Source organism: Pseudomonas sp. 910_23 (assembly GCF_052850795.1).
This window is the reverse complement of the sequence record NZ_VXCZ01000005.1, coordinates 1-230,686: the sequence shown is the minus strand read 5'-3', so window position 1 is coordinate 230,686 and position 230,686 is coordinate 1. Positions and strand designations below refer to the sequence as shown.

Genomic DNA, 230,686 nt, shown 5'->3' with positions numbered 1-230,686 from the left:
CCCATGTCCGAGAGCTGCTGCAATACCGTCATGCTCGCATCGGCATCGCTCATGGCAGTGGTCTCGGTGATCTCCAGCGTGAGGCTGTTGGCGGGTAATTGGTGGCGCTCCAGAGCAGCCGCAACACTGTTGACCAACCCGGCATGACAGAACTGCAGCGCCGAAAGATTCACGGCGATGCGCCAGCTCTGATAACCCTGTGCGTACCACAGGCTCATCTGGCGGCAGGCTTCGTCGAGTACCCATTCACCGATGGCAATGATCAGCCCGGTTTTCTCCGCCAGCGCGATAAAAGCTGCCGGCAGCAACAAGCCCTGTTGCGGATGCTCCCAGCGCAACAACGCCTCGGCCCCCACGGCAATACCGCTCACCGCATCGAACTTGGGTTGGTAATACAAGCGAAACTCGCCGTGTTCAAGGGCATTGCGCAGGTCCTGCAACAATTGCAGTTGCTTGCGCGCATTGGTGTTCATTGACACATCGAAGAAGCTGTAGCCGTTCTTGCCCATGCCCTTGGCGTGATACATCGCCGCGTCGGCGTTCATCAACAGCTCCTGGGGGTTATTACCGTTGCCCGGGAACATGGCGATACCGATACTCGCGGAGATTTTCAGCTCATGCTCGGCCACCGTGAAAGCGCGGTTGATCAGACCGACCTGACGCTCGGCCAGGCCCATGGCATCGTCCGGTTGGGTCAATTGCACCAGCAACACGAACTCGTCACCGCCAATACGGGCCAGGGTGTCCTGGCTGCGCAAGTCCTCGCGTAGACGCAAGCCAACCTCGCGCAGCAGTTGATCGCCCATGTGATGACCGAAGGCATCGTTGACCGGCTTGAAGCCGTCCAGGTCGATAAACATCAGCGCAAAGCAACCGCCCTGCTCGTACACCGCCTGAATGCCTTGTTGAATGCGATCCGCCAGCAGTGTGCGATTGGGCAAGCCGGTGAGCATGTCGTGCAGTGCCAGGTGGGTCAGTTCCTGGTTGGCCAGGGTCAAGGAATCGGCGAGTACAGCGGTGCGCGCCTCCAGGCGGGCATCCAGCAAGGAGGTCAACAACGCTATGACCAACACCGCCAGGGAGGTCACCAAGACCAGGTTATCCAGGCCCTTGCCGCTCAAGCCCGTTAGCGCGGCACCGCAGAAACTGTCATCGGCAAACTGCGCCGCGGCCATCCCGGTATAGTGCATGCCGACAATGGCCACGCCCATCACCATCGCCGCCGCACCCCGCGCCAGGCGCACGTAAGGCGTATTGCGACGCAGGTTGAAGGCGATCCACAGCGCGGCGCCGGAGGCCATTACCGCGATCAACAACGAAGCGCCGAACAAGGTCGGGTCGTAGTCGATACCCGGGGTCATGCGCATCGCTGCCATGCCGGTGTAGTGCATGCTGGCGATACCGGCACCCATCACCAGCGCACCGAACGCCAGTTCCCAGGCCGGCAGACTTGGCTGGCTGACCAGCCATAAGGCGAAGCCACTGGATAACACAGCGATCAACAGCGACAGCGCAGTGATGCCCAGGTCAAACCCGAGGGCAAACGGCAGGCGCAGGGCCAACATGCCGATAAAGTGCATGGACCAGATGCCCACGCCCATGGCTGCTGCGCCGCCGGTAATCCATAGGTAAACGGCACGCCCCTTCGTCGTAGCGATACGCCCGGCCAGGTCCAACGCGGTGTAGGACGCCAGCATTGCAACGCACAGGGAAATCACGACCAGGGAGGTTGAATAGCTACCGATCAACATGGGGCTTCTCGCAGGCAACAGGGCGTAAAAGCCCATGCCGGGTGGCAAAGCGGGCGATTGTAGCGAGAATGATTCTGGGGCAGGTGATTAATTAAGCAGATAGCCATTAGTCATTTTTTGGCGTCAATCTGCTGGCTTAATGCGGGTATTTTTCAATACCTGTGGAAAGGGGCCTCCCCACTGTAGGAGCGAGCTTGCTCGCGAAGATCGTCAACGATGACGTGCGAAACCGGGGGAAACGCGGTGTCTGTGTGTTCTTCGCGAGCAAGCTCGCTCCTACAGGATGCCCAGGTATTCGCTCACTCCTTCTCGGCCAGAGACGTCTGGCCGTCCCAGCCACCACCCAACGCCGCAATCAACTGCACACTCGCCACCAGCCGCGACTGCAACAAGGTCAACACGGTGCGCTCGTTGCTCAAGGCCGTCGCCTGCACAGTCACCACATCCAGGTAAGCGATCAGACCCGCCTTGTACTGGTTCTCGGTCAAGCGCAACGACTCACGCGCCGATTCCAGCGCTTCATTGCTGACCACAGCTTCGTCCGCCAGCACCTTGAGTTGCACCATGTAGTTTTCCACTTCACGGAACCCATCCAGTACGGTCTGGCGGTACTTGGCCACGGTCTCGTCATAGCTGGCCACGGTGCGGTCGACTTCCGCCGAGCGCTGGCCGCCATCGAACAGGGTCATCGCCAGTTTCGGCCCCACCGACCAGAAGCGGTTCGGCAGGCTGATCCAATCTTCATAGGTGCTGCTGGAGTAGCCGCCCTGCAAGCTCAGGCTGAGATCCGGGTAATAGGCCGCCTTGGCCACGCCGATGTTGGCGTTGGCGGCGATCACCGAGCGTTCGGCCGAGGCAATATCGGGGCGACGTTCCAGCAACTGGGACGGCAGGCTCACCGGTATTTGCGGCAGCGCCGGAATGTCTTTGCTCACCGCCAGGTTGAAGTTGGCCGGGGCTTCGCCGATCAGCACGGCAATGGCGTTTTCCAATTGGGCGCGCTGCCAGATCAGGTCGATCAGGCTGGCCTGGGTGGTCTTGAGCTGAGTTTGCGCCTGGGCGATGGCATCCTTGCCGGCCACCCCGGCACGGTACTGGTTTTCGGTCATTTTCAATGAACGCTGGTAGGTGTCCAGGGTGGCTTGCAACAGGCGCGTCTGTTCGTCCATGACCCGCAGTTGCAGGTAGCTCTGCACCAGTTCCGACTGTTGGCTCAGGCGCATCGCGGCCAGGTCTGCCGAGCTGGCCTCGGCGCTGGCTTCATTGGCCTCTAGTCCACGGCGCAACTTGCCCCAGATATCGGCTTCCCAACTCACGCCCAACTGCGCATTGAGGGTGTCGCGGATACCACTGCTGGAACTGCTGAGGCTGGCGCTGCTGCTGCCGGTACCCTGGCTGGCGCGGGTTTTACCCACGCTCAGGTCGACGCTGGGGTAAAACGCCCCGCGGGAACTGCGCACCAGCGCCTTGGCCTGGCGAAAGCGCGCTTCGGCCTGGGCAACGGTCTGGTTGGACGTGTTGAGGCGCTCTACCAGCTCATTGAGTTGGCGGTCACCATACAGCTCCCACCAGGCGCCACGGGCCAGGGAATCGCTGGGGTTGGCCTGGCGCCAGCCCTGGGCTTCTTTGAACTGCACCGGTTCGATGACCTCCGGGCGCTTGTAGTCAGGGCCAATGGCGCAGGCGCTGAGCAACACCCCACACATCATCACGGCCAATAACTTCATTGTGTTGTTGTGGCGAGAGAGCTTGCTCCCTCGCCACAATAATTTGGTTGAATCGGTCATAGCGCAGTGTCCAGGGCAGCATCGGTACGCACGCCGCGCCAGGCATTGAAGCGGTGGCGCGCGCGGTCGAGATAGAGGTAGACCACCGGGGTGGTGTAAAGGGTCAGGATCTGGCTGAAGACCAGGCCACCAATAATGGTCAGGCCCAACGGATGGCGCATTTCCGCGCCATCGCCGGTGCCGAGCAGCAACGGCAAGGCGCCGAGGATGGCGGCCAGGGTGGTCATCAAAATGGGTCGCAGGCGCAGCAGACAGGCGCTGCGGATCGATTCCAGCGGGCTCATGCCGTCGTTGCGCTCCAGTTGCAGCGCCAGGTCGATCATCAGGATCGCGTTTTTCTTCACCACACCGATCAGCAGGAACAAGCCCAGCAACGAAATCAGACTGAACTCGCCGCCCAGCAGGTATATCGCCAGCAACGCGCCAACACCCGCCGACGGCAGGGTCGACAGAATGGTCAGCGGGTGGATATAGCTTTCATACAGAATGCCCAGCACCAGGTACACCGCCACCAGCGCACCGAGAATCATGAACGGCTGGCCCTTCTGCGTGGCCGCAAAGGCGTCGGCGGTGCCGGCCATCTTGGCGATCACATCTTCGGGCAGGCCAACCTTGGCAATCGCTCGCTCGATGGCCGCGGTGCCCTGCTCTACCGTCACCCCGGGCGCCATATCGAAGGCGATGTTTTCGGAAGCGAACTGGCCTTCATGGCTGACGCGATCGTCGGCCAGGCTGTTCTCGTAATGGGCAATGGTCGACAACGGCACCCGCGCACCATCGGCAGTAATCACCTGGACCTGGTTCAGGGTGATCGGGTCCTGGGCATACTTGGGGTTGACCTCCATCACCACCTGATACTGGTTGAGGCTGTCGTAGATGGTGGAAATCTGCCGCTGGCTGTAGGCGTTGTTGAGTACCGACGTGACCATGTCCATGTCGATGCCCAGACGCTTGGCCTGGTCCCGATCGACGATCAGCGTGACCTGCGCCGCGCCCCGGCCTTCGCGAGCGTCGATGGCAGTCAGCTCGGGCAACTCACGCATCGCCGCGACCACTTTCGGGTACCACAGGCGCAACGCGGCCAGGTCGCCGCTTTGCAGGATGTAGGAATATTGCGCGCTGGTCTGGTCGCGGCCGCCGCCGAACTGCAGGTCCTGGTCGGCCATCAGGAACAGGCGCCCGCCCGGTACCAACGGCACCTCTTTGCGCAGACGCTCGATCACCGCCTGGGCAGAGATCTTGCGTTCACTGATGGGTTTGAGGCGCACCAGCATCACTGCGTTGTTAGTGCCTTGGTTGCCACCGATAAAGCCGGCCACGCTGAGCACCGCCGGATCCTTGAGCACCGCCTGGCGGAAGACTTCCATCTTCGGCTGCATCACGCTGAACGACAGACCATCGTCACCGCGCACAAACCCGATCAATTGGCCGGTGTCCTGCTGAGGCATGAAGGTTTTTGGCACCACCACATACAGCGCGATATTCACCCCCACGGTAATCAACAAGCTGAGCAGGGTCAGGCGCCGGTGGCGCAATACCCAGTCCAGGCTGGTGGCGTAGCCGGCGACCATGCGGTCGTTGACCTTCTGGCTCCAGCGCTGCAAACCGGTCTGCCGGGTCTTGTCATGAGGCTTGAGCCAGCGGGCGCAGAGCATCGGCGTCAAGGTCAGCGAGACAATCAGCGAGACGATGATCGCCGCCGACAAGGTGATGGAAAACTCGCGAAACAGGTTGGTGACAATCCCGCCCATGAACAGGATCGACAGGAACACCGCCACCAGCGACACGTTCATCGACAACAAGGTAAAGCCGACTTCTTCGGCACCCAGGTACGCCGCCTTCATCGGCGGCACACCCTCGTCGATGTGCCGGGAAATATTCTCCAGCACCACGATGGCATCGTCCACCACCAGCCCGGTGGCCAGGATCAGCGCCATCAACGAAAAGTTGTTCAGCGAAAACCCGTACAGGTACATCACCGCAAAGGTGCCCACCAGCGACACCGGCACTGCCAAGGTCGGGATCAGCGAAGCGCGGAAGTTGCCCAGGAACAGGTACACCACCAGGATCACCAGGCCCACGGCAATCAGCAGGGTCATTTCCGCTTCATGCAGGGTGGCAGTGATCACTGGCGAGCGGTCCATGGCCAGGCTGAGCTTGACGCTGGACGGCAGCACTGCCTGCAACGCCGGCAACTGGGCCTTGATCTGCCTGACCGTTTCAATGATGTTGGCGCCGGACTGGCGGTTGATCACCAGCAGCACCGCCGAATCATTATTGAAGAAGCCACTGTTGTAGCGGTCTTCCACACCATCGGTGATCTTCGCTACATCGCCCAGGCGCAGGGCCGCACCGTCCTGGTAGCGGATCAATAGCGGCGCGTAGTCCTTGGCTTTTTCCAGCTGGTCGTTGGCCTGGATCTGCCAATTGCGCTCAGCGTCTTCCAGGGAGCCCTTGGGCCGGCGCTGGTTGGCATTGGCGATGGTATTGCGCACATCGTCCAGGGCCACGCCGTATTGGTCGAGGGCCTTGGGTTCCAACTCGATGCGCACTGCCGGCAGGGAGCTGCCGCCGATCTGCACTTCACCCACGCCTGGCACCTGGGACAGGCTCTGGGACAGGATGGTCGACGCCAGGTCATACAGCTGGCCCTTCTGCAGCACGTCGGAGGTCAGCGACAACACCATGATCGGTGCCTGGGACGGGTTGATCTTCTTGTAGGTGGGCATGCTGCGCATACCGCTGGGCAACAGGTTGCGCGAGGCATTGATCGCCGCCTGCACTTCCCGCGCCGCACCGTTGATATCGCGGTCGGAATCAAAGGCCAGGATCACTCGAGTCGAGCCCTGGCTCGACGAACTGCTCATGGTGGTGATACCGGCAATCGAACCGAATGAACGCTCCAATGGCGTCGCCACGCTGGACGCCATCACCTCGGGGCTGGCGCCGGGCAGGCTGGCCGACACCACGATCACCGGAAAGTCGATCTGCGGCAGCGGCGACACCGGCAACAGGTTGAAGCTGACGCCACCGAGCAGCATGATCGCCAGGCTCAGCAGCATGGTCGCTACCGGCCGGCGAATGAAAGGTCCGGACAGGTTCATGGCTCAACCGGCTCCAGGCGTTGCGGCTCTTTGCGCCAGCGCCGGCCAAGGCGATCGAAGTACAGGTAGATCACCGGCGTGGTGAACAGCGTCAACACCTGGCTCACCAGCAAGCCACCGACCATCACCAAACCCAGCGGTTGGCGCAACTCCGCGCCGGAACCGCTGGCAAGCATCAGCGGTACCGCACCGAACAACGCGGCCAGGGTAGTCATCAGGATCGGCCGGAAACGCAACAGCGCCGCCTGGTAAATCGCCGTCTGTGGGTCCAGGCCCTGATTACGCTCGGCGTCGAGGGCGAAGTCGATCATCATGATCGCGTTCTTTTTCACGATACCGATCAGCAGGATGATGCCGATGATCGCGATCATGCCCAGGTCATTGCCACTGAGCAGCAGGGCCAGCAAGGCCCCCACCGCCGCCGACGGCAAGGTCGAAAGGATAGTGATCGGGTGGATATAGCTCTCGTAAAGCACGCCCAGCACGATGTACATGGTGACCACCGCGGCCAGGATCAGCAGCAAGGTGCTCGACAGGGACGCCTCGAACGCCTGGGCGGCACCCTGGAACTGGGTTTGCACGCCCACCGGCATGCCAATGTCCTTCTGGGTCTGGTTGATCAGCTCCACACCCTTGCCCAGGGCGACGCCGGGGGCCAGGTTGAACGACATCATCACCGCCGGGAACTGGCCGATATGGGCAATCGCCAACTGCGCCTGGCGCTGCTCGACATGGGCCAGGCTCGACAGCCGCACCTGGCCGCCGTCGGTGGTCTTCACATGGATCTGGTTGAGCGCGGCCGGGCCGAGGGTTTCGCCGGACTGAGCTTGCAGCACCACGCGATATTGGCTGGCCTGGGTATAGATGGTAGAGATCTGCCGTTGGCCAAAGGCGTCATACAACGCGTCGGTAATGGTCGAGACACTCACACCCAGGCGCGAGGCCGCGTCGCGGTCGATCACCAGGTACACCTGCAAGCCTTTGTCCTGCAAGTCGCTGGCAACGTCGGTGAGTTCCGGCTGTTGACTGAGGGCGTGCACCAGCTTGCCACTCCACAGTGCCAGCAACTCGGCGTCCGGCGACGACATGCTGAACTGGTACTGGGTACGGCTGACGCGGTCCTCGATGGTGAGGTCCTGCACCGGCTGCATGAACAGGCGGATGCCCACCAGCTTGTCGATTTGCGGTTGCAAGCGGGTGATCACCTCGGCTGCGCTCAAGTCGCGCTGGCCGTGGGCCTTGAGGTTGATCAGCAAGCGGCCACTATTGAGGGTGGCGTTATCGCCGTCCACACCGATGTAGGACGACAGGCTCTGGACCGCGGGATCAGCAAGGATGATCTTCGCCAGCTCCTGCTGACGCTGGCTCATCGCCGCAAAGGAAATCGACTGCGGCGCTTCGGAAATACCCTGGATCACCCCGGTGTCCTGCACCGGAAAAAAGCCCTTGGGCACCACCAGGTACAGCACCACCGTAAGCCCCAAGGTAGCGATGGCCACCAGCAGGGTCAGCGGCTGGTGCTTGAGCACCCACTGCAACTTGCGGCCATAGGCCTGGATCAGCCAATCGATCCAGGCGCCGCTGGCCTTGTAGAAACGTCCCTGCTCTTCTTCCTTCGGTTCGCGCTTGAGCAAGCGCGCGCACATCATCGGCGTAAGGGTCAGGGACACAACCAGCGAAATCAGGATCGCCACCGCCAGGGTGATGGCGAACTCGCGGAACAGCCGCCCGACCACGTCAGCCATGAACAGCAGTGGGATCAGTACCGCAATCAGCGACAAGGTCAGGGAAATCAGGGTGAAGCCGATCTGCTTGGCGCCCTTGAGCGCCGCCGCCATCGGCGTCTCGCCCTCCTCGATATAGCGAGAAATGTTCTCCAGCATAACGATGGCGTCATCCACCACGAACCCCGTGGCGATGGTCAGGGCCATCAGCGTCAGGTTATTGATGGAGAACCCCGCCAGGTACATCACGCCAAAGGTACCCACCAGAGACAGCGGCACGGCGATGGACGGAATGATCGTGGCGCTGACCCGACGCAGGAACAGGAACGTCACCATCACCACCAGGGCGATGGCAATCAGAAGCTCGTGTTGTACGTCTTTCACCGAGGCGCGGATGGTCTGGGTACGGTCGGTAAGCACCGTCACGTCCAGGCCGGCCGGCAGGTTGTCGGTGATGCTCGGCAGCAGCGCCTTGATACGGTCGACTACCTCGATCACGTTGGCGCCCGGCTGGCGCTGGATGTTGAGCAGTACCGCCTGGTTTTCGTTGGCCCAGGCCGCGAGGCGTTCGTTTTCGGCGCCGTCGACGATTTGCGCTACATCCTTGAGGCGCAACGGTGCGCCATTGTTGTAGGCCAGGATCAGCTCGGCATATTGCTGGGGTGAGACCAACTGGTCGTTGGCATCGAGCATCGACACGCGGGTGGGGCCGTCGAAGTTGCCCTTGGGCTGGTTGACGTTGGAGGCGGCGATCAGCGCACGCACGTCCGACAGGTTCAAACCATTGGCCGCCAGGGCTTGCGGGTTGACCTTGATGCGCACGGCCTGGCGCTGGCCACCGGCGATGCTGACCATGCCGACGCCGCTGATCTGGGCGATTTTCTGCGCCATGCGCGTATCGACCAGGTCATTGAGCTTGGGCAGCAGCATGGTCTTGGAAGTAATCGCCAGGGTCAGCACCGGGGTGTCGGCCGGGTTGACCTTGTTGTACACCGGCGGCGCCGGCAAATCCTTGGGCAACAGGTTGGTGGCGGCGTTGATCGCGGCCTGCACCTGTTGCTCGGCGACATCCATATTGACGTCGAGGTTGAAACGCAGGGTCAGCACCGACGCACCGCCCGAGCTGGTGGACGCCATCTGGGTCAGCCCGGGCATCTGCCCGAACTGACGCTCCAGCGGCGCAGTGACCGCACTGGTCATCACGTCTGGGCTGGCGCCGGGGTACAGGGTCATCACCCGGATCGTCGGGTAGTCCACCTGGGGCAAGGCCGATACCGGCAACAAGCGGTACGAAATGATCCCGGCCAATACAATCGCCAGCATACTCAGCGTGGTGGCGACCGGGCGCAGGATAAACAGGCGTGACAGGTTCATGAACCGACCTTTTGCGCCTTGCCGGCGTCAGCGCCGGTCTCCCCTTTTGCCGCGGGCTTGCCTTGCAGGTGTTCGGTCGGCGTGGTCGGCACTTCCTTGCTTTCGTTGACCACTTCGATTTCGCTGCCGTCCTTGAGACGGTCAGTGCCTTCCAGCACCAGGCGATCGCCTGCGACCAGGCCCTCCTTGACCACGGTGTTCTCACCGTCGGTGTCACCCAGCACCAGGGGCTGGACCTTGACCTTGTTGTCACCGTCAAGCTTGTAGACAAAGGTGCCGGTGTTGCCGAACTGGACCGCCGCCGACGGCGCCAACACCACGTTATGCAAGGTGTCGGCAAGCAAGTGCACATTGACGAACTGGTTGGGGAACAGCGCCTGGTCCTTGTTATCAAAGCGCGCCTTGAACTTCAAAGTACCGGTGGTGACGTCGATCTGGTTGTCCAGGCTCTGCAACACGCCGACCGCCTGTTTTTTCACGTCGCTACGGTCCCAGGCTTCCACGGGCAGTTTGTTGCCGGCGTGGTAACGTGCCAGTACGGTTTCCAGGGTATTTTCCGGCAGGGTGAACGCCACGCTGATCGGCTGGGTCTGGGTGATGACCGCCAGGGCGGTGGTGTCATTGGCTGCGACCAGGTTGCCGACATCGAGCTGGCGCAGGCCAACGCGGCCGCTGATCGGCGCACGGATCCTGGTGAATTCAAGGTTGAGCTTGGCATCGTCGACCGCGCCCTGGTTGGTCTTGACCGTGCCCTGGTATTGCAGGACCAGCGCTTCGGCGGTGTCCAGGGTCTGCTTGGCGATACTGTCCTGGGCGTACAGGCCGCGATAACGCTCCACATCGACCTGGGCGTTTTTCAACTGCGCCTGGTTCTGCAGCAATGTGCCCTGGGCCTGGAGCAAGGCGTTCTGGTAGCTGCGCGGGTCGATTTCTGCCAGCAGGTCGCCGGCCTTGACCATCTGGCCTTCTTCAAAGGCGATCTTCACCAGCTCACCGCCCACCCGGCTGCGCACATTAATGGTGTTGAGCGCGGTGACCGTGCCCAGCGCCTTGTAGTACACCGCAAACTCCCCCTGCACCACCGGCGCCACGCGCACCGGCACCGGGCCGGTGGAACCGCCGAAGCCCGGGCGCGCCATGCCGGTCTTGCCGGTGTGCCCCGCAGGAGCGTCCTTGTGAGCCGCGCCGCCGGGCCAGAATTTCCAGCACAGGCCGGCGATAACCAGCAGCACAAGCAGGCCAAACAGCCAGCGGCGGGAGTTGCGGGAGGAGGATTGCATGGAGTGATCAACCATTGGGGATGAGAGCTTCTTCTTCGGGAGGCTGAAAGATAAGCACTGGGGGGCGTTTAGAAAAGCACCTTTACCGGCTATTTACCTTGGGCTTACAACTTTTAACGTCTGATCTTAGTCCGCCAGCTATTTCGCTAAACCGCTGACACTCAAATAAAAACGGCCTGGACTAGGCCAGGCCGCAATCATGCATCATACGTGTTACTGCCAAACGACAGTTACGCGCAGAAACAGTTACTTCAATACAGCCAGGGCCGCATCGTAGTTTGGCTCTTCCGCGATTTCCTTGACCAACTCGCTGTGCAGCACATTGTCGTTTTCGTCCAGTACCACGACAGCGCGAGCGGTCAGGCCTTTGAGCGGGCCGTCGGCAATCGCCACACCATAATCAACGGCGAAATCCGAATCACGGAAGTCCGACAGGTTCTTAACGTTTTCCAGGCCTTCGGAACCACAGAAGCGCGCTTGGGCGAATGGCAGGTCGGTGGAGATGCACAGCACCACGGTGTTGGCCACATCGTTGGCCTGGGCATTGAACTTGCGCACGGAAGTGGCGCAGGTTGGGGTATCAACGCTTGGGAAGATGTTCAGCACTTTGCGCTTGCCGGCAAAGGTGGCCAGGGTGGCGTCGGACAGGTCGCCGGCGGTCAGGGTGAAATCTGCGGCTTTGGCGCCGACTTTCGGCAGTTCGCCTTCAACCTGGACCGTGTTGCCTTTGAGGGTGACTTGAGCCATGAACGGAATCCTTATGCTGGTTTTTGGTTAAACGAATTCGAGAGGCCGAAGTTAACCACAAAGTGCCGATGCTACCTACCGCCAGACACAAATTGTCATGTCGCCAGGTTGTGGTTTAATTGCGCGCTTTTCGCCTGCCCTTCAAGGAAACCGTCGTCGATGAATCAGCCTGCCACCAAAGTTCTGGTCATTGGTTACGTCTGGCCAGAGCCCCGCTCCTCGGCTGCGGGGGGGCATATGATGCAGATCCTTGAGAGTTTTCTTACGCAAGGTTGGGACATTACCTTCAGCAGCCCTGCGACCATCGGCGAACACAAGGCCGACTTGCCGGCACTTGGCATCGCCGAATGCGCCATCGAACTGAATAACAGCAGTTTCGATGACTTTATCCGCGAACTGGCCCCGGATATCGTACTGTTCGACCGTTTCATGATGGAGGAGCAATTCGGCTGGCGCGTGGAGCAATGCTGCCCCAACGCCCTGCGCGTGCTGGAAACCTCCGACCTGCAAAGCCTGCGCGATGCCCGCCACCAGCGTTTCAAGGAGCAGGTGAAAGCCAACCCCGACAGCGACGACTTCAGCGCCCTATTCGCGCCTGCGCTTCAAGACGAGTTCCAGCGCATGGCCGATACCGACCTGGCCAAGCGCGAAATCGCCGCGATTTACCGCTGTGACATCAGCCTGATGATCTCCGACGTGGAAATCCGCCTGCTCACCGAGCAGTTCAAGGTGCCCGCCGCCCTGCTCCACTGGTGCCCGCTGATGTTGCAACCGCCTACCGCCGCGTTTGCGCCGTTTGAAGACCGTGCGCACTTTCTCAGCATCGGCAACTTCCGCCACGCGCCCAACTGGGATGCGGTGCTGTGGATGAAGCAAAGCCTGTGGCCGCTGATTCGCCAACAGTTGCCGGGCGCGCAGCTGCATATCTATGGCGCCTACACCCCACCTAAGGCCACCGCCCTGCACAACCCGGCACAGGGTTTTCATGTGATGAACTGGGCCGAAGATGCGCTGCAAGTCATGACCGCCGCACGCATCTGCCTGGCACCGTTGCGCTTTGGTGCGGGCATCAAGGGCAAGTTGATCGACGCCATGCTCTGCGGCACCCCCAATGTCACCACCCCGATCGGCGCCGAGGCCATGGGCGATGATCAACCCTGGCCCGGCGTGATCGAACACGACGCCCCGGCCCTGGCCGCCGCTGCTGTGGCCCTCTACCAGGACCACGAGCGCTGGACCCAGGCCCAGGAACACGGGCGCCAACTGCTGGCCCGGCGCTATGACCAGACTCTGCACGGGCCAGCCTTGGTGAACTGCCTGGAGCAATGCCGCCGCAACCTCGACGCCCATCGCCGGGACAACTTCACCGGCAGTATGCTGCGCCATCACGCGCACAAGAGTACCCAGTACATGTCCCAGTGGATCGAGGCAAAAAACCGCAACCTGTAAACACTGCTGCTGGCGAGGTCGTGCGCGACGGGGCATTATCCTACGCAGCGACCACAATAAAGCGACGGCAGCATGACCCGAGCAACGCGCATCACCGATCCCTCCTACGAGCTGATGGACGATCACAACGGTCTGTCCATCATCTATCGCCAGCACGGCTTCCCCTGCCCGCTGGTGCGCTGGCACTTCCACAAGGAATACGAGCTGCACCTGATCGTCGCCAGCTCCGGCAAGGTGTTTATCGGTGACTACATCGGCAACTTCTACCCGCAAAGCCTGTTCCTCACCGGCCCCAACCTGCCCCACAACTGGATCAGCCAGGTGGAAGAAGGCGAAGTGGTCCCCAAGCGCGACATGCTGGTGAACTTCACCGACGAGTTGTTCGAACACGGCAGCCATATCTTCACCGAACTCAAACGCCTGGCGCCGCTGCTCGAACGCGCGCAGTACGGCATCGAATTCCGCTGCAAAAAGACCATTGCCCACGCCATGACCCTCATGCAGCAAATCGAAGACCCCCACGGCATGGCGCGCCTGGGGCATTTCTTTATCCTGCTGGAGGTATTGAGCGCCTGTGAGGACTACCAGCTGCTGTCCGGCGTAACCACGCCACAGCAAGCCGATGAACACAGCATCGACCGCACCAACCGTGCGGTGGACTACATCTTTGCCCACTACGCGCGCGAGTTGCCGCTGGAAGAAGTCGCGGAGTACCTGGGGATGAAACCGACGTATTTTTCCCGTGTATTCAAGCAGGCGACCGGGCGTACTTTTATTGAATTCGTCAATCGGCTGCGCATCAGCAAGTCCTGCGAGTTGCTGGCCGATGGCGACAAGGCTGTGACGGATGTGTGCTTTGAGTCCGGGTTCAACAATATTTCCAACTTCAATCGGCGTTTTCAGCAGCTTAAGGGTATGACGCCGTCCCACTACCGGCGATTGGCGGTGCAGCGGTTGACTGAGCAGAATTTGGCTTGAGGTTGATCGTTCGGCAGGCGTCAGGAAACAGAAACGTCTTACAAGGTTTTGAGGTTGTCCCTAGGACACTCAATCTCTAGTCTCCGTACACCGCTGCACACTCAGCGGTCGGGCGTCGCGGCCCGGTTTAATCAGACGCAAAGTGCCATTTCCGCTTTCAGTTGACGTCTTTTTATCGTCTACTGTGCGCCCTTATGGTGGCTGTGCGCGGGATACCTTCGGGTATGCCGGTTTCCTGATTCCGGTCCGCGAACCTGCGTACAGCTACCACCCGATCGCGTCGCGGCGATCAGTGGTAGCTCCACTTGAATCAGGAGTTCCACCATGATCAAACCCACCCCAAATCCCCCAATCGATCCAGCACCCAGCGTGCTGTTCACCGTAAAAGACGGCATCTCCACGCATGACCTACTGGTCAACCTCAGCGAGTCACTCGCTTCTGCCCACGCCCTCACCTGCGATTTCGCCTTTGAGCTCGACGGCTCGCGGCGCGAAGGCGCTCTGGGGATTGCCCAGTTGATCGAGGTGTCTCGATTGTTGGCTGAGCGGGTACTGGCTGATATCGAGCGTTAAATACGGCATCGATCGTCCCCACGCGTCACGGGGGCGATCATCGAGTGCAAAAAAGTATCAGTGCGCGTGCGCCCAAGGATTTGTCACAACCCCATTTCAAGGCTGTAATCGACGCACACTCTTCCTGGCTACCTGTAGGAAGACACAACAACAATAACCGTCCTTCTGTAGCCCCCTGGGCGCGGAAATGGAGTGCGCGATGAAGTTCACAGCAAAAGCTCTGCTTGCCTGTTCCTGCATGACTGCATGCATGACCCTCAGCGCCGTCAGCCTTGGCGCGCAAACCCTGACCATTGCCACCGTCAACAACAGCGACATGATCCGTATGCAGAAGCTCTCGAAAACCTTCGAGGCCGAGCACCCGGAGATCAAGTTGAACTGGGTGGTGCTCGAAGAAAACGTGCTGCGCCAACGCCTCACCACCGACATCGCCACCCAGGGCGGGCAGTTCGACGTGCTGACCATCGGCATGTACGAAGCCGCACTGTGGGGCGCCAAGGGTTGGCTGGAGCCGATGAAGGACCTGCCGGCCTCCTACGACCTTGATGATGTGTTCCCTTCGGTACGTGATGGCTTGTCCGTCAAGGGTTCGCTGTACGCCCTGCCGTTCTACGCCGAAAGCTCGATCACCTATTACCGCACCGACCTGTTCAAGGACGCCGGGCTGACGATGCCCGAGCACCCGACCTGGAGCCAGATCGGCGAATATGCGGCCAAACTTACTGATAAATCCAAAGAGCAATACGGCCTGTGCCTGCGCGGCAAAGCCGGTTGGGGTGAGAACATGGCGCTGATCACCACCCTGGCCAACGGCTTCGGTGCGCGCTGGTTCGATGAGAAATGGCAACCGCAATTCAATGGCCCCGAGTGGAAGGACGCGCTGAACTTCTACGTCGACAACATGAAGAAATCCGGCCCGCCGGGTGCGTCCAGCAACGGTTTCAACGAGAACCTGGCGCTGTTCAACAGCGGCAAGTGTGCGATCTGGGTGGATGCCAGCGTGGCGGGCTCGTTTGTCACCGACAAGAGCCAGAGCAAGGTCGCCGAGCATGTCGGCTTCACTTTTGCGCCCCACGAGAAGACCGACAAGGGCACCTCGTGGCTTTACTCCTGGAGCCTAGCGATCCCTACCAGTTCCAAGGCCAAGGACGCCGCCAAGGTGTTCACCAGTTGGGCCACGTCCAAGGAATACGGCCAGCTTGTGGCCAAGACCGATGGCATTGCCAATGTGCCGCCAGGTACGCGCCAATCCACCTACAGCGACGAGTACATGAAGGCCGCGCCGTTCGCCAAGGTGACCCTGGAATCACTGAAAGTGGCCGACCCGACCAAGCCGACCGAGAAGCCGGTGCCGTATATCGGTATCCAGTTGGTGACCATTCCTGAGTTCCAGGCGATTGGTACCCAGGTCGGCAAGTTCTTCTCCGGTGCGTTGACCGGTCAGCAGACGGTGGATGCCGCATTGACCGCCGCGCAGACCACCACCGAGCGTGAAATGAAGCGGGCTGGTTACCCCAAGTAACCCCTGCCCTCACCACAGTCAAATGTGGGAGGGGGCTTGCTCCCGATAGCAATCTACCAGTTGATGATTGTGTGACTGATACACCGCTATCGGGAGCAAGCCCCCTCCCACACTGACCGCGCTCCGATTCGTATCTGACTGGTCTTGATTCTAATGAATACACCCGCCAAAAACCGCCTGGCCAACCCCGGCTGGTTCCTCGTCAGCCCCTCGGTGGCCTTGTTGCTGCTGTGGATGATCGTGCCGCTGGGCATGACCTTGTACTTTTCGCTGATCCGCTACAACCTGCTTTACCCCGGTGAAAACCAATTCGTGGGGCTGGAGAACTTCAGCTACTTCATTACCGATTCGGGGTTCTTGCCCGGCGCCACCAATACCCTGTTGCTGGTGGGCAGCGTCTTGCTGATCAGCGTGGTATTCGGCGTGTTGATCAGCGCGCTGCTGGAGGCCAGTGAGTTCCTGGGCCGTGGCATCGTGCGGGTACTGTTGATTTCGCCATTCTTCATCATGCCCACCGTCGGCGCGCTGATCTGGAAAAACCTGATTTTCCATCCGGTGTCGGGGATCCTCGCCGCCATGTGGAAGTTCTTCGGCGCCGAGCCGGTGGATTGGCTGGCGCACTACCCGCTGCTGTCGATCATCATCATTGTGTCGTGGCAGTGGCTGCCCTTCGCGATCCTGCTGCTGATGACCGCCATGCAGTCCCTGGACCAGGAACAAAAGGAAGCTGCACGCCTGGACGGTGCCGGCGCCATTGCGATCTTCTGGCACCTGACCCTGCCACACCTGGCCCGCCCGATTGCCGTGGTGGTGATGATCGAAACCATCTTCCTGCTCTCGGTGTTCGCTGAAATCTTCACCACCACCAACGGTGGCCCGGGTTACGCCTCGACCAACCTCGCCTACCTGATCTACAACCAGGCGCTGGTGCAGTTCGACGTGGGCATGGCCTCGGCCGGTGGCTTGATTGCCGTGGTCATCGCCAATATCGCGGCGATCATCCTGGTGCGGATGATCGGCAAAAACCTGACTGACAAGCCTTGAGGGCCGCGCCATGACACTTCAACAATCCCGCCGCCTGCAAAGCCTGCTGCTCGGCACGTTGGCCTGGGCCATCGCGATCCTGATTTTCTTCCCGATCTTCTGGATGGTGCTGACCAGCTTCAAGACTGAAATCGATGCGTTCGCCACCCCGCCGCAGTTCATCTTCACGCCGACGCTGGAGAACTACCTGCACATCAACGAACGCAGCAACTACTTCGCCTACGCCTGGAACTCGGTGGTGATTTCGTTCAGCGCCACTGCCCTGTGCCTACTGATCTCGGTGCCGGCCGCCTACTCCATGGCGTTTTACGAAACCCAGCGCACCAAGGGCACGCTGCTGTGGATGCTGTCGACCAAGATGCTGCCACCGGTGGGCGTACTGATGCCGATCTATCTGTTGGCCAAGAGCTTTGGCCTGTTGGACACGCGCATCGCGCTGATCATCATCTACACCCTGATCAACCTGCCGATCGTGGTGTGGATGGTGTACACCTACTTCAAGGACATCCCCAAGGACATCCTCGAAGCCGCCCGCCTGGACGGCGCCACCCTGTGGCAGGAAATGGTCCGCGTGCTGTTGCCGATCGCCAAGGGTGGCTTGGCCTCCACGGTGTTGCTGTCGCTGATCCTGTGCTGGAACGAGGCGTTCTGGTCGCTGAACCTGACCTCGTCGAGCGCTGCGCCGTTGACCGCACTGATCGCCTCCTACTCCAGCCCCGAAGGTTTGTTCTGGGCCAAGTTGTCCGCCGTCTCGACCCTGGCCTGCGCGCCGATCCTGATCTTTGGCTGGATCAGCCAGAAACAGCTGGTGCGCGGTTTGTCCTTCGGCGCCGTCAAATAATAATTCGAAAAGGAGGCCCATCATGGCCAACCTGAAAATCAAGAATCTGCAAAAAGGCTTCGAAGGTTTCTCGATCATCAAGGGCATTGACCTTGAAGTGAACGACAAGGAATTCGTGGTGTTCGTCGGCCCGTCGGGCTGCGGCAAATCCACCCTGCTACGCCTGATCGCCGGCCTGGAAGAAGTCACGGAAGGCACCATCGAACTGGATGGCCGCGACATCACCGAAGTGACCCCGGCCAAGCGCGACCTGGCCATGGTGTTCCAGACCTACGCGCTGTACCCGCACATGAGCGTGCGCAAGAACATGTCGTTTGCCCTGGACCTGGCCGGTGTCGACAAGAAGCTGGTCGAGAGCAAGGTCAGCGAAGCGGCGCGCATCCTGGAACTGGGGCCGCTGCTGGAGCGCAAGCCCAAGCAACTGTCCGGCGGCCAGCGCCAGCGCGTGGCGATTGGCCGGGCGATTGTGCGTAACCCGAAGATCTTCCTGTTCGACGAGCCGCTGTCCAACCTCGACGCGGCGCTGCGCGTGCAGATGCGCCTGGAACTGGCGCGCCTGCATAAAGAACTGCAAGCCACCATGATCTACGTGACCCACGACCAGGTCGAAGCCATGACCTTGGCCGACAAGGTGGTGGTGCTCAACAGTGGCCGTATCGAGCAGGTCGGCTCGCCGTTGGAGCTGTATCACCAACCGGCCAACCTGTTTGTGGCCGGCTTTCTCGGCACGCCGAAGATGGGCTTTCTCAAGGGCAAGGTCACGCGTGTCGAAGGCCAGGGCTGCGACGTGCAATTGGACGCTGGCACCCTGATCAGCCTGCCGTTGAGTGGCGCGACCTTGAGCGTCGGCAGCGCGGTGACCCTGGGCATTCGTCCCGAGCATCTGGAAATCGCCGCGCCAGGGCAAACCACCCTGACCGTCACCGCTGACGTTGGCGAGCGCCTGGGCAGCGACACCTTCTGCCACGTCATCACCGCCAATGGCGAGCCGCTGACCATGCGCATTCGCGGCGACATGGCCAGCCAGTACGGCGAGACGTTGCACCTGCACCTGGACCCGGCGCACTGCCATCTGTTCGACACCGACGGCGTAGCGGTGGCCCGCCCACTGCGCGCAGCCGCCTGACTCCGCGAGTATTTTTAGATGAAACTGAATAAACACAATCTCACGCAGTTGGCGCCGCAAGTGAAAATCCCGGCTTATGCGCTTGCCGACACCCGCCAGGGCATCGCCCATATCGGCGTCGGTGGCTTTCACCGCGCACACCAGGCGTATTACACCGACGCCTTGATGAATACCGGCGAGGGCCTGGACTGGGGCATTTGTGGCGTAGGCCTGCGTGCCGAGGACCGCAAGGCCCGCGACGACCTGGCCGGCCAGGATTACTTGTTTACCCTGTATGAGCTAGGTGACACCGACGACACCGAAGTACGCGTCATCGGTGCCCTCAGCGATATGCTGCTGGCCGAAGACGGCGCCCAGGCGTTGATCGACAAACTGGCTGACCCGGCTATCCGCATCGTCTCGTTGACCATCACCGAGGGCGGCTACTGCATCGATGACAGCAACGGCGAATTCATGGCCCACCTGCCACAGATCCAGCATGACCTGGCGCACCCCAAGACACCCAAAACCGTGTTCGGTTTTATCTGCGCAGCGCTCACCCAACGCCGCGCCGCCGGCACTGCGGCATTTACCGTCATGTCCTGCGATAACCTGCCGCACAACGGCGCCGTCACGCGCAAGGCACTGCTGGCCTTCGCCGCGCTGCACAACGCCGAGCTGCATGACTGGATCAAAACCAACGTGAGCTTCCCGAACGCCATGGTCGACCGCATCACGCCAATGACCAGCACCGCCCACCGCCTGCAACTGCATGATGAACATGGCGTCGACGATGCCTGGCCGGTGGTGTGCGAACCGTTTGTGCAGTGGGTACTGGAAGACAAGTTCGTCAACGGTCGACCGGCCTGGGAGAAGGTCGGCGTGCAGTTCACCGATGACGTCACGCCTTACGAAGAGATGAAGATCGGCCTGCTTAACGGCAGCCACCTGGCCCTCACCTACCTGGGTTTTCTCAAGGGTTATCGGTTTGTCCACGAGACCATGAACGACCCGCTGTTCGTGGCGTATATGCGTGCGTACATGGACCTGGACGTTACGCCGAACCTGGCGCCGGTGCCGGGCATCGACCTGACGGTGTACAAGCAGACGCTGGTGGAGCGCTTTTCCAACCAGGCGATTGCCGACCAGTTGGAACGGGTGTGTTCCGATGGTTCGTCGAAGTTTCCCAAGTTTACCGTGCCGACCATCAATCGCTTGATTGCCGATGGGCGCGAGACCGAACGCGCCGCACTGGTGGTGGCGGCCTGGGCCTTGTATTTGAAGGGGGTGGATGAAAATGGCGTGCGTTACGCGATCCCCGATCCGCGGGCCGAGTTCTGCCAGGGGCTGGTGAGTGATGACGCGCTGATCAGCCAGCGTTTGCTGGGCGTGGAGGAGATTTTTGGTACGGCTATTCCCAAGTCGGCGGCATTTGTGGCAGCGTTTGAGCGGTGCTATGCAAGCCTGCGCGACAAAGGCGTCACCCAAACCCTGCAACAACTCCTGAACAAACCGGATTAAAACTGTGGGAGGGGGCTTGCTCCCGATAGCGGTAGGTCAGAGAAAGGTATTTGACTGACACTCCCTCATCGGGAGCAAGCCCCCTCCCACACTTGACCGGGTTACCAATCCAAAAATAATACTGCTGAGCACTCCATCATGACCCAGCAAAACCTGTTTCTCGGCATCGACTGCGGCACCCAAGGCACCAAGGCCATCGTCCTCGACGCCTCCAGCGGCAAGGTGCTGGGCCTGGGCGCCGCCGCCCATACCTTGATCAGCGGCGCCAACGGCCAGCGCGAGCAACACACCCAGGAATGGCTGCACGCCTTCACCGAAGCCACCCACCGCGCCCTGCAACAAGCCGGGGTGGACGGCCAGGACATCCTTGGCATCGGCGTTTCCGGCCAGCAGCACGGCCTGGTGCTGCTGGACGAACAAGGTGAAGTGCTGCGCCCGGCCAAGTTATGGTGCGACACCGAAACCGCGCCGGAGAACGAGCGCCTGCTGGCACACCTGGGCGGCGAAAGCGGCTCCCTGGAACGCCTGGGCGTAGCCATCGCGCCGGGCTACACCGTCTCCAAACTGCTCTGGACCCGTGAACAGCACCCGGACGTATTTGCACGCATCGCCCATATCCTGCTGCCCCACGACTACCTCAACTACTGGCTCACCGGTCGCGCCTGCGCCGAGTACGGCGACGCCTCGGGCACCGGTTACTTTGACGTGCGCAGCCGCACCTGGGATGTGGCGCTGCTCAGGCACATCGACCCCAGCGGCCGCCTGGAGGCAGCGCTGCCGCAGTTGATCGAAGCCGACCAGGCGGTGGGCACGATCCTGCCGGCCATTGCCGAGCGCCTGGGCATCAACCCCAACGCCGTGGTGTCCAGCGGCGGCGGCGACAATATGATGGGCGCCATCGGCACCGGCAATATCGCTCCCGGCGTGATCACCATGAGCCTGGGCTCATCGGGCACCGTGTATGCGTTTGCCGACCAGCCCAACGTCAGCCCGCAGGCGTCGGTAGCGACCTTTTGCTCGTCCAGTGGCGGCTGGCTGCCGCTGATCTGCACCATGAACCTGACCAACGCCACCGGGGTAATTCGCGAGCTGTTCGAACTCGACTTGCAGGCGTTCAACGCCTTGGTCGAGCAAGCCCCCATTGGCGCCGACGGGGTTTGCATGCTGCCGTTTCTCAATGGCGAACGCGTGCCTGCCCTGCCCCACGCCACCGGCAGCCTGCACGGTCTGACCATGACCAACCTGACCCGCGCCAACCTGTGCCGCGCCGTGGTCGAGGGCACCACCTTCGGTCTGCGTTATGGCCTTGACCTGCTGCGCCAGACCGGCCTGCAAAGTCAGAGCATCCGCCTGATCGGCGGCGGCTCGAAAAGCCCGGTGTGGCGGCAGATGGTCGCCGATATCATGCACACCGAAGTGGTGTGCACCGAACAGAGCGAAGCCGCCGCCCTGGGCGCGGCAATCCAGGCCGCCTGGTGCCAGAGCGGCGAACCCTTGGCCAGCCTGTGCGACAAATGTGTGAGCGTCGACCCGGCCAGCCGTACCTTGCCGGCAACCGAGAGTGTCAGCGCCTATCAACAGGCGTATGAGCGTTATCAACAGCACGTGGCATCCCTTTAAGAGCGAACGACTATGTATCTGGTGTGTGGTGAGGCGCTGTTTGATTTTTTCAGCGAGGAGGATGCCAGCGGGCAGGCCGCCAAAGTCAATTACAAGGCGATTGCCGGGGGCTCCCCCTTCAATGTGGCCGTGGGCCTGCGCCGCCTGGGTATTGAAGCCGGGTTGTTCGGCGGCCTGTCCAGCGACTTCCTCGGCCGGCGCTTGTTGCAGGTGCTGAAAAATGAAGGGGTCAGCGAGCAGTTCCTGGTGGAATTTGCCGCGCCGACCACGTTGTCGATGGTCGCTGTAGGCGCCAATGGCTCACCGCAGTACAACTTCCGTGGCGAAGGCTGTGCGGATCGGTTGCTGGAAGTCGCGCATTTACCGGTACTCGGCGAAGAGGTGCGCGGGCTGCATATCGGCTCGTTCTCACTGGTGGTGCAACCGATTGGCGACACCCTGCTGGCGCTGGTCAAGCGCGAAAGCGGCAAGCGCCTGATCAGCCTGGACCCTAACGTGCGCCTTAACCCGCAGCCGGACATCCAACTATGGCGTGATCGCGTCGCCGAACTGGTCACACATGCCGACCTGATCAAGGTCAGCGATGAGGACCTGCACCTGCTCTACCCCGACCAGTCACCCGAAAGTGTGCTGCACGGTTGGCTGCAACACCGCTGCCAACTGGTGTTCCTCACCCGCGGCGGCGATGGCGCCAGCGTATTCAGCCGTCAGCACGGCAACTGGTCGGCACCGGCAGTCAAGGTGGTGATGGCTGACACTGTGGGGGCCGGCGATACCTTCCAGGCCGCGTTGATTGCCTGGCTGACCGAGCATCAGCTTGACTCAGTGACTGGCCTGCAACAGCTCACGCGCGCGCAGATTGATAACATGCTCGGCTTTGCGATTCGGGCTGCCGCATTGACCTGTACCAAGACCGGCCCCGACCTGCCGTACCGTCATCAGCTGGGCTGACGCGCATAACAATGGGCCTGGCGAATGCCAGGCCCTGGGTCAACTTGAATTCAAGGCTTAACTAGAAATAACCGCGCCCTCCTGCTCGACGCAGGGCGGGGGTGTGGGTCTGGGTGTGCTTGAGGTCTTCACGCAACCCGGTGATCAGGTTGCAAATGGCTCGACTGCTGTCGAGTTTGTCGGCGTTTATACCTTTGACTTCCAAATCCACCCGGTCACGGTCGCGGTCGTCATACACCTTGATCGTCAACGAAGCATCCTCGGCTTTGGTGCATTCGCACCGTTTAGGCAGAAAACTTCCTTCAATAATGCTGCGAAGTTCCAGTTCCGAAAGCATGGCCAACCTCTCCTTTTTTGAGACTGCCAATCAGTTTTTATGGGCTGGCAGGCGCTAGCCTGCCCCGTCTTGCCAACCCTGGCAGACGCCTGTACTCACCCAGCCTACTCGGCAAATCTCAGCGTTGTTGTAACTTTTCTTCATAAGCGGCCTGCCGATTAATATGAAGCCGATTGCAGCCTTTAAATAATCGTCGAACCACTGCGATTAAACGTTTAACCCTGCATGTCAGTTCAAACAGCAACCTGTGTCGACGCTCTTTTCGGCAACATGTCGCAACTATCGCGCGCCTGATTTGAACCAGGGGTTTACGCAAAGCATACGAAACGTATACGCTTTGTATATCAACCCTACAAGTGAACCTCATGGGCATCGTCAAAATCACCGACCAACTGCACGAACAGCTGCGCCTGGCCAGCGCCGCCATGGACCGCTCCATCAACGCCCAGGCCGAGTTCTGGATCAAGATCGGCCTGCTCGCCGAGCTCAACCCGCACCTGCCCTACAACGAGCTGATCAACAAGTTGTTGCTGGACAAGCCCGACCTGATCCGGGGACGCAGCTGATGATCAAGACTGCCGCCCAACTGGCCGTGATGCGAGAGTCGGGGCGCCTGCTGGCCCAGGTGTTCGACATGCTCGACGGTTATGTCGCCGCCGGCCTCTCCACTCTTGAGCTGGACAGCGCCGTCGAAGCCTTCATCCGCCACGAACTCAAGGCCCGCCCCGCCAGCCTGGGTCAGTACGACTACCCCTTTTGCATCAACACCTCGATCAACGAAGTGGTGTGCCATGGCATGCCCAGCGCCACGCAGTTCCTCAAGGACGGCGACATCATCAACATCGACATCACCCTGGAAAAAGGCGGTTTCATTGCCGACTCCAGCAAGATGTACATGATCGGTAACGTGGCGCCCAAGGCCAAACGCCTGGTGGAAATGACCTTCGAGGCGATGTGGGCCGGCATCCGCCAGGTCAAGCCCGGCGCTCGCCTGGGTGATATCGGTCATGCGATTCAGAGTCACGCCCAGGCCAACGGCTACAGCGTGGTGCGTGAATACTGCGGCCATGGCATCGGCAAACAGATGCATGAAGAGCCACAGATCCTGCACTTCGGCCGCCCTGGCACCGGCCTCGTTCTGCGCGAAGGTATGGTGTTTACCGTGGAGCCCATGCTCAACCAGGGCGGCGCCAAGACGCGCAGTCTCAAGGATGGCTGGACGGTGGTGACCAAGGACAACAGTCTGTCGGCGCAGTGGGAACATACTGTGGCAGTGACGGCGGACGGGTTTGAGGTGCTCACGTTGCAAAAACAAACTGATGCAGAACCGGTGGAATCACTACCTTGAGCAATGGGCGCTGATCGGCCATTGAAAAGTCTCCCGAGCGGCCTACCCGCTCGGGAGAGTAACGAACTCAAGGGTGCGCGTGGGCCAGACTAATACCTTCCAGGTGGCTCAAGCGATTCTCCTTGAGAATGCACTGGGTCGTTATCCGTTGCGGATAGCAACGCATAAACATGTTGGTGAAATGTGTGCCGTAATGAATACGTTCAGTACGGCTCTGACTGAATAATGGCTTGGCTGAAACGCTGAAACTCGGCTCGTGAAAGTAGGCCATGGCAAAACGCTCACGTGAGTTTAGCTTGACCTTGTGAGGCGTCGAGAGCAGAAGTCCATCGGTCATGAATTGCAAAATATCACCCGGAAACACTGTGAACACGCGCGGTACCGGTTTCACGAACGTCCAGGGCTCGTCGTTTTCGAATAAACCTGCAGTGCTTTCGTCAGGCAACCAGTTGCGCTTGCGATGTTCGCCGTCGACCGGAGGCCGAATATACAAACCTCCCACCTCATCCTGAGTAGCGATCACCAGCATGCCGTAGTCGGTATGGGCTCCAATACCTCGGCAGGTTTGCGCCGACTCGGCAGGGAAACGCAGAACACGCATATGGTGCCAGCCATCCTCGCTAAGCTGCGTCAAAGCATTTATTTCCAATCCCAGTCCGAGTGCCACCAGCTTCAACAACTTTTCGCCCGTGTCACCCAATTCCTCCAGGAAGGCTTTCATGCTGTCGCGGTATTCGTCATTGGGCCATGGCACGGGACCGTGGCACGGCCAGCCGTCTACGACGCGCTGATCCTCCAGTGGCAGATCTTTGCAAATGGTGAAAATTTCCGATTGATCCTGCTCGCCAGCCGTGACCTCTTCGCCAGAAGCAACATACCCTGCATAGGTAAGACTGCTGACTAAGCGCGACTTCTCTTCCCGGGGCAGTTTGAAAAAAGCCTTGCTGGCTGCCATGGCGCGCTTGACCTTCTGGTCCTGTTCGTCATGGATGCTGATCTGAAAAATACCGTCTTTGCGCCAAGCATCTATGAGCGCTCGGCCCAATTGGCGATCGGCCTTGCTATCAGTTACAGCTTCAGGCAGGGCAAAAGTTATTAAGTCAGTCATGTCGTGTCTCCTTAAATCCATTAAAGAGACGTGCACTCACAAATGTGACGCTGAACTGCTCCATCAACGGAACTGCTTCAGGCCCAACGTTGCGAGCCTGAATCATGAACGTCGTTATATTCCCATCTGGGAACGGTATTTATAGACTCAGGCGGACAACCTGAATATAACCGGATGTCGGTTTTACTGGCATCGAATCAACCGTCCGACGGCAGGTAAAGGTTGCTCGCCTTCCTGCCCTGGCAACCGCGAGTTTCGGCGATCTGCTTGATTGTTACCACACCTGGCCCTGGCGCTTAAGTTCCAGGCGGCGCACAAACTCCTCCAGCACCAGGCCATACAGGTCGTCCTGCAAGTAGGCGTCTTCGATGCCCGCATCCAGGTTGGGGTTGTCGTTGACCTCGATCACCACCACCTTGTCGCCGGACTGCTTGAGGTCCACGCCATAGAGGCCGTCGCCGATCAGGTTGGCAGTCTTCACTGCCAGTTCCACCACGGCTTTTGGCGCTTCGTGGACCGCCAGGGTGCGACACTCACCGTTGACGGCCTGGCCAATGGCCTTGTGGTTGTAGATCTGCCAATGCCCCTTGGACATGAAGTACTGGCAGGCGAAAATCGGTTTACGGTTGAGCACGCCGATGCGCCAATCGTATTCGGTGTAGAAGAACTCTTGGGCCAGCAGCAGTACCGAATGCTCGAACAGCTCGGCCGTGGCCTTGAGCAACGCAGCCTGGCTTTCGACCTTTATCACCCCTCGGGAGAAACAGCCATCGGGGATCTTCAGCACCAGTGGGAAGCCCAGGCGTTCGCCGACGCGCTCGAAATCTTCCGGCCGCTCCTTGTAAAGAATCTCGGTGGCCGGCATGCCCAGTTGGTGGCTGTTCAGCAGGTCGGTGAGGTAGACCTTGTTGGTGCAGCGCAGGATCGATGCGGGGTCATCCATCACCACCAGCCCCTCGCTTTCGGCTTTCTTGGCGAAACGATAGGTATGGTTATCGACGCTGGTAGTCTCACGGATGAGCAAGGCGTCGTACTCGGCCAGGCGCGCGTAATCCTTGCGCTCGATCAACTCCACATCGATGCCCAGGCCCTTGCCGACCCGTATGAAATTTTCCAGGGCGCGGGGGTTGGACGGAGGCAGTTGCTCCTGAGGATCGTGAAGAATTGCCAGGTCATAACGGGCCAACCGACGTGAGCGCGGCTGACGCCAGACCTTGCGACTGAAGTTGTCGAGGGCGTGGGCGAATTGGTCTTCCTGATCGTCGCGTAACTTGTGCAATACGCCAGACTTAACGCCTTCGATATGCCAGCCGTTATGTTGACGGAATTCAACTAACAAGATCGGACATGGAAAGGTTTCAAACAACTGGCGCGCTAACTCCTGCAAAGGCTCTATCGTGGTCCGACCGAAATACAGTGTCAGGGTAAAGCCTTCGGTATTGCTGTAGAGATGATGACTCAGGGCCTTTTCCAGGCTTTTGTCCAGATCATCCAGAGACAGGCCATACAGGGCTTTCCTGGTCAGTTCGCTGATGGTGCGCACCGATGGAATCACCTTGTGCCCACGTGCCTCGGCCAGCAACGAGCAGTAGTAGCCGTGCCCCAGGTACTTGTAGCTGCGGCACAGGTTGATTACCTGTACGCGCTTGCCTGTCTCGTTTTCCCGGGTCTGCTCCAGGTACTCCTGGGCGGTGACGATATCCTCGCTGGGAAAATAGGAGGCCCAATCTTCCTTGCGCTCGACAATAATCACCACTTGGCTCGAACTTCGGGGTGGCGCGGAAAAATAACCGTTGGACGTTATTGTCGCCGCAACTGTTTGCTCGGATACTTGACGCCAATGACCTTGTACCGCCGACATAATAATTGATCCGCTTTAGAGAACTCGACCTTTTCTATTAAGCACGATCTTTTAGGGAAGTCCCGTTTCGTTACGCAACTTTTACGGTGGTCTTATGGCTCTTTTCTTTCGCGTTGCAACCCTCGACGATGTGCCTGCATTAGTGGCGTTGGAGCAGCAGTGTTTCAGCAGTGATCGGCTGTCTTCGCGCAGTCTGCGCTGGATGATCAGCCGGGCCAATGGCCAGTTGTGGCTTGTGCAACAGCACGGTGAACTGCTCGGCTATGGGCTGGTGCTGTTTCGTCGTGGCGCCCGGCTGGCGCGCTTGTATTCCATCGCCATTGCCGAGCACGCTCGAGGCATCGGTCTGGGCCATCAGTTACTGGAGCACATCGAAGCCTGCGCCCTGGCCAACGATTGCGCGTACCTGCGTCTGCAAGTGCGCACCGACAACCCCGGCGCACTCTCCCTGTATGAGCGCAATGGCTATCGGCGCTTTGCCTGGGTCGACGACTACTACGAAGATCACACAGCTGCCTTGTGCCTGGAAAAAACGCTCGCGCCTGCATCGGCCGTGGCTTCCAGCTCACGCACCAGCGGCAAAACACGTTTGCCGAAGTACTCCACCTCTTCCTGAAAATGCAGAAAGCCCGCGAGCACCAGGTCCACGCCCACGGCCTTGAGCGCGACAATGCGTTCGGCGATCTGCCGCGGGGTGCCGATCAGGTTGGTCTTGAAGCCATCGTTGTACTGCACCAGGTCTTCGAAGCTGGACTTGGCCCAGTTGCCCTCGCCTTCCGGCGAAGCCTTGCCCGCCTGCTTGGCGGCATCACCAAAAGCGTTGACCGCTTCCGGGTCGGCCTTGTCGATGATTTCCGCCAGCACGGCCCGGGCTTCTTCTTCGGTGTCGCGGGCGATCACAAAGGCGTTCACGCCGACCTTAACCGAATGGTGATTGGCAGCGGCCTTGGCGCGGATATCATCGACCTGGGCCTTGATGCCTTCGGGGGTGTTGCCGTTAGTGAAGTACCAGTCCGAGACCCGCGCCGCCATGTCCCGTGCCGCCCGTGAACTACCCCCCTGGAAAACCTCTGGCTGGCCCAATGGCATGGGCTTGAGGGTGTAGTTGTTGAAACGATAGAAATCGCCCTTGAAGGTGAAATCGTCCTGGGTCCAGATGCCTTTGAGGGCGCGGATGAATTCTTCTGAACGACGGTAGCGCTCATCGTGCTCCAGCCAGGGTTCGCCAATGGCCTGGAACTCGCCCTTGAACCAGCCACTGACGATATTCACCGCAATACGGCCGTTGGTGAGCTGGTCGATGGTCGCCAATTGCTTGGCCGCCAGCGCCGGTTGCCAGGGACCTGGCAGGATCGCCGCGATCACTTTGAGCGTGGTGGTCGCCGCCAGCAAAGCATGGCTGAACGCCACGGACTCATGCTGGTTTTCGGCGCCATAACCGGCGGTGAAGCGAATCTGGGTCAGGCCGTATTCAAAGCCTGCGGCTTCGGCCAACTGCGCCAGTTTGCGGTTGTAGTCGATGCCCCAGTGAGTGCGCTGTTCGATCTTGCTGACCACCAGCCCACCGCTGACGTTGGGCACCCAATAGGCAAATTTCACGGCTTGCTGACTCATCGGACGGTACCTCGCACAAATGGATGTCATGTAGCTTACGCAGCAAGCGTGCCAGTCACCCGCAAATGCCCGCGCCATGGGCGCTGCGTTAAAAAATCGGATATCTGATCAGCCTGCCGGCAATGTCACCGATCGCAGCGGTTTGTCGATCTGCTGTTGCAGGAGCAACACCCAATCACCCTCTCGCACCGCAAACAGGGGAGCAAAGTCCCGGCACGAACTGTGCAATCTCCAGCACATTCGATCACTGCCAGGAGCCCTACCCATGACTGAACATCAGGTCATCAACCCGCTGTCTACCGGCGCCGATTACCCTGCGCTGGCCGCACGTTTTCGGCCGATCTTCCAGCGCATCGCCGAGGGTGCGGTTGAGCGCGAGCACAGCCGCACACTGCCCTACGAACCGATTCAATGGCTCAAGGACGCTGGTTTTGGCGCGGTGCGGGTGCCGGTGGAATACGGCGGTGATGGCGCGTCACTGCCGCAGTTGTTTGAACTGTTGATCGAACTGGCAGCGGCCGACTCCAACGTGCCCCAGGCCCTGCGCGGGCACTTCGCATTTGCCGAAGACCGCCTGAATGCGCCACCCGGCGCAAGCCGTGATCTGTGGTTCAAGCGTTTTGTCGATGGCGATATCGTCGGCTGCGCCTGGACCGAAATCGGCACGGTGGCCATCGGTGAGGTGGTGACCCAGGTCAGCCCTGACGGCGACCGCTGGAAACTCAACGGCGAAAAGTTCTACAGCACCGGCAGCCTGTTCTCGGACTGGATCGATGTTTACGCTCAACGCAGCGACACCGGCGCCGCCGTGATCGCCGCCACCCGCACCCATCAGCCAGGCGTAGTGCAGCGCGATGACTGGGACGGCTTTGGCCAGCGCACCACCGGCAGCGGCACCTCGCGGTTTACCGACGCGGTGGTGGAAACTGAAAACCTGATCGACTTTGCCACCCGCTTCAAATACCAGACTGCGTTCTACCAACTGGTGTTGCTGGCGACACTGGCCGGTATCGGTCGCGCTGCGCTCATCGACGTGGGCCACCAGGTGCGCAACCGCCAGCGCATCTACAGCCATGGCAATGCAACGCACGTCAGCCAGGATGCGCAGGTGCAACAGGTGGTGGGCGAAGTCGCCGCGTTGGTATACGCCGCCCAGGCCAGCGCGTTGAAGGCCGCAGTGCCGGCGCAACAGGCTTATCTGGCGCGCTTTGGCGGCAATGACGTGGCCGAACACGAAGCCAATGTGGCGGCTGAGATTGAGTCGGCGACGGCGCAAGTGGTGGTTTCGGATTTGATCCAGCGTGCCACCAGCCAATTGTTCAACGCCTTAGGGGCCTCGGATGTGCGCCAAGGCAAGGCGCTGGACCGGCATTGGCGCAACGCACGGACGGTGTCTTCGCACAATCCGGTGATCTACAAGGCGCGGATCGTGGGCGACTGGGTGATCAACGGGACAGAGCCACCGTTTGTGTGGCAAATCGGCAACGGCCCGGCGAAGGCCTGAAGTTGATCTGGGTCAAACTGTGGGAGGGGGCTTGCTCCCGATAGCGGTGGGTCAGTCCTGAATGTATTTACTGACACTCCCTCATCGGGGCATAGGTATCTACACAACTTCAGTTCGCAGCCCCCCTACGGTAACCACGATGCGAAGCGAGCCGCTCTTGCTCTTGATCTGCTTTTGATCTTGATCTTAGGCGCCCCGTTAAACCACGCTGGCCGGAATTCGACAGGGATTTGGGGGGTAAACCGGCAGGGATGCCGGTTTAGCCGCCCCGCGCCATGGATGGCGCGTGGCGGCGGCCCCCCAAATCCATGGCGGATTACGGGCACACCGAGCCTAAGCGAGGTGCCGAGTGGTGGGGCAAGAGCCTTTTTGGTTACTTTTGGGGCTCTTTTCCAAAAGTGACCCGCTGTAAAAGCGGAACCAATATCAGCCGTTACCGCAGCAATGGATATGTACTCGGTCTAATCCAACATCCTGGTCGGCCCTGAGGCCGCCATCGGGAGCAAGCCCCCTCCCACAGGGTACAGCGCCGTACCAAAAGATGTGTAGATACCTATTCTCACATTTGGAGCACATGCAGCTCAGAACGCCAGCTTGTACCCCACCGCCATCAACATCACCGCCAGGCACGGACGTAACACGCTGTCGGAGATCTTGCCGGTCATATGGCTGCCGAAGTAGATCCCCGGCAACGAGCCCATCAGCAAGAAGCCCAGCAGATGCCAGTCCATATTGCCCATGCTCGCGTGGCCCAGGCCCGCCACCAGGGTCAGGGGCACGGCATGGGCAATTTCGGTGCCCACCAGACGGCGCGTGGCCAGGAACGGGTACAGAATAAACAGCGCCACCGTGCCGAGGGCGCCGGCGCCAATGGACGTCAGGGCTACCATGGTGCCAAGGACCGCGCCGGTCACCACGGTCAGGGCGTTCAGGTTGCGCGGGCGCATTTGGTAGTCATCACCGGCATGTCGCTGAGCAAAGGCCAACAGGCTTTTCTTGAACAGGATCGCCAATGCGGTCAGCAACAGCACAAAGCCCAGCGCCTGCTTGATCACCGCATTCATCGCGCTGGGGTCGGTGTGCAGGCTGGCCAGGAACCACAACGTCAAAAGCACCGCCGGCACACTGCCCAAGGTCAGCCAGCCAGTGATGGTCCAGTCGATGTTGCGGTTCTTGCTGTGCACCAGCACACCACCGGACTTGGTGATGGCGGCATACAGCAAGTCAGTGCCCACCGCCGTGGCCGGATTGATACCGAACCACAACAGAATCGGCGTCATCAGGGAGCCTCCACCGACACCGGTCATGCCGACGATAAAACCAACGATCAGGCCGGCAACCACGAAACCAATATTACCCACATCCATTACAGCTACCTGCGGCCTTATAAATTTCTGGGCGCAGGATAGCGATTTTTCTTATAACCACTTATATCAATATGATCTGACTTTATGCCTTTTCTGCCAGACGATGGCAGACATAGGGCTGGGTCTGATACCGGAACGCTACAGTGTCACGCCCACGCAGCGCTGTGTGTGTGTCGATCAACTCGCACAATGGCTCGGTCGCCGTGGCCTTTTGCGCGGCTGGTAGCGCCGCGATGAAGCTTACCGACAGGAAGCGATCCATGATCACTTCCTGGGGTTGCCACATGCTGATACGCAAAACAGCTCATTTCAGGTGCGGAAAAGTACTCACCCGTGAAGGCTTCGCGCCAACGCCCTGTATGAAAACGCGGCGTGTCGCCTCATAGGGCGGGTGCGGGCGCACAGTGTGCGCCCTCTGAAGTTTATTTTCTAACCGGTGCATCCAATCGGGCGTGTCGCGTGTAGTCCTTGCAGTCACCCCGCTGTTTTACTCAAATGGAGCACTACCCATGAACGCTAAAACACTGTTCTGCTTCGCGGCTGCACTCACCGCCGCGCCTGCGGTTTTCGCCCAGACCGGCTTGCCTGAAAGTATCAAGGTGCCCGACGGGCACAAGATTACGATGGAAACCACCGGGGTCGGCGAAATCACCTACGAATGCCGTGACAAAGCCAACGCCGTCGGCCAGACCGAGTGGTTCTTTGTCGGCCCCAAAGCCGTGTTGAATGACCGCAGCGGCAAGCCGGTGGGCAGCTACTTCGGCCCGCCCGCCACCTGGCAAGCCCAGGACGGCTCGAAAATCACCGGTACCCAACTGGCGGTAGCACCTTCAAGTGCAGGCAACCTGCCCTATCAACTGGTCAAGGCCAACCCGGCTGAAGGTAAAGGTGCCATGAGCGGGGTGAGTTACATCCAGCGGGTCGCCCTCAAAGGCGGTGTGGCGCCTAGCAGCGAATGCACGGTGGCGAACAAAGGCCAGCAGGCTGTGGTGAAGTATCAGGCCGACTACATCTTCTGGGCGGCCAACTGAGCAAACTCGGCTACGCTGTCTGTGGCGAGTGCGCTCGCCACAGGACTCAGCCATTTTAAGGATGCCGTGTTTGTTTGATTATCAAGCCTGCCTGGCGGCATGTGCCCGTGGCGACCAACGCGCCTTGCGCCAACTCTATGCCGAGGACAGCAGCCGCTTGCTCGGCGTGGCGTTGCGCATTGTGCGTGACAAAGCCCTGGCCGAAGATGTCGTGCATGACGCGTTTATCAAGGTCTGGCGCGGCGCTGGCAGTTTCGACCCAAGCCGCGGTTCGGCACGGGGCTGGGTGTTCAGCATCACCCGGCACCTGGCGCTCAATGCCGTGCGCAATCACTACCGGGAAGTGGCATTGAGCGATGAACACGAGCAGCTCGCCGCCGCCAATGACAGCTTCGAATTCAGCGCCCGAGAAGGCCAGGTGTACAACTGCCTGGAACAACTCGACCCGACCCGTCGCACGTGCATTCTTCACGCCTATGTCGACGGTTATTCCCACAACGAAATCGCCCGGAAACTGGACACGCCCCTGGGCACCGTCAAAGCCTGGATCAAACGGAGCCTCGTCGCGCTGCGCGAGTGCATGGCATGAGCAACCCACTGGATGAACTCGCCAGCGAATACGTGCTGGGCACCCTGCCCGCCAACCAACGCGCCGAGGTCGAGCAACGCTTGAAACATGACAGCGAGCTGCGTGCGGCGGTGGATGCCTGGGAACAGCGTCTGCTCCCACTGACCGCCTTGGCCGAGCCCGTGCCGCCATCCGCACAGCTGTGGCGGCGCATTGAACACAGCACGGCAAACCAGGATGCCGGCGTGCCTTGGTGGAACCTGCTGTCGCTCTGGCGTGGATTGGCTGGCGCAGGTTTGGTGACCACACTGGTGTTGGCCGCACTGTTGCTGACCCGCCCGCCCGTAGCCGACTCGACGTTTGTGGTGGTGTTGGTTGCGCCACAGAGCCAGACACCCGGTTGGGTGATCCAGGCCAGCCATGACCAACAGATCCAACTGATTCCGCTAGGCGTAATGGAAGTACCGAACGACAAAGCCCTGCAGTTCTGGACCAAAGGCGATGGCTGGCAGGCTCCGGTGTCGTTGGGGCTGGTCAAGCCAGGGCAAACGCTCTCGGTACCGCTGGACAAGCTGCCGCCGCTTGCGCCCAACCAGCTGTTCGAGCTGACCCTGGAAGACCCGCGTGGCTCGCCGACCGGTAAACCGACCGGGCCGATCCAGGCCATCGGCCGCGCGGTCAAAGTGCTCTGATCAGCTTGCGCTGGGCAACCACACCCGAAACCGCGCGCCGCCCAGAGGCGAGGCCAGGGCTGTCAAGGTGCCGCCCTGGGCCTCTAGGGCACGTCGGCTGATCGCCAGGCCCAGGCCGAAGCCGCCGGTGGCACGGTCGCGGCTGCGGTCCAGGCGGTAGAACGGTTCGAAGATGCGCTCGCGCTGGTCCATCGGTATGCCGATGCCGTCGTCGTCCACCCAGATTTCGCAGCCGTTGGGACACACCTTGACCCCCACCTGAATGCGTTTGTCGCAATAGCGCGTCGCGTTGCGCAGCAGGTTCTGCAAGGCGCGGGCGGTAAGGCGCGGGTCGAGGCTGAAGCGCTCCACGGTGCAGTCGAGCGCCACGTCGATGACAATCTCGGGGTTTTCCAGCTCGTCGTCGACGCTGCCCAGCACGCTGTCGATAAACTCATCGAGCGCCACCTCGACCCGTTCGGGCAATTGCGCAGGATTTTGCAGGCGGCTGTAGGACAGCAATTCCAGCACCAGTTCATCCAGCTCGCGAATATGCGCCACCAGGCTTTGCAGACGCTCGCGACTGGCCTGGGGCAAGTCTTCGGAGAGCGCCAGCGCCAGGCCGAAATCCAGGCGGGTGAGCGGTGTGCGCAGTTCGTGGGAGACCGCATTGAGCAAGTCGCGCTGCTGGTTCAGCAGGTGCTCGATATCGTCGGCCATGGTGTCGAACACCGTCGCCAGGCTGCCGATGCTGGAGCTGGGCGGAAGGCGCGTGCGCTCTCCGAGGTGGCCCTTGCCCAACAGCGCGGCGGTGCTTTTGAGGCGCTCCAGGTCACGCCAGTGCGGGCGCAGCCACACCAGCAGGCACGCCAGCAGCGCCGCGCCGATCAGCACGTTCATCGACCAGTACAGCAGGTTCATGTCCAGCGGGTCCGGCGGAATGGTCAGCTTGACCGCGAACTGCTGGTTGATCGGCGAGCTGATTTCTTCCATCCAGCCCCACTCGCCCAGGCGGATCACCGACTTGCCTTGCTCCAGCAGTTGTTCTTCCTGCGGCGTATAGCGAGCGTCCTGGCGCAGCAACAGTTCAACCTTCAATGGCGCAAAATCGCGGCTCAACTGGTCGGTCACCTGGGACCAGTGCTCCACCGGTGCGCGCTGGTATTGCTTGACCATCAGCTTTTGCAGGCCACGGGACTGCTCGATGTTGTAGTCCATGTAGCGGTGTTCGAACAGTTGGATCACCAGCTTGGGAATCAGAAAGATGGCTGCGCTGTAGGTGACGATAGTGATCAGGTAGAGGCGTAGCAGCACACGGAACATGGTTCAGCATTCCCACTCGGAGCGGCTGAACAGATAGCCCTTGCCCCACACGGTCTTGATCTTGCGCGCCTCGCCGGCGTGGTCGTCGAACTTGCGCCGCAACTTGGAAATGGCCACGTCCACCGAGCGATCGGTACCGTTGAACTCGATGCCGCGAAGGCGTTGCAGGATCTGGTCGCGGCTGAGCACTTCACCGGCGTGGCGCGCCAGTACCACCAGCAGGTTGTATTCGCCGCTGGACAGCTCCACCGCCTGCTCGCGCCAGGTGACGGTGCGTTCCGACAAGTCGATGCACAGGTTGCCCATGATGATCCGGTCGTTGGCCACCTGGGGCTCGGACAGGCTGCTACGGCGCAGCAGCGTGCGCACCCGGGCCAGCAGCACGCGCGGCTCGCAGGGTTTGGTCACATAATCGTCGGCACCCATTTCCAGGCCCAGCACCTGGTCGTGGCTGTCGTCGCGGGCGGTCAGCATCAGGATCGGCAAGCCCGCCGAGTCGGCGCGCAGCAGGCGGCAGACTTGCAGGCCGTCCAGGCCCGGCAACATCAGGTCGAGGATCACCAGGTCCGGCGGGTTGAGACGCGCACGTTCGCGTACGTGGTCGCCACGGCTGAGCACACTGACGTGATAGCCATTGCGTTCCAGGTAGCTGGCGATCAGCTCGGAGAGTGCGGCGTCGTCTTCGACCAGAAGGATGTTGGGCATAGGGTGTTTCCAGAAAATACACTGATAAGTCGTACACAAATCCCATGTGGGAAGGGGCTTGCTCCCTCCCACATTTGATCTTCATTGTGAGCAAGGTTGTGCAAGGATATACGCCCCCGACGCCACGCGCGCCGTACCTTACACTTCTTCACACACGACCTACACAGCTTCACAGCACCACGGCGCAGGTGACTTTAGGATGCGCCAGTCAATATTGGGATAAGAGCATGTCGAAGAATCTATTTGCGCCGTTTTGCCTGTTGGCCCTCACACTGGCGCTGAGCGCGTGTGGTCAGTCTGCAGACGAGGCGCCGGAAATGCCCCTGGCCAAAGTGCGCATCGAAACCCTGCAGGCCAAGCCCCTGTCCATTAGCAGCGAACTGAGCGGGCGTATCGCCGCGCCGCGCATTGCCGAAGTGCGTGCCCGAGTGGCCGGTGTGGTCATGCAGCGTGTGTTCAAGGAAGGTCACGATGTGAAACAGGGCGACGTGCTGTTCCGCATCGACCCGGCGCCCTTCAAGGCTGACCTGGACAGCGCCCAGGCCAACCTGAGCAAGGCCCAAGCCAATGCGTTCCAGGCCCGCCTGCAAGAGCAGCGCTACAGCCAGTTGGTTGAAGGCAACGCCATCAGCGGCCAGGAATACGACAACGCCCGCGCCGCCCTGCGCCAGACCAACGCAGAGGTTGCTGCGCAAAAGGCTGCCGTCGAGCGCGCCAGGCTGAACCTGGGCTATGCCACCGTGACCGCGCCGATTTCCGGCCGCATCGGCCGTGCCCTGGTGACCGAAGGCGCGCTGGTCGGCCAGAACGAAGCCACGCCGCTGGCGATCATCCAGCAACTGGACCCGATCCACGCCGACCTCACCCAGTCCACCCGTGAGTTGAACGACCTGCGCCGCGCCTTTCGTGCCGGCAGCTTGAAGCAGGTCGGCCAGGACCAGGCCAAGGCCACCCTGATCCAGGACGACGGCAGCCTGTACCCGTTGCCGGGCAAACTGCTGTTCGCCGAGATCAGCGTTGACCCGGGCACCGGGCAAATCACGCTGCGCAGCGAGTTCCCCAACCCGGACCTCGACCTGTTGCCCGGCAGTTTCGTACGGGTGCGCCTGGAGCAGGCCGTGGACAAGCAAGGCATCAGCGTGCCGCAACGTGCCATCACCCGTGACAGCGCCGGCATCCCGATGGTGTTGCTGCTGGACGCCGAGCAGACCGTCAGCCAGCAGCCGGTGGAATTGGGCGCGGTGATCGAAGATCGCTGGATTGTCAGCAGCGGCCTCAAGCCCGGCGACCGCATCATCGTCGAGGGCCTGCAACACGCACGCGCCGGTGAAAAAGTTGAAGTGGACGACAGCCCGCTCGTAAAGGAATAACCCGTCATGCCGCAGTTCTTTATTGACCGCCCGATTTTTGCCTGGGTGGTGGCCCTGTTTATCCTGCTGGCTGGCTTCCTGGCGATCCCGCAGTTGCCGGTAGCCCAGTACCCCAACGTCGCGCCACCGAAGGTGGAAATCTACGCGGTGTACCCAGGTGCTTCGGCCCAGACCCTGGATGAAAGCGTGGTCAGCCTGATCGAGCAGGAGCTCAACGGTGCCGATCACCTGCTGTATTTCGAATCCCAGAGCAGCCTGGGTTCGGCGACGATCACCGCGACCTTCCAGCCGGGCACCGACCCGGAAATGGCCCAAGTGGATGTGCAGAACCGCCTCAAGGTGGTCGAGCCGCGACTGCCGCAAGCCGTGACCCAGCAAGGCTTGCAGGTGGAAAAAGTCTCCGCCGGCTTCCTGCTGCTGGTGACCTTGACCTCCAGCGACGGCAAGCTCGATGACGTTGCGCTCAGCGACTACCTGGCGCGCAACGTGATGAACGAACTCAAGCGCCTGGACGGCGTCGGCAAGGCCCAGCTGTATGGCGCCGAACGCGCCATGCGCATCTGGATCGACCCGCAGAAGCTGATCGGTTTCAACCTCACGCCGGCCGATGTCAACGCGGCGATCAGCGCCCAGAACGCCCAGGTCTCGGCGGGCAGCATCGGTGACTTGCCGGGCACCAACACCCAGGAAATCACCGCGGCAATCCTGGTCAAGGGCCAGCTGTCGACCCCGGCGGAATTTGCCGATATCGTGCTCAAGGCCAACCCCGACGGCTCTACCGTACGCATCGGTGATGTGGCGCGGGTCGAAGTCGGCAGCCAGGAATACCAGTTCTCTACTCGCCTGAACGGCAAGCCCTCCACCGCCGTCAGCGTGCAATTGTCGCCGGGCGCCAACGCGCTGAGCACCGCAACCCTGGTGCGGGCAAAGATGGACGAACTGTCGCGCTATTTCCCGGCCAATGTGGAATACAAGATCCCCTACGACACCTCGCCGTTCGTCAAGGTCTCGATCACCAAGGTGGTCTACACCTTGCTTGAGGCCATGGCGCTGGTGTTTGCGGTGATGTTCCTGTTCCTGCAGAACGTGCGCTACACCCTGATCCCCACGCTGGTAGTGCCAATTGCGTTGATGGGCACCTTTGCCACCATGCTGTTGCTGGGCTTCTCGATCAACGTGCTGACCATGTTCGGCATGGTATTGGCCATCGGCATCCTGGTGGACGATGCCATCGTGGTGGTGGAAAACGTCGAACGCATCATGGCCACCGAGGGCTTGTCACCCAAGGACGCGACGAAAAAAGCCATGGGCCAGATCACCGGTGCCATCGTCGGTATCACCCTGGTGCTGGTGGCGGTGTTCCTGCCGATGGCGTTCATGCCAGGTTCTGTGGGGGTGATCTACCAGCAGTTCTCGCTGTCGATGGCCACCTCGATCCTGTTCTCGGCGTTCCTGGCCCTGACCTTGACTCCGGCCCTGTGCGCCACCTTGCTCAAGCCGATTGCCAAGGGCGAGCACCACGCCAAGGGTGGCTTCTTCGGCTGGTTCAACAAGCGCTTTGACCAACTCACCAATCGCTATGAAGGCTGGGTGGCGTACGCCCTCAAGCGCAGCGGCCGCTACCTGCTGATCTACCTGGTATTGCTGGTGGGCATGGGGCTGTTGTTCAGCCGCTTGCCCTCCTCGTTCCTGCCGGTGGAGGACCAGGGCTACACCATCACCGATATCCAGCTGCCACCGGGTGCCAGCAAGAACCGTACGGTGCAGGTGGCCGAACAGATCGAAGCGCACAACGCAGGCGAGCCTGGAGTGGGTGACACCACCATGATCATGGGCTTCAGTTTCTCCGGCTCCGGACAGAACGCGGCGCTGGCATTTACCACGCTCAAGGACTGGTCGGAACGCGGCAGTGATGATTCGGCAGCGTCGATTGCCGACCGCGCCAACATGGCCTTCAGCGAACTCAAGGATGCGATTGCCTATGCCGTCCTGCCACCGCCGGTAGACGGCCTCGGCACCTCCAGTGGGTTCGAGTTCCGCTTGCAGGACCGTGGCGGCGTTGGCCACGCCGGGTTGATGGCTGCGCGTACCGAACTGCTGGACGCTGCGGCAAAAAGCCCGATCCTGGCCAACGTGCGCGAAAGCGCCCTGGCCGAAGCCCCGCAAGTGCAACTGGAAGTCGACCGCAAGCAAGCCAATGCCTTGGGCGTGTCGTTTGCCGACGTCGGCAATGTGCTCTCCTCGGCGATTGGTTCGGCGTATATCAATGACTTCCCCAACCAGGGCCGTATGCAGCGGGTGGTGGTGCAGGCCGAAGGCGACCAGCGCAGCCAGGTGGCCGACCTGATGAAGATCAACGTGCGCAACAACGCCGGCAAGATGGTGCCGCTGTCGGCCTTTGTCGAAGCCAAGTGGACCCAGGGCCCGACGCAGTTGACCCGCTATAACGGCTACCCGGCCATCGCCATCAGCGGTGAAGCGGCGCCGGGGCACAGCACCGGCGAGGCCATGGAGGAAATCCAGCGCCTGGTCAGCCAGTTGCCTGCGGGCCTGGGCCAGGAATGGACCGGCTTGTCCTTGCAGGAACGCCTGTCCGGCTCCCAGGCACCGTTGCTGCTGGTGCTGTCGTTGCTGATCGTGTTCCTGTGCCTAGCTGCCTTGTACGAAAGCTGGTCGATCCCGACTTCGGTGTTGCTGGTGGTGCCCCTGGGCGTGCTTGGCGCAGTCCTGGCTGTGTCCCTGCGTGGCATGCCTAACGATGTGTTCTTCAAGGTCGGCCTGATCACCATCATCGGCCTGTCGGCGAAAAACGCGATCCTGATCATCGAGTTCGCCAAGGACCTGTATGACCAGGGCGAGGACTTGATCGACGCCACCCTGAAGGCTGCACGGTTACGACTGCGACCAATCATCATGACCTCGCTGGCGTTTATCCTCGGCGTTGTGCCGCTGGCAATTGCCAGCGGGGCCAGTTCGGCCAGCCAGCAGGCGATTGGTACCGGTGTGATTGGCGGGATGATCACGGCGACCTTGGCGGTGGTGTTTGTGCCGGTGTTCTTTGTGGTGGTGATGAAGCTGGTGCGCAAGCGACACAACAAAGATTAATCCAATGTGGGAGGGGGCTTGCTCCCGATGGCGGTGTGTCAGTCCGCATATTTGGCACTGATACACTGCCATCGGGAGCAAGCCCCCTCCCACAGGATCAGGTACAGTCTGCTCAACTATCGCCAGCTGTGACCAACCATGCCCTTCCTCGCCCGCACCCACCCTCGCCTCTCGTCCGCAGCCGTACTGGGCCTTGTCGTGGGCATTCTGGTACCGGCCGACACTCTCGCCAGCAAAATCCTGATCGGCTGGAACGCCGGAGTCTGGACCTACCTGGTATTGATGCTATGGCTGACCATTCGCGCCAAGGCCGAAGACGTCAAGCGCATCGCCGAAATCGAGGACGAGAACGCCGGCCTGGTGCTGTTCATGGTGTGCATCGCCGCCATCGCCAGCCTGGCGACCATTACCTTCGAACTGGTCGGCAGCAAGGACCTGGCCACCTCCGAGCGCCTGCTGCACTACGGCTTTACAGGGCTGACGGTGATCGGCTCATGGCTGCTGATCGGGGTGATTTTCAGCGTGCACTACGCCAGGCTCTATTACACTTGGCCGGGCAAGGAACCGGCGCTGCGCTTTGCCGAAGGCTTGCTCACCCCTAACTACTGGGACTTCTTGTATTTTTCCTTCACCATCGGTGTGGCGGTGCAAACCTCGGATGTCGGCGTCGCTACCCGTGGCCTGCGCAAGGTGGTGCTGGGGCAGTCGTTGATCGGGTTTCTATTCAATACCGCCATCCTGGGGTTTTCGATCAACATCGCCGCCGGGCTGTTCGGCTAGGGCTGCACAAACCTTCTAGACGCTCACACAACCGCCGAGCATGAATACGCTTAACTTTTCCATCTAGGTGGTTTATGGCCGCGCACAATTGGATCGACCTATCCCAGGACGCCGACACCCGCATCGAGACGTTGCGCGCGCATTTCGAAGGCCACGCCTACGACCCCCATTGGCACGATAGCTACCTGATCGGCGTCACCGAACAAGGCGTGCAGCAGTTCAATTGCCGCCGCACCCGCCATAACAGCGTACCCGGCCAGGTGTTCCTGCTGGAGCCCGGCGAGTTGCATGACGGCGACGCACCAACGGTAGATGGCTTCACCTATCACATGCTCTACCTCGACCCGCAATGGCTGGCACGGGAAGTGAGTGCGGTGTTTGAAGAGGCGCCTGCCAACAGCCAGTTGAGCTTTGCCAATACCTTGATCTGCGACCCACGCCTGGCGTTGGCCACCAGCCAAGCGTTCCAGTCGCTGCATAGCAGCGAATTGCGCATCGTGCGCCAGCGTGCGATGGACCAGTTGTTGGAGCTCATCACCGGCCAACTTTACTGGCGCACCCGTTATCACCCAGACCCGCGTCTGCCACAGGTGGCCCACAAGGCCCGGGAATATCTGCATGCACATATGCATCACGACGTGGGTATGGATGAACTGGCGCGGGCCTGCAACGTCGACCGTTTCCGCCTGACCCGTGCCTTCAAGAGCGCCTTCGGCTTGGCGCCCCATGCTTATCTGGTGCAACTGCGCCTGGCGCGTGCCCGGCACTTGTTGGCTAAAGGCGAGCCGCCAGCGCAAGTGGCCACTCTGCTGGGCTTTGCCGACCAGAGCCACCTGGGCCGCTGGTTTATGCGCGCCTACGGTCTGACCCCGGCGGCCTATCGCAAGCGTTGCTCAAATCTTCCAGACAGGTAGCGCGTGGGTTTGTGAAGCTCGACTCCATCGATTGGTATACCGGAGCCTCCCCTCCATGCAGTCCACGTTGTTCCCTTTCATGCTGTTTGCATTCGTCGCCTCCATTACCCCCGGCCCCACCAATATCCTGGTGCTGAGCAACAGCGCCCGTTACGGTTTAAAGGCTGCGCTGCCGATCATTTTCGGTGCCTGCGCGGGAGCTGCGGGGATCGTGCTGCTGGTGGGCTGCGGGATCGGCCAGTCGCTGGTGCAAATGCCCAAGGTGCAAACCGCGATGCAATGGGTCGGCGTAGCCTGGCTGAGTGTCCTGGCCTGGCGAATCTTCAGCGCCCCGGCTCAAACCATCCAGGCCGATGCCAGGCAAGAACCCTTGGGCCTGTCCGGTGCCGCAGCGCTGCAATTGGTCAACCCCAAGACCTGGGTGATGGCGCTGGCAGTGGTGAGCGTATTTGCGGGTACTGGCGCGCAACGCGAGAGCCAGGTGATGTACCTGTCTTTGGTTTTTTTTCTGATTTCACTTCCCTGCCTGGGTCTGTGGGCACTGCTGGGCTCGGGTTCAGCCCGGATATTGCGGTCGGCCCGAGCCATGCAATGGTTCAATCGCGCGATGGCGCTGGTGCTGCTAGCTGCAACCTGGGTGAGCGTGTTTCGCTGAATACCCGGTCATCCGGTCACGTCCTACAATTTCTTGACGACTTTCCTACTTTAATGGTTTCCTGAAACCGGTTTCAGTCATTCCAATAAGAACAGAAGGTCAATGGCCGTGAACAACTTTTCCGCCGCCCAGCGCAGCCGCGTGACCATGCTCGATGTCGCCGAGCGCGCAGGTGTGTCCAAGGCCAGCGTCTCGCGCTTCATCGGCGATGACCGCGCCCTGCTCTCCGATGCCATCGCCCTGCGCATCGAACAGGCTATCGACGAACTCGGCTATCACCCCAACCAGATGGCCCGCGGCCTCAAACGTGGGCGCACGCGCCTGATCGGTATGCTGGTGGCTGATATCCGCAACCCTTATTCCATTGCCGTGATGCACGGCGTCGAAACCGCCTGCCGCCAGCACGGCTACAGCCTGGTGGTGTGCAACACCGACCGCGATGACGAACAGGAGCGCCAACACCTGGCAGCGCTGCGCTCGTACAACATCGAAGGGTTGATCGTGAACACCCTCGGCCACCACCTCGACCAACTGCTGGAACTGCAACGGGAAATGCCGCTGGTGCTGGTGGACCGCAAGGTCGAGCCGTTGCACAGCGACCTGGTGGGGCTGGATAACCCGGCGGCGGTGCGTATTGCGGTAGAGCATCTTGAGCAACAGGGTTATCGCGACGTGCTGCTGGTAAGCGAAGCCACCGACGGCACCAGCTCGCGTCTTGAGCGCCTGGAGAGTTTCACCACCGAGATTGCCAAACGCCCGGCGTTGGCCGGTGCCGTGGTTGAGCTGAACGGCGAACTGGAAAAACGTCTGCAAGCCTTTCTCGCCAAGCCCGGCCCCAAGGCGCTGTTTTGCGCCAACGGTGTTGCTGCGCTGGCCTGCACACGTGCACTCAAGGCATTGGGTTGCGAGCTGTTCACCGACGTGGGCCTGATTGCCCTGGATGACCTGGACTGGTACCCGCTGGTGGGTAACGGCATCACCGCCCTCGCCCAGCCGACGCAAGCGATTGGTGCCAGCGCTTTTGACTGTTTGCTCAAGCGTCTGCGCGGCGATACGGCACCAGCCCGCACCCTGGATTTCTTGCCCGAGCTGATTGTTCGTGGCTCCACACAACGCCCTGTGGGAGGGGACTTGCCCTCGATAGCAGTACATCAGCTACAAATGAGCTGACTGGCACACTGTAATCGGGGGCAAGCCCCCTCCCACATTTGTTCTGCGCATGAAAATGAAACCGGTTTCAGAGGTAAACAACAATGCATAAATACCCCGTCTCCATCAGCCTTTCCAGCTACGGCGCCGACCTCGTCCGCCAGCAGGGCCAATTGAGTTTTGTCGCATTACTCAACGCCGCGGGTGCCCAGCGCATCGAATGGCGTGAAGAATTGCTGACCCTCGAACAACCCGCCGAACTGGCCCAAGCTGCCGCTGAACAGGGCCTGGAATCGGTCTTTTCCTCGCCCCTGGAGCTCTGGGTCGCTGGCCGCGCCCAGCCCAATCCAGAACTCGCGGCAACCCTGGACCGCGCTCACGCCTTCGGTTCACGCTGGCTGAAAGTCTCCCTCGGCTACTTCACCGACACCAACGACCTGGAAAGCCTGCACGCCCTGCTCAACCGTCACCCGGTCAAGCTGCTGGTGGAAAACGACCAGACTCTGCAAGGCGGCCGGATCGAGCCCATGCAACGGTTTTTCACCGAAGTCGAACGCCTGGGCTTGCCGGTGAAAATGACCTTCGATATCGGCAACTGGCAGTGGCAAGACCAGTCCGCGCTGACCGCTGCACGCCTGCTGGGCCGGCATGTGGATTACCTGCATTGCAAGGCCGTGGCCCGTCGCCCGGACGGCAAGCTGGTGGCCTTGCCACCCGGCGCCACCGACCTGCATCTGTGGGAACAACTGCTCAAGCATATGACTCAAGGTATTACGCGGGCGGTGGAATTTCCGTTGCAGGGCGATGACCTCGTCGAGGTCACTGCGCAACAGGTCGCCACCCTCGCCTGCCTTGGCCAACCCCGCGTGGAGAATGCGCATGTCTGAGATCGATATCCTGTCGTTTGGTGAAACCATGGCGATGTTTGTCGCCGAGCAGACCGGCGATCTGGCCCAGGTCGCGCAGTTTCACAAACGCATTGCCGGCGCCGACAGCAATGTCGCCATCGGCTTGTCACGCCTGGGGTTCAACGTGGCATGGCTGAGCCGAGTAGGTGACGACTCCCTCGGGCGCTTTGTGGTCGACACGCTGGGCAAGGAAGGCATTGATTGCCGCCATGTGGCCGTCGACCCGTTGCATCCCACCGGGTTTCAGCTCAAGTCGCGCGAAGAGGCCGGCGCTGATCCCCAGGTCGAGTACTTTCGCAAAGGCTCGGCGGCCAGCCATTTGTCCATCGCCGATATCAGCCCTGCGTTGTTGCAAGCCCGCCATCTGCACGCTACCGGGATTCCGCCGGCATTGTCCGATGCCACCCGTGAACTCTCCTTCGAACTGATGACGCAGATGCGCAACGCCGGGCGCAGCGTGTCGTTCGACCCGAACCTGCGCCCTTCGCTCTGGGCCAGCCAGGCGCAGATGATCCGCGAAATCAATGCCCTGGCCGCTCTGGCGGACTGGGTGTTGCCGGGCCTGGGTGAAGGCCGCCTGCTCACCGGTTTCGAGGATCCTGCGGATATCGCTGCGTTCTACCTCGACCAGGGCGCCGAAGCCGTGGCGATCAAGCTCGGCCCCGAAGGCGCCTATTACCGCACCCAGATGGACCAGGGCTTTATCGCCGCAGTCAAGGTGGAAAAAGTCGTGGACACCGTCGGCGCCGGCGATGGTTTTGCCGTGGGCATGATCAGCGCCTTGCTGGAAAACTCAAGCTTCCCCGAGGCGGTGCAACGCGCTAACTGGATCGGCAGCCGTGCCGTGCAGAGCCGTGGCGATATGGAGGGTTTGCCGACCCGCGCCGAATTACCCACTCGATCCGTTGCATAGCCCATTACCTGTTGCCACAACTACAACAAGCTCAGGAGCAACCCCATGGAAACCGTGAAACTCGCCACCCGTCGTTGGTGGTACATCATGCCTATCGTGTTTATCACCTACAGCCTGGCCTACCTGGACCGCGCCAACTACGGCTTTGCCGCCGCCTCCGGGATGGCCGAAGACCTGATGATCACGCCCGGCATGTCTTCGCTGCTCGGTGCGCTGTTTTTCCTCGGCTACTTTTTCTTCCAGGTACCGGGAGCAATCTATGCGCAAAAGCGCAGCGTCAAAAAACTGATCTTCGTCAGCCTGATCCTCTGGGGCGGCCTGGCGACTCTGACCGGCGTGGTGTCCAACGCCTATATGCTGATCGCCATCCGCTTCATGCTCGGGGTGGTCGAAGCCGCGGTGATGCCAGCCATGCTGGTGTACCTGTGCCATTGGTTCACCCGTGCCGAACGCTCGCGGGCCAATACCTTCCTGATCCTCGGCAACCCGGTGACCATGCTGTGGATGTCGGTGGTCTCGGGCTACCTGGTGCAGCATTTCAGCTGGCGCTGGATGTTCATCATCGAGGGCCTGCCGGCGGTGTTGTGGGCGTTTATCTGGTGGAAACTGGCGGATGAAAAACCCGCCGACGCCAAGTGGCTGAGTGAGCAGCATAAAAAAGACCTGGAAACCGCCCTCGCCGCCGAACAGGTGGGCATCAAAGCGGTGAAGAACTACGCCGAGGCGTTCCGTTCGCCCAAGGTGATCATCCTCGCCCTGCAATTCTTCTGCTGGAGCATCGGCGTGTATGGCTTTGTGCTGTGGCTGCCGTCGATCCTCAAGGCCGGCTTGCAGATGGACATGGTCGAAGCCGGCTGGCTGTCGGCGCTGCCGTACCTGGCGGCGGTGATCGGGATGCTGGTGGTGTCCTGGGGCTCGGACAAACTGCAAAAGCGTAAGCGCTTTGTGTGGCCACCATTGCTGATTGCGTCCATCGCCTTCTACGCGTCCTACGTGTTGGGTGCCGAACATTTCTGGTGGTCCTACACCCTGCTGGTGATCGCCGGTGCATGCATGTATGCACCCTATGGCCCGTTCTTTGCCATTGTCCCGGAAATCCTGCCGGCCAACGTCGCCGGTGGCGCCATGGCGCTGATCAACAGCATGGGCGCGCTGGGCTCGTTTGGCGGCTCGTACCTGGTGGGCTACCTCAACAGCAGCACCGGCTCGCCTGGCGCTTCGTACCTGTTGATGAGCGGCGCGCTGCTGCTGTCGGTGGTGCTGACGATTTTCCTCAAGCCCGGCGCGAGTGACCGCTCGCCGGTGCCAACCCTGGAGTTGAAGGTAAAAACCTCATGAAAAAGTCTGTTGTGTTGTACAAGAAACTGTCCGCGCCGCTGATGGCCCGCCTGCATGAGCATGCCGAGGTCACGCTGATCGATGCACTGGATGAGACCGGCCTGGCCAAACTGCGTGATGCACTGCCCAGCGCCCATGGTCTGTTGGGTGCAAGCCTGCGCCTGGATGCCCGTTTGCTCGACCTGGCACCCAAGCTGGAAGCCGTGGCCAGCGTCTCGGTCGGGGTCGACAACTACGATATCGACTACCTGACCCAACGCGGCATTCTGCTCAGCAACACCCCGGATGTGCTCACCGAAACCACCGCCGACACCGGCTTTGCGCTGATCCTGGCGACCGCCCGGCGTGTGGTCGAGTTGGCCGACATGGTGCGTGCCGGCCAATGGAACAAGAACATCGGCCCGGCGCATTTCGGCAGCGATGTGCATGGCAAGACGTTGGGTATCATCGGCATGGGCCGCATCGGCGAAGCCTTGGCCCAGCGTGGGCATTTTGGCTTCGGCATGCCGGTGATCTACCACAGCCATTCGCCAAAGCCTGCGGTGGAGGCGCGCTTTGGCGCGCAGTACCGAAGCCTCCAGGACTTGCTCAAAGAGGCGGATTTTGTCTGCCTGACCCTGCCGTTGACCGCCGAAACCGAGAAGCTGATCGGCGTCGAAGAGTTCGCACTGATGGGGCCGGAGACGATCTTTATCAATATCTCCCGCGGCAAGGTGGTGGACGAGGCGGCGCTGGTCGAAGCGTTGCAGCAACGCACCATCCGGGCGGCGGGGTTGGATGTGTTCGAGAAAGAACCGCTCAGCCACGACTCGCCGTTGCTGCGCTTGAACAACGTGGTAGCCACGCCGCATATCGGCTCGGCCACCCATGAAACGCGAGAGGCGATGGCCAAGTGTGCGGTGGATAACCTGTTGCAGGCGTTATCAGGCGAGCGGCCACAAAACCTGGTGAACCCGACCGTCTGGAAACAGTGAGCCCCTGTGGGAGGGGCTTGCTCCCGATGGCGGTGGGCCAGCCAGCTTAAATGTCACTGCCCCACCGCCATCGAGGGCAGGCCCTCTCCCACATTTGATTGCATTTCAAATATCGACCTCAACTAACAATGGTCGAGAGCGCTGACTCACATTGCCTGCTAGATCCATTAGCGCGTAATAAAATGAAAATTGCCCGGACCCTGTACTACGTATGACAGTGGCTGTCAGGAGGTAGGTGTTACCGAACTCCCTCAGCGGCACGGTTTCCAAAGGAACACCGTCGGACCGGTCCCAATAGAGTCTCATGGAGTCTCCTGGCGCCCAACCCTCTGGATCCTCAAATGAAAACAACACCCCGCCGTTATCATCAAGATAACCGGATGTGACTTTACCATCGGGCAAATCAGCAGGAGGTTTGGGTGCTGGTGGCGCTCCAGATGAGTAATGAGGCGTCAAATCAATGATGAACTGCTTTTTAGGCGACGGCTGCGCCCCATTGAGCTGCTGACTCAGGTGATGAACACCTTCTGTGGCCATGCGAACAGGGAGAATGAACTCAAACGGTGGACTCTCAGGCCCTATGTCATGCTCAACCCTTCTCTCAAAGATGGGCGTTTGCGCGTCATCCATTAGAACGCTAAGCACATCATCCCTATACGCTTGATTAACTTTGCATTCAAATCGAAAGCCTTTGCTCGCATCAACGACGGAAATCAATCCCTCCGGGTTCAACTCTCCAGGAATAACAGGCGCGGGCAGTAATTTTTCAGAGCCTTTTTGATTCTTTGCGGAAACCATACTCCACCTCATCTTTGTGGTTTGAATGAGGTCCCGAGTAATACCGCTCGCTGTACGGTAGCGTCTACTGTCAACATTGACAGGTAGTGCCCGGCAGCAGCCAGTTCAGCGAACTATCAAAACCGGCCACTGACAGAGATGTTTGCCTGCCTTTCAGGTCAGATTACAAACCGCGCCACCATCCCATTCAAATCCACCGCCAACCTCGACAGCTCATGGCTGGCCGCGCTGGTCTGGTTGGCGCCCGCCGCCGACTGGGTGGCGAGGTCGCGGATGTTGACCAGATTGCGGTCCACCTCGCGGGAGACCTGGGCCTGTTCTTCCGAGGCGCTGGCAATCACCAGGTTGCGTTCGTTGATCAGGCTGATGGACTGGGTGATCTGCTCCAGGGCCACGCCGGCAGCACGGGCCATTTCCAGGGTGGTCTGGCTGCGTTGGTTGCTTTGCTGCATGGACTGCACCGCTTCACCGGTGCCATTCTGGATGCCTGCGACCATCTTCTCGATTTCCTGGGTTGACTGTGCGGTACGATGGGCCAGGGCCCGCACTTCATCGGCAACCACCGCAAAGCCACGCCCGGCCTCACCGGCGCGGGCGGCTTCAATCGCGGCGTTAAGCGCCAGCAGGTTGGTTTGCTCGGCAATCGCACGGATCACGTCGAGGACCTTGCCGATATCCCGACCTTGAGTGGCCAGGCCTTCGATCATCACGGCGGTGTTTTGCACATCCTGGGTCATGGTCTGGATCGCGCCGACGGTGTCCATCACCCGGTCGCGGCCGTCGCGCGCCGCCTGGTTAGACTGCCCGGACGCTTCGGAGGTGGAGACAGCATTACGCGCCACTTCCTCTACCGCTGCGGTCATTTCGTTGACCGCCGTGGCGGCCTGGTCGATTTCATTGTTCTGTTGCTGCAGGCCACGAGAGGCTTCCTCGGTCACCGCACTCAGCTCTTCTGCCGCCGAAGCCAGCTGCGTGGCCGAGCCGGCGATATGCTGGATGGTCTGGCGCAGGTTGGCCTGCATGCTCGACAAGGCACTGAGCAAGCGCGCAGGTTCATCCTTGCCATCATCCGCGAAGGTTTTGCTGAGGTTGCCGGCGGCGATGGTCTCGGCAACTTCCACGGCTTTGCGCAATGGCGTGACGATGCTGCGGGTCAGCAGCCAGGCCAACAGCACCGTGAGCAATGCGGCCACCACCGACACTGCCACCACACCGGTGATTGCGCCCTCATAACTTTGCCCAGCCGCCGCGTCGGCGGTTTTCGCATCGGCGGCATTGAGGGCGATCAGCTTGTTCAACTGCTCACCCATCTGGTCGGTGCCGTCCTTGATGCGGCTGTTGATCAGCGCGCGCATTTCATCGACCTTGCCTTGCTTGGACAGCACCAGCATGTCGGCCTGAGCCTTCAGGTAGTTATCCAGCGTCACGCTGAAGGTCTTGTACACCACCGCCTCTTGCTCGCCCATCGGTAGCTGGACGTAATGGGCCTGGGCGGCCTTGACCTTGTCGGTTAGCACGCCGATGCGGGTTTCGGCTTCCTGCAAGGCAGTCGGTTCACGGTTGACCAACACCCGGAACGACAGGATGCGCATGCGCAGTACGTTTTCAGTGATGTTGCCCAGGGACGTCACGCTGGGCAGCTGGGTGGCGCTCATGTCCACGGAAGACTGCCGGATCTGCGTCATGCGGTTGACTGCAAACACCCCCAGGATGACCACTAACACTGCAATGAAGGCAAAACCGAGAAACGCTCGAGGGGCGATATTCAGGTGACGAAGGGACATAGGGCTGCTCTCAGAAGTAGTGTTTGCGAGCGTCCCTGCCGCGAAACGATCTGTCAGCGTCAACGCGCCGGCCAGACCTTGGCCACCACTGTTGTCGTTGTAATGTGGGCCTATATTCACTATCGGCCGGGACAGGGTTTTTGCGCAGGGTCTTTATTAATATTTTTTTACACTTCTGACGACTGACGGTTTCTGGCATTCTTCGCCTCCATTTTCCGACCCGAGCCATCATTTTGTCTGACGCTCAAGCCCCTCGCCCGCGCTATAAATCCGACCTGATCTACGGCCTGGAAGACCGCCCGCACTTCACCGCCGCGATATTTGCCGCCCTGCAGCACGTCTTGGCCAGCTTCGTCGGCATCATCACCCCGACCCTGATTGTCGGCGGCGTGTTGGGCCTCGAAAGCGAGGTGCCGTACCTGGTGAGCATGGCGTTGTTCGTCTCTGGGCTCGGCACCTTTGTGCAGGCACGCACGTTCGGACCAGTGGGTTCGGGCCTGTTGTGCCTGCAAGGCACCAGCTTTTCGTTTATCAGCGTGATTCTCAGTGCGGGCTTTATGGTCAAGGCCCGGGGCGGCGGCACCGATGAAATCCTGTCGACGATCTTTGGCATCTGCTTTTTCGCCGCGTTTATCGAGGTGCTGCTGAGCCAGTTCATCGGCAAGCTGCGCAAGCTGATCACCCCGGTTGTGACTGGCACCATCATTACCTTGATGGGCCTGTCACTGATCAAGGTGGCAGTCACCGACATGGCCGGCGGCTATGGCGCGGGCGACCTGGGCGCCGCCAGCAATATGGGCCTGGCGGCGCTGGTGCTGCTGACCATCGTGGTGCTCAACCGCTTCAACAACCCGTTCCTGCGTCTGGGTTCGATCGTGATCGGCCTGACGCTGGGCTTCGTGGTGGCGTGGTTGCTGGGCCGTGTGGATATGGCCGCCCTGCCCCAGGTGCCGTTGATCAGCGTGCCGGTACCGTTCAAGTACGGTTTCTCGTTCGACTGGGTGGCGTTTATCCCGGTGGCGGTGATCTTCCTGATTTCGCCTCTGGAAGCCGCCGGTGACCTGACTGCCAACTCGATGATTTCCCAACAACCGGTCAAGGGCCCGCTCTATATCAAGCGCATCAAGTCCGGCCTGCTGGCCGACGGCCTCAACTCGGCGATGGCCGCCACCTTCAACAGCCTGCCGATGGTGACCTTCGCCCAGAACAACGGGGTGATCCAGCTGACCGGCGTGGCCAGCCGCTACGTGGCGTACTTTATCGCCGGGCTGCTGGTGCTGCTGGGGTTGTTCCCGATGATCGGCGCGGTGCTGCAACTGATGCCCAAACCAGTACTTGGCGGCGCGACCCTGATCATGTTCGGCACCGTAGCCGTGGCCGGGATCAAGATCCTCGCCGAAGCCGGCCTGCACCGGCGCAATGTGCTGATCGTGGCGATTTCCCTGGGGATGGGCCTGGGCGTCGCCGCAGTGCCGGAAGTGCTGCGCGATTTGCCCAAGGCGCTGCACAACATCTTCGAATCGCCGATCACTGTGGGCGCGTTCTGTGCAATCCTGCTGAACATTTTCCTGCCCGAAGAGTTCATAGAGCTGGAAGAAGATGAATTCGATCCGGAGTCCTCTACCCTCAAGGTCATGCAGGACCCGGACGTCACGAAACAGTAGGAGCACTTTTATATGCGCAAGCTCATGGTTCTTTCGTTGTTGTTGCTGAGCTTGAGCGCCTGCGCGCTGTTCCCCAATCGCGACCCGGTGAATATCAACGTGGTGGGCATCGAGCCCCTGCAAAGCCAGGATCTGGAAGTGCGCTTTGCCGTGAAGCTGCGGGTGCAGAACCCCAATGAAACGGCAATCGACTACAACGGCGTGGCGCTGGATCTGGAAGTCAATGGCCGGCCGTTGGCGTCCGGGGTAAGTGACCAGGCCGGCAGCATCCCACGTTTTTCCGAGACGGTGCTGATGGTCCCCGTGAGTGTTTCGGCGTTCTCGGTGTTGCGCCAGACCCTGGGCCTGAGCCAGACCCAAAGCCTGAATAACCTGCCCTATGTGCTGCGCGGCAAACTGGCGGGCGGATTGTTCGGCACCATGCGCTTTGAAGAGCGTGGCACTCTGGATTTGCCCAATACCGCCACCTGGTGATGCGCGAGTGATCTGATCCAAATCTGCGAAATGCAAGCTCGCGCCTACAAAAGCCTTGGGTTGACCCGGTTCAATCAGTGATGTAGCGCACGCCTGACTTGGCGCGCTCGTCCACCACCAATTCAAAAATATCCGGCCGAGCGTAATGCCCCACTACGTCGTAGTCGTAGCGTGCCCGCACCAGATCATCTGTATTGATCTGCGCCGTCAACAAACCCGCCTCCCCCAGCAACGGCCCCGCCAAAATATCGCCCATGGGCCCGACGATCACGCTACCGCCGGCAATCAACGGGCGCTCCGCCGGCCAGTTGGCAACTTCCACACCCAAGGCCTGCGGTGATGCCTGCACCTGGCAGGCGCTGACCACAAAGCAACGGCCCTCATGGGCAATATGGCGCATGCTCACCTGCCACATCTCGCGCTCGTCCACTGTGGGCGCACACCACACCTGCACGCCCTTGGCATACATCGCCGTGCGCAACAGCGGCATCATGTTTTCCCAGCACACCGCCCCGCCGATACGCCCGGCAGCCGCGTCAATCACCGGCAAGGTTGAGCCGTCGCCCTTGCCCCAGATCAGCCGCTCAGTGCCGGTCGGCATGAGTTTGCGGTGCTTGGCGACCAAACCGCTCGACGGTTCGAAATACAGCACCGTGCAATACAGCGTGCTGCCACTGCGCTCGATCACGCCGAGCACCAGGCTCGCACCGGTACGCGCCGATAACCCGGCCAGCGCCTCGGTCTCCACGCCCGGCACGTCGATGGCATTGGCAAAGTACCGCGCAAAGGCTTCACGGCCCTCGGGCAGGCGATAGCCCAATTGCGTGCCGAAGCTTTCGCCCTTGGGATATCCCCCCAGCAACGCCTCAGGCATCACCACCAACTGCGCGCCACTGCGCTGTATTTCATCTTCATAGGCCAGGATCTGCGCCAGGGTTTGCGCTTTGCCGCCAGGCAAGGAGCCGATTTGCAGGGCTGCGACGATCGATACGGGCATTGTGCTCACTCCGGTAATAAGGGTTGCCCATTCTCCGGCCAGACTCGATCATGAATAAAGCCCACCTCAGTGCTAAATGATATGAGCCAAATGAATATCGCCCAGGTTGACCTGAACCTGCTGAAAACCTTCGAAGCCCTGCACGACGAGTCCAGCGCCAGCCGTGCTGCATTGCGCCTGGGCGTTACGCAATCGGCAATCAGCGCCGGTTTGCGGCGTTTACGCGAACTATATGGCGACCCACTTTTCGTACGCACCGGCCGCGGCCTGGCGCCAACCCTGCGGGCCAATCAGTTGAAACCGGTGATCAGCGAGGCATTGGACCGCTGCCGACAAAGCCTGGCGATGATCCACCCGGATAACCCGCATTATCAGGGGCGATCGGTGGTATTAGGTCTGTCAGACGATTTCGAAATCGCCTACGGCCGGCAGCTGATGGACGCCATTGCGCAGCGCCTGCCGAAACTGCGGGTGATCTTTCGCCAGACCCACAGCCAGATCGTTGCGGCTGCCCTGCTCGACCGCAACCTGGACCTGGCCATTACCGCCGGCGGGTTTGCCGAGCGCAGGCTGAGTCGGCAAGTGCTGGGCGAAGGTGACTACCGTTGCCTGGTTGACCCAGGCAGCCTGGCGCCCGGTCAGCAAGGTATCGAGCTTGCAGAATTCATCGCACGCGACCATGTGCTGGTCTCGTCAGGCGGGTTTATCGGTATTACCGATGAAGGGTTGGCGGCGCAGGGCTTGAGCCGCCAGGTATGTGCGTCCACCAGCCACTTTGCGGCGCTGCCGTACCTGCTCAAAGGCAGCGCGGCGGTGGCGACGATACCCGGTCATGCGGCCCAAGCGATTGCGCAGATGACCGGCTTGCGTGTGCTGCCCTGCCCGCTGGCGCTGCCGCACTACCCGGTGGAGTTGGGCTGGTGTACCCAGGCCCAGCTTGATCCGCTGCTGCTCAAGGTTCGCGAGGCGATCGTGGCGTGCTTTATTTCGCCGCTGCCATCAGCTTGTTGACTTCACTGCGCACCATGTTGGAAAACTCCGGCGGCGACATGCCGTCAAGTTCGGCGCGCACCCACTCGGCCCATTTTCCCTTGCGCTTGGCGCGCTCGCCGAACAAACGGGCGGCTTCGCCCTTGGCTTTGCCCAGGTTGGTTTGCCACAGGTCGTAGAGGCGCGACTTTTCGTCTTCCAGCTCGGCGCGTTCGGCGAGGGTCTTGTTGGCGAGATTGAAGCTCATGTTGAATTACCTGCTGCACAAATGACTGACATCTTACACTGTAGGCCCAAAGGGCCTGATCCCCATTGTGCCGCAAATGGACGGCTCGCAAAATAACTGCAACTTTTGCCGCTGCCCGATACTCCATTGTTCACTGTCACATTCACTTGCAAGGAGTCACACATGGCCCGCAAAACCGCCGCCCAAGCCGTCGAAGAACAAATCAAGGATCAAGCCTTCAGCGAACTGACCGCGCTGATCGAAGAATCGGACAAACTGCTCAAAAGCAGCGCATCCCTGGTAGGCGAGGAAGGTGAAACCCTGCGCGAGCAGGTTGCCATCAAACTCAAGCAAGCCCTGGATTCGGTGTCCAGCGTCCGTGAGCGCAGCAAGCCAGTCGTGGACGCCACCGAGACCTACATCGGCGGTCATCCATGGCAGACCGTGGCCATTTCCGCAGGCTTTGGCCTGGTGGTGGGTCTGCTGCTGGGTCGCCGTAACTGATCAGCACGGGCTGCGCCCATGGCGCAGCCTGTTTCACCCCGCCGCCAGTTCTCGCAGTTGCCGAAGGTCCTGCGCGTCAAGCTCTATGCCTGCTTCCTGCGACTTCGCCCGTGTGCGATGGCGCCGATCCCCCGGTAATCGCCGTAACCCCGCCGCATGCATCTGCCGCACCAGTTCCTGGCTGCGCTCGGCAAAGCTTTGCCCGGCGGTTTTGCGCGGATCGATCACTATCAGTAATTGGCCGGTCCAGGGCGTACGCGCTCCCGGATGATCGGCCCAATTGAATTCGAACGAAAAATTGCCGCCTGTCAGTGCCGCCGCCAGCAACTCGACCATCATCGACAACGCCGACCCCTTATGCCCACCAAATGGCAACAGCGCGCCCCCCTCCAGAATGGCTTTCGGGTCCTGGGTCGGCTGGCCCAGGCTATCGACGCCCATGCCTGGTGGGAGCCGTTCGCCTTTGCGCGCGGCGATCTGCACGTCGCCATGGGCGATGGCGCTGGTGGCCAGGTCGAACACAATCGGCGCGCCATCGGCCCGCGGCGCAGCAAACGCGATGGGGTTGGTGCCGAACAACGGGCGATCAGCGCCATGGGGTACGACGCAGGTCATGCTGTTGACCACACTGAGTGCAACCAGCCCTTCTTCGGCGAAAGGTTCGACGTCCGGCCACAAGGCCGCAAAGTGATGGGAATTGTGGATAGCCAGTAACGCAATGCCGGCGCTGCGGGCCTTGCTCACCAGCAACGCACGCGCGGCCGCCAGAGCGGGTTGGGCGAACCCATTGGCGGCGTCGACCCGTACGAAGCCTGACGCGACGTCGGTCACGATCGGCACGGCGGCGCCATTGACCCAACCGCTGGCCAGGGTCGAGAGGTAACCCGGGATACGAAAAATACCGTGGCTATGAGCGCCATCACGTTCAGCGCTGGCGCAATTGTGCGCAAGGATCGCCGCCACTTCTGGCGAGGTGCCGTGCCTGACGAAAATCTGTTGGAGCACCCCCACCAACTCAGTGAAGCTGATGAAGGCCGTGACAACTGTCGGAGACTGCGCAGACATTTGAAGCTCCATTTTTATGATTGGAAGGGGCAACGAATGGACATCCAGGCCGTCGATTAAACACCACCTGCAGCGCTCACTGTCAACTTACGACGAGACTCAATAGTTACCCCCGCCAGTCATCGGTGCCTGCCTACCCTGTGTCTTCCTAATTCACGCTGGAGACAGGCGATGACCCGTGTCACCCCGCCCTATTTTTTCGACGAGTTCCTGCTACCCGTCAATCGCTCGACATTGAGCGAGCGCGAACGCGCCCTGGGGTTCACCGTCAAGGATCTGGAATGGCTGCACGGCGTGTATTACGCCAGCGACGTCAGCCGTCAGGATACCCGCCTGCAAAGCCCGCCCATGCGTGTAGAAAAGCTATTGATCAATGTGTCGGGGCAGGTTGCGATCCCACTCGCCGGCGCGTTTGTGATGAGTTCCACGCCCGACGGTGCCAAGGCTCTGCTGTACACGCTTTATGGCGGTATCCAGGTGTTTGACAGCCATGCCTCGCTGCTTGCCGAGGTCAGTCAGGCGTTGGCTGATTCGGTACAGCGCGTGGAGTTGCTGAGTTTTCTGTCGATTGCACAGCGCAACAGTCTGCCGGCGGATAGCGTTCTGACACTGAGCACTTCGCCGGTCCTGGGTGCGGTCATGCAAGACCAGGAACAAACCCTGCAGGCCTGCCAACGGGCCAACGTGCAGTCAATGCTTGAGCACTTGCAGAAGACCCCGACCTTGTCCGCCATGCTCGACACATTGCTCGGCATCATGGCGCACCCTCATTTCCCCGGCCTGGATCAGCGGCAAACGCAAGTGAACTGCTTTCTCCAAAGCCCGACGGATGCCGATCGACGCTGGATCGACTCCCTGTCGTTACGTGATGCGTTATTGCAGTTCTATGTCAAACATGCCTGGCCCTTGGGGCAAACTCGCGAATTCATCAACCCCAAGCACGTCACCAGCCACTTCACCCAGCCCCAGTTGCAACAAGACCGCGAGTATTGGGACACGCTCATCGAACAAACCTCCGGTACGCTGTCCAAATTGCTCGAGAGCCTGCTACAGACCTACTGGAACGAAGACATCGACAGCGGCACCTCACGCCTTGACCTGTTCGCGCAAATCCTGGCTGACAAGTTCCGCCTCGATGTGCTGCTCAAGCGCCAGAACGGCATCCTCAGTACTGACGAAAGCCATATGCTCCAGGCCCTGTTCCTCAGCGACCAGGGCGCTCGCAGCACCTACGCCGCCAAACTGAGCGTGGAAAAAGTGCGCATCTACGCGCCCTACCAGCACTACGTGGAACTGGCCAGTACCCTGATGCTGCATGACAGCCATGCCTACCTTTACACCCAATCCCGTGGCTTGCAGGTACTTAAGGATCTGGACGATCTCAAAGACACGCTATTGACCATGCTCACCGCCGCCGGGCACGAAGATGAACTGCTCAATTTCCTGTCTCTGGACGAGCGCAACACCTTTATCGGCCTGGACCAGATCAACGTTGCCGCACACCCCGTCACCGGGCACGTGTTCACCGACATGATCGAAGACATCGCCGCCAAGCAGACCAGTAATATGAACCATGCCCTGAGCCTCTATCGCAGCAGCGCCGGCCAGGTGGACCTGGAAGCATTGCTCGATTACGCCCTGGACATCCGCACCATGCTCGACAGTCGCCTGGCCGACCTGGACACCGATGGGCGCTGGACAATACATCCCGTCAGCAGCGGCAATGGCCGCCCCTCCACGGTGCAAGCCGAGCGTGCCAAGCTGCACCTGCAACGCCTGCGCGCTGCCCAAGAAGGATTGCAGATCGAGCGCCTTAAGCACCCGACACTGCGCAGCATGGCCACCCTGGCCCTGAACACAGAACTGCAAACCCAACGACTGGACCTCAAGGCCGACGAGATTTATGTCAACACTTACGCGTCCCGCGCCGAGCAGCGTGAGGAGCGCGCGCCTGTGTCTTCGCTGAGCATGGTTGAACATTTCATCGAGCGCCTCGGCCAGAAGAGCAAGCCGCTCCCAGTGTCTTCCAGAACTGGGTTTTACGCAGAACGCAACCAGGGTGTCGCCCTGAAGCTCAATAACATGCCCCTCAAAACCTTCAACAACATGATCGAACGGGTCTTGAACGTGTTTGCCGGCCACGAGATGCGTGAACTCCCGCGCCTGTTCCTGAACAATATCCGCGATAAACACGCGCACTCGATGCTGTTGGGCTTGCGCAGCGAGGCTGAACTGCGACTGCTGGGTAAAACGCTGACGCACCGCAGCAACGCCATTCTTGATGCGGTCCTGCGAACTGACAGCCTGGCGCGCCTGACCCGACATGGGATCAACGGGTTTCTGCCGGATGCTTATGCGCTGGCATTGCACAAGGGTACGTCCGACGCGCTGCTGCCGCTGGCCAATCTGTTTGTACTGACCGAACGTGGCGGCCTTGACCCCAAGAATTCGGGCCAGGCGATCCTATGGACGCCTCGGCGTGGTCATGAGGTTTTTGCGTCGGTCTCGGCCCTGCGCGAGGCGCTCACCCAGCGCCTGGCGCATCCGATCAAACGACTGTCGCTACTGGAGAATCTGTCATTGTCCCAGCGCGTGCCTCATCAGGCGTATCGCCTGGCTGCGCTGCAACGTATTGACGATAACCTGCTGGACAATCGCCTGAAAACCTACGGCGATTACGTCATGGACTCGGTGGACCGACTGCTGGCCATGGACTTGCCGGCGCGCGCCGTGCAGGACCGCCTGGATGAGATCCTGCAGATCCCGGCGCCCACCAACCTTGCACGAGCCAAGGCGCTGGCCGATGCCATGGTCACCCAGCAGGCCCTACCCGTGTGGCTGGCAATGGCGCCCGCCAACGAGCAGATCTACCATGCAGAACTGCTTGAGCAATACCACAACAGCGCCCCGGAAGAGGAAGACTACCTGCAGGGCATCCTGTCCCTGCGCGAGCACACCTTTGGCGCCCTGAGCAAGCTGCTCCAGGCACGCTTCCCCGAACACACAATCAGCCCCGATGACGTGCTGATTCCCGTGCACCAGGCCCTCGACATCCATGACTACAGCCTGACCGACTTTGCCTTGCGCCATTTGCCGGACCTGAACAACCAGACTATCGGCCCGCGATCGCGCACCGCCACACCGCTGCCGGACACCCTGGATACCAATGCGCTGGTTCAACTGGTGCGGCAACTGGACTTGAAATCGGTGTACCAAAAGCGATTGCAAACCGAGATGGACACCCGCACGGAAGCTGCACGCAAACGCCGGCGCCTGTTCTGTCGGCAACTGCCATGGCAGGTGTTGCAATACGCCCACGAGCAACATCTGCAAGAACGCCTGTCAAACAAGGCCTTGGGCTTGGTCCAGCAGGTGTTCGACATGCCTGACGGCCTGGCACGTGCGGCGTTGAAGGGCGTATCGACGCTGATCCGGCCCGTTGAGCTGGTGGCGACTGCAGGCGCTACTGCCGCCAAGGTATTGGGCATGTACCTGATCAGCCCTGGAAGCAAAGAGGCCGGTCCGGTAGTGCTCTATGCGCCCTACAGTGAAAACCACGTGCTCAAGCAATATGACAACGAGCAAGCGCTGCTGGATGAAGTGGAGCGACCAGGGGAACTGCAGGACTGGGTCATCCAGCACCTGGAAGATCCGCACCAGGCCGTTTACCGCAGCTTGCTGCAAAACAACCTTCATCGCTCTTCGGATATGAGCCTGGCCTCATCTGCAGTGACCGGCAACCTGCTGCACTATTTATTCAGTGAGAACACGCTGATCCTGCTAAAAATGCTCTCCTGCCAGTTCGAAAAAGGCTCCAAGCTGCTTTGGGATAAAGTGGTGGGCGTGTTCGGCAAGGGCATACCCACGGCAGTGCACTTCATGGCGGGCAAACTCGCCTATCCACTTGTGGTCTGGCGCAGCTACCAGTTAGTCAAGCGCTCGGCTGAAGCGCTGCAACTGCACCAGTGGAAAGCCGCGATGAAGGACTTCAGCCTGGCCGTGGTGCAAATGGCCGCCCTGTACAGCGAGCTTGATGGCAGCGAAACCCCACTGCCTGATGACGCTGACCTGGTCGACCTGCCGGAAGGCGGCCTGCCCACCGCCACTGCCCCGAGCCTGCGGGACGTCACCGCCACTTCCCGAACGCGGTTGCAGCGCTTGGAGGGCTACGACATCGCCCTGGAGGACCTTGAGCTGGACACCTCCACCCATGTCTACAAGGATAAGGCGAGCGCCAAGAGTTACGTGCCGCTGGCAGGCAAGGTGTATCCGGTGAAGAAAACCAAGGAGCACTGGCGCCTGGACAACGACGATCAGCAGGGCCCCTACGTCGGTCGCAATGCTGATGGCAAATGGGTAATGGACCTGAGCATACACAAGCCCCGCTTCGGCCAGGCCTGGACGCGGCAAAAAGTGCGACGAGCCGAAAGGCGCGACATCAATATTGAAGCGCAGGGCATAAGGGCGATCGCTGCAGTGTCAAGCTGGAAAGCCCAAGTCATCGACGAAGCCTTGAACGTATCGACTTACTACGCCGTCAACTGCAAGCGCAACATCCATCACTTTGCAGAGCTGCTCAAGCCTGATAGCCGGGTAGGCCTGTTCTTGTGCGACCTGTTCGGCACTCTCAATCTGAACCCGGCCCAAGTAAAGAAAATCGAGGACATCATCGATGGAATACTGGATGAGCTAAGCGACCCCACCTTGATCGGGCCTGACTCAATGCGCTTTGTCAGCGGTGAAAGCGTGAAAGCCCCCACCACTGATTACGCGATGGTGCTTCTCGGTGACAGCGAGCGCAAAGTGTACTTGTTCGAAAGGTTCTTCCATCCAAACCTGGCTGAATACGCCACCATACTGAGTGAACCTTTCGACATGTTCGCCCATGCCAGAGCCTCTACCCTGATCCATGAGCTGACGCATCTGCGGTTCAAGACAGAGGACATTGCCTACCTGCGGAGCCTGGAACCATTCCGAGACCTGATCGATACGGCAAAGCCGGGTGCTCAGGCGGTGAAGACGCGCCAAGATGATTTGCAAACGAGCGGGCTGTCGACGTTGACGCCGGCAACTATGCTATTCAAGGCATGGGATGACATATCCAACACCTGGGAGGATTACGGCTTTTTCACCGCCACCAGCTTCCTCAAACGCAGAGTCCTGAATATCACGGGTGCCAAGACCCTGAATGAGGCCCGAGAAGTTTTCATGAGCAATGTCGACAAGCGTATTGACGTCATTCTATCCAACGCCGACTCAGTCAGTTACCTGATTACACATCTGGGGCGAATGCTGGATGAGGGGGCCTGAGCAGGCCCCCCAACACGTGAATCAATCTTTCTGGTCACGCAGGACATTGCCCGAGGCGCCGTCGATTCGTGCTTCATACACCACGCCGTCGGATTTACGGCCTTTGACTTCCCAGTAGCCGTCGTTATCGGCCTCGGCGGCGTAGACCTCGACATACCCAGCCTTGGTCTTCGCCACTTCAATAGCTTTTTCAATCGGAATCCAGCCCGCACCCGGCTTGTCTGCCAGCGCAGCGCCGGCGCTCAACAGCGCGGTGGTTGCACACAGGGCGGCTAAGGTTTTCTTCAACATTTTCGTACTCCTTGGTAGATGACAGTGTGTTTCCTGATTTTTTAGGCGCGTTTAAACAAGAATAAGTTCCAATTGATATGCAATCGCCATGATGCTGTTCTCGCCGTAAGGCTCGGGGGGGTAGAATGTGGGAAATCAGGATGGATAAATGAGCGAAAAGTCCCTTTCAGAAGCCGAATACGACGCCATCACCGACGCCGCTGCGCATTGGTGTATGCGTGTGCATGCCAGCGACTGCACGGCGGCTGAACGTCAGGCCTTCGAACATTGGCACGATGCCCACCCGCTGCACGCCTTCGAGTATGCCGCGATGTTGGAAATCTGGGACGTGGCCGATCATTTGCCCCGCAATGCGCCTGCACCGCTTGTGGTGCCGCTCAAGCCTCGCAAACGCTGGCGCTCTTATGCAGTGGCAGCCGCCATCTGCCTTGCTGCCCTGCCGCTGGCCGCCTTCACGGGCTGGGAAGCCGGTTGGTTGCCAAGCTCATACGAGCGGTTTGACGCCACCAACGGGCTGCGCAAAGTTACCCTCGGTGACGGCAGTGAGGTGGAGTTGAACCTGGGCACCGAGCTGGTCTACAGCCACTACAAGGATCGTCGCCAGGTGAAGTTGGCCAAGGGCGAAGCGTTTTTCAACGTCGCCCACGACAGCGAGCACCCGTTTATCGTGCAGGCTGGCGAAGGCCAGGTTCAGGTCACGGGCACCCAGTTCAATGTGTGGAAGTATGAAGACCAGGTGAGGGTAATGTTGCTGGAAGGCTCGGTGCAGATCACCAGCGACGCGGTGCATGGCAGCGTGCCGTTGACTCCGGGGATGCAGGCCAGCTACCACCGCGGCGACGCCACGCCGCAAGTCGCCGCGATCAAACCCAATGACCCTGCGCTTGCCTGGCGTACGGGCAAGCTGGTGCTTGATAACCTTGCATTGGCCGATGCGTTGCCGCTGATCAACCGATACCTGAACAAGCCAGTGATGCTGGCGGATGCCGGTACCGGGAGTATTCGCATTGGTGGCATCTATAACCTCAGCGAGGTCAACAACCTCATCCCTTCCCTGCCCAAGGTCCTGCCGGTCTACCTGACCCGCAACCAGGATGGCAATCCCGTACTCAACTCCATCCCGGGTAAAACGCCCAAGGGTTGAGGCGCGCCTTTTTACTTCAGTGTCCACTTTTGAAACACCTCGGTACGCTGAATCGCCCAGCGGCTGCGGATTCATGCATCTGTCATCGAGACTGTTTCATCGCTGACACAGTTGAAGAGTGTGGCCGGGCATATCGCGCCGCCCAGCGACTGTTTCATGCTTGAAACACTGCTATCGGCGATGCGCGCAGAAAAATCGCAACCTATTGAGTTTCAAACGTAAACGAAAAGCGGCACGGGTTCTGCTCTTTCCCTGATAACGCTGTTTAGGGTCAGCGTTCAGAACAAGGACTGCCGCCGTGATCACACTCAGACACGCCTCGATAACCGTACTGCTGATCAGCTGCGTGCTCAGCGCCGGCATCAGCCATGCGGGCGATGGCGTTATCGTGACAGGGCGAACCGTGCAGGGTCACATGTACGGGCGCACCTCCCTCCCCGATCCATACCCCACCACTGCCAACGCCAACCCCAGCAAAGAAATCATCAGTGCCACCTCCGGCGAACTCAGTGATCGGGACATTGGCGGTATCCGCAGCGGTTCTGGCCTTGCGCGCTCCATCCAGCCCAACGGCAACCTGTCTGGCCTGAGCGCCACGCAAAACAGCCTGTCGACCCAGGGCGCCGGTGCAGCCGCCGGCCATGGCGCGGGCAGCAGCATGGCTGGGCAGATCAATGGTTCGATCCAGCGCGGCATGGCGCCCTTGAACAACCTGGGCAATATGCTGGGGGGCAAATGATGAAGCGCATCCTGTTGACCATCGCCCTGCTGGGCAGCGCCTCGGCAATGGCCGACAACACCGCCGTTATCAACAACAGCGGCCAACAGTACGAAGGAGTGCTGTCGATCAACCAGGCCGCTGGCAACCAGCAACAGATGTCCAACAGCCGCGCAATCGCGCTCGATGGCCAGGCCACCAATGTGAATATCCAGCGGCTCGACGGCAACGTCGACCCGTCCTTGAGTGCCAAGGTGGCGATTCAGGGCGCTTCATTTATCAATGGCAACGGCGTGCTGGGCGTTAACCAGTCGGCCGGGGCCAATAACCAATCAATCAACGCGGTGCGGATCAGCCTCAACCCTGGCCCGCAAAGCATCGATGACAGCGTCCTGTTGCAACAGAACACGACGCAGTTGACCGACTCAGGGCTCACCCCCACCACTGGCAGCCGCCAGGTCGCGACCAGCGACCAGGCCTTCACCGGCAGCCGAGGAGTGATTCAGGTGAACCAGAGTGCCGGGGTGGGGAACCGAGTGGCTAACACCCTGGGCATCACTATCAAGTAACCGCTTGGTAGACGTTAGTTAGACCGTACCAACACTTAACCCAACTAATTAGAAGCAAGGAGAAACACCATGAAACCTCAAATGGCTCTGAAACCTCTGGTTTTCGCTCTCGCCGCACTCATGGCAGCAGCTGCTCAAGCGGGTGGCTGGCACCCAGCGCCTCAGCCAACGGGCGTAATTGCTGCTGTCGTCACGGATGTACAAAACAGCGCAGGCAATAAATTCAACGACACCAAAACCGAAAACAACGCGTCTGCCGATGACTCCGTCAATGGCAACAGCGGTAACGTCGGCGTCAACGTGCAGTCTGGCAGTGGCAACCAGGCCGACAACTCTGCCGCCATCTCCAGCGCCAAAGGCGATGCAGCGACCGTGTTCGGCGTGGTCGACGTGAATCAAAACAGCGGGCTGAACAGCTTCATCAACAAAGGCACGCAAAACAACTCCTCCCTGGATAATGCTGTTAACGGTAACTCCGGCAACGTCGGTTACAACGGCCAGTCCGGCCAAGGCAACCAAGGTAAAAACAACCTGGCTATCGTGACCGCTGACGGGAAAAATATCGCGGCGGCAGCCAATACCGAACAAAACTCGCTTGCCAACAACTTCCTCAACACCGCCGCCAGCAGCCACGGCTATGGTGGCAAAGCTCAATACGTGTCGAACAATTCCAGCCTCGACAACTCGGTCAACCGCAACTCCGGCAACGTAGGCGTCAACCTGCAATCCGGTGCGGGCAACCAGGGCAGCAACAGCCTGTCAATCGGCCAGGGTTGCACTGTGTGCAGCAGCGGCGTGCGTTTCTGATCCAACGGGGCCTTGGCAACAAGGCCCTTTTTATTTCAGTGTCCAACAGGTCATTCGATCATGCGTATCGCGACCCTCACCCTCTTGATGTTGCTCACCGGCACGACCTGGGCAGGCACCATGGCGATTTCCGCCATGCCCGGCGGTGCGGTGATCTTCAAGAAGGTCGAGAGCATCCGTGAGCGCCGGTTCGCCAACCTGGTGGAACAGAAAACCGATTTCAGCTGCGGTGCCGCGGCACTCGCGACCATCCTGCGCCAGGCCTATTGGCTGGACGTCGACGAAGACCACATCATCAAAGGGATGCTGGTAACCGCCGACCAGGACCTGGTGCGCACCCAAGGCTTTTCCATGCTGGATATGAAGCGCTACCTCGAAAGCATCGGTATGCGTGCCCGCGGCTACAAGATCGCACCCGATACCCTGGTGACGGTGAAGATTCCCGTGGTGGTGCTGCTGGAGATCCGTGGCTACAAGCACTTCGTGGTGATGCAGCGGGCCGACAAGGACTGGGTGTATATCGGCGATCCCGTGCTGGGGCACAAGCGCTATTCCCGTGACGACTTCGTCAAAGGCTGGAATGGCATTGTGTTTGCCGTGCTGGGTGAAGGTTACGACAAGGCCAACGTCTTGCTTGACCCGCCCACTCCGCTGACGGCCAAGAACCAGTTGAACGAGTTCCGGCCCGTGGGCGATGCCGAGTTGATGGATTTCGGTTTTATCCAGAGCGACTTCTTCTAGAAGCGCAATAAGGGGCAGGACGCCCCAGGAGCAGCAGATGAACACTTTCCGTTGGCTGACGGTCTTGTGTCTGGCAGCCTCTATGCCCGCCTATGCTTCATCGGCTTTCAAACCGATCGAACTCAATGATGCGCAGATGGCCGACTTGCGTGGCCGTTACGTAATGCCGGGGCGCATCATCAGCTTCGGCATTGTCATGAGCAGCACTTGGACCAACGCCGTCGGTGACCGCATTACCGGCACGGCCAACATGCAAATCGACAAGACCACCGTTACTCCGCAATTCTATGTGCAAACCACCGGCTCCACGGGTAACGGCAGCCTGCCAAACACCGGAACCGGTAATGTGGTCGGTGGCGCCGGCCTCGGCAGCGGCCAGGGCGTAACCCAAAGCGTGCGCACCGCAGGCGATGGCAACACCGCCTACAACGATGTGGGCATCAGCATCGAGAATGGCGTCGCCCCCGCCAGCAACCTGCAAACGGGGCAGGTGCTGATCGCCGGCGGCACCGTGACCGGTGACAGTGCGGCGGGCCGCGTCAGCGTTTCGGCCAACAACGGCGGCGTACAGATGGCGATCCAGGCCAACCACAACCAGGGCAACAGCCTGCAGCAGATCGGCGGCGGCAATGTGCTGCAGGGTACGGTGCTGACCGGCAACAGCAACCTTGTCAGAAACATCACCCAACTCAACGTCGTGATGAACAATAACGGCTTGAACAACGGCGCGTTGAACTGCAATTTGGATCAACTCAAAGGCCTACGCACGCTCGGTTATTGAACTACGCTGACCCTCGACACTTTCGCATTAGAACAGGACGGCTTATTTCATGCATCGATCGTTATCGCTACGCGCGGTGATTTGTTTAAGTACGCTCTTGCCCGCATCCGTGCTGTATGCCGCGCCAGACGCCGATATCGAAACCCTGAAAAAGGAACTGCTGGAACTCAAGCAACGCTATGACGTGCAGCAAAAAGCCTTGGCCGTGCTGGAGCAACGCGTGCGTCAGGTAGAGGATCAACCCGCAGCGCCCGCCCCCAAGCGCTTGGCCAAATCACCTGCCGACTTCAAGCAAGGCGCTAACGCTGTCGCCGCCACGGGTACCGGTGCAGCCGCGGCGTCAGGTGGTGCAGGCGGTGGCGGCAGCTCCTACGGCCAATCCCTCAAGGACGACTCGGCCCCTGCGCAAAGTGTGAGCAACCTGTACAACGAGGCCAGCGGCTTTTTCGGCAATGGCAAGTTCAGCGTGGAAACCGGCATCACCTATGCCCGTTACGATGCACGCCAATTGACCCTCAATGGCTTTCTGGCGCTGGACTCGATCTTTCTGGGTAATATCAACCTGGACCGGATCAAGTCCGACAGTTGGACCCTGGACCTTACCGGGCGCTACAACGTCGACAACCGCTGGCAGTTCGATCTGAACGTCCCCGTGGTGTACCGCGATTCGACCTACCAGTCCGGCGGCGCCGGCAACGATGCCACCGCCACCTCGGAAGCCTCGGTGACCCGCGACCCTACCATCGGTGACGTCAACTTTGGCGTGGCCTACAAGTTCCTCGACGAAACGCCGACCTTGCCGGATGCGGTAGTGTCTGTGCGCGTCAAGGCGCCCACGGGTAAAGAGCCGTTCGGCATCAAGCTGGTCAGGCAACCCAACAACGACAACCTCTACTTGCCGGAAAGCCTGCCTACGGGCAACGGGGTCTGGTCGGTTACACCGGGCATTTCCCTGGTCAAGACCTTCGACCCGGCGGTGCTGTTCGGTTCGCTGTCGTATACCCACAACTTCGAAGACTCGTTCGATGACATCAGCAGTGAAGTCAACCAGAAGGTGGGGGGCAAAGTACGCCTGGGCGACAGCTTCCAGTTCGGTGTCGGTGTGGCGTTCGCCTTGAACGAGAAGATGAGCATGTCGTTCTCGGTTTCCGATCTGGTGCAGCGCAAGAGCAAGCTCAAGCCGGACGGCGGCGACTGGCAATCGGTGGTGTCCAGCGATGCCAACGCGGGTTATTTCAACGTAGGCATGACGATTGCCGCCTCGGATAACCTGACCATTGTGCCGAACCTGGCGATCGGGATGACCGATGATGCGCCGGACTTTACGTTCAGCCTGAAATTCCCGTACTACTTCTGACCGCGAAAAAGTGGGAGGGGCAAGCCCGCGAAGACGTCGGCCCAGCAAACATTGATGTTGGTTGATCCACCGCTATCGGGGCATAGGTATCTACACAACTTTGCAGTCGCCAATGGCAACCACGATGCGAAGCGAGCCGTTCTTGATCTTGATCTGCTTTTGATCTTAGGCGGCCCCCCAAATCCCTGGCGGATTACGGGCACACCGAGCCCAGGCGAGGTGCCGAGTGGTGGGGCAAGAGCCTTTTGGTTACTTTTGGGCTCTTCTTTTCAAAAGTGACCCGCTGTAAGAGCGGAACCAGTAGCAGCCGTTACCCAAATAACGGATATGTACTCGGTCTAATCCAACATCCCGGCCGGTCCTGAGGCCGCCATCGGGAGCAAGCTCCCTCCCACAGGGGATCTGCGCTTAAGTGACCGGCATTACCCTCCACAACCCGCCTTAGCGGATCTGGTGCTTGTGCAGCAGCCGGTAGAACGTCGGCCGGGAAATCCCCAGCACACGGGCTGCAACACTGAAATTATCACTGTGCCGATTGAGCACATCGCACAACGCCTGGCGTTCGGCGCGGTGCTTGTAGTCTTCCAGTGTCGCCATCGGCGGCGAAAGTACCTGCTGGCCTTGCAGCCCCAGGTCCACGGCTTCGATCTGGCGCCCTTCGGCCAGCACCAGACCGCGGCGCACACGGTTGGCCAGCTCACGCACGTTGCCTGGCCACGGGTGTTGCCCCATCGCCACCAATGCCTCTTCGCTGAAGCTGCGCGGGCGTCGGCCGGTTTCCTGGCTGTAGAAACGCGAAAAATGATTGGCCAGCATCGCCACGTCACCATGGCGCTCGCGCAATGGGGCCGTAACTACTTGCAAGACATTGAGGCGGTAATACAGGTCTTCGCGAAAGGCGCCCTTCTCCACCGCGGCTTCAAGATCCACATGGGTGGCTGCCAGCACGCGTACATCCACCGAGATGGGTTGGCTGCCGCCGACGCGCTCGATATGTTTTTCCTGAAGAAAGCGCAACAGGTTGGCTTGCAGCTCCATCGGCAAATCGCCGATTTCATCCAAAAACAATGTGCCACCGTGGGCCGCCTCAATCCGTCCGACCTTGCGCTGATGTGCGCCGGTAAAGGCGCCCTTTTCATGGCCGAACAGTTCCGACTGGATCAGATGCTCAGGGATCGCCCCACAGTTAATCGCCACAAACGGCTTGGCGTGGCGCTGGGATTGCCGATGAAGGGTCTTGGCGACCAGCTCTTTGCCGGTGCCGCTGTCGCCACGAATCAGTACCGGCGATTCGGTGGGCGCCAACTTCGACAACAATTTGCGCAGTTCCCGAATCGGGTGGCTGTCGCCTAACAACTCGTGGGGTTCATCTACCGGCACGACACCTTTGCCCCGCAATCGCGCCATGCCAAACGCACGCCCAATGGTCACCTGGACCCGGGCCACATCGAACGGCAAGGTATGAAAATCGAAGAACCATTCGCAGACAAAATCTGCGACATTTTGCAAACGCAGGACTTCAGGACTGAGCACGGCGATCCACTCGGTACCGCTGCGGCCAATCAACTCCTTGACCGCCTCGGGGCGTTCCAGATGGCAGGGCTGCAAGCGGAGCAGGCCCACATCGCAAGAACGATCCCCCACCGCCTGCAATGCACAGCTGTCAACTTCCCAGCCGGCAGTGCGCAAGCCGGGTAGTAGCCTGTGACAGTCATCACAGGGCTCGACTACCAGCAAGCGGCGTTGAACAGGTGTCACGACCATGACGATTCCTTGGCGCCAAGATTATTAAAGTTATTTAGAAACAAGGATTTGGGGCGCCTGGCGCTAACCCTAGCAAGATCTTGACGCTCACCTTGTACTATTTCGCTATAAGTGCGGGCAAAAAGCCATGTGTGTTTAATCGGGGGCAAAAAGTTTGCTGCTGCCGAAACTTTCAATCAGCTTTCAAAACAGCCGCTTACATGACGTTAGTCAGGGAAAGTTAAAATTTCTTGCTCTAGCATGTGACCCGCACCCCACCATCGTGCATCAGTACAAGTAACCCACCGCACGGTCAGCCCAACCGCCGGTACTCACTTGAATGGGCATACAGAGAGAAGACCCAAATGAACGCTCCGCTGCGCATCAACGAAGCTCTTTTGATTGCAGACCGTGCCTTCCAACCCTTTCAGTGCGTGGCCTGGCACGATGGCAATGGCGCCCTCAGCCTGAGCGTCATCGACCGTACCAACACCCGTATCGGCAGAAAACAGCTGTCGTCGACTGCCTATACCGACCCGGCTCAACTTGAAGACCTGTTGTTGCAGGCTCGCGCCGAGCTCGACAAAGATGGCTACCAGTTACAGTCCTGGGCAATGCCGAAGTAATTCAATGCGGCAACTTCCAGCCAACGTCAAACATCGGCTGGAAGTTGTGCAATAACACTTCAAGTACTTAGCGTGCCGCGAGAATAAACCGCTCGAACGCCTCGGCAGCCCCGTCCTCGATGTTGCTGCCGGTCACCACATTGGCCTGGCGCTTGACGGTTTCTTCGGCCTGGCCCATGGCAATCGACAATCCAGCCACGTGAAACATCGCCGGATCGTTGCCGCCGTCGCCGATGGCAGCGGTCTGGTCCAGCGGCACGCCAAGGTGCTCGGCCAGGGTTTTCAAGGCTTCGCCTTTGTTAGCCAGCATTGCGGTCACGTCCAGATACACCGGCTGTGAACGCGATACCTGAGCCAAACCTTGTACCTTGGGCTGCAACTGCGCTTCCAACTCCACCAGCAACTGCGTGTTGTTACTGGCCGCGACAATCTTGTCGACCCGGTCCAGGTAGGGCTCGAAACTCTCCACGACCACCGGGCCATAGCCCAGGCCATCAGCTTCGCGCTGCATCATTGGCCCTGGCGGGTCGCGGCGCAGCCAATCGCCGTCGGCAAACACCCACACTTCTACATCCGGCTCGGCAGAAAACAGCGCCAGCGTGACCAGTGCCGCTTCTGCCGGCAAATGGTGAGCCACCAGGATGCTGCCATCCGGGTTGACCAGCGTGCCGCCGTTGAAGCCGGCCACCGGCACATCGATGCCAAACGTCTCGATCAAATGCAGCATCGCCTTGGGCGGACGCCCGCTGGCGAGGCTGAACAGCACCCCGGCTTCACGCATCGCAGCAATTGCGTCGGCGGTACGCTGGCTGAGGCTGTGGTCGGGGTGCAACAGCGTCCCGTCTACATCACTGAGGACAAAGCGGATGGGATGAATCGTTACGTCACTCATCCGAGGCTGTGCCAGGTGCGGCCGTCACGAGCGAGTAACGCATCCGCTGCCACCGGGCCATCTTCGCCAGCCTTGTAGGCCTGGATACCGTCGTCTTCCTTCCATGCATCCAGGAACGGCTGCACGGCGCGCCAACCGTTCTCGATGTTGTCGGCACGCTGGAACAACGTCTGATCGCCGGTCAAACAGTCGTAGATCAGGGTTTCATAACCTGTCGAGGGCTGCATCTCGAAGAAGTCCTTGTAGTCAAAACCCAACTCGATATTGGCCATCTCCAGAGTCGGCCCAGGCTTCTTGGCCAGCAGGTCGAACCACATGCCTTCGTTCGGCTGGATCTGGATTTTCAAGTAAGTGGGCTTGAGCTCATCGACTTCGGTATCGCGAAATTGCGCATAAGGCGCCTGCTTGAAGCAGATCACGATCTCGGTGTCGCGGATGCTCATGCGCTTGCCGGTTCGCAAGTAAAACGGCACACCGACCCAACGCCAGTTATCAATCATCACTTTGAGCGCAACGAAGGTCTCGGTGCTGCTGTCGGCTGCGACGTTGGCTTCTTCGCGATAACCGGGCAATGGCTTGCCAGCGATTTCGCCAGCGGTGTACTGGCCGCGCACGGAATTGGCCCGCGCATCTTCCAGCGACCAGGGACGGATCGCACCCACCACCTTGGCTTTCTCACCGCGCACCGCATCGGCACCAAAGGCTGCCGGCGGCTCCATGGCCACCATCGCCAGCAGCTGGAACAGATGGTTGGGCACCATGTCGCGCAGTGTGCCGGTTTTTTCGAAAAAGTTACCTCGGGTTTCAACGCCGACGGTTTCAGCCGCGGTGATTTGCACGTGATCGATGTAGTGGTTGTTCCAGAACGCTTCGAACAGCACGTTGGAGAAGCGGCTGACCAGAATGTTCTGCACCGTCTCCTTACCCAGGTAATGGTCGATGCGGTAGATCTGCTTCTCGCTCATCACCTTGAGCAGGCACGCGTTCAGCGCCTCGGCGGTGGCCAGGTCGGAGCCGAACGGCTTCTCGATAACCACACGCCGAAAGCCATCGTCCGTTTCATTCAACAAACCGGCACCGCCCAGGCGCTGCACCACTTCACTGAAGAAGCGCGGCGCAGTGGCGAGGTAGAACACGGCGTTGCCGGTGCCGCTGTCGGCGATCTTCTGCGCAATATCCGCGTAGGTGCCGTCGTCGAGGAAGTCGCCCTCGACATAGCTGATGCCCTTGGCCAGTTGCGCCCACAGCGTAGGGTCCAGGGCATGTTCAGCATTGCCCCGGACCTTGCTGGCGGCTTCGGTGCGAATGAAATCCTCAAGCTTCTTGGCGAAGTCTGCGTCGCTGATGGCGTTGTGATCAACGCCAACAATACGCAGGCCATTGCCCAGCAACCCGTCGCGGCTCAGGTTGTACAGCGCCGGCATGAGCAGGCGCTTGACCAGGTCGCCATGGGCGCCAAACAGAAACAACGTGGTAGGTGGAGCGGGTTCGGCCTTGGGTTTCTTGCCGTTGGCGGTCATTTTTTGGAGGTCTCCACATGGCCGCCAAAGCCGAAGCGCATGGCAGACAGCATTTTGTCGCCGTAGGTGCTCTGCTGGCGGGAGCGGAAACGCGCAAACAGCGACGTCGACAGCACCGGTACCGGCACCGCTTGTTCCATGGCCGCTTCGATGGTCCAACGGCCTTCGCCGCTGTCCGCTACGGAACCGGAGTAACCATCGAGTTTCGGGTCGGTGGCCAGGGCGTCGGCGGTCAAGTCCAGCAGCCACGACGACACCACGCTGCCACGGCGCCAGACTTCGGCGATATCGGCAACGTTGAGGTCAAAGCGCTGATCCTCCGGCAGGTTTTCCGAGTTCTTGGTCTTGAGGATGTCAAAACCTTCGGCGAACGCCTGCATCATTCCGTATTCAATGCCGTTGTGGATCATCTTGACGAAGTGACCGGAACCCGCCGGGCCTGCATGGATATAACCGTGCTCGGCGCGTGGGTCGGCTGCGGCCGAACGGTCCTTGGTGCGCGGGATATTGCCAAGGCCAGGGGCCAGGCTCTTGAAGATCGGGTCCAGGCGCTGCACGGTCTCGATGTCGCCGCCGATCATCATGCAATAGCCACGCTCCAGGCCCCAGACGCCGCCGGAAGTGCCGACGTCAACGTAGTGCAGGCCCTTTTCAGCCAGGGCCTTGCCGCGACGTACGTCATCCTTGTAGTTGGTATTGCCGCCGTCGATGATCACATCGCCGTCTTCGAGCAGCTCGCTCAAGGCATTGATGGTGTCTTCGGTGGGCGCGCCCGCCGGCAACATTACCCAGACCGCACGGGGCTTTTGCAGGCCAGCCACCAGGGCATTCAAGTCGGCGACGCCAGTGGCGCCCTCCTCGCTCAAGGCTTTGACGAAGGCTTCGTTACGGTCGTATACAACGGTGGTATGCCCATTGAGCATCAGGCGCCGCGCAATGTTACCGCCCATGCGGCCTAGTCCGATAATCCCCAGTTGCATGTGCTGATGCTCCTAACTTCTAAAAAATGTGTGACATAGTTTATAGCGCAATGAGGCTAATGAGGGTTAGTCCAGAGCAGATCCGTGTAGTTTCATGACAAAAAAGTTGCCATCGTTTCACCATCACCGCCTGAAAAGTCACACGACCGCCAAAAATAAAAAAGTTCCCTTGCTGCAAAAAAGAATTCAAACTTGCTTCCGACTGTTGCCCAAACCCTGTTTGAGCAGCGCGATCTACCGGCTATTTGCGAGGTAAGCAATGAGCACAGCACAGATGACCCGCCCGCCACAGACCCTCTACGTCAGCATCCGTCGCGATGAATTGCGCCAGTTGAAGGACGAGCGCGATCAGTTGCAACAGGAAGTCCTGCGTCTGCGTTCACACCTTCAAGCCCAGCTCGAGCTGCCATCCCAGGCCAAGCCAGCGCTCTGCTGAACGCACCTGGTCAGTTTGTAAGGCAATACCTACGGAAAACTCACAAAGTTTTCACACACTTATCCTAATACTCCCGCCCGCGATGCCGCTCACGTTCTGAGCGGCCCGATGTCGCGCGACTCTGCGCGACGATCATTGACTGATGGGGCGCTGGATGGCGATGTTCAAACGCAGCACGACGACTGCGAAAGGCTTTGATTGGGCCGGCCTTGGTTGGCTATTCCTGTTTTTCTGGTATTTCTCGGGTATTACCCAGCTTCTTATCCAACTGACCGGCACGTCCGGCTTCAGTGGTTTCCGCCAGGCATTCTTCATGAGTGCACTGTGGCTAGCGCCGATGTTGCTGTTCCCGCGCAAGACACGCGTGCTTGCCGCCTTGATCGGTGTGGTGTTGTGGGCCTGCTCCATGGCCAGCCTGGGTTACTTCTTCATTTACCAGCAGGAGTTCTCCCAGAGCGTCATCTTCATCATGTTCGAGTCGAACATCTCCGAAGCGGGCGAATACGCGACCCAATATTTTGCCTGGTGGATCGTGCTGGCGTTCATAGCCCACACCGCCTTCGCTATCTTCCTCTGGACGCGCCTGCGCCCGGTGTACCTGCCTCGCGGCCAGTCGATCGTGGCGGCCATCGCCATTGTCCTGGCGGTTGTGGGCTACCCGCTGGTCAAGCAAATCGCCACCAGCGAAACCATGGAATTGGCCATTGATCGTTTCGAAACCCGTATCGAGCCTGCCGTGCCTTGGCAGATGATCGTCGCCTACCGTCGCTACACCGAACAGCTGGACAATATGCAGGGCATGCTCAACAGCGCCAGCCAGATCCCGCCATTGAAGAACCTCAAGGACAGCATGGCCGGCCAGCCGTCCACGCTGGTACTGGTAATCGGCGAGTCCACCAACCGCCAGCGCATGAGCCTGTACGGTTATCCGCGCAACACCACGCCGGAACTGGACAAGCTGCGCGACCAACTGGCCGTGTTCGATAACGTCATCACCCCTCGCCCCTATACCATTGAAGCGCTGCAACAGGTGCTGACCTTTGCCGATGAAGAAAACCCGGACCTGTACCTCAAGACGCCGTCGATTGTCAGCGTGATGAAACAGGCCGGCTACAAGACCTTCTGGATCACCAACCAGCAGACCATGACCAAGCGCAACACCATGCTCACGACCTTTTCCGAACAGGCCGACGAGCAGGTGTACCTGAACAACAACCGCAACCAGAACGCCCGCCAGTACGACGGCGATGTGCTGGCGCCTTTTTCCAAGGCCCTGGCCGATACCGCCGAGCGCAAGTTCATCGTGGTGCACCTGCTGGGTACTCACATGAGCTACCAGTACCGTTACCCGCCGACGTTCGACAAGTTCACCGACCGCCAGGGCGTGCCGGCCGGTGTCAGCGACGCGCAGTTGCCGACTTACAACAGCTATGACAACTCAGTGCTGTACAACGACTTCGTGGTCTCCAGCCTGATCAAGGACTACGCCAAGACCGACCCCAACGGCTTTTTGCTGTACCTCTCGGACCACGGCGAAGACGTGTTCGACTCCGCCGGCCACGACACCCTGGGCCGCAACGAAGGCAAGCCGACTGCACCGATGTACACCATCCCGTTCATGGCCTACGCCTCACCGAAGTGGCGCGAAAGCCACGACTGGAGTTTCGCCGGCGACCTGCAACGGCCTTACAGCAGTTCGCAGTTGATCCATACCTGGGCCGACATGGCAGGCTTGAGTTTTGACGAACTGGACCACAGCAAGAGCCTGGTCAGCGACAGCTTCAAGCCTCGGCCCTTGTTGATCGGCAACCCTTACGAAACCAAGCAGAAGGCCCTGATCGACTTCAGCCTGATCAAGCCGAAGAAGGCCAATGGCGCCGAAGTGGTGGCGAAGTAAGCAGGGGCGCTGCAACACAAAGATAACAATCATTCTCGTTTAAGCCTAAAGTTCCACACCTCCTTTCGTCTTTGAACCATGCCCTCCCACCCCGGGAGGGTTAAAAGACGACAAGGAGTCTGCCGCAATGTTCGCGCCTTTTACCCGTTCCATGACCATTACCTTCGGTCTGTTCAGTCTTGCGCTGAGCCCGGATCTGCTGGCTGAAATCGACCCCGGACAAGCCTCCAGCAAAGCCCTGGAGCTGGGCGCGACCACTATCAGCGCCGACGGCCTTGGGTCCACCACCGAGCACACCGGTGCCTACACCACCGGTTCGATGAATACCGCCACCCGCCTGAACCTTTCCATCAAGGAAACCCCGCAATCGATCTCGGTGATCACACGCCAGCAGATGGATGACTTCAACCTCAACACCTTGACCGAAGTGCTGCGCCAGACCACCGGCATCAACGTTCAACATAACGATTCGGACCGTGTCTACTACTCCTCCCGCGGTTACGGCATCAACAACTTCCAGGTTGATGGGATGCTCAACACATTCGGCTACATGAAGTCCGACGCCGACACCATCATCTACGACCGTATCGAAGTGGTACGCGGCGCCACGGGCCTGACCACAGGCGCGGGCGACCCATCGGCCACCGTAAACATGGTGCGCAAGCGCCCTACTGCCCAATGGCAGGCACAGACCGGTGTGAGTGGCGCCAGCCATGACAACTACTACAGCTACATCGACGTAGGTGGGCCTTTGGCGTTCGACGGTAAGCTGCGCGGGCGTAGCGTCCTGGCCTACCGTGACAGCAAATCCTTTCGCGATAACTATGGGCTGCAGCGCGCAGTTGGCTACGGCATTCTCGAAGGTGACCTTTCAGACGATACGGTGCTGGCTGTAGGTTTTGATTACCAGGACAAACAGGTACAAGGCACCTCCTGGGGCACTGTGCCCTACTGGAACAGCCAGGGCGGCAAGGCAAGGTTGCCTCGCTCCACCAATATGGCGGCGCACTGGAGCTCCTGGCCGCTGACTGACAAGACCACCTTCGCCACCCTCGACCATCGGCTCGGCGGCGACTGGCATTTGAAGGCTGCCTATACCCATCGCCAAAGTGACACCGACGGCAAGGTCTACTACGGCGGCACCGGTTTTCCCAATGCGGACCGCAGCGGCATGACGGCCTGGGCCAGTCATATGCGCGGTACGTCGCGGATGGAAGCCATCGACTTCAACCTGGCCGGCAGCTACACCCTGCTGGGCCGCGAACACGGGTTGATGATGGGCTATGGCGAGGCCGCCCAACGGGACGTCTCGCCCTTTATGCGTAACGACCTGCCTGCCAGCTACTACCCCATCGAGGATTGGAAGCACATGGGCGATATCGGCAAGTTCGCCGACACGGTCACCGACCTCAAGGGCGAACACAGCAAAAAACAGCAGAAAGCCGGCTACCTCGCCACTCGACTGAGCCTTACAGACCGCTTGCACGCCGTGCTGGGTAGCCGCTACGGCAGCTGGGAGCTGGAAAGCGCCACGCCTGAATACAACGACAATGATCAACTGACGGCTGCCGGCAAAACACGCCAGACCCACAACGACATGTGGACGCCCTACGCCGGGCTGCTCTATGACATCACCCCGCAGTACACCGTTTACGCAAGCTACACCGATATCTTCAAGCCGCAAGACAGGCGTGACGTCAACAAGAAGTACCTGGAACCGGTGGTGGGCAGCAATTATGAGGTGGGGCTCAAGGGCAGCCTGCTCAATGAACGTCTGAACCTGGCGGCCGCCTATTTCTGGAGCACCCAGGACAACGTTGCAGAGCGCGATGACTCGGTCCCTCCCAACCCCGTCACTGGCGAGGAGTACTACAAGTCTGGCGGCAAGGGTAACAAGGTCAACGGCTTCGAATTGGAAGCCGCAGGCGAAATCCGGCCGGACTGGAACCTGACCGCCGGCTACACCTACACCCACTCGCTTAATGGCTCAGACAAACGTACCAATACGGGCCAGCCCTTGAACCTGTTGAAGGTTTCCAGCGCCTATCGCCTGCCGGGCGCATGGCGCAACCTCACCGTCGGTGGCGCGGTGAACTGGCAAAGCGAAATCTACGATTTCGGTAACCGGCCCACAGGGGCACGCAATAGCGAAGGTCGGCCGATAACCACGCGGGCGAAGATCACGCAACAGGGTTACACCGTGGTCAACCTGATGTCACGCTACCAGTTCGACGAACAGGTTTCCGCCTCGGTTAACGTTAACAATCTATTTGATAAAAAATATTACGAACGTGTCGGCTTTTATAATGGTGTGTATTGGGGTGACCCGCGATCTATCACGCTTGCATTGGACTGGAAGCTGTAGTCGCTCCCTGCGAAGTTAACAAAATCGTTAACTTCGCAGTGCCTGTCAGTTAATTCCCACTTAATAAGATAGCGCCATAGTCGCTCCATGATTCTGATCAAGGAACGGCCAGACACCTATCACTCTTAATGGGAATACCGCGATGAAAATCTCGACGTTGATGCTTGCCAGCCTGATGACCCTGACCTCCGCCGCTGCCTTCGCAGAGGGCGGTTCAGAGCGTTCGAAGGAGTTCTACGACAACTTCAGCTTCATTCAACAGCAAACTCACGGCACAGCAGAGCAACGAATGGCCTCTGCCGACGGGAAGACGTTGAAAGTCGATACCGTCAGCCAGGAACAACCGAACAGTTGATTTAATGCTTAGTTAATCCGTAATACCCTGCGCCATCCCGCTCCGTTGGCAAAGGTTTATTGGGCGCCATCTAATGGCGCCTTTTTTTCGCCAGTCATTTATGACAGCGACTTGCTCCAAAACAACATATGGCCATACTTCGGATCAAATACTGAATCATCGAACCCGAACTTGCGATACGCCGATTGCGCCAGTTCATTGCCCTCAAGCACTTCCAGAGTAATCTTGCAGCAGCCCCTCTGGCGGGCGATTTCTTCGACCTTCTGCAGCATTTTCTGGCTCAAGCCCAAGCCACGAAACTGTTCCCTCACCATCACATCGTGAACGTTGACCAGCGGGCGGCAAGCAAACGTCGAGAAGCCCTCAAAACAATTGACCAACCCCGCCGGTTCGCCACCGACAAATGCCAGCACGCTGAACGCATGAGGACGCTTGGCCAGTTCAGCCGGCAGTTGCTGCAACAGATCGGCTGACAAGGCGTGGCCGCCGCCCATCGGGTCTTGCGCATAGTGGTTGAGCAGCAAGCCGATGGCGTTGGCGTGCACCTCGTTGGTATAGCTGGCTTGCAGCACCAGGATGTCTGGGGTGTCCATTTCCTTCCTCGATAACGACAACCAGGGATTCGTTCCCCTTTGAGAGCCTCGATTGTAAGCGTGGAGTCGGCAGTAGATGAAGGAGATTAACTACAAATATCTGACAGAAATTGCGAAGGTTGCTCGCATCAAATCGCGCAAAAGCCCCTGGAGTGGGGATTTTTCCTAGACAGCAAAGCGCTGCAGTTGCATCTCTTGCAAGCGGCTCAGGGTGCGACGAAATGGAAACTCCAGGTAGCCTTCGGTGTACAGGCACTCCAAGGGCACCCGGGCCTCGATAAAGAGTGGCACCTTGCGGTCGTAGCATTCGTCCACCAAGGCGATAAAGCGCCGCACGCTGTCATCATGAACCGACAGTTGCGGCAATTGGCGGTCCCCGGCCATCACACGCTCGGCGCCGTCCTCGGTGCCACGGGCAATCCGCCCCGGGCGCTGTTGGGCGCTGAGGTTCGGGACCTCACCCAGGAGGATGGCCTCGAAGCGATCGCACAGCAGCATGAAGTCCATCGCGGCCAGGGGTTGCTCGCACAGTTCGGCGTAACGACACCAGAGCACCGTATCACTGGCCTGCACCGCCACAATGGAGCGGTACCCCACGCTCACCGCCCCGCTGCTTACGGCCTGGCCTTGGCTCAATTGCTTGAACACCGCAGCCAGTGCATTCGGTTGATTCACCCAATAGCGTTGCTGCCCCACCCCCGGATGCAGGCGATGATCTTCGCCACCGTCCACCGCCACCACTTGCATATGCTGCTGGAGCGCGTCGATGCCCGGCAGAAAACGCTCGCGATTGAAGCCATCGGCATACAACTGATCAGGCGGCTGGTTGGAGGTGCACACCATTACCACGCCTTGCTCGAACATCACCTGGAACAGCCGCCCGAGGATGATCGCGTCGCCGATATCATTGACAAACAGTTCATCGAAGCACAGCACGCGCACTTCCTGGCTCAGCTCCTGAGCCAGCGCCCGCAAAGGATCCTGGGTTCCGGTGAGCTGGAACAAGCGCTGATGCACCCACCCCATGAAGTGATGAAAATGCTGACGCCGCGCGGGCACACGCAGGCTTTGGTGGAACTGGTCCATCAGCCAGGTCTTGCCACGCCCCACCGGCCCCCACAGATAGACCCCGGCAACTGGCGAATGGCCTTGATGCAACCCCTCGTGACAGGCTTGCAAAGCCTGCACCGCCCGACGCTGGGCGTCGTCGGAGACGAAGCCTTGCTGGGCGATAGCGTGCTGGTAGGCAATGAGGGGCGAGTCGAACGTCATGTCAGATGCTGCTCTGCGGACTAAATATGAGAGGGAGGCATGCCCCCGATGAGCCTGGTTTGTAGCCACCAACGCTAACCACGATGCGAAGCGAGCCGCTCTTGACCTTGATCTGCTTTTGATCTCAGGCGCCCCGTTAAACCACGCTGGCCGAAATTCGACAGGGATTTGGGGGGTAAACCGGCAGGGATGCCGGTTTAGCCGCCCCGCGCCATGGATGGCGCGTGGCGGCGGCCCCCCAAATCACTGGCGGATTACGGGCACACCGAGCCTAAGCGAGGTGCCGAGTGGTGGGGCAAGAGCCCTTTTGGTTACTTTTGGCTGGGCCGGCATTCCGGGCTCTTTTCCAAAAGTGACCCGCTGTAAAAGCGGAACCAATATCAGCCGTTACCGCAGCAATGGATATGTACTCGGTATAACTGTGTCGGCTGCCTGGCCGCCTTCGCGAGCAAGCCCGCTCCCACATTTTGCCCCCGGAACATCAGGCAGAAAACGTTACGCCAGGCTCTTGCTGACCACCTCATACACATCGCTGGACAGCTCGCCACACGCGAGAATGCGCTCCAGCTGCGCCTTCATCAGCGCCTGGCGTGCGCTGTCATACTTGCGCCAGCGCGTCAGCGGCGCCAGTTGGCGCGAGGCGATCTGCGGGTTCAAGGTGTTGAGCTCGATCACCAGATCCGCCAGGAAGCGATAACCCGAGCCATCCGCCGCATGGAAGTTGACCAGATTCTGGCCGGCGAATGCGCCGATCAAGGCGCGCACCTTGTTCGGGTTCTTGATGGTGAACGCCGGGTGTCCCATCAACGCCTTGACCCGCGCCAGCCCGCCCGGCAACGTGCTGCCGGCCTGAACACTGAACCACTGGTCCATGACCAACGGGTTGTCCTTGAAGTTCTCGGCAAACACCGCCAGCGCCTGGGCCTTTTCCGCTTCGAACGGCGAGTTCACCAGCACCGCAAGGGCCGTCAGGCGTTCGGTCATGTTATCGCTGGTGTCGAACTGATCCAGGGTGGCCGCCAATACTTCTGGCTTGCCGCTGAGCATCAGGTACGACAACGCGATGTTCTGCAAGGCACGGCGGGCAAAGTGCTCGGCCTCTGCCACGTACGGCGTTTGCTTGGACAGCTCACGATTGGCCTGGTAGCGCAGCCACAAGCCTTCGAACAGGTTCTCGGCCAGTTGCTTGCGGGCATATTCACGGGCCGCGTGGATCGCATCCACATCCGCCACTTCGCTGATTTCCGTCAGGTAGGCTTCACTTGGCAGCGAGAGCATTTCCGCGACCATGGCCTGGTCGAGACTTTCGTCGCTCAATACCGTGCGCAGCGCATCGATCAGGCGCTGGTCCAGCTTCAGCGGCTGGCCTGCCTGATGCTGGGCGATCAGTTCCTGCAACACCTGCACCGACAGCTGCTGGCCGGCATCCCAGCGGTTGAAGCCGTCGCTGTCGTGCTGCATCAGGAACATCAACTGATCGCGGTTATACGGGAAGCTCAATTTCACCGGCGCCGAAAACCCACGCAACAGCGAAGGCAACGGCTTTTCAGCGACATCGACGAAGGTGAACGTCTGCTCGGCTTCAGTCACCGAGATCACGCGTGAGGTGCCTGCAGCTGTAGCCTCACCGGCCAGGCGCAAGTTGATTGCGGCGCCCTGCCCGTCCAGCAGGCCCAATTCCACCGGGATCACGAACGGCAGTTTTTCGACCTTGTCCGGCGTTGGCGGGCAGCTCTGGCGGAAGGTCAGGCTGTAGGTCCTGGCCGCCGCGTCGTAGGACTCGCTCACCGCCAAGCGTGGCGTACCCGCCTGGCTGTACCAGCGTTTGAACTGGCTGAGGTCGGCGCCATTGGCGTCTTCCATGGCCTTGATAAAGTCGTCGCAGGTCACGGCCTGACCGTCATGGCGTTCGAAGTACAGGTCACTGCCTTTGCGGAAGCCTTCGGCGCCGAGCAAGGTGTGGATCATGCCGACTACTTCCGAGCCCTTTTCGTAAACGGTCAGGGTGTAGAAGTTGGAGATCTCGATAAAGCTGTCCGGGCGCACCGCGTGGGCCATAGGGCCAGCGTCTTCGGCGAACTGGTGCGTACGCAGATAGGCCACATCCTGAATGCGCTTGACCGTGGCCGAGTTCATGTCGGCGGAGAAGCCCGAATCACGGAACACGGTGAAGCCTTCCTTGAGCGACAACTGGAACCAGTCGCGGCAGGTCACGCGGTTGCCCGACCAGTTGTGGAAGTATTCGTGGGCGACGATGGCTTCGACGCGCTGGTGGGCGGCGTCGGTAGCGGTTTCGGCGCGGGCCAGCACGGCGCTGGAGTTGAAGATATTGAGGCCCTTGTTCTCCATAGCGCCCATGTTGAAATCGTTGACCGCCACGATCATGAAGATATCCAGGTCGTACTCGCGGCCGTAGGTTTCTTCGTCCCAGCGCATGGATTTCTTCAGGCTGGTCATGGCGTGCTGGCACTTGTCGATGTTTTCCGGCTCGACGTAGATGCGCAACGCGACTTCGCGATTGGTCATGGTGGTGAAGCTGTCTTCGACGCACCACAGGTCACCGGCCACCAGCGCAAACAGGTACGCCGGCTTCTTGAACGGATCTTCCCAGGTCGCCCAGTGCCGGCCGTCTTCGCCAGGGCCACTGGCAATCGGATTGCCGTTGGACAACAGCACCGGGTAGCTATGCTGCTCGGCGATCACCGTGGTGGTGAACACGCTCATTACGTCCGGGCGGTCGAGGTAGTAAGTGATCTTGCGAAAGCCCTCGGCCTCGCACTGGGTGCAGAACATACCGCTGGATTTGTACAAACCTTCCAGGGCAGTGTTGGTTTCCGGATGGATCTTGACGGTGGTGTCGAGGGTGAAGGTCTCACTCTTTGGCTGCACGGTCAGGTGGCTGTCGGTCAACTGGTAGTCAGCGTCCGTCAGCGGCTGGTCGGCCAGGTTGACGCTCAACAGCTCAAGTTGCTGGCCGTCGAGTACCAAGGGCGGCAAACCGGCGCCGCGCTCGGGGTTGCGGCGCAGCACCAGCTGCGCGTGGACCAGGCTGTGGTCCTCGAACAACTCGAAGGTCAGGTGCGTCTCGTCGATCAGGTAGTCCGGCGCCTGATAGTCCTTAAGGTAAATCATCTTCGGTTGTTCGGTGCGCATGCTTGGGATCCTTCTACTGATGCACGGCGAGCTGGTAGGCCGTGTATTTACGAATATTGATGACGCCGGTATCGAAGATCAGGTATTGGCCCTTGATCCCCAGCAGCGTGCCTTCGGCAATCGGGTTCTTGTCCAGGTTGAAGCTGACGATCTTGGTCGGATACTGCTCGACCGGGTAGCGGATTTCAATCGGCTCGATGTCGGCAATGGTTTGGATGGCTTGCAGGCCAAAGCGTTCCTGCAAACCCAGCAAGCCTTCGGCGCAGGAGGCGAACAGCTCATCGCGCACCTGCTTGAGGTCCACCGATTGCGCGTCGCCCTTGAGCAAGGCGCGCCAGTTGGTCTTGTCGGCCACCTGGCTGCGGAACAGGTCTTCGACGAAACCGGACTGCTGGCGAGTCGCTACACGCATGATCGGCAAGGCCTGGCTGGCACCCTGGTCCAGCCAGCGGGTGGGCAGTTGGGTAGCGCGAGTAATGCCGACCTTGATCCCCGACGAGTTGGCCAGGTACACCACATGGTCGGTCATGCAGAATTTTTCGCCCCAGCCTGGATCACGGCAGGTACCCGCGTCGTAATGACAACGCTCGGGGCTCATGATGCACAGGTCACACTGGGCCAGCTTGGTCATGCACGGGTAGCAATACCCTTGACTGAAGCTGGTCTTGGTCTTGCGCCCGCAGTGGCTGCAATGAATGGCACCCAGGTACTCCAGGCGCACATGGGTGCCGATCATCGGATTGACCGGCACCTCGACATCGCCCAGGCGAAACGCATATTGAACAGTCGGCTCACCAAGTTGCGCCGACATTTTGCTGACTGCACCGCGACCAATTTCAATCAATGGATCGCATCCGACTTGAACAGGATGTTCGCCACCGGCTCCGACTTGGACGCGCATTCCTGCGGGCCCATATAGCCGGTACGCTGCTCTTCGGGCAGGTTCTGGATCTCCCAGGCGATCATCGCTTGCAGGGACAATTCGCGCTGTTCGGCGGTGAGCTTGCGGCCATCGGACCATTTGCCGATTTCCACGGCGAGCTTGAGGCTTTCGTAGATATCGGGGGTGATGTTTTCGATCATTTCAGCAAAAGAGGACATTCGGCTCTTCCTTATCAAATAGACGATTTGCGACGGTTGTACAGCCCGCCGAGCAAACCGGTGAGGCAACCGATAACCAGGCCGCCGACATGGGCCGCGTTGGCGATTTGGCCGAAGCCGATCATCGAGACCAGCCCCGACAGGCAGAGCAGCAGCCACACCAGCATCATCACCAGCACCCCACGGGGCAGGCGATAGGCTGGGTTGGGTGACAATAGTTGAAAGATCCAGCAATGCCCGAGCAGGCCATACAACACACCGGACAAGCCACCGAACAGGCCAGGGCCGCCATAAGCGTATTGCGCGTAGTTGGAGACCAGGCTGAACAACAGGGTCAGCCCCAGCAAGTTGATACTGCCCTGGCGCGCTTCGATGCGCCGGCCCAACTCCCAGTACCACATGCCGTTCATGGCCAGGTGCAGGATGCCGAAGTGGATCAGCATCGGCGTGACCAATCGCCACCACTGCCCTGAAGCGAGCGTGTCGGCCAGCGGTGTGAACTGGATGTACTCGCCCAGCACCCGGAACGGCAGGAACGTCAGCCAGGCCATGGCTTGCAGGTTTTCACCAAGCAGGGTCACGGCGCCGACAATCAGGCTGGCCAACAGCACCAGCGCGGTGACAGGGCTATGACGCAGCTGCTGGACGAAACCTGGCCGTGCAACTGGCGCCTGTTCAGGAATATCCAGCTGCTGGTCCGGGTCGCCGGCAGGAAAGCGTTGATACAACACGCGCACGTCATCGCTGATGGTTTCAGGCACCCACAACACTTGCTCACCCGCCTCTTCACTGACGCGATGGGGCACCTGCATGCGTTGCAGCAACTTGACGAAACCACCCAGGTCGACACTCAGGGGCAAGCGCAATACGGCTACGGTACTCATGGAATGGCCTCGGGTCGCTCAACGTCGACCCATACAAATTTACGCGGATCCAGTTGGGTTTCCTGGTCGAGTCGATACGCCACCAGCTTGCCGTACAGCACCGCGCTGTAGTCCAGGCAGGCCAGGTTCGGGCGGATCGGCGCCGGTTTGCCACTGCGCCAGTAATGGCCGACGAACAACAACGGCTCGTCGACGCCGTAGCGCAGCAGGGAATTCTTTTCGGTGGACGACAACGGCGTGCGCGCCACCGGCTCTGGCAAAGCGTCGGGCTGGAACACGATGTCACCGTAGGTCTTGGGGTCATCTTCCCAGAACTTGGTGCGGAAGAACGACCGCGTCAAGCCATCGCCGCCGGTCAGGGTCAGGCCGTCGGGCAGGCGCATATCGGTGCCGCGCAACAGCCGATCGAAGGCGTTGCAGGCGAAGCTGCCCGGTACGGCGGCGGCTTGCAGGAAGTGCTGGTCGATGCAGCCATCCGGGAAGGTGGCGCGCAATGGCTGGATGAAGCCTTCATCCCAGCACGCGTGCACCACGCGAAAACGCCCGGCATCGACAAACAGCGGCATGTCGTAGAACCAGCCGAGGAAGTCGTGCCAGTCGGCCGGGTGGTGCTCGAACTGGGTCAGGGTCTCTTGGATCAACCGCGCATGACGTGGGTTGTGCTCGCGCACGAACTGCCTGCCGCTGCCGGGTGGTGCCGGGGTGGTCCAGCCCAGCGCATTGAACTCATGGTTGCCCATGATGCACAGCGCCTGGCCGGCCTCGGTCATATCATGGACGATATGCAGCGCCTCGCGGATGCGTGGGCCACGGTCGATGATGTCGCCCAGGAACACCGCCATGCGCGACGGATGGCGCCAGGTGCCGCCCTGCTTGTGGTAACCCAATTGGTCGAGCAAGTGCTCAAGGGTATGAGCGCAACCGTGCACGTCACCAATCAGGTCGTAGCTACGCGCGGGATCGAGCATCAGTCGCCCCCACCCCCCAAGCGGCTGCCCCAGCCCAACTTGGTACGGCACACTTCGTAGTAGTTGTGATCCAGCGGGTGGATCAAGCGCAACTTCTGTGCCTTCTTGCTCACGGTGATGGTGTCACCGGGGGCGCAGGTGAAATGGTTCTGCCCGTCGCAGGAGACTTGCGGGTAGATCTGCATGTCTTTGGACACCACGATTTTCAATTCACTGTTGCCATCGACCACAATCGGTCGACTGGACAACATATGGGGGTACATCGGCACGATCACAATGGCATCAAGCTTAGGGTGCATGATCGGGCCACCGGCCGATAGCGCATACGCGGTGGAGCCGGTAGGCGTGGCGACAATCAGGCCGTCGGCCTTCTGGCTGCACACGAACTGGCCGTCGATATACAGCTCGAACTCGATCATCCGCGTGGATTTGCCCGGGTGCAGCACCACATCGTTGAGGGCATCGCCCTGGCCGATCGCCTCGCCATGGCGGCGCACTTCGGCTTGCAGCAGGAAGCGGTTTTCCACCAGGTAATGGCCGTCGAGCACCTTGGCCACTTCGACTTCCAGCTCATCGGGGCGGATATCGGTCAGAAACCCCAGGCTGCCGCGGTTGATCCCCAGCACCGGCACGTTATGCCGCGCCAGCGCCCGGGCGGCACCGAGCAGGCTGCCATCGCCGCCGACCACGATGACCATGTCGCAGACCTCGCCGAGCATCTTGCGCGACGAGGTCTGCAGGCCGTGGCCCGGGAGGATTTCGGCGATGGTGTCTTCGAGGATCACATGCAGGTGGCGCTCGAGCAGAAACTTCTTCAGCCGGCGGACGGTGTCCAACACCTGGGTACTGCCCAGGCGACCGATAATGCCGATATTGCGAAATTGCTCCATGGGGCTCCTGCGGGATTTGGGGTGCGGCAAAAAAGAACGATTATGGGCGAAAGGCCGCCTCAGGCAAAATCCTTTGTCGCCGCCGCGCCTTGATGACAATGGTTCTCAGGCACCTTCACCCGGCTGAAAAGGCTATGCTCGGACCATGACCGTGTTCTCTGGCTTGCACAACTTGCCCCGCCAATTGCGCCACCCCGAGGTGCGCGACCTGGCGTGGGTGATCCTCGCCCCGCCCATGCTGGCGCAAACGCCGTGGCCGCAGCGCCACCCGCTGGCCGGCAGTGACTGGGTGCAGGCGCCACACCGGCTTGAGCATTGGCTGCGTGCGCTTGATCAGGACAGCAGCGCCTTGCAGCAGTGGCTCAGCCTGTCGCGCACGAGGCGCCTGGGCCTCTATTACGAGCGCCTTTGGCAGTTTGCCGTGCAGCACGCGCCGGGCGTGGAATTGCTGGCCGCCAACCTGCCGATCCGCCGCGCCGGGCATACCCTGGGCGAACTGGACATGCTGTTGCGCGACCGCGATGGCGTGCACCATCTGGAACTGGCGATCAAACTCTATCTTGGCCCACAGGACGGCAATGGCCAGGACACCGCGCAATGGCTCGGCCCGGGCTGCCATGACCGGCTGGACCGCAAGCTGGCGCACCTTGCCGAACATCAACTGCCGATTTCTGCGCGGGCCGAGAGCCGCGACGCCTTGGCGGCGCTGGATATCCAGGTATTCGATGCGCATTTGTGGCTGGGCGGTTATCTGCTCTATCCCTGGCCTGGCACGGCGCCCCCCCCAATCGGCGCCCACCCGCAGCATCTGCGTGGTTGCTGGTTGCATCAGCGTGACTGGTCGGATTTTGTCAGCACCCGCCCACCCGGCCACTGGCAACCCCTGCCCCGCCACGCCTGGTTGGCACCTGCGCATTACACGGCGGATCAAGTGTGGAGTGAAGCGCAGATGCAAAGCTGGCTGAAGGACCTGGATCCGATGGCACCGGCGCAGTTACTGGTTCGGATGGTGCAGAACGGTGAGGACTGGGAGGAAGCGGAGCGGTTGTTTCTGGTGGCGGATCTTTGGCCGAATGTGCCGGGGGCAGGCTGATAAATCCTCGGTGTATTCAAGGCAGCCATCGGGGGCAAGCCCCCTTCCACAAGGTAGTGCGGCGCACTGAAAAATGTGGGAGGGGGCTTGCTCCCGATGGCGATTGCCCAGGCACTACACATCATCGATATGCTGATAATCCAACTGCAACCCCATCGCCAACTCCTGAGCCCGTCCCAACCTGATCGGCCCGCGCTCAATGTCTACCAGTAACCCCGGACACTCCAACGGCGGCAACCCATCAATGGCTTTGAGCCGACCATCAGTGATCACCAGCAATCGCTGTTGCTGCGCCGGGTAACGCTTGCGCCGCGCTTTGAGCCACTGCCCGGCCTCGCTCAAGGCGGCGAGCAATGGCGTACCGCCACCGGCGCCTAACTGCTCCAGCCAACCCGTCAAGCCCTTTGCCGCCTTCAAGCCCTGCACCTGCCACTTCGGCGCTGATCCGCTGGCCGTCAACAGCGCCATGCGCGCCCGTTGCCGATAAGCGTCGTCGAACAGCTGAGCCAACAAACCCTTGGCATCGGTCAACGCCCGATGGCGCCGGGTGGACGCCGAGGCATCGACGATTACCAACCACAGTTCCGGCGCCGAACGGCTACGCAGGTGGAACAGCAGATCATCACGGCATTGTGGCCGTCCACCGAGCAAAGTACCCGGCCAATTGATCCTGCCTTTCTGTGCGCTGCGCGCCTTGCCCTGCCTGCCGTTGTCCAGTCGCCCCGCCTGGGGCCGGGCATCCGCCCCCGCGTCAGGTCGGGGGCGAATGCCTAGGGCTTTTTTGGCCAGGCCGGCACATCGCGGCGGGCGCCCGTGGGCAAGGCCGGCGCAGGCATATCGCCCCATTGGCCTTGGCCGGGCGAGCTTTCAGACGGTTTCGACGACTGCCCTTGATTCGGCGGTGCGGCCGCGGGCGTTTGCTGCTGACGACGATGGCGCAAGGCAAACTCGGCCACCGCTTCAATGTCTTGCTCGGCAATGGCTGAAGCGCCTCGCCACGCCGCATGGGCTCGGGCGCCACGCAGCCAGACCAGGTCGGCGCGCATACCGTCCACGCCTGCGGCAAAGCAACGTTCGGTAATCTGCGCCAACGCGTGATCGTCCAGGTCGATGCTGTCGAGTCGCGCCCGCGCCTGCGTGCAGCGTTCGCGCAACTCGGCTTGCGGCGCGGCCCACTGCGCGCAGAAGGCCGCCGGATCACTGTCGAAATCCAGACGACGACGAATGATCTGCCCACGTTCGGCGGGCAAGGTCTGCCCGCTCAGCGCCACATTGAAACCAAAGCGGTCGAGCAACTGCGGGCGCAACTCGCCCTCCTCCGGGTTCATGGTGCCGATCAGCACAAAGCGCGCCGAATGCCGATGGGAAATACCGTCGCGCTCGATCAGGTTGGTGCCGCTGGCGGCCACGTCCAACAGCAGGTCCACCAAATGGTCGGCCAGCAGGTTGACTTCATCCACATACAGCACGCCGCCGTCAGCCTTGGCCAACACGCCAGGGGAAAATTGTGCACGGCCTTCGCCCAGTGCGGCATCCAGGTCCAACGTGCCGACCAGGCGTTCCTCGGTCGCTCCCAGGGGCAAAGTCACGAACTGGCCACTGGCGAGGAGGTCCGCCAGCCCACGGGCCAGGGTCGACTTGGCCATGCCTCGCGGGCCTTCGATCAGCACGCCGCCGATGCGGGGGTCGATGGCGGTCAGGCACAGCGCCAGTTTCAGGTCGTCAGCACCGACCACGGCGGACAGCGGAAAATGGGGAATCTCGGTCATCAGCTGTCTTCTTCTATATCCAGCAAGAGGTTTTCCAGTGCTTCGCGATAAGCCCCCGGCGCCTGCCACATGCCCCGCTGCTGGGCTTCGAGCATACGCTCGGTCATGTCGCGCAGGGCAGCGGGGTTGTGCTGCTGCACAAACGCCCGGGTGTCAGGGTCCAGCAGGTAGGCATCGGCGAGCAGTGCATATTGATGGTCGTCGATCAACGCGGTGGTGGCGTCGAAAGCGAACAGGTTGTCCACGGTCGCGGCCATTTCAAACGCGCCTTTATAGCCATGGCGTTTCACGCCTTCGATCCACTTGGGGTTGGCGGCGCGGGCGCGGATCACCCGGTTCAGCTCTTCCTTCAAGGTGCGGATTCTGGGCAAGTCCGGCTGACTGTGGTCGCCATGATAACTGGCGGCCTTGTCACCGCTGAGGGTTTCCACGGCGGCGAGCATACCGCCCTGGAATTGGTAGTAATCATTGGAATCGAGCAAGTCGTGCTCGCGGTTGTCCTGGTTCTGCAACACCGCCTGCACTTGGCTCAGGCGCTGGGCAAACTGCTCGCGGGCGGCGGTGCCTTCATCGGAGCCCCCGTAGGCATAGCCGCCCCAGTTGAGGTAGACCTCGGCCAAGTCCTCGCGGCTCTGCCACAGACGCCCGTCAACCGCGCCCTGCACGCCCGCGCCATAGGCGCCCGGTTTGGCGCCGAAGATGCGCCAGCCGGCCTGCTTGGCCGCAGCCTCTGCATTCAGGCCCGACTCAACCAGCGCCTGGCGCTCGCTGCGCACCTTGGCGGCCAACGGGTTCATGTCGTCCGGTTCATCCAAGGCCGCCACCGCCTGCACCGCTGCGTCGAACAGGCGGATCAGGTTGGCGAAGGCATCGCGGAAGAAGCCGGACACGCGCAGGGTCACGTCGACACGCGGGCGATCCAGCAGGCTGATCGGCAGGATTTCAAAATCGTCGACCCGCTGGCTGCCGGTGGCCCATACCGGGCGCACGCCCATCAGCGCCATGGCCTGGGCGATATCATCACCGCCGGTGCGCATGGTGGCCGTGCCCCATACCGACAGGCCGAGTTGGCGCAAATGGTCGCCGTGGTCTTGCAGGTGGCGCTCAAGAATCAGGTTGGCCGATTGGAAACCGATGCGCCAGGCTGTGGTGGTTGGCAGGTTGCGTACGTCCACGGTAAAGAAGTTACGCCCGGTCGGCAGCACATCCAGGCGTCCGCGACTGGGCGCACCGCTGGGCCCTGCCGGGACGAAGCGCCCGCTCAAGGCATCGAGCAGGCCGCGCATTTCCGCCGGGCCGCAGGCGTCCAGGCGTGGCGCCACCACGATGCGCAGGCTTTCGACGACCGACTTGACGTCCTCCCAGCCAGGCTCTTCCAACTGCTCGACAGGGCCTTCCAGCGCCTGCTCGATCAAGCGCGTTGCGTAAAGCTCCAGGCGTTCGCGGGTATCGCCGGCGGTGCGCCACAACTGCCCGTCGATCTTTTGCAGTACCTGGGGGCGCCGCCCCGTCCATGGTTCGGCCAAGGCGCAATCGAGCGGATCGAAGCCCAGTTCGAAGGCCTTGGCCAGCACCCGCAACAGGCTCGATTGCGGGCCACGGCCATCGCCACGCGGAATGCGCAGCAACGCCAGCAAGGTGTCGATGCGCAAGCGGCCCTCGGGCGACTCGCCAAAGACATGCAGGCCGTCGCGGATCTGCGACTCCTTCAAATCGCACAGGTAGGTGTCCAGGCGCGGCAACCAGATGTCGGCGTCAGTCTCGCTGTCCAGCTCCAGCTCTTGGTCGATGCGGGTTTCGCGCACCAGCTTGAGAATGTCTTTTTGCAACTCAAGGGCGCGGCGCGGGTCGAGCAATTGCGCCTCGTAATACTCGTCGGCCAACAACTCAAGGTTACGCAATGGGCCGTAGGTTTCGGCACGGGTCAACGGTGGCATCAGATGGTCGATGATCACGGCCTGGGTACGCCGCTTGGCCTGGGCGCCCTCGCCCGGGTCGTTGACGATAAACGGGTAGATATTGGGCAGCGGCCCCAGCAATGCATCCGGCCAGCAGTTTTCCGACAGGCCCACGCCCTTGCCCGGCAACCACTCCAGGTTGCCGTGCTTGCCCACATGAATCACGCCGTGTGCGCCGTAGGTGTGACGCAGCCAGAAATAGAACGCCAGGTACCCATGGGGCGGCACCAGGTCCGGGTCGTGGTACACGGCACTCGCGTCCACCTGGTAACCCCGGGCCGGCTGGATGCCGACGAAGGTCAGGCCCAGGCGCAGGCCGGCGATCATCATGCGGCCGTCGCGGAACATTGGATCGTTTTGTGGAGCACCCCAACGTTGCAGCACGGCCTGGCGATTGGACTCGGGCAGTCGATCGAACAACGCCTGGTACTCGGCCAGGCCCAGGCTTTGATGGCACGGGCGCTGGTCGAGGCTGTCGAGGTCGTTGGTGACACCGCCGAGCAGCTCGTGGATCAGTGCGGTGCCGCTGTCCGCAAGCGCCGGCGCCACCGGATAGCCTTCAACCTGCAAGGCCCGCAGGATATTCAGCGCCGCTGCTGGCGTGTCCAGGCCCACACCGTTACCGATGCGACCGTCACGGGTCGGGTAGTTGGCGAGGATCAGGGCGATGCGTTTGTCGGCATTCGGCACCCGGGCCAAGTCAACCCAACGCCGCGCCAGTTCAGCGACAAAATCCATGCGCTCGGGCGCTGCGCGGTAGCACACCACGTCAGACTGGCTGCGCTCGCTGCGCCAGGCCAGGTCCTTGAAGCTGATCGGCCGGCTGATGATGCGCCCATCCAGCTCGGGCAAGGCAATATGCATGGCCAGGTCGCGGGGGCCGAGCCCCTGTTCGCTTGCCTCCCAGCCGGGTTGATTATCCTGGGCGCAGATCGCCTGGATCACCGGGACGTTGCGCCGAAACGGTCGCAGATGCGGCGCTTCGGGGCTGGATTGGGCAAAGCCTGTGGTGTTGAGGATCACCGCGACTTGCACGTCGTCCAACAGGTCCTCGACCACTGTGAGGCAACCGGGCTCTTTCAAACTGGCCACTGCGATGGGCAATGGGTTCAGGCCCGCTGCCTGCAAGCGCTGGCAGAACACATCGATAAACCCGGTATTGGCCGCCTGCAAGTGGGAGCGGTAGAACAGCACCGCGGCCACGGGAAAGTCGGCGCGCCAATCCGCCTGCCAGTCATTGAGGCGGGCATTGGCTTTGTGCGGGTGATAGATCGCCGTACGCGGCAAGGTTTGTGGCTCGGCCCAGGCATAGTCGCGGCCCAGATGGGCGCTGGCCAGGCAGTGATAAAAGTCCAATGCATTGCCCAGGCCACCCTGGCGCAAAAAGTGCCACAGACGCTCGCGCTGTTCAGCAGCAACGGTGCTCAGGCCGCTGAGTTCCGGGTCTGGACGATCATCCCCCGGCACCAGGATCAACGTGACGCCACGCTCGGCCAGCTCTACCAGGCGCTCGATGCCGTAGCGCCAATAACCAATGCCGCCATGCAAGGAAATCAGGATGACCTTGGCGTGACGCAACACCTCATCGACGTACAGGTCGACCGAGGCGTGGTTCTGCACCTGCATCGGGTTGGCCAGGCGCAGGCTGGGGTAATCCTCGGGCAACTGCTGGGCGGCTTCGGCCAGCAGCGCCAGGCTGGAGTCACCGCTGCACAGGATCACCAGCTCGGCGGGGGTTTGGCCAAGGTCGGCAATATTGTCGTCCGCGACGAAACCACCGGGTTGGGTCCTGAGCAGGTGCATGGTTAAACGCTGAGGGCAGCGCGCAATTGCGCTTCAAGGCCAGCGGCGTCCAGCTCCTGACCGATCAGCACCAGGCGCGTGATACGCGCTTCATCGGCACCCCAGGCACGGTCGAAGTGCTTGTCAAAGCGTGTGCCCACGCCCTGGATCAGCAGGCGCATCGGCTTGTTCGGGATAGCAGCAAAGCCTTTGACGCGCAAAATGCCGTGTTGCACCACCAATTGGGTCAGGGCGTCCAGCAACAGTGCTTCGTCGGCTTGAGGCAGGTCGATGGAGATGGAGTCGAAAGCATCGTGATCGTGGTCGTCTTCGCCTTCATGGTGATGATCGTGATGGCTGTGGCGAGCGTCGATATGCTCTTCGGAGCCGGCACCCAGGCCGATCAGCACGTCCAATGGCAGGCGACCGCTGCTGGCTTCGATGATCTTAACCGCCGGCGGCAGCTCCTCGGCCACTTCCAGGCGCACGCGGGCCAGGTCTTCGGTGCTGATCAGGTCGGCTTTGTTGAGGATCACCAGGTCGGCGCTGGCCAGTTGGTCGGCGAACAGCTCGTGCAAAGGCGACTCGTGGTCCAGGTTCGGGTCCAGTTTGCGCTGGGCGTCGACTTGATCCGGGAACGCAGCGAAAGTGCCGGCGGCCACGGCCGGGCTGTCGACCACCGTGATCACCGCGTCAACCGTGCAGGCGCTGCGGATTTCCGGCCACTGGAACGCTTGCACCAGGGGTTTGGGCAAAGCCAGGCCCGAGGTTTCGATCAGGATATGGTCAAGGTCACCACGACGAGCGACCAGTTCGCGCATCACCGGGAAGAACTCTTCCTGCACGGTGCAGCACAGGCAGCCGTTGGCCAGTTCGTACACGCGGCCGTTGGCTTCTTCTTCGGTACACCCGATGGAGCATTGCTTGAGGATTTCGCCGTCAATGCCCAGTTCGCCGAACTCGTTGACGATCACGGCTATGCGACGGCCCTGGGCGTTATCGAGCATGTGGCGCAGCAACGTGGTCTTGCCCGAGCCGAGGAAGCCGGTAACGATGGTGACGGGGAGTTTGGCCAGTGTTTTCATCGGATGCCCTTTGGGGCGGGCATACGGGACGACAGGCCCTGCGGCGCGCGCAGCAGCGGATTTCGTCACCGGATCACCCCGCCCGGTTGAATTGGAAAATCGGTGACGAGGCAGGTCTCCTGGCTTGGGGCGTGCAGGTCTTGTGACCAACGCTGACTGCGCCTTCCCGCCGTCTCGGCAGTGGCGTGGCAGTCAACTGAACCCTTCACAGTTGCGGGGGCAGCCGCGGCTTGAACCGCGTTCCCTTCTTAGCTTCGACCTGGGCCGAAGAACCTCGAGGGTGCAAGGCTACGCAGTGCAACGGAGCGGGTCAATGTCGCGCCGCCTAAAGCATAAACTTACCCAGCCTGTGCCTTAACCAACTCAGTCTTTGTAAGGCTTGAGCCGATCCCGCAAAAGCGCCTGCAATATGATGTCATATTCAATACGGAACGGTCGCGCAGTCCGACACCACGCAGCAGTGCTCATTTCATACAGACACTCCTGCCCTTTCGCAATTAGCAGAGTGTTTTTGAAATGTGGCGAATTTTAATCCATTGGCTTCAGGAATGAATCATGCTGATATCGACTTCTAACGCGCCCACTCCCTTCGCTCTTTTTAACGATACAGGTGCAATCAATAACAAACCGCGAGTCAGTACTGACGCTGTTGAGGGTGCGCCGCAGGGTTCCCTGGCCAGCCCTCCGGCCGCACAGCACAATCATAGCAATCTGCCGCGATTCAAACGATCAGAGCCACTCTTGAGCAGCCTTGTAGAACAGCCCACCAGCGACCGCCCTAAGGTAGTCCATTACCAACAGGACGCTGTGATGAATAAGATAAAACAGCACTTTCGTGAGTACGCCACAGGCGAAAACGACCGTTTTGTAAACGTTAACGAATTGAAAGAAGCGGCAGGTCAGGTGCCAACCACCAGAACTTTTTCCGCCGAGGCAACCTTGTATGCCAAGATACTCCTGCAAAACCCTCGGGCACTTCGTGAGCTAGATATCGGCATTGGTGACAATGGCAGGCCCGGCGCAGAAGATGGAAGATTCGATATTGAAAACATCGAGCACATGCTCACAAAGCCCACTTTCGATGGGCAGCACTATGCCGTTTTGCTGCGTTATCGACCCAACTAACTAATCTGGTCAAGTTACACAGCCGGCGATGTTTGACACTTGATCGCAAGGCTTCGACAGGCAAGCGGTGCTCCTCAAGACGCATCTATTTGACGTACATCACTGCGTCATGCTCTCCTACACATCTTGTTTCGGGTGCCCTTCACAGGGTGAAACGGGAAACCGGTGAGTCGATGCGTCGACGAGTCCGGTGCTGCCCCCGCAACGGTAAGCGAGTGAAGTGTCACAGCCACTGTGCAAATGCATGGGAAGGCGATGCTGTCAGGACGTTCAAAAGTCCCCTCGCAAGCCCGGAGACCGGCCCGAAAATATCAGATAACAAACCCGCGGTGGGCGGGCGCTGTTCAGAACCCTGCGTGCCTGGCTCGCGGGGTTTTCATGCGCTCGTTTCACCCTGATACCTGAAAGGGACGCGCCATGTCGATCATCAGCAGCACTTCTCCCTCCGCCAGCAGCACTGCCACCTTGAGCCAACGCCTGACCGCCGCCATCGGTGCATCAATCCTTGGCGCGTGCCTGGTGTATTTCGCCGGTTTCTCCCATATCGAAGCCGTGCACAACGCGGCCCACGATACCCGCCACAGCGCCGCGTTCCCGTGCCACTGAGACCTGCCGACATGATCAAGCGTATTGCCCAAACCGCAGGGTTCACCGGCTTATTGGCCGCCCTGCTGCTGACCCTGCTGCAAAGCTTGTGGGTCGCGCCGTTGATTTTGCAGGCGGAGACCTTTGAAAAGGCTCCAGCTGTTGCCGAAGTCCCCCATGAACATGCTGCTGGCGCCGCTGCCCACACCCACGACGCCGAAGCCTGGGAGCCGGAAGATGGCTGGCAGCGCGTGCTGTCGACCACCGGTGGCAACCTGGTCGTTGCGGTCGGGTTTGCGCTGATGCTGGCCGGCCTGTACACCCTGCGCGCACCAACCCGTACAGCTCAAGGGCTACTGTGGGGCCTGGCCGGTTACGCGACATTCGTACTTGCGCCGACCTTGGGCCTGCCGCCTGAACTGCCGGGCACCGCCGCCGCTGATCTGGCGCAACGGCAGATCTGGTGGATCGGCACTGCCGCGTCTACCGCTGCTGGCATTGCTTTGCTGGTGTTCGGTCGCGGCTGGTTGCTCAAAGTGCTGGGCGTGGCGATCGTCGCCGTACCCCACGTGATTGGCGCTCCGCAGCCGGAAGTCCACTCCATGCTGGCCCCGGAGGCCCTCGAAGCCCAGTTCAAGATCGCATCGCAGTTGACCAATGTGGCGTTCTGGCTGGCCCTTGGTCTGATCAGTGCCTGGCTGTTTCGCCGTAACCGCGACGAACACTACTCGGCATGACCCTCGTCGTCGGCCTGGGTTGCCAGCGGGGTTGTGATGTCCGAACCCTGCTGGAACTCCTTGATAGCGCCCTCGCCGAAGGCGGCATTGAACGCCAACGCATTACCGCGCTGGCGAGCATTGATCGCAAACAGGCTGAGCCGGGGTTGGTGGCCCTGGCCCAATTGTTGAGCCTGCCCTTGCAGTGTTTCAGCGCCGAACAACTGGCCGGCTTTGAACATCGGCTGAGCCACAAATCAGACGTAGCATTTAGCCATACCGGCTGTTACGGCATCGCCGAAAGTGCCGCATTGGCCTTGGCCGAGCAACTCGCCCACGGCCCTGCCCACCTGCTCATCACCCGCAAGAAAACCATCCAGGCCACCCTTGCATTGGCCTGCGCCGGTTAAAATCCCGATAATTGCCGTTCTCGATCATGAGCAATCTTCATGCTCGCCCGTTTTTTCAACAGGAATTCCCCATGACCGTCTACTTCATCGGCGCAGGCCCCGGCGACCCGGAACTGATTACCGTCAAGGGCCAGCGGCTGATCCGCAGCTGCCCGGTGATCATCTACGCTGGCTCGCTGGTGCCTGCGGCAGTACTGGAAGGTCATCAGGCACACCAGGTGGTCAACAGTGCCGAGCTGCACCTGGAACAGATCATCGACGTGATCAAAGCCGCCCATGCGCAAGGCCAGGATGTGGCGCGCGTGCACTCCGGCGACCCGAGCCTTTATGGGGCGATTGGTGAGCAAATCCGTCACTTGCGCGAGCTGGGCATTCCCTTTCAGATCATTCCCGGGGTCACGGCGGTGGCTGCCTGCGCGGCGTTGCTGGAAACCGAACTGACCCTGCCGGACATTGCCCAGAGCGTGATCCTGACCCGTTATGCGGATAAAACCAGCATGCCGGCGGGTGAGGGCTTCGACAGCCTGGCCCGGCACGGCACGACAATGGCCATTCACTTGGGGGTCAATCATCTGGACAGGATCGTCGCTGAGCTGCTGCCGCACTATGGTGCAGATTGCCCGATCGCCGTGGTGCACCGCGCGACATGGCCGGACCAGGATTGGGTGGTGGGTTCGTTGAGTGATATTGCCCAGAAGGTCGCGACTAAAGGCTTTCGGCGTACGGCGCTGATTGTGGTCGGGCGGGTGTTGGCAAATGATAGCTTTGGCGAATCCTCGCTGTACCGCGCAGGTCACGCCCACCTCTATCGTCCTTGAAGATATGAACTGAACCACAGCCAATCCAAACTATCAGACAATCATCATAGCTGGCTGAATTTAGAGCATAAAAAACGGCGCTCACGGGGCGCCGTTTTTTTAGCTCGCAGTGAACACCTTACTCAGTAGTAGGCGTTTTCTTTCTGCGTGTGATCAGTCACGTCGCGCACACCCTTGAGCTCAGGAATACGCTCAAGCAAGGTGCGCTCGATGCCCTCGCGCAGAGTCACGTCCGCCTGGCCGCAACCCTGGCAGCCGCCGCCGAACTTCAATACCGCGATACCGTCATCCACTACGTCGATCAGGCTCACCTGACCGCCGTGGCTGGCCAGCCCCGGGTTGATCTCGGTTTGCAGGTAGTAGTTGATCCGCTCATTGACCGGGCTGTCGGCGTTAACGTTGGGCACCTTGGCGTTGGGCGCCTTGATAGTCAACTGGCCGCCCATGCGATCGGTGGCGTAGTCGACTACGGCGTCGTCAAGGAAAGCTTCGCTGAAGGCATCGATGTACGCGGTGAAGCTTTTCAGCCCCAGGGCGGTGTCTTCAGGCTTCTCTTCACCCGGCTTGCAGTAGGCAATGCAGGTCTCGGCGTACTGGGTGCCGGGCTGGGTGATAAAGACGCGGATGCCGATACCCGGGGTGTTCTGCTTGGACAGCAGGTCAGCCAGGTAATCGTGGGCGGCGTCGGTAATGGTTATGGCAGTCATGGAAACTCCTCACAGGCTTGCCGGCAGTTTACGCCAAATTATTACGCAGGTACAAAGTCCGAGCATTTTTGTCGGAAAAGCCCCCCTATCCCCCTGACCGATGGCGAACAACCGCCCCATTGCCCGTGAAAACAGATCGATCGCCAACGCCTGCCTTGCACCTAGTTATATAGGCCTCCCGCAAAATCATGCTGAATATAGTGAATCCTCTTCGGCTATTGGTTGTGAGGATTCAATGAATATTGCTATGCAGAGTTTCCATTTCAAGGGTTTGCCTGCACAGCCAGCGCATCTGGACCATTTGATTGATTACGTGACCGCACGCATCCCACTGAAGTCGTCACCCGCTTCTGATTGTTATTATTACCCCCCGCAAGATTCCGCATTGGGTCGCGAGTGCAAGGAAGCCTTTCGGGTGCTGAAAAAACTGCAGGAGGATGAAGACTTTCAACAGTTCCTCTGCAAGAAACCAGAGCCTGACAATTCCGTACTGGGGCGGGACTTTCTCTACGACCTGCTCTCGACAATGCTCAGCAGCACCCGCCCGCCGATGCCCGCTCTTCCCGAAGTTTTCAGCATCGACGACCACGCCGTGGTCCTTCGACATGTCCCCACTTATTGGTCCATCGACGTCGATGTATTGCTCGACATCAACCGCCGCGTGGGCAATGGACTCAAAGCCGATGGCTCGGTAAGGCTTGATCTGGTCTTCAAGTATTACTCCATCGCCCCCCCACAGCCCAAGACCACCGCACAGTGGAAATCGGTGCTCTATGGCCTGCAGGAGCACCGCGTTCTGCAGCGACTAGGACACGACGGCCACGTAAGCGACTTGGAGCATTTGTTGGATGCACCGGCCGACGAAACTATCAAGGAGGTGACCCGCCAAATCGAAAAGGAAACCGGCCGATCTCTGTTCCGTACAGTATTGCCTGAGCACTATTCCCCATCGCAGCAGGAACTGCTCGCAACGACACCAACGGTCTTGCTTGAGCAGATTCTCAACAGCCCGCAGAACCTGGCACTGGCCGAACGGATAGCCACGGCGTTGGGCTGGTATGGCAGCCAAAAGCACGAAAGTTGCCCACAGCCGGTTCTAGTGAAATTACTCTGGCGCGCGCTATGGCTGACGATCATCCCCGCACCTCAAGCGTCCATTGATAATGAATTGAAGTTGTTCATCTCAGCGGGAACTTATTATTCGTCGATCCGCAATTCTTTGGCCCGGCGCTTTGAAAACGCCCTGTCGATCAGCCCTGAGTCGACACCCTTGGTGATGTGCGTGGCCAAGGCCAATATCGCCAGCGAGGTATGGGTCGCCGATATTCCCCAGGACCTGCCCTACGGTGTCACCACTGCCTGGGTCAACTTCAGAAGCGGTTTCCTTCTGGCCGAAGCGCTGGCACCAGGCTCATCGCGCCACATGACCTTCGAACAATTGCTCAACCTGCCAGCGGCACACTTTCACGCCAACGCCGACAACCCCGAGCAGCAGGCGCTGATAGCGGCCGCCAAGCTGACGCCCACGGTGTATTGGGCACAAGCCAACGGATTGATTGCCACTCGGCAATCAGGCCCCTCCCGCGAAGAACTCAGCCAAGCCGTAGCCGCCCTGGAGCAACATGAGCATGAGGTGTTCAACGCGGTTCGCAATCTTGCCCTCAACCTGCCCAGTCGTTGGCGCTCGGCGTCAGACACCGAGTACGACAACGTCTTCCATGAGGCGCTTGAGACACCCAGGAATGCCTATAAGGTGCTGATCCAATCCCTGCTTGCCCACCTGGGTTCTGACACCCTTGATGTGGATCAAGACGAAATCACGGTGTACTCATTGCGAAAAGCCCTGGACAAGGTTCCGGTCGAATATGAAGACAAACGCAAGACCGATGCCGTTCGTTACCGGGCAGGTTTCATCCTTCGAATCGTAAAACCACGCCAGCCCTTCCAGGCCAACTACATCGAGGTGTTCCCCCTCGCCGGATTGATTCGTCGACGTCCTGACATCAAGACCCTGCCGCTGGACGGCAAGGTCGTAGAACTACGCGATGCGATGAGTTGGTGTAAATACAGGTTGGCCACCGAAGTCCCCTTTGATCCGAATGCCTACAAGGAGAGCAATACCCCTGTTGCAGGCCGCAAGGCCGAGTTGATCGTTGAGCAAGTCGGCGAAACATTGCCGGCCATCGATGCCCTGGGACGTCGAATCGAATCGTTCGCCCCTAATACCCTGTATGCCCCGCGCAGTGAACAATTGGCGAGTATGATCGCCCGAGAGCTGTTTTTCCGCGACGAAGAAGCGCTCCTGGAACAGACCCGCAAAAGCACACGGGAAATGGACATCGGCCGCGATGTACTGGAAGACATGACGTTCTGGGGCAAGGTATTTGTTCCCTTCTGGGCCGGCATTGACGACCTCGCATCCGGGGATCCCCAGCGCATCAAACCGGGGATCGCGAGCCTGACCATCGACTTCGTGTCTTTTGCCTTGCCGGTCGGAAGGTATGTTGCCGGCTCCAGCCGTCTGATCATCCAGGCCGGGAAAACCGGGTTGCGCCTGGCCTTGCCAAAACTCGCAAAACTGACAGGCACGCTGGTGATTTCAGTTCTGCAGGAACTCAACCCCCTGGCGGCGGTACCCAGCCTGCTCAGGCTGGCGCGCTTTGGACTGGCCAAGCTTGGCCGTATTGCCATGCGCCAGACGAAACGCGGGGTAGCCCTCCTACGCGATGGAACCCTCGCTGCCCGCCACATGAAGTCAGTTGACCCCACGACCTGGAAGCCACTTCAGGCCGGCGATCGACTCTTTACCGTCGACGGTTTCCCTGACATTCCGATGCGTAACGTCGGTAGCCTCGACGCGCCAGATTTTCGCCTCATCGATGCCGCGTCCAATAAAGCCTTCGGCCCGCGTTATCGCGAACCGATCACGGTGATCAGCAACAGCAGCCCGTTGATCCGTCAATACGCCGTCGCCCCTCAGTTGATCAGCGGTCTCAAACCCGACGCACGCGGTATCTTCTCCCGCGCGGACTACAACCAGAAGTTCATCTGCAATGTCGACGACAAGGGCAAGATCGCGGTGTATCAGGTACGTGACAATTCCTATGGATTTATCCAGGAAACCGCCGCGGGCGCCGACAACAGCTTCTCGGTGGTCATGGTCAACCCGAAGAACAATCGCGACCTGTCGATCACGCTATCCTCCGTAGAACCGGGGCATTGGTACTCAAGCCAGATCAAAGTCACGGGCGGCGCGCCGGATGTCACGAACGTCGTGACCCCCTCGATCCTGCAGAAATGGACCGAATCCAGTGAACACGCCTTGAAAAAAACCCTGGACACCTTCATCAAGACCTACAATCTGGACCCCACCGCATTCCGCCAATTTGTCAAAAGCCGCGACACGTTGACACCCCGAGGGCAACAGATGCTCGACCGTGCGGGAACCGCCCGTACCGCCATTACCCACGACCATCTGGAGCATTGGCGCAACAGCTCGCAACGAGAACGCAACAGCCTTACCCTTGAAGGCTTCGCCGCTGACCATAACCTGGACCCACGGGATTTGGCACAGTACGTCAACCTCGATGGCAGCTATCGCGCCGCCGGCAAAGTGCTCGCCAAGCATGCCAACGGTGGAGAATTCACCGTACTGACACCTGAACACCTGGACGAATGGCACAAGCACTACATTACCCCTGGTTCAAGGCATTCCGTGCTCACGTTTGTCGATGAGAAAAACCTCAATCCGGTGATCTGGAGCGCCTACGTCAATGACAATGGCAGCATGACCCGCGCCGGCAGGGAAATGTTGATCTTCGGGCAGAGGAGCCCGCTGGATCAACCGATCGCCAGGAAACGCCCCGCTCCGCCACCTACGGCAGGCGGCTCGAAACATCCGCGCCTGGATGAAGAGGCCGTCCCTGCCCGCCGGCGCTCCACTTCAATCACGGCGTCCTTTGACCATAAAATCAACAACAACGCACCGATCCTGCAGGACCCAAACGATGTCAGGCGCAGCTTGACCCTGGAACTGGAAGGCCCACTGCAAAACATCAAAATTACCGATGCCAACGGCTTTTTCGATGAGTTCATCGGCATGCAACATGTGGAAGTCAAGGAGGCTGCCACCAAGAGCATTCGCGAATGGATCTCCAAGGAGGGCAATCATCATCGCAAGCTCGATCGATTGCTGGAGGTCAAGAAACTCAACGAGGGCACGGAACGCGGACTCTCGGTCGTGGCCCGCACCGACATCAAGCGGTTCGATGTGCTGGGGCCGTACACCGGCAAGCTGCACTTGGACCAAGCTTCGGTGAATACCGAAATACTTGAAAAGGGTGAAGCGGCGGTCGGCACATATCTATTTCAGACCAACACCAGCGGTGCCAGCATTAGCGGCCACGGCAACAGTAATACGCTGAGCCTGATCAATGCGGTCAAGGTACCGGGCATTACCGATGTCGGTATCGAGAACGTCGGCTCCCTGTGCGTAGGTAAATACATGGTATTTATTGTCGCGTGGCGGGATATTCCGGCCGGGACCGAGTTATTGATGGACTATGGCAAAAGCTATTGGAAGTACTTGAAGCCCTGAGACCGGCCACTTGTAAAGCGCTTCGCCGACCAGATCCCTGGTCACCGAGGCGCTGTCGAAAGGGGTGCCGGAGCATCAACGCCAAACCAGCGTGTGAGCGTGCGGTAGGCAGGCCTCTCCAGCCATTGGTAACTCACAAATGCGCCCAGTCCGATGATGACGATACATCCAGGCAATATGGCGTAAGGGTCGATCCCCGTGCGGTCGGCGATCCAACGCCCGGCGCTGAGCACCAACACGTGGAGTAGATAGACCGAGTAGGAGCAATCCCCGAGCACCTTCAACAAGCGCGCGCCCTGGAAGTAAGGTTCCAGCGCCACGCAACTGAAGACCACTATCGCGCTGGGTACTCCCCACTCCAGGGCTCGGGGTATGTCCGCGCCATGATCAATAGCCACCAGGGCCGCTGCGATACCCAACAATGCCAGCCAAGGCTTGGCCCGGCATAGGCCGCGCCGATACAGCATGCCGATCACCACGCCCATCAGGAACTCGAAAATAATGTCCTCATGGTAGAAGCCACTGGCCAGGTCAACGGCGGGAGTGATGATGTAGCACACCAGATACAGCAGCGCTGCTAGCACCCACAAACGATAAGCCCCAGGCACCAGCAAGGCAAAGGCAAACAGGCAATAAAACAGCATCTCGAAATTCAGTGTCCACCCGACATCGAGCAGTGGGTAGACGCCGAAGCCTCCCGGGTTTTGGGCCGGTATAAAGAGCATCGACATGAGTACATGACCGGGTTCGAGCCGAGCCTCTGGAAAGATCGCAGGCACAACGGCAACCACGAGAATCATGAGCAGGGTATAGAACCAATACGCCGGAACAATCCTCGCCACGCGCATCAGCATGAAACGCCCGGGGTTCAGCGCTTTGTCGGCAGTCGCCAGGTAAATCACCAAGCCACTGATGACAAAGAACACATCCACCCCTATGGCGCCTTTTTCGACAAACAGAGACTCCAGCGCGTTGCTGGCTTCAAAGTTGAAAAACCCTTGCATGAAATGGTGGCCCACCACACTCCATGCCGCCAAGGCGCGTAGAAACTGCACTGAAATCAACATCGGTGTCCCCTGTCCAGTCCGTAGGTAGGTATCCGACTGCTTCAGCGCTCCCTTGGAGAAATGACCGGACCAATACAGTAGTTATAGATTCTCGTAGCGGTTCATGTCCAATACACCCTCTTCCACTGGCGTGGTTTCACGAATGTACCGCGACAAATCGTGGAAGTATTGCCAGAACTGCGGATGACTGCGGCGTACCCCCCAGCGATCGACTATTTTCTCAAACCGCTTGGCATCCTTGGCCTGCTCCATTTGCGTGACGAATTGCGGCACCTCTTGAGCTGGAATGTTGAACATGAAGTTCGGGTAACTGCTCATCACCCCCGGATAGATGGTCAGTGTGTCGAGGCCCGGCTGGTAGCGATAAGCCTCACCCAACAGGAAAGCCACGTTACTGTGGGCACGGTTACGCAGCATGCTGTAGACCACGCGCTGGCCACTCTGGGTTTCGATGCGCAGCATGGTGGCTTCGGGCAACTGGTCGATCACCTTGAGCCCCGCCGCCGGGCGCGATGTCAGGCGGCTAAGCGCCTGTTCGGCGTCCTGCAAGGCCGGGTCGATACCGGTGCGCGAGCAATAGGCCCCGGTGCAGCGGTTGATCGGGTCCGGGCTGACGTTCAAACCGCCGTAACGCGTCAGCAGTTGGTTGGCAAAATCGCGCTTGGGATCTTTCTCGTCCAGATGCAGCCCCGTGGGCTTGTCGTCATCAATGGCTTCATAGTCCAGCCACAACTTGAGCTTGCCACTGTTCTGGTACCAGTCGTCAAGGAAGTCCTCGCGGGTGTCGGCCGGCATCAGACGCAGGAAGTTCTGTTCGGCGCCGTTGCGGATCAGGTCGAAGTACAAGCGCGTCTGGGCCTGGTGCGACACATTGCCGAACACGTCGAAGTTGACTGCCAACTGGTAATAAGTGCGCTCCAGCAGTGGGTAATCGAACAGCCACATCGTCTGCGGCACCTCACCGATCAGGCCCTTGGTCACCGAGGCGCTGTCGAAATGGCGAAAGATGGTCAGCAAGGCATTGTCATTACCTGCCCACAAGCTCGACCAACTCGGCGGCGGCACATCTGCGTAGCTATCGCGGCGCAACGCCTCATACTGATTACGCTTGTCGCGATAGGCCAGCCACAGGCCCAGCACACTGCCCACATCATCGTTTTGCCCAGGCATGGCCAACAATGGCGTGGCCTGGCCGCGATAACGGGCATCGGTGATGTACAAGTCATGGTCCGGCTCCTGGAACAGCGTCCAGAAGTTGTCACGGATCACGTCCGTGGCGATCTGCCCACGGCATACAGGACCGCGGATGAAGGTGCGCACGAAGTATTCGGCGTTATCCAACATGAACTGATAACGCGCCTTGGCCGGTATGGCTTCGAAGGTTTCGAACGGGTTGGCACGGCGCCCCGGTCCGTAGCCCGGCAAGGCGCTCACCTGCCAGTCACCGGAATAGAAGAGGTCTTTGATCCGTGCCATTTTCACCGCGCTGAACGGGTAAGTGATGTGGGTTTTATGCACGATCACGCCCTGTACCGGCCACAGGCGGTAATAGACCTGAGTGCCTGGGTCATCGTTAGGACGACGGGTCGCGATCAGGTCGATCGGCTTCCCGCTCGGCGTACGCGAACGCACCCACTGGAAGTAATGCCCCGGCTCGCCATTCTCGAAGTAAATGTGGGCGAGGAACAAATGCTCGTACAGCCAGCGCGCCACCAGGCTTTCGCGGGCGCCCGGCTGGTTGAACAGGGTTTCCCATTGCTGCACCTGCAAGGCCTCCCTGGTGCTGGGAGCCAGACTCTGCTCATCAATCGGCGCACCGGAGGCCAGCCAGCGTTGCAGGGTCTGGTATTGCTGGTCGGTCAGGCCGGTAACTGCCAGCGGCATGCCCTCCTTGGGATGGGCGCCGGCATAGGCGTTGAACTCGCCGGGCGTCGCGCACATGTTTTGGCGGTTCAGGCCCAATACAATCTCGTCGGGCAGTTTGGCATTGGGTGGCAATGGCGCGTTATGCCCCAGCTCCAGCATACGTGCCATCAACGCAGCCTGGCTGCCCTGGGCATCCAGTACCGAATAGAAGCCCTTCTGCTGCCAGGCTTGTTTGCCGAACGCGTCATAGAACAGCCGTGTAGTCGGTGTGGCCTGGCTACGCTCGCCGTCGTACACCGGCACCTTGCTCGCGCCACGGGCCGCGCCCTCTGCGCTGCCAAGGTTGAGTTGGCAAGCAGAGTCGTAGCAGGCATGGCAGGCCACGCACTTCTCGGTGAAGATCGGTTGGATATCGCGGGTATAGGAAATCGCCGAAGCGGGGCCGTCAGCCTGCGCGGTACTGGCTATCAAGGCCAGGACGGCGCTGACGATCAAACGAAGTGACATGTATCGGGTCCCGATTCAAGGCGTGCGGTCTGTGAAGTGGCGGTGATTCTACCGGGCCATGACTGCCGACAACATGAGCGATATTCATGCAGAACCCTGACATGCTCTAAATCGGCACAGGTTTGCTATGATTCACGCCCTCCGTAATGCCTGACCAGAGTAGTCCCATGCCCGATCGTAGCGCTCGCCTGCAAGCCCTTCACAAAGCCCTCAAGGACCGTATCCTGATCCTCGACGGTGGCATGGGCACGATGATCCAGAGCTATAAGCTTGAGGAGCAGGACTACCGAGGCAAACGCTTCGCCGACTGGCCAAGCGACGTGAAGGGCAACAACGACCTGCTGGTCCTCACTCGTCCCGACGTGATCGGCGGAATCGAGAAGGCCTACCTGGACGCCGGCGCCGACATCCTTGAAACCAACACCTTCAACGCCACGCGGATCTCCATGGCCGACTATGGCATGGAAGAGCTGGCCTATGAACTGAACGTGGAAGGCGCCCGCCTGGCGCGCAAGGTGGCCGACGCCAAAACCCATGAGAACCCGGCCAAGCCGCGTTTTGTCGCCGGTGTACTGGGCCCGACCAGCCGTACCTGCTCACTGTCCCCGGACGTGAACAACCCTGGCTACCGCAACGTGACCTTCGATGAGCTGGTGGAAAACTACACCGAGGCCACCAAGGGCCTGATCGAAGGCGGTGCCGACCTGATCCTGATCGAAACCATCTTCGATACCCTCAACGCCAAGGCGGCGATCTTCGCCGTGCAAGGCGTGTTCGAAGAACTGAATATCGAACTGCCGATCATGATCTCCGGCACCATCACCGATGCCTCCGGCCGTACCCTGTCGGGCCAGACCACCGAAGCGTTCTGGAACTCCGTGGCCCACGCCAAGCCGATCTCGGTCGGTTTGAACTGCGCTCTGGGCGCAAGCGAGCTGCGCCCCTACCTGGAGGAGTTGTCGAACAAAGCCAACACCCACGTTTCGGCGCACCCCAACGCCGGCCTGCCCAACGAATTCGGCGAGTACGACGAACTGCCGTCACAAACCGCCAAGGTCATCGAAGAGTTCGCCCAGAGCGGTTTCCTGAATATCGTCGGCGGCTGCTGCGGCACCACACCGGGCCATATCGAAGCCATTGCCAAGGCCGTGGCCGGTTATGCGCCCCGCCCGATCCCGGACATTCCCAAGGCCTGTCGCCTGTCCGGCCTGGAGCCGTTCACCATCGATCGCAGCTCGTTGTTCGTCAACGTCGGCGAGCGTACCAACATTACCGGCTCGGCCAAGTTCGCTCGGCTGATCCGCGAAGACAACTACACCGAAGCCCTGGAAGTCGCCCTGCAGCAGGTGGAAGCCGGCGCCCAGGTGATCGACATCAACATGGATGAAGGCATGTTGGATTCGAAGAAGGCCATGGTCACCTTCCTCAATCTGATTGCCGGAGAGCCGGACATCTCCCGTGTGCCGATCATGATCGACTCCTCCAAGTGGGACGTGATCGAGGCCGGCCTCAAATGCATCCAGGGCAAGGGCATCGTCAACTCCATCAGCATGAAGGAAGGCGTCGAGCAGTTCATTCATCACGCCAAACTGTGCAAGCGTTACGGCGCTGCGGTGGTGGTGATGGCCTTCGACGAAGCCGGGCAGGCCGACACCGAAGCGCGTAAAAAAGAGATCTGCAAACGCTCCTACGACATTCTGGTGAATGAAGTCGGCTTCCCGCCGGAAGACATCATCTTCGACCCGAATATCTTCGCCGTCGCCACCGGTATCGAGGAGCACAACAACTACGCCGTCGATTTCATCAACGCCTGTGCCTACATCCGCGACGAACTGCCGTATGCGCTGACCTCCGGCGGCGTATCCAACGTGTCATTCTCGTTCCGCGGCAACAACCCGGTGCGTGAGGCGATCCACTCGGTGTTCCTGCTGTATGCGATCCGCAACGGCCTGACCATGGGTATCGTCAACGCCGGCCAGTTGGAGATCTACGACCAGATCCCGGTCGAGCTGCGTGACGCCGTGGAAGACGTGGTGCTTAACCGCACGCCGGAAGGCACCGACGCCCTGCTGGCGATTGCCGACAAGTACAAAGGCGACGGCAGCGTCAAGGAAGCCGAGACCGAGGAATGGCGTGGCTGGGACGTCAACAAGCGTCTGGAACATGCGCTGGTCAAGGGCATCACCACGCATATCGTCGAAGACACCGAAGAGTCGCGCCTGTCGTTCGCACGTCCGATCGAAGTGATCGAAGGCCCGCTGATGTCAGGCATGAACATCGTCGGCGACCTGTTCGGCGCCGGCAAAATGTTCCTGCCCCAGGTGGTGAAATCCGCCCGCGTAATGAAGCAGGCCGTGGCCCACTTGATCCCGTTTATCGAGCTGGAAAAAGGCGACAAGCCGGAGGCCAAGGGCAAGATCCTGATGGCCACGGTCAAAGGCGACGTGCATGACATCGGCAAGAACATCGTCGGCGTGGTGCTCGGGTGCAACGGCTATGACATCGTGGATTTGGGTGTAATGGTGCCTGCCGAGAAGATCCTGCAGGTGGCCAAGGAGCAGAAGTGCGACATCATCGGCCTGTCCGGCCTGATCACGCCGTCCCTGGATGAAATGGTGCATGTGGCCCGCGAGATGCAGCGCCAGGACTTCCACCTGCCGTTGATGATCGGTGGCGCGACCACCTCCAAGGCGCACACGGCAGTGAAAATCGAGCCCAAGTACAGCAATGACGCCGTGATCTACGTGACCGACGCCTCGCGCGCCGTGGGTGTGGCCACGCAGTTGCTGTCCAAGGAACTGAAGGCCGGTTTCGTCGAGAAAACCCGCCTGGAATACATCGACGTGCGTGAACGCACCTCCAACCGCAGTGCGCGTACCGAACGCCTGAGCTACCCGGCGGCCATCGCCAAGAAGCCGCAGTTCGACTGGAGCAGCTACACCCCGGTCAAACCGACCTTTACCGGCGCCAAGGTGCTGGACAATATCGACCTCAACGTCCTGGCCGAGTACATCGACTGGACGCCGTTCTTTATCTCCTGGGACCTGGCCGGCAAGTTCCCGCGCATCCTCGAAGACGAGGTGGTCGGTGAAGCCGCCACTGCGCTGTACGCCGATGCCCAGGAAATGCTCAAGAAGCTGATCGACGAGAAACTCATCAGCGCCCGCGCGGTGTTCGGTTTCTGGCCGACCAATCAGGTGCAGGACGATGACCTGGAAGTCTACGGCGACGACGGCCAGCCCATCGCCAAACTGCATCACCTGCGCCAACAAATCATCAAGACCGACGGCAAGCCGAATTTTTCCCTGGCCGACTTCGTCGCGCCCAAGGACAGCGGCGTGACCGACTACATCGGTGGTTTCATCACCACCGCCGGCATCGGTGCCGAGGAAGTGGCCAAGGCTTACCAGGACGCTGGCGACGACTACAACTCGATCATGGTCAAGGCCCTCGCCGACCGCCTGGCCGAAGCCTGCGCCGAATGGCTGCACCAGCAAGTGCGCAAAGAACACTGGGGCTATGCCAAGGATGAACAACTGGACAACGAGGCGCTGATCAAGGAGCAGTACAGCGGCATCCGCCCTGCCCCCGGCTACCCGGCTTGCCCGGATCACACCGAGAAAGCCCAGCTGTTCCAACTGCTGGACCCCGAGGCCCGTGAAATGCACGCCGGGCGCAGCGGGGTGTTCCTCACCGAGCACTATGCCATGTTCCCCGCAGCAGCAGTCAGCGGCTGGTACTTCGCCCACCCGCAGGCGCAGTACTTTGCCGTGGGTAAGGTCGACAAGGACCAGGTCGCCAGCTACACCGCGCGCAAAGGCCAGGACCTCAGCGTGACGGAGCGCTGGCTGGCGCCGAACCTGGGGTATGACAACTGAGGTTAAACCCCGACCACCCGGTGCGGCGCTCTTATAGTGCTGACTCAGGGGCGCCGGGACGGGCCCGGCTGAGGTGACGACGGAGCGGGCATGACAGGTTCCATGCCCGAAAACCGCTGTATCTCTGCCCGGGACAGCTCGATGCGTTTCTGAGTACGGGCGGCAGCCCGTTCGATCTCCAACTGACCAATGGCTTGCTCATAGCGCGCCATACTCTGGGCATCGCCCCGGTCGCTGTGTGCGTCCTCCAAGGCTTCATAACGGCGGGCCAGTTCGTCCTCAAGGGCCTCGAACTGTTCGGCGTAACGCTCATCCAGATAACGCAACCAGTACTCACGTTGAATCAGGCTTTCGACAAACGCATCGGTACTTTCAGTTGCCAGGATTTGTGCGCGTAACTGTGCCTGTAGCTCGGCATTGATCGGGTTTGCGAACGCCATGTAGGTCGGCTGTCCAGGCAGCTCCAGGCCGTCGGGCCAGCCGCGGGTCAAGCCGATCCGGTAACTCAAGCGCACCTCGGCCCGGTCCATGCCCACCGCGGCGGCTTCTGCCAGTTGATCGGCCCTGCTCAACCGAAACAACTGCCGCGACAGGTTCAGCAGCGCCCGGCCCCTGAGGTCGAGCCGTTGCTGTGGGATATCGCGCAAGGCGCGGTATTCGAACACCCGCACTTCCATCTCACTGAACGTGAGGATGCGGCCATCGATACAGGTGCCATGGGTTTCGGCTTCGATGAACAGGGTACCGCGCAACTCGGCATTTTCTGCGGCGTCCGCGATAACGCCCCATACCCGTTGCATGAGACTCGGGCGGTTGAGGTTGAATTCCGAGGTCAGGCGCAACAGCGAAATGAGGTGGAAAAACCGATCATGATCCTGCGCCTGTGCCAGTTGATTCCACAGCGCTGTTCGTTGTGTCGCCAACTCCGCTGAGGTATCGGCCAACCAGGGGTCAAGTGCCAGCTGCGCGGTATTTTGCAGCGGGTTTTCAATGCTCTCAGCCGGCAGGTAGCCGGCGTCCGGATCACTATCATCGTCGTCAGAACCAGAGCCCGAATCAGCATCGGAGTCCGGGTCCGACTCAGTGTCGGACCCGCCATAATTGCGACGATGGGCGCGGTCCAGTTCTGCTCGCGAAAAGCCCATGACCTCATTGGCCTCATGCGCCTCGGCGTAATTGCGCATTTGTTCAAGGGCTTGCGCGGTCAGGTTATGGTTATCGGCCAGGTCCGTACCTGACACCAAGCCGTCGTGCGCGCCTTCGAGTAGAGACTGCGGGAAGGACACCAGCGCATTGCCGCGCAGGTTCAGCTGGGTCAGGTGCTGCGACTCCAACGCACCCTCGGGCCAGCTTGCGATGTCGTTGTAGCTCACGTCCAGTGTCTCCAGGCGACTGAAGTCCCGCATATCAAAGGCCTGCAGGTTGTTATGATTCAGGTCCAACCAACGCAAGCGCTCACTGCGCAATCGAGCAGGCAACGACGGCGCTTGCGTGAAGGCATTGTAGGCCAGTTCCAGACGTTCAAGCTGCTCCATGCGTTGAACGGCTTCGGGCAGTGCTGTCAGCTCGTTACCGCTGAGTATCAACCGGTTCAATGGGGCAAAGGCGGCTAAAAACCCGTTGCTGCCTTGCGCAGTGAGCTTGACCCCCGTCAGATTGAGGCTGCGCACATGGGTAAACGGCACGGAGAGCGCGGGAAAATCACCAGGTTGGGTCGCCTGCAAGCTCAACGTCTCGACCTCGCCGGCCGGGCGCCCTTCTACCACAGCCCGAACCCAGGATTCGCGGATCGCCTGTGCGGGGGTTACTCGCTTCAGACTGTCGAGACTGTCGCCAAAAGCGCGCGCCTCGCGGGTAAACAACCAACCATTCAACTCACGCGTCAGCACGTCGTGGGTCTGATACCACCGAGCGACCTGCGTATCTATTTGCAGGTCGCTCAGCCCCGTCTCGCGCAGTTGCCTGACCCTGGCCATGGCTTGCTCTTGCGTCGAGAGCGGGCTTAACGCCCTTATCGCATTTTCCGGAACACCCTCAAAGTGCCCACTACCCGATGGCAAGGGCAGCAAATAGTGCGCTACCGAACCAGCGGTCTGCTTCGGGGGAAACACCAGGGGTTCCTGATCCAGCGCAAACCGACTCAACGCCCCCTCAGGCAATCCTTTGGTCGTCTCGATCCGACGCCGCGCTGCATTGAGTACCGTCGTGCCTTCGACGCTCAACGGGTTGCCTGCCAACTCAGTGCGCATCAACACATCTGAATCATCAAGCGCGAGCGGTGCAAGGCTCGTCAACTGATTGTCACGTAAGTCCAGGCAAGCCAATTGCGCGAGGTGTTCAGCACCTTGCGGCCATTCCCGTAGCATCGATTCGCGCAGGTTCAGCGCCGTCAGGCGGGTCAGTGCGCTGACGTCGAGGGTGCCCAGCCGGTTATATTGCAGGCTCAGCACTTGCAGCCTGTTCAACCCATTGAATTGAGCCTGTACTGTCGGGTTCACTACGATCTGGTTGTCGGACAAGTCCAGGTGTGTCAATTCCGGCAGGATGCCCGCACTGATCGGTACATCAGTGAGGCGACTGAAGCGCAGTTCAAGGCTTTGCGTTCCGGCGAACGCCTGGATGAAACCACTGAGCTGATCAGGCGGCACATCCTCCAGCCAATTCACCTTTTACGTTTTGACATGCGAAAAGGTACCGGCCGGCAACACCGGCAATTCGCGGATTTTTTCAGCGACCAGGGGATTGGTCGGCGACATTTTTGGATCCGGCAGTTCAAACATCGAAATATCGATATCGGTCGGCAGGCCATAGCGTTGGCATACCGCCCCGCGCCAGCTTTTCTTCAGCAACGCCAGGATGCTTGCATTCTGCCCGTCCCTCCAGCGCACCCGGAGTACGGGGACCAAAGAGGGTTCGTAGAACGGCTTGAAAATGCCGAGGTGTTCTTCACGCAGCGCTTGCACGGCGTTCATCCGCGTTTGTGGCGTGTTCCACAGGCCCATGACCACGTCCGTCATTCGACGGCCGACAGGGACCTCGCCCATCAGCAGGCTCAATTCTCCGCGCGCAAAGCCTCTGACCATTTCGTCCAGGTTCGCCAGGTGTGGCCCGAACGACCCCGCATAATTCCTGACGTGCTCATAGGCTGGCTTGAAGTCTTCATAGCTGAACGTCGACCAGTCCAGCGATAACCCGCTCCATAACCGCTCGTACCCGCTATAGAGCTCGGCAGGCAACGTGGCAATGGCGGTCTGGGCCAGATCCAGTCGCTCCAGAAGCGGCAGTTTCTGCACATAGGCGGGCCATTGCATTGGCACGTTGGGCGCCACGATCTTCAAGCGTTTCAAGCGTTGCAAGGGGCTTAAATCCAGGCCGTTGAGGACGTGGCCGTCGTAGGCGAAATAACCGAGCTCCAGGTGTTCAAGGCCGGCCAGTGCCGTCAATTGCGACGATAACTGCGCGGTCAACTGATGTGCATCGAAGCTGACTGCCAAATGTTTGAGCCCTGTGAACTGCGCCAACACCTGGGGCACGCGGGTCAACTTCGGGCTGGCATCCGTGGTTTCCACGGCTGGGAAATAGGGCGGCCGCAAGGTCAGTTTTTCAAGAGAGGGAAACTGGCTCAGAAACCCATCGATATTGGTGTCATGCAGGGCCGTACCGAGAACAGATAATTCACGCAAGTATGAAAAGTTCGCCGTCAATGAAGGCAACGGTTCATTGAGGGTCAACGCCAAGGCATCGGCACTCGACACTTTCCCGGCCAACCAAGAACGGCCCCAGCTACGCTTGAGCGCTTCCCCGGCGAGGAAATTGCTCTGACGATTGGCTACCGACGAGCGATTGACCCAATTATTGAGCGCGTCATGCAGCGCCTGGCGCTCTTCAAACAGTGCTTTCAACCTGCTGACGATTGCTCGGCCATCGTTCCCCGCCCGTACCAGCTCAAGGAAAAACGCATTGATCTGCACCTCATCCAGATCCGGATAGATTATGCGCACCTGATGAGCCAGCAGCGGGCTCACACTCGGCCCCCGCCCACTGGCCTGATAACCTATCAGTGTGTCGTTGATGCGCACCGGCGGCTTGAACCTGGGCACTTTCGGCTCCAGCCACGCCGAGGCCTCCAGACGCTGCGCATCGGCTTGCTCGATCAGTTTGCGTTGCAACACGGCGTGCTGGCTGACCTGCGGCACTCCCAGGCTCTGGCGCGCCTCATCGGGCAAGGCATGCATCAGCGAGGCGAAAAAGTTGTCGCCCTCCGGTGCCAGACTGTTGAGTGCTTCGCCCCGCTCATCGAACGCCTGGTAGCTGGGGCCGTGCTTGACCAAGTATTTTTTCTGCGCCGCGGTGGACGCACCAATGCTGTCGATCAGCGTGCCACGCGTGTGGGTGCTGCGCACTTCCAGGCGCAACGTATCCGGCCAGCCCGGCAGCGTTTGAAGGGCATGCAGCGCCAGCCGTCGGCTGTCGGCCGCGGCAATCGTCTCGCTACGCAGCCCGGCGTAGGCTCGGGCCAACCGTCCTTGTCGCGCATACCAGCGAGCTTCCTCGAGCATGTTCAAGGGTACGCGCGCGGTGGCGGCTAGCCGTTCAAGCTCATCGACACGGGCGTGGTCGAGCACCGTTTGCGCTGCCGCCTTGCTGAGCCCCGGGCAGGTGTGCTGCAGCAGGCTGATACGCTTGTCCAGCGGCTCGGTGCCGCCGTAGATACTGTCGAAAATCGCCGGCCTGCGCTGGCGCGCATAGTCGGCCAGTCGCTGGTTGAACCTCGCCTTGCGCGCGTCGAGGCTGCCTGGGCCGTCGGTGCCGAGCAACTGCACCCGCTCTGAATCGTCCAACGCCAATAGAATCCGCGCAGGCACTTCGCCGCCGAGAATATCGCTGCGCCCCACCTTGATCGGCAGCGCTGCGCGCCCTCCTTTAAACGAGCGGTGAGCACCATACTTGACCGACCGGCCGAAGGTACCGGCCCCCTCGAACACTTCCAGTACGCGCCCTCGCGGCCAACCGGGCATTTCAACGATCAACGGCAGCGCATACAGGTACAGGTCATCAATATCACGGGTACCCTCTAGTTGCTCGATCACCCGTGACACATCTGCATCCGCCTTGAACAGGCGCAGCGTATCAATCAGCTCGGGCGGCGCAAGCGTATGGTCCATATGCATCTTGCGCAGCGTGTTGTCGCTGACGCCGCTGACATCGGCGATCTTGAGCAACTCCTGGTCAGTGAATACCTCGGTTTGATGCCCCATGCGCCGCAACAGCGTCAACCGATCCCACTCCAGCGGGCGCTCCAGGGTATGCCGCCAGGCGCCGTGACCGTTGTGCTCAAGCACCGGTTGGTAGGCCTGGGGGTCGGTGGGGTGCTTGATCCGCCACTTCTGAATTGACTCATCAAAGTATTGCTCGTAAACCTGAGGGCCTTGGCGGATATAGGTCCTGCCCTCTTTCACATACTGCCCTTGGGCGTTGGGGTAGGCGGCGCGGTCCAGGGTCACGGGGTGTTCATAACCACTCAGGCTCGGCTTCCACAAGCGTACCTGGCCATCGGGCCGCTTAACCTCGCTCAGTGCCTCGATCACCGGCTCGGCCTTGGCCGCTCGCCAGCGACTGACGCCCGCCCCCACACCGGCCATCACGGCGATCTGTGCCAGGTTCTCGGCCACGTCAATCAAGTGCGCCTTGGCCGCCTGGCGGTCACCTTCGCCCCATTCAATCGCACCTTCCAGGGTTTCATAGAGCAACTGCCCGGCCATCACCCCCATCATGACCTCGCCCAGCACCGGTACGAACATCGACACCATGTTCAACCCCAGCATGCCGATTTCCAGCAGGTGCGCCAGCTTGGCGTCACGGGCCTTGGCATCCACGTCCGCGGTGGGCACGGCATGGGCCCGTGCATCTGCGATTACCTGCTCGCGGTGTTGCTCGTAGAAGTACTGCCAAGGGTCGATGTTCGCCGCCCAGATCCCTTTACCGCGCCGCGTGCGCGTTGAGGGATCAAGGAAAGGGTCGGGGTTGGGTTCAAGCTTGGCAGGCGCCTCGGGCGGCAACTCCTTGATGCCGGTGATGAAGTGCGGCGTGGTGAAATCCAGCAATTTCTTCCACGGTGAGCGCCAGATGTCGGTGGGTGAGTCGGCGGCTTTCTGGGTGAACTGGCTGAAGTAGTAGGGCCGCTTGTCGTAGGGCACGAAGCGACTGAAAAACTGCTGGTACGGCGTCGGCGAGGGATCATTGGCCTTGGCCGGGTCGCGGGCGGTGAACAGGCGCTTGAATTCAGCCTGCATTTGCCGCCAGCGGTAGCGCTTGAGCGGATGCTCAGGGTCCTGCGGCACATAGATGATCAGCTCGTCCGGGTAGCTGTATTTCTTGCAGATCGAGAACACCATGCAGCCGGTCATCCGCAGCCGCATCAGGCCCAGGGTCCTGAACCAGACCTGCTTGTCGCCCATCCAGGGATGAATTTCACCCTCGATCACCGACAGCAGCATGCGGTGATCGGCCGGCTCGATATCGCCGGTCAACAGTGCCTGCTCGGCGGCGGCCCTGACGGCGGCCTTCTGATTGGCGATGAACTGGTCACGTAGGGTGACTTGCGCGCTGGCGTCTTCGGGGTAGAAAAATGATTGCAGGTAGGCCTGGTATTTGGCGCCGATATTGAGGTTTCGACACAGCGTCAAAAACTCGCTGACCTTCAGGTTGATCGCCACCGAGTGGTAGGTGCCGGAGGTGCCGGTGGCTTGCATGAACCCGGAGGTCTTGTGGTAAGCGCCCTCCTTGCACTCGTAGGCCTCAAAGTTGTGCAAGGCCGCTTCCAGCAGGGGCAGTTTCAAAAACTCGAAATCCCCCGCCTCGACTTCGGCAATCCCCACCGCCAGCGGGCGGCGCAGGCACAACAGGGTTTTGTCGACATCGAGGTCCAGTCGGTACTGATCCTTCAGGGCTGTGAGCAGCAAGGGCCGGGCGAAGTCGTCGATGCCCTGGAAGGAGGCCATCGTCTTGTCCAGTTGCGTCTGGGTGGTGAGGTTGGCAAGAAAACGGCCGGTCACCTCATTGCGTTGCTCAGGCGTGGCGTTCGCGAGCCACGCTGGCATGACCGTGCTGGCGTCCTTGAGCGCCTGCTTGCGGGCCGGCGTCGCGCTGATCAGCCAATCAGGACTGCTGCGCTCCAGGAAGTCACCGTGCAGGCTTTGGGTGGCGTTGAGCTTTTTCACCGGCTCAGGTACGTCGTTGGTTGGCACGCCCGGCGAAGAAAGCTGGGATGAAGAGTCCATCGTGTCACTCCTTTGAAATGGACTGACAGCACATCACGGCGCCCGCTAGGCCAGGCGGTGCATATATGACGTCGTGCGCGTTCGGGGCGGGGCGCCGGCAGTGGTATTCCTGTACCGCCTGCGGGGTCACCACATTCGATTTCCTGTCGCTTCTATCAAACAGGTAAAAGGATTTCATCATGCCCACCCCGAGCACCCCCACGACCCTGAGCCAACTGCCCGCCCAGGCCATCCATGCGCATTTCGCTACGCGCCCGGCCTTGTATTCCGTGGTGTTCAACGCCCTGCGCAGCCGTATCCTGGAGCGCTACCCATCGCTCAAGCTGGACTTGGCTACGGTCAAGCTGGCCAGCCCGCCCCCCGATGGTGTGTACACCTATCGGTCGTTGATGGAAGTTGCCATCGCCCATGTGCTCAACCCACAGTTGCTCGACCTGCGGCCCAAACACGGAATGGCGTACTACCTGACGCAACAGATTCCCACGATCCTCAAGCCTGATGCCGCGCCGCTGATCGACATGCAGGCAATCGCAAGCATCATTGATGAACTGCCCGAATCGATTCACCTGTATTTCCAGGCTGCGCTGGCCGACTACTGGAGCGAAACCGACAGCCATGGCAGCAGCCGTTGGCAGTGGCTGGGCGAATTTCTCAACGGCCGGATGACGGCAATAGCCGCCAGCCAATCGAGCTTGAACCCGACCCAGCGGGACATGCTCAGGGTCGTCGCTACCTGGCCGGTGCAAGCCGCACGCCTGCCCCAATCCTCACCCGCCACCTATGTTTATTTGATTGAGAACACATTCACCCATGCCGGCGAACAGGTCAGCCTGCTAACCCCCGACCTGCTGCTGGTGCGCGACAAGCAGGTGCTGCTGTACAGCGTGGCCGGGGATATCCAGGCGTTTGACGGCCTCGATGACTTCGGTGTTGCCTGGGGAGCCAGGATGCAGGCGCGCTTCCAGTTCGACAGCCTTACGTGGCGGCGCAACGAACCGGACGGCAATGTGTTCGAGCAACAGGCCGGCCTGATCCTCAATCAGCAACTGGAAGACCTGGCGACATTGAAGTTTCAAGGCCAGGACGAAAGAACGCTTGAACGACGTCTGGAAAAACTCACCGATCCGGCGCTGCTGTTTACCCAGGTGCCGACAGCCGCTGAGCCGACCTTGCAGATGGTCAATGAGCAACTGCCGCAGTGGCTCGCCCAGGCCAGCGCCGCCGACCGCTTTGCCTACCATCGCCACGTACAGGACATGGCGCAGGTGCTGCAACGTAACCAGGGCCGCTCGTTCAACGAGGGCATTGAAAACATCTACGGTTTCAGCCGCGCCGCGCTGCGCAAGCAGATGCAAGCCGATCATGGCGACTGCGACCCTGACGAAGTGGTGCTGGACTTTGCCGTGGCCGCCGGTTATCCAGGCGGTGCCGGTATTATCGAGCATGTGCGCATGTCGCTGACGGAGTTGGCGCTGAAAAACCTGGCCGGCAAACCTAAAGGCACACTGACGCTCTCAGCCAAAGGCTCCCAGGCGCTGCCGACCTGGCTGGACGAAGACTACCTGCTGGGCAGTACCGGGCTGATCCAGCGTGTCGATATCGGCGCCACCTATCCACAAACAATCAAAGACACCTTGTTGTCCGACACGGTTGACGCACGCCGCCGGGAAACCCTGTTTACCCGCGAACTCAAGGTCAAGCTGCCGATGCAGGCACTGGAATACAAGATTCGCGGGCAGCATGGCGTCACCGTCACCGGTTATCGCTACGTCAAAGCGTTGATGGGTGAAATGCCCTCGGACCGAATCGTCGACGAACAGGAGATTGTCCTGCGCCCATTGGCCCTGTGCCGCAAACCCGGGGCCGCACCGGATGAAGTCAACAACGCGTTCATTATCGAGCCGCGTGATACGAGTGTCGGCCCGCACCTGCTGTACCAGCCGCTGTATGCCGAGGCCCTGCATGAATACCCGACCCGCCAGGCCCTGCTCGACGCACTGGCCGCACCCGGTGCGTTGCAAGACACGGTGCTGGCGTGGCTGAGCGACAAGGCCCGCCCCATCTATGACCATGGCGGCATCAAGGAACCGCACATCATTCGTTTCCTGCCCGGGGATGAATTCAGCATCCCTGAAAAGCCAGCCCCTGCGACGCTCGCCGTCGATGAAGGCGCGGGCGAATGGCTGCAATCGCAAGTCAACGGTCAACTGCTCAATCATCTGTTCGGCAGCACGGCACGGGCCTTGGTCGACCTGGCGGACCGCGAGTCGGTGTCCAACCACGAAAGCCGTTGGGCCGTCGTGATGGAAGGCGCGTGGCTGCTGTTCAATACCCTGCTGTTACCGCTGGTACAGGGCCCGGCCATGCTGGCTGGTTGGTTCATGGTGCTGGTCAGCAGCCTGGAGCAGGATCTGGCCGGCCTGGACAGCAACGATCCCACCACCCGTGAGCTGGCACTGATCGATCTGTTGCTCAACACCGCCATGGTACTGCTGCACGCCACCGCCCCTTCCGATCGGTCTCCACAGCCGTTGTCAGAGCACTCCGCGCAGGAGCATGCCCTGCACCTGGAAACGTGGCACCGCTCGGCGGGACTGCCACCTGCGCAAGAAGCGCCGATAGTGCGCCATGGCCCAGTTTCGCTGCCCGGGGAACCGCCGGCGACCGGTCACACGGCCCTGGACTTCGGCCACTCGATTGCCAGCCCTCAAGCCGGCGCGAAGTTGCTCAAGGCGCTGCTCGATGTGCAGGTGCCGTGGCCCACCCCGCTACCGTCCCCTCTACCACACGGTGTTCTCAAAGGGCTGTACTGGATTGACGGCAAGTGGCACGCCAGCATCGGCGGGTTGTTGTTTCAGGCGAACGTGGTGCCGGGTTTCAACGAGGTCTACCTGGTGCATCCGGACCATCCCCAGCATCCCGGCTTCAAGCTGGTCAGCGACGGGCAAGGGCATTGGCGGCTGGACCGGTGTGCCAGACTGGAGGGTGGCATGCCCAGAGAGAGTCTCAGTAAGTGGAAGTCAACACGTGACGAGCGTATACGCGTGTTAACACAAGCGTTTGACGCGCTCTTGATAGAGATGAATTCAGAATTGATCTCTACCACTGTGCTTGAGTCCACCTTGAATACCACCCGCGCCCATCTGGCCGACCAGGCAACACTTCTGAGAAAGGACTGGCTACTCCTCGGCACCTCAGCCAGCATCCAGCAGCTTCACGCCCAGGTCGCCAGGCGCCACGCGGCCAGACGAGTCGATACTGCACATGCCAGGGCCCAGTGGGAAACAGCACTCGACAACTTCCAGCAAAACGGCCAGACATTGATCCCTTTGATGCAACGAATCGAAGCCAAGGCCGATGAACTGATGCAAGCCGACCGCACAGATTCCACACGCAGGCAAACACGAGATAAGGCCACAAGAATCATCTATAGCTACTGGAGTTCGGTCTTTGCGTGTCTGGCGCAAAAAATGGCCGACACTCTGGTAAGCGACAACGGCGAAAACTCCGACGAGCTCGGTGAGCGCGCCAATCGAGAATTACCGGAAAACATCACCCATGCCTACGATGAGTACATCAACACCAAAACGCGCCAAGTAGCGGCCCTCAATCAAATGATCGAGCCGGCAGAACAGATCGAGACCTTCCTCAAACAAGCCGACCCTGCACTGCGCCCATTACTGTTGGAAGGAAATCCTTCCGACCAAGACATCTCCTCAGTGGCGATCAAACAGCATGCAATGCTGGTGTTCACTGATTTGGTGTTCAATCGCACCCATCGCCCAGTGAGGGTGATGGAATTTCCGTTCATCCGTGTCCTCACCGACCCCCAACTCGCAAGTATTGTGCTCGCACATACAGAAATGCGCACCACCTCAGGCTACTCGACGGTGGAGCAAATCGATGTCCTCAAGGGGGCCCTTGAGCGCTATGAACAACTGGAGAGTGCGGTTAATTCGTTGCACGACATGAACTCCGGCTTCGTGCGGGAGGCTTATCGCGAGTCATACCTGAAACACCTGGATGAGGCACGTTCGGGCCTCGAGGCGCAACTGGCAAACTTGATCCTCGTTGAAGAAAAGATTGTCCCCAGGCCGGCTCTCGACAAAACCAAACGACAAAAATCCGCCACCCGACGGGTGATCAAAACCGCAGACAAGAAGAGCCTGGTGGGTGACTTGCGCGCACATCAGCCCAATGAGCCGGGCAATTATGTCGATATTACGGAGCCACTCACCGGGGCAATCGTCGCGTCTTACCACGAACACGCCAGCGAAGGTGTTTGGAAAGTCGTCGAGCCCGCCAGTGTGCCGACAAAAATACCCGCGCCTGCGGTTCGGTCATTGAGAAGAATCAGGGCCGATGCAGAAGCCATCACACACGAGCGAACAGACATCGATGCACGCATTCGCTTCCAACAGCGCAAACTCCAGGAACCCAGTCAACGCGAGACAGTCAACCCCAGGGATTGGGAAGAGATGCTGAGTCAACATGCGGCAAAATTTTCAGCATTGGCCAAGGAGCTTGAGAGCGCGACTGGCGAAGAAGCCGCGGCCCTGCGCAAGCGCTACGATGACGCGGCAAAGGCTGCCTCTGAACAGGCTCACCAGGTGTGCGCCGAAGGGTATCTGCTACAGCGCCCCAAAGCCTCCAGGATCGACTATTTACACACGCATGGTTTTGTCGATATCAACCTGGTGAAAAAACGCATCCCACTGAAGGCCGGTGACTTTCTCACCGAATATGTCATACGGGACAAACGTAAAATCAAACCAGGAATAAAGTGGGAGGAAGCTAACCTTTGGTACGCACACTTCCATTACACCTCCGTCGACTCGCCCGTCTCACCGCCTAATTACGGCCACCTGAAGACCCCAGCAGAACGCCTGTTTACGCGCAAGCAACTGATGGAGCGGGACAAGGCCAATAACCGCGTCGTGATCTATCTGGATGACGCCCGGATCGATGCGCCGCTGGATCAGAAGCTGTTCCTGAACCTGGAGGTGTACGGTCGTTCTTGATCGTTTCCACTCGTGGGAACGATCAAGAAGCAGGGTTCAGAGGGCTGATACAAGCCAGCCGCGTGCTGCCCAATTGTCTATGCTCTGTAGGACAACCTTGCGCACGAGGGTTTTATGAACGATCCAGCCAACAACAAGCCGCCAACCTTCTGGCAAATGCTCCACAGCGTCCTGGCAGCGGCCTTTGGTGTTCAGAGCGGCAAGAACCGCACCCGTGACTTTACCCACGGCAAGCCCAGCCACTTTGTGATCCTGGGCCTGCTTTTCACGGCGGTATTTGCCTTGACGTTGTTCGGCATCGTCAAGCTTGTGCTGCACTTGGCCGGGGTTTAACGCAGCAGTAATTGCAGGCTGAACGGGTACCGGTAGGATGCCGGCTTGCCTACGGCCGACAGTGCGCGAAAATCCACCGACGGCGTCGACGCCTGCAACTGTCGCGCCTGGTCGGCATCGATCAGTTGGAACAATGCTTGTTGACGGTCGCGCGTGCCGGTCGCGCCGATATCGATACCCTTGGCATGGTCATTGATCAACACCATCGCCCATCCGCCCAAAGTGAAGTGCCCTGCCACCAAGGTACTCAGGCGCCCATCCAAGCGTGCCCTGAGGATTTCTGGCGAGCTATTGAGCGCACTGAACAACACGTCTTTACCCGGCACCCGCCCGCTGTCTTGCAGGGCCTGCATGGCACCCAGTGCCATTTCATCATTGGCCGACCACACCAATGCGGCCTGCGGGTAGCGTTTGAATAACAGTGTGGCCTGCTCAAAGGCACGCTGGCGGTTCCACTCACCGTAGACAAGCTGACGCAGACGCACTTGGGGGTGCTCGGCCAACGCACGGCGCAAACCTTTTTCACGCAACTGCGCAGCCGGGGTGTTCTTGGCTCCGGAAAACGCCAACAGCTCAAGGGATGCCCCTTGCGCGAGCGGGGCATGGTTGCCTAGCAGGTCGATGAGCATCAGGTAACCGGCCTGCTCATCGTCGGCCACCAGGCTGCCGATCCACTCAGCGTCTTTATGAGCATCCAGCAATTGCACCTGATCGCTGGTCAGTGCGTTATTCACAATCAGCAGCTTGACCCCACTGCCCCGGGCCATGCGCAAGATCGGCGGGGCTACATATTGCTCATTGACCAGCACCAGATAGTCGGGCCGCTGACTGCCCTGCAGCGTCTCACGGGCTTGTGCCAGGGTGTTATCGGCGTTCCGCTCGGAATAGCGCACGCGCAAATCCAGGCCGAGGTCCTTGGCGGCGGCCTGCATGAATTGCGCATAACTGACCCAAAAGGTTTCCGTGGACGAGCCTGGGTTAAGAAAAACCACCGACGCCGCCCGGGCCATCGCCCCGTACGTCGATCCTGCTAACCACATACACGTAATCAGAACCTTCAACATGGTTGTTTCGAGCCTGGAATATTGATCGCCATAATAGTGGCAATGCGACAGCAAATCGAGGCTCAGTCAACGCTCTTTTACTGGTGGCTGACCCAGAACACGGCCGTCCCGACCACCAAGATGATCAGGAACAGAATGGCCCAAGCATCCACGGTACTGTCAGGTTTACGGACTTTGGTGGAATTGCTCATTGCATCGCCTCTTGTCAGTTTTATAGGTGACGGCACTAAGACTCGACCACAGTAAAGACCAGAGTTGCCCCTATGACAAATGTGGGTATGGCGATAACAGTTCTCATTAGTCAGTTTGGTTATTTACATATACCCAAACATCACTTTTGCGCATATACGCAAACTGGTATCGTGCGCCGGCTCCGTTGGGAGTGCGCGGCCGTGCGCGCAGATTTGCCGAGAACAGGACCTATATGTACGTATACGACGAATACGATCAGCGCATCATCGAGGACCGCGTCAAGCAGTTCCGTGATCAGACCCGACGCTACTTAGCAGGTGAACTGAGCGAAGAAGAGTTCCGCCCTCTGCGCCTGCAAAATGGCCTTTATGTTCAGCGCTTTGCGCCGATGCTGCGGGTCGCCGTGCCCTATGGCCAGCTGACTTCGCGCCAGACGCGAATGATGGCCAGGATTGCCCGCGACTTCGACAAAGGCTATGCCCACATCAGTACCCGCCAGAATGTGCAGTTCAACTGGCCGGCCCTGGAAGACGTGCCGGACATCCTGGCTGAACTGGCCACTGTGCAAATGCACGCCATTCAGACCAGCGGTAACTGCCTGCGCAACGTGACCACCGATCAGTTTGCCGGCGTCGCTGCCGACGAGTTGATCGACCCACGGCCGTGGTGCGAGATCGTGCGCCAGTGGACTACCTTCCACCCTGAGTTCGCCTACCTGCCGCGCAAGTTCAAGATCGCCATCAACGGCTCGACCTCGGACCGCGCCGCCATCGAAGTGCACGATATCGGCCTGGAGCCGGTGTACAACGCTGCCGGTGAGCTGGGTTTCCGCGTGCTGGTGGGTGGTGGATTGGGCCGTACCCCGGTGGTCGGCGCGTTCATCAACGAGTTCCTGCCGTGGCAGGACCTGCTGAGTTACCTCGACGCCATCCTGCGGGTCTACAACCGCTACGGCCGTCGTGACAACAAGTACAAAGCCCGGATCAAGATCCTGGTCAAAGCGCTGACCCCTGAGGTGTTTGCCCAGAAAGTCGATGCCGAAATGGAACACCTGCGCGGCGGCCAGACCACCCTGACCGAAGCCGAAGTGCACCGCGTCGCCAAGCATTTTGTCGATCCTGAATATAAAGCCCTGAGCAACCAGGACGCCGAACTGGCCGCCCTTGACCAGCAACACCCAGGTTTCGCCCGCTGGCGCACGCGCAACACCCTGGCGCACAAGAAGCCAGGCTATGTGGCGGTGACCCTGTCGCTCAAGCCCACCGGCGTTGCCCCAGGCGATATCACCGACAAGCAGCTGGACGCCGTTGCCGACCTGGCCGAGCGCTACAGCTTTGGCCAACTGCGTACCTCCCACGAGCAGAACATCATTCTTGCGGACGTCGAGCAGAGCCAACTGTTCACCCTGTGGGGCGAGTTGCGCGAAGGCGGTTTTGCCACGCCGAACATTGGCCTGTTGACCGACATCATCTGCTGCCCGGGCGGCGACTTCTGCTCCCTGGCCAACGCCAAGTCGATCCCGATTGCCGAATCCATCCAGCGCCGTTTCGACGATCTGGACTACCTGTTCGACATCGGCGAGCTGGACCTGAACATCTCCGGTTGCATGAACGCCTGTGGTCACCACCACGTCGGCCACATCGGCATCCTGGGCGTGGACAAGAAAGGCGAAGAATTCTACCAAGTGTCCCTGGGTGGCAGCGCCAGCCGCGATGCGAGCCTGGGCAAGATCCTCGGCCCATCCTTCGCCCAGGAAGCCATGCCCGAGGTGATCGGCAAGCTGATCGACGTCTACATCGAACAGCGCACCGAAGATGAACGTTTCATCGACACCTACCAGCGCATTGGCATCGACCTGTTCAAGGAGCGCGTCTATGCAGCGAATCATTAAGAACAACGAAGTCGTCGACGAAACCTGGCACCTGCTGCCCAAGGACGCGAGCTTCGACGGCATCTCCAACTGCGACGACCTGATCGTGCCGCTGGCCCTGTGGCGCGAACACGGCCACGCCCTCAAGGCCCGCGATGGCGGCCTGGGCGTGTGGCTGGACGCCGATGAAGAAGCCGAGGAAATCGGCGCCGACGTGGAACACTTCCAGGTCATCGCCCTGAACTTCCCGGCGTTCACCGATGGCCGCAACTACTCGAACGCCCGCCTGCTACGTGACCGTTATGGCTACAAGGGCGAACTGCGGGCGATTGGCGATGTGCTGCGTGACCAGTTGTTCTACCTGCACCGCTGCGGGTTCGATGCCTTCGCCTTGCGCGCCGACAAAGACCCGTACGAAGCGCTGGAAAGTCTCAAGGACTTTTCGGTGACCTATCAGGCGGCCACTGACGAGCCGCTGCCGCTGTTCCGTCGACGCTGAGTATCAAAATGTGGGAGGGGGCTTGCCCCCGATAACGGAGTACCAGTCAACAGATTCGTTGCCTGATCCACCGCTATCGGGAGCAAGCCCCCTCCCACATTTGGTTCTGCTTGGCTCTGCAAATTTGGGTGGGCAGACCAAGGCCAACGTCGCCCCGTGCATTGCGCTGGTACGTGACCAGTGGTTCACCCCCCGGCGCCCCCGCCAATACCGCGTGGCCATGAAGCAATCTTCACACTATAGGGTGAGCATTCGCCGTAATCGAACTGTCCTCTACTGATCAGCAGTTTTTAACCTCACTGACGACTGGAGTTCCTTATGGCGAAAATCAACCTGGCCCAGCAACTGGCGACCACCCTTGAACAGGCGGGTATCAAGCGCATCTGGGGCCTGACCGGTGACAGTCTCAATGGCCTGACCGACGCACTGCGCAGCATGGACAGTATCGAGTGGATGCATGTGCGCCACGAAGAAGTCGCCGCCTTTGCCGCCGGTGCCGAAGCCGCCGCCACGGGGGAGTTGACGGTGTGTGCCGGCAGTTGCGGGCCGGGCAACCTGCATTTGATCAATGGTTTGTTCGACTGCCATCGCAACCATGTGCCGGTGCTGGCGATTGCTGCGCAAATTCCGTCGTCAGAGATCGGCCTCAACTATTTCCAGGAAACCCATCCCCAGGAACTGTTCAAGGAGTGCAGCCATTTCATCGAGCTGGTGAGCAACCCCGAGCAGATGCCCCAGGTGCTGCACCGTGCCATGCGCGCGGCAATCCTCAACCGCGGCGTAGCGGTGGTGGTGATTCCGGGGGATGTGTCGTTGCTTGAAGTGGAAGATAAACTCAAGCCCTGGCCAGCCCTGCACGCACCGCGCACCTTACCGGCTGAGCAGGACTTGCAACGCCTCAGCGAGATCCTTCAGGGCAGTGAAAAGGTCACCCTGCTGTGCGGCAGCGGCTGTGCCGGTGCCCACGACCAAGTCGTAGCGCTGGCCGATGCGCTCGGCGCGCCGGTGGTGCACGCGTTGCGCGGCAAGGAACATGTGGAGTGGGATAACCCGTTTGACGTGGGCATGACCGGCCTGATCGGTTTCAGTTCCGGTTACCACGCCATGCTCGACTGCGACACTTTGATCATGCTCGGCACCGACTTCCCCTACCGCCAGTTCTACCCCACCGATGCCAAGATCATTCAGGTTGATCGCGACCCGCAAGCCCTGGGACGACGCGCCACGCTGGATCTGGGCATCGCCGCCGATGTCAGGGAGACCATCGATGCCCTGCTGCCGCGCCTGACCCGCAAGACCGATCGCAGCTTTCTTGAGACCTCGTTGAAGCACTACGAGAAGGCCCGTCAGGGGCTGGATGACTTGGCGCAACCCTCCAAGGCGAATCGACCGATCCACCCCCAGTACGTCGCACGCTTGCTCAGCGAGTTGGCCGACGATGATGCGATCTTCACCGCCGACGTCGGCTCACCCACGGTGTGGGCGGCGCGTTATTTGAAGATGAATGGCAAACGCCGGCTGATCGGCTCGTTCAATCATGGCTCTATGGCCAACGCCATGCCCCAGGCCATCGGCGCCCAGGCGGCATTCCCTGGGCGCCAGGTGGTTTCAATGTCGGGCGATGGCGGGTTTACCATGTTGATGGGGGATTTCATTTCACTGGCGCAGTTGAATCTGCCGGTCAAACTCATTGTGTTCAATAACTCGTCCCTGGGGTTTGTGGCCATGGAAATGAAGGCTGCCGGGTACCTGGACACTGGCACCGAGTTGAAAAACCCGGACTTCGCGGCCATGTCCAATGCCATGGGCATCCTGGGGATTCGCGTGGAGCAATCCGAAGACCTCGAGCCGGCTTTGCGCCGCGCATTGGCCCATGATGGCCCGGTGCTGGTAGACGTGGTGACCGCCACTCAGGAACTGGTGATGCCGCCAAGTATCAAGCTGGAACAGGCCAAAGGGTTCAGCTTGTATATGCTCAAAGCGGTGATGAGTGGGCGCGGGGATGAGGTGATTGAACTGGCCCGGACCAACTGGCTGCGTTAAACGAAAAGGTGGGAGGGGCTTGCTCCTCCCACACCTGAGCGCATTGCCCGATCAAGCCTTCTGTTTTTCCACCCATTTGCCGTAGGCATCGATAAATGCTTGCAAGAATGGTTTGGTCTTTTCCGACACCTTGCCCGCCTCATCGAACACACTGCCCGCCCCACCCAGGTAAGCTTCCGGCTGCTGCATGCACCACACATCCAGGAACACCAGTGACTGGCGCAGGTGGTGATTGGCGCCGAAACCACCAATGGCACCCGGCGACACACTGATGATCGCACCAGGCTTGCCGCCCCAGGCGCTTTGCCCATATGGACGGGAACCTACGTCGATAGCGTTCTTCAACGCTGCCGGTACGGAGCGGTTGTATTCCGGGGTCACGAACAGCACCGCGTCGGATGAACTCACCTGTTGGCGGAAAGTACTGTAGGCTGCGGGCGGTGTTGCACCGTCGATGTCCTCGTTGTAGAGCGGCAAGTCGCCGATTTCAACAATGTTCAACTTGAGATTGGCAGGCGCCAGCTCGGCCAAGGCCAGGGCGACCTTGCGGTTGATCGACGCTTTTCTCAAGCTGCCCACCAGGACGGCAATCGTGTAGACCTTGCTCATTGAGGTTTCCCGACTTCTGAATAAAGGAGCTTGTAGTTATAAAGGCTTAGCGGCGTGTTCACCAGAGGGTTTCGATGATTACCGGGGCGTTTTCCTTGCAGTAATCTGCGTAGGAAGTGTCTGAAAATATCAGCGAATAGTATTTTTTTCTTATAGGTAAACTACCCCGCTCCCTGACGGTCTACAGAACCGCAAATCGAGCGTTTATCTCCAGAGGTTCTAAACAGATGGCAGCAGTACTAGTCGGACAGTTCCATGCCAGAGACGCGGAAGGCCGCGTATATTCGGTGCATGAGTTCCAGGAATCCAACCCGGCGCAAGGCGACCTGGCTGGCTCGACGCCCACCACCACCACCTACAAGCTGGCCATTGGCGACCGTGTAGAGAAACTGGAAGGCGATGAATTCAAACTGATCCAGTCGGGGACCATTCTCGTCCGCGAATCGAAAACTACCCTGGCATCATAAGGGTCCCCGTTTGTACACCCGCTCAGTCCTGGCCATCGATGGCGTTGACTGGGCCGGGGCCATCAAGGACTGCGGATCTGCGTCACTTCGATGCCCTGCTCACTTTGTTTGAGCGTCACCACCAGTTGCCCTCTCTCCCCCTCCACCGCGTACATCGAGCGCTTGTAGCCCGACCGGTTGGACGCGGGGTACGCCTCCACTTGCTTGATCAAGGTAACCGCCAACACGGTGCCGACCTGCTCGTTCACTTTTTCCTGGGAACGGATGAACGTTTCAAGTGCAAGGCCTTCGGATGGGTGTTGCGTGGGGTCGTTGAAGAGGTAAGCCGCCACGCATCCCACGGTCACAAGAACCACGAGTTGCTTGGCCGTCACCCCGAAGAACGTCGAGGGTAGAGGCATTTGAGACCAGACCTGTTTTTTGTTGTAAGTACCGGCAAGCCGGCATTGGTCGTTACTGATCAGACACACCATTCTAATGAGGTCATGGCCGAGCGCCATAGGCCGGGGCGACCCGCGCAGTCTTTTTTGCGCCTGAGGGCTTGCACCATTGAATACCCATCGCGCTGCACATAGACTCCGGCCATGCGTTTACGTCATATCGAAGTGATTCAGGCCATCTTGCAAACCGGACACCTGGGCACGGCCGCCGAATGGTTGCAACTCTCTGTGGGTGAAGTAGACGCAATCCTGAAAGACGCCGAGTTGCAGCTGGGGTTCATGCTGTTTGCCAGCGTGCGCGGTCGGCTCCAGGCAACACGGGAAACGCTGGAGTTGCAGACGCACATTGCCCAACTGTACGAAGCCTTTGAGCCAGTACAGCGATTGGCCAGCCGTTTGAAACACCATCACGCTCCAACCCTGCGTGCCCTTTGCACCCCGCCCCTGGCCAACCAGCTGTTGCCGCAAAGCATCGCCATGCTGCGCAGACGTTTCCAGGATACGCCGTGCAATCTGTCGAGCCAGCCGACCCGGGAGATCGTCAGGAGCCTGCTGCTGCACGAAGCGGATGTGGGCCTGAGCCTGCATGACCCGGAACATGCGCAAATCCAAAGCACGGTGCTGGCCCAGGGCAAGCTGCAATTGCTCGCGCCCCATGGCTGGCTCAAACCCAGGCAGAAGTACATTGCACTGCAAGACCTGGCCGGGCAGTCGCTGATCGGGCTTGAGGGGCATGACCCGCTCAGCCGCCTGCTGGATGCCAAGCTGCAAGCCCTGCGCCCGCTGCCGGTGGTGCAAACGCGGGTGCAGACGTACCAGATGATGCGCAGCATGGTCGAGGCCGGAGAAGGCTTGGCGATTGTCGACCCCTTTACCGCCTTTGGTGCAAGGGAGGCCGGGCTGGATGTATGCCCGGTGTCGCCCCCCATACTGGTCAGCCTCTATGCACTGACCCTGAAGGACGGTGCGACGTCACCGGCCTTGAATGCGCTGCTGGAAATAGTCACCCAGAAAGCCGAAAGCCTGGCTTGCAACGACACCAAACCCTTGTAGAAGCGAGTTCAGACTGCTTCCACCTCGGTCTTGAACAACCGATACCAGAAAATCGCCACCTCGCGGGTTTGTGGATCAATCCCGCGATAACGCAGTTGGTCTATCCCGCCCATCACGTACCCGCAGCGCTCATACAGGCGGCAGGCACCCAGATTATTGTTCTGGGTTTCCAGCATCATGCCCGGCAGGTTTTTCTTGCGGGCCCAGAACTGCGCCACATCCAGCAGCGCCTTGGCCACGCCATGGCGTCGCGCCGGCAACACCACGGCCAACTCATCAACATGCGCAAAACCATTCCAGTTGGTGCTGACCACAATGTGCCCTACCGCACGGTCATCCAGGTAGGCCATGAAGATCGCACTGTCGGCGGCATCGCGAAAGCTGGCGAACTCTTCCGGGTCGATGCCATAGCATTTGCGATACGGCAGGACGCGCTCAACCGGCCATTGCTCGACGCGCTGGCCCATCTGCGGTACGCCATAGGCGCTAACCTCGAAACTGAAGTCATTGCCCCATACATAGGCATCAAAACCTTCGTCGGCGACGCGCACACTGAGCCCTGGGTACTTCGGGTTCATCACAGCTTGCTGCATAAACATTCTTAACCCTTGATGCAATCGACGGTGTAACGACGGCCACTGCCGTCATCTTCGTGTTGCAGCCCATGAACATCGGCGACAAAACCGGGGAAACTGCTATCGAACGTGCGGGCAAATGCCAGGTAGTCGATGATTGAACGCGTTGATTCGGTAAAGCGCTCGCCGGGCATTATCAATGGAATGCCCGGTGGATAAGGCACCAGCATTACGGCTGCGATGCGTCCTGGCAAGGCATCGATGGATACCGCTTCAACTTCGCCTCTGACCAGTTGGTCGTAGGCATCGGCGGGTTTCATCGCGATCTGCGGCAATACCGTGTACATGCGCTTGAGATGCTTGGCGGTGGCGTTGCTACGGTAACAGCTGTGCAACTGGTCGCAAAGATCGCGCAGGCCCAAGCCCTGATAACGTACCGGCCCCTGGGCGTATACCGAGGGCAAGCAACTGGCCAGGCTGACGTTGGCATCGTAACTGCGCTTGAACTCCAGCAACTCGGTGAGCAAGGTGCTCCACTTGCCTTTGGTGATCCCCATGGAAAACAACACGAGGAACGAATAAAGCCCGGTTTTTTCCACCACCAGGCCGCGCTCCCAGAGAAACTTGCTGACCACCGCGGCGGGAATCCCACAATCGCTCAAGGCGCCACCTGCATTGAGGCCAGGCATCACCAGGGTGACTTTGATCGGGTCCAGCAAGACATAATCTTCAGCCACATCGCCAAAGCCGTGCCAATCATCCAGGGGATGCAATAGCCAGTCCGCCGTGGCAACGCGGTCGATACCCGCCACCGATTGTGGCTGCCAGATCGAAAACCACCAATCCTCGGCAGCAATATGCTGGCGCAGATTGGCCAGCGCGCGGCGGAAACTCAGGGCCTCGTCGAACATTTCCTGCAACAGCGAGCGCCCGGCGGGGCCTTCCATCATCGCCGAAGCGACATCCAGCGAAGCGATGATGCTGTATTGCGGTGAAGTCGAGATGTGCATCATGAAGGCTTCGTTGAAACGGTCACGGTCCAGCTGCCGTGCGCCGCCATCCTGCACATGAATCATCGATGCCTGGCTGAATGCGGCCAGCAGTTTGTGGGTGGAGTGGGTGGTAAATACCAGCGGGCTGTCTGGTGTGCGCGAGGTGCCCATGCCATAGCGCCCGGCGAAAAACTCGTGAAATGCCGCATAGGCATACCAGGCTTCATCGAAGTGCAGCACCTCTACGCTATTACCCAATTGCTGCTTGATCAGTTCGGCGTTGTAGCACAGGCCGTCGTAGGTGGAATTGGTCACCACCGCCAGCTTCACCTTGGGTGGCCGGCCATATGCCAACGGGCTGGCGTCGATCTTGGCGCGGATTGACTCGGGGCTGAATTCGCTCAGGGGGATCGGGCCGATGATCCCCAGTTCGTTGCGCTCCGGGCACAGGTACAGCGGGATAGCGCCGGTCATGATGATCGAGTGCAGCACTGACTTGTGGCAGTTGCGGTCCACCAACACCAGGTCGTCGCGACCGACCATGGAATGCCAGACGATCTTGTTGGCGGTGGAGGTGCCATTGATGACGAAGAACGTATGGTCGGCGCCAAAGTTGCGCGCGGCGCGGGCCTCGGCTTCGGCCAGGGGCCCGGTATGATCGAGCAGCGAGCCCAGTTCAGGGACGGAAACAGACAAGTCCGAGCGCAGGGTGTTCTCCCCGAAGAACTGGTGAAACGCCTGCCCCACCGGGCTTTTACGATACGCCACGCCACCGCCATGGCCAGGGGTGTGCCAGGAGTAATTGGAATCGGCGGTGTGCTGCACCAAGGCCTTGAAGAACGGCGGTAACAGGCCGTCCAGGTAAGTGCGTGCAGAGCGGGCGACCTGGCGCGCCAGGAACGGCACGGTGTCTTCGAACAGATAAAGAATGCCGCGTAGCTGGTTAAGCTCGCTCATCGCATCGGCCGGCGCGTTTTCCAGGGTGACTTGCTCACCCAGGGCAAAGATCGGCAGGTTGGGTGCCCTCACCCGCGCCAGGCGGATCAGCTCGACCATGTTTTGCAGCAGGTGGGTATTTTCCCCGGCGCCTTCTGCTGCGATCAACATGCACGCCAAACCGTGATGGGTGGAAGCCACCAACCGCCCTTCGGCGTAGTCCACCGCAGAAAATATACTGAAGCCCTCTTGTTCCAACTCCCTGGCGATGCCTCGAACCCGGTCACCGGCAACGGTGTCGGCCTTGATGTCACGGTGCACGATAAGAATAGGGAACTTGAGGTCTTTGTACATGAGCGCTCTTACTCCGGAGGGCTTTGCACTCAGGGTAGAAGCTGGAAGCGAATGTGGCGAATGAAGATTTTGTTGGCAGTGGTGATCACATGTGGAAGCGCGCTTGCCTCACTGCCAGTCAGCTATGGAGAGGGTGCAGGCAATAGGCCCCTTGTGGCGAGGGAGCTTGCTCCCTCGCCACAGTACCTGCCGCAACTACTGTTGCGTAAGTTGAGTCCACAACGCCGGCGCACCCGCCGCCTTGGCAATCGCTTCCAACCGCGCCACGTGCTCGGCCAGGTCCTGCTCGCTGGCGCGGATGATCGGCGTAGGCTTGCGATCGGCCGGCAGGCGGCGGATTTCCGAAGGGCGATTGCCGGAGCCTTCTGCCGAGCCGCTGCCATCAGAGGCATTACCAGCCAGGGACAGGCTGGTTTGCCCGCCGGTCATGGTCAGGTAAACGTCGGCCAGGATCTCGGAGTCGAGCAAGGCGCCGTGCAGTTCACGGCCGGAGTTATCGACACCATAACGCTTGCACAAGGCATCCAGGCTGTTGCGTTGGCCCGGGTGACGCTCACGGGCCATCATCAAGGTATCGAGGATCGTGCAGTGCTGGGAAATGTCCGCACGGTCCGTCTGCCCCATCAGGGCAAATTCGTTGTTGATGAAGCCGATGTCGAACGCCGCGTTATGGATGATCAACTGGGCGCCGTTGATGAACTCGAAGAACTCATCAGCGACTTCGGCAAAGCGTGGCTTGCCCTTGAGGAATTCATCGGTGATGCCGTGGACGCCGATCGCGCCTTCGTCACTGTCACGGTCCGGTTGCAGGTAAACGTGGAAGTGGCGGCCGGTCAGGCGGCGCCCCATCAGTTCGACGCAACCGATTTCGATGATCCGGTGACCATCGGTCACCGGCATGCCGGTGGTTTCGGTATCGAGTACAACAGATCGGATGGCCATCAGGGTTCAGCTCTCAACGGTGTGGTGTGCAATGTGATGTGGTGAATCAAAGGGCGCGATGTTAACACGTGAGCTGATTCAGCTCTGCTTGTAGCCGCGCACTTCATCCACGCCACGATTGGCCAACTGGTCGGCGCGTTCGTTGCCAGGGTGGCCGATGTGCCCACGCACCCATTTCCAGGTGATGTCGTGACGGTTGCATTGCTCGTCGAGCAACTGCCACAAGTCAGCATTCTTGACCGGCTCCTTGGCCGCCGTCTTCCAACCGCGCTTCTTCCAGTTGACCATCCACTCGTTGATGCCCTTCATCACGTATTGCGAGTCGGTCACCAGCAAGACGTTGCAGCGCCGCTTGAGCTCTTCCAGGCCACGAATAGCGCCCATCAGCTCCATGCGGTTATTGGTGGTATTGGCTTCACCGCCCCACAGTTCCTTCTCCACGCCCTTGCACACCAGCAAGGCGCCCCAACCGCCGGGGCCGGGGTTGCCCTTGCAGGCGCCATCGGTGAAGAGTTCTACGCTATCGGTCATCGGTTGTATCCATCAAAACGGGCTGGCGGTAATCGACCGACAGTATCCCGAGGCCGGACAAACCGGCCTGAAATCAAAAAAGGGTTCAGCGTTCGCTTTGCTTGCGGTTGACCTTGGCCATCGGCATCGGCACGAGCTTGCCAATGGGCTGGCGCGCAACCTGGCGCACCGGCCGCAACCCGACCACGATCTTGCGCGCTACCAGTAGATAGAAGCCGCCGCCGGATAATTGCCAGGCACCCGCACGGCGTTCCCAGCCGGCCAGGCGGCCCTGCCACTTGGCTGTCGCAAGCGGCGGACGATAGCACCCGAAGCGACGTTTCTCCAGCGCAAAGCCCAGCAGGTTCAGCCAGTCTCCCACCCGCGATGGCGAGATGCAGCGCGCCTGACGCAGGCCATCATGGGCGAATACACGGCGCAAGCCCCAACTGCTCCAGGGGTTGATACCGACAATCAGCAAATGGCCACCTGGGCGCACGCTGCTCGCGGCTTCGCGCAGCAACCCATGGGGCGACAGGCAGAAATCCAGGCCATGCTGCAGCACCACCACATCAGCGGCGTGCTCGCTCAAGGGCCAGGCCTGTTCCTCACAGACGATTTCCACCCCCGGCAGCGGCGCGCCCAGGCGAACATTGCGTTGCACCTGGGGCGCCGAAGGCGGCGTCTGGGCCGAGGGGCCGTAATGCACCAGATAGCCGCCAAAGAACCGGCCCAGCTCGTCGTCGAGCATACGCCGCTCTTCGTCCAGCAGAAATTGTCCAATCGGCCCGGACAACCATTCGCGGGCCGCGCTGATCAGGGCCAGCCACTCAGGATCGGCCTGGGCGAACGCTTTATCAGTCATTGCATTCTCCAACTCGCCTAGACGTTCTAAGATGCACCAATGTGTTCAGCTTGGCGAATCGAAGAATGATACAGATCAGTGCCCTACCCGCCTTCACCGACAACTACATCTGGTTGTTACAAGACCCTTCCACCCTGCGCTGCGCCGTGGTCGACCCCGGCGATGCCGCGCCGGTGCTGGCCTGGCTCAAGCAGAACACCGAGTGGACCCTCAGCGACATTCTGGTCACCCACCATCACCATGATCATGTGGGCGGTGTCGAGCAACTGAAAAATATTACCGGCGCCAAGGTCTACGGCCCGGCCAATGAAAAGATTCCGGCGCGAGATGTAGCCCTGCACGACAATGACCGCATCAACGTGCTGGGCTGGGACTTCGACGTGTACGCCGTGCCGGGGCACACGCTGGGGCATATCGCTTTTTACCATCAGGGCGTGTTGTTGTGTGGCGATACGCTGTTCGCTGCCGGTTGCGGCCGCCTGTTCGAGGGCACGCCTGAGCAGATGCATGCTTCCCTGCAGCGCCTGGCCACCCTGCCTGCCGATACACTTGTGTACTGCACCCATGAATACACACAAAGCAACCTCAAGTTTGCCCAGGCTGTTGAACCGGACAACATCGATATCGCCGAACGGGTGGAAAATGTTGCCCAACTTCGCGCCCGTGGCGAGATCACGCTGCCTTCGAGCCTGGCGCTGGAAAAACTCACGAATCCCTTTTTGCGCACCGCTGAAACATCCGTTAAACAAAAAGCGGACGAACGGAATGGCCGCGACAACCGCTCTGGGGCCGAGGTGTTTGCTAGCTTGAGGGCTTGGAAAGATAAGTTCTAAGAGGATGCAATCTGATACGTAATTTCTGAATGGTTGACCGGAACCAAAGCGCTTTCTAGAATCGCCCGACATTTTTGCCCGGAACTTACTTCCAGCCAATGTCGTCATCTATTCGTAAATCCATTTCTTCAGACGCATTGACCCGCCTGGCTCAAGCCGTGGCGGTGGCCGTTTCCGCAACTCTGGCGGGCTGCCAATCGACCAATTACGCTGCACAATCCACCGTGCAACCCAAACCCAATCTTGCTGCCAAGATCAAGCAAAAACCTATTTGGCTATCAGAGAAGCCCAGCCCCGAAGTACCCCAGGATGTCTGGGAACGCATGCGTCGGGGCTTTCAATTGCAGGACGGTGTCGGCGTCAACCCACGCATCGAGCAACAGCGTCTGTGGTTCGCCAGCAACCCGTCCTTTCTGGAGAACGCCGGTGAACGCGGCAGCCTCTACATTCATTACATCGTCGAACGCCTTGAAGAACGCAACATGCCTCTGGAGCTGGCCCTGCTGCCAGTGATTGAAAGTGCCTACAACCCGATGGCTTATTCGCGCAGCGATGCGGTCGGCTTGTGGCAGTTCATTCCCTCCACCGGGCGCTACTTCAACCTGCGCCAGACCCGTGCCTACGACGGCCGCCGCGACATTACCGCCTCCACCACCGCCGCCCTGGACTATCTGACACGTCTGCATGACATGTTCAACGGCGACTGGCTGCTGGCATTGGCGGCTTATAACGCCGGCGAAGGTACGGTCAGCCGGGCGATCGAGCGCAACGAAAAGCTCGGCCTGCCTACCGATTACTGGAACCTGCCCCTGCCCCAGGAAACCAAGGACTATGTGCCCAAGTTCCTGGCCCTGTCCCAGGTGGTTCTGGCGCCAGAGGCCTACGGCGTCAACCTGAACCCGATTGCCAACACGCCGTACTTCGAAGTGGTTGAAGTCAAGCAAAGCATGGACCTGTCACGGGTTGCCGCGTTGGCCGAAATCGACGAAGACGAACTGTTCCAGCTCAACCCGGCCCTGAAACAACGCACCACCCTGGACGGCCCCCAGCATTTGCTGGTGCCGACCTCCAAGGCGCAGCTGCTCACCAGCACCCTTTCGACGATGAAGCCGGAAGAATTGCTGAGCATGCGCCCCAAGAAGCCGGTGTTCGACGAAGTCGAGACCAAGTCGGTGGCCGGACGTACCCGCAGCTACAAGGTGCGCAGTGGCGATAACCTTACCTTGATCGCCAAGGCCAACAAGGTCGACGTGCATGACCTGCAACGCTGGAACAAGCTCAACGGCCAGGCACTCAAGGTCGGCCAGACCCTGGTGATGCAGGACACCCGCAAGGCCGCAGCGAAAAAACCGGTGCAGTACAAGGTCAAGAAAGGCGACTCGTTGTACATGGTCGCCAAGCGTTTCAACGTTGAGATGCAACATCTCAAGCGTTGGAACCCGCGCACCGGCCAGGCGTTAAAGCCAGGGCAGATGCTGGTGGTTTCCGGGCCAAGATAAAGCCCTCAAGAACACCGGAGGCTAATGTGGGAGGGGGCTTGCTCCCGATAGCAGTGGGTCAGTCAGCCTATGTATTGGCTGACATGCCGCTATCGGGAGCAAGTCGAGTCGTCGCACCGCCCCTCCCACATTGGATCGCCATCGCCCTAACTGGCTTTTTCCAACCGGAACAAGCTGTTACTGTACCGATCATAAAGCCCAAGCCGCCTGGATCGGATCTCTGACTTGAAGCGTCCTCTCCTTCTACTAACAAGTCTGGCCTTGAGCTTTGCTGCGAACGCGACGATTACCGAGAGCCACGGTTACGCGCAGTTCGGCTCACTCAAGTACCCGGCCAAATTCACCCATTACGATTGGGTAAACCCTGCAGCGCCCAAAGGCGGCACGCTGCGGGTTATGGCCTTTGGCACGTTCGACACGCTCAACCCCTATACCTTCAAGGGCACCAGCCCGGTTTCCACCGGCAATTTCCTGCAATATGGCGTCAATGAGCTGAACGAACCCTTGATGGTCGGCACCGGCCAGTACGCGCCGTCGGGCGACGAGCCCACTTCCAGCTATGGCCTGATTGCCCAGTCGGTGGAATACAGCGAGGACCGCAGTTGGGTGGTGTTCAACCTGCGCCCCGAAGCGCGCTTTCACGACGGCAAGCCGATCACCGCCGCAGACGTGGCGTTTTCCTATCGCACGCTGTTGACCGAAGGCCATCCGCAATACCGTACGAGCCTGCAGGAAGTGGCCCGGGTCGATATTCTCAACCGCCACCGCATCCGTTTTGTATTCAAGCGTGCGGGCAACCCGTTGCTGATCCTGCGCCTGGGCGAATTGCCGGTGCTGCCCCTGCACTACTGGAAGAGCCGCGATTTCAAGGCCACCACCTTCGAGCCGCCGCTGGGCAGCGGGCCATACCGCATCACCAAGGTCGCCCCTGGGCGGCAGTTGGTGTTTGAACGGGTCAAGAATTACTGGGGCAAGGACCTGCCGGTCAACCGAGGCTTCTACAACTACGACAAGGTCGAGGTGGAGTTCTATCGCGACAGCGACGTGGCTTTTGAAGCCTTCAAGGCTGGTGAATTCGACATTTATATCGAGCATCAGGCCAAGAACTGGGCCACGGGCTACAACTTCCCGGCGGTCAATCGTGGCGATGTGATCAAGGCGCAGATTGCCCACCAGATCCCCACCCAGAGCCAGGGCCTGTTCATGAATACCCGGCGGCCCGCCTTCAGCCAGGCCAAGGTCCGCGAAGCCCTGGGGTTGATGTTCGACTTCGAGTGGACCAACCGCACCCTGTTCAGCAGCGCCTACAAGCGTTCGGTGAGCTATTACCCCAACAGCGAATTCTCGGCCACCGGCCTGCCCGTGGGCCATGAGTGGCTGATGCTCTCGCCCTATCGCGACCAACTGCCGGCCGCACTGTTTACCCAGCCGTTCAGCCTGCCGCAGACCGACGGTCGCGGTATCCCCCGCGACACGCTGCGTCGCGCCCTGGCACTGCTTGGCGAAGCCGGCTGGAAACTGTCGGGCCAACGCCTGCTCAACAAGGATGGGCAACCGCTGCGCCTGGAGATCCTGTTGGTCAACCCGAACCTTGAGCGCATCCTGCAACCTTATGTCGAAAATCTGACCCGCATCGGCATCGACGCCCGCTTGCGCACCGTCGACCGGGCACAGTACAAACAGCGCCTCGATCAATTCGATTTCGACATGATTCTGATGACCCTCAACCAGACCTTGAGCCCGGGTCTGGAGCAGTGGCAGTACTTTCACTCCAGCCAGGCCACGATCAAAGGCAGCAAGAACTACGCCGGCATCGCCAACCCGGTGGTCGACCACCTGTTGGATCAACTGCTGGCGGCGCAGACCCGCGAAGAACAACTGGCGGCCGGCCGCGCCCTGGACCGCGTGCTGCTGTGGCAGCACTACAGCATTCCCAACTGGTACCTCAACTATCATCGCCTGGCGTACCGCAACCGGTTCGCCTTCGTTACCACGCCGCCCTATAGCCTGGGCCTGAGTGCGTGGTGGCTGAAAGCTTCGGAGAAAGCCCAATGATGTCTTTGCGTACTACCCTGCTCGCCAGCCTGTTGCTGTGCACCGCGGCCCAAGCCGCCCCGCAACACGCGCTGACCCTCTACAACGAGCCCCCCAAGTACCCCGCCGACTTCAAGCATTTCGACTACGTCAACCCCGACGCCCCCAAAGGCGGCACCTTCCGCGAATCGGCCATGGGCGGCTTCGACAGCCTCAACCCCTACATCAGCAAGGGTGTGCCGGCGGATAACCTGCCGTTGATCTACGACACCCTGGCCATGCAAAGCCTGGACGAGCCCATTACCGAATACGGGCTGGTGGCGGGCAAGATCGAAAAAGCCCCGGACAACAGTTGGGTGCGTTTCTACCTGCGCCCCGAAGCGCGCTTCCACGATGGCCATCCGATGCGCGCCGAGGACGTGGTGTTTACCTTCCAGACCCTGATCAAGGACGGTAACCCGCTTTACCGCAACTACTACGCCGATGTCGACGAAGTCGTGGCCGAAGACCCGTTGCGTGTGCTGTTCAAGTTCAAGCGCACCAACAACCGCGAATTGCCGCTGATACTCGGGCAGTTGCCAGTGCTGCCCAAGCACTGGTGGGCGACTCGCGACTTCTCCAAGGGCAACCTGGAAGCGCCCCTGGGCAGCGGGCCGTACCAGGTGTCGGAGGTCAAGCCCGGACGCATGATTCGCTACGAGCGGGTCAAGGACTACTGGGCCAGGGACCTGCCGGTGAACAAGGGCTTCTACAATTTCGACACCCGCATCACGGATTACTACCGTGACAGCACCGTGTCCCTGGAAGCCTTGAAGGCCGGGCAATTCGATTACTGGCTGGAGTTCAGCGCAAAGAACTGGGCCAACGCCTACAACATTCCAGCGGTGACCCAGGGCCGACTGATCAAGGAAGAAATCCCCAACGGCAACCCCACCGGCATGCAGGGCTTTGTGTTCAATATGCGCAAGCCGATGTTTCAGGATGTGCGGGTGCGCAAGGCGATCAGCCTGCTACTGGATTTCGAATGGAGCAACAAGCAGCTGTTCAACGGCGCGTACACCCGAACCCGCAGCTATTTCGAAAACTCGGAAATGGCCGCCACCGGTTTACCTGGCCCGGATGAACTGGCGATCCTTGAGCCTTTGCGCGACAAGATCCCGCCCGAAGTCTTCACTCAGGCCTTCGAACCTTCCAAAACCGATGGCAGCGGCATGATCCGCACCCAGCAGCGCGAGGCTTACCAGCTGTTGCAAGCTGCCGGCTGGAAGATTGTCGATGACAAGATGGTCGACAGCACCGGCAAACCGGTGACTATCGAATTCCTGCTGGCCCAGACCGAATTCGAACGCATCCTGCTGCCGTTCAAGCGCAACCTGTCCGACCTGGGCATCGACCTGGTGATTCGCCGAGTGGATGTCTCGCAGTTCGTCAACCGCCTGCGCTCACGGGATTTCGACATGCTGGTGGGCAGCTTCCCACAGTCCACCTCGCCGGGTAACGAGCAGCGCGAATTCTGGAAATCGTCCAGCGCCGACAAGCCCGGCAGCCGTAACTACATGGGTCTCAAGGATCCGGCCGTTGACCAACTGGTCGAAGAGCTGATCGATGCCGGCTCGCGCCAAAGCCTGATTGCCCACGCCAGGGCGCTCGACCGCGTACTCCAGTTTGGTTACTACGTGGTGCCCAACTGGCACATCAAGACCTTCCGCGTGGCGTACTGGGACCACTTGGGCCATCCCAAGGTCTCGCCACGCTACGACGTGGGCATGGCCACCTGGTGGGCCAAACCCGACGTCAAACCAGCGGTCTCCCTGGACACCACACAAAACGCCGATGCGGCGAGCGGAGGCGATTGAATGCTGGCCTATATTGTTCGCCGCCTGTTGCTGATCATTCCCACGCTGTTCGGGATTCTGCTGATCAATTTCGTCATCATCCAGGCTGCCCCCGGCGGGCCGGTGGAGCAAATGATCGCCAAGCTGGAAGGCTTCGACGGCGCCACCAGCCGCATTGCCGGGGGCGGGGGCGGGGCCGAAGTCGCGGTGGCCGGTTCCAGCTACCGTGGCGCCCAGGGCCTGGACCCGGCGCTGATCAAGGAAATCGAAAAGATGTACGGCTTCGACAAATCGGCGCCGGAACGCTTGTGGATCATGGTCAAGAACTACGCCCGGCTGGATTTTGGCGACAGTTTTTTTCGTGACGCCAAGGTCATCGACCTGATCAAGGAAAAGATGCCGGTGTCCATCTCTCTCGGGTTATGGAGCACCCTGATCATGTACCTGGTGTCGATTCCGCTGGGGATCGCCAAGGCCACGCGACACGGCAGCCACTTCGATGTGTGGACCAGCTCGGCCATCATCGTGGGTTATGCGATTCCGGCGTTCCTGTTTGCGATCTTGCTGATCGTGGTGTTTGCCGGCGGCAGTTATTTCGACTGGTTCCCCTTGCGCGGGCTGACCTCCAACAACTTCGACGAGTTGAGCGTTGGCGGCAAGATCCTCGATTACTTCTGGCACTTGGCGCTGCCTGTCACCGCACTGGTGATCGGCAACTTCGCGACCATGACCCTGCTGACCAAGAACAGCTTTCTCGACGAGATCAACAAGCAATACGTGGTCACTGCCAAGGCCAAAGGGCTGACCAACCACCGCGTGCTCTACGGCCACGTCTTCCGCAATGCGATGCTGCTGGTGATCGCCGGCTTCCCCTCGGCTTTCATCGGCATCTTCTTTACCGGCTCGCTGCTGGTGGAGGTGATCTTCTCCCTCGACGGCCTGGGCCTGATGAGCTTTGAAGCGGCCATCAACCGCGACTATCCGGTGGTATTCGGCACGCTGTTTATCTTCACCCTGCTGGGGCTGGTCGTGAAACTGATCGGTGACCTCACCTATACCCTGGTCGATCCGCGTATCGACTTCGCCAGCCGGGAGCATTGAGATGAACCTGTCCCCCCTCAATCGCCGCCGGTTCGAGCGGTTCAAGGCCAACAAACGTGGCTGGTGGTCGCTGTGGCTGTTCCTGATCCTGTTCGGGCTGAGCCTGGGCGCCGAGCTGATCGCCAACGACAAACCCCTGGCCGTGCATTACGACGGCGACTGGTATTTCCCGGCGCTCAAGCGCTACCCCGAGACCACCTTCGGCGGCGAATTCCCCCTGGAAGCCAACTACAAGAGCCCGTATATCCAGGAACTGCTCAAGGCCAAGGACGCCTGGACCTTGTGGGCGCCGATCCCGTTCAGCTACCAGAGCATCAACTACGACCTGAAGGTCCCCGCCCCTGCGCCCCCTTCAAGCGTCAACCTGCTGGGTACCGATGACCAGGGGCGTGACGTACTGGCGCGGGTGATCTACGGCTTTCGCGTATCGGTGCTGTTTGCCCTGACCCTGACCGTGCTCAGCTCGATCATCGGCGTGATTGCCGGCGCGTTGCAGGGGTTCTATGGCGGCTGGGTCGACCTGGCCGGGCAACGCTTTCTGGAGATCTGGTCGGGGCTGCCGGTGCTCTACCTGCTGATCATCCTCGCCAGTTTCGTGCAACCCAACTTCTGGTGGCTGCTGGGGATCATGCTGCTGTTTTCCTGGATGAGCCTGGTGGATGTGGTGCGCGCCGAGTTCCTGCGCGGGCGCAACCTTGAGTACGTGCGCGCAGCACGGGCGCTGGGCATGCAGAACGGCGCGATCATGTTCCGCCATATCCTGCCCAATGCAATGGTCTCGACCATGACCTTTCTGCCGTTCATCCTTACCGGCGCCATCGGCACCCTCACCGCCCTGGATTTCCTTGGCTTCGGCCTGCCGGCGGGTTCGCCGTCGCTGGGTGAACTGGTGGCCCAGGGTAAATCCAACCTGCAAGCGCCGTGGCTGGGCATGAGTGCCTTTGCCGTACTGGCGATCATGTTGAGCCTGCTGGTGTTTATCGGCGAGTCCGCTCGCGATGCGTTCGACCCGAGGAAATGAGATGAATCCGGACAATCTGATCGAAATCCGTGACCTCAGTGTCGAGTTTGTCACCGGTGAACATCACCACCGCGTGGTCAACCAGGTGAGTTTTGACATCAAGCGTGGTGAGACCCTGGCACTGGTCGGCGAAAGCGGCTCCGGAAAGTCGGTAACGGCCCACTCGATCCTGCGGCTGCTGCCCTACCCGTTGGCGCGACACCCGTCCGGCACTATCGAATACGCCGAGCAAGACCTGCTGACCCTTAAAGAAAAGACCCTGCGGCATATTCGCGGCAACCGCATTGCGATGATCTTCCAGGAACCGATGACCTCGTTGAACCCGCTGCACTCCATCGAGAAGCAGATCAACGAAGTACTCGGCCTGCACAAGGGCCTGACGGGCAAGGCCGCCACCCGGCGCACCCTGGAATTGCTGGAGCTGGTGGGCATCCCCGAACCGCACAAACGCCTCAAGGCGCTGCCCCACGAATTGTCCGGCGGCCAGCGCCAGCGGGTGATGATCGCCATGGCGTTGGCCAATGAGCCGGAACTGCTGATAGCCGATGAGCCGACCACGGCCCTGGATGTCACCGTGCAGTTGAAGATCCTGGAGTTGCTCAAGGAGTTGCAGGCGCGGCTGGGCATGGCGCTGTTGCTGATCAGCCACGACCTCAACCTGGTGCGACGCATCGCCCATCGCGTGTGCGTGATGCAGCAAGGTTGCATCGTGGAGCAGGCCGAGTGCGAGACATTGTTCCAGTCGCCCCAGCACCCCTATACCCAGGAATTATTGGCAGCAGAGCCCAGCGGCGGGCCGGCCGGCAATGAGGTCGGCCCACCGTTGCTGGAAGTAGACGACCTGAAAGTCTGGTTCCCGATCAAGAAAGGCTTTTTGCGCAACACCGTGGATTACGTCAAGGCGGTGGACGGCATCAATTTCAGCCTGCCCCAGGGGCAAACCCTGGGCATCGTCGGTGAAAGTGGCTCGGGCAAGTCCACCCTGGGCCTGGCGATTTTGCGCCTGATCGGCAGCAAGGGCGGGATACGCTTCGAAGGCCAGCAACTGGACACGCTTACCCAGCAACAGGTGCGCCCGTTGCGCCGGGAAATGCAGGTGGTGTTCCAGGACCCATTCGGCAGCCTGAGCCCGCGCATGTGCGTCAGCGAAATCGTCGGCGAGGGCTTGCGCATCCACAAGATGGGCACGCCTGACGAGCAGGAAGCAGCGATTATCGCAGCGCTCAGGGAAGTGGGCCTGGACCCCGAATCCCGTCATCGCTACCCCCACGAATTCTCCGGTGGCCAACGCCAACGTATCGCCATCGCCCGCGCCCTGGTGCTCAAGCCGCGCCTGATTCTGCTGGACGAGCCCACCTCGGCCCTGGACCGCACGGTACAACGCCAGGTGGTTGAATTGCTGCGCGGCTTGCAGGCCAAGTACAACCTGACGTACCTGTTTATCAGCCATGACCTGGCGGTGGTGAAGGCGCTCAGCCACCAACTGATGGTGGTCAAGCAAGGCCAGGTGGTGGAGCAAGGCGATGCCAAGGCGATTTTTGCCGACCCACAACATGCCTACACCCGCCAATTGCTCAAGGCCGCCTTTTTGGTACCTGCCTGACATCACATCAAGGCTGACGCCACTGGCGGTGTGTGTAAAGATCAGCCCTCGATCTCTCAAGGGATGGAGCCACCGCCATGTCGCTGAACACCACTGCCCGCCCCGCTCAGGCGCCTTGTTTCTGGCGCGACGAACGCTTGCCGTTTATCGAGGCGCGCACCATTGCCGACGGGCGCAAAGTCACCTATACCCGGCACGCCCATGAGCACTTTTCCATCGGCGCGATCACCGCCGGGCGCAGCTATTACCACTACGACACACAGACGTTCGAGATCAGCGCAGGCACCGTGGTGCTGATGAACCCCGGCGACGTGCACGCCTGTAACCCTATCCAGAATGAGCATTGGTCCTACCATATGCTCTACCTGGACACACCCTGGCTGACCGACCTGCAGCACCAGTTGGGTTTCAGCACCGACCAGGGTTACCGCCCGTTCAGCACCCCCTATACCCTAAACGTCTCGCTGTATAACGGCTTATTGGCGTTGTACCGACTGCTGGTGGATGAGCAGGCCGAACTGCTGCACAAACAGAGCGCGCTGGTAGGTTACTTCAGCGAAGTCCAGCAGCGTTTGAACCCGTCTCTTACACCGATACGGGAGGTCAATCACAAGCTGGAGCGTGCAGCGGACTTCATCCGTGAACACTGCACCGAGGCGTTGAAGCTGGAGGACATTTGCCTGGCAGCCGAGCTATCGCCGTCGTACCTGATTCGCGCCTTCAAGCAGTATTACGGGCTGACACCCCATGCCTTCCTGGTCAATCGCCGTATCCAGTTCGCCCGCGCTCGATTGCGCGACGGCGAACTGATTGCCGATGTCGCCCTGGCCGCAGGCTTTGCCGACCAGGCGCACTTCCAGCGCACGTTCAAACAGCACTTTGCCGCCACGCCCGGGCAGTACCGCGAGAACCTCAAGCCATCAGCAAATAACCCACACTGGCCACCAGCAACGCGGCCATTGAGCGGTTGAACAGGCGCACGCCCTGCGGGTTGTTCAAGTAGCGACGTAAGAACGTCCCGGCATACGCCCAGCACGCTACCGACAGGTAGCAAATCACCAGGTAAAGCGCCGCAAACAGCCATACCTGCCCCGCATCGCCATCGGCCACGAACAGCCCCATCCCGGCCACGCAGGCCAGCCAGGCTTTGGGGTTGAGCCATTGCATGATCGCGCCGTACAGCATCGATGGCGCGGTAGCGGCGCCTTCAGCGTCAAGTCGACCGTCATCCATCGCCAGTTTCCAAGCCATATACAACAGGAAAGCCACCCCGCCCCACTGGATCACCTGAGTCAGTATCGGCCAGCGCACCAGCACTTCATGCAGCCCCAGGCCGATCAGCACCAGCAGTAAAGTGAAGCCGACTGCCGCGCCGAACACATGTTTCTGGCTGGCGGCAAAGCCAAAGCGTGCACCGCTGCTCAGGGCAACCACGTTGACCGGGCCAGGGGTAATGGAGGTGGCCAGGGCGAAAGCAGCCATGGAAATGATCAAGCTCATTGCAGTCCCTTCTTGTTAAGTCAAACACAGGTGACTTCACGGTAAAGGCTCAGACACTGCGGATATTGAACAAAATGCCCCTTGGTGAACATTTGTGGTGATTCTGTAAAGGCGTGATTCCAGGCCTAGACTCACTCTTCATGTCAACACTCAAGCACCTGCTGGTACTGCTCCCGCTGATCATCATGTCCAGTCTGCCCACGCCCAGCCCGACCTGTGCATTGCCCCAACGTGACGAAAAAACGGTCATCGACGAAAACGACGTTGGCGCCTCGTGAGACCATGACGGACCAGACCTGCCGCTAGCCAATCGCCGAGTGGTGGGGAAAGAGCGTCTGGCTATCCGGTCGTTCCCACCGCCGGATCAAACCACCGCCGCCCGCTCGCGCACAAAGCGCGGCAACTGATCACCCGGCAATGCCTTGCTGAAATACCACCCCTGGATAAACAACTCAGGCCCCGTACTCAAGAACGCCAGTTGCTCGGCAGTCTCCACCCCCTCCACTACCACGCCCAGGTTCAACGCCTCACAAAACCGCAACATGCCGGTCAGCACCTGGGCGCCCTTGGGGTCGCGCTGGGCCACCACAAAACTGCGGTCGATCTTAATAAAGTCCACAGGAAACTGGTGCAGGTAACTCAACGCGGAAAACCCGGTGCCAAAATCATCGAGATACACTTTTGCTCCGGTGGCCTGCAGTTTATGGATGGTTTGGCGGGCGGCGGGAATATCGCTGACCAGCGCATCTTCGGTGATTTCCACCGACACCCGGCCATCCGCCTGGGCAAGAATTTCCACCAGGCGATCACCATAGGCAGCGTCCTTCAAGGTGGCACTGGAAATGTTGATGGTCATGGGCAGTTCAAAACCGATCTTGCGCCACTTCTGATACTGGCGCACGGCCTGGGACGCCACCCACACGTCCACGTCCGGCATCAGCCTGGCTTGCGCCAGCCATTGCAGGAACTCCCAGGGTGAATGCACCGTGCCGTGGCTGTCCCGGGCGCGCATCAATGCCTCGCACCCGGTGCACAAGCCGGTACGGGTAGACACCTGGGGTTGGAATTCAAGGTAGAACTCGTAATCGCTGATCTGCTGGATCCGGCTCAATTCAACGGCCTGCCGCGCCAGGGTCCGGTGGGAGGCCATTACCGGATCGAACTCCAGCAGGCGGCCTTTTTCTTCGAGGCCGCGAAAGGTCATGTCCAGAGACTTGAGATAAACCGTGCCACCGTCGATGGACTGACGATGAATGGCCCGCACGTAGGGCGCATACACCAGCGTGCCCATGCCCAACAGCAACACTTGCAGGGCCACAGCCGCCACGTCGCCATGGGTGCTGAGGTAGGCATTGAGCAGCACCGGCGCGGTAAACGGCACGCTGGCCACCGCCGGCGAGACCCAGCCCAATTGCACCACCGTCAAAGCCACCATCGCGTTGAACGCCGGCACCAGTAGAAACGGTATGAACAAACGCGGGTTGAGAATGATCGGCAAGCCAAACAACAGCACCTCGCTGACGTTGAATAACGACAACGGCAAGCTGGCGATCGCCAGCAACCGCATGAAGTGGCTGCGGGAAAATATCAGGATCGCCAGCAGCAGGCACAAGGTCGCGCCCGATCCGCCGATAAACGCAAAACTGCCGAGCAGGCCGTTATTGAGCAGGTATTGGACCGGCTGTCCCGCCGCCAGCGCCGCACCGTTGAGCACCACGGCCTGGTCCAGTACATCGAACAACGGCTGCATGGCATAGACGCCGTGAATGCCGAAGAACCACAGCAGCGAATTCATCAGCGTTACAAACAACCCAGTGCTGTAAGGCGATTGCAACGCATCGAGCACCTGAGGCCCCTGCAATTGCGCCACGTAGGGAATCAGCAACAGCAACGTCAGTATCATCACCAGTGACAACGCCGTGATCGCGCCAGGGATCACCATGTTGATGGTGCCCTTGAGGTTATGCCCAACCAGGTCTTCGTTGACCAGGCGTGTCCAGCGAAAACGGTGCAGCCAGGCAATGACAGGCACATTGATCAAGGGCGAAGCGATGGCAATAAACAGCAGGAAGGTGGCCGACGCCCGGGGATACTCGCGCAATACAAACGTGGCAACCACCACGTGGGCCAGGCACAGGAAGGCGACCGGCAGCTGGGGCAGGCGATGCTGGATCGCCAACATGTAACCGATGGAGGCCGCAACCAGCAAGGGAATCACCGAGCTGATCTGGTTGTGCAACCCCGCCAGGAAACTCACTACCTGGGGGGCGAACCCCAACGCCTGGGCGCACTCGGACAGGATCAGGAATCCGGCGGATACCAACAAACACGGCAGTATCCACAACAACCCCTCGCGAATCGCACGCAACGACTCGGTGCTGGCCAAGACCGCCAGGCGCTGGGTAAGGAAAAGTTTGAACAGCGTTTGCGCCATGAGCCGTCCTCTGCCCGTCACCTATTGCCGCTGGAAGCCAGGGCCGGAAACACACGCTAACGCTACACGCCCTGAGTGCAGGAGCGAAAGACTTTTGCCAACCCGTACCGCGCTTCTTGGGATAAAACGCACGATAGCCGCACCTATTTCTTACCGAATTATCGAACTTTCTGACTTGAAGCAACCCCTAAGGCTATCTGAGTCGGTATCATCCGCGTCTGTCTGCGTGTTAAAGGATGTTACAACTTGCAAACCAGCAGGTACGCAGTCAGGGAATCAGGCCTGGAACGACAACAGGCACAAAGGAGAGAGCTTCACTATGCAAGACAAGCGGTCAAGCAACATGCGTCCCCTATTTGTCACCATTTTGCTGTGGTTGTGCAGTGTGGTGCTGCTGTTTGTAATCAAGAATGTCATTGAGCTGTTCACCGGGCCAGTCGCTGAAACCTGGGTTGACCTGGCATTGGTGCTAGTCGCTTACCTGATGTTCTTCTTGCTGGCGCCGTTGCAGAACTGGATGCGACGCAGAGCCCGCAAACGTGCGCGCCTTCACCCCAGCGCGCACTCAGGCGATTCCAAGTCCCGTCCTTCGCACTAAGGGCATGCCTTTGTCAGCACCCAGCGATACTTACCAGCTTGCCTTGGACAGGTTTTTGCGCGATCAGCCACATATCGCCGCTGAGCTGGACAACCTCAACCCGTTGGCCGCCCAGGCCAGGGGGGAAACCCTGGCGCAGTATCGCGCCGAGCGCTTGCACGAAGCGTTCGAAGCCCACGCGGAGCAGCAACACCTGTTCGCCTGGGAACTGACCCTTAAACTGACGGCCGACTCCATCGAAACCTTCGAGGCCCAGCGCCGCGAAGTGCATAAAGAAGTCGCACAGATGGCCGGTATGGACTGGGTGGAGTATTGCCAGCTGCATGGCCTGGCGGTCTGACCTTTACCCTACAAGTACCAGCGTGGCCGGCTACAGGCCATCACTTGGCGCAATTCGGCGACTGTTACGGTTCGACGCTGCGGATCTATCGCCAACGCCGAATGTAATGCCGGCCAGCAGTGCCTGGGTAATTGCGCGGGCCGGGCCAGCCGGTCAGTGAAAGAGCGTGCGCCGATGCGCTGGCCACTAGCCAGCTCATACACAATGCAAGCCATGCCGTATACGTCCGCAGCGCCGCTCAGCGCACCGCCGTCCAGTAATTCCGGGGCAGCGTAGGCGGGTGTCCAGGCATTGAAACGAGTACGGCTGACACTTGGCAAACCCATCGCCTCCTGCGTCTGAGCATGCCCCAGGCCAAAATCGAACAAACATACGCCCTCCTCTCCCACCATGACGTTGGCGGGTTTCACATCGCCATGCAGGACGTTCTTCTGGTGGATGTAGGCCAAAGCATCCAGCAACTGCAGCGCGATGGGTTGCAGTTCCTGCCAGGGCAAACCATAGGGGCACTCCAGCAGCAGCCGGTCGAGGGTCACCCCTTGCAGCAGCTCCATGGTGAAAAACGCAATTTTGCTGTGGGTGTCGACCTCAAAGGAAAACACCCGTACCACACGGTCGTGTCGCAGGCTGCGAGCCAACGCAAACTCGCCGTACAACAGCACATGCGCGTCGGGGCACTGGGAAATGGACTCGCCCAGCAGCTTAAGTGCCACCCTGGAGCAAGGCTGGCCCAATTGCTCATGCAACAGATCGCGCGCGCGGTACACCACACCCATGCCGCCGCTGCCCAGGACGTGCTCAAGGTGATAACGCCCTGCCAGCAGACGGGATGGTGCGACCGCCAGGTTCAAGGTTGCACCACAACTGCGGTCAGGTCATCTCGCACCGGCCTGCGCAACGCCCCGGCGAATAATTGTTCCACCGCCTGCCGGGGCGTTCTCCTGCTCAACGCCCGTCCCACCTCGACATGGCTGAGGGTCTGATACAGGCCATCGCTGCACAGCAGGAATACATCCCCAGGGCGAGTACTGAGCTCCAATACCTCAAGGTCCAAACGCGAGCGCGCACCAACGGCGCGGGTCAAGGCCCTGGCATCGGGGTGCGCCTGGGCTTGCGCCACGCTGATATGACGCTCGTCCATGAGGCGCCGCAGCAGCGAGTGATCCTTGGACAACTGGTAGAGGTTCTGGCCCCGCCATAGATAGCAGCGACTGTCTCCGGCCCAGACACAGGCTGCCCGACCATTCTCCAACAGCAAGGCAACCACGGTACTGCCCATCGTCGCGCCATCATTTGTGTCGGGCTCTGTCCACGCGCGCCGCAATCGCTGGTTAACGCCTTGCAAACTTTCCCGAACGGCATTGATCCGTTGATGGAGGTTGCCATGAGCCGGCACTGAAGCCAGGTGGCTGACCACCCAACGACTGGCGACATCACCGTGCCGATAGCCGCCCATTCCGTCCGCCACAGCCCAGCAACCGCCATGCGGGTTGTCCAGAAACGCATCTTCATTACGCAGTCGCGCCTGCCCTCGCTGGGTGCGCCCGGCACTGCGCCAATGGGCGCCGGCCTGGCTCACAGTTGCTCCGGCAATCGAAAGGTGCGCCATGTGTCCATATCAAACGGCCCTGGCGTGCGCTGGCTGGTCAGCAGGTAATTGGCGCGCAGACCGGCGAGGTCTGCCTTGAAAATCTGCATATTTGCACCACTTGCGGGTTCTTTCTGCAGCAGATCGAAAAACCGGAACAGCGACCAGGCCCCTGCGTTTTTCTCGATGCCCAACGGGCGCTGCTCCGTACCTCTGTCCAGCACAAGGCTGCTGCGCCCATTCTCTGCCTCGGTGGGCCAATGAAACGCCATGGGCGTGATCGGGCCGTGCCGATATTCCAACTGCTGGTCGCCAAACCGCAGTACGGCTCGGCTGACCGATTGGTCCAGGCTGTAGGGCGCCAAGGTAAATCGCACAGATAACTCCCCCGAGTCCTCGCTGAAAAAGCCGCGGCGGATTACCTGGGTTTTCGTCAGTTGGTCCAGCAGCGAGCGCGAAACCGGCAAACTCTGGCCATCCAACCCACGCAACCTGTAGCGGCTGCCATCGGCGCTGATGAAAGGCCGAAGATATCCCTCATAAAAACGTGCCATTACCCCCTGCGGCTTGAAGAACTCCTGAAAATCATGCAGCGCAACATCACTGCTTGCATGGGCATTGAATGGATAACGTCGGCGAAGGGCCTTGGCATAAAGGCTATGTACGTCGCTTTGATACCGTTGATTGACATGCACATACGCCTGCTCCAGCAAATGCCGCCAACTGTCGTCGGCCACGCCCTCGAACCAACCGGCAAGCGGCAGCGGCAGACGCGCAGCAGCATCACGCAAATTGCCCAGTACATCCTGCTGCCCCTCCATACGCTGTCGAGCCCGCAGGAAGGCCGCCTGTTCTGGCGCACTGTCACGGTTCAATGCCGTGAGTTGCAGGTGCAGCTCACCGAGCAAACGCAACGCCTGGGCCAGCTCTGCGCCGGGGTTGTGCTGCTCATCGAGCAACTGATGCAAGGGTTCAAACCGCTGCTGCAATGCCCGCCGTGGCGCATCGTCAAAAACCGACTGCCCATCCGTCAACGTCGCCTTGGCCAGCCCTGCCAGCTCTCCCGAATGCTGGGACACCTTATCCAGCAGCACATGGCCTGGCAGCAAACGAGTGTTTTCCCGCAACTGCTGCAATAGCCGAATCAACGGGGACTGTGCCGAGGTCAGGCTCATGAGCTGGTCGGCATCCTGGCGCAGGCTGTCGGTCTGTTGCAGCCTGACTCGTCCGAGTACGTCGCTCCAGGCATCGGCATACTCACTGAAGTAGCGTTGCTGCAGTTCTGCCATCAACCGCCGCAGATCCTGTGGCCCCAGGTCGGTGCCCTGCCCCAGCACCCAATTATCCTGAGCGATGGCATTGACCAGCCTCGGGCCCTGCGCCTCAAAGTACTGCACATATCTTTTTGTATAGAAACCGGGAACAGGCGGGTCGATCGTGGCAAATACCTTACCCTCGGCCAGGCGCAACGGTTCCAGGTTGCGCGCTTGTTCGCGCAATACTCGATACACGCCATCGGCCAAAGATTCCCCTCTCAGCACTTCGCGGGCCTGGGCCACTCGTTCATCGTTGAGCGGTGTGACAAACGGCCGTTCAAGCAGCCGTGCCAAGTGCTCTCCCAGACGCTTCTGCGTGGGCATATCCCCGGCAAAACGCACCGACCAAAGGCCTGTCACATGCTGTGCCAGCCAGGTGGCGTCACGGCGCTCGCGCAGATTGAGCATCAAATACGCACGCAGGTTATCCAATAACCGTTCGCGGTCCCCCAGGCTTGCGTCTATCTGTTCTTCAAGCTGCGCGGTTATCCAGACCAGCAGTTGCTGTTGCAGCGCCTGCTCATAAGCCTGGTCTACCCAGGCACGACTCACCTCGCCCTGATACAGGCCGAGGCGCTCGACCAAGCGCACATCCTGCGCCGCCGGAAACACCCGGGTCGCCGCCAACCGCGCATCCAACAGCCCCAACAACGCCGGGCTTTCATCGTTTTGAGTCCCTGTGGCCGGCATCGTCTGGGCGACCAATGCCGCCAGTTGGACCAGGCGTAGCTGGTTGACGCTGTAGCTGTACATCCACAGGCCACCGACACCGCCAAGAATCAGCGCGACTGTCATCGCTTGCAGGCCCTGGCGCTGACGGATGCGCTGCTGCTCCTGGGCTTGCAGGCTGGCAAGACCGGCTTCGGCAAAGATCACCTGGCTGAACAGCCCCCTCACAAAACGTGCATGCCTGTCATCGGCACAGGTCAGGAAGAACCCTCGCAAACCATTGATGGGTTGGTAGCGATGAGCAGAAAAGGCCATTTCAGCGAACAGGCTTACACGTTCACCGACGCGTGCCGCCTGTTGGGGAAACTCCAGGATCTGACCACGACGTTCAACGTTGCCCTCCTGGTGCAGTCGCGCAATCAGCTCACCGTTCAAACGCTGCAACAATCCCTCGACGGCCTCGTGCACCTGAGTAATTTCAGCCATGCCGCTGCCGACGTCCAGTGGCTGCCCCAGCAGACTGTCGGCACTTTCCCCATGGGGTGAATCAAAGAACTCAGCGAATCCCGGCAATCGATCGGCCTGGGTCAACACCAGATAGATCGGCACATCCACATGTAGCGTTTGCCGGATCTCCTGCAAGCGCGCGTGCACACGACGGGCATGGTGATCCAGGTCGTACTCGCTGGTGTTGAGCAACGTGTCTACTGACAGCGCCACTACCACGCCGTTGAGCGGGCGCACCCGGCGGCGCCACCTGAGGAGATTCAGCAGGGTGGCCCAGCTTGCGGCATCCACTGCACTGTCAGGTTGGGTCAGATAGCGCCCCGGGGTGTCGACGAGTACGCCTTCGTCGGCGAAATACCACTCGCAATGAGCACTGCTGCTCGTCGGTCGCCTGTCAGCGTGTTCAGGCGATAACTGCAAGCCGGCTGCCGCCAGCAGCTGCGTCTTGCCACTGCCCGGCTCACCAATCAACAGGTACCAGGGCAACTCATGGCGCCAACGCGCGCTGCGCTCTCCATAACGGCTGGAGGTTTTCAGCAGGTGAACCGCATCCTTGAACCGAGTGCGTACGCAGCGGGATTCGTTCTCCACACGTGTCGACGGCTGCTGGCGGGGCTGGCGCTCAGACCGTGGACGCCGGGCGGCACGACCACCGCCGGCAAGGACCATCACCAACCCCCAAAGCAGAAACACGACACTGATGGTGACCAGGCGAGCCGTCGCGCCCTGCCAAACAGGCTGATCATTCACCGCCAGCAGCGGCCCCCAAAACCACACCACTGCCGCACACGAAAGCGCCAGCAACAGGCTCCAAACCCAAATCCGGCCCAGCACGGCGCCCACACCCTTGAAGAATGCGCTCATTCTTTGCTCCCTGCGTTTACAAGGACGTGCGGATCAAATCCGACGCCGAAAATTGAAGCGGTTGCAGCGCGTTCGCGCGCTCCTTGCTCAGCACCCAGGCAAATCCTGTGTACATTGCAAGCAAGCAAACCAGGGTGAAGATGACCAACCAGGTAACGGGAACAACGCACAACCCCGTACGCCGGCTCGCCCCGTGCATCGCGGGCACGGTTGGCGCCGGCGACGGCTCCCCGCGTACGTGCCGGATCTGGCGATACAAGGCATCGCGAACACCCTCCAGTTGCGACATGCCGCGCTCCATCACTCGGTATTTGCCCTCGAACCCCATGGATAGGCACAGGTAAAGCAGCTCCAGCATCGGCAGGTTCTTCACCGGGTCGCGTGATAGACGCTCCAGCAGTTGGAAAACTTTTTCGCCCCCGAAGGTTTCGTTATGAAAGCGGCTCAACAGGCTAACCTTCGACCATTCACTCTGTGCCCCCCACGCCGTAGTAACAACCGCCTCATCGATCACACTGCACAACACATAACGCGCAGACATGACTTGGCTGCTTTCAACACCACCCTGCAAGGCGCGGGTTTCGAATTGAGTCACCGTCAATGACAATCGGTCGTTGAGCGTGCCCAGGTCTTCGCGACCAGAGCAGACCCTGAGCGCCACGATCTCGGACAACACCGCCCAAGCCGCAGCCACCAGCGGGTTGAGCCCAGCCTTGAAGCTCGACGCATCGAGCATACGGCCGGCATAGATCATGCGATCTTCCAGCTGCTCATAGCGTGGCGGCGATGGGAAGTCCGTCAATGCCCCCTGTGCAGGCCCATGACCCTCGCGGTCGAGCAGCACGGTTCTTTCATCCTGTGTGTACTCACTGTCCATGGCATTCAATTCCTGATGGCCCAAAAGTTGAGTTCAAGCCCGGCGAAGTCACCGCCTACGTGGAACGCGAAACCGCCCGACTGCTGCAATTGCGCGATTTCGGGGGCACTCATATCGAGGATGAAGTAGGTCTTGCCGGCATGAAACGGAATCTGCCGCGGCGCCACTGGCAGCGGCTTGACCTTGATACCGGCCAGGTGCAGGTTGACCAACTCACGTATGCGCTCTACCGGCCCGACTTTCAGGTGTGCCGGCAGGCGCTGGCGCAGTTCCTCTGCCTCACACTGCGCGGTGGCTGCCAGGATGAAAGTGGCCGTGCCGAGCAATTTCAACTCGTTGACCGGGCAGACCAGAACGCCGTACTGGCGTGGTTGCAATGTCAATTCGATCGCATGTTGCTCAAGCACCACCGACAGGACGGCGCGTAGGCGCTCCATCAACCCACGAAAACTGGCGCCCTGGTCGCTGTGTCGATAATGCACGTCCAGCTGCGCGCGTTTACTGTCACAGGCGAACGTTGATAGCTCGCCGAGCATCGACACCAACAGGCGGAACAGCGCTTCGGGTCGAACCAAGGCCTGGCTCAGGCAGTGCCGCAGCGCAAGTTCGGTACGATTGATCACCTGCAGCATCAGGAAATCACCGAGTTGTGTGCTTGCAGCCGTGCTCTCGCCACGAATGCGCGCCGCGATGGCATCGCCGCGGCTGGCAAGCAGACCGACGACTTCGTTAAGGCACGACGCCAAGTAGCCATGCTCCTGCACGAAAATGAAGGTCGGGATGAACGCGGTATCCAGGCTCACGCCCCCTTCACCGCTGACGTCCAGTACCTGGGCAACCTTGAGTTTGACGAAGCTCTGATCACCCGCCTGCTCGCCCAATACAAGGCGTAAGTCGGGCCGTGCGCAGCTGATTCGGCAACGCGCATCTACACCCAGGTTGGAGTCTCCCACTTCCACTTCGCATCGCAGGTAACGCGCCACAACATCGCTCTGTTCAGGCTGGCGGACCTCAAGGTGATTGCCGCTGGCCAGGGGCAGTGCCAGGTAAATGCCCTGCCTGCCCGCATCAGTTGGCACCTGCAACACCAGCGGTTCCATAGCGGCACTCAAATCAAACAAGCTACCGTCCGGCAAGACGCCACTCGCCTGGTTGACCACCAGCTTGCCCAGCTTTAGGTATTGCTCATTCAATTCCAGCGTAAGGAAGCCCCAGGCATCACTGCCCAACAGGCGCGTCTGGTTGAGTTGCTGCTGGTAATAGCGGTCGTTGTGCTGCAAGTGCTGTGGCCGCAGCAACATGCCTTCTTGCCAGATCACTTTATGAACAGGCATCTCAGCGCACCTCCATCCCGGCGAGCGAGTCGACGACGCGTATACCGTCCTGGTCCAGCACCAGATCGGCACGGTTGCGCTGGTGCATAGTCACGGGGATCAACTGCCGCCATTGAACGTGCGGCAAGTCTCGGTAAGCCGCCAACACCCCTACAAAACGACTGTCGGGACCGATACGGAGTTTGAGCGCCAGGTGGTCACCTGGACGCAGCTCGACTTCTTCACTGCTTACCCAGTCCTTTGCCAGCAATTGCTGCGCCTTGTCATACAGGCTGAAGAAGTCGGCATGTTCGAAGGCTACGCCATGGCGCAGTTCGATCAACTGCACCACCACGGGAGAGGGGCGACCGTGCAGGTCAGGGTTGACGTGCTCGTTGGCGGTCAACACAACGTCCAGCTTGGTCAGCGTGGAAAAAGGCGATACGGCGCTGCAACCCGCCAAGAAACCAAACAAAAGCAACACCAAAGCACGGGTAGCTCGATACATGAATATCATCCTGAAAAATCAATGTGCAGGGAGGAGATCAGGCGCACCTGTTCTTCATAGGCCGTGGCGAAATCGCCGTTCAACGGGCGATCGTTCAACGGCCCTTGCGCCACCAAACGCTGGTAGTGACGCTGGTAAGCACGCCAACGCGCGCCATCGGTGAAAAATCGTGGCGGCTTGCCCTGAGATTCAAAGCACCAGGCCAAATGGTTCGGCTCGAAGGCCGTGTACACCTTGTTCACGGTGCTGCGACAGGCAGCCTGCAGCGCGACCTGATGTACCTGCAGCTCCCGATGAGCCAGACCAATGGCCCGCGAGGCGGGCATTTGGCCCAAAGCCCCTGTATCCAGCAGTGCGGATAACGCCGCGTTGGTGTCGCTGAACATTTTCAAAGGGTTCCGGGCTGCGCCCTGACTGTCGAACGACGACCTCCCCCATTCGTGATGCAACTCTTCACGCGTGCGCAGGGCTTGTTGCAGCCCCTGGATCGTCAAGCGAAACAACCCCGCCACCTTGATCGCCAGTACCTCCCTGGCCGCTGGGTCGAGTGCGTCGAGCCCCACGCCCAAGGCCGCCGCGAACTGTGACCAGAACACTTCATCAGTCGAGGGTGCCATTGCACTAACGTGCACCGCAGCAACCTCTACCCCGGGTTCTGCCCGGCGCGGGAATGTCACATGCTCCCTATCGGTCCCGTGGCGTTCGGCCCACACCCCTTGCTCATCAACGGCCTCGCTCAATGCTGCCAGGTCATCCGAGATGGCCTGCTGCTGGTGCTCCAGGTCCAGCGCGTGCAGAGGGTCCAGGGACAGGAAGGCATCATCGGGAATCGGTACTGCCACACTGGCACGCAGCTCGCCGCAAGGTCGTGCGGGTTGCAACAAACGCGCACGTAGCACCAACGCCCCAAGTTCGAATACATCGCCATCATTGATCAATCGCGCCTGCCCCTTGCGCAGGCGTTCAGCACTGCCTGCCACGCCAATACCGTTGCGGCTGATATCAGTCAGGAAATAGCGTCCCTCACGGTAACCGACTAATCCATGGTGACTGGAGAGCACGCGGCTGGGGTCGGGTATCACCCAGTCACATCCGGGGCCGCGGCCAATCACGCCGCCCACTGCGTCAAATACTTTGTGGGCCGAGGGTTCGGCGCTGGCGCTGTCGACCGTACAGACCTCAAACACAAGCTGCATCGTCATGATCCCTCTATTCATCGGCCACGAATAACTGCCTGTGGGTCACCCAGAGGACGGTACTCGGCATCATCGAACACGTAGTTGGCGTTACAGCCACCCAGCAAACACAACACAAGCAACACGGCGTGCCATGGACGGTCAGGCATCAGGTTTCTCCCACAGTAAAAATCAAGTGCACCACTAGCATTTCCCCCTGGCATCGCCGACGGGGATATTCAAGCGTGCAAGACGGTAAAGCAGCGTGCGTCGGGCAACCCCTAGCTCCCGCGCGGTACGGGTGCGATTGCCATGGTTCTTGTGCAAGCAATCGAGCAGGAACACTCGCTCTACTCGTTCCATGCGCTGGCGCAGCGTCACATCGTCGCTCGCGGCCGGCGCCGCAGTCGGTGGCAGCGCCAGGTGCTCCGGCAAGATCACGCCGGCGTCACACAACAACACGGCACGCTCAACCATGCATTTAAGCTCGCGTACGTTGCCGGGAAAGGCGTGGCCGGACAGTTGATCAAGGGCCAGGGTGGACCAATCCACGGGTGACCTCTCCAGCGCCGCGCACGCCTCGTCAGTGAAATAGCGCGCCAGTTGCAGCAGGTCGCCGTCTCGCTCGCGCAGGGCCGGTAACGTGATCGGAAACTGCACGAGCCGGTAATAGAGGTCTTCGCGAAAGCGCCCCTCGGCGACCATCGCAGCGAGGTCGCGATGAGTGGCCGCAATGATCCGCACGTCGACCTTATGCGCCGCGCTGGCACCCAGCGGCCGGACCTCGCCCTCCTGCAAGGCCCGCAGCAATTTGGCTTGCAGTGCCAGCGGCATGTCGCCGATTTCATCCAGCAGCAACGTACCGCCGTGCGCGGCATCAAACAGACCCGCATGATTGCGCTCGGCCCCCGTGAACGCACCTTTGCGATAACCGAAGAGCTCGCTCTCAAGCAGCCCTTCAGGGAACGCTGCGCAGTTCTGCACGACGAAGGCTTTCTCCCGGCGCGGGCCGGCCGCATGAATGGCCCGAGCTACCACTTCCTTGCCGGTACCGGTCTCGCCGCACAGCAGTACGGTATACGGGGTATGCAGGACTTTACTGATCAAATGGCACGTCTGTTTCATCGCCGCACTGGAGCCAATCAATCCGTACTCCCTGGCCAATGGCTTGTTGCACCTGAGCCTTGAATCAACGTTGGGCTGCATACTGCGCAGTACCAGCAGCTGGTTCACGGCGAAGCTGCCCAACTGCGCCAGGGAGGTGGCGTAGCCTTGCAACTGGCCCGGCTGTTGCCGAGCGCACAGCAGCACACCGGCGACCCGCTCACCACGATTGAGCAACGGCACGCTCAACAGCGCCCGCCAGGGCTTCACCGGTACGGGCAGGAAATTAACGTCATGGCAACTGCTCTGCACATCTTCCAGGCTCAGGACAGCACCTTGGCTCAAGGTATGGTTCAACAGGGGTGGATGGTGCAGATCAGAATCTGCGACCGCGACGACCATCGATGCCGCCTCGGACAAATGTTGGGCAATCAGTTCAAGGCGACCGGTCACTTCATTGAGCAGGTAAAACTGGCTGAGTTCGCACTGGCTCAGTTGTGCCACACCGGCGACGAGCGCGTCAGGCAGCGCCTGTTCATCACGGTACAACGCCAGGCGTGTAAAGCAGGCGGCCAGCGCATTGGCGTATACCAGTGGGTCGGACAATTCGCCTGGCAGGTCCACATTCATCATGATCATCAACCCCTGTGAAAATTGCCGGCAAGCGTAACCACGCCGTCGGCCTGTTCATGCGCCAGCCAGGTAGTCCAGCCCAGGCGGCAAAGCGTGTTTTCGCCGATGTGCAACGGCCTGACCTCGCCCGGCGCCAACGTCAGGCGCAGGTCGTATTCCAGAGGGTCGCGCAGGGTCAGTCGCACCAGCGCGCACAGCCGCTGGTACGCCTCAGCGATAGGCAGAAAATCATGTAACCGCTGCCAACCCAGCGCCAGAAGATGCACCCTGAACTTACCGCTGCGGTCAGCGATGCGATGCCCCAGGACAAGGTCCTGACCAAGGGCACTGTTGGCCCGCCCCAGATGATTGCATTGCAACTGGCTGACCTCGACCGTGCGCTCCACCCATTGCTCGATAAACAACGCGTCGTGCTTGAAGTAGTAACGCAGGACAGCCTCGATCAGCGCAGCCGAGTGCACTCGCAAACTCAGCAGGCCCAGATAAGGCAGCAGGCGCTTGCAATCAAGCTGCGAAGCACTGCGAATTGCGCTGTCGCCCAGCCCCATCAAGGCAAACATCTGCTCGGAAAACCTGTCGTTAGCACCTGCCCGGAAACACGCCCGATAACGGTATTTGCGCCAGATCGGCAACATCAAGCGCTGCAGGCGATGATGGAACAGATCAAGGAAATCTCGAGTCGGGTTGCCGCCCGAACGCTCGGCAAACGCTTGCTCGGCGTAAAACGCAGGTAGCGGCGAGCCAGCACCGAATAACCCCAATACGTTGAGACGCAAGCGAGCGCGCAAGGCCCCGTGCTCGCTGAAAAACTCCACACGGTCGATATCGTGCGCGGCAAACCCAAAACCGGGGTTGGCCTGGAACTCCAATTGGTCATACAGCGCCTCGTCATCCAGCAGCGGATGGGCCTCGCGCAGTCGTTCGATGACCTGCACAATCGCCTGAAATAGCGTGTACTCACGAATCACACGGCAAAGTTGAGTCAAAACAGCGGTTGCTGCCCCATCCGGGATGGCCATAGGTACACGTCTCCTTGTGTGCTGATGACCCGCAACTCGTGATACGAATTGAGGCTTGCATAGAGCGCAAAGAACTGATTGAGAACAGAGGCGAATACAAACAGATCGCCCTGACCGACAAAGCCCTGGGAATCAACCGTCAGCTCGACCTGCAAGCCTCGAACAGGCAGACCGCGGTGCAGACGGTCCACTGCCTCATGGCGAATGGAGCGCAAAGCGCTCAACCTTTTCTGACTGACCTTCAGCGCCTGTCGATCGTGATAGCGCGGCAAGTCGTAGGTTTGGAGTATCACTTTCAAGGCATTGATATCGGTCAACGACAGATAGTTGACCGACATATTGCTGATGAGCTTCCACAAAAAATCCTGGTCCAGTGGCGGCGCAAAGCTCGCTGTGGGTGTGGTGATGTTGCAAAACCCCAATGACTCCGGGGTCTGTTCCCCGGGCAGGGTGATTTCGCCTGCACGAAGTTGGCGCGGCAGGTTGCAATTGGTACAGGTCAGTTCGACCGACAGGGTTTCCTGGCCCTGTTCGCGGCGGCTGGGGAATCCCATCCAGGTATCAAGCCCGCCATGCTGTACCGACGAACGCTGGCGAATGCTGTAACTGGAGGGTGCCGCCGAAGCCTCGTGATCGCAGTCATGTTCAAACGACTCGAACGGCACATAGGTCTGATAGCCCAACCCGCCGGGGCGCCACCCGGTGACCTGGTCCACGGAAAACACACTGGCATTGCCCGGTGTATATTCCCCAGGTACCAACAGGTACTCATCCTGTTTACCGTCCAGGCGAATGGGGATCGCATCCTGTTTGAACAGGTTGACGATGGGCGTGCAATACAGCTTCACGTTGTCCAGGGTCGGACGCTGGGGTTCACGGCCCTGGGTGTGAAGTTCGAAGCGCATCACCATGCCATGCGCCTCCCGGAGCAGCTCGTCAGGCAGCGTGTGCACCACGTTCAGCCCTTCGACGTCGACAAACAGGTATTTCTCGGGAAAAGCGAAGTACTCCTGCAGATGCCGATAACCATCAAAGGTGTTCTGCGGATAAGGAATCAGCGCCTGCTCCGGGGAAAACCCCACTGGCTGAACCTGGCCGGCACTGAGGCGCAGCGTCACAGGTTGCCCGTCGCGGGTCCTCACCGGTACACCCTCGTGATCCAGCAGCGACAGGCAGATACTGTCGACATGGCGCAACAGGCTGAGGTACAGGCCCTGACTGATGTAGTGGTCGCCAGCCAAGTGCAGCCTCAGCGAATCAAATGCCAACTCACTGAAGTTACCTTGGGTACTCATGGTCAGTTGCAATTCCAGCCAGGCCCCCTCGCCCTGGCAGCGGTATTCCAGGCCACTGAGTTGCAGGGGCATGATGTCGGTGGCATAGCATGTGCGGAACCGGCAACGCTCACCCTTGATGGGAGCGCTTTCCACGGCGGTGTCCCGGGCCACTCGAACACTGGGGCCGGCACGTTTCAAGGGGTCGAATTGCAGGATGCTGAAGGCCGGTGTTGGCCGCATGTAATGGGGCCATAACAAGTGCATCAACGAATGCGTCAGCTCCGGCAGTTCGTCATCCAGCTTTTGTCGCAGGCGAGCGGTCAGAAATGCAAACCCCTCCAGTAAACGCTCGACATCCGGGTCCTGGCCGGCCTCAGCAAGAAACGGCGCCAGAGCTGGATTGCGCTCGGAAAAACGCCGCCCTTGTTGGCGCAGGCCGCTGAGTTCACTTTGAAAGTAGCGGTTAAACGTCATGGACAAAAACCTCTACCCGCCCGGCTTGCGCAAGACGGGCCTGAAACACGACCGGTTGCAGGACGCCGTCGATAACTCGCTCAGCTTCAATTGCAAATGCCAGGACCAGGGACCCACGCACATCGGGCAACAGCCTGACATGCACATTCGCCAGTCGCGGTTCGTAGGCCTGGATAAAACGCTCGATATGCAGCCGCGACTGAGTCAATGACTCATGCAGGCTCAGTCGCATGTCGTTGAGATCAGGCAAACCATAATCAGCCAGTGTCTGGACACTGCCCGCACGTGTGCTGAGCATTTTCCCCAGATGTGCGGCGATGGACGCCACAGGACACCCTCGCGTCGATGCACCGCATTCAAGACGCTCGAAAAGGCTGTTGTGCTGAACCATGCCCTGGCCTCTGCTCATTCTTTATCGAGCTTGCCAACCAGGGACAAGGTGAAGTCTGCCCCCATGTACTTGAAATGCGGGCGCACCGTCACGTTGACGCGGTACCAGCCGGGCTCGCCCTCGACGTCGCTGACGACGATGCGCGCGGCACGCAGTGGGCGCCGTCCACGCACTTCAGCGCTGGGGTTATCCTGGTCCGCCACATATTGGCGAACCCACTTGTTGAGTTCCTGCTCAAGGTCCGTGCGCTCTTTCCAAGCGCCCAACTGTTCGCGTTGCAGAACCTTGAGGTAATGGGCCAGGCGGTTGACCACCATCATGTAGGGCAATTGGGTGCCCAAGCGGTAATTCAGTTCTGCCGCCCTGCCTTCTTCACTGATGCCAAAGGATTTGGGCTTTTGCACGGAGCTGGCGGAAAAGAACGCTGCATTGTCGCTGCCCTTGCGCATGGTCAAGGCGATGAACCCTTCTTGCGCCAGCTCGTATTCGCGCCGATCCGATACCAGCACTTCGGTAGGGATCTTGGTTTCAATCTCGCCCATGCTCTGGAAGTGATGCAGTGGGAGGTCCTCGACGGCCCCGCCGCTTTGCGGCCCGATGATATTCGGGCACCAGCGAAAGCGAGCGAAACTGTCTGTCAGGCGTGTGGCAAAGGCATAGGCGGTATTGCCCCACAGGTAATGCTCGTGGCTGTTAACCACGTTTTCCTGATACGCAAAGGTCTTGACTGGGCACTCAAGGGGGTCATACGGGGTGCGCAACAGAAAGCGCGGGACAGTAAGGCCAATGTAACGGGCGTCTTCGCTCTGGCGAAAGCTTTGCCATTTGGCAAACTGCGGCCCTTCGAAGTGATCCCGCAGGTCTTTCAGGTCGGGCAGCCCGGTGAAGCTTTCCAAGCCAAAGAAACTCGGCCCCGCCGCAGCAATAAAGGGGGCGTGAGCCATGCTGGCGACGCTGGAGGCGTATTGCATCAGCTTTACATCGGGCGCACTGGGCGAGAGAAAATAATTGGCAATGATCGCACCCACCGGCTGCCCACCGAACTGACCGTATTCAGCGCTGTAAACATGCTTGTAAAGCCCGGACTGAGTGATTTCCGAGGAATCCTCGAAATCATCCAGCAGGTCTTCGCGTGAGACATTCAACAGCTCGATCTTGATGTTCTCGCGAAAATTGGTGCGGTCGACCAGCAACTGCAACCCCCGCCAGGAAGCTTCCAGCGCCTGGAAGTCGGGATGGTGCAGGATCTCATCCATTTGCTGGCTGAGCTTGGTATCGATTTCGGCGATCATCCGGTCGACCAGGCGTTTCTTTACCGGTTCGTCACGGTTGTGTGGCTTGAGCAACTCCGCGATAAACGCCGATACGCCGCGCTTGGCGATGCCGTAAGCCTCGTCGTCGGCGCTCAGCAATGTCTGGGCGGTGATGTTGTCGAGGATGCTGCAGGTGTGGATAGTCTGTACCGATTGCAGCTCGTGTTGAATCGTGGTCATGGTATCAGTGTCCTTTTACTGAAAATGTCAGGCGTCTGGGCTGGGCAGCCCAAGCTCGGCCAGAACTCGTGCGCGGGAATCACCATGGGTCAATGCCTGCTCGATCGCCTTGCGAAAGCTTGGGGTGTTGCCCAATGGTCCCTTGAGCGCCACCAGTGCTTCACGCAGTGCCATCAGCTTTTGCAACTCCGGGATCTGCTCGACAAGATTCGCGGGATTGAAGTCTTTCATCGCGTTGATGCGAACCTGGATCGCCAGTTCTTCCACGTCGGCTTGATCCTGGAGGCGATTGGGTACGTTCAGCGTCAAGCTCACTGCTTGCTTGGCCAACACCTCGTCGAGGGTGTGCTTGTCGATACCGATGGGCTTGCGATCTTCCAGCTTGCGCAGGTCCGCACGTTTGGAAAAATCCCCCAGCACCAGCAGCTTCAACGGTAGCTCGACCTCTTCCTGGGCACCGCCGAGGGCGGGTTTGAAGGTAATATTGATACGTTCCTTGGGGGCTACCGAACCGTCTTTGGCCATGGTGCTTTTCCTTTTATTTGATGAGGCGCTATTGAAGTACTGCTTCCAGGTCGAAATGACACAACCGGCGATGCAGGGCATCCTTGCCGTCGCGTATGGCTTGGCTTTGAGGTAACAGGTCGTAGCAGCGGTACAGGAGCTGAGCGACTTGCAGGGCCAACGCCGGCTCCCAACTTTCCAGGCCCGTGCGCTGTAATTGAAGATCGAGTTGCTCCAGCTGGATCCTGGCCAGCTCGTGTTTGCCGGCCGCCATGCACAGCCTGGCCAGCGCCAGGCGCCAATGAAAACGGCAGCGATCACTGCCCGCGCCCTGCAAGCCTTGCTTGATCACACCCACCGCGGCTTTGAGCCCGTCCTTGCGCAGACAAGGCATTACCGCTTCCAACGCCGCGTCCCAGGGTTGGGTCGTCAGGTCGGTCACGACTTCACTGGGCGCAGGCTTGCGCACATGGCGCATCACGTGCAGCGCAATCCACTCGGCTGTCGCAGTGTCGGCAAAGGGGGTGCCGTCGTCGAAGCGGTACTCCGTCAGGTTTGGCAGGCGCTGCAGCAGCAGCGCGAAATGTATCTCCAGTTCGGCCATGGCCAGGTCCGCGTGCAAGCCGTCCAGACACTCCCAGGCCATGCGCAAACCATCGAACCAGAACAACGCACCGGCCAGACTGACTTCCAGTTCGAACAACACATCGGCGTAATGGCCTTGGCTCAAGCGCTCCTGATAACGCTTGAGCTTGTCGGCGGCCAATGGGCGCAGCGCGGTTATGCGTTCACTGTTGGCGTCGGGGTAGTTGACGAGCATCAGCCACGCTAAGGTTCGGCCCAGGCGCAAAGCCCGCAGGTCGGTGGCGTTCTGGCGCAACCACCAGGCGCATAAAGGCCGGGCCTGTTCCTGTAATGAGCGCAGTAATTTGTGCGCCTCTTTTTCGCTGTTGACCGATTGCTCGGGGGTGGGCAACTGGACCGCCGCTTGCCTCACGCCGGGAATAGCACCCGCGCGCCCATCAGCTTCTGGCGCCCCTTGCGTGGCATCGGCCAGGCGCTCCGCCAATTGCCGTCGAATCGGCAGCAGCACGGGAGCATCACTCCCCAGATGTTGGGCCCATAGTTGGTCCAGATGTTCGAGGTGTTCCAGCAACGCTTGAAATAAAGGCTGTTGATCATTGAGCGAGATTTTTTTTGCAAACGCTTGCTCAAGGCGCGACACCAACCAGCCAAACACCGCAATGCGGGTACGCAGTTTGCCAGGGTAGACGTGCACCCAATGGTGCTCGCAGAGCTCACGCAGCACACCGAGGCCGGCCAGCAATCCAGCCAATGAATCACGCTGATACAAGGCCCAGGTCAACCAGCAGGCGACACGCAGATCCTTGGAGTGCTCACGCAGCAGGCATTCGCTGATTTCGCTGACCCGCTGCCAATCCGGCAGCCCATTGCCATGAACCGACTGCGCTTTGCCAAGTTCGCCTTCCAGCGCTTCGAACTCGTTGGAAAAGCGCATATCAATGCCCACGAAACTACCTGGCGAACAGGCTGCTCGTGCAAGTAGCAAATAATAGGCATACAGTTCTTTTGAATGACTCATTTTCGGCCGCACACAACCATCCAAGGCAAAATAGGCAAACTTAACGCCATTGAAGTACGTATCAGAAAGCCCTTAAGTTCCGTTCAAACATATCGAGACACAAGAACCTTAGCCATGCATAAAGCAATGAGCAAGCGACGGACCAAAACTTAAGAAACATCCTACGCGCCGCTATAATCTTGGCCTGCGCAGCTATTTGCGCACACATTCGAGTAACAACAACTCTGTTAGCTCGGCCAGCCGTATACTTCACCGTAAAAACACGTGAGCAACTAAGTGCGCATCGATGCGCAACTTTTATAACTAAAAATAGCCCATAGCCCGGAATAAAAACCCAATACGCAGCGCACCAAACAGTGCTCGCCCTTATTTCATTGAACTTCACACTTTCAGGCACGCTTCTTGTTATAGGTTATAGGCACCTACCCGTTCAGCCATTTCGCTGTTCGGCAAAACCTACTCAACCCGGCAAGGAAACCAATCATGCCAACACCCGCGTACCTCTCCATCACCGGAGTCAAACAAGGTTTGATCACGGCAGGCACATTTACTCAGGACTCGGTAGGCAACATTTATCAGGAAGGTCATGAGGATCAGATACTGGTCCAGGCATTTGCCCATCAGGTGATCATTCCTCGCGATCCGCAATCGGGCCAGCCGACAGGTCAGCGCGTGCACAAGCCGCTGATGATCAGCAAGGTTTTCGATAAATCGTCACCGTTGCTGTTCAGCGCCCTGACCAGCGGTGAAGAAGTCTCCTGCCGCCTCGAATGGCTGCGCACCTCGTCCGCCGGAACCCAGGAGCACTACTTCACCATTGAACTGGAGGGTGCGACTATCGTGGACATCCAGTCACGCATGCCCAACTGCCAGGACCCCGACAACGCCCACTTCACTCATCTGGAGGATGTGCACTTCACCTATCGCAAGATCATCTGGACTCACGAAGTGGCCGGAACTTCCGGCTCGGACGACTGGCGCAGCCCAGTGGCCGGCTAACCACGGCTAGAGCGGGAACAGCTGCCAGGGAAGGCGCCGTTCCTGCTGGCCGGTTACACCATCGCCAATGGGTGCTTACGCTTGGGCGCTGCGAACACACGATCGATAGCGTCCAGGTCATGTTCATCCAACACCAGCTTCGCAGCTGCGGCGTTGAGTCGGATGTGTTCAGGTGTGACCGCCTTGGGGATTGCGATGACACCCTCCTGGCGCAGGACCCACGCCAGCGATACCTGGGCCGGTGTGACCTCATGGCGACGTGCGATCTGCTTGAGGGTCGGGCTCGACAGCAGCTCACCACCCTGGGCGATGGGACAATAAGCCATCAGTGGTAAATGATGCTGTTGCCACCATGGCAACAGGTCGAACTCGATCCCGCGCTCTTCAATGTTGTAGAGCACTTGATTGGTCGCACATGCAGGGGATGCGAGCTCCTGCAGGTCTGCCACATCGAAGTTGGAAACACCCCAGCGGCCGATTTTGCCGGCCTCGCGCAAACGCTCGAACGCTTCGACAGTTTCTTCAAGTGGGTACTGGCCGCGCCAGTGCAACAGATACAAATCAATGTAATCGGTGCCAAGGCGCTGAAGGCTGGCTTCGCAGGCGCGAGGCACCCCCTTTTGGCTGGCGTTATGCGGATAGACCTTGCTGACCAGAAATACCTGGTCGCGCTTGCCACGAATCGCCTCTGCGACCACCTCTTCGGCACCGCCGTCGCCATACATCTCGGCGGTATCGATGAGCGTCAGGCCCTCATCGATACCCAGTTGCAGCGCAGCAACTTCGGCGCGGCGCCGGCTTGGGTCTTCGCCCATGCGCCAGGTCCCCTGGCCGATGACAGGGACGGGAACACCGGCCAGATCAATGGTACGCATGACAACCTCCTGGTGAGTGTGCTGATTAACAATGTGGCATTGAGCGGACAAAAGGGTTCAATCGCAGTATGGTTGCCCTTTCGCCAGTCGCCAGGAATCACCGGTAATGCTGTTTGTCGTCATGCTCGGGGGCAAGCATCCACGGGCAAAAATCGAAGTACACGATGTAGTGTTCGCCGTGGCGGATACGTTGCAGGCCAGCTACCCGCAATTGCGCGACGCCTGGTTTGGCAGCCCCAAGGGTGTGCACATCGACTCATGGATGGCGGTCGACGGCGTCGACGGCTGGAAAGTTGAACTGAGCCATCTGGCGCCTCATGGCGAAGCGCCCCGCCTGTACTTCATCAACCTCGGTGGCTATGAAGCCCATAGCTTCGGCGAGGCCCATCACTACCTGCTGGTAGTCGCTCGTAACAAACAGCAGGCCATGAGCCAGGGCAAGCAGCAGATGCTGCGCCACTGGTCCCAGGCCCACACCGACGGCGTGCTGGATATTGACGACTGCCTGCCGATCGACTTGGTGGACGGCCGTTATATCCACCTGGTGCAGGGGCCGCACCAACCGATCGTGCAGCGCAACGACTACATCGTGTTGCCTTGAACCGCCACGCTGAAAAAGGCAGGACTGAACAACAGCGGAACTTTGCCAGGAAATAACCGCCTGAATCCGGTACGCTCACCGTTTTTTTACTCTAGGAGTTATTCCCCATGGCCAAAGCCACCGCCCGTCACATCCTCGTTTCCACTGAAGACAAGTGCAACGAACTCAAGGCCCAAATCGAAGGCGGCGCTGATTTCGCAGAAATCGCCAAAGCCAATTCGTCCTGCCCATCCAGCCGCCAGGGCGGTGACCTGGGTTCGTTCGGCCCAGGCCAAATGGTCAAGGAATTCGACACTGTCGTATTCAGCGCCCCGGTCAATACCGTGCAGGGCCCGGTGAAAACCCAGTTCGGTTATCACCTGCTGGAAGTCACCAGCCGCCAGGATTGATTCAATCGGCGCAGATGCGATAAACAACGGCCCGCCCTTTGGCGGGCCGTTGTGCATGTGATGACTGGCGATGCCCAGGCCGTTAGCGTACAAATCCCTATTCTTCTTAACCCGGCGTTCAAGGCTGATAATGCGATTGGCTTTTTCATCTCTGCTCTGCTCCACCTTGGCCCTGCTGATGGCCAGCACTGCGGCGATCGCAGCCCCGCAAACCTACCTGACGGTTTACGGCGAGCCCGCCAAGTACCCCGCCGGTTTCAGCCACTTCGACTATGCCAACCCCAACGCGCCCAAGGGCGGCAGCCTGCGGCGCTCGGCGCTGGAGGTCGGGCGGTTTGATCATGTGCTGCCGTATATCGACAAAGGTATTGGCGTGTCTCAGGTCGACGGCTGGGTGTATGCGCCCCTGGCGCTGCGCTCGCTGGATGAGCCCTACACCGTTTATGGCCTGGTGGCAGAAAAAATGGAGCGCGCCGACGACGGCCTGTCGCTACGTTTCTACCTCAATCCCAAGGCGCGCTTCGCCGACGGTACCCCGATTACAGCCGAAGACGTGCGCTACAGCTTCGATCTGCTGATGACCCAAGGCAGCCTGCGCTTTCGCACGTTGTTTGCCGACGTCAAGCACGTCGAAGTCGAAGGCGAGCGTCAGGTACGCTTCGACTTCTCCAGCAACGACAACCGCACCCTGCCCCTGGATATCGCCACCTTGCCGGTGTTCCCGGAGCATTGGTGGAAGACCCGCGACTTTGCCAATGGCGGCGGCTACGAAGCCCCGCTGGGCAGCGGCCCGTACAAGGTCAGCAAGATCGACTCCGGCAGCACCATCACCTTTATCCGCGATCCGGATTGGTGGGGCAAGGATTTGCCGGTCAGCCGTGGCCTGTACAACTTCGATCACCTGAGCCTGGAATACTTCGGCGACACCGAAGTGGCGCGCCAGGTGCTGCGCGGCGGCGCCTACGACTTCAACCGTGAATTCTCCGCCACCGGCTATTCCATCGGCTACAACGGCCCGGCCCTGGACGATGGTCGCCTGCAGCGCGCACACCTGGCCAAAGAGATGCCGCAACCGGCCCAAGGCTATGTGTTCAACGTGCAGAAGCCGATTTTCAAAGATCGCCGCGTGCGCCAAGCCTTGGCGATGCTGTGGGATTTCGAATGGGCCAACCGGCAAATGATGCGCAACCTGTACATCCGCCAGCAAAGCTACTTTTCCAACAGCCCGCTGGCGGCCAGCCAATTGCCGACCCAGGAAGAACTGGCGATCCTGGAGCCGTTGCGCGGGCAAATCCCGGATGAAGTGTTTACCCAGGTGTTCAAGGCCCCGGTCACCGACGGCAGCGGCATGATCCGCGATAAACAACTGCAAGCCCTGGCACTGCTTGAGGACGCTGGCTGGAAACCGGTGGGTGACAAACTCGTCAACGCCCAGGGCGAGCCGCTGGAGTTCACCTTCCTCAACGTCCAGAACGGGCTTGAGCGCCTGTTGCTGCCCTACAAGCGCAACCTGGCGCAGATCGGCATCACCCTCAATATCCGCCGCATCGACTCGTCGCAGTACGTGAACCGCCTGATGGCCCGTGACTACGACATGATCGTCACCGGTTTTCCGGTCACCACCTCGCCCGGCATGGAGCTGTACAACTACTTCGGCTCCGCCGCTGCGTTCGATCCGGGCGCCAACAACTACATCGCACTCAAGGATCCGGCCGTCGATACGCTGATCAACGGTTTGGTGAAGGCCGACACCCAGGCGCAGATGCTCACCTACGCCCACGCCCTGGACCGTGTGCTGCAATGGAATTACCTGTGGATCCCCAACTATTACCCCCCGGGCACCTCCGCCGCGTGGTGGAACCGTTTCGGCCGCCCGGCGATCGAGGCGAAGAATGACGAAGCCCTGGAAACCTGGTGGGAAGTCAGCCCCACGCCACTGACTAACGAGCAAATGCAGGCCGAGCTTAAAAAACGCGGAGGAGCCCGTTGATGTTTGCCTATATCGTACGGCGCCTGCTGCTGATCATCCCGACGCTGGTGATCATCCTGCTGGTGAACTTCGTGATCGTGCAGGCCGCGCCCGGCGGGCCGGTGGAACAGGCCATTGCCCATCTGCAAGGCATTGGCGGCGGCGGTGTAGCGGGCGCATCCGGCGAAGGTATCAGCGGCTCGCGGGCCAGTCGTGGCCTGGACCCGAAGCTGATCAAGGACATCGAAAAACAATACGGCTTCGATAAGTCCGCACCGGAACGCCTGTGGCTGATGCTCAAGAACTACGCCCAGCTGGACTTCGGCAACAGTTTCTTTCGCGGCGCGACGGTGACCGACCTGATCCTGGAAAAGATGCCAGTTACCATTTCCCTTGGCCTGTGGGCGACGCTGATCACCTATCTGGTGTCGATACCCTTGGGGATACGCAAGGCCGTGCGCCATGGCAGCAGCTTTGACATGTGGAGCAGCACGGCCATCGTGATCGGTTACGCGATGCCGGCGTTCCTGTTTGCGATGTTTCTGATTGTGGTATTCGCCGGCGGTACGTCGCTGAACTGGTTCCCGGTGCGCGGGCTGGTGTCGGAAAACTTTGCCGAACTGAGCACCGTGGGCAAGATTGCCGACTATTTCTGGCACCTGGTTCTGCCGGTGACGGCGCTGGTGATCGGCGGGTTTGCCACCTTGACCATCCTCACCAAGAACTCGTTCCTCAATGAGGTTACCCGCCAGTACGTGGTGACCGCCCGTGCCAAGGGCCTGAGCGAACGCCGGGTGCTGTATGGCCATGTGTTTCGCAATGCCATGCTGCTGGTGATCTCGGGGATTCCCCAAGCGTTTATCAGCGTATTTTTTGCCGGCTCACTGCTGATCGAAGTGATCTTCTCCCTCGACGGCCTGGGCCGCATGAGCTACGAGGCGGCAGTGTCCCGTGACTACCCGGTGGTATTCGGCTCGCTGTTTATCTTCACCCTGTTCGGCCTTTTGATAAAACTCATCGGTGACCTCTGCTACACCCTGGTGGACCCGCGTATCGACTTTGCTGCGAGGAACGCCTGATGCTTGACCTGTCTCCCGTTGCGCGTCGGCGTTTCGAACGCTTCAAGAAAAACCGGCGTGGCTGGTGGTCGCTGTGGTTGTTTATCGGCCTGTTTATCCTGACGCTGGGCGGCGAGTTGATCGCCAATGACAAACCCTTGGTGCTCAGCTTCAAGAACGAACTGTATTTCCCGGTGTTCAAGCGCTACACCGAACAGCAGTTCGGCGGGCAGCTGCCGTTCCAGGCCGATTACCGCAGTGACTATGTGCAAAAGCTGATCAAGCAGGACGGCGGCTGGATGCTGTTCCCGCCGATTCCCTTCAGCGACGACACCCCCAATTATGAGCTGACCCGCCCTGCCCCGAGCCCACCGTCGGCGGTGAACTGGCTGGGCACCGATGACCAGTCCCGCGATGTACTGGCGCGGGTGATCTTCGGCGCAAGGGTGTCGATCCTGTTTGCCCTGGCCTTGACCGCCATCAGCGCCGCCATCGGCATTGCCGCCGGGGCGTTGCAGGGTTACTACGGCGGCTGGGTGGATTTGCTCGGGCAGCGCATTCTGGAGGTGTGGTCCGGCCTGCCGGTGCTGTACTTGCTGATTATCCTGTCGGGGTTCGTCGAGCCGAATTTCTGGTGGTTGCTGGGGATCATGGCGCTGTTTTCCTGGCTGGCGCTGGTGGATGTGGTGCGCGCCGAGTTCCTGCGCGGGCGCAACCTGGAGTACGTCAAGGCCGCGCGCGCCCTGGGCCTGGGCGACGCCAAGATCATTCGCCGGCATATCCTGCCCAATGCCATGACCGCGACGCTGAGCTATCTGCCGTTTATCTTGACCGGGGCGATATCCACCTTGAGCGCCCTGGATTTCCTCGGCTTCGGTATGCCGGCTGGCAGCGCGTCCCTGGGTGAGCTGATCGCCCAGGGCAAGCAGAACCTGCAAGCCCCCTGGCTGGGCCTGACCGCGTTTTTCACCTTGGCGCTGATCCTGTCGTTGCTGGTGTTTATCGGCGAGGCGTTGCGTGACGCCTTCGACCCTCGCTCATGAGTAATTGCCTATGAACCTGATCGAAATCCGCGACCTGTGCGTCGCGTTCAGCGGCCAGACCGTGGTACGCAATCTGAGCCTGGATGTGCGCCCCGGCGAGTGCCTGGCGCTGGTGGGTGAGTCGGGCTCGGGCAAGTCAGTGACCGCCCATTCAATCCTGCAACTGCTGCCGCAAGCCGGTACCGAAACCACGGGCTCGATCAAGTATCGTGGCCAGGAGTTGATCGGTGCAGCGCCGTCTACCCTGCAAAAACTGCGCGGTAACCGAATTGCGATGATCTTCCAGGAGCCGATGACGTCCCTGAACCCGTTGCACAGCATCGAAAAGCAGATCGGCGAAACCCTGCTGCTGCACAAGGGCCTGGGCGGCAAGCAGGCGCGGGCGCGGATTCTCGAACTGCTGGAGCTGGTGGGTATCCAGAAACCCCAGGAACGGCTCAAGGCCTACCCGCATCAGTTGTCCGGCGGCCAGCGCCAGCGGGTGATGATCGCCATGGCCCTGGCCTGCGAGCCGGAGTTGCTGATTGCCGACGAGCCCACCACCGCGCTGGACGTGACCGTGCAGCGCAAGATCCTGCTGCTGCTCAAGTCTTTGCAGCAACGCCTGGGCATGTCGCTGCTGCTGATCAGCCATGACCTTAACCTGGTGCGCAGTATCGCCCAGCGGGTCTGCGTGATGCGCGCCGGGGAAATTGTCGAGCAGGCTGACTGCCAGACCTTGTTCACGGCCCCACAGCACCCTTACAGCCGCCTGCTGCTGGACGCCGAGCCCACGGGCGATGCGCTGTGCAGCGATGCGCGCGAGACGGTGTTGCAAGTAGACAACCTCAACGTCGATTTCCCCTTGGGCGGCGGGTTGTTTCGGCGCAAGACCTGGCTGCGTGCGGTCGACGGCATCAGCCTCAGCGTGCAGCGCGGCAAGACCCTGGGGATTGTCGGTGAGTCCGGCTCAGGCAAATCGACGTTGGGCCAGGCGATCCTGCGTTTGCTTGACTCCACCGGCAGCATCCGCTTCCAGGGTGAGGCCCTCGACCCGCTCAACCATCAGCAGATGCGCCCGTGGCGCAAGCAGATGCAGGTGGTGTTCCAGGACCCCTATGGCAGCCTCAGCCCGCGCATGTCGGTCGAGCAGATCATCAGCGAAGGCCTGGAAGTGCATGCGCCATGCAGCCTGGCCGAGCGCGATGCCCAGGTGATCCAGGTGCTCAAGGACGTGGGCCTCGACCCCGCCAGCCGGCATCGCTACCCCCATGAGTTTTCCGGTGGCCAGCGCCAACGCATCGCCATCGCCCGCGCCCTGGTGCTCAAACCGGCGCTGATGCTGCTCGACGAACCCACTTCGGCCCTGGACCGTACGGTGCAGAAACAAGTGGTGGCGTTGCTGCGTGAACTGCAGGACAAATATGGCCTGACTTACCTGTTTATCAGCCATGACCTGGCCGTGGTGCGCGCCATGGCCCATGACATGATCGTGGTCAAGGATGGCAAGGTAGTGGAGCGCGGTGCCAGTCATGATGTGTTTGATTCGCCCCAGCACCCCTATACCAAAGAACTGCTGGCTGCAGCGCACATCCCTTTGTGATGATCAACAGGATTCTGCCTCCATGAGTACCAGCCTCAAGGATTATCAACACGTTCGCGGCCTGGCCATTCAGTCGTTGTTCGAGATCATCGAGCAGTCCAGCGAAGGCACGGTCATCGTCGACCGCGACGCGAACATCGTGTGGATGAACGAGCGCTACGCCAGGCGTTTCGGCCTGCACAGCGCCGATGAGGCCATCGGCCAGCCCTGCGAGCAGGTGATTTCCAACAGCCTGTTGCGCCAGGTGGTGCACAACGACCGGCCGATACTGCTGGATATCCAGGACACCCCCAAGGGCCCGCTGGTGGTGATGCGCCTGCCAATCCACGATGATACCGGAGCGGTGATCGGCGCGATTGGCTTTGCGCTGTTCGATGAGTTGCGCAACCTGTCACCGCTGATCGAGCGCTACCTGAGCATGCAGCAAGAGCTGGCCTCGACGCGCTCGCTGCTGCGCTCGCGGCAAAGCAAATACAACTTCGCGCATTTTATCGGCACCAGCGCCGCCAGCCTGGAGGTCAAGCGCCGGGCGCGGCGCAGTGCGAGTGCCGAGTCGCCGGTGTTGCTGCTGGGGGAAACCGGCACCGGCAAGGAACTGCTGGCCCAGGCTATCCACGGTGCGTCACCGCGGGCGCACAAAGCCTTCGTGAGCATCAACAGCGCCGCGATTCCCCATGACCTGCTCGAAGCGGAGTTCTTCGGCACCGCCCCCGGCGCGTTTACCGGCGCCGACCGCAAGGGTCGCCCCGGCAAGTTCCAGATCGCCCAGGGCGGCACGCTGTTTCTCGATGAAATTGGCGACATGCCGCTGCCGCTGCAAAGCAAATTGCTGCGGGTGTTGCAGGAAAAGGAATTCGAACCGGTGGGTTCCAACGAGATGCTGCACAGCGATGTGCGGGTGATTGCCGCGACATCCATGGACCTGGAGGCAGCGATCAAACGTGGCGAGTTTCGTGCGGATTTGTATTACCGCCTCAACGTACTGCCGATCCAGGTACCGCCGTTGCGTGAACGGCTGGAGGATATTCCGGCGCTGAGCGAGGCGATCCTCGAAGAGCTGCGCAGCCAGCACGAACTGGACCCTGAGGCGCTGGTGTTGCTCGCACAACATGCATGGCCGGGCAATATCCGTGAACTGCGCAATGTGCTGGAGCGGGCGGCGTTGCTCAGTGATGACCTGATGTTGAATGCCGCGCAGGTTCGTGCAGCGATTGGTACGTTCAGCCCAGTAGTCCGTGGCCCGGTGGGCGCGATCGAGGGTGAAACCTTTGCGGCGGCGCGGGAGCGGTTTGATCGGCAGGTGATTGGTGCGGCGTTGCAGGCGTGTACCGGGAATGTGGTAGAGGCCGCCAGGCAGTTGGGGCTTGGCCGGTCGACGCTGTACAAGAAAATGGTGGCGCTGGGGCTAACTCAGTCTCCATATTGAGACCCAATTCTCAATACAAAGACAATCCATTGTGAGAGGGGCTTGCTCCCGATGGCAGTGTGTCAGGCCGAGCATCTGTACCTGACCCACTGCTATCGGGAGCAAGCCCCCTCCCACATTAGGTATTTGTTTGTCTCAAAATAGAGATAAAACTTCAAAGCGCTGTTGAAAATTCTGAAAATATCGTTGTTTTTCAAATAGTTAATAACATGGCACACATCTAGCTATAGCCCTCCCACCGCTTCACCCCACAACAATAACAATCCGATGGAGACACACCATGAGTGTGATCATTGCCCTGGCCGCGCTCGCGCTGCTGATGCTGGCTGCGTACCGTGGCTATAGCGTTATCCTGTTCGCCCCCATTGCCGCCCTCGGCGCGGTGCTGCTCACCGACCCCTCCGCCGTCGCCCCTGCCTTTACCGGGGTGTTCATGGAAAAGATGGTCGGTTTTATCAAGCTGTATTTCCCGGTGTTTCTGCTCGGTGCGGTGTTCGGCAAGCTCATTGAGTTGTCGGGTTTCTCGCGCTCGATCGTGGCGGCTGCGATCCGCTTGCTGGGCACGCGCCAGGCAATGCTGGTGATCGTGCTGGTCTGCGCCCTGCTCACTTACGGCGGCGTGTCGCTGTTCGTGGTGGTGTTTGCCGTGTACCCGTTCGCGGCGGAGATGTTTCGCCAGAGCAATATCCCCAAGCGCCTGATCCCGGCAACCATCGCCCTCGGCGCGTTCTCGTTCACCATGGACGCCCTGCCCGGCACGCCGCAGATCCAGAACATCATCCCCAGTACCTTCTTCAACACCACTGCCTGGGCGGCGCCGTGGCTGGGGCTGATCGGCACGATCTTCGTGTTTTGCACCGGTATGCTCTACCTGGCCCGCCAGCGCAACAAGGCCCAGCGGGCCGGGGAAGGTTATGGCACCGAGTTGCGTAACGAGCCGGAAACCGCCGAGAACCTCAGCCTGCCCAATCCCTGGATCGCGCTGTCGCCGTTGATTCTGGTCGGGGTAATGAACCTGCTGTTTACCCACTGGATCCCGCAGTGGTACGGCAAGACCCACAGCCTCAGCCTGCCGGGAATGAGCGCGCCGGTGACCACCGAAATCGCCAAGCTCACCGCGATCTGGGCGGTGCAGGCGGCGTTGCTGGTGGGGATTATCGTGGTACTGGTGTTCGGCTTCTCCGCGATCAAAAGCAAGCTGGCCGAAGGCAGTAAAAGTGCGGTCAGCGGCGCGCTGCTGGCGGCAATGAACACCGCCTCGGAATATGGCTTTGGCGCAGTAATCGCCTCGCTGCCAGGCTTTCTGGTACTGGCGGACTGGCTCAAGGGCATCCCCAACCCGCTGGTCAACGAAGCAATTACCGTGACCCTGCTGGCGGGCATCACCGGCTCGGCTTCCGGCGGCATGAGCATTGCCCTGGCGGCGATGTCCGAGAGCTTTATTTCAGCGGCCCATGCGGCCAATATCCCTCTTGAAGTGCTGCACCGGGTCGCGGCCATGGCCAGCGGCGGCATGGACACCCTGCCCCACAACGGCGCGGTGATCACGCTGCTGGCGGTCACCGGCTTGACCCACCGCGAAGCCTACAAGGACATTTTCGGCATCACGATTATCAAGACCCTCGCGGTGTTCGTGGTGATCGGTACTTTCTATGCCACCGGCATTGTGTGAGGTTTTCATGACGACTTTGAATGGCAAGACCGCCCTGGTCACCGGCTCCACCAGCGGCATCGGCTTAGGGATAGCATTGAGCCTGGCCAAGGCCGGCGCCAACCTGATTCTCAACGGCTTTGGCGACGTCAGCGCGGTGATCGCCCAGGTGCAGGCGTTTGGTGGCAAGGTCGGGCATCACCCGGCGGATGTCAGCGACCCGGCGCAGATCGCCGACATGCTCGCCTACGCCGAGCGCGAGTTCGGTGGCGTGGATATTCTGGTCAACAATGCCGGCATCCAGCATGTGGCGGCGGTGGAAGACTTCCCGGTGGAGCGCTGGGACTCGATTATCGCGATCAACCTGTCCTCGGTGTTCCACAGTACACGTTTGAGCCTGCCGGGCATGAAGGCCAAGGGCTGGGGGCGTATCGTCAATATCGCCTCGGTGCACGGCCAGGTCGGCTCAGTGGGCAAGGCTGCCTACGTGGCGGCCAAGCATGGCGTGATCGGCCTGACCAAGGTGGTGGGCCTGGAAACCGCCACCAGCAATGTGACCTGCAATGCGATCTGCCCGGGCTGGGTGCTGACGCCGCTGGTGCAGAAGCAGATTGATGATCGCGTGGCCAGTGGGATCGACCCGCAACAGGCGCAGCAGGATTTGCTGGCTGAAAAGCAGCCGTCCCTGGAGTTTGTGACGCCGTCGCAGTTGGGTGAGCTGGTGCTGTTTTTGTGCAGCGAGGCTGGCGCCCAGGTGCGCGGTGCGGCGTGGAATATCGACGGTGGCTGGCTGGCCCAATAACCCCCCAGACACCGGAGATCAGAATGTGGGAGGGGGCTTGCTCCCGATGGCAGTGTGTCAGGGTAGACATTTGTAACTGAACCACCGCTATCGGGAGCAAGCCCCCGCCCACATTGGAACGCTATTGTTTGGAAGACCGATACTAGAACAAGAGATTTCGCTATGTCCGACATCCTCTGGCAACCCTCGCCCGAACGCATCGCCAACACACGGATGGACCAGTTCCGCCGCTTCATCAACCAACGCCACGGCCTGCACCTCCACGACTACCCTGCCCTGCACCAATGGAGCATCGACCAGCGCCCGGACTTCTGGCGGGCGATTGTGGCGTTCTTCGACGTGCAGTTTCGCAGCCCGCCCAGCGTCACACTGATCGAAGACATCGAGATGCCCAGCGCCCAATGGTTTCCCGGTGCCACCCTGAACTTTGCCGAACACCTGTTGCGCCGCCGCGACAATCATCCTGCGGTGGTGGCTGTCAGCGAAGACGGCCAACGTGAACAGTTGAGCTATGCGCAACTGGCGGAACATGTTGCCGGCCTGCAAAAAAGCTTGCGGGCAGCCGGGGTGGGCATGGGTGACCGGGTGGCCGCGTGCATGCCCAACACCTGGCAAACCCTGGTGGGTATGCTTGCCACTACCAGCCTCGGCGCGATCTGGTCATGCTCTTCGCCGGATTTCGGCACCCAGGGCGTCATCGATCGATTCGGCCAGATCGAACCCAAAGTGCTGATTACCTGCGCCGGCTACCGCTATGCAGGCAAAAACATCGACCAGAGCGCCAAGCTCAATGAAATCCTTGCGCGCCTGCCCTCCCTGCAACAGCTGATCATCGTGCCGTACGCCCGGCCTCAGGCACAGGTCGACGATTACCTGAGCCAAGCCCGGGTCACGCTGTGGGACGACTTCTATCAGGCCGGCGGCGTGCCTGAATTTGTCGCAGTGCCGTTCGATCATCCGCTGTATATCCTCTATTCCAGCGGCACCACCGGCATCCCCAAATGCATCATCCATGGCACCGGCGGCGTGCTGCTCACCCACCTCAAGGAACACGGCCTGCACGCCGACCTGAGCCGCGAGGACTGCCTGTTCTACTACACCACCTGCGGCTGGATGATGTGGAACTGGCTGGTGTCGGTGCTGGCGATAGGCGCCACGGCGGTGCTGTATGACGGCTCACCGTTCCACCCTGGCCCCGAGCGTTTGATCGACTTGATCGACGCGGAAAAAATCAGTGTATTCGGCACCAGCCCCAAGTTCCTCGCCACCCTGGAGAAGGCCGGGTTGCAGCCACGCCTGAGCCACGACCTGAGCAGCCTCAAAGGCCTGATTTCCACCGGCTCGCCGCTGTCACCCCAGAGCTACGACTATGTGTACCGCGAGATCAAGAACGAGCTGTGCCTGTCGTCGATGTCCGGTGGCACCGATATCGTCTCCTGCTTCGTGATCGGCAACCCGGTGCTGCCGGTGCGGCGCGGTGAGATGCAATGCAAGAGCCTGGCCATGGCCATCGAGGTGTGGGACGACCAGGGCCGGCCGCTGATCGGGGAAAAAGGCGAACTGGTCTGCACCCGGCACTTTCCGGCCATGCCCATTGGGCTGTGGAACGACCCGCACCAGCACAAGCTGCGCGCCTCCTATTTCAGCCAGTTCCCCGGCGTATGGGCCCAGGGTGATTATGCTGAGCAGCGGGCCAATGGCAGCCTGCTGATTCATGGGCGCTCAGACGCGGTGCTCAACCCTGGCGGCGTACGCATCGGCACCGCCGAAATATACCGCCAAGTGGAAAAAATCCCACAGGTGCTGGAAAGCCTCGCCATCGGCCAGCGCTGGCAGGACGATGTGCGTGTGGTGCTGTTTGTGCGCCTCGATGACGGCGTCGAGCTGGATGAAGCGCTGCAACAGCAGATCCGCCAGGTGATCCGTGCCAACACCACGCCGCGCCACGTACCGGCCAAGATCCTCGCTGTCACGGATATCCCTCGCACCATCAGCGGCAAGATCGTGGAGTTGGCGGTGCGCAACGTGGTACATGGGGAGCCGGTAAAGAACACCGATGCCCTCGCCAATCCCGAGGCATTGGAGCAGTTTCGCCGACGCCCTGAACTGGATTTTTAGATGAAAGGTTTCAGCGCTGAACCGCTGTTTTGAAGAAAAGCCGTCAATGCGTGCTATTTTTCCGGGGTAGTCATCCATTGATGATCCTTGGGACAATGGATGTGGTTATTTTTCAAAGCGTCGTGCTCAGGGCTTTTTTTCATGAATGGAACATCCACCGGTAGCGAAGCCGCTGCATTGATCAAGCGGCTGGACTGGGCGCAAAGCCCCCTCGGTGAGGCCACTGATTGGCCGCAGAGCCTGCGTACCGCCGTCGATATCGTCGTGCATTCGCCGATGCCGATGGTGCTGTTGTGGGGCCCGCAACTCATACAACTTTATAACGATGGCTTTGCCCAACTGGTGGGCAACAAGCACCCCGGCGCCCTGGGCCAGCCTGCGCACCAGACCTGGCCGGAGCTGCAAAGCTTCGCTGCGCCGGTGTACGACGCGGTGCTCGGCGGCCAGGTGCGCACCTTCAGCGAGCAGCGTTTTGTCTTGCAACGCGAATGTCGCGACACCGAAATCTGGCTCGACCTGACCTACAGCCCGGTGCGCGACGAAAGTGGCCAGGTGGCAGGCATCCTGGTCACCGCCATCGAAACCAATGAACGGCGCAGCAAAACCCTGGAACTGCAGCAGCGTTCCGAAGCGAGCCTCAAGGCCCAGCACAACACCGAGCAGCGCCTGCAACTGGCACTGGCGGCGACCGATGCTGTGGGCACCTGGGACTGGGACATCGGTGAAGATCACTTTATCGCCGATGCACATTTCGCCTACCTGCACGGTGTCGACCCGAGTGACGCCGGCCTGCTGCCCATCAGCGCCTATCTGCTCGGCGTGCATCCCGAAGACCGTGGCATGGTCACGCGCAGCATCAAGCATTGCATCACCTTCGGCACTGAATACGCCGAGGAGTACCGCCTGCTGCAAGCCGACGGCCAGGTGCGCTGGGTGTTTGCCCGTGGCCGCTGCTACAAGGACCAACAAGGCCGACCCGCACGCTTCCTCGGCGCCGCGCTGGACCTCACCGAGCGCAAGCACACCGAACAGGCGCTGCGCCAGAGCCAGACCGAGCTGCAACTGATCATCAACGCCATGCCGGTGTTGATCGGCTACGTGGACCATGAGCAGCGCTTTCGCCTGAACAACAGCGCCTACCTCGACTGGTACGGCAAGACGCCCCAGGAGCTGTACGGCAAGACCATCCGCGAAGTGCTCGGTGATGAGGTGTATGCCGGACGAATAGACAAGATCGAAGCGGCCCTGAACGGCAAGGCGTGCAGCTTCATGACCCTCACGCCCCATCGCGACGGCCGCCCGCGCCACGCGTTGATGAAATACCTGCCGCGCTTCAGCAATAACGGTTCGGTGAACGGCTTCTACATTTTTGTGATCGACGAGACCGAACGCAAACTCACCGAGGAAGCCCTGCGTCATCTCAACGAGAACCTCGAAGAGCGTGTGGCCCAGCGTACCCAGGCGCTGGCCGAGGCCAACCAGCGCCTGCAGAACGAGATGTTCGAGCGTGAACGCGCCGAAGACGCCCTGCGCCATGCGCAGAAGATGGAAGCGGTGGGCCAGCTCACCGGCGGTATCGCCCATGACTTCAACAATATGCTCACCGGCATCATCGGCAGCCTGGACCTGATGCAGCGCTATATTGCCGCCGGGCGCAGCGATGAGATTGGCCGCTTTGCCGATGCCGCCGTATCCTCGGCCCATCGCGCCGCCGCCCTCACCCACCGCCTGCTGGCGTTTTCGCGGCGCCAGTCGCTGGACCGCCGCCCCACCGATCCCAACCAGCTGGTGGCATCCCTGGAAGATCTGTTCCAGCGCACCAAGGGCGCGCATATCGCGCTCAAGGTGCAACTGGGCAAGGACATCTGGCCGGTAAATACCGATGCCAGCCAACTGGAAAACGCCCTGCTCAACCTGGTGATCAACGCCCGCGACGCCATGCCCGACGGCGGCGAGTTGCTGATCGAAACCGCCAACAGCTACCTGGACGGCACCGACATCACCACCCTGGAGCCGGTCAAGGCCGGCGACTACGTAATGCTCGGCGTGAGCGACAACGGCAGCGGCATGGCGCCGAAAATTCTCGCCAAGGCATTCGACCCGTTCTTCACCACCAAGCCTATCGGCCAAGGCACCGGCCTTGGGCTGTCGATGATTTACGGCTTTGCCCAGCAGTCCGGTGGCCATGTAACGATCCAGAGCGAACCGGGCCAGGGCACCTGCGTGCGCCTGTACCTACCGCGCCTGTACGGCACCGCACTGGAAAGCGACCTGCCCGTCAGCCTCACCGAAGCCCCGGTGGCCCTGGCCGGTGAAGCCGTGGTGGTGGTCGAGGACGACCCGGCGGTGCGCATGTTGGTGGTCAACGTCCTCGATGAACTGGGCTATACCGCGCACCAGGCGGCCGACGCCCGTGCCGCGCTGCCGCTGCTGGAGTCGGATTTGCGCGTGGATTTGCTGGTGACCGACGTCGGCCTGCCAGGCATGAACGGCCGGCAACTGGCGGAAATCGCGCGCCAGCATCGCCCCGGCCTGCGGGTGTTGTTCATGACCGGTTATGCAGAGAAAGCCGCTGAGCGCCAGGGCTTTTTGGAAGACGGCATGGACATGGTCGCCAAGCCCTTTTCGATCGACCTGCTGGCCACCAAAATCCGCAGCATGATCGGCGGCGAGGCCTGAGTTCAGGCATAATCGCGCGCCGTCGCACACTTGGTAGAGATCAATGAAAGCCCAAGCCCGTCATATCCTGGTGAAAACCAGCGAAGAAGCCGAACAACTCAAGCAGCGCATTGCCAAGGGCGAAGCCTTTGACGTGCTGGCCAAGAAGTACTCCACCTGCCCGTCGGGCAAGCGTGGCGGCGATCTGGGCGAAGTGCGGCCCGGGCAGATGGTGGGCGCGATTGATGCGGTGATCTTCAAGAAGCCGGTGAAGGTGGTGCACGGGCCGATCAAGAGCAAGTTTGGCTATCACCTGGTGCAGGTGTTTTACCGGGATTGATGGGATTGCCTTTAGCCCCCTCCCACAGTTGACCCTGTTCCAACTGAAGGAATGCAGTCTAATGTGGGAGGGGGCTTGCTCCCGATCCGCCGCAGGCGGCCATTCACCTCGGTATCAGCGCCCCCGGCAGCTGAATCACCCGACTCGCCAGCCGATGCCCAGCCAATGCAGCCTCTTGCGGCGAGCCACCTTTGAGCCGCCCGGCCAGATACGCCGCACTGAACGAATCTCCCGCCGCCGTAGTGTCCACCACCTTTTCCACCTTCAACGCCGGCACCGCAAAGCGCTCTCCCGCACAGCGAATCAAACACGCATCCGCGCCACGCTTGAGCACCACTTCTGCAATCGATGGATAGGCCGCAAACACCTGCTCGCTGTCCTCATAGCCAAACAACGCGTGCTCGTCATCCTCGGTCAACAAGGCTATATCCACTTCGGCCAACACCTTGCGATAAGCCGCACGGGCCGCTTGCACATCGGCCCATAGCCGTGGTCGGTAATTGTTATCGAACACCACCTTGCCACCTCGGCGGCGGGTTTCGACCAGGGTGTCCAGCAAGCGCTCGCGCCCAAACTCGCCCAACACCGCCAGGGTAATACCACTGAAATACACCACGTCATAGTCCGGCAACGCTGCCAGGATCGGCTCGGCCGCAGGCGTGGTGAAGCAGTCACGCACGGCCGCTTCGTTGCGCCAGTAGAGAAACTTGCGCTCGCCATTGGCGTCGGTCTGGATGCAGTACAAACCCGGCAGACGCCCGGGCAGGCGCTGGACCATGCCCAGGCCAAGGCCCTCGGTTTGCCACTGCTGGCACATGGCGTCGCTGAAACTGTCATCGCCCAAGGCGGTGACGTAGTCGACACTGGCGCACTCGCCCAGCTCACGGCGCAGGTACACCGCCGTGTTCAGGGTGTCGCCGCCGAAGCTCTGGTGCAGGCTGCCATCGGCGCGGTGTTGCAGTTCGATCATGCATTCGCCGATAAGGGCGATGCGGGGTTGGGTGGTCATGGCTGCTGTCTCGGTGGGGCTGATGGCCTCATCGGGGGCAAGCCCCCTCCCACAGGGGAATGCATTCCAAATGTGGGAGGGGGCTTGCCCCCGATAGGTGCGACGCGGTCTAGAAACAGGTACGCAGCGACTCGACCACCTGCAACTGCTCATCCACCAGGCAACCCACCTGCCATTTGTCGAAGGTCAGGCAGGGATGGGACGTGCCAAACGAAATGATGTCGCCAATGCGCAACTCAACCCCCGGCGCTACGGTCATGAACGCATGTTGGTCCATCACCGCGGTGACCTTGCACGCGCTCACATCATCACCGTGCGCCGGGACGATCCCGGCCTTGTAGCGCTTGAGCGGCACCGGCAAGCCGGCGTCATAGGCCACGTCACGCTTACCCAGGGCAACCACGGCAAAACCCGGCTCCGGCAGCGACTGCACGTGCGCCCAGACCTCCATCGCCGGGCGCAGGCCCTCGTTGAGGTCGCTGCGTCGGTCGAGCACACAGCATTGCGCGTCTTTGTAGATGCCATGGTCGTGGGCCACGTAGCTGCCTGGGCGCAACACACTGAGGAAACGACCGGCAGCGTTCTGGGCCTCGAACGACTCGGCGATCAGGTCGTACCAGGCCGAGCCCGACGCCGTGATGATCGGTTTGGGCAGGTCGAACAGGCCGCTGTCTTGCAGGTCCACCGCCAGGCGCACCAGGCTGGCAGCGAAGTCACGGATGCCGCTGATGGCGTGCTCGCCGTGGATCACCCCTTCGTAGCCTTCGATGCCGGTCAACGCCAATGCCGGTTGGGCCTTGATTGCCCGGGCCAGTTCACGCACTTCTTGTTCGCTGCGACAGCCACACCGGCCACCGACCACGCCGTATTCGATCATCACGTTCAGACGCAGGCCGCGCGCGGCGAAGAACAGGCCCAGATCCGCGACGTTGTCCGGGTGATCAACCATGCAATGGAAGTCGAAATCCTGATCGGCCAACAGGTCGGCGATCAGCGCCATGTTCGGCGCCCCCACCAATTGGTTGGCCATCAGCACACGACGCACGCCACCGGCATAGGCGGCGCGGGTTTGTACGGCGTTGGCCAGGGTGATCCCCCAGGCACCGGCGGTGATCTGGCGCTCGAACAGCGCAGGCATCATGCTGGTCTTGCCGTGGGGCGCCAGCTCGGCGCCGCTGTGGCTGACAAAGTCCTGCATCCAGCGAATATTGTGCTCCAGGGCGTCACGGTGCAGCACCAGCGCCGGCAGGCTGACATCGCGGACCAAATGGGCACCGACGGCGGCGGCACCTTTTTCAACGGCATTGAGGGCAGACATGGAAAACTCCTATTCGTTGATGCGCCGGGCCAGGCTGTTGGCGCTGTCGATCAGCACCCGGCGATAGTCGTGGTAGTGCTTGCTGGCATCGGCTCGCGGGGCAACGATGCACAGGGTCGCAATGCTGATGCCCTGGGCGTCCCGCACCGGGGCGGCGAAGCAATGGGTGAAGGTGTCGGCCACACTGTCGAAGGAAAAGAACCCATCGACGGTGGCCTGGCGGATCTGCGCCAGGAAGGTATCGAGCGGCAGGCGCAGGCCGTCCGGCAGGATGAAATCGTCGGGGTCGATCAGCTCGATGATCTGCTGGTCGCTCAAATGCCCCAGCAACAAACGCCCGGAAGCGGTCCACGGGATCGGCGCGTTTTCACCGATATCCGAAGAAATACGAAAATGCCGCTGGCCTTCGCGCATCAGCGCCACCGTGTACTTGCGCCCGTTGAGCAGGCACATCTGCGCGGTTTCGTGGGTCTGGCTGACGATTTCCTGCAGGGCGTGATCGGCCTCGCGGGTCAGGTCGAAGTGCCGCAGGTGCGCCTGGCCGAGGAAATACAACTGGCGCCCCAGATACACGTGACCGTCCTTGCCCACGGTTTCCAGAATGCGCCGCTCCAGCAGCGACGCGACCAATTCGTAGACCGTGGACTTGGGGCTGCCGATGCCGCTGGCAATGTCATTCGGGCGCAGGGGTTGGCCGATCTCCTTGAGAAAATCAAGGATATCGAACGCACGGTCCAGGCCTTTGGCGCGGCGTTTGATGGTGTCTTCGGTCATGGCAGTGATGGGTCCGGTCAAAGGTGTTTGCTGCACGGTGATCCCCTGTGGGAGCGGGCTTGCCCGCGATGACGGTGGGTCAGTGACAAAGGTGTTATCTGGCACTACGTCATCGCAGGCAAGCCAGCTCCCACATTGATCTTCAGTGATCTCAAGAGTGGGGGCATTCAGCCCTTTTTCTTGTAGGCCACGCAGTCGATCTCAACCTTGCAATCAACCATCATATTGGCCTGCACACAAGCCCGCGCCGGGGCGTGCTCGGGGGTGAAGTATTCGCCGAAGACCTTGTTGAAACTCCAGAAGTCCCGTGGATCTTCCAGCCACACGCCCACGCGCACAACATCCTTGAGCTCATAGCCGGCTTCTTCGAGGATCGCCACCACGTTGCGCATGGTCTGCCGGGTTTGCTCGACGATGCCGCCACTGATGATTTCGCCATCCACCGCCGGCACCTGGCCCGACACATACAGCCAGCCATCGGCCTCCACCGCACGTGCGAACGGGCGTGGCTGGCCGCCACCTGCGGTGCTGCCGGTACCGTAACGAGTAATGCTCATAAAAGTTGCTCCTTGTTAAAAACGAATGTTCTTTAAAAATTCCGCCAGTCGCGGCGACTGCGGCCGCTCGAAGATGTCCTTCGCAGTGCCCTGCTCTTCAATGCGGCCCTGGTTCATGAAGACGATCTGGTCGGAGACTTCATAGGCAAAGCGCATTTCGTGGGTGACCAGCAACATGGTCATGCCCTCCTCCGCCAGCCCCTTGATCACGCTGAGCACTTCGCCTACCAGCTCCGGATCGAGGGCCGATGTGACCTCGTCGAACAGCATCAGGCTGGGGTTCATGGCAATGGCGCGGGCAATCGCCACGCGCTGTTGCTGACCACCAGACAATTGGCCGGGAAAGTGGTTGCGCCGTTCCAGCAGGCCGACGCGGTCCAGCCACTTTTCGGCCAGGGCCACGGCTTCATCCTTGCCCATCTTCTTGACCTTGAGCAAGCCAAGGGTGACGTTTTGCAGCGCGGTCAGATGCGGGAACAGGTTGAATTGCTGGAACGCCATGCCGGTCATGGCGCGGTGCTGGGCAATCACCCGCTCCGGGTGCCGTACGCGCTTGCCGCCGACCTCGCTGTAGCCAATGGACTCGCCGTCCAGGGTGATCTGCCCGCCCTGGAACTCCTCAAGCAAGTTCACGCAACGCAGCAAGGTGGTCTTGCCCGAGCCGCTGGAGCCGATCAACGTCACCACATTGCCGCGCTGCATCGACAGATCGACACCCTTGAGCACTTCCACCTGGCCGTACTGTTTACGCAGGCCACGAATGTCCAGCAGCGCTGGTTTGGTTTGAGCTTGGTTCATGGCAAGGCCACCCGCTTTTCAATGTAGCGCCCGAATAATTCGATGGCGTAGTTGATGACAAAGAACATGAAACCGGCGAACAGGTAGAACTCCAGGGTCATGAAGGTGCGGGCGATCACCTGCTGGGTGCTGAGCAGCAATTCGGCCACGCCGATCACCGACAGCAAAGTGGACGCCTTGACGATTTCGGTAGAGGAATTGACCCAGGTCGGCAGGATCTGACGCAGGGCCTGGGGCAACAACACATAGCCCAACGACTGGTAAAACGTCAGGCCAATGGCCTTGCCCGCTTCCAGTTGCCCACGGGGAATGGCTTGCAGTGCACCGCGCACGATTTCCGACACGTGGGAGCCACAGAACAGGGTCAACCCGACCGCACCGGCCTGGAATGCACTGATTTTCCAGCCCAGGGCCGGGAGCATGTAGAAACACGCCAACACCAGCACGAACACCGGGGTGCCTCGGATCAGATCGACGTACAGACGAAACGGTGCACGCATCCAGAACTTGCCGTAGGTCAGGATCAACCCGGCGACGATACCGATCAGGGTGCCGAAGATAATCGCCAGTGCCGAGACCGACACACTGGCCTGGAAGCCGGCCCACAGGGTCTCGCGGGCGATCCACAATTCATGCAGCCAACTGGGGGATTCGTACATGCAAACCCTTCCTTAACGACGGATCGCCAGACGCTGCTCCAGGTAACGGAGCAGCATGGCAATCAGGTAACAGGCAGCCACATAGAGCGCGGTCGTAACCAGCCAGGTTTCAATCACCCGGTAGCTTTCAACGTTGATCTTGCGGGCGTAATAGGTCAGCTCCGGCACCGCGATCGCGGCGGCCAGGGATGTGTCCTTGAACAGCGAGATAAAGTTGTTCGACAGTGCCGGCAGCACGTTGCGCAGCATCACCGGCACGGTGATATAGGCACGAATCCGCCATTCGCCAAGGCCGATCGCCAACCCCGCTTCGCGCAAGCCCTTGGGAATATTCAACAACCCGGCGCGGAATACTTCGGTCAGGTAGGCACCGGCGTACAGCGACAGGGTGACGATGAACGAAGGGATTTTGTCCAGGCGAATCCCCAAGGACGGCAAGGCGAAATAGATCAACAGGATCAACACCAGGATCGGCGTATTGCGCACCACCGTCACGTACACCGAAGCGAGGATGCGCAACGCGCGGTGCCGGGACAGCATGGCGAAGGCCATCAGCAGGCCGATCACGCAGCCGATGGCAATCGACAGCAGAGCCAACTGCAGGCCCAGGCCGAGCCCCGCCAGCAAGGTGTCGAAGTCACGCCAGACGGCGGCAAAATTCAACTGATAGTTCATGGTCGGCAATACCTGAGTGAGGCGTGCTCAAGCACGCCCCGGCTGTTCCGGATCATTTGAATTCCACGGGAAAACCGATGGCCGGTTCTGGCAGGTCAACGCCGAACCACTGCTTGAAAGAAGCTTTGTAGGTGGGAAATTCCACACCGGTCATGGCTTCATGCAGCGCGGTGTTGACGAAATTCAGCCAATCCTGGTCGCCACGCTTGACCGCACACGCGTAGGTTTGCGGGCTCCAGGCGTAAGTGGGGCTGCGGTAGCGACCGGGGTTCTGCACCATCAGGTATTTGACCGAGGACTGATCGGTGGCAGCCGCGTCGGCGCGACCGGAGTTCACGGCCTGGTACATCAGGTCGACACTGTCGTACTGGTCGACCTTGGCTTTGGGCAGTGCCTGGTGCACCAGCTCTTCGGCGTACACGTTTTGCAGCACGGCCACGGTCACGTCATCGCCTGCGGCTTGAAGGTCTTCGATTTCCTTGTACTTGCTGTTGTTGGGCAACAGCAGGCCGACGCCTTCACGGTAGTACGGCAAAGTAAAAGCCACCTGCTGCGCACGGCTGGCGGTGACGGTGATGAACTGGCAGCTCATGTCGACCTTGTCCGTCAGCAGGTTGGGAATGCGCGCATCGGATGACTGCACCACAAACTCGACCTTGCTCGGGTCATTGAACAAACCCTTGGCCACCATGCGGCCGATGTCGATATCAAACCCCTGCAATTTGCCATCCGCTCCCTGGAAGTGCCACGGCGCATTGGTACTGCCTGTACCCACGATCAGATGCCCGCGCTTGAGCACATCATCCAGCTTGCTGTCCGCCGCCTGCACCATGCTTGTGAAGGAAGCCGATGCGGCAACAAGAAAAACACACGCTTTGAATACGGAAGGTCGATGATGCATGACAAGCACTCCAGGGATTGTGTATTCCGCTATACCGGAACTTGGTATGTAACAACGGAATAGACAGCAGAAAGTGTGCCACAGCTACGGAAGGAAAAATATGCTGCCGGAAAACTCTTTGGGGTTCAGCAAGTTAGCTATTGAAGCGGTTAACGGCGTTGCGCCGAAGGCGTAGGGTTTTGCTACGCAACGCCCCACAACGGTGTTACTGCGCACCTATCTGGGTGCCTGGATGACGCTCCAGATGCAAGGCACGTGAAAACGGACCTGTGAAGGTTGACAGTAGACCTGGACGATTTTCCGACTTAGCGTAAGCCGAGGAGTGACAGGGAGATGCCCGATGGACTACGTCAATGCAGTGATCGCAGATAAGGCGCAATTTGACCGCGAACTCGATACGAAGCAGCCCGTATTCGTTGTATTCATTTCCCATGGTTGCGCGGCATGCACTGATGCAATGCCACGCTTCATGGGGATAAGCCAGAGGTACGAAGGCCAGGTCAAGATCATGATCCTTGATTGCGCCGAAACACCGCGCCATCCAAGCGTGGACCGAATTCCAATGCTGCTGATCTACCAGGACCAACAGCTTCAGGAAACCGTTCCCGGACTCGGCGAGCAAGCGCTTGAAGACGCGTTCAAGCGGTTCGCTCGCCTTCAGATCAAGGGGCCGTAAGCGGCGACAAACAAACCTGCGTCACCCTCCGTTCTTCCACCGCGGCCACAGTCAGGCGCCACCCCTCATATTCAAGACTATCGCCCACAACCGGCAAGCGATCCAACAGGCTCATCACCAGGCCGGCCAGGGTCTGGTAATCCTCCGTCGCCACGGCCTTGAAGCCGGTGCGTCGGCTCACCTGATTAAGATTCAAGGCACCATTGGCACGAAAGCCCGCGCCCTCCTCGACAATGTCCGGGCCTTCGATTTCACTGGCATCGGGCAATTCACCGGCGATGGACTCCAGAATGTCGGTCATGCTCAACACCCCCATGAAATCCCCGAATTCGTTGATCACGAAGGCGATGTGGGTGGACTCCTGGCGCATCTGCTCCAGGGCATTGAGGATCGAAAAGCTCTCCAGCAGGTTGATCGCCCGGCGCGCCAGGTGCTCCAGGTTCGGCTCGTTACCGGCCAGGTACTCCTTGAGCAGTTCCTTCTTGTGCACAAAGCCCAAGGGTTCATCCACCGCACCGTTGCGGATCAGCGGCAAACGCGAGTAGGACGAATGCATCAGCTTCAGGCGGATCGTGTCGGGATCGTCCGCCAGGTCGATGCAGTCAACCTTGGCCCGTGGTGTCATCAGGGTACGAATCGGCCGTTCGGCCAGTTGCAGCACCCCGCTGATCATCACCCGCTCACGTCGATCAAACAGCGGGCCCTGTGCAGTATCCGGCTCGCCCAGCAAGTCAGCGACCTCTTCACCCACCTCTTCCACCGCCAGGCTGCGGCCACCCAATAAACGCATCACTGCATGGGCCGTACGCTCACGCACCGGCAGCACACCTCGTGCCGATTTCTTGCGACGCGAGCGGGCGATCTGGTTGAACACCTCGATCAGAATCGAGAAACCAATGGCCGCGTACAGGTAGCCCTTGGGAATATGGAAGCCCAAGCCTTCGGCGGTCAGGGCGAAACCGATCATCATCAAGAAGCCCAGGCACAGCATGATCACCGTAGGGTGGGCGTTGACGAAGCGGGTCAGCGGCTTGCTCGCCACGATCATCAAACCGATGGACACGATCACCGCGATCATCATCACCGCAAGCTCATCGACCATGCCCACTGCGGTAATCACCGCGTCGAGGGAGAACACTGCGTCGAGCACCACGATCTGCGCCACGATCGGCCAGAACATCGCATAAGCCACATTGCCTTTGTGCTGGGCCACGTGGCCTTCCAGGCGTTCGTGCAGCTCCATGGTGGCCTTGAACAACAGGAACACACCACCGAACAGCATGATCAGGTCACGGCCGGAAAAGCTCTTGTCGAACACCTCGAACAACGGCTGGGTGAGGGTCACCAACCAGGAAATACTCGCCAACAGGCCCAGACGCATCAGCAACGCCAGGGACAAACCGATCAAGCGCGCACGGTCGCGCTGCTCCGGCGGCAACTTGTCTGCCAGGATCGCGATAAACACCAGGTTGTCGATACCCAGCACCAGTTCCAGCACAATCAAGGTCGCCAGGCCGAGCCAGGCCGTTGGATCCGCTAACCATTCCATTTATAGAGTCTCTGTCTTTTAAATTTTTAGAACGCCGGGCACGGCAACGTGCGGTCATACGACCGGGACAAGGTTAGTTGACGGAATACGGGGTGCTTCAGCGGGAACAGCGACAGTGGTTGTCTTGGGGAAAGACGACTGGGAGGCTCCGAGAGGGTGTTCATGCAAGTCCTGAAATGACAAAAGGACTTGAATCCTACATTTGAAATACAAAATTCCCACAGCGCAAAACTATTACAAAACCTGTAAACCCCTATCAGAAGCACAGCAACTCTTGTGGGAGCTGGCTTGCCTGCGATGCAGACACCTTGGTGTTTCAGGCATACCGAGGTGATTGCATCGCAGGCAAGCCAGCTCCCACAGAAAGCCTGCCCACAAGTCAGGTGGGCGATAAATCAAGACTTTCGGGTGGCATCATCCAGCGCCAGAATGGTGTGAGCATTGGTGACCGTCGTCGCCAGCGTATTGATCACCCCCGACCGCAACGCCCCCAGCGTCGCTGCGGCCTTGGTGTTTTCACTGGCAATCGCCACCACATCCGGGATGCGGAACAGCTCCTGCACCGTCAACCCGATCACTCGGCCTTGAATGGCGTTGACCGCCGGCTGACCGTGAATATCGATAAAGTCATAGCCCATCATATCGCCCACCGTACCGGACAACCGCGCCTGGGCGATTTCCTGGGGCGAGAACCAGCCCATGCGCACCATGTTGCTGTTTTCGCTCATATCACCAATGCCGATCAGGGCAATGTCGGCACGCCGGGCGCGGTCGAGGGTGGAGCGTACCGTGTCGTTATTGATCAACACACCGCGCAGTTCCGGGTTGGCCACCAGGGCCGGGGCGTACAGGCTTTCGCTCTCGCCGCCAAAGCGCAGGGCCAGGCGCCGGCAGATATGGTCGGGGTTCATGTACTCGCCGGCCTTGAGCGAACCACCGATAGCACATACGAACGTGCAGTTGCGCGTCACCGGCAGGAACACGTTATCGGCCACCGCGCCGACGTTACGGCCCATGCCCACGGCGACGATCATGCCATCACCCAAGGTTTTGTTCAGGTAGTTGGCGACCAGGCTGGCGACTGCCGAGCGCTGGGTGTCGGGGTCGCTGTGGTCAACGGCGATCAAGGCGCGGTCGAGCTTGAAGCGCTCCACCAACGCGCGCTCCAGTTCGTTGTTCATCGCCGGGTGCTGCAACACGCGCACCTCGACAATGCCTTCATCTCGCGCACGCTTGAGCAGGCGGCTGACTTTGGCCCGCGACAGGTCAAAGCGCTTGGCAATGGCTTCCTGAGTGACGTTCTCAAGGTAATAGAGCATCGCCACTTCGGTCATTTGATCGATATCGCTGGCCATGCGCTGGGTACTGTCACTCATGGGGACGGGCTTCCGTTTCGGCGTCAAAGGCGCATTCTCCCGACTCTTGCCCCGTGCCGTCCACTACTGATGCCCATCGCGCTCGATTGCGTTGATGCGCTCGACCTTGGCCCCGGAACGCGCCACCTCGAACTCCGAGGCCAGGAACGCCGTGACAATGCTCTTGGCCAGTTCAGCGCCGATCACCCGCGCACCGATGGACAGAATCTGCGCATCGTTGCTCTTGCGCGCCCGCTCCGCCGAATAGGTGTCATGGGCCTGAGCCGCGCGGATACCCAACACCTTGTTGGCCGAGATGGCCATGCCGATGCCGGTGCCGCACACCAGCACACCGAGGCGCTGCTGCCCGGCGCTGATAGCGTTGGCCACGGCCAGCGCGATGTCCGGATAGAGCACCGGCGCGATGGAATGGGTACCGAAGTCAGTGACCGGGTAACCCAGCGCCTCGATATGGCGCTTCAACAGCTCTTTAAGCTCAAAACCCGCTTCATCGCATCCGATAGCCACCGGAAAAGGTGTGTTCATGGCGTCTGGCTCCGCTGCCCTGATCTAGATTAAGACTGATCATATGATCACTCAGTGAAATTTCGCTCAGCCATTTCGAGATCATTATGCCCTTCATGTCAAGCGAGATTTAACTGAACTTGCAGTCAAAGCGGGCTAAACAGCCGATATAGTCACCCCAGATGAGAATCAACGCTTTTTAATGAAAGAGATTGACTGATCAGAATTTCATTTGATACACATATGATCACAGCGAAACATGACTGTGCGACCTAATAAGAATTCACAGCACGAGGACACGCCGATGGCCAAGCCATTACTGCTCCAGGCTGAACACGTCGCCAAGGCTTACGCCGGGGTACCTGCCCTGCGTGACGGGCGCCTCTCTCTGCGCGCCGGCAGCGTCCACGCCCTGTGCGGTGGCAATGGCGCCGGCAAGTCGACCTTCCTGAGCATCCTGATGGGCATCACCCAGCGTGACGCCGGCACCATTTTGCTCAACGGTGCACCGGTGCAGTTCAACCGCCCCAGTGAAGCCTTGGCGGCCGGGATCGCGATGATCACCCAAGAGCTGGAACCCATCCCCTACATGACCGTCGCCGAAAACATCTGGCTGGGCCGCGAGCCGCGCCGCGCCGGTTGCATTGTCGACAGCAAGGCCCTGAACCGCCGCACCCGCGAGCTGCTGGAAAGCCTGGAGTTCGACGTCGACGCCACCAGCCCCATGCACCGCTTGAGTGTGGCGCAGATTCAACTGGTGGAAATCGCCAAGGCGTTCAGCCATGACTGCCAGGTGATGATCATGGACGAGCCCACCTCGGCCATCGGCGAGCGCGAGGCAGAAACCCTGTTCAAGGCCATTCGCCGCCTCACTGCACGGGGTGCCGGTATCGTGTATGTGTCCCATCGCTTGAGCGAACTGGCGCAGATCGCCGATGACTACAGCATCTTTCGCGATGGTGCCTTTGTGGAAAGCGGGCGCATGGCCGATATCGACCGCGACCACCTGGTACGCGGCATTGTTGGCCGGGAACTGACGCGCATCGACCACAAGGTCGGCCGTGAATGCGCCGCCGACACCTGCCTGCAAGTCGACAACCTGAGCCGCAACGGCGAGTTCCACGACATCAGCCTGCAATTGCGCCGTGGCGAAATTCTTGGCATCTACGGGCTGATGGGCTCCGGGCGCAGTGAGTTTCTCAACTGCATCTACGGCCTGACCGTAGCCGATTCCGGCAGCGTCACCCTGCAAGGCAAGCCCATGCCCATCGGGCTGCCCAAGGCCACCATCAACGCCGGTATGTCGCTGGTCACCGAAGACCGCAAGGACAGTGGCCTGGTGCTGACCGGCAGCATCCTCTCGAACATCGCGCTGTCGGCCTACAAGCGCTTGTCGAGTTGGTCGCTGATCAATGCGCGTAAGGAAGCCCAACTGGCCGAAGACATGGTCAAGCGCCTGCAGATCAAGACCAGCTCCCTGGACCTGCCGGTGGCGTCCATGAGCGGCGGCAACCAACAAAAAGTCGTGCTCGCCAAATGCCTGTCCACCGAGCCGGTGTGCCTGCTTTGCGACGAACCCACCCGCGGAATCGATGAAGGCGCCAAGCAGGAGATCTACCACCTGCTCGACCAGTTCGTACGGGCCGGCGGCGCCGCCATCGTGGTGTCGTCCGAAGCCCCGGAACTGCTGCATTTGAGTGATCGCATTGCCGTATTCAAGGGCGGCCGGCTGGTGACCATCAGCACCGACACTGCCCTTTCCCAGGAAGCCTTGTTGAGTCTTGCCTCATGAATGCCAAAACCCTTGCCGCCCCTGTCACCACCGCGCCACGCAACCGCTTGCGCCTGTCTCTGGACCGCTTCGGCCTGCCGCTGGTGTTTATCCTGCTGTGCGTGGTGATGGCGTTCTCCAGCGAATACTTCATGACCTGGCGCAACTGGATGGACATCCTGCGCCAGACCTCCATCAACGGCATCCTCGCCGTGGGCATGACTTACGTGATCCTGACCAAGGGCATCGACTTGTCGGTAGGTTCGATCCTGGCCTTTGCCGGATTGTGCAGCGCGATGGTCGCCACCCAGGGCTATGGCCTGTTGGCGGCGGTCAGCGCCGGGATGTTTGCCGGGGCGATGCTTGGCGTGGTCAACGGTTTTATGGTCGCCAACCTGTCGATCCCGCCGTTCGTGGCCACCCTGGGTATGCTCAGCATCGCCCGCGGCATGACCTTTATCCTCAACGACGGCAGCCCGATAACCGACCTGCCCGACGCCTACCTGGCGCTGGGTATCGGCAAGATCGGCCCAGTGGGCGTGCCGATCATTATCTTCGCTGTGGTCGCGCTGATCTTCTGGATGGTGCTGCGCTACACCACCTACGGCCGCTACGTGTACGCGGTGGGCGGCAATGAAAAAAGCGCACGCACCTCCGGCATCGGCGTGCGCAAGGTGATGTTTTCGGTGTACGTGGTTTCGGGCCTGCTCGCAGGATTGGCCGGCGTGGTGTTGTCGGCACGTACCACCTCTGCCCTGCCCCAGGCCGGGGTTTCCTATGAGCTGGACGCGATTGCCGCGGTGGTGATCGGCGGCACCAGCCTGTCGGGCGGTACCGGCAGCATTGTCGGCACCTTGTTCGGGGCGCTGCTGATCGGCGTGATCAACAACGGCCTGAACCTGCTCGGCGTGTCCTCCTATTACCAACAGGTCGCCAAGGGCCTGATCATCGTGTTCGCAGTACTGATCGACGTGTGGCGCAAGAAAAAACGCTGAAGAACGACCGATAACAATAACTGGAGTTCGACTTATGAAACTGGGTACTACCCTGGCCGCCGCGGCGGCCCTCTCCCTGCTCGCCAGCAGTGTCGCCATGGCAGCCGATGGCAAGACCTACAAGATCGGCGCGGCCGTCTACGGCCTCAAGGGCCAGTTCATGCAGAACTGGGTGCGTGAGCTCAAGGAACATCCGGCCGTCAAGGATGGCACCGTGCAGTTGACCGTATTCGACGGCAACTACGACGCCCTGACCCAGAACAACCAGATCGAAAATATGGTGACCCAACGCTACGACGCGATTCTGTTCGTACCCATTGATACCAAGGCCGGTGTCGGTACGGTCAAGGCGGCCATGAGCAACGACGTGGTGGTCATCGCCTCCAATACGAAAGTAGCCGATGCCAACGTGCCGTATGTCGGTAACGACGACGTGGAAGGTGGTCGCCTGCAAGCCCAGGCCATGGTCGACAAGCTCAACGGCAAGGGCAACGTGGTGATCATCCAGGGCCCGATTGGCCAGTCGGCGCAGATCGACCGGGAAAAAGGCGAGCTGGAAGTGTTGGGCAAACACCCTGACATCAAGATCATCGAGAAGAAAACTGCCAACTGGGACCGCGCCCAGGCCATGACCCTCACCGAAGACTGGCTCAACGCCCACCCCAAGGGCATCAACGGCGTGATCGCCCAGAACGACGACATGGCCCTCGGCGCTGTGCAGGCCCTGAAGTCCCACGGACTGACCTCCAAAGAGGTACCCGTGACCTCCATCGACGGTATGCCGGATGCGATCCAGGCGGCAAAAAAAGACGAAGTCACCACATTCCTCCAGGACGCCCAGGCCCAATCCCAAGGCGCACTGGACGTGGCCCTGCGCGCCCTGGCCGGTGAGGACTACAAGCCGCAATCGGTGATCTGGGAGCGCTACGCCAAGGACGTGAAATGGGGTGACGGCACGGCCAGGAACTACATCCTGCCGTGGGTGCCGGTGACCAATGCCAATGCGGATGCGCTGTACAAGCAAGTCAGCGGCGGCAAGTAGTCAGTGGCTTGAAACACAGTCAACTGTGGGAGCTGGCTTGCCTGCGATGCAGGCACCTGGGTGCATCAGGTAGACCGGGTCGATGCAATCGCAGGCAAGCCAGCTCCCACATTGGACCGCGTTCTACCTTTTGATCTGTAACGGGAGTTATTCATGTCTGGTTTCTGGAACCAAGCCTTCGACCTCAGCGGCCGTTGCGCGGTCATCACCGGTGGCGCCGCCGGCATTGGTCTGGCCTGCGCCACCTTACTGGCGGAACGCGGCGCAAGGGTGGCGCTGCTGGACCGCGACCCGGCCGTGGTCGAGGTGGCCGCCAGCCTGGGTGCCGGGCACCTGGGCATTGCCGTCGACCTCGGCCAGACCGGCCAGATACAACCCGCCATCGACCGCGTATTCACACACTTCCAGCGCCTGGATTACCTGATCAACAGCGCAGGCGTGGTGTTGCTGGACAAAGCCATCGAGGTCAGCGAAAGCGCCTGGGACACTACCCTGGACATCAACCTCAAGGCGAGTTTCTTCGTGGCCCAGGCCTGCGCCAGACACATGCTCGCCCAAGGCAGCGGGCGCATCGTCAACCTGGCGTCCCAGGCCGCTGTGATTGGCCTGGACCGTCACGTCGCCTACTGCGCCAGCAAAGCCGCCATCGTCGGCATGACCAAGGTATTGGCCATGGAGTGGGCGCCGCAGGTGAACGTCAATGCCATCTCCCCCACCATCGTCGAAACCGCCCTGGGCAAAAAAGCCTGGGCCGGCGACGTGGGTGAGCGGGCCAAATTGCAGATCCCGGCGGGGCGTTTTGCCCAGCCGGAAGAAATCGCCGGGCTGGCGCTATACCTGCTCAGCGATGCCGCGCAGATGATCACCGGCGCCAACATGGTGATCGATGGCGGCTACAGCATTCAGTAATTCATCTTTATGTCGTGAGGTCCTGTCATGTCCACCGTCACCGAACGCACACCCGAACAACTTGCCCCGAGCATCCCCAAAACCATGCAGGCCGTGGTCTGCCATGGGCCGGAAGACTACCGCCTGGAAACCGTCGACGTGCCCACCCCCGGCCCCGACGAGATCCTGACCAAGGTCGAGCTGTGCGGCATTTGCATGGGCGATATCAAGACCTATCGCGGCGCGCCGTCGTTCTGGGGCGATGCCGAGCAACCGCGCTATGTGAAGCCGCCGATGATTCCCGGGCATGAGTTCGTGTGCCGTGTCGTCGCCCTTGGCCCAGGCGCCGAAAAGCGCGGCGTGGCGGTCGGCGACCGGGTGATTTCCGAACAGATCGTGCCGTGCTGGGGTTGCCGCTTCTGCAACCACGGCCAGTACTGGATGTGCCAGAAGCATGACCTGTATGGCTTCCAGAATAATGTGCAGGGCGCCATGGCCCAGTACATGATTTTCACCAAGGAAGGCATCATCCACAAAGTGCCGGAATCCATCGCCCCCGATGAAGCGATCCTGATCGAGCCATTGGCCTGCTCGCTGCACGCCGCGGAGCGCGCCGACGTCGACCATGACGACATTGTGGTGGTCGCAGGCGCCGGCACTTTGGGCCTGGGCATCATCGGCGCGGTGCGATTGCGCAACCCGAAAAAGCTTATCGTGCTGGACATGAAACCCGAGCGCGCCGCCCTCGCCCTGCGCATGGGCGCCGACGAAGTCTGGAACCCGGCAGAGGTGGATGTGCTGGCGAAAATCCGCGAGATCACGGATGGCTACGGTTGCGACATCTACATCGAAGCCACCGGGCACCACAAGGCGGTCAACCAGGGCCTGGCGATGCTGCGCAAGCTGGGGCGCTTCGTCGAATTCAGCGTGTTCAATGACGAGGCCACGGTGGACTGGTCGATCATCGGCGACCGCAAGGAGCTGGACATCCTCGGCTCGCACCTGGGGCCCTATATGTACCCGAGAGCCATCGACTTTATCGGCAACCGCAAGATCGACATGCGCGATGTGGTGACCCACAAGTTTGCCCTGGCGGATTTCAAGGAGGCGTTTGCGGTGATGGAGCGCGGCGATAAATCGCTCAAGGTGGTGCTCGAACCCTGATTGCAGCAGCAACACACAAACTGTGGGAGCTGGCTTGCCTGCGATGGCGGTGAATCAGATAAAGATTCGCCAACTGACACACCGCCATCGCAGGCAAGCCAGCTCCCACAATGGATTGGTGTCGCCCTTTAGAACAAGAACAGGAACCCGCGTTATGAATCGAGTCATCAACGATCCCGACCAAGTGGTCGAAGACATGCTGCGCGGCATCCTGGTCGCGCACCCCGAACTGCGCCAGTACGAAACCAACCCACGGGTCATCGTCAAGGCCCGGCCCTCCGGTCAGGGTCGGGTCGGCATCGTGACCGGCGGCGGCTCCGGGCATGAGCCGGCGTTCCTCGGCTATGTCGGCCCGGGCCTGGTAGACGCCGTGGCCGTCGGCGAGATTTTCTCCTCGCCCACCGCCAAGAGCTTTTTCGACGCCTTCCGCGCCGCCGACCATGGCGCGGGCGTAGCCTGCCTGTATGGCAACTACGCCGGCGACAATATGAACGTCAAGCTGGCGATGAAAATGGCCGCCAGCAAAGACATGCGCATCCGCACCGTGGTGGCCAACGACGACGTGGCTTCGGCGCCCAAGGCCGATATCGCCAAGCGTCGCGGAGTGGCCGGGGAAATCTTCATGTGGAAGATCGGCGGTGCCGCCGCCGCCCAGCATTACGACCTCGACGGGGTGATTCGCGTCGCGCAGAAGACCGTCGACCACTGCCGCTCGATCGGTATCGGCCTCACGCCCTGCACCATCGCCGCCGTCGGCAAGCCGAACTTCCAGATCCCTGACGGCCAGATGGAACTGGGCATCGGCCATCATGGCGAGCCGGGCATCGAAGTCATTCCGATTGAACCGGCTGCGGCCATGGCCGAGCGCATGCTTGCGCCGATCCTGGCCGACCGCGACTTCAGCCAGGACGACAGTGTGGTGGTGCTGGTCTCGGGCCTTGGCGCCACGCCAGTGATGGAGCTGTACATTTTCTACGCCGAGGTGGAAAAACAACTCAAGGCCAAGGGCTTGAAGATTCACCGTTGCTACGTCGGCAACTACTTCACCTCCCTGGAAATGATGGGCGTGACCCTGACCCTGCTCGGCCTCGACGCCGAGCTGAAAACCCTGATCGACCAACCCTGCCGTTCCATCGGCATGACCCAGGCGGAGTAAACATGAGCCAGCACTTTTCCACCCGTGACGGCAGCGCCATCGTTGCCGACCTGGTCAGCGTCATCGTGGCCAATCGCGAATACCTCAGCGAAGTCGACGGCGCCATTGGCGACGGCGACCACGGCATCAACATGGCCAAGGGCTTCGCCCACTGCGGTCGCACTATCGAAGGCCGCCAACTGAGCCTGGCCCAAGCCCTGGATGAACTGACCCTGAGCCTGATGGAAGGCATCGGCGGCTCCATGGGCCCGCTGTATGGCAGCCTGTTTATTGGCATGGCCGACGAAGTGCGCAATTGTGAAGACATCGACGCCGCGACCTTCGCCCATCTGTTGCGCGGCGGCCTGACCTCACTGCAGGACATCACCGAGGCGGGCGTGGGCGACAAGTGCCTGATGGATACCCTTATTCCTGCAGTAGAGGCGTTTGAACAGGCACATGCATCCGGGGCGTCTTTCAACGATGCGCTGGAGGCGATGAAAACCGCCGCCTCCCAGGGGCGCGATTCGACCAAGGACCTGGTGGCCAAGATCGGCCGCGCCAGTCGCCTGGGCGAGCGCTCTCTCGGGGTGCTGGACGCCGGGGCGGTGTCGTGCTGCCTGATTCTTACGCGCCTGGCCGACTCGGTGCAGCCGCGACTGACTGCTTGACCTGCTGGATATACCGCGCCACCGCCGGCGCTTTTTCAAAACGCCGGTAAATCAACGACAACCACGACGACGCCTCATTGCCCTGGATATTGCGATACACCACGCCCGGAAGGCTCACATGCCCGACCATCGATGCCGGCACTACCGCAACCCCCTGCCCCAACGACACCAGGGCCACCACCGCCACCAACCCGCCCGGCTGCGCGCCGAGGCGCGGTGCGTAGCCGCCCTGGGCGGCGACATGCAAGGTGCCGCTGATTTGTTCCGGCAGGATAAACGTCTCGTTTTCCAGGTGCTCGCAGGTGATTGCCTTGAGTCCAAGCAGCCATGAGTCATGAGCCAGCGCCAGCACAAAGCCTTCGCTGTCCAGGCGCACCGCATCAACGCCGTCCGGCAGGGTCATCGGCGAACGGATATAACCGATATCGCAGCGCCCATCGGCCACCGCGCCCGGTAGCGCAGCCATGGCCCATTCGCGCAGGTTCACGTTCACATCGGCAAACGCCTGGCTGAACCCTCGCACCTGGCGCTGCAACAGCCCGCAGTACAGCGCCGAAGCCACGTAACCCAACTCGATATGCCCGATCTCGCCACGCCCGGCGCGCTGGGCACTGCGCTGGGCGAACTCGAATTGGCGCACGGCGGCTTCAGCCTCGCTCAGCAGCGCGGCACCCGCTTCGGTGAGGCTGACTTCGCGCTGCCGGCGGATAAACAAGCGCGTGCCCAGGCTGGTTTCCATGTCCTGGATTTGCCGGCTCAGGGTCGGCGGCGCAATGCCCAATTGCTCGGCGGCGCGGGTGAAATTGCGCTGCCGGGCCACGGCCAGAAAGTAACGAAAATGGCGGATTTCCATGGCAGCATTAGCTCAAAGGTAATGAAGTACTTCCTGGCGCCTAACAAAAATTTGATTAGCCAGGGATAAGCTCGTAGCTCCTGAACACTAAAGAGCCCTTGCGATGCAAGTCAACCGAGATTTGCGTATTGCCTACCAGGTAATTTGCTTGTGAGCCGGGTCAGTCCACGCCTGACGCTGGTAACCGCCTCCGCTGTCTGCTCGTTGATCGTGCTGGATACCAACATCGTTGCCGTCACGCTGCCGAGCATCGCCCGCGACCTGGGCGCCAACTTTGCCGATATCGAGTGGGTCGTCAGCGCTTATATGCTGGCGTTCGCCGCCTTGTTGTTGCCGGCCGGGAGTATCGCCGACCGCTTTGGCCGCAAGAAAACCCTGGTCTGGGGCCTGGGTATTTTCATCCTCGCCTCCTTGGGCTGCGGCGCAGCACCCACCGCGCTGTGGCTGGACATCGCCCGGGCCGTGAAGGGGGTAGGTGCGGCGCTGCTGCTGACCTCGACACTGGCATCTATCGGGCATACCTTCCACGATGAAATAGAACGCGCCAAGGCCTGGGCGTTCTGGGGCGCGTGCATGGGCGTGGCGATGACCGCCGCACCGACCCTGGGCGGCTTGATTACCGAGCACCTGGGCTGGCGCTGGATTTTCTATCTCAACCTGCCGGTGGGGCTGGTACTGATGGCCTTGGTGCTGCGGGCGATTCCCGAGTCCCGCGATACCCGATCGGCGCGCCTGGACCCCTGGGGCAGCCTGGCGTTCAGTGGCAGCTTGCTGTGCCTGATCTGGGGGCTGATCGAGGCCAATCGCATCGGTTGGGATAGCCCGCTGACCTACGCTCGCCTGCTCGGCGGCGGGCTGCTGATGGGTGTGTTTGTGCTGGTCGAGCACCTGCAGCAGCGATCGATGGTGGACTTGCAGCTATTTCGGCACCCACGCTTTATCGGCGCCTTGCTCGGCATGTTTGCCTACGCCGGTTGCGCCCAGGTGATGATGACGTTGCTGCCGTTCTACCTGCAGAACGGCCTGGGTTTCTCCGCGATTGCCTCGGGCCTGGGCATGTTGCCGTTTGCCTTGACCATGCTGATCTGCCCGCGGGTCGGTGTACGCCTGGCGGCACGCTTCACACCGGCGACCATGATGGCGAGTGGCTTGACCCTGGTGGGCTGCGGCAATCTGTTGAGCGCGTGGGCCGTGCAGGCCGGCGGTTATCTGCCTTTTGCCCTGGCGATCGCCGTCACCGGTGCAGGCGCGGGGTTACTCAATGGCGACACGCAGAAAAACATCATGGCCTGCGTGCCGCGGGATCGCGCAGGCATGGCCTCGGGCATGAGCACCACCATGCGCTTCAGCGCAATCATGTTGGCCATCGGCGTGTATGGCGCATTGCTGAGCAGCCACAGCGAACAGTTGCTGAGCGCGAGTATCGACCCGCAGTGGCAGGCGCAGGTGGCGGGTATTGCTTCGCGGGTAGTAGCCGGTGATATGCCCGCGGCGCTGGACTTGGTGCCCGAAGCTGCGCGAGTAACAGTGCAACCGCTGGCGCGGCAGGCGTTTGTGGGTGGGTTCAGCGAGGTGTTGTGGGTGGCGGGTTTATTGGGGTTGCTGGGCGCGCTGGTGGTGGGGAGCCTGATGCGCAAGCCGATACCCACACACAGCTGAATGTGGGAGGGGGCTTGCTCCCGATGGCGGCCTCAGGGCCGACCGGGATGCTGGATCAGACCGAGTACATATCCGTTATTTAGGTAACGGCCACTATGGGTTCCGCTCTTACAGCGGGTCACTTTCGAAAAGCGCGAAAGTAACCAAAGCGCTCTTGCCCCACCACTCGGCACCTCGCCTAGGCTCGGTGTGCCCGTAATCCGACAGGGATTTGGGGGGCCGCCGCCACGCGCCATCCATGGCGCGGGGCGGCTAAACCGGCATCCCTGCCGGTTTACCCCCCAAATCCCTGTCGAATTCCGGCCAGCGTGGTTTAACGGGGCGCCCAAGATCAAAAGCAAGATCAAGAGCGGCTCGCTTCGCATCGTGGTTACGGTCGGCAGCTAATAGGTTGTGTGGATGTCCGTGCCCATCGGGGGCAAGCCCCCTCCCACAGGGGACCGCCTACAGCCTGAGGATTTACCAGAACCGCTGCTGGGTCAAACGGCTCCACCAGGTCAGTAATACCCGGTCTACCGAACCGCTGGCCGCCAGGCCCACGCGCTCTTGCAGGCTTTTACGCTCGGCATAGTGCAGGTGGAACACTTCGGCAGTCTTGGCCTTGGTGGCCAGGTATTCATCGCTGGTCTGCAGCTCGTCGACCAACTGTTTGTCGAGGGCGGCCACACCCAACCACACTTCACCGGTCGCTACATCATCAATCGCCAATTGCGGGCGGTACCGCGAGACAAAGTTCTTGAACAACTGGTGGGTGATGTCCAGGTCTTCCTGGAACTTCTCCCGGCCCTTCTCGGTATTTTCGCCAAACACCGTGAGGGTGCGTTTGTATTCACCGGCGGTCAGCACTTCGAAGTCGATGTCGTGCTTTTTCAGCAGGCGGTTGACGTTGGGCAACTGCGCGACCACGCCGATGGAGCCGAGGATGGCGAACGGTGCGCTGATGATCTTCTCACCGATGCACGCCATCATGTAGCCGCCGCTGGCCGCCACTTTGTCGATGCACACGGTCAACGGCACGCCGGCCTGGCGGATGCGCGCCAGTTGCGACGAAGCCAGGCCATAGCTGTGCACCATGCCGCCGCCGCTTTCCAGGCGCAGCACCACTTCATCCTTGGGTGTGGCCAGGCTCAGCAGCGCGGTGATTTCATGGCGCAGGCTTTCGGTCGCCGACGCCTTGATGTCGCCATTGAAATCCAGCACGAACACCCGTGCCTTGGCCTGGGGCTTCTTCTTGTCTTTCTTCTTTTCGGCTTTGCTCTCGGACTTGCGCAGCGCCTTGAGCTGGTCTTTGTCGAGCAGGCTCGACTCCAGGCGCTCGCGCAGGCCCTTGTAGAAATCATTCAGCTTGCTGACCTGCAGTTGGCCGGCGGACTTGCGACGACCCTTGCTGCGCAGCGCTGCGAAGCTGATCAATACCACCAGAATAGCGACCACCAGGGTGACGGTCTTCGCCAGAAAGCTCGCGTATTCGGCCAGAAAATCCATATGTCTCCTTAAAAAATGCACTGCGCCAGGCGCGGATGGCCCCAGCATACCGACGCCACTGCGTTGGAGCCAGTGCTCAAACCGCCAGCAGGCGGGCTCCAACGGGCTTTTAAAACAAGCGTATGTTTTTTCATTGACAGCTCGCAGGCATCCTCATAACCTCGCCAGACTTTCAACGTACCGGGAAAACGGACGTGGGCAGCATCTATCTGATTCGACATGGCCAGGCCTCCTTCGGTGCAGACGACTATGACGTCCTGTCGCCCGTCGGCGTGGAACAGGCGCAAGTGCTCGGTCGCCATCTGGCAGACCTGGGCCTGGTGTTCGACCGCTGTATCGCCGGCGACCTGCGTCGCCAGCAACACACCGCCAGCGCCACGTTCGATCAATACCGCGCCCTCGGCCTGCCGGCCCCCATACTCGAAACCGACAGCGCCTTCAACGAGTTCGACGGCGAAGCCATCATCCGCGGCCTGCTGCCTGATTTACTCGGCAGCGAGCCCGATGCCATGCATATCCTGCGCAATGGCCCGCAGAACCGCAGCGAGTTCCAGCGCATCTTCGCCCTGATCATCGAGCGCTGGCTGGCCGGCACCTATGACCCACCAGGGCTGGAAAGCTGGCTGGGGTTTGTCGAGCGGGTCCAGGGTGGCTTGCAACGCATCCTTGAGGCCGCCCGGAGCGCCGACAAAATCGCGGTGTTCACGTCCGGCGGCACCATCACCGCCCTGCTCCACCTGATTACCCGAATGCCTGCAGCCCAGGCGTTCGAAATGAACTGGCAAATTGTAAACACCTCGCTCAACCAGCTGAAATTCCGTGGTCGCGAGGTGGCACTGGCTTCCTTCAACAGTCATGCCCACCTGCAACTGTTGAAGGCGCCGCAGCTCATCACTTTCCGATGAACTGCGGCCAACCGTGACCCCAAGGTCACTGGACTCACCATAAAAGGATCGAAACCATGACTGACGTAGCCAAAGCTGTAGAAGCAATGAAAGCCAAATTCAACCCAAGCGCTGCCGAAGGCTTGGACCTGGTGTTCGGTTTCCGTATCGACGACACCAAGAATTTTTCGCTGGTGGTCAAGGACAAGACCTGCGAACTCCAGGAAGGTGAAAACCCTGACGCCCAAGTCACCCTGGTGATGGACAGCGAGACCCTGGAAGGCATCGTCGACGGTTCCACCGACGGCATGCAGGCGTTCATGGGCGGCAAGCTGCGCACCGAAGGCGACATGATGCTGGCAATGAAGCTGAGCGAGCTGTTCCCTTCCTGATTCGGTAACCCGGGTCAAACAATCCCGTCTTTACAGGCGGGATTTTTTTGCCTGCACGCCTGGCCCCATCACCACCCGTCTCTCAGTATCCGCAACTCCAAATGCTGCAATAACATAATCGTTTTTCCATCCACAATATCCCCACTCTGCACCATCGCCAGCGCCTGCTCGAAGCCTAGCTCCAACACCTCGATATCCTCGCCCTCTTCTTCCAGGCCACCACCCGCCCCCACTCGATCGCCTGGCTGATACTCACCGATAAAAAAGTGAATCCGTTCAGTCACCGATCCCGGGCTCATAAACGCTGCATAGATTTTCTCCACATGCCCCACGCGGTAGCCGGTCTCTTCTTCGGCTTCCAGGCGTATACGCTCTTCGGGGCTGGCGTTGTCGAGCAAGCCGGCCGCTGCTTCAATCAGGTAGCCGGAGTAATCGTTGACGAACGTCGGCATACGGAACTGGCGAATCAGCAGCACCGTGCGGCGCTCGCGGTTGTACAAAAGGATCGTTGCGCCGTTGCCCCGGTCGTAGACCTCACGCGTCTGAGCTTGCCAGCTACCGTCGCGACGGCGCAGGTCGAAGCTGTATTTCTTCAACAGGTACCAGTTGTCCGAAAGGGTTTCTTCGCCAGTGATGCGCACGGGGCTATTGTTCATGGTCGAACCTTGGTAGAGGGAGACAGATTCAGGTGACGGCCTGGGTAGGCGGCTGTTTGATGCGCGACCATGCGGCAGCAACTTCTTCAGCACTACTCGCTTTTATACGGGCGAGATTGCGCGGGTAATCCACACCGGGATTTTCGCTGAAACGCGTAGCGGTGAATTGGCCGTTGCTGGCGCGCAGTATGTAGCCGGTATCCGTGCACTGCGACGAAGCAAGGAACAAGACCCCCGGCGGCACCCACTCCGGCTTGAGTTCGTCCGGCTCGTCGGTCACGCCCCACATGCGTGTCTTGGCCACCGGCGAGATCGCGTTGACGCGGATTCCGGCCTCGGCGCCTTCATGACTCAGCGCGTTCATGATGCCCAACTGTGCCATCTTGCCGGCGCTGTAAGCCACTAGCCCGGTTTGCTCGTATTGCGCATACATGGCACGGTCGGAAGTGGTGAGGATGATGCGCGGCGCGCTAGAGCGCAGCAGGTGCGGCCAAGCGTGCTTGCACAGCCACAGCGGCGCGTAGAGATTGATGTCCATGGCGCGCTGAAGGAAGCTGGCGTCCAGCTCTGCTATGGGCTGGTAACCCACCCAACCGGCGTTGTGAATCAGGATGTCGAGCCGGCCGAACATTTCGAGGGCAAACGCGATCAGTTGCCGGCACCCCTCGTCCGTGGACAAGTCACCGCCATGGCCCACCACCGTCAGCCCTTCGTCACGCAGGGTGTCGGCGGCCTGTTGCACCACCGACGCATCGGTGCCTGCACCCATCTTGTCGGCACCAATATCGCTGATGACCACACGGGCGCCGGCCAGGGCCAACCCTCGTGCATAGCTGAGCCCCAAGCCGCGTGCGCCGCCGGTGACGATCGCGGTTTTGCCGGTGAAATCCATGTACTTACCCTCCTGTTGGCCGTCTACCCTAACAATCGGCACCCGTGTTGTTCAATGCTGTAACACTTTCATCCGTCACGACCGTCGTATTAATACCTGCGCTCGCGGACCTTCTGGTAAAACCCGTGTTTCGCCTTTGTCCTGGAGCCTTCATGCCATCCTCTTTTCCAAAGTGACCCGCTGTAAAAGCGGAACCAATAGCGGCCGTTACCACAGGAATGGACATGTACTCGGTCTGATCCAGCCTCGTGGTCGGCCCTGAGGCCGCCATCGGGAGCAAGCTCCCTCCCACAAGATCAGTGTTGGTTTTAGGCCGTCACGAGAACAACCTGGCTCCCGCAATCGAGCTCAGCGCTGCGTCGGAATGCGAATATCACCGCTACGGCATTGGCTTTTTACACTGCGCGGGCATCCGGTGAATGCCAGTTCCTTGGTCAGGCACACGCGCACCTCCGACAGCACCTTGCCCTTGCAGATCACTGCCAAGCCGTGATTGCCCATGCGCGGGTTACTCTCGCGAAACAAGTCCTCAATCTCACGCGCCTGTAGCGACGCGGGTGTATTGAACGGCTGCAGTTGCGGCGGGATGACTACCGCGCCGAGTGCCGTGTCGGTCTTGTCCAGATACTCCAGCGGTTCGAGCCCGCTGCAGGTGCCATGCTTGGCCCACTCGTGCTTGAGCAGCGCACGGGTTGGAAACATTGACGCGCCCTTGTCCATTTCCTCGTCATTCAAGCGTGACTGTGGCGCACAGGAGGCCGGCCACCCTACCCGCGCGTATTGCGGCCACAAACCGTGTAACACAAACCCATAGCCCTTGCCCGTGCACTGTTCATTGCCTGGGTGCGTCAGGCAGAAGGTCGGTGACCACGACAACGACAGCACATAAAAGTCAAACTCCCCCGGCAGCCCTTGGTCACGCGGCGCCGCAGTTGCAACTGTGGCGATCAGGAGCCACAACACCATCCAGTATTTCATCCCAGTATTCCTTTAAAAAATGAAGTCTTACGCTATCGCGGCAGCTAGGGATGATTGGAGTAACGTTGCAACACCTTGTCCAGGATGATATCGGTCTTCAACGCCTCGATCGCCAGCGACGGATGTTCGGCGTCCCCGCGAATATGCGCATTCATGCCCAGTACGTGGTGCCACTGGATATGTGCATGGCACGGCACTTCCAACACCTCGCTGGTTTCGCCTTCCAGGCGCAACGGCTGGTCCTCGAACACTGAAAACTGAATGCGGCCACGGCTGCCGATCAATTCGACACGGTCTTCGCGACGGTCCGCCACGAAGTTCCAGCAGCCCATGCCCAAGGCACCATTGGCGAAGGTCCAGCAGGCCGTCACGGCATCCTCTGCCGCGTAGCGCCCGGCCTGACGCGCGGAAAAGCCTGAGACCTCGACAATATCCCCGGCCAGGTACTGGAACAGGTCAAACCCGTGACTGGCCAGGTCGGCGAAATATCCGCCACCGGCAATGGCCGGATCGGTGCGCCAATTGGCGGCGTTGCTATCAGTTGCAGCGGCAGGCTTGCACAGGGTCCAGGTCAGGTGCCGCAATTCACCGATACGCCCTTCCTGCAACCAGCTGCGCACTTGCTGAAAGCGCGGCAACGAGCGCCGATAGTAGGAAACAAACAGGTGCAGCCCGGCGCGCTCGAAGGTGCGTTGCATCAATGCGCTCTGCTCGGCATTCAGCGACATGGGTTTTTCGACGCAGCAATGTTTGCCCGCCGCCGCCACCATCAGGCTGTATTCAAGGTGACTGTCGGGCGGTGTGGCGATGTAGACCGCATCCACCTCAGGGTCATTGATCAGTGCCTGGGCATCGGTATGAAAACGCGCGATACCGTGCCGCGCCGCATAATCGCGCACCGCCTCGATACGCCGCCCCATCACGGCCACCAATGCCGAACCTGGCGCTTTGTAGAAAGCGGGTCCACTCTTTAACTCAGTGACACTGCCACAGCCGATCATGCCCCAGCGTATGGTCTTCATCGAATGCCCTCGTTCGTCTTCGTCAATCGGGCAGTATCCACATACAGAACCCGGCACGCCATAACCACTTAGCATGACATTTGCATTACACTTTTGTGACATTCATCCGGCGCGGGGGCACATACGATGAAAATTAGGGCAACCGTCATTTGCGAACATGAAGGGCATATTCTCTTCGTGCGCAAGGCCAGATCAAAGTGGGCCTTGCCGGGCGGCAAGGTAGAACGCGACGAACGCCCGGTGGGCGCCGCCGAACGCGAGCTGGAAGAAGAAACCGGATTAAGCGTCGATGGCTTGCTGTACTTGCAAGAGCTGAAGGCCCGCGACACGCTGCACCACGTGTTCGAGGCCTCGGTGGTGAATATCGAGGAGGCGCGGCCGTGCAACGAAATCGTTGCCTGCCAGTGGTACGCCTACAGCGCCCTGGACGAACTGGACACCACCGACGCCACCCGTCACATCGTCAAATCCTTCCTGCGGCGCCTCTGACGCCGCGCACAACCACTAACCTACCGCCGCAAACCCACGGCGCCCGGCCTTGATCTCGGCACGCAACTCACCAATCAGGTTTGAGATGGAACGGATGCTGTTTAGGCCTTCAGGGGATACGCACGTCAACAGAAGATCGACGCGACCGGACTGCGGCTCATAGATGCTGATGCGCAGCGAGCCATCGCTGTTCAAGGTGCAGTCGCAGCAAAGAGGCTGGAACCCCGAGGCCATGATGCGGTTGAATTCGACGATCGAGATCATGACAAGCGCCCTTGTACGGGCCTACCTGATGGTTGTGATCCAAACAGCGTAGATGAGGTTTTGCCGCAGGCCGGACGATTGATGCAAAAGTGTTAGCCATGCCTCATTTCGCCCGGCAACGAGCGCGTTTCGAATGACAGGCCGTATCGCTGCCGTTATTGCCCGTACTTAATTCCAGGCAAAAAAAATCCCAAGTAGCTGATGGAAACTTGGGATTTAAAAATGCATAAACCGTGGGAGGTGAACGCCCGGCTATAGTAGCGACTGTAAAAACGTGTAACAAGATTATTTTAATCCTTTCGTCGGATTGAAAGCGCCGTAAGTCATTCAATAACCACATGTTTTTTAAGGTAACAGGGACAATGAGTGCCACTTTTTGGTGCAAGTAACGGTTATACCCGTGCCCTAAGTCCATCTATAAAAAGGGTTATTGATTAAGTACGGCACACTGTTCAATCACGGTTCACTCAATTGCTTGCACGTCTGTTGAAGTTCAGCGCGCCTGGCAGCGCTCACCTCCACGACGGTCTCCATGTGCCGACAAAGCGCCAGGCGCTCAGCGGCCTCTTCACGCTGGCGGTCCACCTGGGCGTTGAGTTGAACGAAATAGAACCCCAGTAGCGCCGCGAGGCACAGCACCCCCACGGCGAGATACAGCAAGCCGTTGGAGGATGGGGGTTTTTGGGCACTCATGACCTTACGGTGCCCTGCTCTTTTCGTAGCGAACATCGTCGCCATCAACTGGGCCGACGCTGGACCAGCCCAGGCGTTGATAGAAACCGTTGGCACGGATTTCATCACGCCCGTCAGTGATCAGGTACAGCCTGTTGTGGCGTTCAAACAAAGCGGCTTCAGCCACTGCCATCAGTTGCCGTCCCAGGCCCAGGTTCTCGTGTGTGGGCAACACGAACATCGCGAACACTTCACCTTCATCCAGATCAACCATGGAAAATCCGGCGGCCTGGCCGTTGACTTCGGCGACCCAGGCGCAAGGCGCTTGGCGTATCGCGTCGACCAGTACCGGCGGCGTGATCCCCCGTTCGGCCATCTGCTCAAGGCTCAGATGGTTTTGCACCACCGAGGTGCGAATAGCGCACAGCGTATCGACATCATCGGCTGTCGCCGCTCGAATAAGCACTCGCATACAAGCCTCCATGAAGAAGTGCGCAATTGTATGCAAATACTCACACAGGGTTTGTGGGGGATTTGTAAGCGTCGTTAAACGGCTTCGGCTTATTTACGTGCGACTTTGTAGCGCAGGCAATCCTGGTAAAAACTTTTGCGGATCGCCTCCGGCTTCAGTCTTGAGTGGCTGTCATAGGTTTGCTCGGTAATCCCCATGGCCATCATGCGCATCCAGGATTTGTTGAACTTGATGGTCTGGATCTTCTGCCGAGCGGCATACAGCGACACTCCGGACAACTTCAACTCCTGAGCCCTGGCAGCTGTGCCCGCGCCCCAACTGCACATGTACTTGTCACCCTCACGCAACTCCCGAGCCTGTACGGTGGTCGCGCCCCCCGCCAGGGAGCAGGCAATCAGCATCATTCCAACAGTGCGCATTTGCATCCCCGCCTAACCACCTGAAAATAAAAGTGATTTTGGCGAGGATTTTGTTACAAAGGGGCCATTAAATTGCCTTATTGCGCAATATTTCGGGAACGGTGCGCACCGTGGCGAGGGTGCAAGCGCCTTCGCCACAGCAAGCTCACATCAAGGCTTGAGTTCGAATAGCGCCGGCATCGGCGGCCACTCCGAGGGGACTTTGCGGAAATGGCTGAAACCGGCCGCCTGCGCCATCTGGCGCGCACGTTTCTCACCCATGAACGCTCCCAGCCCTTCCCCGCCATGGGACAGCGAGCAAGTCATGCAATAGAGGGTGCTCTGCGGGTACATGACGCGGCCGAACAGGTTCATGTTCTCGTGCAGCTCTTCGGACAGGTTGAGTTCTACCATCAGGTAGGTGCCGTCTTTGGCCGTGGCGGCGCGCAGGTCCTTGAGCATTTGCTGGGGGTCAGTGGCGTCGTGGATCACCACGAAAGTGGTCACGAAGTCGAACTGCTGGCCGCGCAGGGCATCCGAGTCGTTGACCTCGAACTGCACCCGGTCGCCCACCCCAGCCGCCTCGGCGTTGGCGCGGGCCAACTCGATGGAAGGCAAGTGGAAATCGCAGCCGACGATGCGCGCCTCGGGGTAAGCCTTGGCCATAGTGATCGCCGCCAAGCCCGCGCCGCAGCCGAAATCCAGCACACTGCCGCCGGTTTTGAGCTTCTCTTCGACACCGTCCAGGGACGGGATCCAGTGCTGGACCAGGTAGTGCTTGTACCAAGGCATGGTCATGCGCTCCATGCCTTTCCAGGTTTCCAGCGGGAACGCTTCTTCGGCGCAGCCACCGCCATGGCGGAAGGCTTCGATGACCTTGGGCGCCATGCTTACGAACGGCACGCTCAACTGGATGATGCCACCGGCGAAATACGGCGAGTCTTCATCGGCGAGTACCGGCACAAATTCAGCGGGCATCCGGTAGCGGCGAGTTTGAGCGTCATAGGTCACATAATTTCCGGTGACCATACTGCCCAGCCATTCACGCAAGTAGCGGGCGTTGTAGCCGGTCTTGTGCGCCAATTGTTCCAAGGTGACGGCCTCGCCGTCGGCCAGTGCCTTGAACAAGCCCAACTGGTCGCCGATGTAGAGCATGGCGCCGCGCAGCGTGTTGCCGTAGTCCTCCATGATGCGCGCCGAAAACTGTTGAACCTTGGCTTGATCAACTTCCATAAGTTTGGACATCTGTCGCTCCTTGATGATTGTGTAAGTCTGTTCAGTGATCAACGCGCCGCCAGTTTGGACAGCACGTTATCGACGATGTGTTCGGACATGCCCAGGTGAGTTCTCGGCTCGAACAGTCGCGCCAAAGCGCCTGCATTCATGACGGCAAGCACCCGGGCGTCGGCTTCGATTGCGGCGCGGATCGACACGTGATCACGCTGGCTGGCCTGGGACACTTCAAAGATGATCTGGTAGGCGCTGCTCTTGCCCAACTTGCGCGCCATTTCGAACACCACGGCTTCGGTGCAGATCGCATCGCCGTAGGCATGGGCAGTGCCCTCCATCTTTTTGACGTTAACGGTGAGCCCATCGATGGTGTCGGTCAGGATCGACAGCGCCATCAGCGCATAGTGAGAAACGTCCGCCACCGCACACCATTCCAGGCGTGTGCCGCGATAATCGCGCTCGTGTTCGAGGATCATCGCGTCCAGGGCCAGCATGACCTGGGCCTTGGCCAGCCGCGCCAACACCACCACTTGCTCGCAGCCTTCGGGGTTGCGTTTGTGCGGCATGGTGCTGCTGCCGATCTGCTGGTCGCTCCAGCCCACTTCCACTTCAGCGATTTCCCAGCGATTGAGCGTGCGGATCTCATCGGCCACACGGGCCAAGGAGGCCGTGACCATGGCCAGGGTGCTGACAAACTCCGCGACGCGGTCACGGGACACGTGCCACCCCGTCAGCGGCACTTGCAGCGACAGGCGCTGCGCAAAGCGTTCCAGCATCGGTATCGCTTCCGGGCCGAACGCCGCCATGGTGCCAACCCCGCCGAACAGCTGCACTACCAGCACACGCTGACGCGCTTCGGCCAGGCGCTGGCGATGCCGCAACAGTTCATCGATCCAGCCGGCGACCTTCAGCCCGAAGGTGGTCGGCAATGCCGGGATCGAGTGAGTCCTGGCCACCATAAGCGAGTCACGGTGCGCATCGGCCAGGGTCGACAACTTGCCGAGCAAGGTCTCCAGGGCCTGGTCCATCGCGTCGAGGACGTCGCGCATTTCCAGGGACTGGGCGGTGTCCTGGATATCCTGGGTGGTGGCGCCGTAGTGAACGTACTCGCGGGCGCTTGGGCTGCAATTTTTTTGCAGGGCGCTCAGCAACGGCATCAGCGAATGGCCGGTGGCTGCCACGCCCTCGGCCAACTGGCGCACATTGATGCCCGACAGCAAGGCGGCTTTTTCGATTTCCAGGGCGGCCTCGCGCGGGATGATATTCACATCGGCCTGAGCCATGGCCAGCGCGGCTTCCACATCCAGCCAGCGTTGCAAGCGACAGTGACTGCAGAAGATCTTGCGACTCTGCGGGCCGGCATAGCCTGAACCGTGGGTTTTCGAGTCGAGAATGTGGCTGTGTTCATGGCGGCATTGCTCGCCTTCATGATCAAGGCCCAGGTGTTCGGTGCGTGCGGTGCAAGACGCACGGGCTACCGTTTCCAACGTTTGCGCATCCATTACATACCCTCCATAGCGTACTGGGACTGACTGGTATTGCCTTGGGTTGCCATCACCGCTTCAAGGTCATCGCTTGAACAGCGGGGGATTGTTTTATTGGCCACCTGCTCGACCATCTCCGCCGCCAACCCGGTGTAGGCGGCCGGGTCAAGCAGGTCGTCGAGCGCCTGGCGGGTGAAACAGCCGTGCAGACGTTGATCGCTGAGCAAGGCTTCGCGAAAAGAACCGCCCGAACCTTGGGCCTGCAGGGCAATGTCGTGGATCAGGTGATGGGCCGTCTGCTTGCCCAGACGCGGCGCCAGCGCGAGCATGATGCGTTCCGACAGGATCAACCCGCCGAGCATGTCCAGGTTGCTGCGCATCCGTGCTTCACGCACGTCCAGGCCGGCCAGCAGTACGCCTTCCATGCGGGCGAGCAAGGCCCCGGCGTAGATGAACAGCTCCGGCAAGGCAGCCCACTCAATCCGCCAGGTGGTGCCGTCTCGTTCATGCAGCTGGAATGCCGCGTCGGTGAGCGCAAGCATCTGCGCACGCACCAGGCGCGACAGCGCGCTGATCAAATCCACCGTCGACGGGTTTTGCTTGTGGGGCATGGTGCTGCTCCCCACCTGCCCTGCCCGTCGCCCTTCGCGCACCTCATCAATCTCGGTGCGTTGCAGGTGGTAGATCTCATTGGCAACCCGACCCAGGGTTGCCGATGCCTGCACCAGCAACCACGCCGCCTCCAGAATGCGGTCGCGGGCGCTGTGCCAACTGCTCAACGGTGCCGCCAGGCCGAGGCTTTCCAGAGTCCGGCGCTGCACCTCCAGGCCCTGCGGGCCAAGACCGGCCAGGGTGCCCACGGCGCCGGTGAGATTGCCCACCATGACCCGGGCATAGGCTTCGTCAAAACGCTCAAGGTGTCGATCAATCTCATCGACCCACACTGCCACCTTGTAGCCGAACGTGGTGGGCAGCGCTTGTTGCCCGTGGGTCCTGGCGACCATCGCCGTGTGTTTGTGTCGCAGCGCAAGCTTGAGCAAATGCCCACGGATAGCGCGCAAACGCTGCAACACCAGGCCCCAGGCATCGCGGACCTGCAACATAAGGCCGGTGTCGAGGATGTCCTGGGTGGTCACGCCGTAGTGCACGTATTCACCCAGGCCATCGGCGCACAGGGCCTCCAGTGCGCGAAGGGTCGGCACCAGGATATGCCCGGTTTCCATGCTTTGGCGTCCCAGGGCATCAAGGTCCAGCAGTTCCACACTGGCGACCCGGGCGATTTCCCGTGCGGCCTCAGGGGGGATGATGCCCATCTGCGCCTGGGTCGCCGCCAGTGCTGTTTCAACATCGAGCCACTTCTGCACCTGATTGGCATCAGAGAAGATCGCGGCAAATTCCGGGGACGAGTAAGCGCCCCCGTGGATACGGGATTCAGTGATATGACTTGGCATGTCGGGGTACTCGCGTTGTCCAGGGAGGGCTATTTCACGCGCTGCATTTCTTCCCAGACCGCATCGTAATAAGCCCGCTCCAGCCGGAAGTGCTCGGCCAGCGACGTCAGAAACGCGTTCTGGAACCCGAGGTCCGGAATACGACGTGAAATCAGCGCCCATTCACGCTTGGCCCGTGGCGGCACCAGGCTGATATGCACTTCGTAGTACTGCGCGTCGTCCTGGCTCAAGCCCGCGTTACGCAAAGCGTTGTACAGCTTGCCGTGATTGCCGGGCACCACCAGCTCGGTGATATAGAACACCGCCAGGCCCCAGCCGACATCGGGGTTACGGAAACACCGCGCGCGGTTGTTCAGGTAGGCGATTTCTTCGGGCATGGTCGAGATGGCTTCGAAATCGGCGGTCAGGCCAATGGCGGCGAGGAGCTTGGCCAACAACCGAGGATGGGAACGCTGCTCGTCCTCTTCACCCAACTCGCCGTACAGATAACGGCCGAGTGCGGCGGCCTCGTCGACGTCGGTCAGGTTGACCAACAGGTCGGCGGCATCACGGTACAGGCGGTAGGTGCGGAACCATTGATGGCGCAGAAATACCTGCAGTTGTTCGCGGGAAGCCTTGCCCTCAAACACATACTGCGACATCGGGTGATGCTCTCGCGATTGCGCGGCAATTTGTTCTTCCAGGCGTTGCTGGAAGCCGGTTTCGGACAAGGGCGATGCCAGATCCACCGACGGCATGAAGCGCTCTTGCACGCGATAGATGGCATTGGCCAGCCAGCGACGGGTCGAGGCGCTGGCAACGTCATCGCTGAGCGAAAGGATATACAGCAATTGCTGGCACTGCGCCGCGTTTGCGGCGTCGCCCTGCAAGCCCGACTCGCACAGGCCGCTCAGCATATTGGCGGCAATTTCGATGCGATTGAACGTTGCCTCGGGCTTCAGCGCTTCGGCCAACAAGCGGGCTTCGGCGGTGTGGATATTCTGCAACTGCGGCTGCGAGAAATTACGTGGGCTCATCATGTGCTCCATTATTGTTGTTCTGCGATCACAGGGCTCAGGCAGACAGGCGCTGTGCCTGCATCTGCTGCCACAAACTGTCGAAGTAGGCCTTGTTGATTTCGAAGTGACGTTTCAACGCGCGCATGAACGTGCGCTGGAAGCCTTCATCGCCGGCGAACTTGGCAATCAGTGCCCACATCTCCTCGGTATCGATCTCATCCTGGGTGCCATGCAGGCGATGGAATTCACTGGGTTGCTGTGGAACATCCAGGCGTTGCAACAGCTCGTAGATGCGCCGATGGTTGACGCAACTGACTGACTCCACCGCATAGAGCAGTGCAAGGCCCCAGGCGACATCGGTGTGGCGCACGCAGCGAATGCGATTATTGAGGTAGGCCTTTTCCAACGGATGCAGCGCAGGAAAATCAATCGCCAGCGCAATATCGAAATACTCCATCAGATGGGCCAGCATCGCCGGGTGCGAACGCTCCGGCGTCTCGGCACCCGCTTCACCGTAAAGGTTGCGGTAGAACACCGAGGCGTCTTCGATCGCTTCAAAGCGAAAGGCCAGTTCGGCCAGCAGGCTGTAAAAGTTGTAGGAGCGGGTCCAGTGATGCGCCAGGAAGAACCGCACATCTTGCACAGGCGGCGTACCCTGGAACAGGTGCACCGACATGGGGTGGTTGACCCGGCTGCGCGCGGCGATTTCAGCGTCGACCAACTGGCGGAACTCATCCACCGGCAACGCGGTGAAGCCCGGCAGGTCGGCGGCGAACTCGTCTTCGACGCGGTAGACCTCGCTGGCCATCCAGCGGCGGGTCGGCTCAGTGCGTGGATCGCCCGGAATGTGCAGTTGCAGCAGGGCTGCCTGGTAGTGGGCGTAGGCATCGGCATCCCCCGACAAGCCTTGCCGGGTCAGCGCGAGCAGTGCTTCCAGCGCGCGGGTGACCTGGGCGTAGTGGGCGCCGGGTTCCAGGGCACTGGCCATCAGTGTCGAGGCCGTGGTGAACAGGTCGGAATCCGAGCGTTGTAACAGGGCAGCAGTATCCATTGATAACCCCTCGATTCTTGTTTTTGTGATTTGGCGTACTCGAAGAAAAGGCTAAAGGTTCCTCTAGTGGCAAGGTCAATACCTGTAGGAAATTTCTTTTCCCAATGGACATTTACCTGGCGTGTGGAGAGCAAAATGTGGGAGGGGGCTTGCTCCCGATGGCAGTGGGTCAGTGCCAGATGTACTGACTGACCCGCCGCCATCGGGAGCAAGCCCCCTCCCACATTTGCACTGCCGTGCTGTGTTTTTGCTCGGCTGTGGCTAACGCAGCGCCGCAGCCCCACTGCAAGCCTGCCCCGCCTGTTCACAAATCTGCCAGCCACCGCCCAGCGCCTTGTAGATCCCCACCACCGCCAAGCGCTGCTGGGTGCGCGCCGCCGTTAACGCACGGCGGCTGGTGAAGTCGGCACGTTCGGCCTCAAGCACATCCAGATACATGCCCTCGCCTTCGGCAAATCGCGTGCGCGCAAACCTGGCCGCCTCGCGATTGGCCGCCGCCTCCAGCAGCCGCAGGCCCAAGGTGCTGCCCGCGGCACTGTTGGCCTGGAACGCATCGTCGGTTTCCTGCAGGGCACGCAATACGGTCTGGTCATAGGCGATCAAGGCCGCTTGGGTACGCGCCTCGCTGGCGGCGATCCGTGCGCGTACACGCCCGGTGTCCAGCAGCGACCAGCGAATCACCGGGGCGATAAAGTTCGACTGCATGCCGGCGTCCCCCAGCGAACCGAGGCTTCCGGCCAGTAGCCCGATGGAGCCCTGCACCTGGATATCCGGATACAAACCAGCGGTTTCCACGCCGATTTGTGCAGTCTCGGCTGCCAGCGTGCGCTCGGCCGCAGCGATATCGGCGCGCCGGGCCAACAAGCCGGCCGGGTCGCCGACTTGCAGGGTACGCAGGTTCAAGGCCTCACGGCCGGGCTTGGCCGCAGGCGGCTTGAACCCCTGCGGCGCCTGCCCCAGTAGCACGGCCAGCGCGTTGGTGGAGGTGGCGCGTCGCCGTTCAAGGTCGGGCGCTACCGCCTCGACATTGCGCAGCAAGGCCTCGGCGCGCAGCCGGTCGAACTCGGTGGCGGCGCCGACGCTGACCAGATGTTCCACCAGGCCCAGGCTGTCGCGCTGGCTCTGGCTGATATCCGCGACCACCGCCTGTTCAGCTTCGATCCCTTGCAGTTCGAACCAGGTGGCCGCGACGGTGGCGGCGACGCTCGCCTGCACACTGCGCAGCAATGCCTGGCGCGACCCCGCCTGCGCTTGCGCTGCCTCTACCGAGCGGCGGACGCGCCCAAACAGGTCGATTTCCCAGGCCGCATCCAGCGCCGCGCGGGTGGTTTCGATTGAGCGCTCCTGGCCCAGCGGCGTCTCGACTTCACTGCGCCGTCGGTGCTCATAACCGAGGGCGGCACCGCCACTGGGCAGAAACCCTTGGCGGCTCTCGCGCAGCATCGCCTTGGCTTCATCCAGGCGTACGGCGGCGATGCCGATGTCGTGGTTGGCCGCCAGCGCCTGCTGGATCAATTGGCTGAGTGCCGGCTCGTCGAACACTTGCCACCACTGCACCTCGACCTCACCGCTGCCCAGACCTGCAATGGGCGCACCGAAGCTTGCCGGCCTATGCGCGGCGGGCAGCACCGGCGCGGAATAGTCAGGCCCTACCGCAGCGCAGCCGGCCACCAGCAGCAACGGCAACATAAAGAGTGGAAAAGACCGTTTCATGATGCGCGCTCCTCCAGCTGCAACTTCGGACTCGAACCCTGACGCTGCAAGCGCAGCGCCAGGCTGCGCATCACCACGTAGAACACCGGCGTGAGGAACAAGCCGAACAGGGTCACGCCCAACATCCCGGCAAACACTGCAACCCCCATGGCATGACGCATTTCGGCCCCGGCGCCACTGGCCAATACCAGCGGTACCACGCCGGCGATGAATGCAAGCGACGTCATCAGGATCGGCCGCAAGCGCAGTTGACACGCGTGGACAACCGCCTCCAACGGGCTCGCACCTTCGGCTTCGAGGCTGCGGGCAAACTCGACGATCAGAATGGCATTCTTCGCCGCAAGCCCCACCAGCACCACCAACCCGATCTGCACGAACACGTTGTTGTCACCGTCCACCAGCCACACGCCGATGATCGCGCTGAGCAAGCACATGGGCACGATCAGCAAGACCGCCAGAGGCAACAGCCAACTGTTGTACTGCGCGGCGAGGATCAGGTACGCCAGCAACACACACAACGGGAAAATAAACAGCGCCGATGACCCGGCGAGTTTTTGCTGGTAGGTCAAGTCGGTCCATTCATAGGTCACGCCTTCGGGCAGTACCTCCTGCGCCAGCCGCTCCATCAGCGCAACAGCTTGCCCCGAGCTGACCCCAGGCATCGCCCCACCGGAGATATCCGCCGAAGGGTAGCCGTTATAGTGAATCACCCGGTCCGGGCCGGAACCCGGTGTGACGGTGACAAACGCCGACAACGGCAGCATGTTCCCGGCCGCGTTGCGCACTTGCAGGCGGCCGATGGCTTCGGCCTGCATACGATGGTCGGCATCAGCCTGGGCGGTCACCTTGTAGGTCCGGCCGAAACGGTTGAAGTCGTTGACATACAGCGACCCGAGATAGACCTGCAAAGACTCGAACACATCCGCCAGACGCACGCCCTGGCTCTTGACCTGGGTGCGATCGATGTCGACGTTCAACTGCGGTGCGTTGACGTCCAGGCTGGTCATCAATCCGGCGACCTGGCCCGACTCAGTGGCTTTGGTCATCAATACCTGGGTCTGCTGCACCAATGCCTCAAGCCCAACCCCGCCACGGTCCTCGACCTGTAACTTAAAGCCACCGGTCACCCCAAGGCCGGGCACCGGCGGCGGCGGGAATACGCCGAGGAATCCGTCAGGGATGCTCGCGAACTTGGCTTGCAGGCGCCCGGCAATGGCGACCGCGGTCATATCGGGCGAAGTTCGCTCCTTGAATGGATCGAGCATGACGAACATCACCGCAGCATTCGGCACATTGACGAAGCCGTTGACCGATAACCCCGGGAACGCCACGACGCTTTCGACGCCCGGTTCATCCAGGGCGATCTTCGACATCTGCCGCACCACCGCATCGGTACGGTCCAGCGAGGCCGAATTGGGCAATTGGGCGATCCCCACCAGATAGTACTTGTCTTGCATCGGCACAAAGCCCGCCGGTACAGCGTTGAAGCCGAACCAGGTCAGCGCCAGTAATGCGCTATAGGCGACCAGCGCCACCCCGCGGCGGCCGACGACCTTGCGCACCGAGTTGCCATACGCCTGCGGCGCCCGCTGGAACGGTCGGCTCAGCACCTGCACCCAATGCGCAGCACGACCGCGCAGGCTGCGCGGGTCGTGCGCCACGGCGGCGCTGCGTGGACGCAGCAACAGGCCGGCCAGCGCCGGACTCAGGGTCAACGAGTTGACCGCCGAGAGGATCGTGGAAATCGCAATGGTCAGCGCAAATTGCCGGTAGAACTCACCCTGCAGACCACTGAGAAACGCTGTGGGAATAAACACCGCCGCCAGCACCGAGGTAATGGCGATGATCGGGCCGGTGACCTCCCCCATTGCCTTGCGCGCTGCCTCGGTGGGCTCCTCGCCGTTCTCGATATGCCGCTCGACGTTCTCGACCACCACGATGGCATCGTCGACCACGATGCCGATCGACAACACCAGCCCGAACAACGACAAGGTATTGAGGGAAAACCCCATCAGATGCATGACCGCGAAGGTGCCAATGATCGACACCGGCACAGCCATCAACGGGATCAGCGATGCGCGCCAGTTACGCAGGAACACCACCACCACGATGACCACCAGCAGGATCGCTTCCATCAGCGTGATGGCGACTGACTCCAGCGAAGCGCGCACAAACACGGTCGGGTCGTAGGCTATCCGCGACACCAGCCCTTCGGGGAAGTTGGCCTGCAGGCGCTGCATGGTGTCACGCACCGCCTGCGCTACATCGAGCGCATTGGCCCCTGGGCTCTGGATGATCTGCAAAGCCACGGCCGGCTCGCCATCCAACAGACTGCGCAGCGCATAGGCATCGGCGCCCATCTCGATACGGGCCACATCGCGCAGGCGCGTGACCTGGCCGTTATCGCCGGTGCGGATGATGATGTCGCCGAACTGCGCTTCGTCCGTCAGGCGCCCGAGAGTGTTGACCGTGACTTGGAAAGCCGCATTGGAATCAGGTGACTGGCCGACCGAGCCGGCTGCCACTTGCACGTTCTGCTCGCGTACGGCGCCGATCACATCACCGGCGGTCAAGCCACGGGCAGCGATCAGGTCCGGGTCGAGCCACAGCCTCATGCTGTATTCACCGGCGCCCCACACCAGCACGTCGTTGATCCCCGGTATGCGCGACAGCTCATCGCGCACCTGCAAGTAGGCGTAGTTGGAGATGTACAGCGGGTCATAACGTTGGTCGGGAGACAGCAGGTGGACCACCATGAGGATGTCCGGCGAGGTCTTCTGCGTGACCACACCGAGACGCTGCACCTCTTCGGGCAAACGCGGCAACGCACGCGAGACGCGGTTTTGCACCTGGATCTGCGCCATGTCGGCATTGGTGCCCTGGGCGAAGGTCGCCGTCAGGATCATGCGGCCATCGGTGGCCGACTGCGAGGTCATGTAGAGCATGCCCTCAACGCCGGTGATCACCTGTTCCAGTGGCGCCGCCACCGTCTCGGCAATCACTTGCGGGTTGGCCCCAGGATAATTCGCGGTGACTTGCACAGTGGGTGGCGTGACCGCGGGGTATTCGCTCAGCGGCAGGTGGAAGAAGGCGACAAGGCCGCCGATCATCATCAACACCGACAGGACGATGGCGAAGATGGGCCGATCAATAAAGAACCGTGGAAAGCTCATTGCACGCCTCCCACAGTCAGCGGTGCCTCAAGCGGCTTGCCCTCGATGCTGGCGGCCAGCGGCGTCACCGTCATGCCCGGGCGCACCAGCCCTTTGACGACAATGCGCTCGCCCGGTTGCAGGCCCTGTTCAATCACCCGCAGGCCGTCAGCCATCGGGCCCAATTCGACCGGGCGGTATTGGGTCTTGTCGCCGTCACCGACCACCAGCACATAGCGCCGGCCCTGGTCGGTGCCGATGGAATGGTCGGCAATCAACACCCGCGTTTGTGCCGCGCCGGTGTCCAGCTTGACCTTGGCGAACAGCCCGGGGGTCAGGCGCCCGTCCGGGTTTTCGACCACCGCACGCACGCGCACGGTGCCGGTCTTGCGGTCGGCTGCGTTGGCCAGAAAGTCCACCCGCCCGGCCCGCGCATAGGTCGCATCATTGAGCATCGCCACCATTACCTTGGCAGCTTTGTCCCCCTTCGATCCGGCGTGTTCACGGGTCGCTGCCAACGAGTGCAGATAGGTGCGCTCGTCGACATCGAAGTACACATGCAACGGATCGACCGAAACGATCGTCGTCAACGGCGTCTCCCCTCGGGTGACATAGTTGCCTTCGGTGACGAGGGCACGATCGATGCGGCCGCTGATGGGCGCGGTGACGCGTGTGTAGCTCAGGTCCAGCTGTGCCGTATCCAATGCCGCCTTCGCCGCCTCGACCTGGGCCCTGCCGGCATTCAAGGAGGCAATGGCGGTGTCGAGGCGATCACGCGCCACCACCTTCTTGGCGAACAGTTGCTCGGCTCGGCCATGCTCGGCCTGGGCCAGCAACGCATTGGCCTCGGCCTCGCGCAAACGCGCCTTGGCAGCGTTCAACGCGGCCTGAAATCCCCGCGGGTCAATCACAAACAACGGGCTGCCCTTGGTGACGAACTGGCCTTCGGGCACGCTGACACTTTGCAGATAACCACTGACACGCGGGCGCAGTTCGACCTGCTCAATGGCGGTCAACGAACCGGTGTACTCGACAAACGGCGTCACCGCTCGCGCCACCACTTCGGCCACCGGCACGCTGGGCGGCTTGGCGGCAGCGGCCGGCGGCGCGTTGTCTGTGCATCCGCCCAGCGTCAACACCACGGCCATTGCCCCGGTGATCAGGCTTATTGGTTTGGCGTACATCGTTCACCCTCCTTGGAATTTTCAAGACAAATCGACACTGGAGGTTTTTATCGGGCTTGCCACATTGGGAAGGTCAAGCGCTATAAAACCGGGAGGGTGTGTTTTTGTCTGGAGGGTGTTTTGAGTGGGGATTGGGTGCGCAGGTCAAGCGCGCTTTATAGCAGCCGACGGTAACCACGATGCGAAGCGAGCCGCTCTTGATTTTGATCTGCTTTTGATCTTAGGCGCCCCGTTAAACCACGCTGGCCGGAATTCGACAGGGATTTGGGGGGCAAACCGGCAGGGATGCCGGTTTAGCCGCCCCGCGCCATGGATGGCGCGTGGCGGCGGCCCCCCAAATACCTGTCGGATTACGGGCACACCGAGCCCAGGCGAGGTGCCGAGTGGTGGGGCAAGAGCCCTTT

At 60.4% G+C, this 230,686-nt stretch carries 189 protein-coding genes, 2 pseudogenes and 2 riboswitches (1 of these 193 cut by a window edge); of the genes and pseudogenes, 95 read left to right on the top strand and 96 right to left on the bottom strand.

The window, feature by feature from the left end:
• From FW800_RS08190 to tpx, 6 genes are all read right to left on the bottom strand, one after another.
• Positions 1-1,751: the 5' portion of a putative bifunctional diguanylate cyclase/phosphodiesterase gene (locus FW800_RS08190; protein ID WP_446437394.1), read on the bottom strand. 346 nt of this gene lie to the left of the window's left edge; only the first 1,751 of its 2,097 coding nucleotides appear in the window; the start codon lies at positions 1,749-1,751; its stop codon lies off the left edge, out of view.
• 299 nt (positions 1,752-2,050) lie between these two features.
• Positions 2,051-3,478, bottom strand: coding sequence for an efflux transporter outer membrane subunit (locus tag FW800_RS08185; protein ID WP_228309817.1), 1,428 nt, complete (start codon positions 3,476-3,478; stop codon positions 2,051-2,053).
• Positions 3,479-3,534: 56 nt separating this feature from the next.
• A complete protein-coding gene (locus FW800_RS08180) occupies positions 3,535-6,642 on the bottom strand; it encodes an efflux RND transporter permease subunit (protein WP_032875751.1) in 3,108 nt (1,035 codons plus the stop codon).
• Positions 6,639-9,740, bottom strand: a complete 3,102-nt coding sequence (locus tag FW800_RS08175; protein ID WP_194438387.1) for an MdtB/MuxB family multidrug efflux RND transporter permease subunit — start codon at positions 9,738-9,740, stop codon at positions 6,639-6,641. Before FW800_RS08175 ends, FW800_RS08180 begins: the two co-directional genes overlap by 4 nt.
• Positions 9,737-11,035 carry an MdtA/MuxA family multidrug efflux RND transporter periplasmic adaptor subunit gene (locus tag FW800_RS08170; protein ID WP_446437393.1) on the bottom strand — a complete coding sequence of 433 codons (1,299 nt, stop codon included), beginning with the start codon at positions 11,033-11,035 and terminating at the stop codon, positions 9,737-9,739. Before FW800_RS08170 ends, FW800_RS08175 begins: the two co-directional genes overlap by 4 nt.
• A 231-nt stretch (positions 11,036-11,266) precedes the next feature.
• Positions 11,267-11,767, bottom strand: coding sequence for a thiol peroxidase (tpx, locus tag FW800_RS08165; protein ID WP_032875762.1), 501 nt, complete (start codon positions 11,765-11,767; stop codon positions 11,267-11,269).
• Between the two features lie 159 nt (positions 11,768-11,926).
• On the opposite strand from tpx, the gene FW800_RS08160 reads away from it, so the two are divergent.
• From FW800_RS08160 to FW800_RS08115, 10 genes are all read left to right on the top strand, one after another.
• On the top strand, positions 11,927-13,216 hold the full coding sequence (locus FW800_RS08160) for a glycosyltransferase (RefSeq protein WP_248136342.1): 1,290 nt from the start codon (positions 11,927-11,929) through the stop codon (positions 13,214-13,216).
• A gap of 72 nt (positions 13,217-13,288) precedes the next feature.
• Complete coding sequence (locus FW800_RS08155) at positions 13,289-14,194, top strand: helix-turn-helix domain-containing protein (RefSeq protein WP_446437392.1); 906 nt, start codon at positions 13,289-13,291, stop codon at positions 14,192-14,194.
• Between the two features lie 324 nt (positions 14,195-14,518).
• Positions 14,519-14,767, top strand: coding sequence for a DUF6124 family protein (locus tag FW800_RS08150; RefSeq protein WP_446437391.1), 249 nt, complete (start codon positions 14,519-14,521; stop codon positions 14,765-14,767).
• 199 nt (positions 14,768-14,966) lie between these two features.
• On the top strand, positions 14,967-16,289 hold the full coding sequence (locus FW800_RS08145; RefSeq protein WP_005788580.1) for an ABC transporter substrate-binding protein: 1,323 nt from the start codon (positions 14,967-14,969) through the stop codon (positions 16,287-16,289).
• Between the two features lie 153 nt (positions 16,290-16,442).
• Positions 16,443-17,333: a carbohydrate ABC transporter permease gene (locus FW800_RS08140; protein ID WP_446437390.1), complete on the top strand. Its 891-nt coding sequence runs from the start codon at positions 16,443-16,445 to the stop codon at positions 17,331-17,333.
• 10 nt (positions 17,334-17,343) lie between these two features.
• Positions 17,344-18,174: a carbohydrate ABC transporter permease gene (locus FW800_RS08135; protein WP_005788583.1), complete on the top strand. Its 831-nt coding sequence runs from the start codon at positions 17,344-17,346 to the stop codon at positions 18,172-18,174.
• Between the two features lie 22 nt (positions 18,175-18,196).
• Complete coding sequence (locus FW800_RS08130; RefSeq protein WP_446437389.1) at positions 18,197-19,300, top strand: ABC transporter ATP-binding protein; 1,104 nt, start codon at positions 18,197-18,199, stop codon at positions 19,298-19,300.
• An 18-nt stretch (positions 19,301-19,318) separates the two neighbouring features.
• The gene (locus FW800_RS08125) at positions 19,319-20,800 is read left to right on the top strand and encodes a mannitol dehydrogenase family protein (RefSeq protein WP_446437388.1); all 1,482 of its coding nucleotides are present in this window, start codon (positions 19,319-19,321) and stop codon (positions 20,798-20,800) included.
• A 138-nt stretch (positions 20,801-20,938) separates the two neighbouring features.
• Positions 20,939-22,420, top strand: a complete 1,482-nt coding sequence (xylB, locus tag FW800_RS08120) for a xylulokinase (RefSeq protein WP_446437387.1) — start codon at positions 20,939-20,941, stop codon at positions 22,418-22,420.
• A gap of 12 nt (positions 22,421-22,432) precedes the next feature.
• Positions 22,433-23,371: a carbohydrate kinase family protein gene (locus FW800_RS08115; RefSeq protein WP_446437386.1), complete on the top strand. Its 939-nt coding sequence runs from the start codon at positions 22,433-22,435 to the stop codon at positions 23,369-23,371.
• A 61-nt stretch (positions 23,372-23,432) separates the two neighbouring features.
• On the opposite strand, the gene FW800_RS08110 is transcribed toward FW800_RS08115, so the two are convergent.
• On the bottom strand, positions 23,433-23,708 hold the full coding sequence (locus tag FW800_RS08110) for a DUF1652 domain-containing protein (RefSeq protein ID WP_043051062.1): 276 nt from the start codon (positions 23,706-23,708) through the stop codon (positions 23,433-23,435).
• A 365-nt stretch (positions 23,709-24,073) separates the two neighbouring features.
• Between FW800_RS08110 and FW800_RS08105 the strand changes: the two genes are divergently transcribed.
• Positions 24,074-24,274: a ParD-like family protein gene (locus FW800_RS08105; protein ID WP_003190946.1), complete on the top strand. Its 201-nt coding sequence runs from the start codon at positions 24,074-24,076 to the stop codon at positions 24,272-24,274.
• Positions 24,274-25,056, top strand: a complete 783-nt coding sequence (map, locus tag FW800_RS08100) for a type I methionyl aminopeptidase (protein ID WP_032875785.1) — start codon at positions 24,274-24,276, stop codon at positions 25,054-25,056. The genes FW800_RS08105 and map overlap by 1 nt, the downstream gene beginning before the upstream one ends.
• A 67-nt stretch (positions 25,057-25,123) precedes the next feature.
• On the opposite strand, the gene FW800_RS08095 is transcribed toward map, so the two are convergent.
• Both FW800_RS08095 and FW800_RS08090 read right to left on the bottom strand, forming a co-directional pair.
• The gene (locus tag FW800_RS08095; protein ID WP_446437385.1) at positions 25,124-26,164 is read right to left on the bottom strand and encodes a 2-oxoglutarate and iron-dependent oxygenase domain-containing protein; all 1,041 of its coding nucleotides are present in this window, start codon (positions 26,162-26,164) and stop codon (positions 25,124-25,126) included.
• A gap of 274 nt (positions 26,165-26,438) precedes the next feature.
• Entirely contained in the window at positions 26,439-28,025 is a 1,587-nt protein-coding gene (locus FW800_RS08090; RefSeq protein ID WP_078821472.1) for a RimK family protein, read from the bottom strand.
• Between the two features lie 94 nt (positions 28,026-28,119).
• Here FW800_RS08090 and FW800_RS08085 point away from each other — a divergent pair.
• A pseudogene (locus FW800_RS08085) lies at positions 28,120-28,563 on the top strand (GNAT family N-acetyltransferase); the annotation flags it as partial.
• Here FW800_RS08085 and sfnG read toward each other — a convergent pair.
• A complete protein-coding gene (sfnG, locus tag FW800_RS08080; protein WP_446437384.1) occupies positions 28,530-29,639 on the bottom strand; it encodes a dimethylsulfone monooxygenase SfnG in 1,110 nt (369 codons plus the stop codon). The pseudogene FW800_RS08085 and the gene sfnG overlap by 34 nt on opposite strands.
• A gap of 265 nt (positions 29,640-29,904) precedes the next feature.
• Here sfnG and FW800_RS08075 point away from each other — a divergent pair, with 265 nt between their 5' ends.
• Entirely contained in the window at positions 29,905-31,143 is a 1,239-nt protein-coding gene (locus FW800_RS08075) for an acyl-CoA dehydrogenase family protein (protein ID WP_446437383.1), read from the top strand.
• Between the two features lie 581 nt (positions 31,144-31,724).
• Here the strand turns inward: FW800_RS08075 and FW800_RS08070 are convergent.
• Together FW800_RS08070 and FW800_RS08065 are read right to left on the bottom strand one after the other, a co-directional pair.
• Entirely contained in the window at positions 31,725-32,510 is a 786-nt protein-coding gene (locus FW800_RS08070) for a sulfite exporter TauE/SafE family protein (RefSeq protein WP_446437382.1), read from the bottom strand.
• 82 nt (positions 32,511-32,592) lie between these two features.
• Positions 32,593-32,890 (bottom strand): annotated as a pseudogene (locus FW800_RS08065) (class I SAM-dependent methyltransferase); the annotation flags it as partial.
• A 129-nt stretch (positions 32,891-33,019) separates the two neighbouring features.
• Here FW800_RS08065 and FW800_RS08060 point away from each other — a divergent pair.
• The 3 genes from FW800_RS08060 to FW800_RS08050 all read left to right on the top strand — a co-directional run bounded on the left by FW800_RS08060 (position 33,020) and on the right by FW800_RS08050 (position 34,801).
• On the top strand, positions 33,020-33,541 hold the full coding sequence (locus FW800_RS08060) for a DUF3455 domain-containing protein (protein ID WP_103734302.1): 522 nt from the start codon (positions 33,020-33,022) through the stop codon (positions 33,539-33,541).
• Positions 33,542-33,602: 61 nt separating this feature from the next.
• The gene (locus FW800_RS08055) at positions 33,603-34,130 is read left to right on the top strand and encodes a sigma-70 family RNA polymerase sigma factor (protein WP_103734303.1); all 528 of its coding nucleotides are present in this window, start codon (positions 33,603-33,605) and stop codon (positions 34,128-34,130) included.
• Positions 34,127-34,801: an anti-sigma factor gene (locus FW800_RS08050; protein WP_078821477.1), complete on the top strand. Its 675-nt coding sequence runs from the start codon at positions 34,127-34,129 to the stop codon at positions 34,799-34,801. The genes FW800_RS08055 and FW800_RS08050 overlap by 4 nt, the downstream gene beginning before the upstream one ends.
• Here FW800_RS08050 and FW800_RS08045 read toward each other — a convergent pair whose 3' ends face one another.
• Both FW800_RS08045 and FW800_RS08040 read right to left on the bottom strand, forming a co-directional pair.
• Positions 34,802-36,103, bottom strand: a complete 1,302-nt coding sequence (locus FW800_RS08045; protein ID WP_078821478.1) for an ATP-binding protein — start codon at positions 36,101-36,103, stop codon at positions 34,802-34,804.
• 3 nt (positions 36,104-36,106) lie between these two features.
• Complete coding sequence (locus tag FW800_RS08040; protein ID WP_005788610.1) at positions 36,107-36,808, bottom strand: response regulator transcription factor; 702 nt, start codon at positions 36,806-36,808, stop codon at positions 36,107-36,109.
• Positions 36,809-37,035: 227 nt separating this feature from the next.
• On the opposite strand from FW800_RS08040, the gene FW800_RS08035 reads away from it, so the two are divergent.
• From FW800_RS08035 to FW800_RS07990, 10 genes are all read left to right on the top strand, one after another.
• Positions 37,036-38,178 carry an efflux RND transporter periplasmic adaptor subunit gene (locus FW800_RS08035; RefSeq protein ID WP_446437381.1) on the top strand — a complete coding sequence of 381 codons (1,143 nt, stop codon included), beginning with the start codon at positions 37,036-37,038 and terminating at the stop codon, positions 38,176-38,178.
• A 6-nt stretch (positions 38,179-38,184) separates the two neighbouring features.
• Positions 38,185-41,283, top strand: coding sequence for a multidrug efflux RND transporter permease subunit (locus FW800_RS08030; protein WP_446437380.1), 3,099 nt, complete (start codon positions 38,185-38,187; stop codon positions 41,281-41,283).
• A gap of 138 nt (positions 41,284-41,421) precedes the next feature.
• A complete protein-coding gene (locus FW800_RS08025) occupies positions 41,422-42,063 on the top strand; it encodes a DUF1345 domain-containing protein (RefSeq protein WP_046067928.1) in 642 nt (213 codons plus the stop codon).
• A 74-nt stretch (positions 42,064-42,137) separates the two neighbouring features.
• Entirely contained in the window at positions 42,138-42,977 is an 840-nt protein-coding gene (locus FW800_RS08020; protein WP_446437379.1) for an AraC family ligand binding domain-containing protein, read from the top strand.
• Positions 42,978-43,032: 55 nt separating this feature from the next.
• Complete coding sequence (locus FW800_RS08015) at positions 43,033-43,632, top strand: LysE family translocator (protein WP_446437378.1); 600 nt, start codon at positions 43,033-43,035, stop codon at positions 43,630-43,632.
• A 102-nt stretch (positions 43,633-43,734) separates the two neighbouring features.
• On the top strand, positions 43,735-44,802 hold the full coding sequence (locus FW800_RS08010; RefSeq protein WP_446437377.1) for a LacI family DNA-binding transcriptional regulator: 1,068 nt from the start codon (positions 43,735-43,737) through the stop codon (positions 44,800-44,802).
• Between the two features lie 83 nt (positions 44,803-44,885).
• Positions 44,886-45,668, top strand: a complete 783-nt coding sequence (locus tag FW800_RS08005; protein ID WP_446437376.1) for a sugar phosphate isomerase/epimerase family protein — start codon at positions 44,886-44,888, stop codon at positions 45,666-45,668.
• Entirely contained in the window at positions 45,661-46,602 is a 942-nt protein-coding gene (locus tag FW800_RS08000; protein WP_446437375.1) for a sugar kinase, read from the top strand. The genes FW800_RS08005 and FW800_RS08000 overlap by 8 nt, the downstream gene beginning before the upstream one ends.
• Before the next feature lie 45 nt (positions 46,603-46,647).
• Complete coding sequence (locus FW800_RS07995) at positions 46,648-47,940, top strand: MFS transporter (protein ID WP_032875841.1); 1,293 nt, start codon at positions 46,648-46,650, stop codon at positions 47,938-47,940.
• On the top strand, positions 47,937-48,914 hold the full coding sequence (locus FW800_RS07990; protein ID WP_446437374.1) for an NAD(P)-dependent oxidoreductase: 978 nt from the start codon (positions 47,937-47,939) through the stop codon (positions 48,912-48,914). Before FW800_RS07995 ends, FW800_RS07990 begins: the two co-directional genes overlap by 4 nt.
• A gap of 105 nt (positions 48,915-49,019) precedes the next feature.
• Here the strand turns inward: FW800_RS07990 and FW800_RS07985 are convergent, their stop codons facing one another.
• Both FW800_RS07985 and FW800_RS07980 read right to left on the bottom strand, forming a co-directional pair.
• Positions 49,020-49,712, bottom strand: coding sequence for a hypothetical protein (locus tag FW800_RS07985; protein WP_446437373.1), 693 nt, complete (start codon positions 49,710-49,712; stop codon positions 49,020-49,022).
• Positions 49,713-49,870: 158 nt separating this feature from the next.
• Positions 49,871-51,496, bottom strand: coding sequence for a methyl-accepting chemotaxis protein (locus FW800_RS07980; RefSeq protein WP_446437372.1), 1,626 nt, complete (start codon positions 51,494-51,496; stop codon positions 49,871-49,873).
• A gap of 233 nt (positions 51,497-51,729) precedes the next feature.
• On the opposite strand from FW800_RS07980, the gene FW800_RS07975 reads away from it, so the two are divergent.
• Both FW800_RS07975 and FW800_RS07970 read left to right on the top strand, forming a co-directional pair.
• Positions 51,730-53,160, top strand: a complete 1,431-nt coding sequence (locus FW800_RS07975; protein WP_446437371.1) for a nucleobase:cation symporter-2 family protein — start codon at positions 51,730-51,732, stop codon at positions 53,158-53,160.
• Between the two features lie 12 nt (positions 53,161-53,172).
• Positions 53,173-53,634, top strand: a complete 462-nt coding sequence (locus FW800_RS07970; protein WP_446437370.1) for an LEA type 2 family protein — start codon at positions 53,173-53,175, stop codon at positions 53,632-53,634.
• A 70-nt stretch (positions 53,635-53,704) separates the two neighbouring features.
• On the opposite strand, the gene FW800_RS07965 is transcribed toward FW800_RS07970, so the two are convergent.
• Complete coding sequence (locus FW800_RS07965; protein ID WP_446437369.1) at positions 53,705-54,631, bottom strand: carbon-nitrogen hydrolase family protein; 927 nt, start codon at positions 54,629-54,631, stop codon at positions 53,705-53,707.
• A 90-nt stretch (positions 54,632-54,721) separates the two neighbouring features.
• Between FW800_RS07965 and FW800_RS07960 the strand changes: the two genes are divergently transcribed.
• On the top strand, positions 54,722-55,642 hold the full coding sequence (locus FW800_RS07960; protein WP_446437368.1) for a LysR substrate-binding domain-containing protein: 921 nt from the start codon (positions 54,722-54,724) through the stop codon (positions 55,640-55,642).
• Here FW800_RS07960 and FW800_RS07955 read toward each other — a convergent pair.
• Positions 55,614-55,868 (bottom strand): hypothetical protein, encoded by a 255-nt coding sequence (locus FW800_RS07955; RefSeq protein WP_003190904.1) that lies wholly within the window; start codon positions 55,866-55,868, stop codon positions 55,614-55,616. The genes FW800_RS07960 and FW800_RS07955 overlap by 29 nt on opposite strands.
• Before the next feature lie 162 nt (positions 55,869-56,030).
• Between FW800_RS07955 and FW800_RS07950 the strand changes: the two genes are divergently transcribed.
• Positions 56,031-56,351 (top strand): DUF883 family protein, encoded by a 321-nt coding sequence (locus FW800_RS07950; protein WP_032875861.1) that lies wholly within the window; start codon positions 56,031-56,033, stop codon positions 56,349-56,351.
• 33 nt (positions 56,352-56,384) lie between these two features.
• Here FW800_RS07950 and FW800_RS07945 read toward each other — a convergent pair whose 3' ends face one another.
• Positions 56,385-57,416, bottom strand: a complete 1,032-nt coding sequence (locus tag FW800_RS07945; protein ID WP_122733106.1) for an Ldh family oxidoreductase — start codon at positions 57,414-57,416, stop codon at positions 56,385-56,387.
• 171 nt (positions 57,417-57,587) lie between these two features.
• On the opposite strand from FW800_RS07945, the gene FW800_RS07940 reads away from it, so the two are divergent.
• Positions 57,588-62,726, top strand: a complete 5,139-nt coding sequence (locus FW800_RS07940) for a dermonecrotic toxin domain-containing protein (protein ID WP_446437367.1) — start codon at positions 57,588-57,590, stop codon at positions 62,724-62,726.
• 21 nt (positions 62,727-62,747) lie between these two features.
• Here FW800_RS07940 and FW800_RS07935 read toward each other — a convergent pair whose 3' ends face one another.
• The gene (locus FW800_RS07935) at positions 62,748-63,017 is read right to left on the bottom strand and encodes a PepSY domain-containing protein (RefSeq protein ID WP_032875869.1); all 270 of its coding nucleotides are present in this window, start codon (positions 63,015-63,017) and stop codon (positions 62,748-62,750) included.
• A 148-nt stretch (positions 63,018-63,165) separates the two neighbouring features.
• Here FW800_RS07935 and FW800_RS07930 point away from each other — a divergent pair, with 148 nt between their 5' ends.
• The 7 genes from FW800_RS07930 (at position 63,166) to FW800_RS07900 (ending at position 69,134) form a co-directional block, all read left to right on the top strand.
• Positions 63,166-64,161: a FecR family protein gene (locus tag FW800_RS07930; protein ID WP_446437366.1), complete on the top strand. Its 996-nt coding sequence runs from the start codon at positions 63,166-63,168 to the stop codon at positions 64,159-64,161.
• A 298-nt stretch (positions 64,162-64,459) separates the two neighbouring features.
• Positions 64,460-64,900, top strand: coding sequence for a hypothetical protein (locus tag FW800_RS07925; protein ID WP_446437365.1), 441 nt, complete (start codon positions 64,460-64,462; stop codon positions 64,898-64,900).
• Entirely contained in the window at positions 64,900-65,448 is a 549-nt protein-coding gene (locus tag FW800_RS07920; RefSeq protein WP_078821496.1) for an adhesin, read from the top strand. Before FW800_RS07925 ends, FW800_RS07920 begins: the two co-directional genes overlap by 1 nt.
• Positions 65,449-65,517: 69 nt before the next feature.
• Positions 65,518-66,255: a hypothetical protein gene (locus tag FW800_RS07915; protein WP_005788658.1), complete on the top strand. Its 738-nt coding sequence runs from the start codon at positions 65,518-65,520 to the stop codon at positions 66,253-66,255.
• Positions 66,256-66,315: 60 nt separating this feature from the next.
• A complete protein-coding gene (locus FW800_RS07910) occupies positions 66,316-66,996 on the top strand; it encodes a C39 family peptidase (RefSeq protein WP_032875883.1) in 681 nt (226 codons plus the stop codon).
• A gap of 37 nt (positions 66,997-67,033) precedes the next feature.
• Positions 67,034-67,777 (top strand): hypothetical protein, encoded by a 744-nt coding sequence (locus FW800_RS07905; protein WP_446437364.1) that lies wholly within the window; start codon positions 67,034-67,036, stop codon positions 67,775-67,777.
• A gap of 49 nt (positions 67,778-67,826) precedes the next feature.
• Positions 67,827-69,134 (top strand): autotransporter outer membrane beta-barrel domain-containing protein, encoded by a 1,308-nt coding sequence (locus tag FW800_RS07900; RefSeq protein ID WP_005788665.1) that lies wholly within the window; start codon positions 67,827-67,829, stop codon positions 69,132-69,134.
• Between the two features lie 441 nt (positions 69,135-69,575).
• Here the strand turns inward: FW800_RS07900 and FW800_RS07895 are convergent, their stop codons facing one another.
• Positions 69,576-70,898: a sigma 54-interacting transcriptional regulator gene (locus tag FW800_RS07895; RefSeq protein WP_446437363.1), complete on the bottom strand. Its 1,323-nt coding sequence runs from the start codon at positions 70,896-70,898 to the stop codon at positions 69,576-69,578.
• 344 nt (positions 70,899-71,242) lie between these two features.
• On the opposite strand from FW800_RS07895, the gene FW800_RS07890 reads away from it, so the two are divergent.
• The gene (locus tag FW800_RS07890) at positions 71,243-71,503 is read left to right on the top strand and encodes a hypothetical protein (protein ID WP_032875895.1); all 261 of its coding nucleotides are present in this window, start codon (positions 71,243-71,245) and stop codon (positions 71,501-71,503) included.
• A 67-nt stretch (positions 71,504-71,570) separates the two neighbouring features.
• Here the strand turns inward: FW800_RS07890 and FW800_RS07885 are convergent, their stop codons facing one another.
• Genes FW800_RS07885 through gnd form a run of 3 tightly spaced genes read right to left on the bottom strand, consistent with a single transcriptional unit; the run spans position 71,571 to position 74,895 of the window.
• Positions 71,571-72,395, bottom strand: coding sequence for an HAD family hydrolase (locus FW800_RS07885; RefSeq protein ID WP_446437362.1), 825 nt, complete (start codon positions 72,393-72,395; stop codon positions 71,571-71,573).
• Complete coding sequence (zwf, locus tag FW800_RS07880; RefSeq protein ID WP_446437361.1) at positions 72,392-73,915, bottom strand: glucose-6-phosphate dehydrogenase; 1,524 nt, start codon at positions 73,913-73,915, stop codon at positions 72,392-72,394. The genes FW800_RS07885 and zwf overlap by 4 nt, the downstream gene beginning before the upstream one ends.
• Positions 73,912-74,895, bottom strand: coding sequence for a phosphogluconate dehydrogenase (NAD(+)-dependent, decarboxylating) (gene gnd, locus FW800_RS07875; RefSeq protein WP_446437360.1), 984 nt, complete (start codon positions 74,893-74,895; stop codon positions 73,912-73,914). Before gnd ends, zwf begins: the two co-directional genes overlap by 4 nt.
• Before the next feature lie 259 nt (positions 74,896-75,154).
• On the opposite strand from gnd, the gene FW800_RS07870 reads away from it, so the two are divergent.
• The 4 genes from FW800_RS07870 to FW800_RS07855 all read left to right on the top strand — a co-directional run bounded on the left by FW800_RS07870 (position 75,155) and on the right by FW800_RS07855 (position 79,948).
• On the top strand, positions 75,155-75,331 hold the full coding sequence (locus FW800_RS07870) for a DUF6026 family protein (protein ID WP_157243918.1): 177 nt from the start codon (positions 75,155-75,157) through the stop codon (positions 75,329-75,331).
• Between the two features lie 154 nt (positions 75,332-75,485).
• Entirely contained in the window at positions 75,486-77,228 is a 1,743-nt protein-coding gene (locus tag FW800_RS07865) for a phosphoethanolamine transferase CptA (RefSeq protein WP_446437359.1), read from the top strand.
• Positions 77,229-77,355: 127 nt separating this feature from the next.
• The gene (locus FW800_RS07860; protein WP_446437358.1) at positions 77,356-79,593 is read left to right on the top strand and encodes a TonB-dependent siderophore receptor; all 2,238 of its coding nucleotides are present in this window, start codon (positions 77,356-77,358) and stop codon (positions 79,591-79,593) included.
• A gap of 142 nt (positions 79,594-79,735) precedes the next feature.
• Entirely contained in the window at positions 79,736-79,948 is a 213-nt protein-coding gene (locus tag FW800_RS07855; RefSeq protein WP_032875909.1) for a hypothetical protein, read from the top strand.
• A 98-nt stretch (positions 79,949-80,046) separates the two neighbouring features.
• On the opposite strand, the gene FW800_RS07850 is transcribed toward FW800_RS07855, so the two are convergent.
• From FW800_RS07850 to FW800_RS07815, 8 genes are all read right to left on the bottom strand, one after another.
• On the bottom strand, positions 80,047-80,541 hold the full coding sequence (locus FW800_RS07850; RefSeq protein WP_032875912.1) for a GNAT family N-acetyltransferase: 495 nt from the start codon (positions 80,539-80,541) through the stop codon (positions 80,047-80,049).
• A 165-nt stretch (positions 80,542-80,706) separates the two neighbouring features.
• Positions 80,707-81,813, bottom strand: coding sequence for a cell division protein ZapE (zapE, locus tag FW800_RS07845; RefSeq protein ID WP_446437357.1), 1,107 nt, complete (start codon positions 81,811-81,813; stop codon positions 80,707-80,709).
• 495 nt (positions 81,814-82,308) lie between these two features.
• Positions 82,309-84,966, bottom strand: a complete 2,658-nt coding sequence (pepN, locus tag FW800_RS07840) for an aminopeptidase N (RefSeq protein WP_446437356.1) — start codon at positions 84,964-84,966, stop codon at positions 82,309-82,311.
• Between the two features lie 13 nt (positions 84,967-84,979).
• Positions 84,980-85,810 carry a DUF2797 domain-containing protein gene (locus tag FW800_RS07835; RefSeq protein ID WP_446437355.1) on the bottom strand — a complete coding sequence of 277 codons (831 nt, stop codon included), beginning with the start codon at positions 85,808-85,810 and terminating at the stop codon, positions 84,980-84,982.
• Positions 85,807-86,067: a YeaC family protein gene (locus FW800_RS07830; protein WP_005788688.1), complete on the bottom strand. Its 261-nt coding sequence runs from the start codon at positions 86,065-86,067 to the stop codon at positions 85,807-85,809. Before FW800_RS07830 ends, FW800_RS07835 begins: the two co-directional genes overlap by 4 nt.
• Positions 86,068-86,081: 14 nt before the next feature.
• Positions 86,082-86,951, bottom strand: coding sequence for a rhomboid family intramembrane serine protease (locus tag FW800_RS07825; RefSeq protein WP_032875921.1), 870 nt, complete (start codon positions 86,949-86,951; stop codon positions 86,082-86,084).
• Entirely contained in the window at positions 86,948-87,922 is a 975-nt protein-coding gene (locus tag FW800_RS07820) for a metallophosphoesterase (protein WP_164699547.1), read from the bottom strand. The genes FW800_RS07825 and FW800_RS07820 overlap by 4 nt, the downstream gene beginning before the upstream one ends.
• Positions 87,919-88,809 (bottom strand): NAD(+) kinase, encoded by an 891-nt coding sequence (locus FW800_RS07815; protein ID WP_003217892.1) that lies wholly within the window; start codon positions 88,807-88,809, stop codon positions 87,919-87,921. The genes FW800_RS07820 and FW800_RS07815 overlap by 4 nt, the downstream gene beginning before the upstream one ends.
• A gap of 145 nt (positions 88,810-88,954) precedes the next feature.
• On the opposite strand from FW800_RS07815, the gene FW800_RS07810 reads away from it, so the two are divergent.
• Positions 88,955-89,902 (top strand): DUF1853 family protein, encoded by a 948-nt coding sequence (locus FW800_RS07810; RefSeq protein WP_446437354.1) that lies wholly within the window; start codon positions 88,955-88,957, stop codon positions 89,900-89,902.
• A gap of 114 nt (positions 89,903-90,016) precedes the next feature.
• Here the strand turns inward: FW800_RS07810 and FW800_RS07805 are convergent, their stop codons facing one another.
• Genes FW800_RS07805 through cobW form a run of 4 tightly spaced genes read right to left on the bottom strand, consistent with a single transcriptional unit; the run spans position 90,017 to position 96,496 of the window.
• Positions 90,017-90,619 (bottom strand): vWA domain-containing protein, encoded by a 603-nt coding sequence (locus FW800_RS07805; protein ID WP_032880973.1) that lies wholly within the window; start codon positions 90,617-90,619, stop codon positions 90,017-90,019.
• 53 nt (positions 90,620-90,672) lie between these two features.
• Positions 90,673-91,671 carry an ATP-binding protein gene (locus FW800_RS07800; protein WP_446437353.1) on the bottom strand — a complete coding sequence of 333 codons (999 nt, stop codon included), beginning with the start codon at positions 91,669-91,671 and terminating at the stop codon, positions 90,673-90,675.
• Positions 91,671-95,432, bottom strand: coding sequence for a cobaltochelatase subunit CobN (cobN, locus tag FW800_RS07795; protein ID WP_446437352.1), 3,762 nt, complete (start codon positions 95,430-95,432; stop codon positions 91,671-91,673). Before cobN ends, FW800_RS07800 begins: the two co-directional genes overlap by 1 nt.
• Before the next feature lie 2 nt (positions 95,433-95,434).
• Complete coding sequence (cobW, locus tag FW800_RS07790; protein WP_032875935.1) at positions 95,435-96,496, bottom strand: cobalamin biosynthesis protein CobW; 1,062 nt, start codon at positions 96,494-96,496, stop codon at positions 95,435-95,437.
• A 92-nt stretch (positions 96,497-96,588) separates the two neighbouring features.
• A riboswitch (cobalamin riboswitch) is annotated at positions 96,589-96,788 on the bottom strand.
• Between the two features lie 263 nt (positions 96,789-97,051).
• On the opposite strand from cobW, the gene FW800_RS07785 reads away from it, so the two are divergent.
• From FW800_RS07785 to cobM, 5 genes are all read left to right on the top strand, one after another.
• On the top strand, positions 97,052-97,621 hold the full coding sequence (locus FW800_RS07785; RefSeq protein WP_446437351.1) for a hypothetical protein: 570 nt from the start codon (positions 97,052-97,054) through the stop codon (positions 97,619-97,621).
• Between the two features lie 116 nt (positions 97,622-97,737).
• Positions 97,738-97,941: riboswitch (cobalamin riboswitch) on the top strand.
• A 97-nt stretch (positions 97,942-98,038) separates the two neighbouring features.
• Positions 98,039-98,227, top strand: coding sequence for a CbtB domain-containing protein (locus tag FW800_RS07780; protein ID WP_005788708.1), 189 nt, complete (start codon positions 98,039-98,041; stop codon positions 98,225-98,227).
• An 11-nt stretch (positions 98,228-98,238) separates the two neighbouring features.
• Positions 98,239-98,943, top strand: coding sequence for a CbtA family protein (locus tag FW800_RS07775; protein ID WP_446437350.1), 705 nt, complete (start codon positions 98,239-98,241; stop codon positions 98,941-98,943).
• On the top strand, positions 98,940-99,332 hold the full coding sequence (locus FW800_RS07770) for a cobalamin biosynthesis protein (protein ID WP_032875943.1): 393 nt from the start codon (positions 98,940-98,942) through the stop codon (positions 99,330-99,332). The genes FW800_RS07775 and FW800_RS07770 overlap by 4 nt, the downstream gene beginning before the upstream one ends.
• 71 nt (positions 99,333-99,403) lie before the next feature.
• Positions 99,404-100,150 (top strand): precorrin-4 C(11)-methyltransferase, encoded by a 747-nt coding sequence (cobM, locus tag FW800_RS07765; protein WP_446437349.1) that lies wholly within the window; start codon positions 99,404-99,406, stop codon positions 100,148-100,150.
• A 122-nt stretch (positions 100,151-100,272) separates the two neighbouring features.
• On the opposite strand, the gene nfuA is transcribed toward cobM, so the two are convergent.
• Complete coding sequence (nfuA, locus tag FW800_RS07760; protein WP_003190728.1) at positions 100,273-100,857, bottom strand: Fe-S biogenesis protein NfuA; 585 nt, start codon at positions 100,855-100,857, stop codon at positions 100,273-100,275.
• Between the two features lie 415 nt (positions 100,858-101,272).
• On the opposite strand from nfuA, the gene FW800_RS07755 reads away from it, so the two are divergent.
• Positions 101,273-105,454, top strand: a complete 4,182-nt coding sequence (locus tag FW800_RS07755) for an SET domain-containing protein-lysine N-methyltransferase (RefSeq protein WP_446437348.1) — start codon at positions 101,273-101,275, stop codon at positions 105,452-105,454.
• A 41-nt stretch (positions 105,455-105,495) separates the two neighbouring features.
• Here the strand turns inward: FW800_RS07755 and FW800_RS07750 are convergent, their stop codons facing one another.
• Together FW800_RS07750 and FW800_RS07745 are read right to left on the bottom strand one after the other, a co-directional pair.
• Entirely contained in the window at positions 105,496-106,521 is a 1,026-nt protein-coding gene (locus FW800_RS07750; protein ID WP_446437347.1) for an acyltransferase family protein, read from the bottom strand.
• 81 nt (positions 106,522-106,602) lie between these two features.
• Positions 106,603-108,894, bottom strand: a complete 2,292-nt coding sequence (locus tag FW800_RS07745; protein WP_446437346.1) for a fatty acid cis/trans isomerase — start codon at positions 108,892-108,894, stop codon at positions 106,603-106,605.
• A 167-nt stretch (positions 108,895-109,061) separates the two neighbouring features.
• Between FW800_RS07745 and metH the strand changes: the two genes are divergently transcribed.
• Positions 109,062-112,772 (top strand): methionine synthase, encoded by a 3,711-nt coding sequence (gene metH, locus FW800_RS07740; protein ID WP_446437345.1) that lies wholly within the window; start codon positions 109,062-109,064, stop codon positions 112,770-112,772.
• Positions 112,773-112,816: 44 nt separating this feature from the next.
• On the opposite strand, the gene FW800_RS07735 is transcribed toward metH, so the two are convergent.
• Both FW800_RS07735 and FW800_RS07730 read right to left on the bottom strand, forming a co-directional pair.
• Positions 112,817-115,420: an NEL-type E3 ubiquitin ligase domain-containing protein gene (locus FW800_RS07735; protein ID WP_446437344.1), complete on the bottom strand. Its 2,604-nt coding sequence runs from the start codon at positions 115,418-115,420 to the stop codon at positions 112,817-112,819.
• 21 nt (positions 115,421-115,441) lie between these two features.
• Positions 115,442-120,052, bottom strand: coding sequence for a dermonecrotic toxin domain-containing protein (locus FW800_RS07730; protein ID WP_446437343.1), 4,611 nt, complete (start codon positions 120,050-120,052; stop codon positions 115,442-115,444).
• 179 nt (positions 120,053-120,231) lie between these two features.
• Here FW800_RS07730 and FW800_RS07725 point away from each other — a divergent pair, with 179 nt between their 5' ends.
• Together FW800_RS07725 and FW800_RS07720 are read left to right on the top strand one after the other, a co-directional pair.
• Entirely contained in the window at positions 120,232-125,073 is a 4,842-nt protein-coding gene (locus tag FW800_RS07725; protein WP_446437342.1) for a dermonecrotic toxin domain-containing protein, read from the top strand.
• 114 nt (positions 125,074-125,187) lie between these two features.
• On the top strand, positions 125,188-125,406 hold the full coding sequence (locus FW800_RS07720) for a DUF2970 domain-containing protein (protein WP_032875959.1): 219 nt from the start codon (positions 125,188-125,190) through the stop codon (positions 125,404-125,406).
• Here FW800_RS07720 and FW800_RS07715 read toward each other — a convergent pair.
• Entirely contained in the window at positions 125,403-126,470 is a 1,068-nt protein-coding gene (locus FW800_RS07715) for an ABC transporter substrate-binding protein (RefSeq protein WP_446437341.1), read from the bottom strand. The two genes, FW800_RS07720 and FW800_RS07715, sit on opposite strands and share 4 nt — an antisense overlap.
• Positions 126,471-126,894: 424 nt before the next feature.
• Here FW800_RS07715 and FW800_RS07710 point away from each other — a divergent pair, with 424 nt between their 5' ends.
• The 3 genes from FW800_RS07710 (at position 126,895) to poxB (ending at position 131,074) form a co-directional block, all read left to right on the top strand.
• The gene (locus FW800_RS07710; RefSeq protein WP_032875965.1) at positions 126,895-128,553 is read left to right on the top strand and encodes a nitrite/sulfite reductase; all 1,659 of its coding nucleotides are present in this window, start codon (positions 126,895-126,897) and stop codon (positions 128,551-128,553) included.
• A complete protein-coding gene (locus FW800_RS07705; RefSeq protein WP_103734335.1) occupies positions 128,537-129,031 on the top strand; it encodes a DUF934 domain-containing protein in 495 nt (164 codons plus the stop codon). The genes FW800_RS07710 and FW800_RS07705 overlap by 17 nt, the downstream gene beginning before the upstream one ends.
• Positions 129,032-129,349: 318 nt before the next feature.
• Positions 129,350-131,074: a ubiquinone-dependent pyruvate dehydrogenase gene (gene poxB, locus FW800_RS07700; protein ID WP_446437340.1), complete on the top strand. Its 1,725-nt coding sequence runs from the start codon at positions 129,350-129,352 to the stop codon at positions 131,072-131,074.
• Between the two features lie 51 nt (positions 131,075-131,125).
• Here the strand turns inward: poxB and FW800_RS07695 are convergent, their stop codons facing one another.
• On the bottom strand, positions 131,126-131,683 hold the full coding sequence (locus FW800_RS07695; protein WP_446437339.1) for an NADPH-dependent FMN reductase: 558 nt from the start codon (positions 131,681-131,683) through the stop codon (positions 131,126-131,128).
• Positions 131,684-131,910: 227 nt separating this feature from the next.
• Between FW800_RS07695 and FW800_RS07690 the strand changes: the two genes are divergently transcribed.
• Positions 131,911-132,150 carry a hypothetical protein gene (locus FW800_RS07690; protein ID WP_446437338.1) on the top strand — a complete coding sequence of 80 codons (240 nt, stop codon included), beginning with the start codon at positions 131,911-131,913 and terminating at the stop codon, positions 132,148-132,150.
• Between the two features lie 62 nt (positions 132,151-132,212).
• Here the strand turns inward: FW800_RS07690 and FW800_RS07685 are convergent, their stop codons facing one another.
• Positions 132,213-132,551, bottom strand: a complete 339-nt coding sequence (locus FW800_RS07685; RefSeq protein ID WP_248089867.1) for a hypothetical protein — start codon at positions 132,549-132,551, stop codon at positions 132,213-132,215.
• Positions 132,552-132,734: 183 nt separating this feature from the next.
• Here FW800_RS07685 and FW800_RS07680 point away from each other — a divergent pair, with 183 nt between their 5' ends.
• Positions 132,735-133,643, top strand: coding sequence for a LysR substrate-binding domain-containing protein (locus FW800_RS07680; RefSeq protein ID WP_078821516.1), 909 nt, complete (start codon positions 132,735-132,737; stop codon positions 133,641-133,643).
• 8 nt (positions 133,644-133,651) lie between these two features.
• Here the strand turns inward: FW800_RS07680 and FW800_RS07675 are convergent, their stop codons facing one another.
• The 5 genes from FW800_RS07675 to FW800_RS07655 form a co-directional block, all read right to left on the bottom strand.
• A complete protein-coding gene (locus FW800_RS07675) occupies positions 133,652-134,221 on the bottom strand; it encodes a GNAT family N-acetyltransferase (RefSeq protein WP_446437428.1) in 570 nt (189 codons plus the stop codon).
• Positions 134,222-134,244: 23 nt separating this feature from the next.
• Positions 134,245-136,500, bottom strand: coding sequence for an Orn/Lys/Arg family decarboxylase (locus FW800_RS07670; RefSeq protein WP_446437337.1), 2,256 nt, complete (start codon positions 136,498-136,500; stop codon positions 134,245-134,247).
• Between the two features lie 195 nt (positions 136,501-136,695).
• The gene (gene dnaQ, locus FW800_RS07665) at positions 136,696-137,436 is read right to left on the bottom strand and encodes a DNA polymerase III subunit epsilon (RefSeq protein ID WP_164699548.1); all 741 of its coding nucleotides are present in this window, start codon (positions 137,434-137,436) and stop codon (positions 136,696-136,698) included.
• An 84-nt stretch (positions 137,437-137,520) separates the two neighbouring features.
• Positions 137,521-137,973 (bottom strand): ribonuclease HI, encoded by a 453-nt coding sequence (gene rnhA / locus FW800_RS07660; protein WP_003173571.1) that lies wholly within the window; start codon positions 137,971-137,973, stop codon positions 137,521-137,523.
• An 85-nt stretch (positions 137,974-138,058) separates the two neighbouring features.
• A complete protein-coding gene (locus tag FW800_RS07655) occupies positions 138,059-138,817 on the bottom strand; it encodes a class I SAM-dependent methyltransferase (RefSeq protein WP_248136386.1) in 759 nt (252 codons plus the stop codon).
• Between the two features lie 65 nt (positions 138,818-138,882).
• Here FW800_RS07655 and gloB point away from each other — a divergent pair, with 65 nt between their 5' ends.
• The 8 genes from gloB to FW800_RS07615 all read left to right on the top strand — a co-directional run bounded on the left by gloB (position 138,883) and on the right by FW800_RS07615 (position 149,714).
• The gene (gloB, locus tag FW800_RS07650) at positions 138,883-139,650 is read left to right on the top strand and encodes a hydroxyacylglutathione hydrolase (protein ID WP_446437336.1); all 768 of its coding nucleotides are present in this window, start codon (positions 138,883-138,885) and stop codon (positions 139,648-139,650) included.
• Positions 139,651-139,748: 98 nt separating this feature from the next.
• The gene (locus tag FW800_RS07645) at positions 139,749-141,149 is read left to right on the top strand and encodes a transglycosylase SLT domain-containing protein (RefSeq protein ID WP_216091547.1); all 1,401 of its coding nucleotides are present in this window, start codon (positions 139,749-139,751) and stop codon (positions 141,147-141,149) included.
• A 225-nt stretch (positions 141,150-141,374) separates the two neighbouring features.
• The gene (locus tag FW800_RS07640) at positions 141,375-143,204 is read left to right on the top strand and encodes an extracellular solute-binding protein (protein WP_446437335.1); all 1,830 of its coding nucleotides are present in this window, start codon (positions 141,375-141,377) and stop codon (positions 143,202-143,204) included.
• The gene (locus FW800_RS07635; protein ID WP_446437334.1) at positions 143,201-145,039 is read left to right on the top strand and encodes an extracellular solute-binding protein; all 1,839 of its coding nucleotides are present in this window, start codon (positions 143,201-143,203) and stop codon (positions 145,037-145,039) included. Before FW800_RS07640 ends, FW800_RS07635 begins: the two co-directional genes overlap by 4 nt.
• Complete coding sequence (locus FW800_RS07630) at positions 145,040-146,119, top strand: microcin C ABC transporter permease YejB (RefSeq protein ID WP_446437333.1); 1,080 nt, start codon at positions 145,040-145,042, stop codon at positions 146,117-146,119. It abuts the gene before it with no gap.
• 1 nt (position 146,120) lies between these two features.
• Positions 146,121-147,140 carry an ABC transporter permease gene (locus tag FW800_RS07625; RefSeq protein WP_005788757.1) on the top strand — a complete coding sequence of 340 codons (1,020 nt, stop codon included), beginning with the start codon at positions 146,121-146,123 and terminating at the stop codon, positions 147,138-147,140.
• 1 nt (position 147,141) lies between these two features.
• Positions 147,142-148,743, top strand: a complete 1,602-nt coding sequence (locus FW800_RS07620; RefSeq protein ID WP_446437332.1) for an ABC transporter ATP-binding protein — start codon at positions 147,142-147,144, stop codon at positions 148,741-148,743.
• A 77-nt stretch (positions 148,744-148,820) separates the two neighbouring features.
• Positions 148,821-149,714 carry an AraC family ligand binding domain-containing protein gene (locus FW800_RS07615; protein WP_446437331.1) on the top strand — a complete coding sequence of 298 codons (894 nt, stop codon included), beginning with the start codon at positions 148,821-148,823 and terminating at the stop codon, positions 149,712-149,714.
• On the opposite strand, the gene FW800_RS07610 is transcribed toward FW800_RS07615, so the two are convergent.
• Positions 149,656-150,243 carry a LysE family translocator gene (locus tag FW800_RS07610; protein ID WP_032803577.1) on the bottom strand — a complete coding sequence of 196 codons (588 nt, stop codon included), beginning with the start codon at positions 150,241-150,243 and terminating at the stop codon, positions 149,656-149,658. The genes FW800_RS07615 and FW800_RS07610 overlap by 59 nt on opposite strands.
• 140 nt (positions 150,244-150,383) lie before the next feature.
• On the opposite strand from FW800_RS07610, the gene FW800_RS07605 reads away from it, so the two are divergent.
• A complete protein-coding gene (locus tag FW800_RS07605) occupies positions 150,384-150,521 on the top strand; it encodes a hypothetical protein (protein WP_187432789.1) in 138 nt (45 codons plus the stop codon).
• An 86-nt stretch (positions 150,522-150,607) separates the two neighbouring features.
• On the opposite strand, the gene FW800_RS07600 is transcribed toward FW800_RS07605, so the two are convergent.
• Positions 150,608-152,677 (bottom strand): PTS sugar transporter subunit IIC/EAL domain-containing protein, encoded by a 2,070-nt coding sequence (locus FW800_RS07600; protein WP_446437330.1) that lies wholly within the window; start codon positions 152,675-152,677, stop codon positions 150,608-150,610.
• A gap of 343 nt (positions 152,678-153,020) precedes the next feature.
• On the opposite strand from FW800_RS07600, the gene FW800_RS07595 reads away from it, so the two are divergent.
• Positions 153,021-153,275 (top strand): hypothetical protein, encoded by a 255-nt coding sequence (locus tag FW800_RS07595; protein ID WP_228309798.1) that lies wholly within the window; start codon positions 153,021-153,023, stop codon positions 153,273-153,275.
• Positions 153,276-153,285: 10 nt separating this feature from the next.
• Positions 153,286-153,615 carry a DUF6388 family protein gene (locus FW800_RS07590; protein ID WP_446437329.1) on the top strand — a complete coding sequence of 110 codons (330 nt, stop codon included), beginning with the start codon at positions 153,286-153,288 and terminating at the stop codon, positions 153,613-153,615.
• An 8-nt stretch (positions 153,616-153,623) separates the two neighbouring features.
• On the opposite strand, the gene FW800_RS07585 is transcribed toward FW800_RS07590, so the two are convergent.
• From FW800_RS07585 to tssA, 15 genes are read right to left on the bottom strand one after another with little or no spacing between them, the layout of a single operon-like run.
• On the bottom strand, positions 153,624-154,466 hold the full coding sequence (locus FW800_RS07585) for a serine/threonine-protein kinase (RefSeq protein WP_032876012.1): 843 nt from the start codon (positions 154,464-154,466) through the stop codon (positions 153,624-153,626).
• Complete coding sequence (locus FW800_RS07580; RefSeq protein ID WP_050549295.1) at positions 154,463-155,224, bottom strand: PP2C family protein-serine/threonine phosphatase; 762 nt, start codon at positions 155,222-155,224, stop codon at positions 154,463-154,465. The genes FW800_RS07585 and FW800_RS07580 overlap by 4 nt, the downstream gene beginning before the upstream one ends.
• Positions 155,191-158,559, bottom strand: a complete 3,369-nt coding sequence (tssM, locus tag FW800_RS07575) for a type VI secretion system membrane subunit TssM (protein ID WP_446437328.1) — start codon at positions 158,557-158,559, stop codon at positions 155,191-155,193. Before tssM ends, FW800_RS07580 begins: the two co-directional genes overlap by 34 nt.
• Positions 158,560-158,575: 16 nt before the next feature.
• On the bottom strand, positions 158,576-159,436 hold the full coding sequence (icmH, locus tag FW800_RS07570) for a type IVB secretion system protein IcmH/DotU (protein WP_446437327.1): 861 nt from the start codon (positions 159,434-159,436) through the stop codon (positions 158,576-158,578).
• Positions 159,437-159,441: 5 nt separating this feature from the next.
• Positions 159,442-160,770, bottom strand: coding sequence for a type VI secretion system baseplate subunit TssK (tssK, locus tag FW800_RS07565; RefSeq protein ID WP_446437326.1), 1,329 nt, complete (start codon positions 160,768-160,770; stop codon positions 159,442-159,444).
• 1 nt (position 160,771) lies between these two features.
• On the bottom strand, positions 160,772-161,257 hold the full coding sequence (tssJ, locus tag FW800_RS07560) for a type VI secretion system lipoprotein TssJ (RefSeq protein WP_032876027.1): 486 nt from the start codon (positions 161,255-161,257) through the stop codon (positions 160,772-160,774).
• Positions 161,258-161,262: 5 nt separating this feature from the next.
• Positions 161,263-162,459 (bottom strand): type VI secretion system-associated FHA domain protein TagH, encoded by a 1,197-nt coding sequence (gene tagH / locus FW800_RS07555; protein ID WP_248136400.1) that lies wholly within the window; start codon positions 162,457-162,459, stop codon positions 161,263-161,265.
• An 11-nt stretch (positions 162,460-162,470) separates the two neighbouring features.
• Positions 162,471-162,602: a type VI secretion protein gene (locus FW800_RS07550; RefSeq protein ID WP_446437325.1), complete on the bottom strand. Its 132-nt coding sequence runs from the start codon at positions 162,600-162,602 to the stop codon at positions 162,471-162,473.
• Positions 162,603-162,636: 34 nt separating this feature from the next.
• Positions 162,637-164,166, bottom strand: coding sequence for a sigma-54 interaction domain-containing protein (locus tag FW800_RS07545; RefSeq protein ID WP_446437427.1), 1,530 nt, complete (start codon positions 164,164-164,166; stop codon positions 162,637-162,639).
• 8 nt (positions 164,167-164,174) lie between these two features.
• Positions 164,175-165,188, bottom strand: a complete 1,014-nt coding sequence (gene tssG / locus FW800_RS07540; protein WP_446437324.1) for a type VI secretion system baseplate subunit TssG — start codon at positions 165,186-165,188, stop codon at positions 164,175-164,177.
• Positions 165,152-166,939, bottom strand: coding sequence for a type VI secretion system baseplate subunit TssF (gene tssF, locus FW800_RS07535; RefSeq protein WP_446437323.1), 1,788 nt, complete (start codon positions 166,937-166,939; stop codon positions 165,152-165,154). Before tssF ends, tssG begins: the two co-directional genes overlap by 37 nt.
• Entirely contained in the window at positions 166,929-167,330 is a 402-nt protein-coding gene (gene tssE / locus FW800_RS07530) for a type VI secretion system baseplate subunit TssE (RefSeq protein WP_248136406.1), read from the bottom strand. Before tssE ends, tssF begins: the two co-directional genes overlap by 11 nt.
• Positions 167,331-167,344: 14 nt before the next feature.
• The gene (gene tssC / locus FW800_RS07525; protein ID WP_446437322.1) at positions 167,345-168,823 is read right to left on the bottom strand and encodes a type VI secretion system contractile sheath large subunit; all 1,479 of its coding nucleotides are present in this window, start codon (positions 168,821-168,823) and stop codon (positions 167,345-167,347) included.
• A 27-nt stretch (positions 168,824-168,850) separates the two neighbouring features.
• Positions 168,851-169,348, bottom strand: coding sequence for a type VI secretion system contractile sheath small subunit (gene tssB / locus FW800_RS07520; protein WP_032876040.1), 498 nt, complete (start codon positions 169,346-169,348; stop codon positions 168,851-168,853).
• 28 nt (positions 169,349-169,376) lie between these two features.
• Positions 169,377-170,930 (bottom strand): type VI secretion system protein TssA, encoded by a 1,554-nt coding sequence (tssA, locus tag FW800_RS07515; RefSeq protein WP_446437321.1) that lies wholly within the window; start codon positions 170,928-170,930, stop codon positions 169,377-169,379.
• Positions 170,931-171,413: 483 nt separating this feature from the next.
• On the opposite strand from tssA, the gene FW800_RS07510 reads away from it, so the two are divergent.
• On the top strand, positions 171,414-171,929 hold the full coding sequence (locus FW800_RS07510) for an Hcp family type VI secretion system effector (protein WP_005788794.1): 516 nt from the start codon (positions 171,414-171,416) through the stop codon (positions 171,927-171,929).
• Between the two features lie 53 nt (positions 171,930-171,982).
• On the opposite strand, the gene FW800_RS07505 is transcribed toward FW800_RS07510, so the two are convergent.
• On the bottom strand, positions 171,983-172,804 hold the full coding sequence (locus tag FW800_RS07505; protein ID WP_032876043.1) for an aldo/keto reductase: 822 nt from the start codon (positions 172,802-172,804) through the stop codon (positions 171,983-171,985).
• Between the two features lie 106 nt (positions 172,805-172,910).
• On the opposite strand from FW800_RS07505, the gene FW800_RS07500 reads away from it, so the two are divergent.
• From FW800_RS07500 to FW800_RS07445, 12 genes are all read left to right on the top strand, one after another.
• The gene (locus FW800_RS07500; protein WP_446437320.1) at positions 172,911-173,405 is read left to right on the top strand and encodes a DUF1543 domain-containing protein; all 495 of its coding nucleotides are present in this window, start codon (positions 172,911-172,913) and stop codon (positions 173,403-173,405) included.
• 107 nt (positions 173,406-173,512) lie between these two features.
• Complete coding sequence (locus FW800_RS07495; RefSeq protein WP_005788801.1) at positions 173,513-173,794, top strand: peptidylprolyl isomerase; 282 nt, start codon at positions 173,513-173,515, stop codon at positions 173,792-173,794.
• Between the two features lie 130 nt (positions 173,795-173,924).
• Positions 173,925-175,784, top strand: a complete 1,860-nt coding sequence (locus FW800_RS07490; protein ID WP_446437319.1) for an extracellular solute-binding protein — start codon at positions 173,925-173,927, stop codon at positions 175,782-175,784.
• On the top strand, positions 175,784-176,842 hold the full coding sequence (locus FW800_RS07485; protein ID WP_446437318.1) for a microcin C ABC transporter permease YejB: 1,059 nt from the start codon (positions 175,784-175,786) through the stop codon (positions 176,840-176,842). Before FW800_RS07490 ends, FW800_RS07485 begins: the two co-directional genes overlap by 1 nt.
• On the top strand, positions 176,842-177,864 hold the full coding sequence (locus tag FW800_RS07480; protein WP_005788807.1) for an ABC transporter permease: 1,023 nt from the start codon (positions 176,842-176,844) through the stop codon (positions 177,862-177,864). Before FW800_RS07485 ends, FW800_RS07480 begins: the two co-directional genes overlap by 1 nt.
• Positions 177,865-177,874: 10 nt before the next feature.
• Entirely contained in the window at positions 177,875-179,446 is a 1,572-nt protein-coding gene (locus FW800_RS07475) for an ABC transporter ATP-binding protein (RefSeq protein WP_103734350.1), read from the top strand.
• Between the two features lie 22 nt (positions 179,447-179,468).
• Positions 179,469-180,872: a sigma-54 interaction domain-containing protein gene (locus FW800_RS07470; protein WP_446437317.1), complete on the top strand. Its 1,404-nt coding sequence runs from the start codon at positions 179,469-179,471 to the stop codon at positions 180,870-180,872.
• 280 nt (positions 180,873-181,152) lie between these two features.
• Entirely contained in the window at positions 181,153-182,544 is a 1,392-nt protein-coding gene (locus FW800_RS07465; protein WP_005788811.1) for a GntP family permease, read from the top strand.
• A gap of 7 nt (positions 182,545-182,551) precedes the next feature.
• The gene (locus FW800_RS07460) at positions 182,552-183,325 is read left to right on the top strand and encodes a 3-hydroxybutyrate dehydrogenase (RefSeq protein WP_446437316.1); all 774 of its coding nucleotides are present in this window, start codon (positions 182,552-182,554) and stop codon (positions 183,323-183,325) included.
• 162 nt (positions 183,326-183,487) lie between these two features.
• A complete protein-coding gene (locus tag FW800_RS07455) occupies positions 183,488-185,443 on the top strand; it encodes an acetoacetate--CoA ligase (protein ID WP_446437315.1) in 1,956 nt (651 codons plus the stop codon).
• Positions 185,444-185,584: 141 nt separating this feature from the next.
• A complete protein-coding gene (locus FW800_RS07450) occupies positions 185,585-188,122 on the top strand; it encodes a PAS domain-containing protein (RefSeq protein WP_446437314.1) in 2,538 nt (845 codons plus the stop codon).
• Positions 188,123-188,165: 43 nt separating this feature from the next.
• Positions 188,166-188,441: a peptidylprolyl isomerase gene (locus tag FW800_RS07445; RefSeq protein ID WP_003174397.1), complete on the top strand. Its 276-nt coding sequence runs from the start codon at positions 188,166-188,168 to the stop codon at positions 188,439-188,441.
• 103 nt (positions 188,442-188,544) lie between these two features.
• On the opposite strand, the gene FW800_RS07440 is transcribed toward FW800_RS07445, so the two are convergent.
• The 8 genes from FW800_RS07440 to FW800_RS07405 all read right to left on the bottom strand — a co-directional run bounded on the left by FW800_RS07440 (position 188,545) and on the right by FW800_RS07405 (position 195,132).
• On the bottom strand, positions 188,545-189,450 hold the full coding sequence (locus tag FW800_RS07440) for a sugar kinase (RefSeq protein ID WP_446437313.1): 906 nt from the start codon (positions 189,448-189,450) through the stop codon (positions 188,545-188,547).
• 109 nt (positions 189,451-189,559) lie between these two features.
• Positions 189,560-190,768, bottom strand: a complete 1,209-nt coding sequence (locus tag FW800_RS07435) for an amino acid deaminase (protein WP_005788824.1) — start codon at positions 190,766-190,768, stop codon at positions 189,560-189,562.
• Positions 190,769-190,777: 9 nt separating this feature from the next.
• Positions 190,778-191,542, bottom strand: coding sequence for an IclR family transcriptional regulator (locus tag FW800_RS07430; protein ID WP_032876076.1), 765 nt, complete (start codon positions 191,540-191,542; stop codon positions 190,778-190,780).
• A gap of 167 nt (positions 191,543-191,709) precedes the next feature.
• Positions 191,710-192,099 carry a RidA family protein gene (locus tag FW800_RS07425; protein ID WP_005788829.1) on the bottom strand — a complete coding sequence of 130 codons (390 nt, stop codon included), beginning with the start codon at positions 192,097-192,099 and terminating at the stop codon, positions 191,710-191,712.
• A 15-nt stretch (positions 192,100-192,114) separates the two neighbouring features.
• Entirely contained in the window at positions 192,115-192,897 is a 783-nt protein-coding gene (locus tag FW800_RS07420; RefSeq protein WP_103734357.1) for an amino acid ABC transporter ATP-binding protein, read from the bottom strand.
• Positions 192,894-193,556: an amino acid ABC transporter permease gene (locus FW800_RS07415; RefSeq protein WP_032876082.1), complete on the bottom strand. Its 663-nt coding sequence runs from the start codon at positions 193,554-193,556 to the stop codon at positions 192,894-192,896. Before FW800_RS07415 ends, FW800_RS07420 begins: the two co-directional genes overlap by 4 nt.
• Before the next feature lie 12 nt (positions 193,557-193,568).
• On the bottom strand, positions 193,569-194,231 hold the full coding sequence (locus FW800_RS07410) for an amino acid ABC transporter permease (RefSeq protein WP_005788836.1): 663 nt from the start codon (positions 194,229-194,231) through the stop codon (positions 193,569-193,571).
• A 52-nt stretch (positions 194,232-194,283) separates the two neighbouring features.
• On the bottom strand, positions 194,284-195,132 hold the full coding sequence (locus tag FW800_RS07405) for a transporter substrate-binding domain-containing protein (protein WP_005788838.1): 849 nt from the start codon (positions 195,130-195,132) through the stop codon (positions 194,284-194,286).
• A 340-nt stretch (positions 195,133-195,472) separates the two neighbouring features.
• Between FW800_RS07405 and FW800_RS07400 the strand changes: the two genes are divergently transcribed.
• Positions 195,473-195,808 carry a thioredoxin family protein gene (locus tag FW800_RS07400; protein WP_446437312.1) on the top strand — a complete coding sequence of 112 codons (336 nt, stop codon included), beginning with the start codon at positions 195,473-195,475 and terminating at the stop codon, positions 195,806-195,808.
• Here the strand turns inward: FW800_RS07400 and FW800_RS07395 are convergent.
• The 3 genes from FW800_RS07395 to rpiB form a co-directional block, all read right to left on the bottom strand.
• Complete coding sequence (locus tag FW800_RS07395; protein ID WP_446437311.1) at positions 195,795-197,357, bottom strand: TerC family protein; 1,563 nt, start codon at positions 197,355-197,357, stop codon at positions 195,795-195,797. The genes FW800_RS07400 and FW800_RS07395 overlap by 14 nt on opposite strands.
• Positions 197,358-197,752: 395 nt before the next feature.
• Positions 197,753-198,733 (bottom strand): sugar-binding transcriptional regulator, encoded by a 981-nt coding sequence (locus FW800_RS07390; RefSeq protein WP_005788844.1) that lies wholly within the window; start codon positions 198,731-198,733, stop codon positions 197,753-197,755.
• Between the two features lie 63 nt (positions 198,734-198,796).
• A complete protein-coding gene (rpiB, locus tag FW800_RS07385) occupies positions 198,797-199,258 on the bottom strand; it encodes a ribose 5-phosphate isomerase B (protein WP_032876090.1) in 462 nt (153 codons plus the stop codon).
• 283 nt (positions 199,259-199,541) lie between these two features.
• On the opposite strand from rpiB, the gene FW800_RS07380 reads away from it, so the two are divergent.
• The 7 genes from FW800_RS07380 to dhaL all read left to right on the top strand — a co-directional run bounded on the left by FW800_RS07380 (position 199,542) and on the right by dhaL (position 206,903).
• Complete coding sequence (locus tag FW800_RS07380) at positions 199,542-201,029, top strand: sugar ABC transporter ATP-binding protein (RefSeq protein WP_446437310.1); 1,488 nt, start codon at positions 199,542-199,544, stop codon at positions 201,027-201,029.
• Positions 201,026-202,003, top strand: a complete 978-nt coding sequence (locus FW800_RS07375; protein WP_005788849.1) for an ABC transporter permease — start codon at positions 201,026-201,028, stop codon at positions 202,001-202,003. The genes FW800_RS07380 and FW800_RS07375 overlap by 4 nt, the downstream gene beginning before the upstream one ends.
• A gap of 34 nt (positions 202,004-202,037) precedes the next feature.
• On the top strand, positions 202,038-203,045 hold the full coding sequence (locus tag FW800_RS07370) for a substrate-binding domain-containing protein (protein ID WP_446437309.1): 1,008 nt from the start codon (positions 202,038-202,040) through the stop codon (positions 203,043-203,045).
• 153 nt (positions 203,046-203,198) lie between these two features.
• A complete protein-coding gene (locus FW800_RS07365; protein WP_446437308.1) occupies positions 203,199-203,954 on the top strand; it encodes an SDR family oxidoreductase in 756 nt (251 codons plus the stop codon).
• A gap of 27 nt (positions 203,955-203,981) precedes the next feature.
• Positions 203,982-205,097, top strand: coding sequence for an MDR/zinc-dependent alcohol dehydrogenase-like family protein (locus FW800_RS07360; RefSeq protein WP_032803582.1), 1,116 nt, complete (start codon positions 203,982-203,984; stop codon positions 205,095-205,097).
• 154 nt (positions 205,098-205,251) lie between these two features.
• The gene (locus tag FW800_RS07355) at positions 205,252-206,253 is read left to right on the top strand and encodes a dihydroxyacetone kinase subunit DhaK (RefSeq protein WP_032876100.1); all 1,002 of its coding nucleotides are present in this window, start codon (positions 205,252-205,254) and stop codon (positions 206,251-206,253) included.
• Between the two features lie 2 nt (positions 206,254-206,255).
• Positions 206,256-206,903, top strand: a complete 648-nt coding sequence (gene dhaL / locus FW800_RS07350) for a dihydroxyacetone kinase subunit DhaL (RefSeq protein WP_005788858.1) — start codon at positions 206,256-206,258, stop codon at positions 206,901-206,903.
• Here the strand turns inward: dhaL and FW800_RS07345 are convergent.
• A complete protein-coding gene (locus tag FW800_RS07345) occupies positions 206,860-207,756 on the bottom strand; it encodes a LysR family transcriptional regulator (RefSeq protein WP_446437307.1) in 897 nt (298 codons plus the stop codon). The genes dhaL and FW800_RS07345 overlap by 44 nt on opposite strands.
• 150 nt (positions 207,757-207,906) lie before the next feature.
• On the opposite strand from FW800_RS07345, the gene FW800_RS07340 reads away from it, so the two are divergent.
• Positions 207,907-209,415 carry an MFS transporter gene (locus tag FW800_RS07340; protein WP_446437306.1) on the top strand — a complete coding sequence of 503 codons (1,509 nt, stop codon included), beginning with the start codon at positions 207,907-207,909 and terminating at the stop codon, positions 209,413-209,415.
• Positions 209,416-209,874: 459 nt separating this feature from the next.
• Here the strand turns inward: FW800_RS07340 and sohB are convergent, their stop codons facing one another.
• A complete protein-coding gene (gene sohB, locus FW800_RS07335; RefSeq protein WP_005788864.1) occupies positions 209,875-210,900 on the bottom strand; it encodes a protease SohB in 1,026 nt (341 codons plus the stop codon).
• Between the two features lie 194 nt (positions 210,901-211,094).
• Here sohB and FW800_RS07330 point away from each other — a divergent pair, with 194 nt between their 5' ends.
• Both FW800_RS07330 and FW800_RS07325 read left to right on the top strand, forming a co-directional pair.
• Entirely contained in the window at positions 211,095-211,805 is a 711-nt protein-coding gene (locus FW800_RS07330; protein WP_446437305.1) for a histidine phosphatase family protein, read from the top strand.
• A gap of 56 nt (positions 211,806-211,861) precedes the next feature.
• Positions 211,862-212,176, top strand: coding sequence for an SCP2 sterol-binding domain-containing protein (locus FW800_RS07325; RefSeq protein WP_005788868.1), 315 nt, complete (start codon positions 211,862-211,864; stop codon positions 212,174-212,176).
• A gap of 68 nt (positions 212,177-212,244) precedes the next feature.
• On the opposite strand, the gene FW800_RS07320 is transcribed toward FW800_RS07325, so the two are convergent.
• The 4 genes from FW800_RS07320 to FW800_RS07305 form a co-directional block, all read right to left on the bottom strand.
• Complete coding sequence (locus FW800_RS07320) at positions 212,245-212,832, bottom strand: NUDIX domain-containing protein (RefSeq protein ID WP_005788870.1); 588 nt, start codon at positions 212,830-212,832, stop codon at positions 212,245-212,247.
• 28 nt (positions 212,833-212,860) lie between these two features.
• Positions 212,861-213,724: an SDR family NAD(P)-dependent oxidoreductase gene (locus FW800_RS07315; RefSeq protein WP_446437304.1), complete on the bottom strand. Its 864-nt coding sequence runs from the start codon at positions 213,722-213,724 to the stop codon at positions 212,861-212,863.
• Between the two features lie 348 nt (positions 213,725-214,072).
• Entirely contained in the window at positions 214,073-214,702 is a 630-nt protein-coding gene (locus FW800_RS07310) for a ribonuclease T2 family protein (RefSeq protein WP_446437303.1), read from the bottom strand.
• 44 nt (positions 214,703-214,746) lie between these two features.
• On the bottom strand, positions 214,747-215,724 hold the full coding sequence (locus FW800_RS07305) for a Gfo/Idh/MocA family protein (RefSeq protein ID WP_032876119.1): 978 nt from the start codon (positions 215,722-215,724) through the stop codon (positions 214,747-214,749).
• 126 nt (positions 215,725-215,850) lie between these two features.
• Here FW800_RS07305 and FW800_RS07300 point away from each other — a divergent pair, with 126 nt between their 5' ends.
• On the top strand, positions 215,851-216,213 hold the full coding sequence (locus tag FW800_RS07300) for an NUDIX hydrolase (protein WP_032876122.1): 363 nt from the start codon (positions 215,851-215,853) through the stop codon (positions 216,211-216,213).
• Between the two features lie 15 nt (positions 216,214-216,228).
• On the opposite strand, the gene FW800_RS07295 is transcribed toward FW800_RS07300, so the two are convergent.
• The 12 genes from FW800_RS07295 to FW800_RS07240 all read right to left on the bottom strand — a co-directional run bounded on the left by FW800_RS07295 (position 216,229) and on the right by FW800_RS07240 (position 230,282).
• On the bottom strand, positions 216,229-216,477 hold the full coding sequence (locus FW800_RS07295) for a DUF1652 domain-containing protein (RefSeq protein ID WP_032876124.1): 249 nt from the start codon (positions 216,475-216,477) through the stop codon (positions 216,229-216,231).
• A 456-nt stretch (positions 216,478-216,933) separates the two neighbouring features.
• Positions 216,934-217,170, bottom strand: a complete 237-nt coding sequence (locus tag FW800_RS07290; protein WP_446437302.1) for a hypothetical protein — start codon at positions 217,168-217,170, stop codon at positions 216,934-216,936.
• A gap of 4 nt (positions 217,171-217,174) precedes the next feature.
• The gene (locus FW800_RS07285) at positions 217,175-217,621 is read right to left on the bottom strand and encodes a GNAT family N-acetyltransferase (RefSeq protein WP_078821157.1); all 447 of its coding nucleotides are present in this window, start codon (positions 217,619-217,621) and stop codon (positions 217,175-217,177) included.
• Between the two features lie 89 nt (positions 217,622-217,710).
• Positions 217,711-218,040 (bottom strand): hypothetical protein, encoded by a 330-nt coding sequence (locus FW800_RS07280; protein WP_032803867.1) that lies wholly within the window; start codon positions 218,038-218,040, stop codon positions 217,711-217,713.
• Positions 218,041-218,190: 150 nt separating this feature from the next.
• A complete protein-coding gene (locus tag FW800_RS07275; protein WP_032876133.1) occupies positions 218,191-219,264 on the bottom strand; it encodes a class I SAM-dependent methyltransferase in 1,074 nt (357 codons plus the stop codon).
• 38 nt (positions 219,265-219,302) lie between these two features.
• Positions 219,303-220,751, bottom strand: coding sequence for a class-II fumarase/aspartase family protein (locus FW800_RS07270; protein ID WP_103734372.1), 1,449 nt, complete (start codon positions 220,749-220,751; stop codon positions 219,303-219,305).
• A complete protein-coding gene (gene purB / locus FW800_RS07265) occupies positions 220,751-222,184 on the bottom strand; it encodes an adenylosuccinate lyase (RefSeq protein ID WP_032876137.1) in 1,434 nt (477 codons plus the stop codon). Before purB ends, FW800_RS07270 begins: the two co-directional genes overlap by 1 nt.
• 29 nt (positions 222,185-222,213) lie before the next feature.
• Positions 222,214-223,200 carry an HOASN domain-containing protein gene (locus tag FW800_RS07260; RefSeq protein WP_005787772.1) on the bottom strand — a complete coding sequence of 329 codons (987 nt, stop codon included), beginning with the start codon at positions 223,198-223,200 and terminating at the stop codon, positions 222,214-222,216.
• A gap of 37 nt (positions 223,201-223,237) precedes the next feature.
• The gene (locus FW800_RS07255) at positions 223,238-224,233 is read right to left on the bottom strand and encodes an HOASN domain-containing protein (protein WP_446437301.1); all 996 of its coding nucleotides are present in this window, start codon (positions 224,231-224,233) and stop codon (positions 223,238-223,240) included.
• 261 nt (positions 224,234-224,494) lie between these two features.
• The gene (locus tag FW800_RS07250) at positions 224,495-225,946 is read right to left on the bottom strand and encodes an efflux transporter outer membrane subunit (protein WP_446437300.1); all 1,452 of its coding nucleotides are present in this window, start codon (positions 225,944-225,946) and stop codon (positions 224,495-224,497) included.
• A complete protein-coding gene (locus tag FW800_RS07245; RefSeq protein ID WP_032876146.1) occupies positions 225,943-229,119 on the bottom strand; it encodes an efflux RND transporter permease subunit in 3,177 nt (1,058 codons plus the stop codon). Before FW800_RS07245 ends, FW800_RS07250 begins: the two co-directional genes overlap by 4 nt.
• Positions 229,116-230,282: an efflux RND transporter periplasmic adaptor subunit gene (locus FW800_RS07240; protein WP_078821153.1), complete on the bottom strand. Its 1,167-nt coding sequence runs from the start codon at positions 230,280-230,282 to the stop codon at positions 229,116-229,118. Before FW800_RS07240 ends, FW800_RS07245 begins: the two co-directional genes overlap by 4 nt.
• Positions 230,283-230,686: the final 404 nt, after the last annotated feature.

What these genes read in the sequence shown, in the direction of transcription:
- cobW (WP_032875935.1), bottom strand. Translation starts at nt 96,496, where the DNA reads ATGAAAACACTGGCCAAACTCCCCGTCACCATCGTTACCGGCTTCCTC.
- FW800_RS07505 (WP_032876043.1), bottom strand. Translation starts at nt 172,804, where the DNA reads ATGCGTACCATTGATCTGGCCGGTGTTCCCGTCCCTGTCATCGGCCAG.
- FW800_RS07305 (WP_032876119.1), bottom strand. Translation starts at nt 215,724, where the DNA reads ATGAAGACCATACGCTGGGGCATGATCGGCTGTGGCAGTGTCACTGAG.
- FW800_RS07500 (WP_446437320.1), top strand. Translation starts at nt 172,911, where the DNA reads ATGCTGTTTGTCGTCATGCTCGGGGGCAAGCATCCACGGGCAAAAATC.
- FW800_RS07445 (WP_003174397.1), top strand. Translation starts at nt 188,166, where the DNA reads ATGAAAGCCCAAGCCCGTCATATCCTGGTGAAAACCAGCGAAGAAGCC.
- FW800_RS07995 (WP_032875841.1), top strand. Translation starts at nt 46,648, where the DNA reads ATGGAAACCGTGAAACTCGCCACCCGTCGTTGGTGGTACATCATGCCT.
- FW800_RS08110 (WP_043051062.1), bottom strand. Translation starts at nt 23,708, where the DNA reads ATGCTTTCGGAACTGGAACTTCGCAGCATTATTGAAGGAAGTTTTCTG.
- FW800_RS07695 (WP_446437339.1), bottom strand. Translation starts at nt 131,683, where the DNA reads ATGAGCAAGGTCTACACGATTGCCGTCCTGGTGGGCAGCTTGAGAAAA.
- FW800_RS08090 (WP_078821472.1), bottom strand. Translation starts at nt 28,025, where the DNA reads ATGTCGGCGGTACAAGGTCATTGGCGTCAAGTATCCGAGCAAACAGTT.
- FW800_RS07750 (WP_446437347.1), bottom strand. Translation starts at nt 106,521, where the DNA reads ATGTTGATTTCAGTGCAGTTTCTACGCGCCTTGGCGGCATGGAGTGTG.
- FW800_RS08105 (WP_003190946.1), top strand. Translation starts at nt 24,074, where the DNA reads ATGGGCATCGTCAAAATCACCGACCAACTGCACGAACAGCTGCGCCTG.
- tssG (WP_446437324.1), bottom strand. Translation starts at nt 165,188, where the DNA reads ATGGCCATCCCGGATGGGGCAGCAACCGCTGTTTTGACTCAACTTTGC.
- tssE (WP_248136406.1), bottom strand. Translation starts at nt 167,330, where the DNA reads ATGGTTCAGCACAACAGCCTTTTCGAGCGTCTTGAATGCGGTGCATCG.
- FW800_RS07425 (WP_005788829.1), bottom strand. Translation starts at nt 192,099, where the DNA reads ATGAGCATTACTCGTTACGGTACCGGCAGCACCGCAGGTGGCGGCCAG.
- FW800_RS07600 (WP_446437330.1), bottom strand. Translation starts at nt 152,677, where the DNA reads ATGGCGCAAACGCTGTTCAAACTTTTCCTTACCCAGCGCCTGGCGGTC.
- FW800_RS07900 (WP_005788665.1), top strand. Translation starts at nt 67,827, where the DNA reads ATGCATCGATCGTTATCGCTACGCGCGGTGATTTGTTTAAGTACGCTC.
- FW800_RS07380 (WP_446437310.1), top strand. Translation starts at nt 199,542, where the DNA reads ATGGCCAAGCCATTACTGCTCCAGGCTGAACACGTCGCCAAGGCTTAC.
- FW800_RS07890 (WP_032875895.1), top strand. Translation starts at nt 71,243, where the DNA reads ATGAACGCTCCGCTGCGCATCAACGAAGCTCTTTTGATTGCAGACCGT.
- FW800_RS08180 (WP_032875751.1), bottom strand. Translation starts at nt 6,642, where the DNA reads ATGAACCTGTCCGGACCTTTCATTCGCCGGCCGGTAGCGACCATGCTG.
- FW800_RS08045 (WP_078821478.1), bottom strand. Translation starts at nt 36,103, where the DNA reads ATGTTCCGTGTGCTGCTACGCCTCTACCTGATCACTATCGTCACCTAC.
- FW800_RS08075 (WP_446437383.1), top strand. Translation starts at nt 29,905, where the DNA reads ATGACTGAACATCAGGTCATCAACCCGCTGTCTACCGGCGCCGATTAC.
- FW800_RS07615 (WP_446437331.1), top strand. Translation starts at nt 148,821, where the DNA reads ATGTCGCTGAACACCACTGCCCGCCCCGCTCAGGCGCCTTGTTTCTGG.
- FW800_RS07725 (WP_446437342.1), top strand. Translation starts at nt 120,232, where the DNA reads ATGCCCACCCCGAGCACCCCCACGACCCTGAGCCAACTGCCCGCCCAG.
- sfnG (WP_446437384.1), bottom strand. Translation starts at nt 29,639, where the DNA reads ATGAGTCAGCAAGCCGTGAAATTTGCCTATTGGGTGCCCAACGTCAGC.
- FW800_RS07250 (WP_446437300.1), bottom strand. Translation starts at nt 225,946, where the DNA reads ATGAAACGGTCTTTTCCACTCTTTATGTTGCCGTTGCTGCTGGTGGCC.
- FW800_RS08145 (WP_005788580.1), top strand. Translation starts at nt 14,967, where the DNA reads ATGAAGTTCACAGCAAAAGCTCTGCTTGCCTGTTCCTGCATGACTGCA.
- FW800_RS07360 (WP_032803582.1), top strand. Translation starts at nt 203,982, where the DNA reads ATGTCCACCGTCACCGAACGCACACCCGAACAACTTGCCCCGAGCATC.
- FW800_RS08170 (WP_446437393.1), bottom strand. Translation starts at nt 11,035, where the DNA reads ATGGTTGATCACTCCATGCAATCCTCCTCCCGCAACTCCCGCCGCTGG.
- FW800_RS07310 (WP_446437303.1), bottom strand. Translation starts at nt 214,702, where the DNA reads ATGAAATACTGGATGGTGTTGTGGCTCCTGATCGCCACAGTTGCAACT.
- FW800_RS07390 (WP_005788844.1), bottom strand. Translation starts at nt 198,733, where the DNA reads ATGAGTGACAGTACCCAGCGCATGGCCAGCGATATCGATCAAATGACC.
- FW800_RS07980 (WP_446437372.1), bottom strand. Translation starts at nt 51,496, where the DNA reads ATGTCCCTTCGTCACCTGAATATCGCCCCTCGAGCGTTTCTCGGTTTT.
- FW800_RS07780 (WP_005788708.1), top strand. Translation starts at nt 98,039, where the DNA reads ATGTCGATCATCAGCAGCACTTCTCCCTCCGCCAGCAGCACTGCCACC.
- icmH (WP_446437327.1), bottom strand. Translation starts at nt 159,436, where the DNA reads ATGGACAGTGAGTACACACAGGATGAAAGAACCGTGCTGCTCGACCGC.
- FW800_RS07825 (WP_032875921.1), bottom strand. Translation starts at nt 86,951, where the DNA reads ATGAGTACCGTAGCCGTATTGCGCTTGCCCCTGAGTGTCGACCTGGGT.
- FW800_RS07280 (WP_032803867.1), bottom strand. Translation starts at nt 218,040, where the DNA reads ATGCGCACTGTTGGAATGATGCTGATTGCCTGCTCCCTGGCGGGGGGC.
- FW800_RS08055 (WP_103734303.1), top strand. Translation starts at nt 33,603, where the DNA reads ATGCCGTGTTTGTTTGATTATCAAGCCTGCCTGGCGGCATGTGCCCGT.
- sohB (WP_005788864.1), bottom strand. Translation starts at nt 210,900, where the DNA reads ATGGATTTTCTGGCCGAATACGCGAGCTTTCTGGCGAAGACCGTCACC.
- FW800_RS07915 (WP_005788658.1), top strand. Translation starts at nt 65,518, where the DNA reads ATGAAACCTCAAATGGCTCTGAAACCTCTGGTTTTCGCTCTCGCCGCA.
- FW800_RS07510 (WP_005788794.1), top strand. Translation starts at nt 171,414, where the DNA reads ATGCCAACACCCGCGTACCTCTCCATCACCGGAGTCAAACAAGGTTTG.
- cobN (WP_446437352.1), bottom strand. Translation starts at nt 95,432, where the DNA reads ATGCACCTGCTCAGGACCCAACCCGGTGGTTTCGTCGCGGACGACAAT.
- FW800_RS07290 (WP_446437302.1), bottom strand. Translation starts at nt 217,170, where the DNA reads ATGAGTGCCCAAAAACCCCCATCCTCCAACGGCTTGCTGTATCTCGCC.
- FW800_RS07920 (WP_078821496.1), top strand. Translation starts at nt 64,900, where the DNA reads ATGAAGCGCATCCTGTTGACCATCGCCCTGCTGGGCAGCGCCTCGGCA.
- FW800_RS07405 (WP_005788838.1), bottom strand. Translation starts at nt 195,132, where the DNA reads ATGCATCATCGACCTTCCGTATTCAAAGCGTGTGTTTTTCTTGTTGCC.
- FW800_RS07460 (WP_446437316.1), top strand. Translation starts at nt 182,552, where the DNA reads ATGACGACTTTGAATGGCAAGACCGCCCTGGTCACCGGCTCCACCAGC.
- tpx (WP_032875762.1), bottom strand. Translation starts at nt 11,767, where the DNA reads ATGGCTCAAGTCACCCTCAAAGGCAACACGGTCCAGGTTGAAGGCGAA.
- FW800_RS07490 (WP_446437319.1), top strand. Translation starts at nt 173,925, where the DNA reads ATGCGATTGGCTTTTTCATCTCTGCTCTGCTCCACCTTGGCCCTGCTG.
- FW800_RS07470 (WP_446437317.1), top strand. Translation starts at nt 179,469, where the DNA reads ATGAGTACCAGCCTCAAGGATTATCAACACGTTCGCGGCCTGGCCATT.
- FW800_RS07620 (WP_446437332.1), top strand. Translation starts at nt 147,142, where the DNA reads ATGAATCCGGACAATCTGATCGAAATCCGTGACCTCAGTGTCGAGTTT.
- FW800_RS07630 (WP_446437333.1), top strand. Translation starts at nt 145,040, where the DNA reads ATGCTGGCCTATATTGTTCGCCGCCTGTTGCTGATCATTCCCACGCTG.
- tssB (WP_032876040.1), bottom strand. Translation starts at nt 169,348, where the DNA reads ATGGCCAAAGACGGTTCGGTAGCCCCCAAGGAACGTATCAATATTACC.
- FW800_RS07240 (WP_078821153.1), bottom strand. Translation starts at nt 230,282, where the DNA reads ATGTACGCCAAACCAATAAGCCTGATCACCGGGGCAATGGCCGTGGTG.
- FW800_RS07960 (WP_446437368.1), top strand. Translation starts at nt 54,722, where the DNA reads ATGAATATCGCCCAGGTTGACCTGAACCTGCTGAAAACCTTCGAAGCC.
- FW800_RS07905 (WP_446437364.1), top strand. Translation starts at nt 67,034, where the DNA reads ATGAACACTTTCCGTTGGCTGACGGTCTTGTGTCTGGCAGCCTCTATG.
- FW800_RS07910 (WP_032875883.1), top strand. Translation starts at nt 66,316, where the DNA reads ATGCGTATCGCGACCCTCACCCTCTTGATGTTGCTCACCGGCACGACC.
- FW800_RS08155 (WP_446437392.1), top strand. Translation starts at nt 13,289, where the DNA reads ATGACCCGAGCAACGCGCATCACCGATCCCTCCTACGAGCTGATGGAC.
- FW800_RS08035 (WP_446437381.1), top strand. Translation starts at nt 37,036, where the DNA reads ATGTCGAAGAATCTATTTGCGCCGTTTTGCCTGTTGGCCCTCACACTG.
- FW800_RS07970 (WP_446437370.1), top strand. Translation starts at nt 53,173, where the DNA reads ATGCGCAAGCTCATGGTTCTTTCGTTGTTGTTGCTGAGCTTGAGCGCC.
- poxB (WP_446437340.1), top strand. Translation starts at nt 129,350, where the DNA reads ATGGCGAAAATCAACCTGGCCCAGCAACTGGCGACCACCCTTGAACAG.
- FW800_RS07860 (WP_446437358.1), top strand. Translation starts at nt 77,356, where the DNA reads ATGTTCGCGCCTTTTACCCGTTCCATGACCATTACCTTCGGTCTGTTC.
- FW800_RS07245 (WP_032876146.1), bottom strand. Translation starts at nt 229,119, where the DNA reads ATGAGCTTTCCACGGTTCTTTATTGATCGGCCCATCTTCGCCATCGTC.
- tssF (WP_446437323.1), bottom strand. Translation starts at nt 166,939, where the DNA reads ATGACGTTTAACCGCTACTTTCAAAGTGAACTCAGCGGCCTGCGCCAA.
- FW800_RS08130 (WP_446437389.1), top strand. Translation starts at nt 18,197, where the DNA reads ATGGCCAACCTGAAAATCAAGAATCTGCAAAAAGGCTTCGAAGGTTTC.
- FW800_RS07655 (WP_248136386.1), bottom strand. Translation starts at nt 138,817, where the DNA reads ATGACTGATAAAGCGTTCGCCCAGGCCGATCCTGAGTGGCTGGCCCTG.
- gloB (WP_446437336.1), top strand. Translation starts at nt 138,883, where the DNA reads ATGATACAGATCAGTGCCCTACCCGCCTTCACCGACAACTACATCTGG.
- FW800_RS07300 (WP_032876122.1), top strand. Translation starts at nt 215,851, where the DNA reads ATGAAAATTAGGGCAACCGTCATTTGCGAACATGAAGGGCATATTCTC.
- FW800_RS07985 (WP_446437373.1), bottom strand. Translation starts at nt 49,712, where the DNA reads ATGGTTTCCGCAAAGAATCAAAAAGGCTCTGAAAAATTACTGCCCGCG.
- FW800_RS08140 (WP_446437390.1), top strand. Translation starts at nt 16,443, where the DNA reads ATGAATACACCCGCCAAAAACCGCCTGGCCAACCCCGGCTGGTTCCTC.
- zwf (WP_446437361.1), bottom strand. Translation starts at nt 73,915, where the DNA reads ATGACCGCCAACGGCAAGAAACCCAAGGCCGAACCCGCTCCACCTACC.
- FW800_RS07710 (WP_032875965.1), top strand. Translation starts at nt 126,895, where the DNA reads ATGTACGTATACGACGAATACGATCAGCGCATCATCGAGGACCGCGTC.
- FW800_RS07865 (WP_446437359.1), top strand. Translation starts at nt 75,486, where the DNA reads ATGGCGATGTTCAAACGCAGCACGACGACTGCGAAAGGCTTTGATTGG.
- FW800_RS08015 (WP_446437378.1), top strand. Translation starts at nt 43,033, where the DNA reads ATGCAGTCCACGTTGTTCCCTTTCATGCTGTTTGCATTCGTCGCCTCC.
- tssJ (WP_032876027.1), bottom strand. Translation starts at nt 161,257, where the DNA reads ATGTATCGAGCTACCCGTGCTTTGGTGTTGCTTTTGTTTGGTTTCTTG.
- FW800_RS07670 (WP_446437337.1), bottom strand. Translation starts at nt 136,500, where the DNA reads ATGTACAAAGACCTCAAGTTCCCTATTCTTATCGTGCACCGTGACATC.
- FW800_RS07295 (WP_032876124.1), bottom strand. Translation starts at nt 216,477, where the DNA reads ATGATCTCGATCGTCGAATTCAACCGCATCATGGCCTCGGGGTTCCAG.
- FW800_RS07895 (WP_446437363.1), bottom strand. Translation starts at nt 70,898, where the DNA reads ATGGTCGTGACACCTGTTCAACGCCGCTTGCTGGTAGTCGAGCCCTGT.
- FW800_RS07885 (WP_446437362.1), bottom strand. Translation starts at nt 72,395, where the DNA reads ATGAGTGACGTAACGATTCATCCCATCCGCTTTGTCCTCAGTGATGTA.
- dhaL (WP_005788858.1), top strand. Translation starts at nt 206,256, where the DNA reads ATGAGCCAGCACTTTTCCACCCGTGACGGCAGCGCCATCGTTGCCGAC.
- FW800_RS07945 (WP_122733106.1), bottom strand. Translation starts at nt 57,416, where the DNA reads ATGTCTGCGCAGTCTCCGACAGTTGTCACGGCCTTCATCAGCTTCACT.
- FW800_RS07595 (WP_228309798.1), top strand. Translation starts at nt 153,021, where the DNA reads ATGCGTCCCCTATTTGTCACCATTTTGCTGTGGTTGTGCAGTGTGGTG.
- FW800_RS07545 (WP_446437427.1), bottom strand. Translation starts at nt 164,166, where the DNA reads ATGAATGTGGACCTGCCAGGCGAATTGTCCGACCCACTGGTATACGCC.
- FW800_RS07485 (WP_446437318.1), top strand. Translation starts at nt 175,784, where the DNA reads ATGTTTGCCTATATCGTACGGCGCCTGCTGCTGATCATCCCGACGCTG.
- FW800_RS08030 (WP_446437380.1), top strand. Translation starts at nt 38,185, where the DNA reads ATGCCGCAGTTCTTTATTGACCGCCCGATTTTTGCCTGGGTGGTGGCC.
- FW800_RS07370 (WP_446437309.1), top strand. Translation starts at nt 202,038, where the DNA reads ATGAAACTGGGTACTACCCTGGCCGCCGCGGCGGCCCTCTCCCTGCTC.
- FW800_RS07420 (WP_103734357.1), bottom strand. Translation starts at nt 192,897, where the DNA reads ATGAACCAAGCTCAAACCAAACCAGCGCTGCTGGACATTCGTGGCCTG.
- FW800_RS07855 (WP_032875909.1), top strand. Translation starts at nt 79,736, where the DNA reads ATGAAAATCTCGACGTTGATGCTTGCCAGCCTGATGACCCTGACCTCC.
- FW800_RS07605 (WP_187432789.1), top strand. Translation starts at nt 150,384, where the DNA reads ATGTCAACACTCAAGCACCTGCTGGTACTGCTCCCGCTGATCATCATG.
- FW800_RS08000 (WP_446437375.1), top strand. Translation starts at nt 45,661, where the DNA reads ATGTCTGAGATCGATATCCTGTCGTTTGGTGAAACCATGGCGATGTTT.
- FW800_RS07355 (WP_032876100.1), top strand. Translation starts at nt 205,252, where the DNA reads ATGAATCGAGTCATCAACGATCCCGACCAAGTGGTCGAAGACATGCTG.
- FW800_RS07770 (WP_032875943.1), top strand. Translation starts at nt 98,940, where the DNA reads ATGACCCTCGTCGTCGGCCTGGGTTGCCAGCGGGGTTGTGATGTCCGA.
- FW800_RS07430 (WP_032876076.1), bottom strand. Translation starts at nt 191,542, where the DNA reads ATGACCGAAGACACCATCAAACGCCGCGCCAAAGGCCTGGACCGTGCG.
- FW800_RS07440 (WP_446437313.1), bottom strand. Translation starts at nt 189,450, where the DNA reads ATGACCACCCAACCCCGCATCGCCCTTATCGGCGAATGCATGATCGAA.
- FW800_RS07930 (WP_446437366.1), top strand. Translation starts at nt 63,166, where the DNA reads ATGAGCGAAAAGTCCCTTTCAGAAGCCGAATACGACGCCATCACCGAC.
- nfuA (WP_003190728.1), bottom strand. Translation starts at nt 100,857, where the DNA reads ATGACTGCCATAACCATTACCGACGCCGCCCACGATTACCTGGCTGAC.
- FW800_RS08070 (WP_446437382.1), bottom strand. Translation starts at nt 32,510, where the DNA reads ATGGATGTGGGTAATATTGGTTTCGTGGTTGCCGGCCTGATCGTTGGT.
- FW800_RS08010 (WP_446437377.1), top strand. Translation starts at nt 43,735, where the DNA reads ATGGCCGTGAACAACTTTTCCGCCGCCCAGCGCAGCCGCGTGACCATG.
- FW800_RS07395 (WP_446437311.1), bottom strand. Translation starts at nt 197,357, where the DNA reads ATGGAATGGTTAGCGGATCCAACGGCCTGGCTCGGCCTGGCGACCTTG.
- FW800_RS07800 (WP_446437353.1), bottom strand. Translation starts at nt 91,671, where the DNA reads ATGACCGAGATTCCCCATTTTCCGCTGTCCGCCGTGGTCGGTGCTGAC.
- FW800_RS07870 (WP_157243918.1), top strand. Translation starts at nt 75,155, where the DNA reads ATGAGCACAGCACAGATGACCCGCCCGCCACAGACCCTCTACGTCAGC.
- FW800_RS07450 (WP_446437314.1), top strand. Translation starts at nt 185,585, where the DNA reads ATGAATGGAACATCCACCGGTAGCGAAGCCGCTGCATTGATCAAGCGG.
- FW800_RS07940 (WP_446437367.1), top strand. Translation starts at nt 57,588, where the DNA reads ATGACCCGTGTCACCCCGCCCTATTTTTTCGACGAGTTCCTGCTACCC.
- FW800_RS07400 (WP_446437312.1), top strand. Translation starts at nt 195,473, where the DNA reads ATGGACTACGTCAATGCAGTGATCGCAGATAAGGCGCAATTTGACCGC.
- FW800_RS07745 (WP_446437346.1), bottom strand. Translation starts at nt 108,894, where the DNA reads ATGTCACTTCGTTTGATCGTCAGCGCCGTCCTGGCCTTGATAGCCAGT.
- zapE (WP_446437357.1), bottom strand. Translation starts at nt 81,813, where the DNA reads ATGACGTTCGACTCGCCCCTCATTGCCTACCAGCACGCTATCGCCCAG.
- tssM (WP_446437328.1), bottom strand. Translation starts at nt 158,559, where the DNA reads ATGAGCGCATTCTTCAAGGGTGTGGGCGCCGTGCTGGGCCGGATTTGG.
- metH (WP_446437345.1), top strand. Translation starts at nt 109,062, where the DNA reads ATGCCCGATCGTAGCGCTCGCCTGCAAGCCCTTCACAAAGCCCTCAAG.
- FW800_RS07775 (WP_446437350.1), top strand. Translation starts at nt 98,239, where the DNA reads ATGATCAAGCGTATTGCCCAAACCGCAGGGTTCACCGGCTTATTGGCC.
- FW800_RS08115 (WP_446437386.1), top strand. Translation starts at nt 22,433, where the DNA reads ATGTATCTGGTGTGTGGTGAGGCGCTGTTTGATTTTTTCAGCGAGGAG.
- FW800_RS07345 (WP_446437307.1), bottom strand. Translation starts at nt 207,756, where the DNA reads ATGGAAATCCGCCATTTTCGTTACTTTCTGGCCGTGGCCCGGCAGCGC.
- FW800_RS07705 (WP_103734335.1), top strand. Translation starts at nt 128,537, where the DNA reads ATGCAGCGAATCATTAAGAACAACGAAGTCGTCGACGAAACCTGGCAC.
- FW800_RS08150 (WP_446437391.1), top strand. Translation starts at nt 14,519, where the DNA reads ATGATCAAACCCACCCCAAATCCCCCAATCGATCCAGCACCCAGCGTG.
- cobM (WP_446437349.1), top strand. Translation starts at nt 99,404, where the DNA reads ATGACCGTCTACTTCATCGGCGCAGGCCCCGGCGACCCGGAACTGATT.
- FW800_RS07325 (WP_005788868.1), top strand. Translation starts at nt 211,862, where the DNA reads ATGACTGACGTAGCCAAAGCTGTAGAAGCAATGAAAGCCAAATTCAAC.
- tssK (WP_446437326.1), bottom strand. Translation starts at nt 160,770, where the DNA reads ATGCCTGTTCATAAAGTGATCTGGCAAGAAGGCATGTTGCTGCGGCCA.
- FW800_RS07465 (WP_005788811.1), top strand. Translation starts at nt 181,153, where the DNA reads ATGAGTGTGATCATTGCCCTGGCCGCGCTCGCGCTGCTGATGCTGGCT.
- FW800_RS07680 (WP_078821516.1), top strand. Translation starts at nt 132,735, where the DNA reads ATGCGTTTACGTCATATCGAAGTGATTCAGGCCATCTTGCAAACCGGA.
- FW800_RS07810 (WP_446437354.1), top strand. Translation starts at nt 88,955, where the DNA reads ATGACCGTGTTCTCTGGCTTGCACAACTTGCCCCGCCAATTGCGCCAC.
- FW800_RS07435 (WP_005788824.1), bottom strand. Translation starts at nt 190,768, where the DNA reads ATGTCTGCCCTCAATGCCGTTGAAAAAGGTGCCGCCGCCGTCGGTGCC.
- FW800_RS07730 (WP_446437343.1), bottom strand. Translation starts at nt 120,052, where the DNA reads ATGGACTCTTCATCCCAGCTTTCTTCGCCGGGCGTGCCAACCAACGAC.
- FW800_RS07270 (WP_103734372.1), bottom strand. Translation starts at nt 220,751, where the DNA reads ATGGATGCGCAAACGTTGGAAACGGTAGCCCGTGCGTCTTGCACCGCA.
- FW800_RS07285 (WP_078821157.1), bottom strand. Translation starts at nt 217,621, where the DNA reads ATGCGAGTGCTTATTCGAGCGGCGACAGCCGATGATGTCGATACGCTG.
- FW800_RS07365 (WP_446437308.1), top strand. Translation starts at nt 203,199, where the DNA reads ATGTCTGGTTTCTGGAACCAAGCCTTCGACCTCAGCGGCCGTTGCGCG.
- FW800_RS07320 (WP_005788870.1), bottom strand. Translation starts at nt 212,832, where the DNA reads ATGAACAATAGCCCCGTGCGCATCACTGGCGAAGAAACCCTTTCGGAC.
- FW800_RS08175 (WP_194438387.1), bottom strand. Translation starts at nt 9,740, where the DNA reads ATGAACCTGTCACGCCTGTTTATCCTGCGCCCGGTCGCCACCACGCTG.
- FW800_RS07715 (WP_446437341.1), bottom strand. Translation starts at nt 126,470, where the DNA reads ATGTTGAAGGTTCTGATTACGTGTATGTGGTTAGCAGGATCGACGTAC.
- purB (WP_032876137.1), bottom strand. Translation starts at nt 222,184, where the DNA reads ATGCCAAGTCATATCACTGAATCCCGTATCCACGGGGGCGCTTACTCG.
- rpiB (WP_032876090.1), bottom strand. Translation starts at nt 199,258, where the DNA reads ATGAACACACCTTTTCCGGTGGCTATCGGATGCGATGAAGCGGGTTTT.
- FW800_RS08060 (WP_103734302.1), top strand. Translation starts at nt 33,020, where the DNA reads ATGAACGCTAAAACACTGTTCTGCTTCGCGGCTGCACTCACCGCCGCG.
- FW800_RS07645 (WP_216091547.1), top strand. Translation starts at nt 139,749, where the DNA reads ATGTCGTCATCTATTCGTAAATCCATTTCTTCAGACGCATTGACCCGC.
- FW800_RS07550 (WP_446437325.1), bottom strand. Translation starts at nt 162,602, where the DNA reads ATGCCTGACCGTCCATGGCACGCCGTGTTGCTTGTGTTGTGTTTGCTG.
- tssA (WP_446437321.1), bottom strand. Translation starts at nt 170,930, where the DNA reads ATGAGTCATTCAAAAGAACTGTATGCCTATTATTTGCTACTTGCACGA.
- FW800_RS07935 (WP_032875869.1), bottom strand. Translation starts at nt 63,017, where the DNA reads ATGTTGAAGAAAACCTTAGCCGCCCTGTGTGCAACCACCGCGCTGTTG.
- pepN (WP_446437356.1), bottom strand. Translation starts at nt 84,966, where the DNA reads ATGCGCACCGAACAACCGAAGATGATTTACCTTAAGGACTATCAGGCG.
- FW800_RS07315 (WP_446437304.1), bottom strand. Translation starts at nt 213,724, where the DNA reads ATGGATTTCACCGGCAAAACCGCGATCGTCACCGGCGGCGCACGCGGC.
- FW800_RS07955 (WP_003190904.1), bottom strand. Translation starts at nt 55,868, where the DNA reads ATGAGCTTCAATCTCGCCAACAAGACCCTCGCCGAACGCGCCGAGCTG.
- FW800_RS07675 (WP_446437428.1), bottom strand. Translation starts at nt 134,221, where the DNA reads ATGAACCCGAAGTACCCAGGGCTCAGTGTGCGCGTCGCCGACGAAGGT.
- FW800_RS07260 (WP_005787772.1), bottom strand. Translation starts at nt 223,200, where the DNA reads ATGAGCCCACGTAATTTCTCGCAGCCGCAGTTGCAGAATATCCACACC.
- FW800_RS08185 (WP_228309817.1), bottom strand. Translation starts at nt 3,478, where the DNA reads ATGAAGTTATTGGCCGTGATGATGTGTGGGGTGTTGCTCAGCGCCTGC.
- map (WP_032875785.1), top strand. Translation starts at nt 24,274, where the DNA reads ATGATCAAGACTGCCGCCCAACTGGCCGTGATGCGAGAGTCGGGGCGC.
- FW800_RS07815 (WP_003217892.1), bottom strand. Translation starts at nt 88,809, where the DNA reads ATGGAGCAATTTCGCAATATCGGCATTATCGGTCGCCTGGGCAGTACC.
- FW800_RS07950 (WP_032875861.1), top strand. Translation starts at nt 56,031, where the DNA reads ATGGCCCGCAAAACCGCCGCCCAAGCCGTCGAAGAACAAATCAAGGAT.
- FW800_RS07990 (WP_446437374.1), top strand. Translation starts at nt 47,937, where the DNA reads ATGAAAAAGTCTGTTGTGTTGTACAAGAAACTGTCCGCGCCGCTGATG.
- FW800_RS08160 (WP_248136342.1), top strand. Translation starts at nt 11,927, where the DNA reads ATGAATCAGCCTGCCACCAAAGTTCTGGTCATTGGTTACGTCTGGCCA.
- FW800_RS08135 (WP_005788583.1), top strand. Translation starts at nt 17,344, where the DNA reads ATGACACTTCAACAATCCCGCCGCCTGCAAAGCCTGCTGCTCGGCACG.
- FW800_RS08025 (WP_046067928.1), top strand. Translation starts at nt 41,422, where the DNA reads ATGCCCTTCCTCGCCCGCACCCACCCTCGCCTCTCGTCCGCAGCCGTA.
- FW800_RS08125 (WP_446437388.1), top strand. Translation starts at nt 19,319, where the DNA reads ATGAAACTGAATAAACACAATCTCACGCAGTTGGCGCCGCAAGTGAAA.
- FW800_RS07415 (WP_032876082.1), bottom strand. Translation starts at nt 193,556, where the DNA reads ATGTACGAATCCCCCAGTTGGCTGCATGAATTGTGGATCGCCCGCGAG.
- FW800_RS07410 (WP_005788836.1), bottom strand. Translation starts at nt 194,231, where the DNA reads ATGAACTATCAGTTGAATTTTGCCGCCGTCTGGCGTGACTTCGACACC.
- gnd (WP_446437360.1), bottom strand. Translation starts at nt 74,895, where the DNA reads ATGCAACTGGGGATTATCGGACTAGGCCGCATGGGCGGTAACATTGCG.
- FW800_RS07690 (WP_446437338.1), top strand. Translation starts at nt 131,911, where the DNA reads ATGGCAGCAGTACTAGTCGGACAGTTCCATGCCAGAGACGCGGAAGGC.
- FW800_RS07580 (WP_050549295.1), bottom strand. Translation starts at nt 155,224, where the DNA reads ATGGCGCACCTTTCGATTGCCGGAGCAACTGTGAGCCAGGCCGGCGCC.
- FW800_RS07850 (WP_032875912.1), bottom strand. Translation starts at nt 80,541, where the DNA reads ATGGACACCCCAGACATCCTGGTGCTGCAAGCCAGCTATACCAACGAG.
- tssC (WP_446437322.1), bottom strand. Translation starts at nt 168,823, where the DNA reads ATGACCACGATTCAACACGAGCTGCAATCGGTACAGACTATCCACACC.
- tagH (WP_248136400.1), bottom strand. Translation starts at nt 162,459, where the DNA reads ATGACGATGCAGCTTGTGTTTGAGGTCTGTACGGTCGACAGCGCCAGC.
- FW800_RS07965 (WP_446437369.1), bottom strand. Translation starts at nt 54,631, where the DNA reads ATGCCCGTATCGATCGTCGCAGCCCTGCAAATCGGCTCCTTGCCTGGC.
- FW800_RS07685 (WP_248089867.1), bottom strand. Translation starts at nt 132,551, where the DNA reads ATGCCTCTACCCTCGACGTTCTTCGGGGTGACGGCCAAGCAACTCGTG.
- FW800_RS08050 (WP_078821477.1), top strand. Translation starts at nt 34,127, where the DNA reads ATGAGCAACCCACTGGATGAACTCGCCAGCGAATACGTGCTGGGCACC.
- FW800_RS07255 (WP_446437301.1), bottom strand. Translation starts at nt 224,233, where the DNA reads ATGGATACTGCTGCCCTGTTACAACGCTCGGATTCCGACCTGTTCACC.
- FW800_RS07275 (WP_032876133.1), bottom strand. Translation starts at nt 219,264, where the DNA reads ATGTCCAAACTTATGGAAGTTGATCAAGCCAAGGTTCAACAGTTTTCG.
- FW800_RS07635 (WP_446437334.1), top strand. Translation starts at nt 143,201, where the DNA reads ATGATGTCTTTGCGTACTACCCTGCTCGCCAGCCTGTTGCTGTGCACC.
- FW800_RS07495 (WP_005788801.1), top strand. Translation starts at nt 173,513, where the DNA reads ATGGCCAAAGCCACCGCCCGTCACATCCTCGTTTCCACTGAAGACAAG.
- FW800_RS07375 (WP_005788849.1), top strand. Translation starts at nt 201,026, where the DNA reads ATGAATGCCAAAACCCTTGCCGCCCCTGTCACCACCGCGCCACGCAAC.
- FW800_RS07475 (WP_103734350.1), top strand. Translation starts at nt 177,875, where the DNA reads ATGAACCTGATCGAAATCCGCGACCTGTGCGTCGCGTTCAGCGGCCAG.
- FW800_RS07785 (WP_446437351.1), top strand. Translation starts at nt 97,052, where the DNA reads ATGCTGATATCGACTTCTAACGCGCCCACTCCCTTCGCTCTTTTTAAC.
- FW800_RS07830 (WP_005788688.1), bottom strand. Translation starts at nt 86,067, where the DNA reads ATGTCCTCTTTTGCTGAAATGATCGAAAACATCACCCCCGATATCTAC.
- FW800_RS07720 (WP_032875959.1), top strand. Translation starts at nt 125,188, where the DNA reads ATGAACGATCCAGCCAACAACAAGCCGCCAACCTTCTGGCAAATGCTC.
- FW800_RS07625 (WP_005788757.1), top strand. Translation starts at nt 146,121, where the DNA reads ATGAACCTGTCCCCCCTCAATCGCCGCCGGTTCGAGCGGTTCAAGGCC.
- FW800_RS07480 (WP_005788807.1), top strand. Translation starts at nt 176,842, where the DNA reads ATGCTTGACCTGTCTCCCGTTGCGCGTCGGCGTTTCGAACGCTTCAAG.
- FW800_RS07610 (WP_032803577.1), bottom strand. Translation starts at nt 150,243, where the DNA reads ATGAGCTTGATCATTTCCATGGCTGCTTTCGCCCTGGCCACCTCCATT.
- FW800_RS08040 (WP_005788610.1), bottom strand. Translation starts at nt 36,808, where the DNA reads ATGCCCAACATCCTTCTGGTCGAAGACGACGCCGCACTCTCCGAGCTG.
- FW800_RS08095 (WP_446437385.1), bottom strand. Translation starts at nt 26,164, where the DNA reads ATGACTGACTTAATAACTTTTGCCCTGCCTGAAGCTGTAACTGATAGC.
- FW800_RS08020 (WP_446437379.1), top strand. Translation starts at nt 42,138, where the DNA reads ATGGCCGCGCACAATTGGATCGACCTATCCCAGGACGCCGACACCCGC.
- rnhA (WP_003173571.1), bottom strand. Translation starts at nt 137,973, where the DNA reads ATGACCGATAGCGTAGAACTCTTCACCGATGGCGCCTGCAAGGGCAAC.
- FW800_RS07455 (WP_446437315.1), top strand. Translation starts at nt 183,488, where the DNA reads ATGTCCGACATCCTCTGGCAACCCTCGCCCGAACGCATCGCCAACACA.
- FW800_RS08005 (WP_446437376.1), top strand. Translation starts at nt 44,886, where the DNA reads ATGCATAAATACCCCGTCTCCATCAGCCTTTCCAGCTACGGCGCCGAC.
- xylB (WP_446437387.1), top strand. Translation starts at nt 20,939, where the DNA reads ATGACCCAGCAAAACCTGTTTCTCGGCATCGACTGCGGCACCCAAGGC.